Origin of the sequence: Labrys monachus (genome assembly GCF_030814655.1) — a bacterium.
Taxonomy (GTDB): Bacteria; Pseudomonadota; Alphaproteobacteria; order Rhizobiales; family Labraceae; genus Labrys; species Labrys monacha.
This window is the reverse complement of sequence record NZ_JAUSVK010000001.1, coordinates 1255172-1481727: the sequence shown is the minus strand read 5'-3', so window position 1 is coordinate 1481727 and position 226556 is coordinate 1255172. Positions and strand designations below refer to the sequence as shown.

Sequence of the window (226556 nt, the reverse complement as noted above, 5' to 3'; positions counted from 1 at the left end):
ATCCGCCTCGCGGCCATGGACACCGAGCCCTCGATCATCGTCGAAAGCACGATCCCCTTCAACGCCGCGGACGGTCCGCAACATGTCCTCGAGCACCTCGCCCGCGAGTTCGACCGGCTGATCGCGCGGAGCCGGGCCAGCCATCCCTTCCTGTTCGGCCTCGGCATCAGCCTGCCGACCCCGGTCGATTTCAAGCGCGGCTGCGTCGTCGGCCCGTCCGTGCTGCATGGCTGGGACGAGTTCGACATCGCCGGCTGGATGCGCGAGCGCTTCGGCGTGCCGGCCTATGTCGAGAACGACGTGAACCTGATGACCATCCACGAGCATCGCCAGAACTACCCGCATGTCGACGACATGATCTTCATCAAGGCGGGCACCGGCATCGGCAGCGGCATCGTTTCCGGCGGCCGCATCTTCCGCGGCGCCCAGGGAGCGGCGGGCGATATCGGCCACATCCAGTTCGAATCGGCCGATCCGCCTCTGTGCCGCTGCGGCAAGTTCGGCTGCGTCGAAGCCCGCGCGGCCGGCTGGGCCATCGCCCGCGACCTGACGAAGCGGGGGTTCAAGGCCGAGAATGCGCGCGACGTCGTCGAGCTCGTCACCCGGCAGAATCCCGAGGCCCTCATGCTGCTGCGCGCTGCGGGCCGGGTGATCGGCGAAGTCGCCTCCGATGTCGTCAGCATCCTCAATCCGAGCCTGATCGTCGTCGGCGGCACGCTCGCCCGGAGCGGGGATTTCCTGCTGTCGGGCATCCGCGAACTCGTCTACCAGCGCTGCCTGCCGCTGGCCACGCGCGACCTGCAGATCGTGCTCGCCTATCCGCACAAGGACAGCGCGCTGTTCGGCGCCGCCTATCTCGCCTTCTACGACATCTTCAGCCGCCAGAAGGTCGACGAATTACTGGCGCGATTCGCCGCCCCGGAAGGCCGGTCGGCCGCCCGCCCCTCCCCTCCCGGCACCGCGAACGTCCCGTCCGCCTCTTGATAGGCACGCGCCGCAAGGACCGTCTTGCCCGCGGCATGGAAGAGGCGGGCGGGGACGCCCGCAGTCCCAGGAAGAGCGCCCGCTACGGCGCGAGTGCTTTGCGCACGGCGGGCGCCACCACCGTTCCGAACAATTCGATGGCGCGCATCAGCCTGGCATGCGGCACGCTGCCCATACTGAACTTGATCAGGAAGCGCTGGTGGTGGAAGAGCTCGTGCTCGGCCAGGATCTTGTCGATCACCTGCTGGGGATCACCGATGAAGTCCGAGCCGCGCGGCGAACGCTGCGCCTCGAACTGCGCCCGGCTATACGGCCCCCAGCCGCGCTCGCGTCCCAGTCGGCCCATCACGTCGACGTAATAGGGATAGATCGTCTCAGCCGCCGCATCCCCGTCATCATCGATGAAGCCGTGCGAATTGATGCTGACCGGCAGGGTCGCCGGGTCATGGCCCGCCCGCCGCGCCGCTTCGCGGTAGAGGTCGACCAGCGGCTTGAAGCGCGCCGGCTCGCCGCCGATGATGGCGAGCGCCATCGGCAGGCCGAGGGTCGCGGCGCGGACGACCGAGGACGGATTGCCGCCGACGCCGACCCACACCGGCAAAGGCTGCTGGACCGGGCGCGGATAGACGCTCTGCTCGTGCAGCGGGGCGCGGTGCTTGCCTTCCCAGTTGAGCGTCGTCCGCTCGCGCAGGCGCAGCAGCAGGTCGAGCTTTTCGGAGAACAGGCTGTCGTAGTCGGCGAGGTCGTAGCCGAACAGGGGAAAGGATTCGATGAAGGACCCCCGCCCCGCCAGGATCTCGGCGCGGCCGCCCGACAGGAGATCGACGGTCGAGAATTCCTGGAAGACGCGCACCGGATCGTCCGAGCTGAGCACCGTCACCGCGCTGGTGAGGCGGATGCGCTTCGTGCGCATCGCGGCGGCGGCCAGCAGCACGGCGGGGGCGGAGGCGGCGAAATCGGGCCGGTGGTGCTCGCCGATGCCGAAGACGTCGAGCCCGACCTGGTCGGCGAGCTCCGCCTCCTCCATCAGGTTGGCGAAGCGCTCCTGCGCCCCGATGACGGCCCCGGTCGCCGGATCGGCCGTGGTTTCCGCGAAGGTATAAAGCCCGAGTTCCATGATGTGCCTGAAGCCCCATCGGCGGGCCTGTCCGCCCGACGATTCCTGAAATGCCGAAGTCGATGGTCACAAATCGTAACCACCCCCCATTAGGGGACGATTCGGCACCTGGGCAAGGGGGCACATTCAGAGCCGCAAGGCACATCGATGTAACCGGCCCGGACCTACGCATCACAGCCATATTCACCGCCATGCGGCAATCATGCCGCATGGCGGTGGCACCGTGGGTGAAGCGCGCCGCTCCCCGCGCTTGCCTCACGCCGCCTCGTAACCGAGGATGCCCTTGATCTCGAGGAAGTCATCCAGTCCGTATTCGGCATATTCGCGGCCATTGCCCGACTGCTTGTAGCCGCCGAAGGGAATGCCGGCGTCCCAGGCGGGATAGTTGATGTAGACATTGCCGCTGCGCATGCGGGATGCCACGGCGCGCACCTTGTCGAGGTCCTGGCCCTGGATATAGGAGGCCAGGCCGTAGGGGGTGTCGTTGGCCTGCTCGATCGCCTGTTCCAGGCTATCATAGGGCAGGATCGAGAGCACCGGCCCGAAGATCTCCTCGCGGGCGATGCGCATCTGCGGCGTCACGTCGGCGAAGACGGTGGGACGGACATAATAGCCGCGGTTGAGGCCGGCCGGACGGCCAGGACCGCCGGTGACCAGCGTCGCGCCCTCGGCGATGCCGCTCTCGATCAGGCCCTGGATCTTGTCGTACTGGATCTGGCTGACGACCGGTCCGAGATTGGTGCCGGAGGCATCGGCGGCACCGACGACGAATTTCTCGGCTGCCACCTTGGCATAGCCCGCCGCCTCGTCATGCCGGTCGCGCGGCACGAACATCCGCGTCGGTGCATTGCAGGACTGGCCGCCGTTGCCGAAGCAGCCCTCGACGCCCTTCGGCACCGCCACGGCGAAATCCACGTCCGGCAACAGGATGTTGGCCGACTTGCCGCCCAGTTCCTGGGACACGCGCTTGACGGTGTCGGCCGCCGACTTCGCCACCAGGATGCCGGCGCGGGTCGAGCCCGTGAACGACATCATGTCGATGTCGGGATGGGAGGCGAGCGCCTGGCCCACCGTCGGGCCGTCGCCGTTGACGAGGTTGAACACGCCCTTGGGTACGCCGGCCTCGTCGAGGATCTCGGCGAAGATGACGGCGTCGAGCGGCGCGATCTCGCTCGGCTTCAGCACCATGGTGCAGCCCGCGGCGAGCGCCGGGCCGACCTTGCAGGTGATCTGGTTCAGCGGCCAGTTCCACGGCGTGATCAGGCCGACGACGCCGATCGGCTCCTTGACCACGAGGGAGGTGCCCTTCACCTTCCGGAACTGGAAGGTCCGCAGCACTTCGACGATCTTCAGGAGATGGGCGAGGCCGATGCCCACCTGCGAATCCAGGGCGAACTGGCGCGGCGCGCCCATTTCGCGCGAGACCGCCAAAGCGAGGTCCCTGCTGCGCTTCTTGTAGATGTCGACGACCCGCTGCAGGATCTCCAGCCGCTCGGCCGGGCTGGTGTAGCCGAAGGTCGCAAAGGCGCGCTTGGCCGCCGCGACCGCTTTGTCGACATCCGCCTTGGTGCCCAGCGAAATCTGCGCGAACGCATCCTCATAGGACGGATCGATGACGTCGAGCACATTGGGAACGACCGGGTCGACCCAGGAACCATCGATATAGAACTGCAACGCGTGAGCCATCGGCTTCCTCCTGTCCGCTCATCCCTTACAAGCGTAATATCCGAACGAATATAACGTTGACGGCTCCTTGGCTAGGGCGCACTCTTACGAGGACGAGGCGGCGATCCCGTCATGCGCGTTCCCGAGGGCCGGCTGCGGCCTGTCCGGACGACGCCGATCCGCCACCCCGCAAGATCGAAACGACGCCGAAGGCGCTCTATCCCAAGGAGGAAGGCAATGTTCCAGCAGGCCCTGGAGAAGGTTTCCAAGCAGGTCCTCATCCGCGACCGCTACGACAATTTCATCGGCGGCAAATGGATCGCACCCGTCGAGGGACGCTATTTCGACAATCCGAGCCCGATCACCGGCAAGAAGCTGTGCGAAGTGCCGCGCTCCTCGGCCGCCGACATCGAACTCGCCCTCGATGCCGCACACAAGGCCAAGGACGCCTGGGGCAAGACGTCGGTGCAGGAGCGCTCGCGCCTCCTCAACAAGGTCGCCGACAAGATCGAGGCGAACCTCGATCTCCTCGCCCTGGTCGAAACCCTCGACAACGGCAAGCCCATCCGCGAATCGACCCATGCCGACATGCCGCTCGTCGTCGATCACTGGCGCTATTTCGCCAGCGTCATCCGGGGCCAGGAAAGCGGGATCTCCGAGATCGACGCCGACACGGTCGCCTACCACTTCCACGAGCCGCTCGGCGTGGTCGGCCAGATCATACCCTGGAACTTCCCGATCCTGATGGCGACATGGAAGCTGGCGCCCGCTTTGGCCGCCGGCAACTGCGTCGTGCTGAAGCCGGCTGAGCAGACGCCCCTCGGCATCCTCGTCGTCATGGAGCTGATCGGCGACATCCTGCCGGCCGGCGTCGTCAACGTCGTCAACGGCTTCGGCATCGAGGCGGGCAAGCCGCTCGCCCAGAACAGGCGCATCGCCAAGATCGCCTTCACCGGCGAGACGACGACCGGCCGCATGATCATGCAATACGCGGCCGACAACATCATCCCGTTGACGCTGGAGCTGGGCGGCAAGTCCCCCAACATCTTCTTCGCCGACGTCGCCGACGCCGATGACGATTTCTTCGACAAGGCGCTGGAAGGCTTCGCCATGTTCGCCCTCAACCAGGGCGAGGTCTGCACCTGTCCGAGCCGGGTGCTGGTTCAGGACGCGATCTATGACAGGTTCATGGAGCGCGCCGTCGCCCGCACCCGGAAGATCAAGCAGGGCCACCCGCTCGATGCGGAAACCATGATCGGCGCCCAGGCCTCCAACGACCAATTGGAGAAGATCCTCTCCTATCTCGACATCGGCCGGCAGGAAGGAGCCAAGGTCCTCACCGGCGGCCATCGCGCCAATTTGGAGGGCGAACTCGCCGGCGGCTATTATGTCGAGCCGACGATCTTCGAGGGCCACAACAAGATGCGCGTGTTCCAGGAGGAAATCTTCGGACCGGTCGTCGCCGTCACCCGGTTCAAGGACGACGACGAGGCGCTCGCCATCGCCAACGACACGCTCTACGGCCTCGGCGCGGGCGTGTGGACGCGCAACGGCAACCGGGCCTATCGTTTCGGCCGCGCCATCCAGGCCGGCCGGGTATGGACCAATTGCTACCATGCCTATCCGGCCCATGCGGCCTTCGGCGGCTACAAGCAGTCCGGCATCGGGCGCGAGACGCACAAGATGATGCTCGACCACTATCAGCAGACCAAGAACATCCTCGTCAGCTATTCGACCAAGGCCCTCGGCTTCTTCTGAGGCCGGACAGGACATAGCGGCGTGCCGGCTTCCCGGCCGGCACGCGCAACAGGGAGAACGGCCATGGTCGCCCGGGTCGAGATCACCGAAAAAGCGGCGGAAGTCATCGCCCGCCTCCGGGCGCAGCACGGCGCCCTCCTGTTCCACCAGTCGGGCGGCTGCTGCGACGGATCGGCACCGATGTGCTATCCGGTCGGCGATTTCAGGGTCGGCCCGCAGGACGTGCTGCTCGGCGAGATCGCCGGCTGCAAATTCTATATCGGCGCCGCGCAGTTCGAATATTGGCGGCACACGCGGCTCGTCATCGACGTCGTTCCCGGCCGCGGCTCCGGCTTTTCCGCCGAAGCGCCCGAGGGCGTCCGCTTCCTCACCCGCAGCCGGGTCTTCACCGACGACGAGGCCGCGGCGCTCGACGCCGAAGGCCCGCCGGCCCGCGCCGCGTGCGCGTGAGCTGCACGCGAGCGCCTCATCCTGGCCGCGCTCCCGGCGCGCCCTACGTCGCCGGCCCCACGGCGACGTCGATGGCCGACGCCTTGACGCCGCTGACCTCGATCGTGGCCGGTCCCGCCTTGAGATCGAAGCGCACGCTCTTGCGCATGCCGGGGCATCCCTTCACGCCGCTATATCCCGCCGACTTGATCGACTTGCCGGCCTGGACGACGTCGATCCACCCTTCGCCCGACAGCGTGACCTGATACATTCCGTCATGCTCGACCGTGGTCGAGACGGCGGCGCCGAACGTGCCCGCCGGCGGCTTGTGGTAGGGCGCCACGCCGAACGAGACGCTCTCGACCGGGCTCAGGGCGAGGCTGAAAGCGCCGTTCGCCACCGGCAGGGTCCCGCCCGTCGCCAAGGCCGGATGGGCCGCCTGCAGCCAGGCCTGTTCCCGTGCCATCGGCCATTTGAACGTGGCGCAGGCCGCCTCGTCGGCAGTGGCGGGCCATGCCGCGCCCGTCCCGACCGAGACGGCCAGCGAAATGACGACCCAGGCTTTCCTCATGTCTCCATCCCCCTCCCCGATTCCGATATCTCGCCGATCATAGCGCCGTCTCCGCCATATCCAACGGCGAATGACGATCGCGACGGGACCTATGCCCGCCGGTAATCGGTCATGCTGCGATACGACTTGCGCGGCCCCGTCACGGCATGCTCGACCGTGAAGCGCCCGTCAGCGAGGAAGCGGTAGACTCCCTCGTACCGGTCCGCCGCGCACAGATGCAGATCGGTGGCGGCGAGGCCGCCGTCGCCCTCGTCCCGCAGCACGAGGCGGTGGAAGATCCGCGTCCCCGCCGCGTCGAAGAAGATGTCGATGCCGTCGGCGCGCTGGCGGTAATGATAGGCCCGCCGGGCGCCCACCGGCGGGCGTCCCGGCAGCGACAGCAGCCCCTCCTCGACATAGGCCGCCTCGGACCGGCCCGCTGGCGTGATGCGGGCGATGCCTTCCAGCTCGGCCATCGGCGCCGACGACGCGATCTCCTCGATCGAGCGGCGGATCCGCCATTCGCCGGCGAGCGACGACAGGATATCGTGTGGGGCCCATGTCATTGTCCGTATCCTCGTGCTGGCGTATCATTCGCGCAGCCGGGCATCCGATGCGAGTGTCGAATCATCATGCCATCCCTGAGCTTGCGCATCGATCTTGATCCGGGCGGGCGAATCGGTCCCGGCAAGATCGAACTCCTCGAAAACATAGCCGCGCACGGGTCGATTTCGGCTGCCGGCCGTGCCATGGGCATGTCCTATCGCCGCGCCTGGGAGCTGGTGGAGGAGACCAACCAGATCTTCGGCAAGCCGGTCGCGATCCGCCAGACCGGCGGCAGGAATGGGGGAGGCGCCACCCTGACCCCGCTCGGCCTCGCCGTGATCTCCCGCTTCCGGGCCATCGAGCGCGCGATGACCGACGCCGCCCGCGACCATATCGCGGCGCTGCAGATCGAGGTCGACCAGGCGCCGGAAAGCGCACCTTGATACGCTCCGGCTGCGCCGATGGAGCCGAGGATCATCCCGTGACCGACGATGCGATATCGATCGTCGCCGCCGTCATCCTGGATGAGTCCCGCCATGTCCTTCTCGTGCGCAAGCGCGGGACGCGGGCCTTCATCCAGCCCGGCGGCAAGATCGAGCCGTCCGAGGCGCCGCTGGAAGCGCTCCGGCGGGAGATCGCCGAGGAACTGGGCTCCGGCTGCGAATTTCAGGCGGCCATCTTCCTCGGCCGCTATCGCGCCCCCGCCGCCAACGAGGCGGGGCGATGGGTCGATGCCCTTCTCTACGAGGTGGCCCTGCATGGCCCGGTCGCGATCGCGGCGGAGATCGAGGAACTGGCCTGGGTGGACGCCGGCGGGCCCGGGCCGATCGAACTCGCCCCGCTGACGCGCGACATCGTCCTGCCGCTGGTCGCCTCAGGCAGGACCTGACGGGCCGACGACCTCGAACAGCCGCTCCCGAAGCCAGACATTGGCCGGGTCCTCGTGGACGCGGGCATGCCAGAACGCCGCCAGCACGAATCTCGGCTGGGCTATCGGCGTCTCGAAGAGATCGAGGCGGTCGGCATACAGATCGAGGAAGCGGCTGGGCAGGGTGCAGAGCAGATCGCTGCGGACCAGCATTTCCGGCACCAACGCATAATTCTGCACGGATACGGTCACCCGCCGGTGGCGCCCGGCCTCGTAGAGCAGCCGGTCGACGGTGCCGGTGAAGCCGCCTTCGGCGGAGACGATGAGATGGTCGCAGCGGCAATAGCCGTCGAGATCGAGCGGGTGATCACCACGCGGATGGCCCTTCCTCTGCGCCGTGACGAAGCGGTCCTCGAAGAGACTGCGGCGGATCAGGCCCTCGCCGGCATCGAGGCCCGATCCCAGAGCGAGATCGGCCTCGCCGCTCTCGAGCCGCTCGCAGATCGGCCTGCCGTTCGGATGGAGGCAGGCGATGCGGATGTCGAGGGCGCCGAGGTCGCGTGCCCGCGCCACCAACCCCGCGCCCACCATGATCGCCGCATTGTCGTCGGCGACGATGCGGAAACTGCGCTTGCTCTCCTGCGGGTCGAAAGCCGGCGGCCCGTCGGTCAGCGCCTGCAGATTGGCCAGCGCCGTGTGCAGCGCACCCTTCATGGCCAGCGCGCGGGGCGTCGCCACCATGCCGCGCCCGGTCGAGGCGGGAACGAGGAGCGGATCGCCGAACAGTTCCCTCAGGCGGGCGAGTTGGGCCGAGAGGGCGGGCTGGCTGATGGCGAGACGCGAGGCCGCGCGGGTCACATTGGCTTCCTCGAGCAATACGTCGAGAGAAAGCATCAGACCCAGATCGGCAGACCGCATGTGTTATCCTTTATATCCATGCCCCACCCAATAGGGTCATAGGATGAGTCGACCCCGATTCTCAGCCAATGGTTCATCATTCACCGCAAAAATATGGAATGATCATGATGTCCGATAGCACGAATTCTGATTTGATCGAACTTACCAGCAGCTGGACGTTCGCGGTAACGATCGATCGTCTCACCAAGGCGATCGAAGAAGCAGGAATGATCCTGTTCTCAACGATCGATCACGCAGCCGGAGCGCGAGACGTCGGAGAGACCATGCCGCCGACCGTGCTGCTGACCTATGGCCACCCCAAAGGCGGCACGCCGATCATGCTCGCGGCGCCGCAAGCCGCGCTCGACCTGCCCCTGCGCGTGCTGGTGCGGGAGGACGCCGGGCGCGTGCTGGTCTCGTTCCATGCCGCCGCCCCGATGCTCCGGCGGGCCGGCGTTCCCGAAGCGCTGGCGGAGCGGCTGGACCCGGCCCAGCGGATCCTCGCCGAGGCGATCCGGCCCGCGGCGCCGGGCTGACCGGCTGCTCAGCCCGGCGGCAGAGCGCCGGCGGCCGGACGGCCGGCGCTCGTCATGGAGAGCCGCCGCGCCAGTTCGACGACGCTGCGCGCGCTCGGCGTGAGCGGCCGGTCGGCCTTGTAGGCGATGCCGATATCCATGGTCGGCACCGCATCGCGCAGCGGCCGGCGGCGGATGCGGCCACCGTCATGCGACCAGGCCCGGTAGACGAAGTCGGACAGGATCGTCACCCCGCTCCCCTGCCCGACCAGGCTGCGGATGCACTCCAGCGACTTGCTGCGGAACATGATGCGCGGCGCGAGACCGTGCTCGGCCCAGTAGCCCTGCGCGATCGAGACATGCTCGTCCATGTCGAGAAGCGCAAAATCGCAGGCTGCCACATCCGCCAGTGAAACCGCCTCTTTCTCCAGCAGCGGGTGGTCGAGACAGGTCCATAGCTGGCGCCGCGAGCGGATGAGAACGTCATGGACGAGCCGCCGCCGCTCGGATTGCGGCATGAGGATCGCGATCGACAGGTCGAACTCGCCGGCCAGCAGGCGGTCCTCGGCCTCCCGGCGCTCGAATTCGACGATCTGCACGGTCACCGACGGCAGGGCCTGCGCGATCTGCCGCAGCAGCGCGGGAACGAGGAAGCCGCTGACGGTCTCCGTCACCGCGATCCGGATCTCGCCCGCGGCGAGGTCCCGCGCGGCGCGCGTGTCCTCCGTCGCTTCCGTCACCGCCGAGAGGATATGCTTGGCGTGGCGCAGCAGCCGTTCGCCTTCCGCCGTGAGATAGAGGCCACTGGCCTCGCGGCGGAACAGCGCCACGCCGAGCCCGTCCTCAAGGTTCCGCAGCGACGTCGAGAGGGAGGGCTGGGCGATGTTGCAGTGCTCGGCCGCCCTGGAAATCCGGCCCGTCTCGGCCGCCGCCACGAAATGGCGGAGCTGCGGCAGCGTGAAGCTCATAGCTTTCTCCTATGCCGGGCCATCATCAATCGATAATAGCTTTGCCGCCATCGCTACGGTAGCCCTGACGCCGCGACACGGATTTGCGAAGAACCATGCCTGACGACGCTCCGACGGACCGCCCCGCCCCCTCCCGTGCAGGAGGGGCGGCGAAGCCGGCCACGCCGGTCTCCGCGCGGCTGCGCGTCTTCGTGCTGTTCGGCCTCGGCTATTTCGTCTCCTATGTGTTCCGCGGCATCAATCTCGGCTTCGCACCGCTCATCACCCATGAGATCGGCCTGTCCGCGGCCGATCTCGGGCTGCTCACCAGCCTGTATTTCCTCGGCTTCGCGGCGGCGCAGATCCCGGGCGGCGTGCTGCTCGACCATTTCGGCGCCCGCCGCGTCAACGCCGGCATGCTGCTGCTCGCAGCCGCCGGGATCGCGGTGTTCGGGCAGGCCCACGGCCTCGGGGCGATGATGCTGGGACGCCTCCTTATCGGCGTGGGCGTCTCGGTCTGCCTCGGGGGCGCCTTCAAGGCGCTGGCGCAGGCCTTCCCGATCCGCCAGATCCCCCTCGTCAACGGGCTGGTCATGGCGGTCGGCGGCCTCGGCGGCGTCGCCGTCGGCTCGCCCCTCTCCTGGCTGCTGACGGTGACGGACTGGCGCACGATCTGCCTCGGCCTCGCCGGCGCCACCATCGCGGTCTCGCTCGCCCTCTGGTTCGGGGCGCCCGATCCGGGCGAGCCGCAGCGCCAGGGCAGCATCGCCGGCCAGCTCAAGGGCACGCGGCATATTCTCGGCAGCGCCGCCTTCTGGAAGATCGCCTCCTTCTCCTGCATCACCCAGGGCGTGTTCTACAGCATGCAATCGCTCTGGGTGGGCGCCTATCTGCGCGACGTCGCCGGCCTGGACGCCGCCCATGCGGCCGGCTTCGTGTCGATCATCGGCTTCGCCATGATGGCGGGATGCGTCGGCTTCGGCGCCCTCGCCCGGGCGCTCGAGCGCGTCGGCCTGTCCGTCAACGCCTTCTGCGGCATCGGCATGGCGCTCTTCGTCGTCGACCAGTTGCTGATCATGCTGGGCGCACCGCTGCCGATGCCGGTGCTGTGGATCGCCTACGGCATCTTCGGCGGCACCGGCATCCTCAGCTACGCCGTGCTCGCCGAGCATTTTCCCGCGCATATGATCGGGCGTGCCAACACCACGCTCACGCTGGTGCTCTTTCTGCTGATCTTCGGCTTCCAGCTCGGCGTCGGCGCCCTGCTCAACCGCTGGCCGGTGCAGGCCGGACACTATCCCCCCGCCGCGCATCTGACCGCCTGGACCGTGCTCGTCCTGCTCCAACTCGCCGGTGCCGTCTGGTACTGCCTGCCGAACCGGGCTGCGGCGAGACGCCCGGCCGGCAGCGCCTGACACGAAGGCCCCATCCACCGTGCCGCTCCCGTGACCGGCACGTGCCGATCATCGTCCCGATCGGCGGAGGCAAGGCGAATCGATGGCACGGTGGGCGGGTCGGGGACCCGCCCACCGTGCCCGTCCGTGCGGTGATACCGGAATCGATCGCAGGCGATCTTGATATCCCATCGCACAGTTGTATGATAACTCTACAATTCATACCTCCTCCTGCTGCCCTTCCGCCGGAACTCCTCGAATGAACGTCGCGTCCCCGCAGTCCCTCAAGGCCCTCGCCAAGCTGGCCGAGGCCTTTCCCGGTGATTTCCTGCTCACCGCCGAAGGCGACCTCGAGCGCTACAGCCGGGACTGGTCGGGAGACCATGTGAGCCGTCCTCTCGCCGTGGCTCGCCCGCGAACGGCCGAGGATGTGGCAGCGCTGGTCCGCCACTGCCGGCAGGAGCGCATCCCCCTCGTCCCGCAGGGCGGGCTGACGGGACTGGTGGGCGCCGCGGTGGCCGCGCCGGGCGGCGGCGAACTCGTCGTCAGCCTGGAGCGCATGAATGCCGTGCGTTCCGTGAGCCCTATCGATTTCGCCATGGTGGTCGAGGCCGGCTGCATCCTGGAGGACGCCAAGCACGCGGCCGAGAAGCACGACTGCGTGCTGCCGATCACCTTCGGCGCCCAGGGCAGCTGCCGCATCGGCGGCAACGTCGCCACCAATGCCGGCGGCTTCAACGTCCTGCGCTACGGCATGACGCGCGACCTCGTGCTCGGGCTGGAAGTCGTGCTGGCGGACGGGCGCATCTGGAATGGCCTCAAGGTCCTGCGCAAGGACAATCGCGGCTATGACCTCAAGCAGCTCTTCATCGGCAGCGAGGGGACGCTCGGCATCGTCACCGCCGCCTCGCTGAAGCTGTTCCCGAAGCCGACGCAGGTCGAGGTGGCGCTGGTCGGCCTGCGCTCGGTCGAGGATGCGATGCTGCTGTTCGCGCGCGCCCGGCGCGAGTGCAGCGACCTGCTCACCGCCTTCGAGCTCATCCTGCGCGAGGGCATCGAGGTCGCGCTCAGGGCCCGGCCGGACTTCACCGATCCCATGGATGCGCCCTACCCCGTCTATGTGCTGATCGAGACCTCGGCCGCCGGACGCGTCGACCTGCGCGCCCTGCTGGAGGGCTGCCTCGCCGAGGCGGACGACCTCGTGGCCGACGCGGTGATGGCCTCCGGCAAGGCGCAGGCGGACAGGCTGTGGCTCTTCCGGGAGACAATGGTCGAAAGGCAGGGCAATGGCCGGCGCTACCTGCGCACCGACGTGTCCGTACCGATTTCACGGCTGGCCGAACTGGTCGACCAGGGCGTCGCCGCGGTGCGGGGGCGCTATCCCGAGGCGCTCGCCCTGGCCTATGGCCATGTCGGCGACGGCAACGTCCACATGAACGTGATTCCGCCGGCGGACCTCTCGCTGCAGCAGACCGAGGATCTCTTCCATGGCGCCGAAGCCCTGATCTTCGATGTCGTCGACCGCCTCGGCGGCAGCATCAGCGCCGAACACGGCATCGGCAGGGTCAAGCAGAAGGCTTTCGTCGAACGGGCGGATCCCGTCGCTCTCGACCTTGCCATGCGGCTGAAAAACGTGCTGGATCCCGGCCATCTTCTCAGCAGCGGCCGGATTTTTCCGTCCCTTCCCGGCGCTTCGGACGAATAGGCCATGGTGCTGAAGCTCGACAAGGTCAGTCGCGGTCCCCATCTGCCGGCCCTGGTGGCGAGTTCCATCTCGCGGGAAATCGCGCAGGGCCGTCTGAAGCCGGGGGACAAGCTGCCGACCGAGCAGGAATTGTCGCAGACCTTCGGCGTCAGCCGCAACGTCGTGCGCGAAGCGATATCGCGCCTGCGCTCCGAAGGGCGGGTGTGGTCCCAGCAGGGCCGCGGCGCCTTCGTATCGGAAGCCTCCGATTCCACCGTCCTCACCATCGACAGCGCCTCGCTGCAGCAGGCCGACGCCTTCCGCGGCCTGTTCGAACTGCGCGGCATCCTCGAAGCCCAGGCGGCGGCGCTCGCCGCGGCGCGGCGCACCGGGCAGGATCTCGAACTGATGCGGCAGACGCTCGCCACCATGTGCGAGGCCCCCTATGGCAGCGTGACCTGGCTCAAGACGGATCTCGAGTTCCACCGCGTCATCGCCGCCGCCACGCGCAACAGCTATATGGTTCAGTTCCTGGTCTTCATCTCGGAGCGGATCCGCGAGAGCATCCTCGCCGCCGGGCACCGCCTCCGCTCGGACGACATGGCGCAGACGACGCTCGCCGAGCACCAGCGCATCCTCGACGCCATCGCCGCCGGCGACGATGGCGAGGCGCGGCGCGCCATGCAGAGCCATATCGAGGCGGCCACCCGCCGCGTCGGCCTGCCCGTCGAGCCGGCCCCCGGCGGCCGGACTTCTCCTCCCCCTCCCCTTCCTGAAGAGCAAGACCGATGAAACTTCTGCGCTATGGCGCCAAGGGCGCCGAAAAGACCGCCATCCTCGATTCGAAGGGAGGGGTCCGCGACCTCTCCGCCCATGTCGGCGAGCTCGCCGGCGAATGGCTGACCCCGGCCGGACTCGCAAGGATCGCCGCGATCGAGGTCGGCTCCCTGCCGCTCCTGCCGGAAGGCCAGCGCATCGGCCCCTGCGTCGCCCGCGTCGGCAAGTTCATCTGCGTCGGCCTCAATTATGCCGACCACGCGGCGGAAACCGGCGCAGCCATTCCGGCGGAGCCGATCCTGTTCATGAAGGCGACAAGCGCCATCACCGGCCCGAACGATCCGGTCATCATCCCCCGCAATTCGCAGAAGACGGATTGGGAGGTCGAACTCGGCGTCGTCATCGGCGAGGAGGCCCGCTATGTCAGCGAGGCCGACGCGATGAACCATGTCGCCGGCTATTGCGTGATCAACGACGTGTCCGAGCGCGCCTTCCAGGCCGAGCGCGGCGGCCAGTGGACCAAGGGCAAGTCGGCCGACAGCTTCGGCCCCATCGGGCCCTGGCTGGTGACGCGCGACGAGGTCGCCGATCCGCAGAAGCTGGCGATGTGGCTGACCGTCGACGGCATCAAGCGCCAGGACGGCTCGAGCCGCACCATGATCTTCCCGGTCGCCCATCTCGTCTCCTACATCTCGCAATTCATGAGCCTGCAGCCGGGCGACGTCATCTCCACGGGCACGCCGCCCGGCGTCGGCATGGGCATCAAGCCGGAACCGGTCTTCCTCAAGCCGGGCCAGACCATCCGCCTCGGCATCGAAGGCCTCGGCGAGCAGCAGCAGGTCACGGTCGCCGCGCCATAGGCGCCCCCCTGGGACCGCAGGCTTCCAGCCTGCCTCTTTCTGGACCGGAGCCGTTTCCAGAGCAGGTGGGACGCCCATAGGCGCTAACTTTGCCGACAATAGCGCGATTTTCCTTCTCCCATGCGGGACTTCGCATTTCCTGCGGAAATGCTGGGGGTGGCGCGAAGCGCCGGATGAGGGTCTGGACTTCTGCAATTCCAGCGCGACTATTGAGCTATCCGCGTTTGAAGTTTAGACCCTCATCCCCCTGCCGGGACCCCAAGCATTTCCAAAGGAAATGCGAAGTCCCGAACCGGGAGAAGGCGGGTCTTGCCCATATGTTAGAGCGGAATTTGTCTGAGTGGAATCGGAAGGGATTCCACTGGATGGCTTAGTGTGATTCATAGGTTTCCGGGCTATTCCGGAGATGAAGCATGACGAAGCGTGGTGAAGCCTATTCGCAGGATTTGCGAGATCGTGTGCTTGGGGCGCTGGATAGCGGGATGTCGGCGAGCACAATCGCACCAATCTTCAGGGTGAGTGTGTCCTACATCTACAAGGCGGCCGCGCGGCGGCGCGCGACGGGGGAGGTCAGTGCCCGCCCCCAGCGCAATCATGTTCCGCTCAAGCTTGCCAAGCATGAAGAGGTTCTGCGGGCCAAGGTCGCGGCTGATCCGGATGCGCGTGTCGCGGATCTGCGGGCCTGGGCGGAGGAAGAATTGGGGGTCAGCATCAGCCATGCCCCGATGTGGCATATGCTCAAGCGGCTTGGGCTGACATATAAAAAAAGACGATCCACGCCAGCGAGCAAAAACGCCCCGATGTCGCGGCCGCTCGCCGCAAATGGCACAGCAACCAAATCTGGCTGAGGCCCTCGCGTCTGGTCTTCATTGACGAGACCTGGGCCTCGACCGCGATGGCGCGCCACTACGGCAGGTGCAAGCGCGGACAGCGCCTGATCGACTACGTGCCGCATGGCCATTGGAAAACCACGACCTTCATTGGCGCTCTGCGCAGCGGGGGATTGACAGCTCCCTGCGTGCTCGACGGCCCAGTCAACGGCGATTGCTTCAAGGCCTATGTCGCGCAGATCCTCGTTCCCACCCTCAATTACGGCGATATCGTCATCATGGACAATCTGAGCAGCCACAAAGTCCCGGGTGTGCGCCAAGCCATCGAGGCCGCAGGGGCGGAACTGCTTTACTTGCCCGCCTACTCCCCCGATCTCAATCCGATCGAGAACCTCTTCGCAAAGCTCAAAGCTCTCCTGCGCGCGGCTGCAACCCGATCCATCCACGATCTCTGGGACGAAATCGCCAAAACTCTCCCGCGCTTCTCCCCGTCCGAATGCAGAAATTACTTCTCTAATGCTGGATATTCTACAGTCTGAACAATTTCGCTCTAGCGCATATGGGCGGGACGCCTGCGATCCCGGGAATCACGCCCTCCGCTGCATCTCGATGCTGTCGAGGGCGCGGATGGCGGCGCAGGCCGCGCCATAGCCATTGTCGATATTGCAGACGGTGATGCCGGGGGCGCAGCTCGCCAGCATGGCGTTCAGCGCCGTGTGCCCGCCTTCCGCCACGCCATAGCCCACGGAGGTCGGCACGCAGACGACGATGCCGGGGACGAGGCCGCCGACCACGCTGGCCAGCGCCGCGTCCATGCCGGCGACGACGATGACGACGGCGTGCGCCCGGATCTCCTCCAGTCTTTCGGTCAGCCGCCACAGGCCGGCCACGCCGACATCGGCGATGAAGTTCGACGCCCGCCCGGCATGGCGCAGCACGCGCTGGGCCTCCCGGGCGACCGGCACGTCGGAGGTTCCCGCCGCGATGATGGCGACGGCTGCCCCGCCCTGCTCCGGCGGCAGGGGACCGAAGAAGCCGGTGCCCGAAACCGGGCAATAATCGATCGCCGCTCCGTGCTCGGGCCGCAATTGTGCCCGCTTCGCCGGATCGAGGCGGGTCAGCAGCAGCCCCCGGCCCTTGTCCGCCGCCATCGCCAGGATGGCGTCGATCTGGGCGGGCGACTTGCCGGTGCAGTAGATCGCCTCGGGCAGCCCGATGCGGGCCGCCCGCTGGAAGTCGAGCCTGATCTCCTCGCTTGCGATCGTCTCCCTCATGGCCGGCTCCGATCGACGAAGGCGCTGCCGGTCCGGTAGGCGGCGAAGGTGACGGGCAGCCCCCGCGTCGCCGCCGGCCGCATGGCGCCGATCGCCTCCTCCATCGCGCGACGGGCCTCGGAGGCCATGGCGTCGAGGCTTTCCCGGTCGAGCTCGACGACCACGGCAGAAGGCCGCACGCGGCAGCGCACCGTCGCGGGGGCAATCTCGGCCGTCACGAATTGCTCGACTTCGTGGGCGAAGACCAGCGTCGCCGGATCGATCGGTATGCCGGTCTCGACCCGGCTCGACAGGCAGGGCGAGGCCGGCAGTTCGGCGACGGCACCGAGACCGAGCCGGCGTGCCGCGGCCCGCACATCGGCCTTGCGCATGTCCGCCTCGACGAAGGGATGGCGCACGCCGTGCTCGCGCGCCGCTTGGAGGCCGGGCCGGTATTCGCCGAGATCGTCGACATTGGTGCCGGAGAGGACCTGCCGGTCGGTCCGGCCGGCGATGGCGCCGTAGAGATTGGTCTTGCAGAAGAAGCAGCGGTTATAGGGATTGGCGCGATAGCGCGGATCCGCGAATTCGCCGGCGTCGAGGATCTGCAGGTCCCAGGCTTCGGCCGCCGCGATCTCCCGTACGCGCGCCGTCGCCGGCGGCGGGACGGCGGGCGACACCGCATGCATCATCCTCACGCGGTCGCGGCCGAGCAGGCGATGGGCGACCGTGGCGAGCGTCATGCTGTCGACGCCGCCGCTGAGAGCAATGGCAACGCTCCCCAGGCCAGGCAGGATGGCTTCGAGACGTTCGAGGCTGTCGGTCATGCGTCGTTCTCCAGGGCCGAGCGTTCGGCGGCATGGCGCAGCGCCGCCCGCCCCGCATGGCCCGCCACCGAGGCGACGTCGTCGGCCTCGGCCTTGGCCGTTCGCACATCGCCGCGCTCGACGATCTTCACCCCGATCGCATGCGCCCCCACGGCGACGCGCCGCGCCTGTCGCGGCAGCACGGCCCGCCGCTGCACCGCGTGGCGCAGCCCGATCGTCGTGGTTTCCCGGAAGCAGAGCGCCACGATCTCCTCGAGCGCCGCCGGCTCGGCCAGGACGCGCACATGCGTCATCATGCGGCCCTTTTTGCCGAAGACGGGTGCCTGGATCGCATCATGCACCGCCGCATGCGCCCGGATGAAGTCGAGCCCGCGCGCCAGCTCCTCGCCGGAGGCGTCGTCGATCTCGAATTCGATCACCGCGACCTCATCCGTCGCCGCCGATGCCGGCATGTCCCCGAAAGCGAGCACGCGCACGCAATTGCTGAGCCCGGGCAGGCACCGCGTGCCGAAGCCGACACCCGAACGCCCGAGGATCCTGGCGCCGGCGACGGGGGCGGCGTCGCCGCACAGATAGCGCAGGATCGCTGCGCCGGTCGGCGTCACCCTCTCGCCCGGCACGCCGTCGTCGATCACGGCGAAGCCCGTGAGGAGGCGCGCCGTCGCCGGCGCCGGCACCGGCAGGGATCCATGCGCCATCTCCACCCGGCCGGAGCCGAGGGGGACGGCCCCCACCGTCCAGCGCCGCGCCCCGACCGCGGCGACGATCACGGCGGCGCCGACGATATCGGCGATCGAGTCCCAGGCGCCGACCTCGTGGAAGGTGACCGCATCCGGGTCGACGCCGTGCACGGCGCCCTCGGCGTCGGCGAGCAGCGCGAACATGCCGATCGCGGCGGCGCGGACCGGCGGGTCGAGCGGCGAGGCGGCCAGCATGTCGCGGATCTGCCGCCAGGCGACGTGATGATGCGCACGCGCCGCGGCGGGCCGGTGACGATCCTCGCCCGGAGCGTGGTGATGATGATGGTCGTGGGGCTCGTGCGAGTGGCCGGCCTCGTGGAGAACGGCCTGGACCGGACCGGCCGCCGCCTCGCCGCCGGTTCGCTCCACGACGAAGCGCCGGCCGACCAGGACGCCGTCGTCATGGCGGACAAGGCGGCATGCGACGTCGGACGGCAAGCCGCTCGCGGCGATGCCGCGCTGCACCGCGGGTTCGAGGTCGGGAAACAGGTCCAGCATCGCAGCGACGAACATGTCGCCCGCAAGGCCGCCGACCAGGTCGAGATGCAGTTCCATGATCGGCTCTCTCCAGATCGTTCGTCCCGGTGCCGGAGCAAGGCCCGCACATCGCTCCGCCGGCAGAAGCGATTCGATGTCCGGCCCCGACGGCACCGTCATATGGGGCGGACGGGGAGCCGTGACGAGGCGCTCCCTGCCCTCGCCCCCGATAAAGTCGCGCGAAAAGCAGCCGACGCCATCGGCCAGCGGCACGCCCGGCGATGCCCGCCCCTTGCTTGCGCCGGTCCGGGCGCCATGCGATCCTTGCCGCCGGATTCCTCGCCCAGGCTCACCTGTCCATGAACGGCCGTCCCAGTTTCTTCGATACCATCAAGCAGACGCCCAATCTGACGAGCGGGCTGATCGATCTTCTCGTCGAGAGGATCGTATCGGGAGAACTGGCGCCCGGACAGCGCCTGCCGACCGAACAGGCGATCGTCTCCGCCACCGGCGTGAGCCGGACCGTCGTCCGTGAGGCGCTGGCCTCGCTGAGGGCGCGCGGCCTGATCACGACGCGCCAGGGCCTCGGGGCGTTCGTGTCGGACAAGCCGATCTCCAAGACCTTCTCGATCGTGCCGGAGGAGCTCGAATCGATCCCGGACATCCTCCATGTCCTCGAATTGCGCATGAGCGTCGAGGTCGAGGCCGCCGCCCTCGCCGCCGCCCGCCGGGACGCCGGCGACCTCAAGCGCATCGAGATCGCCCTGGGGGCGCTGGAAGAGGCCATCGGCGCCGCCGCTCCAGGCGCGGAGGAGGATTTCGCCTTCCATCGCGCCATCCTGGAGGCGACGCACAACCCCTATTTCGCCCGCTTCATCGACGTGTTCGGCGCCTCGATTATTCCGCGCCAGCGCGTGCGGCTGGGCGCCATGCCGTCGGCCAAGCGCGAGGCCTATCTCCGCCGCATCCAGAAGGAGCATGAAGCGATCTTCGCCGCCATCCTCGCCGGCGACGCCGCCGCCTCCCGCCGCGCCGCCCGCGCCCATCTGACCAAGAGCTATGAACGCTATGCGGCGCTGCGCGAGCAGGCCGGCACCGTCGCGCCGGAGCCGCTCACGGCGCATGGTAGGGGATGACATAGGGTCCTTCGGGGATCACCGCCACCGCGCCGTCATTCGACCGCTCGATGCTGGCAGCGATGGCGGCGTCGAGATCGCTGATCGTCTCGACGCCGGTGATGGCCTTGTCATGCGCGTCGAGGCCCGACGAATAGAGCTCGACGCGGCCGATGCGCAGCGATTTGAGCTGCATCTCCGTCTGCCATTCGTCGATCTCGGCCAGCGTCTTGGCCGTCAGCGTGGCAAGGAAGCGCTCCGGCCCCAGCTCGACCAGGCGGGTCTGCGCATCGCGGAATTCGGGCGAGCCGAAGCCTTCCGAGCACTCCGATACCATGATCAGCGTGCCGCCGGGCTCGAGGATGTCGAGCGGCGTCACCATGCCCTTGATGGTCTGGTAGTAGGTCTTGTCCAGGGGATAGCCGGCGGAGGACGTCACCACCGTGCTGAACTTGCGCGGCACCGGGACGCGGGTGACGTTGCTGACGAAGTCGACGGCGGCGGCGTGGCTGGCGATGATCTCGCCGAAGGTGATGCAGACGAGGTCGCGCTCCTCGTCGAGGACGGTGTTCAGGCCGTAGATCTCGCCGACCATGCCGACGATCTGGAGCTGCTCCTCGTGCAGCGGGTTGCCGACGAGGTTGCACTGCACCGCCAGCGGGTCTTCCATGAAGCGCGCCGAGTGGAAGGTGCGGATGGTCTCGTGATGGGCGACGCCGGGGGCGACGACCTTGCGCCCGCCCGACCAGCCCGCCATGAAATGCGGCTCGACCAGCCCGGTGGCGATGCGCAGATCCGCCTCGACGAAGCGCCGGTCGATCTTGACGGGCGTGCCGCGGGTGCTGGTCCGGCCGAAATCGACATGGTCGTCGTCGTTGCGGGCGTCGTGGTTGTCGATGCGCACATTCGCCAGCACCCAGGGATCGCCGACGAGTTCGGCCAGTTCCTCGCCGAGATTCGGCCGGTGCAGGCCCGTCGCCACCAGGATGCGGATGCGGTCGAGCGCAATGCCGGCCGCCACCATCGTCTCGATCATCGGACGCAGGAAAAGGCGGTTGGGCACGGGCCGGGTGATGTCGCAGATGAGGATGCAGGCGCTCGTCCGCCCCCTGCTCAGCTCGGCCAGCGACGGCGCATCGATCGGCTGGTCGAGCGCCTGCATCAGCGCCGCGTGGGGATCCGCGATCTTCGGCAGCGGCTGCTTGCGGATGACCGTCGCTTCCGCCGAAGCCGGCAAACGCACGTCGAGATGGCCGCGCCCATAGGAGACCGCAATATCGCCGGATGTCATCGCAGGCACCGCTCCTTCAACACACGCCTGAAACTCGCAGATGTTTCAGGCGGGATCACCAACAAAAACAAGAGGATGGCCGGAAATCACGAATCTGATGTGAAACTTCGGGTTTCGCCGGAACGGATTCGGGTCCGCCGGCGAAGCGCCGACCGGCCCGGTCCTCTCGCCTCGATTCCCCCAAGCCTACGCAAATCGGCGGCCCGGGTACAGCCCATCCCCCCCTGCGCCCGGACAGGGTGAGACCGGACCCGCCCGGCTCAGGAAGCCACGGCCGCGCCGCCGAGATAGAGTTCGCGCATCAGCGACATGTCGCGCAGTTCCTCGATCGGCCCGGATGTGACGATCTGTCCCGTCTGCATGAGGTAGCCGCGCGTCGCCACCGACAGAGCGAGGCCCGCATTCTGCTCGACGAGCAGCACCGAGGCGCCGAAGCGCTCGCCGATCGACAGGATGATCGCCTGGATCTCCTTGACCAGCAGCGGCGACAGGCCAAGCGAGGGCTCGTCGAGCAGGAGGACGCGCGGCCGCGCCATCAGGCCGCGGGCGATCGCCAGCATCTGCTGCTGCCCGCCGCTGAGGGAGCCGCCCTTGTCGCGCCGCTTGGTGGCGAGGATCGGGAAGAAGTTCTCCATCAGCGTCACGTCGGCATCGACGGCGGCGCTGTCACGCCTGGCATAGGCGCCGAGGCGCAGATTCTCCTCCACCGTCATGTCCCCGAAGATGCGGCGACCCTCCGGCACGAGCACGACCCCGCGCTTGGCCATCACGTCCGGCGGCTGTCCGGTGGCGTCGCTGCCGCCGAAGCGGACGGTGCCCGCCCTCGGTTTGACCAGGCCCGCGATGGTGCGCAGCAGCGTGCTCTTGCCCGCGCCGTTCGGGCCGAGGATGGTCGCGACCTCGCCGGCGCCGAGCGTGAGCGAAACGCCGCGGTTGACGATGGTCGGCCCGTAGCCGGTGGTGATGCCGGAAACCTCCAGAAGCATCAGAGCGCCCCTCCAAGATAGACTTCGAGCACCTTGGGGTCGTTCAGCACCTCCGCCGTGGGGCCGTCGGCGATCTTGCTGCCGAAGTCGAGCACGACGAGGCGCCGGCACAGCCTCTGCATCAGGTTCATGTCGTGGTCGATGACGCAGACGCTGATGCCATGCCCCGGCAATTGCTTCACCAGGTCCACGAGCTTGGCGGTCTCCTTGTCGTTGAGGCCGGCGGCGGGCTCGTCGAGCAGCAGCATCGTCGGGCGCGAAGCCAGGGCGAGCGCCAGTCCCAGCAGCCGCAGATTGCCGAAGGGCATGATGCCGGCGATCTCCCGGCGCAGGTCCTGCAGCCCGACGAAGGACAGCAGCGCGTCGGGCGAGGGCCAGGGATAGGCCTCGTTGCGGGCGTGGCGGCAATGCTCGGACGCGATCTGCACATTCTCGAACACGCTCAGCCCGGGGAACGCCATCGCCTGCTGGAAGGTATGGCCGATGCCGATGCGCGAGATGGCATGGGCCGCCAGGCCGGTGATGTCGGCGCCGCGCCAGGTGACGCGGCCGGCCGTCGGCTTGTGCACGCCGGTGATGACGTTGAACAGCGTGGTCTTGCCGGAGCCGTTGGGACCGACCACGCCGAGGATCTCGCCCTCCTCGATAGTCAGGTCGACGCCGGCGAGGGCGACGACGCCGCCGAACTGCTTGCGGAGGCCGCTGATTTCCAATGTGCCCATGGCTCAGCCTCCCGACACCGAGGATCGGCTGGCTGCAGCCGGGCTCGACGCCGGCCTGCGCCCGAACAGCCGCTTCCACCCGTCGAGCAGGCCGGCGATCAGGCCGTTGGGCAGGAGGAGGATCACCGCGATCAGGCATACGCCGTAGAGGATGCGCGATTCCACGGGGTCGAGATTGAACATCTCCGGCAGGAAGGCGACGAGGATGCCGCCGGCCAGCGGCCCCAGCAGCAGGCGGGCGCCGCCGATCATCACCATCAAGGCGAGATAGATGCTGGGAAAGGAGGAAAACTGCGTCGGCGAGATATGGCGGAGGAAATAGGTCAGGAGCACGCCCGACACCCCGGCGAACAGCCCGCTGACGACGAAGGCGCCGATCTTGTGCCGGCCGACATCGATGCCGAGCGAGGCGGCGAGCTTCTCGTTCTCGCGGATGGCGCGCAGCGTCCGCCCGTAGCGCGAATGGACGATCGCCCAGCTCGCGACCGCGCTGAGGGCGACGAAGCCGAGGACCAGGAGATAGAAGCGCGGCAGCGGGCTGAGATCCATGCCGAACAGGGTCAGCGGCGCCTGCAGGTCGAGGCCGGTCGCCCGTCCGGTGAAGTCGCCGCCATTGGTGAGGATGATGGTGAGCAACTGGCCGAAGGCGAAGGTGAGGATGACGAAATGATGCCCGCCGACCCGCAGGGACGGAAAGCCGACGATCGTGGCGATCGCGGCGGCGACGAGCGCCGACAGGGGAATGGCGAGCCAGAAGCCGACGCCGAGGTCCCGGGCCAGGATCGTCGCGGCATAGGCGCCGGCACCCATCAGGGCCGCATGACCCATCGACAGGATGCCGGTCTGGCCGAACAGCACGGAGAGGCCGTAGAGCGCGACGATGTTGATGCCGGCGGTGATCGCCAGCGACAGGATGCGGTTGGTCGGCGACAGCCAGGGAACGGTCGCCAACAGGACGAGCACGACCAAAGTCGGCAGAATCGTGCGGAAGGGCGTCTTCATGGCACTCGGGGATTGCGGGGATGGGGCGGAAGGGCGCATGGCGGTCATGTGATCCTCGGGCCGCTGGTGCCGCCGAACAGGCCCTGGGGCCGGATGAGCAACACGAGGATCATCAGCGCGAACGAATAGGCATCGGTCCATTGCGACAGGCCGTAGCCGGCGCTGAAGCCTTCGACGATGCCGAGGATCAGCCCTGCCGCGACGGCACCGGTGAGATTGCCGAGGCCGCCGATCAGGGCGACGGCGAAGCCCTTCATCACGATGGTGCCGCCGGTGAAGGGCGTGATCGGGAACAGGGCGATCAGCAGCGCGCCGCCGAGGCCGGCCAGGGCGCTGCCGAACACGAACACGCCGGTGATGTAGCGGCGGACGGGAATGCCCATCAGCGCGGCGGTGTCGCGATCCTCGACGCTGGCCCGCAGGGCACGGCCGTAGCGGCTGCGGGTGATGACGAAGAAGGTCAGCGTCACGACGAGGGCGGTCACGATGATGACCATGGCCCTGACGGCCGCGATGCGGACGCCGCCGACCTCCCATACCTTCGTCAGCGGATGGGGAATGCTCTTCTGGTTGGCGTTCCAGAATAGGATGACGATGTGCTGCAGCACGACGATCAGCCCGAGCGAGACGATGAAGCCGTTGGTCGGAAGGTCCAGCGTGAATCGGAAGAGACCTCGCTCCAGCGCGAATCCCATCACGGCGACGACGACTACGGCCGCGCACAGCGCGAGCGGAAAGCCCCAGCCATTGCTGACTGCGAGCCAGGTGACGATGCTGCCGACCATCAGGAATTCGCCATGGGCGAAATTGATGATGCCGGTGAGCCCGAAGATCAGGGTGACGCCGACCGCGATCAGGGTGATCACGCTGGCGATCGATAATCCGTTGAGGATCTGCTGGATGAAGATTTCCACGCCGCTCTTCCGGTCGAATGAAACTCAGATCACCCTCCCCTGGAGGGGGAGGGTCGGCCTGAAAGGCCGGGGTGGGGTGAGGAAGCTCGACGATTCTTGAACGGGCGAAACGCGTTCGCGAAGTCACCCCACCCCGACACTGCGTGTCGACCCTCCCCATCGAGGGGAGGGTGAAACACCATTCCGGCTCACATCGGCGCGTCCGCCGGCGGCTGCTGCATCGAGCAGGTGATGTCGCCGCCCGGCTTGGCGGCGCAGACCTCGGTCGCATGCGTCACCTGGTGATGCGCATTGAAGCTCAGATCGTCCGAGACGACGCCCTTGTGGTGGAGGGTCATCAGGGCATCGACGACCTTATCCGGATCGAAGCTGCCGGCCTTGGTCCACGCCTCGGCGAGCACATGGACGTAATCGTAGTAGAGCAGCGAGACGGAGGAGGTCACGCCCTTGGGCGCGCCGGCGGCGAAATAGCTCTGGAAGTAGGCCTTCGCCTTCGGATTGGAGGACTCGCCCCAGCAGACGGGCACGCAGCTCATCGCCACCGGCACGTCGGCCGAGAGGCTGCGCTCCTTCCAGATGCCGGGATCGACGCCGAAGAGGAAATAGCTGGGCGCCACGCCGAGTTCGACCGCCTGCGGCAGGGCCGTCAGCGTGGAGTCGCCGTTGTACCAGAAATGCACCACGTCGGGATTGAGGCTCTTGGCCCGCGTCAGGATCGGCGAGAAATCGGTGGTATCGGGCGGATAGAAGATGATGTCCGGCACCTCCTGGCCCTCGGCCTTCAGCGCCTTGATGTAGTAGGAGGACAGGAACTGGCCGGTCGCGTCGTTGCCGGCGATGATCACCGATTTCTTGATCGGATGGTCCACCATCGGCTGCAGCAAAGAGAGGACGCCGCGCGCCGTGCTGCCGCTGCGCTGGAACTCGCGCGGCTCGGTCTGGAACAGATAATGGTCCGCCCCGCCGGGCGCCACGCTCGCATCGGTGAGGATGGTGTCGAGCGTGCTGTTGCCGGCGAAGTGGAGCACCTTGGCCGGCTGGGTGATCTTGGTCATCGCCAGGGTGAAATCGTGCGATTCGGAGCCGAAGATCGCCTTCACGCCGACGTCGCGCACCAGTTCCTGCGTCGCGGCGACCGCCGTTCCGATGTCGGTGCGGTCGTCGCGCTTGACCAGCTCGATCTTGTAGGTCTTGTCGCCGACCTTCACGCCGCCGGCGTCGTTGATCTCCTTGACCGCCAGGCTGACGCCGGCCGGCAGCGTATGCCCGGCCGAGACGAATGAGCCGGATTCGGCGGCGACCACGCCGATCTTGACGGTGTTGCCGGTATCGTCCGCCAGGGCTGGCGTCGCGAGCGCGCCCAGTCCGAATGCGAGAAGAGCAGCCTTGTTGACCCCTACGGCCATGGTGAAGAACCTCCCGAACTTTTTGCATTCTTACAGGGTTGTATGACAACCCTGTTCTCTGATAGTGCGGCATGCTGGACCTGTCAAGCGGGCATGCCTGCCGGAAGGCCTCCCGCGTTCGGCCGATATCGGCGCGCGGGCTTGTCATCCGCAGTCTCTTGTATGATAACCCTACCTGTATTGCAGTGCCGGCCCCATGCCGCCGGCCAGAGGAGGAATGTGAGATGCGGAGCAGAGAATTCGGCCGTACCGGTCGCCAGGTGAGCGAAATCGGCTTCGGGGCCTGGGCCATCGGCGCAAGCTGGGGCCATGTCGACGACGCCGAGGCGCTCGCCGCCCTGCACGAGGCGCTCGACCGCGGCGTCACCTTCATCGACACAGCCGACGTCTATGGCGACGGCCATTCCGAACGGCTGATCGCCCGTGTCGTCAAGGAGCGTGGCGGCACCCCGCCCTTCATCGCCACCAAGGCGGGCCGGCGCCTGCCGACGCAGGACGCCGCCGGCTATACGCTGGCCAACCTCACCGGCTTCGTCGACCGCAGCCTGACCAATCTCGGCGTCGAGGCGCTGGACCTCGTCCAGCTCCACTGCCCGTCGACGGACGTCTACTACCGTCCCGAGGTCTTCGATGCCCTGGACACGCTGGTCAAGCAAGGCAAGATCAGGAATTACGGCGTCAGCGTCGAGCGCGTCGAGGAAGCGCTGAAGGCCCTCGACTATCCCAACATCGTCAGCATCCAGATCATCTTCAACATCTTCCGGCAGCGCCCGATCGAGCATCTGTTCGATCTCGCCAGGGCGAAGAACACGGCGCTCATCGCCCGCGTGCCGCTGGCGAGCGGCCTCCTCTCCGGCAAGTTCAAGGCCGACACGAAGTTCGAGGACACCGACCACCGCCAGTTCAACCGCCACGGCGAAGCCTTCGATGTCGGCGAGACCTTCTCTGGCGTGCCCTACGACAAGGGCCTGGCCGCGGTCGAGCGCATCCGTCCGCTCGTCGGGGGCGACACCACCATGGCGAAGTTCGCGCTGCGCTGGATCCTGATGTTCGACGCGATCACCGTCGCCATCCCCGGCGCCCGCAACCCGGCGCAAGCCCGGTCCAACGCCGAGGCGGCCGAGCTTCCCGCCCTTTCGTCCGACGTGATGGCCGAACTCAAGGCGATCTACGACCAGGACATCAAGCCCTATGTCCACCAGCGCTGGTAAGCCGCTGCCGGGACTCCATCTTCCTCTTCAACCATCTTGTTGGGAATCCCGACCATGGCGTCTCCCGTCATCGACTCGCATCATCACTTCTGGGATCCGGCGACGGGCGACTATCCCTGGCTGAACGGTCCCTTCGAGCCGATCAACCGGGTCTTCGCGCCGGAGGACCTGCGGCCCCTGCTGCGGGCCAACGGTGTCGACGGCACGGTTCTCGTGCAGACCTGGAACGATCTGGGCGAGACCTGGGACTATATCGAGATCGCGCAAAAGACGGATTTCGTGGCCGGCGTCGTCGGTTGGGTCGACCTCACCGACGCGCAGGTCGCCCGCACGATCGCCGCGTTGAAGGCGAGCCCCGCAGGACGCTGGCTCGTCGGCATCCGCCATCTCGTCCAGGACGAGCCGGACCCCGAATGGCTGCTGCGGGACGATGTGCGCCGCGGCCTCGGCGCGCTGGCCGAGGCCGGGCTCGTCTATGATCTCGTCGTCAAGCCGCCGCAACTGGCGGCGGCGGTCCAGACCGTCGCCGACTTCCCGCAGCTTCGCTTCGTGGTCGACCATATCGCCAAGCCCGACATCAAGGGCCGGGGCTTCGAGGCGTGGTCCGCGCTGATGGGCGGCTTTGCCGGCCGCCGCGATCATGTCTGGTGCAAATTGTCGGGCATGATCACCGAAGCGGATTGGCACGACTGGTCGCCGGACGACCTCAGGCCCTATGTCGCCGAAGTCCTGCGCATCTTCGGCTGGGACCGCTGCATGTTCGGCACCGACTGGCCGGTCTGCCTCGTGGCCGGCCGTTACGAGCAGGTCATCGCCGCCTTGCGAGCCTGCCTGGCCGATCTCGGGCCAACGCAGACGGACGCGATCTTCGGCCTCAACGCCATCGAAGCCTACGGGCTTGCGACCTATCGCAAGGCGTGACTTCCCGGGCGCACGGAGGTCTCCGCACTTAAGCGCCGAGAGACGAGAACAAGGCGCCTTCTCCCGAGCCGGGAGAAGGAAATCTCATTATTTTGTAGAATCTTAGAGCTTTCCCGCCGCCAGCCGCGACGGCTCGATCCGCCCGCCAGCGTGCAGCGGCAAGACCTGCGTTTCCAGGAGGGGCCGGCGTGGCCGCGTGCCCGGGATAATTTGCAGCCTTTCGTGACGCCTCCCTTGTGCGGTCGTGGCAAGCCCTATAAGGTTCCAGCTTGAAGGGTTGTCATACAACACAGCAAGAGCCCTTCCCGTGACAAGAAAGCGCCCCGGCATCCGGAGAAGCGCCGGTCGGCAGGAAACGACGTCCAAGAAAGGTGTGATGATGAGCGATCTCGACATTCTGCGCGCTGCGAGGATCAATCGCAGGCGATTCATGGTGGGTGCCGCTGCCGGCCTCGGCGTGGCGGCCCTGCCCGGTCGGCTGCTGGCCCAGGCCAAGCCGACGCTGGTCACCTCGATCCGGTCCCTCTCCAATCCCTACCATGCGGTCTGGAAGGAAGGCGCCGACGCCTATGCCAAGTCGATGGGCCTCGAGCATGTCACCCTCGTCTCCGAGGGCAACAGCGAAAAGGGCATCGCCGACATCCGCGCCATGCTGGCCAAGACCGGCGGCAACATGGTGCTGAACTCCGATCCCAACGACACGCCCGACGCCCGCCCCATCGTCGAGGCCTGCGCCAAGGCCGGCGCCTATGTGGTGACGCAGTGGAACAAGCCAGACGACCTGCACCCGGCCAACTTCAATCCCAATTACGTCTCGCATATCGAGTTCGACGGCATCGCCAGCGGCAAGACCATCGCCGAGATCCTGTTCAAGGCGATCGGCGGCTCGGGCGGCATCATCGCCATCGGCGGCACCATCTCCAACACCGCGGCGATCGAGCGCAAGAAGGGCCTCGACCAGGCGCTGGCGGCGAATTCCGGCATCAAGCTCCTCGACTTCCAGGTTGCGAACTGGAAATCGACCGAGGCTTTCGACCTCACCAGCGGCCTGCTGACCCGCTTCGGCGACGACATCAAGGGCATCTGGGCCGCCAATGACGACATGGGCACCGGCGCCCTGGAGGCGTTGCGCGCCGAAGGCCTCGCCGGCAAGGTGCCGGTCGTCGGCGTGGACGGCATCAAGGCGGCGGTCGACGCGGTGCGCAAGGGCGAGTTCGCCTGCACGGTGACCTCCGATCCCTACTGGCAGGGCGGCATGGGGCTTTCCATCGGCTACCACGCGCTGTCCAAGCAGATCGACCCGGCCAAGGAGCCGCCCGAGCACCGCGAATTCTACGGCAAGGCGCTCCTGATCACCAAGGACAACGTCGAGGACTACTACAAGCACAATATCGATTCCCATCCGACGATCGACTGGAACGACATCTGGGGCCGCGTGACCGGGCCGATCCGCCAGGGCTGAGCCTTCGCGGGCAGCGGCTCCACGCCGCTCCGACATCTGCGGCGGGGCACCGCGCCCCTCCGCGCCAGGGCCGTAACCTTCGAGTGGAAATCGTCCCGTGACGTTGAACTCCGATCGCACCTCGTCCGCACCAGCAACTGGACGCTCCATGGATATCGCATCGCGCCTGCATTCGCTCCGCGGATCGCTGGCGGGCAAGCGTCGCCTGCGCGGCCTCGCGCCCCTCCTCGTCCTCATCGTGCTCTGCATCCTCATCAGCCTCGCCAATCCGCACTTCATCGAAGTGCGCAACCTGATCAGGGTGGCGAATTCCGCCGCCGTCCCGCTGACGCTCGCGATGGGAATGACCTTCATCATCCTGCTCGGCAGCATCGACCTGTCGGTCGAGGGCGCCGTCTCGATCTCGGCGATGGTGGTGGTGCTGCTGGCGGCGAACGATCTCAACACCCATGATTATGGCTGGCTGGCGGCGCTCGCGGCCGTCGTGGCGAGCGCCTTCATGGGCTTCGTCAGCGGCGTCGTGCAGACCCGCATGCGCATCCCCTCCTTCATGGCCACCCTCGGCACCTGGTTCATCGGCCTCGGCATTTCCGTCTACATGCTCGGCGGATCGGCGGTCCGGCTGATGGACCAGAATCTGCGCGCTCTGGCCCTGACCAGACTGTTCGAGGTGCCGCTGGCCGTCTGGGTCGCCATTCTCGTCTTCGCCTTCGCCTTCCTCATCCAGAACTACACCCGGCTGGGGCGCCACATCATGGCGATCGGCGGCGGCGAGGACGTCGCCGAGCTCTCCGGCATCGATCCCTCGCGCGTCCGCATCGCGGCCTTCACGCTGGCCGGCATCTTCTACGGCATCGCCGGCGTGCTCTCGGCCGCCCAGCTCGGCCAGTCCAATGCGGTGATCGGCGACGGGCGCCTCTTCGCCTCGGTCACCGCCGTGGTCGTCGGCGGCACGGCCCTTACCGGCGGGGAAGGCGGGGTCGTCAACTCGCTGATCGGCGTGCTGATCGTCACCGTGCTCTCCAACGGCATGATCCTGCTCGGCATCTCCCCCTATGTGCAGCAGACGGTGCAGGGCCTGATGATCATCGCCGCGGTCGCCCTGTCGCTCGACCGTTCGCGCCTCAAGATCGTGAAGTGACCGCCATGCTCGCAGCCGCACAGATCAGCAAGTCCTTCGTCGGCGTCCCCGCGCTGAGGAACGTCGACATCGAGATCCGGCCGAACGAGGTCGTCGGCCTGATCGGGGAGAATGGCGCCGGCAAGTCGACGCTGATGCGCATCCTCGCCGGCACGCACCAGCCGGATTCGGGTTCGCTCAAGCTCGACGGCGAGCCGCTGCGCCTGCGCAACGCGCGCGACGCCGCCGTGCACGGCATCGGCATGGTGTTCCAGGAGCAATCTCTGCTCCTCAACATGTCCGTGGCGGAGAACATCTATCTCGGCCAGGAAGCGCAGTTCACGCGCTTCGGCCTCGTCGACTGGGGCGCCATGCACGCGGCCGCCCGCCGTCAGCTCGCCAAGATCGGCGTGGAGGTCGATGTCGCCCAAAGGACGTCGGAGCTCACTTTCGCCGTGCGCCAGATGGTCGAGCTCGCCAAGGCGCTGACGCTGGAGGAAAGCACCAACCGGCAGCTCGTCATCCTGCTCGACGAGCCGACCTCTGTCCTCGGCAGCGCCGACATCGACACGCTGTTCGCCCGGGTGCGGGCGCTCAAGTCGAGGGCGAGCTTCGTCTTCGTCTCCCATCGCCTCGACGAGGTCCTGCGCATCAGCGACCGGGTCTACGTCATGAAGGACGGCCAGGTGGTGGCCGAACACGAGGCAGCCGCCGTGACGGCGCCGCAGCTCCACGAGATCATGGTCGGGCGCGGGCTGCATACCGAATATTACAAGGAGGCCTGCCAGCAGCCGCCGCAATCGGAGATCCTGCTCGAGGCCGGCGCTCTCGGCCTCGCCGGAGCGTTTCGTGGCGTCGACTTCAAGCTGCACGCCGGCGAGGTGGTCGGCATCGCCGGCGTCGTCGGCTCGGGTCGCGAGGAGGTGACGCGCTGCGTCGGCGGCTTCCTCACCCCGAGCGAAGGCGAATTGAAGGTGGCGGGCCAGGCCGTCCGCTTCGCCACGCCCGAAGGCGCGGTCCAGCGCGGTATCGGCTACATCCCGCGCGAGCGGCGCGTCGAGGGGCTGGTGATGTTCCTGTCCATCGCCGTCAACATCACCCTTGCCAACCTCGACAGCGTCATGCGCCGGGGCGCGATCGACCATCGCAAGGAGCGCAGGCTCGCGCAGGACTGGATCCGCCGGCTGCGCATCAAGGCGCCCGGGCCGGACATCGCCTGCCGCAAGCTCAGCGGCGGCAACCAGCAAAAGGTCGTGCTCGCCCGCTGGATGACGGCCGGTTCGCGCATCCTCGTGCTCGACCACCCCACCCGCGGCCTCGACGTCGGCGCCAAGGAAGAGGTCTACGAGCTGATCCGCGACCTTTCGGCCCAGGGCGCCGCCATCCTGCTGATCTCGGACACGCTGGAAGAGACGATCGGCCTCTCCCATACGATCCTCGTCATGCGCGACGGCGAGATCACCGCCCGCTTCGACGCCTCCGCCGGCCACAAGCCGGACCAGGTCGAACTTCTCCGCCAGATGGTCTGAACGACACACCGAGGACAGGACCCGATGACCTTTCTCGCCAATCTCCGCCCACGGAGCGGCTCCTATGGATGGCTGCGCGACGCGGCGCCGCCGGCGCTCCTGATCGCGCTCATCGCCATCGTCGAGATCGGCGCGCCGGGCTTCGTCACGCCCGAGACGCTGACCGTGGTGCTCTCCGACACCGCGGTGCTGTTCATCCTCGCCGCCGGGCAGACCTTCGTCATCCTGATCGGCGGCATCGATCTTTCCATCCAGTCGGTTGCCTCGCTGGCGAGCGTGGTGCTGGCGCAGCTGCTGCCCTCGATCGGCCTGTTCGCCTTCCCCGTCGCGGTCGCCACCGGCTTCGTCTTCGGCCTCGCCAGCGGCTATGTGCATGTGCGGCTGCGCGTGCCCTCCTTCGTGGCGACGCTCGCCAGCGGCGGCGTCGTGTCCGGCCTCGCCCTGCTCGCCGCCCATGGCCGCTCGATCACCATCGAGGAGGCGAGCCGCCTCGACACCGCCTGGATGAATCAGAGGATCTGGGGCGTGCCGGTGGTGGTGATCATCGCGCTGCTCGTCGGCCTGCTCGGCTATCTCGGCCTGCGCTATACCAAGTTCGGGCGCCACAGCGTCGCCGTCGGCGCCGGGGAACCGGCGGCCTGGGCGGCCGGCATCAACGTCGACCGCACCAAGATCACCGCCTTCGCGATTTCGGGCGCCCTCGCCGCGCTCGCCGGCGCCATCCTCGCCTGCCGCCTGTCGAGCGGCTCGCCGATCCTGGCCAACCAGCTGATGCTGCCCGCCATCGCGGCGGTGATCGTCGGCGGCACCGCCATCACCGGCGGGCTCGGCGGCGTGGTCCGCACCGCCATCGGGGCCCTCATCATCTCGATCGTGCGCATCGGCATGACGTTCGTCGGCGTCAACATCTTCGCCGAGAACATCGTGTTCGGCGCCGTGCTCGTGGTCGCCGTGGCGATCACCATCGACCGCAGCAAGATCGACGTCATCAAATGAGAACGCGAGGCAAGCGCTGGCCGCCTCTCCCTTCGGGACGGATGTGGGGCGCCGCGGGAACGGGTGGACGATGACGCTGAAGCTCGACAAGGTCAGTCGCGGCCCGCATCTGTCGACGCTCGTCGCAAGCTCCATCACGCGCGAGATCGCGCAGGGCCGGCTCCGGCCGGGCGACCAGTTGCCGACCGAGCAGGCGCTCGCCACCACCTTCGGCGTCAGCCGCAACGTCGTCCGCGAGGCGATCGCGCGACTGCGCTCGGAAGGGCGCGTCTGGTCGCAGCAGGGCCGCGGCGCCTTCGTCGCGGATTCGGCCAATGCCACCGTGCTCACCATCGACTACGACGCCCTGGAGAAGGGCGACGCCTTCCGCCATCTCTTCGAATTGCGCGGCATCCTCGAAGTGGAGGCGGCCGGCCTCGCCGCCGGGCGGCGCACCCCCGAGGACATCGAGGGCATGCGCCGCACGCTCTCCATCATGACCGACGTACCCTATGGCAGCCTTCAATGGCTGCGGACGGATCTCGAATTCCACCGCGCCGTCGCCCGGGCCACCGGCAACGCCTATATGGTGCAGTTCCTCGGCTTCGTTTCGGAACGCGTGCGCGAAAGCATCCTCGCCTCGGGCAACCGCCACCGGTCCGACGACATCGCCCTCGCCACGCTCGCCGAGCATGAAGCCATCCTCGCCGCGATCGAGGCCGGGGACGTTCCGCGGGCGCAGGAAGCCATGCGCAGCCATCTCGCCGGCGCGGCACAGCGCGTCGACCCGCATGCCGGCGGACGCCCGGAACCGAGGCTCGGCCGCAACGGAGCGCGGTGAACGGCCGCCTCGCGACTTCCGCCGCGACGCACGAACCCGTTCGCAAACACAGCCCGGGACGAGCGAAACCATCCCGGGCGGTTCGGACCTCAGACTGCCGCCGGAGCGGCCGCTCCCTGATCGACCAGCGACACGCCGTTCAGCGCGGCGACGACATCCGACAGGGCAGGCACGAAGGCCTCGCCTCGGCCCATGGCGACCGCGGCCGCGAAGCCGTTGCGCACCGCCGCGCCCATCGGGTTGGCCGCGCCGCTCGCATGGGCGAAGGAGGCCAGATAGGTCATGTCCTTGAGGGCGTTCTTCATCGCGAAGCGCTGGGCGTTCTCGTCGCGGTTGAGCACGAATTCGAAGAAGGCCTGGTAGAAGCTGCAATCCATGCGCCCGCCGCGGACGACGCTGTCGAACACTTTCGGCGTCAGCCCGGCCTTGGCGCCGAGCATCAGCGCCTCCGAATAGATCGCCGAATAGCCCATCGAGATGAAATTGTTGAGGAGCTTCATGGTGTGGCCGCTGCCGGTCGGTCCGGTATGGATGATCCGCCCGGCAAAAGCCGCGAGTACCGGCCGGGCGCGCGCCACGTCGGCCTCCGCGCCGCCCGCCATGACGTCGAGCGTGCCGGCGGCGGCTTCCTTCGGCGTGCGGCCGAGCGGGGTGTCGATCAGCGTGATGCCCTGCCCGGCGAGGTCCCCGGCCAGCTGGATGGTGGAGGCGGGATTGGACGTCGAGCAATCGAGGATGAGCAGCGGCTTGCCGGCCGAGGCGAGGCCGCCGGGACCCCTGACGATCTCCTCCACCTGCGGCGAGCCAGTCACGCACAGGATGACGATGTCGCTCGCCAGCGCCAGCTCCCTGGCGCTCCCGGCCTCGGTCGCGCCGGCCGCCACCAGCCTGTCGACGGCCTCGCGCCGGGCATGGGCGAGGACCGCCAGCGGCCAGCCCTTGGCGAGCAGGTTCGCCGCCATGGCCGATCCCATCATGCCCAATCCGACGAAGCCGATCCGCTCTTTCATCGCTGTCTCCCTGGAGGCGTGTTTTCGCAGGCGGTCAAGCCGCACGGCCGCCGCCCGTGTCGGCATCGAGGGATGCCGACACGGAATTCATCGTATAACCATACAAATTTTCTGTCGCCAGAAAAAAGGTCCGTCGGCGTCGCCATGTCGGGAAGCCGCTCCGGCTCGGCGCCCTCGCGAGGCCAGAGGCTGCCTATTCCTGGTGGCGGCCGACCATTTTGCGATAGCGCTCCTGCCCGGCTTCCAGATGCTCCCTCAGCCTCAGCCTGGAAGCCGCGGGATCGCCGCTCTCGATGGCGTCATAGAGCCGGCGATGTTCCACCTGCACCTGTTCGAGATAATGCCGGCGCTGCCCGGGAGTCTCGGCTTCCGGCCGCACCGACTGGCGGGGGATGATGACCGGGCCGAGGAAATGCATGAAGCGCTCGAAATAGGGATTGCGCGTCGCCGAGGAAATGGCGCGGTGAAAGGCGAAATCGGCTTCCACGGCCGATTCTCCCGCCGCGATCGACGCGTCGATCGCATCGAGCCAATGGCGCATCTGCGCCAGGTCTTCGGCGGTTCGCTTCTCCGCCGCCAGGCCTGCCGCCTCGGTCTCGACCGCGAGGCGCAGCTGCAACACGTTGAGCACCTCGACCAGCGAGCGCATCTCCTCCGACACGATACGGAAGGCCCTGCTCGTGCCGTGGTCGGCGACGAAGACGCCCGAACCCTGCCGGCTGACCACCAGCCCCTCGGAACGCAGCGAGGCCATCGCCTCGCGGATGACCGTGCGGCTCACCTGGAAGCGGGCGATGAGTTCCTGCTCGGTCGGCAGTTTCTCGCCGCTGCGCAGCCGGCCGGCGCGGATTTCCCGCGCGAACCACTCGGCAACCTGGGCCGTGCGGCTGACGGCGGGCGGCAGGGACAAAGGCGGGATCGACATGCGCGACATGCCACCTCAATACACGCCAATGTCAGCGCTGTCTTGGCAAAACGATATTGGTATTGTTATAGGACGAATAGTCGGCCGCGCGCCCTGCCCCATCGACGAACACCCCTGCCGCCGAGCGCTGCTCTCGCGGGATCGCCAAAGGAACCGCCCTTGTCCCGACCTCTCAAGCCCGTGCTGCTGACGGGAGCCTCCGGCACGCTCGGACGCCTGCTCGCCCACCGCCTCGCCGCGCTCGGCTGGACGCTGCGGCTGACTGATATCAGGGATTTTCCCGACCCGCTTCCCCCCGGCGCCGCCTTCGAGCGTGCCGACCTCGAAGAGGGCGGCGCCGTCGGAGCCCTCGCACGGGGATGCGGCCTGATCCTCCATTTCGGCGGCATTTCCACCGAACATCCCTTCGACACGATTCTCGGCCCCAATCTGCGCGGCAGCTTCAACATCTACGAAGCCGCGCGGCAGGAAAAGGCCCGCGTGGTGTTCGCCTCCTCCAACCACGTCTTCGGCTTCTACGAACGCACGGTGAAGCTCGACCAGGACGATCCGATGCGGCCGGACGGCTTCTACGGCCTGTCGAAGGCCTATGGCGAGATGCTCGCGCGCGTCTATTGGGAAAAACATGCGGTCGAGAGCGTCCTCATCCGCATCGGCTCGGTGCTGCCGGAGGTGCCGAACGAACGCATCCTCTCGACATGGCTGTCGCATGACGATTTCGTCGCGCTCGTCGAGCGTTGCGCGGAGGCGGACAAGGTCGGCTGCACCGTCGTCTGGGGCGCCTCCGACAACAGCCGTAGTTTCTGGAACCGCGACGGCCGCGCGGTGATCGGCTGGCGCCCGCGCGACAGTTCCGACGACCAGGCCGAAAAGGTGCGCGGCAAGGTGACGGACGATCCGGTCACCGAGCGCTACCAGGGCGGCGTGTTCGTGCGGGCGGACTATTCGCGCGAGGATTTCCCGCCGGCGGAGATGTTTCCCTCCCCCGCCAATCTGCCGCCTCGGGATCTGGAATCCTGATTCGCCCGGTACCGGCATTCGGTCAGCGCGCCTCGATCACCTCGTCATCTCGGCCGAGGCGTGCTGACGCCAGAGACGCCTCTGCCGACGAGATCGGCCTTTCGGTCTTCAGCCCTATGACCATGACCGATATGGCCATGACCGGTCTTTCAGCGAGGTCCTGAAGCCCGGATATGATCGCGTCGCGCCGTTCGCCAAGCCGATATGCGTCGCCGAACTCGGCTATTCCGGCGACGAACACTATAACCGGAGCTGGGCGCAGGCCGTCGCCATGAAGGATCCGGCTTTTCCCCGCCTGGATTGCATCGTGTATTTCGACGAGCGGGAGCCTTACGCTCGGCCTGCGCCTTACGGCAAGCCAGACTGGCGCGTCCGGCCGACGGAAACGAACTGACCGCCTCGGCTCCAGGCAGGCGACCGGCCGCATGATGCCAGCCGGCGCCGCCCGTCGCTGAAACTGTCAATCGTCCGCCGACAGCCGCGCCGGGAATCCCGGCGCGCGCAGCTCGTCGCCGGTGGCGTCTTCCAGCAGCTTGACGATCATCGAGGACCAGGCGCCGCCGCCATAGCGGGTGCGTCCTTCGATGAAGGTCTGCTCCATGGCGGAGGCGAGCTTCAGGGGCACGCCGAGGCGGCGGCCGATCTCCATGGCGAAGCCGGCATCCTTGCAGGCCAGGTCCATGGTGAAGCCGATGTCGTAGCTGCCGTTGAGGATGACCTGGCTCTCGGTCTCGTGCACGAAGCTGTTGCCGGAGCTGGCGCGGATCGCCTCGAAGGCGGCGCGCAGGTCGACCCCGGCGCGCTTGCACAGCATCAGCGCCTCGCCGGCGGCGATGAGATGGATGAAGGCGAGCATGTTGGTGACGACCTTGGTCACGCTCGCCTGTTCGAGGCCACCAAGGAAGATCACTGATCCGCCCATGGCGCGCAGCGCCGGCTCGTGGCGCTCGAAGGCCGCCTGCGGGCCGCCGACGAGGACGGTGATGTCACCTCCCTCCGCCTTGTGGACGCCGCCGGTGACCGGGCAGGCGAGCGTTTCCACGCCCTTCGCCGCCGCGCGCGCGGCGAGGTCCTGGATGACGGGGAAATCGTTGGTGCTCATCTCGATCCAGGTCGCGCCGGGGCGCATGGCCGGCAGGGCCGCTTCCAGCACGGCCTGCGAGGCCTTCGGCGACGGCAGGCAGGTGACGAGCGCATCGACGTCCTGCACGGCGGCCGCGGCGCCATCGGCCCAGCGGGCGCCGGCGGCGACCAGCGGGTCCGCCGCCTTGCGGTCGAGATCGTGGACCGTGACGTCGAAGCCCTTGCGCACCAGGCTTGCCGCCAGATGGCGCCCGAGATGGCCGAGGCCGATAAACGCGTAACGCATGAAAGTGTCCTTCAGCCGAGCGGCTGCTCCGTCATTTCCAGATGAAGGCGCCCGTCCGCCGGATAGGGATGGGCGAGCGCCACGGTTTCGTCGAGTTCGACGCCGAGCCCGGGCGCCGTCGGGGGGATGACATGGCCGTCCTCCCAGAGGATCGGCGTCTTCAGCAGTTCGGCATGGAAGCCGCCCCAGCGCTCGATGCTCTCCAGGATGAGGAAATTCGGGATGCAGGCGGCGAGCTGGATGTTCGCCGCCCCCACGATCGGCCCGCAATAGAGATGCGGCGCGATCTGCGCGTAATGCGCCTCGGCCATGCCGGCGATCTTCTTGGCCTCGAGCAGCCCGCCGACGCGGCCGAGATTCATCTGCAGGATGCTGGCGGCGCCGGTCGCCAGCACGCGGGCGAACTCGTATTTCGTGGTCAGCCTTTCGCCGGTGGCGATCGGGATGGTGGTGGCATGGGCCACCTTGGCCATCTCCTCGGGCATTTCGGGCGGCACCGGCTCCTCGAACCAGAGCGGATCGTAGGGCTCCAGCCGCCGGGCGAGGCGGATGGCGCCGGACGTGGTGAACTGGCCGTGCGTGCCGAACAAGAGGTCGGCCTTCGTGCCCACCGCCTCGCGGATCAGCCGGATGAAGCGCTCGGACAGCGCCAGCGATTCGAGGTCCGGCTGGCGCGGGTCGAAGGCCGAATAGGCCCCCGCCGGGTCGAATTTCAGCGCCGTGAAGCCCTGCCTCACATAGTCGGAGGCGCGCTCGGCCGAGCGTTCCGCGTCGTGATAGACGGCGTCGCTCTCGCCTTCCTCCGGATAGATATAGGTGTAGCTCCTGAGCCTCTCCCGCACCTTGCCGCCGAGGAGATCGTAGACGGGACGGTTCGCCGCCTTGCCGGCGATATCCCAGCACGCCATTTCGAGGGCGCTCATCACGCCCATCAGCGACGGGTCCGGCCTGAGGGTGAAGCCCGACCCGTGGACACGGCGCCACAGGCTCTCGATCCGCGTCGGATCCTCGCCCTCGAAGCGCCGCATGAACACGTCCTCGATCATGCGGGCGACGACATGCGGCCCGAAGGTCGCTGCATAGGCCTCCCCGACGCCCTCGATGCCGCAGGCTGTGCGCAGTTTGAGGAAGACAAAATACCGGCCGCCATAGCCCGGGGGCGGATTGCCCACCACGAAGACGCGGACGCTCTCGAGTTTCATGGCGATCTTCCTCTGCGTGGGAGCATGTCTCAGGCCGCGCCCGCATCGTGCAGGATGAGGTCGGCCGCCTTGTGGGCGACCATCATCGTCGGCGCGTTGGTGTTGCCGGAGGTGATGGCGGGAAACACCGAGGCATCGGCCACGCGCAGCCCGTCCAGGCCGTGGACGCGGAGCGACCCGTCGACCACGGCATTGCCGGCGTCGGAGCCCATCCTGCAGGTCCCGACCGGATGGAAGACGGTGCCGCAGCGCCGGCGGAAATCGGCCAGGATCGCCTCGTCGTCCATGGCCTCGATGCCGGGCGCGATCGGCTCGGCGATCAGCGCCTGCATCGCCCTCGTCCGCACGAGAGCCTGGAGCAGGCGCCCGCCGGCGACGACGTCGTCGAGATCCTTCTGCGTGGACAGCGAATTGGGCCGGATGCGCGGCGCCTGCCTCGGATCGGCCGAGGCGATGTCGATGCGCCCTCGGCTGGTCGGGCGGGCCGGCTGGTAGGAGAGGATGAAGCCGGAGAAGGGATCGGGGTTGAGCGAGGGGCGCTCCGACGTCCTCGCCTCGATATAGGTCAGCGGATTGAAATAGAGCTGGAGGTCGGGCCGCTGGCTCGCTGCGCTGGAGCGGACGAAGCCGCCGCATTGGTTGACGCTGAGGCTGAGGGGTCCGCGCCGGCTGGCGACATAGCGCAGGCCCGCCCGCATCTTTCCGTGCCAGGGATGGAGCTCGTCGTTGAGCGTCGGCTCGCGCGACTTGTAGTAATAGGTGACGGCGAGATGGTCCTGCAGGTTGCCGCCGACCGCGGGGCGGTCCAGGCGGACCTCGATGCCCTGCTCCCGCAGCGTCGCGCCGGGGCCGATACCCGACAATTGCAGCAATTGCGGCGAGTTGACCGCGCCGGCGCTGAGGATGACGGCGCAGCGCGCCGCGGCGCTCCTCGCCTCGCCGTGGTGCTCGTAGTCGACGCCCCGGGCGCGGCCCTGCTCGATCGCGATGCGCGTCACCAGCGCCCCGGTTTCGAGCCGGACCTTGGCGCGCTTGAGCGCCGGCCGGAGGAAGGCATCGGCGGCCGAGCATCTGAGCCCGTTCGGCCGGCGCGTGATGGCGTAGACGCCGACGCCTTCGGGCGACGGGCCGTTGAAGTCCTCGGTCAGCGGCAGGCCGATCTCGCCGGCGCTCGCCAGGAAGTGGCTCTTGAGCGGATGCACCTCGTCGCGGACGTCGGCGACGGCGAGGGCGCCCGGGCCTGTCCGGCGCCCGGCACGGTCGATGCGGCCTTCGAAACGGGAAAAGACCGGCTCGACATCGTCCCAGCCCCACCCGGCATTGCCCTCGGCCCGCCAATCGTCGAAATCCTGGGGAAGGCCGCGGCAATAGACCAGGGCATTGATGGAGCTCGATCCGCCGACGACCCGCCCGCGCGGCCAGTAGGCCGGACGTCCATCGGCGCCCGGGTCGGGCTCGGCCTGGTATTTCCAGTTGACGCGGCCGTCGAGGAACGTGCGTCCGTAACCGATCGGGGTCTTGATCCAGAAACGGCGGTCATGCCCGCCCGCTTCGAGCACGAGCACGCTGTACCTGCCGCTTTCGGAGAGGCGGTCGGCCAGCACGCAGCCAGCCGAGCCGGCGCCTACCACGATGAAATCGAACGTCTCCATGTTCCGTTCCATCGTCCGGAGTTCAGCACCGCTATATTGCAACGGCGCGACGCTAGAGCCTCGCGGGCCGCAAGGCAAATGAATCGGCGGGCCTTCCCGGAGCGTGTGCGCCCGGGTCGCATCTTCCGTATCGGCAATGACGGCCCGCTCCGGGCCAATGGGAAGCGGGACAGCGCGGGCGGCGCGGCCGCATCCGCACGAACGGCTTGACGACGGGCGGGGTGTATCCGCTATAGCCGGGCTCGCGGCCCGCGGCCGCACCCTGCCAGCCTCGCCGGAGGAGCGATATGAGTGACGCCGAGGCCGAGTTGCGCAGGGCCCTGCTTCTGCTCGAGACGCCGCCCCCGGCCATCTCGCAGGCCGAAGCGGCCGACGCTGCCCTTCGGCATTACGGGCTCGTCGGCGACATCACCCCCCTTTCCGGCGAGCGCGACCGCAATTTTCTGCTCCGCCCGCCCGGCAGCCAAGCCCTGGTGCTGAAGTTCAGCAACCAGGAGGAGGACGAGGCCGTCCTGGCCTTCCAGATCGCGCTGCTCCGCCATGTCGAGCGGGAGCGGCCCGCCCTCGCAGCTCCGCGCCTGCGGGCCACGCTTGCCGGCCCGGATGTTGCGACGGTCAGCACCGCCGCCGGCGCCGAGGTGGCGCTGCATGCCGTGACATTTCTGCCCGGCGTCTGCGCCCAGGGCGTGGCGAGCACGGAGGCGATGCGCCGGAACATCGGACGGGCACTCGGCGAGCTGGCGCAGGCCCTCGCGACCTTCCGCCATCCGGGGGCCGACCGCGTCCTGCTCTGGGACATCATGCGCGCTCCCGGGCTGCGGCCGGTGCTGTCCTGCGTCCAGGATGGGACGCGGCGCAGCTTCATCCAGCGCTTCCTCGACCGCTTCGAAACCGACCTGGCGCCCCGTCTCGCCCCGCTGCGGCGGCAGGTGATCCATAACGATCTCAGCGCCAGCAACCTCATGCTCGCCTCGACCGAATCTCACGTGGTCACGGGCATCCTCGATTTCGGCGATGCCGTGTTCGCTCCCATGGTCAACGACCTCGCCGTCGCCGCCTCCTACCACCTGCAGCTCGGCGAGCGGCCGCTCGATGCCGTGGCCGGCATGGTGGCGGCCTATGAGGCGGTGACGCCGCTGCAGGACGAGGAACGGGCGATGCTGCCCGACCTCATTCTCGCCCGCCTCGTCATACGCACCGTCATCAACGAGTGGCGCGGCGCCCGCTTTCCCGAGAACCGGACCTATATCGAGCGCAACATGCGCCAGGCCTGGACCCTGCTTGACCAATTCATGGCCATGCCCGATGCATCGCGCCGGGACATGGCTGCCCAGAGCTTCCAGCACCGGAGAATCTCGTGACCGCAGAGGCCCCATCCGTTTCCGCCGCCGACGGGCTTCTCGCGCGCCGGCGCCGCCTGCTCGGTCCCGCCTACCGCCTGCTCTACCAGGATCCCGTCCATCCCGTGCGCGGCGAGGGCGTCTGGCTCTACGACGCCGACGGCAACGCCTTCCTCGACGTCTACAACAACGTGCCTTCGGTGGGCCATTGCCATCCGCGCGTCGTCGCCGCGCTGGCCGAGCAGGCCGCTCGGCTCAACACCCATACGCGCTACCTGCACGAGACGGTGCTCGACTATGCCGAGGCGCTGCTGGCGACGTTCCCCGACGAGATCGGCCATGTCATGCTGACCTGCACCGGCAGCGAGGCGAACGATCTGGCCGTGCGCGCCGCCCGCGTGTTCACCGGCGGCACGGGCTTCATCGTCACCCGCTTCGCCTATCACGGCGTCACGGTCGCGGTGGCGGAGATGTCGCCGAGCCTCGGCGCCGGCGTGCCCCTCGGCGCGCATGTGCGCACGGTCGCCGCGCCCGACACCTTCCGCCGGACGCCGGCCGAAGCCGCGGCCGGGTTCGAGGCGGACGTGCGCGCCGCGCTCGCCGACATGCAGCGCCATGGCATCAAGCCGGCGGCGCTGCTCTTCGACACCGTCTTCGCCAGCGACGGCGTCTTTCCGGCGACCGGCATCGTCGACGGCGCCGTCGCCGCCATGCGGGAGGCGGGCGGGCTCTATATCGCCGACGAGGTGCAGGCCGGTCTCGCCCGCACCGGCTCCCACATGTGGGGCTTCGAGCGCTACGGCATCGTGCCGGACCTCGTCACCATGGGCAAGCCGATGGGCGACGGCCATCCGATCGCCGGCATGGCGGCGAGACCCGAGATCCTCGCCGAGTTCGGGGAGCGGACGCGCTATTTCAATACTTTCGGCGGCAATCCCGTTTCCGCGGCTGTCGGCCTCGCCGTCCTCGACGTGGTGCGCGACGAGGGGCTGATGGCCAATGCCGCCCGCGTCGGCGCCTATCTGGCGGACGGCCTGCGTGCCCTTCAGCAGCGCCATCCCTCGCTGGGCGACATCCGCGGGGCCGGCCTGTATGTCGGCATGGAGATCGTCGAGGACGATGCGGCACGCAGCCCCTCCCCCGCGCGGACGACGCGCCTCGTCAACGACCTGCGGCGCCGCGGCGTGCTCGTCGGCATCAGCGGCGCGCATGCCAACGTCGTGAAGGTGCGCCCGCCCCTGCCCTTCTCGACGGCGCATGCGGACCTGTTCCTCGAGCGCCTCGACGCCTGCCTCGGCGCATGAGCCCGCCGCATCCGGATTTTCACAGGAGACCGCCGATGACCGTTCTGCCCAATTCGCTGCATGCGCGCGACATCGCCTATCAGATCCATCCCTATACCAATATGCGCCGGCATGAGCGCAACGGCCCGATCGTGATCGAGCGGGGGTCGGGCATCCATGTCTATGACGACCAGGGGCGCGAATATATCGAGGGGCTGGCGGGGCTGTGGAGCGTCGCCGTCGGCTTCGGCGAGAGCCGGCTGGTGGAAGCGGCGGCGCGGCAGATGGCCAAGCTCCCCTACTACCATACCTTCACGCATAAATCGAACGAGCCCTCGATCGAGCTCGCCGAGAAGCTGGCGACGATGACGCCGGACGGGCTCGACCATGTCTTCTTCACCAATTCGGGCTCGGAAGCCAACGACACCGTCGTCAAGCTCGCCTGGTACTACAACAACGCCCTCGGCCGGCCGGAGAAGAAGAAGTTCATCGCCCGCAACGGCGGCTATCACGGCATCACCATCGCCTCGGGCAGCCTGACCGGCCTGCAGGTGAACCAGCGCGGCTTCGACCTGCCGCTGCCCTTCGTCAAGCATGTGACCTGCCCGCATCATTACCGCTTCGCCGAGGCGGGCGAGAGCGAGGAGGCCTTCGCCGACCGCCTCGCCGCCGAGCTGGAGGCCACCATCCTCGCCGAAGGCCCGGAGACGGTGGCCGCCTTCATCGGCGAGCCGCTGATGGGCGCCGGCGGCGTGCTGGTGCCGCCGCGCACCTATTGGGAGAAGGTCCAGGCCGTCTGCCGCCGCCATGACGTGCTGGTGGTGGCGGACGAGGTCATCAACGGCTTCGGGCGCCTCGGCACTTTGTTCGCCTGCGAGCATTTCGGCATCCAGCCGGACATGCTGGTGGTGTCCAAGCAGATCACCTCCTCCTACCAGCCGCTGGCCGCCGTCGTCGTCAGCGACGCCATCTACCAGGCCATCGCCGACCAGAGCGAGCGGCTCGGCACCTTCGGCCACGGCTTCACCGCCAGCGGCCATCCGGTGGCGACCGCCGTCGGCCTCGAAAACCTCGCCATCATCGAGGAACGCGGCCTGGTGGCGAATGCCGCCAAGGTCGGCGCCCATCTGCAGGCCCGCCTGCGCGCCTTCGCCGACCATCCGCTCGTCGGCGAAGTGCGCGGCGTCGGCCTCATCGCCGCGGTCGAACTGGTGGCCGACAAGGCCAGCAAGGCCAAGTTCGATCCCCCCGGCAAGGTCGGCTTCCGCTTCTTCGAGAAGGCGCATGAGCATGGCCTCATCATCCGCGCCATCCAGGATTCGATCGCCTTCTGCCCGCCCCTCATCATCACCGAAGCCCAGGTCGACGAGATGATCGACCGCTTCGCCCGCACCCTCGAGGATATCCAGGCCTGGATCGCCGCAGGCATGCCCGCCGTCTGAGCAGGGCCGGGCACTTTTAACGCGACGAAGCCTTCTCCACCCGCGATGGAGAAGGCTTCCATGTCGTCGCCGCGTTTACCTTCGGCCGAGGCGTCCGGCCGGCTGCCGGGCCTACTGACCGGTCGACAGCATGCGGACATGCTTCTGATGGTCCTCCAGGGTCGGCAGCGTCTTGGCGGCAAAGGCCTTCAGCGCCGGCTGCGTTCCGCTCTGCGCATAATGCGAGAACAGGCCGACGGCGTCGTCATGGGCCTTCTGCTGGTCCGCGACATAGGCCTTATCGAACTCGGCGCCGGAATCCTTGCCGAGCGCATCTAGACTCGCCTGATGATCGGCGTCGAGCGCGGTCGGCACCTTGCCGACATGGGCCTTGGCGACCGCCTTCTTCAGCTCCTTGCCCGCTTTGGTATGGTCGGTGATCATCCGATGGGCGAATTTCTTGATCTCGGGCGAGGAGGATCGCTTGACGGCAAGGCGGCTCTCCTCGACCTCGAACTGGTTGCCGATCGCCGCCTGCGTCACGAACATTTCCGGTGACGCCGCCGCGTCCGTGGCGGTCGGATTCTGCCCGCTGCTCGTCGTCTGGGCGTAGGCGAGGCTTCCGGCGAACGTCAGTGCCACGGCACCTATCATCGCATATCTCATGTCTTCCTCCGCATTGTCCGGGAATTTGTCAGGCCGATGCCCGGGGACCCGGAACGTGCCCCCGGGGCGCCGACGGCCTGCCCCCTATCCCTTTTGCCTGAAGCCGATGCCTCGACGGCACCCGGCGCCATCACATCTTGGAGCGCCCGGCCTTCTTCTTGACGGCGAAGGTCTCCTCCATCGGCGAGCCGACCCGCAGGGCGTCGGAATCGTCCTTGCCCTGGTCGGTCAGGCCGGGCGACTCGCCCTCATTGTCGAGGGCGGCAACCGCGTCCTCGACTTCCTCGTTCGGATTGATCGGCAGGAGGGTGGCGTCGAGCCCCTCCTCCTGGGCGACCAGTTCGCGGGCCATGTCCCAATGGACGAGGTCCCGCCCATGGGGACGGCCCTCGAGGATCCAGAGCTCATAGGCCTTCTCACGTATTTTCTCGGTGGTGTCGGGCATGATCGCCTGTCTCGTGCGTTCAGTTTCAGTGTGGGGAGAATGCCGTTGCCGGCTCGCGGGTTCCGCCTCTCCGGAGCCGGTGGCGCCATCTTGCCCGTGCTCCGCCCTGACCTTCGTCTGGACGACGAAATCGGGGGTCACGCCACGGTCGAGAGCGTCGCGGAGGCCTTCGAAATTGCCATGGCCGCCTCGGCCCAGAACGCCGATCTCCCGTTCCGTTTCCTCGTCATAGGGAGGGATGCCCTGGCCGTCCTGTCGCGATTGCATGATATCCTCTCCTTGTTGGCCGCCGGGCCACCAGCCCGGGCCTTCAGGCGTGAAACCAGATCGCATAGGCCAGGAAGCAGGCGACAGCCGCTCCCACCGTTCCACCGACCAGCACGTAAAGCACCCGCCAGCCGGCAGGTCCCTGCCGCGCCGTATCGGCCGTGATCGTCACGGGGTCGCGCCCTTCCGGCGGGGCCGGCTGGACCTTGTCCTCTTCGATAGTCGGAGACATCGCAGTCCTCCTCGAGGGGTTGGAGACATCGCGAAACCTCGCTGTTCCCAGGGCGAAAACGTCCCCTGCCGGCAAGAGTTCCACGCCAAACGCCCCCCTCTCCCACCGATAAAAAAGATGCGGATCGCCTCCCGCCCGGCCGGAACCGGATTCGCTCCCGCGCGTTTGGGCGTTGGTCCGATTTTCAGGAAAACTCCATGGCGCCCTGCTCGACCTGGAAAGGTTCTCTCCACTTCTCCTTCGTGACGTGTCCGGTTTCGATGACGCCGGCAACTTCGGGAAACGAAACCGCCTATCCCTTCGATCGCGTGGCAAGCCCTCCCGTCACGGCTTGCAAAAGCACCGATTCCATCGATATCGAAGCGTTCGTCACCAAGGATGCGATCGACTGGACCTGGTACGACAAGGCCCATTACATGGTGCCCGGCGATCCCGCCGGCGAGCTTGCCTTCTCCGTCATCCGCGATGCGATGGAGGAAACCGGCACGGTGGCCGTGGCCCGCCTCGTGCTCTATGGCTGCGAACGCGCCATCATGCTCGAACCGCGTGACATGGGCATCGTGCTGTGGACCCTGCGCCGCCGCGACGATGCCCTGGCGCAGCCGCATCCGCCGGCCGTCGAGCTGCCGCACCCCGATCGCCTGGTGATGGCGCAGGTCACCGCCGAGATCGACAAGCGCTGGAAGCCCTGGCATCCTCTGCAGAGGGACCTGTGCTCCATGATCGAGACCCGCCAGCCGAGGCCGCGCACCGCGGTGCAATGGCACGGCAATGTCATCGACCTCTCCCATGCACGTCGCCGCCAGGCGAGCCTGTAAGGCCGGTGGCGCTGTCGCCGGCCCGCCCCTGGCGGATCGCGAACGCAGTGTGAGATCAGCCCTTCCGGGCATATGAGGCGGCTGCCGCCCCACGGGAACTGCGAAAGGGGCGCCGGCGTTGTGGGGGACCGCAACCCCGAGGCCGGCATGAAGTTCAGGCTGAAGATCGTCTCGATCGACGAACTCGCGATCACCCGTCGCCGCGTCGGCCGAAATTTCACCTATAGAGATGCCGCCGGCAACCGCGTCATCGACCCCGAAACCAAAGCCCGTATCCGCTCGCTCGCCATTCCGCCCGCCTATACCGACGTGCGCATCGCCGCCGACGAACGCGCCCACATCCAGGCCGTCGGCCATGACGAGGCGGGCCGGCGGCAATATCGCTATCATCCCGAATGGACGGCCATTCGCGAAGACCGCAAGGCTGCCCGGCTTCTCGACCTGCTCTCCGTCCTGCCGCGGATCCGCGCCGCCGTCGCTCGAGACCTGGCCTCGCGGCGGCTCGACCGCAGCAAGGCGATCGCCTGCGCCGTCGCCCTCATCGACCAGACCCATATCCGGGTCGGCTGCGACGCCTATGCCCGCGAGAACGGCAGCCATGGGGCGGCGACCCTGCTGAAGCGGCACGTCACCGTCAACGGCTCGCGCATCTTCCTCCGGTTTCGAGGCAAGGCCGGCAAGATGATCACCTGCGCGGTGCAGGACCCCACCATCGCCCGTGCCATGCGCCGCATGGGCATGCTGCCTGGAAACCGCATGCTGCAATTCCTCGACGGTGCCGGCAACCGGCGGCCGATCAGCGCCTCCGAGATCAACGCCTATCTCCGCCGGGTCTCGGGCCGCGCCGTCACCGCCAAGGATTTCCGCATGCTCGGCGCCAGCGCCTGGGCCGTGGAGCACCTCGCCGCCCTCACTCCCGGTACCAGCGAGACCGGACGCAAGCGCCAGATCGCAGCTGTCATGCGCGACGTCGCCGAGCACCTCGCCAACACCCCCGCCGTGGTGCGCAAGAGCTACGTGCCCGCGCTGGTGGTGCAGTCCTTCGAGGACGGCACGCTGTCGAAGGCCTTCAGGCGTGCCCGTGCCGGCATGCACCGCAATCGCACGGAGACGGTGCTCGGCCTGCTGGGCCGCCGTCCGTGACAAGCCGGCCGCATCCCGGCAAGATCCGCGTCGGCGTCTCGGGTTGGAGCTATCCGCCCTGGCGCGGCGACTTCTATCCGAAGAGCCTGCGTCCTTCGCAGGAACTTCATTTTGCGAGCCGCGCCCTGGACACCATCGAGATCAACGCCACCTTCTATCGTCTTCAGAGGCCGGCGAGCTTCGAGCGCTGGCATGCCGAGACGCCCGCAGACTTCTCCTTCAGCGTCAAGGGGCCCCGCTTCGTCACGCATATCCTCCGCGGGCGCGACGCGAGGACGGCGATCGCCAATTTCCTCGCTTCCGGGGTGCTGAAGCTGGCGGAAAAGCTCGACGTCATTCTCTGGCAGTTCCCGCCGGGCCTCATCTTCGAGGCCGACGCCATGGAAGCCTTCCTGTCTCTCCTGCCGCACGACACCGCGGCCGCCGCCTGCCTGGCCCGCGAGCATGACGACCACATAAGCAAGGGAGTGTGGACCGAAACCGACCGCGTCCGCCCGCTTCGCCATGCCGTCGAGATCCGCGACGACAGCTTCCGAGACGCCGCCTTCATCGCCATGCTGCGCCGCCACCGGGTCGCGCTGGTCTGCGCCGATACCGTCGAATGGCCGCGGCTGATGGATGTGACGGCGGATTTTGCCTATTGCCGCCTGCATGGCTCGAAGAAGCTCTACGAAAGCGGCTATGACGATGCCGCCCTCGACCGGTGGGCGGATCGCCTGGTGGCCTGGGCGCAGGGCCTGCCGATGACGGACGGCGACTTCGCGGCGGCACCCGCGGCCGACGGCGTCATGCGCGACGTCTTCATATTCTTCGACAACACGGTGAAGCCCGAAGCTCCCCGCAACGCCCTGGCGCTCGCCGGCAAGATCGCACGGCTCGCGGGCGCGGGTCCCGTTCGGCTCCCCGAACAGGCGGAAGCCGGCCCGGAGTCGCACCGGGCCGGCTCGATCGGACGGGAATCGCGGCGCTGAGGTGTTGGGCCTCAGGCGGCTCTCGCCCGGTCATGAGTGCCTTCCTGCACCTCCTCGATAATCTTGGCGACGAAGGCCGGCAAGTCGTCCGGGCTGCGGCTGGTGATGATGCCGTTGTCGACCACCACCTCCTTGTCGACCCACTGGCCGCCCGCATTCTCGACGTCCCTGCGGATCGATTTGAAGGAGGTCACGTCGCGTCCGCGCACCGCATCGGCCTGCACCAGCAGCCAGGGCGCGTGGCAGATGGCAGCGACGACCTTGCCGCTATCGAGGAAGGCCCGCACGATCTTCATGGTCGCCTCGTCGATGCGCAGCCGGTCGGGGTTGATCACGCCGCCCGGCAGCACCAGCGCGGTATAGTCGTTCGGCCTGGCATCGGCGATCTTGAGATCGGCGGGCACGGTGTCGCCCCAGTCGACCTTGTCCCACCCGCGGATCGGCTTGCCGTCGAGACTGGCGACCTCGACCCGAGCGCCCGCCTTGCGCAATTCGTCGCGCGGGACGGTCAGTTCCAATTGTTCGAAGCCGTTGGTGGCGAGAATGAGGATTCGTGCTTCATTGATTTTCGGCATGAAATTCTCCTGCCAATGGTGAGTGCCCCACCCCCAGGAAAACGCTGCCCATCCCGCTATGTTCCTGTGTCTCCCGTCGCCTGCAGGGCGGGCGCACCGTCGAAGCGGCCCACAATGATGATCGAAGCGCCGGAACGCCCGGGCCAGTCCCAAGCGTTCCGACTGCGTCAATAGGTGACGAGCAGCAGCGTCAGCAGGGACAGCACCAACACCACCGCGCCCGGCTTCCAGTCGAGCCCGTCCACCGCCGCCCCCACGATGGCGGCAATGATCGAGAGGCCGATGGCGAGGGCGGCCAGAAACCAGTGATGCGCGACGCCGCCTATGGCGAGCGCCACCACATGCGACAGCAGGAGAAAAACCGCGATCACCGTGATCCGTACGAAGCCGTCATAGGAGCGGCGGTGATCGACGAAATCCCCGACAGGTTCGGTCGTATGGGCCATCTTTTCCTCCAAGGTTCTCCTCCAGGGCCTTGCTTCCGAGATAAGTCCGTCGATCCGCGCCGACCGATGTCAGATCTCCGACGGCGGCGACGGATCGATCGGCTGCGGATCCTCCATCGGCGCGTCGCCGGGGAGGCCGGGCGGCTCGGTCGGCTCCGGCACGGTCTCGGGCTGCGGCATGGGAACGCCGACGGGGGACTGCGGCTGCGGCATTTCCACCGGCGCGGTCGGCGTCAACGGGTCGGGCTGCGGCTCGGGCGAAACGGGTTCTGTCGGCATTTCCGGCTCCTTGCTGGGTCCTGGTCAAACTTTCGGCGGCAGCATACCCCTTTCGAACACGGGCAGGCTATCGATCGAATCATCATCGTCCTCAGTTACCGTTTCCTCGGCCGCACGCCGGACCGATTCCTCGAGGTCGTTGAGGCCGTCGCTGGTTTCCTTGTCGTCGAGGGCGGCTTCCTCTTCGCCCGTCTCGATGTCGTCCACCCCGATCGGCGCCGGCTCGTCCTCGCTCCGGTCTTCGTCCCCTCCTTCGTCGTCGGAGTCCGTATCGCCGTCGTAATCCCGCTCCGCCGCATCGGGTTCGTCCGGTTCGGCGCCGATCCGCCGCCTGTCGATCGTTCGCATGGCAAGTCCTCCGTTCGTTCGGAGATGAAAGCGGCAACCGGATCGATTGTTCCGGGCGCGGCGCCCTTTCTTGGCCAGCCTCAATGCATCGGTCCGCCGCCGCTGCCGAGCTTCACAGGCCGGATCAGCATGGCCGCGGGTATCATCACCGCGGCGAGGAGCGCGAGCACCCAAAACACGTCGATATAGGCAAGGAACGTCGCCTGGGCGGCGATGGTCTGGCCGATCCACGCCGTCGCCTCCTGCGTCGCGCCGGCCTTGCCCGCCCCCTGGGCCATAAAGAGTTCCGTCAGGTGCTGCATCGCGGCCTGGTAGTTCGTGCTGGAGGGTATCGTATGCTCGCTGAGCCTCGATTGATGGAACTGCTCCCGGCGCGCGAGCACCGTTTGCGCCAGTGCCACGCCGAAGCTGCCACCCTGGTTGCGGGCGACGTTGATCAAGGCGGAGGCCTGGTCGGTCTTGTCCGGCGGCACGCCATCATAGGAGGCGGTGGTGATCGGGATGAAGATGAAGGGCAGCCCCGCGGCCAGGATGACGCGGGCCCAGACCGCATAGCTGAAATTGATGTCGGGACTGAGCCCGGTCAGGTGCCACATCGAATAGGCGATCAGGGCGGCGCCGAACATGATCAGATATTTCGGCTGGATGAAGCCCGTCAGGCGCCCGCCCACCGGCATCATCGCCATGGTGACGAGGCCGCCCGGCGAGACCGTCAGCCCCGCGAGCAGCGCGGTATAGCCGAAGCTCTCCTGCAGGAGCTGCGGCATGAACTGGATGGTCGAGATGAGAATCGCGCCGGTGCCCAGCATGACGACGAAGCACATGCCGAACTGGCGGCGGAACAGCAGCCTGATCTCGACGATCGGCTCGCGGCGCGACAGCTCCCACGGCACCAGCGCGATGAGCGAGCAGGCGGCGATGACGGCGAAGACCAGGATGAAGCTCGATCCGAACCAATCGTCCTCCTGCCCCTTGTCGAGGACCACTTCGAGGCAGCCGAGCCCCAGCGCGATCAGCAGGAAGCCGACGAAGTCGAAATTGATGCCGCGCTTGAGCCGCTCCAGCCTTTCCTTCTCCGCCTTCGCCGGCTCGCTGATGAGATAGGCGACCAGCGCCAGCGACAGGATGCCGACCGGTCCGTTGATCAGGAAGCACCAATGCCAGCTATAGGTATCGGTCAGCCAGCCCCCGAGCGTCGGGCCGACGACGGGCGCCACCACCACGGCGATGCCGAAGACGCCGAAGGCCTGCCCGCGTTTCTCGGGCGGGAACGAATCGGCCAGGATGGACTGGCTGCAGGGCGCCATGCCGCCGCCGCCGAGCCCCTGCAGGACGCGGAAGAACAAAAGCGACTGCAGGTTCCAGGCAAAGCCGCAGAGCAGGGAGCTGATCGTGAAGACGGCGACGCAGATCATGTAGAAGCGCTTGCGCCCGAGGGTGCGCGCCAGCCAGCCGCTGATCGACAGCACGACGGCGTTGGCGACGAGATAGCTGGTCACCACCCAGGTGCTCTCCTCCTGGCTGGCGGCGAGCGAGCCGGCGATGTAGCGCAGGGCGACATTGGCGATGGTGGTGTCGAGCACCTCCATGAAGGTGGCGATCGACACCACGATGGCGATGAGCCAGGGATTGTGCCCGCCCGCGGCCGACTGCTCGAGGTCGAAGGAGGATTTTCCGCCGTCCTCCGCCATCGTCAGCGCACCGTCACCGAGGGCACCACCGACATGCCGGGCCCCAGCACGATATCCTTCGGGATATTGTCGAGCACGATCTTCACCGGCACGCGCTGGACCACCTTGACATAGTTGCCGGTGGCGTTCTCGGCCGGCAGGAGGCTGAAGGCGGTGCCGGAGCCGGACTGGATGCTGTCGACATGGCCGCGGAAGTCGACGTCCGGATAGGCGTCGATGCTCAGCGCCACCGGCTGGCCCGGCCGCATGTCGGTGATCTGCGTCTCCTTGAAATTCGCGGTGACCCAGATCGCATCCGGCACCAGCATCATCAGGCTCTGTCCCGGCTGGGCATATTGGCCCTTGGCGGCGGAGACATGGGCGAGATGGCCGGACTGGGCGGCGACGATCGTGGTGCGGCTAAGGTCGAGCTGGGCCTTGTCGGCCTGGGCGGACGCCTGGGCGAGGCTCGCCACCGCACTCGTGCGCTGTGCCGCGAGGGCCACGCTCTGCTGCTTGGCGGCATCGACCTGGGCCTGCGCGCTGGCGAGGTTCGCCTCCTGCTGCAGCAGCTGGGAGGATGTCTGCTGCGCCTGCTGCACCGAACCGGTGGCGCTCTGCTGCAGCTTCTTGTAGCGGTCGGCCTCCTCCCGGGCGAACTGCACCGCGGCTTCGGCCTGCTTGACCTGGGCCTGCGCCCGCTCGATCTGGGTCTGCTGGCCGACGATCTGGGCGTCGATATTGGCGATGTTCGCCTTGGCCGCCTGGACCTGCGCCTGGGCCTGGACGAGAGCCGCCTTGTAATCGCGGTCGTCGATGCGCACGAGAACCGCTCCCGCCACGACATGCTCGTTGTCCTCGATGGGCACGTCGACCAGATAGCCCGTCACCTCCGGTGCGACGGAGAAGGCGCGTGCATCGATGAAGGCGTCGTCCGTCGATTCGAAATGCCGCGCCTGCAGCCACCACAGCAGCACGGCGACGAGGGCGAGTGCGGCGACGATCGCGATGCCGACGGAGAGGAAGGGATGGCGCCGGATCCAGTTGCGGCGCGGCTTTCCTGCCTCCGCTCCGCCGGCAGACGCCTTCACGGCGTCCCCGTCCCCCTCGGCCTTCGTTCCCCGTTCGTCTTCCGGCCTGGCGGCCCCCGCGTCGGACCTGGGTCTGGTTTCCTCGGAAGAATGCTGCTCAGTATCGGTTATCGACATCCTGCACCTTCCATGCCCAGGACTTCTGGCGATCTCTGAAAAACACGCCTGCGTGAAACGTCGCGGCCATTGCGTTGTTCCGGAGCGTCGTGATCCCGAAGACGCCGTGCATCGCCATGAACATCGAAGGATCCATGAAAGCATCAAAGGATCCATGACGCGGCGAGAAAGTGATCGCGGTATCAGCGAAGCTCCATCTCGGCAGATGGAGCGTGTTCCGCTCGATCCGATTGGAACAATGCCGGCTCTGCGCCCGTTGGCAGCCGGCAATCCACGACATTCTTCCAATAATCATCTCGCCGAAAGGAAGACGATATGGGATTTTTCTCAAAAGACATCAAAAGCCTCAACGATCTCTTCGTGCATCAGCTCCAGGACATCTATTATGCAGAAAAGCAGATCGTGAAGAGCTTGCCTACGATGATCGAGAAGGCCAGCGATCCGCAGCTCAAGCAGGGCTTCACCACCCATCTCCAGCAGACCAGAACCCATGTCCAGCGCCTGGAAAAGGTATTCGAGATGCATGATGCGGCGATCAAGGCCGTGGATTGTCCGGCCATCGACGGCATCATCAGGGAGGCGAACGAGGTCGCCGGGGAGGTGGACGACCCCTCCGTCCTCGACGCCGCCCTCGCCGCGGCCGCCCAGGCGGTGGAGCATTACGAGATCGCCCGGTACGGCACGCTGATCGCCTGGGCCAGGCAACTCGGCCGCGATGATTGTGCCGCCGTGCTGAAGGAAACGCTGGAGGAAGAAAAGGCGACCGACAGGAAGCTGTCCGAACTCGCCGAAACGCAGGTCAATCTCCGCGCGGCATAGGCTCCCGCGGCTGAATTCCGGTACCGGTGGCAGAACCGCCGGCACCGGAAGGATGGAGATGGGGCAACCGGCTTGGGGGTCGTGCGGCGGTCGCGACTACCTCTTGCCGTCCTTGTGGTTGGATTTTCCGTCCCGGCGTGCCGCGCCGACGCTTCGCTCGGGATGATCGGTGTCCTTGCCGGCCTCGCGCTGGTCGGACTCCGTCGGCGGCTTGACGTTGTCGAAGCGATACCCCTCGCTCTCCGTGGCATAGGGCTGCGTCAGGTTTCTCGGCGGTCCGGCCGAGCCGGTCTTGTCTGATCTGGCGCTCATGGCTGCCCCTTACCCTATTTGCGTGGTTGCAAACCCTACCCCTCCGCGTTTGTTCCTGCCGGCGCACCGGCCGGCTCGGGCGGAACCGGGCGCCAGACTGTCACGTTACCTGGCGGTCAATGCGAGAGGTTTCCATGTCGAAGGCAGATCGTCGTCGAAGGCAGATCGTCCGGGCCATCCCGACAATCCCAAGCTCGATCCCCATCCCCGCTCCAATACGGAGAAGGATCCCGACGACTGGGTGTCCGGGGACGAGCCGATGACCGGCGCGCAGGCCTCCTATCTCACCACGCTCTGCGAGGAGGCCAAGGTCGCCCCTCCGCCGAACGACCTTTCCAAGGCCGACGCGTCAAAAATGATCGACGAACTCAAGCAAGTGCTCGGGCGATAGCCCATGACGAATAAAATGACTTTGAATCCGCAATTCGAGCCGATAGCATGCGGCTCTCGCCGAAAAGGAATGAAAAGCGATTCCGTCGTCATACGAATGGGCTAGATCCAAGCGAGAATTCCAGTGAGGCGACTCGATGCTGCCGTTGTTTCATTCGAAGCCTGTGTTCTCTGCTTTCCTCTTCATCGTGGTCGGCATTACCATGGCAGGGGGCGGAGCCTGGCTCCTCTTTCTCGACGGACCTTCCTTCTATCTTTTCGCAGGGCTTGGCATTCTCCTGACGGGCGCGATGCTGCTCGGAAGCACCCCGGCCGCCATCTGGTTCTATGGCGTCGTCCTGCTCGGCATGGCGACGCTGGCGGTCCGGGAGGCGGGCTTCAACGAGGCTGAACTGGAATCCGAATTGCTCGCCCCCGCCATCCTGGGGCTTTATCTGTTCATGCCGCTGGCAGCGCGCCATTCCCGGCGCCGCTCCGAATCGCGGCGGGCGGAGCCGGCCTTCCAGATGCGCATGGCCCTGCTGGCTCCGGCGCTCGGCATCGTCAGCGCCATTGCCGTCGGCGCGCTGAGCGTCCTCAATTCCGCCGATGTGTCCGACGAGGCGCTGGCCGGCCGCCGTATCGCCAATGTCCGCGGCATCGACATGCAGAAGCCGGACATGGGTTCATCCCCGGGGGCGTCGTTGGGCGCGCCTCGCAGCGCGGACATGTTTTCTTCCCTCAACCCGCGCTTTTCCTGGCGGGACGAGCGGACGGATTATCCGTAGCGCCCGCCCAAAATCGCTGCAGGGGTTGACCGTGCTGGCGACGTATCTTCCGTCTTCCGGCGGAGACTGCGCCGGGCGATAATGGAGCAAGCTTCGAGCGGACAGAGGGCGTCCGAGTGGGGACACCTCACCCGGCGGTGTGGCCGCCATGCTCGGCGTTGCGTTTGCGCGTGGCGGCTGCCTTCTTCGCGGAGGCGGAGCGGTCTGCGGCCGAGCGCGAGGCGGAAGCTTCGCCCCCGGCCTTGCCGCCCTTATGCGCTGCGGGATGGCCGGTCGACTTGCCACGGCCGGAGCCGCCTTCCTTCTTGCCGCCGCCATCGTCCTTGTTGACGGTCGCCCAGGCACGACGTTCCGCTTCTCCTTCGGATACGCCGCGCTGCTCATAGCTTTCGGCGATATGGTCGGCCTTGCGTTCCTGCTTTCCGGTATATTTAGACTTGTCACCCCGGGGCATGGCGTCCTCCTCCTCTTCGTTCCGCAGGAACGGAGAAGGACCTCGAAAGTTCCCTCGGCGCGGCGGCCTGGTCCCGCGAAACATTGGAACTTGAGCGCGGCAATATCGTTACTTCGGGCACCGGATCATTTTTAAACGGGGAAGTGGAATGAAAAGCATCGCTGTCGCATTTGCGTCCGTCGCCCTCCTGACGAGCGGCGCCTTCGCACAGAGCACCTCGGCTCCGGTGCCGCCGCCCAACGCGATGAAACTGTCCGCGATGATCGCCAAGGTGGAGAGCCGGGACAAGTTCCTGTATCTGTCCGACATCGAATGGTCGCAGAGCGGCTATTATGAAATAACCTATTACACGACTGACAAGGCCAAGGTTCAGTTGAACCTGGATCCCGTCTCGGGGCAGCCGAGATAGCAGCGCCATCCTGTCGGGATGCCGACGCCTTCATGCGCCGGCCTCGTCAGGAAGGATTGCGCCCGAACGCCTTGGCGATCGAGGTCGCTTCGTTTGCCCGGTTCGCCAGGAAACCGGCATCGAGATCGAGTGCCGGCTTTGTCCCGAGTTGGTCCCGGGAGTCCTTCAGCCCGTTCTTGGCCCACAGCGTCGACACCCCCTCCTTAATGGCCGCGTCGTAGGCGGGTGCGGCGACGCTGACGTCGCCGGCAGCCTGGGAAGCCGACCCCAGTGTCGCCCACGACGAAGCCTTCAGAGGGCCGTCCGGCGCGTGGAAAATTGCCGCGGCGGCGAGGGTAGCGGCCTGTCTGTAGTCGTCCTCGTTCTTTGTCAGATTGCCGCGTTTGGTCATGCTGTCGGCCGCTGCCTTATAGGCTTTCGCAACATCTAGGCTGCCGTCGACCTTTCCGTCGATCGCAGACCAGGAATTCGGGACGAGGGAGGCGGCGTACGACCAGTACAGGTTCCGGGCCTCCGTATAGGCCTGGGCGGCGTCCTGTTTGGACCCAGCCACGCGAAGTGTATCGCCCAGAATTTGAAAGGCGTCGCCAGCTGCAAATTTGCTGGTGCTGCTGGCCAGCGTAAAATCACGGAGGAGCGTATAACCAAGCCTGCGCTCGACGATGATAGGCATGACCGCGAGCATTCTTTGCGGGTCGGCCAAGACAGGAAATTGCCCATTCTTCCTGCGCTCCGCTATTCCCCATATAAGAGCCTTTGCCAGCCGAAGATTGTTGACCCCTCGGGGAGGGACCACGGGTGGCTGAAAAGCATTCCTCAATGCACGCGCATCACCGGAACGGAATATATCCAATATCTTCTCGGTATCTTGGTCGGGAATGAAGGGAAGTATAACGTCTCGTACGCACGACATCGGAAGTACGACCGTCTCCGCCATGGAGCTTGTGCCGCCCGATTCCCGTCCCTCGACGGCAATGCCGTCCACCAGTCCCTCGTCCGTGAGCACCGCCGATCCGCTGTCTCCATGCAGGGTGGGTGACCGGATCACGAAATTGCAGTCGGATTGGCGGCCCGGCTTTCCCGTTGCTTCCAGCGGGCTCGGGCTGTCGCGACCGAAGCCCGTGACCCGATGCTCATGCTCGACATCGATTGTATCGAACTGGACCTCGAACGCGCCAGAGGCCGATTCCGGATGCTCCAGCTTCAAGACGGCGATATCGGGCTGGTCGTCGGTCCCGGTCGCAGCGGCTTTTGGCAGGAGCACGATGGCTTTGTAGAGATCCGACGAGTTGGCGAAGGATACCCATACAGCGTCACGGGCTCCCCGCACGACGTGAGCCGCCGAGACGATAAGCCCCGCCTCGCTGTCGACAACAAATCCAGAGCCGTCCTGGGCCGATGCATCGCTGGTGCGAAAAATTCGGACGGAGGATTGGGAGAGTTCCCTCGTCATCGTCGTCTCGTCGATCTGCGGAAATGTGAAGGAATCTGCCCTCGCGGCCTCGTCAGCCGCACCGAGCATCAGCAGCAACGCACAGATCTCGATACAGGCTCTTTTTATCGACGCGCTCGTCATTGCGCTCACCTCTTGAAGGTGACGGTGATCTTCTGCACTTGGGAACTGGCGACGGCCCCGCCCGCCGACGCCTCGAATGGCGGGAACTTGACCTCCAGCCTGCCGTCGGCGCCCCTCTCGACGGCAAAATGAACCGATGCGACGAATTCGCTCGCTATCAAAGGCGGTTTTCCTTCGCCCGCCGCCTGGATCGCATGTGCGCCCGAAAGAATGGCTTCGCTAAGAATATCGGCCAGATGCACAGTGGCAATACTCGAATTCGTCCCGGGAGAAGGTGGTATCAACGTCAGATTTATCGTAGAAGCGTATTCATTATTCCCGGATGCACCGAGCTCGACGACCCAAAGGCTTACTTTCCCGTCAGCCTCGACTTTCATGGAAGTATTTATTTCAAGTTCAGCCTTCTCCAACTTCGGAAGTTGCTGCGCCTCGGAGGCTTCAGCCACTTTCAGCAGGGCAACCTTAACCTCACGGACGAGATCGGAAAGGGGATAATCGCTGACCGAGCCAGCCGCGAAGGCGCTGAAGGGCAGTAACATGACGGCAAAACAAGACAGGAACCAAAGGATCACACGCATGGCGAGCCTCCATCCTAATCGTCGAGAATTCAAAGTCGGTGACTGGGGTTTTCTATTTCAACAATCTTCGGGATATTAGCACAATGATATTCAGAAGCGAGCCCGTTCCGGAAAAGCATTCGAAGACTATGCCGTCATCCTCGGCTCCCACCGTTGCGCGGCGATCCGCATGGGAAGAAGCGGAGGGCCTGGGGATTGATCTCGTCGATTTCCGCCAGACGAGCCTGCCGGGTGCGCCGCACGCGGGTGTCACAGCAGGCCGGGCCTTAACTTCGATCGGCGGCTGATGATCTTGCCGGAGACCATGAAGACGCCATCGCCGGTATAATGCAGCGTGCGGGGATAGTGCGGTGAAGAGGCGACATGGGCCTTCACCACCTCGAAGATGAAGAAGTTGTATTTGTCGACGAGGCTGTCGTCCGCCAGCCGGCATTCGAGATTGGCATGGCATTCGCGGATCAGCGGCGCGCTCACCTTCAGGGCCGGTGCGGGCGTGAGGCCGAACGTCTCGAACTTGTCGACATCGGCGCCGGAGCAATTGCCGATGCCGACGACCTCATCGGTGAGCGCCGTGGTCGGCACGTTGATCACGCATTCGCCGCTTTCGCGCACGAGGCGAAAGCTGTGATTGCCGGCGGAGATGACGCACCCGACCAGAGAGGGGGAGAATTCCATCACCGTGTGCCAGCCCATCGTCATGATGTTGGTCTCGCCCTGCCAGGCGGAGGACACCAGCACAATCGGGCCGGGTTCGAGGCAGCGCCGGATCCGGGAAACCGGCATGTCAAGCTTGGCCGCCGCCTGCTTGCCCGCTTCACGCGCCATATCGTCGTTCACCATTCCTTCGTGCGCCATGACTCGTCGAAGGCCCGCCTCAGGCTGCAGCGAGCCTCGACTTGCCCAGCCGCTTCACGGCATCCGCCAAAGGCCGCTCGGCATCGCAATACTCCTTCCACGCCGCGGTCTCGACGAGAAGATTGGGCACGGTGCGAATGGTGAAGCGCTTCGGATCGAGGTCCGATTTCACCTGCGTCCAGGTCAGGGGCATCGAAACGGTCGCGCCCGGGCGGGCGCGCGGCGAGAGTGGCGCCACCGCCGTCGACATGCGGTCATTGCGCAGATAATCGAGGAAGATATGCCCCGTCCGCAGTTTCTTGGCCATGTTGACGACATAGGCCTGCGGCTTGTCGCGTGCCATGCGGAGGCAGACCTCGTGGGCGAACGCCTTGGCCTCGGGCCAGGTGGGCTCACCCTTCGCGGGCAGCGTCAGCGGCGCCACCACATGCAGTCCCTTGCCGCCCGTCGTCTTGCAAAAGCTCACGAGGCCGAGTTCCTCCAGCCTGTCGCGCATGTCCTTCGCCGCCTCGACGACAGCGGCGAAGGAGACGTCCGGCCCGGGATCGAGGTCGAAGATCAGCCGGCCTGGCGTCTCCGGCTTTCCGGGCTGGCAATTCCAAGGATGCAGTTCCAGCGCTGCGACCTGCGCCAAGGCGGCAAGGCCCTCGATGCGATCGACCTGAAGATAGGGCTTGTGGTCGCCGAAGACCTTCACGAGTTCGAGCAGGCTGGAGGTGCCCGGGCCGGCATGGCGCTGGAAGAACTGCTGGCCTTCGAAGCCGTCGGGCGCGCGCACGATCGAGCAGGGACGGCCCGCGATATGCGGCATCATCCATGAGCCCACCGCCTGGAAATAGAGGGCGAGGTCGAGCTTGGTGACGGGGACGCCGTCGCCGGCGTCGGGCCATAACGGCTTGTCGGGCTTGGAGATCATCACGCCCATGACGACCGGCTTGCGATCGCTGCGCCGCGCCGCGACGGCAGGCTTGGGCTTCCCGGGCGCGGAGAGGACTTCCACCTTCTCGGGCGCAACCGGCTTTTCCGTCTCAACCTCGGCGGCCGGCTTGTCTTCCCTCAGCCCCTTGAAGGCAGCCTGCCGGACCATGCCGGCGCCTGTCCAGCCGGCGAACTCGATCTCGGCGACGAGTTCCGGCTTCGTCCATGTGACGTTGGGCTGCTTGCGCGGCGCGCCGATGCCGCTGAAGGGCGAGCGATCGGCCGCGACGGCCTGTAGGCGCGGCAGCAGGCGCTTGACCTTCGCCTCACTGTAGCCGGTGCCGACGCGCCCGAGATAAATGAAGTGTTCGCCGCGATGAACGCCGACGAGAAGCGAGCGGAATTTTCCCTCCGTCGTCGTCCAGCCGCCGATGACCACCTCATGTCCGGCCCGGCATTTCGCCTTGGTCCAATTGTCGCTCCGCCCGGACCGGTAGGGCGCGTCGAGCCGCTTGGAGATGATGCCCTCGAGCGACAGCCGGCACGCCGACTTCAGCACCGCATCGCCGCCGTTCTCGAAATGCTCGACGAAACGGATGCGTGCAGCCGGGCCGGCGTCATGGGCGTCGAGCAGCGCCTTCAGGCGGGCCTTGCGCTCCGCCAGCGGCAGAGACCGCAGGTCCTCGACGCCGGAGAACAGCAGGTCGAAGGCGTAGAAGACCAGATTGTCGGTGTCCTGCTCCGACAGGGCCGCCTGCAGGGCCGCGAAATCGGGCGCGCCGTTCTCCTCCAGAGCCACCACCTCACCGTCGATGATCGCATCCGGCAGCGATTGCGCCTCCCGCGCCACGGCACCGAACTTGCCCGTCCAGTCGAGGCCCTTGCGGGTCTTCAGCGTCGCCTGTCCGTGCTCTATCCGCAATTGCAGGCGGTAGCCGTCGAACTTGATCTCGTGCCCCCATCCCTCCCCGGCCGGCGGCCGCTCGACGGACTGGCAGAGCTGGGGCGGAATGAACGACGGCAGCGAGGGCGGCGTCTTCCCGTCCTCCCGCGCTGCCCCGCCGGCCGCCCGCGGCTTGCGGCCGGTCGGCGCGGACCGGCGCTCGCTGCCGCTCCTGCGCTCTTCGGCGGCCGGACCTTCCTTGCTGTTCCAGATCGCATCGGGCGCTGTATCGCCGGCATCGACCCGCATGAAAGGGGTCGGCGCCCTGCCCTCGCCGGCGGCGATCGCCGCCATGGTGCGGCCGGAGGCAACCGAGCGGTCCTCGTCGAGAACGGTGTCGGCCTCGCCCTCGCGCGCATATTCGTCGCGATGCTTGATGAGCAGCCAATTGGTCCGCTTGCCGCCGGCACGGTCATGTTTCATGCGCACGAGGACCCAGCTGCCGTGGAGGCGCTCTCCCTCGAGAGTGAATTTGAGGTCCCCATCGGCCAGCGCCTCCTCCGGCGTGGCCGAGCCCTCCGGCTCCCAATAGCCGCGGTCCCACAGCTGGACCGTGCCTCCGCCATATTGCCCCTTGGGGATGGTTCCCTCGAAATCGCCATAGTCGAGCGGGTGGTCCTCGACTTCCACCGCCAGCCGCCTCTCATGCGGATCGAGCGACGGGCCGCGCGTCACCGCCCAGGATTTGAAGACGCCGCCGAGTTCCAGCCGGAGATCGTAGTGAAGCCGGGTCGCATCGTGCTTCTGGATGACGAAACGCCGGCGATTGGAGCCGGTGACCGTCGCGTCGCCGCTCGGCTCCGCCGTCCTGTTGAAATCCCGCTTGGAACGATATTTCGAAAGCGTGCCTGTGGATGAATCGGACATCGGATGAACCACGCTTGCTGGATTGGTCGCCTCGTTTCGCGGCATTCACGGTAACGCGGCAGAAAGCGCTTTGGTTCGCGCCGCGCTTGTCCGGGAAAGTCGGTCGGATGCCCCCGGATAGCAGAACCTCTCCGCCGGGACATCCCGGCGGAGAGGCTGGGTCACAGCGCTCGCGGTTTGGCGCGACCTCCCGGAATCGCGAGGGCGCATCGAAACGAAAAGTCGTCGCCGAACGGCGTTTCAGCGGAGAAGCGCGCGGCCCTATGAGCGGCCGCCGTGGCTATGCTCGCCACCCTTTTTGCCGGCCTCGGAGGCCTTCTGGCGGTCATCCGCGAAATTGGTGCCGCCATGCTGAGTCTTGCTTCCCTCAGTGCTTTGGCTGTGCTGGCCGCCGTGGCTATGCTCGCCACCCTTCTTGCCGGCTTCCGACGCACGCTCGCGATCATTCGCGAAATTTCCTTTTCCACCACGTTCCTGACTTGCCATGACTGGCCTCCTGTTCACGGTTGGACGCACGGACCTCGCTGGCCGTACCGGACTCAACGGCTCGAGCTCTCGTGAGTTCCGGACATTCGCAGCGCCGCTGAACAAACGCAGGTTGCATTCGTTACTGCGCCACCGCAACAGGTGGCATGGCCATGTCGCACAAGCGTCTTGGCCCCGATGAGGTGACGGATGTCGAGCATGGAAGGGGAGCCGGAGCGTTCAGTTCCCGGGGCTCAGGACGGCGGCAAGCTCGATTTCCTCAAGATATTGGGCCCGGGTCTGATCACCGGCGCCGCCGACGACGATCCGAGCGGCATCGCCACCTATTCGCAGGCGGGAGCCCAGTTCGGCTTCGCCATCACCTGGACGATGCTCTTCAGCTACCCGCTGATGGCGGCCATCCAGGAGATCAGCGCCCGCATCGGGCGCACCACCGGACGGGGGCTGGCGGGAAATCTGCGGCGTCATTACCCGGCCTGGCTGCTGCCCGGCATCGTGGGGCTGCTTTTCGTCGCCAACGCCATCAATATCGGCGCCGATCTCGGCGCCATGGGCGAGGCCGTCCGTCTTCTCGTCGGCGGACAGACGGCCTGGTATGTCCTTGCCTTCGCCGCCGTGAGTACGCTCCTGCAGGTCTTCATGCAGTATGCGCGCTACGTCTCCGTGCTCAAATGGCTGACAATTTCCCTCTTCGCCTATTTCGCCACGGTCATCTTCACCAAGCTGCCGCTCGGCGAATTCGCCCGAGGCTTCTTCATTCCCACATTCAGCGGCGACGTGGCATTCTGGACGACGGTCGTCGCGATCCTCGGCACCACCATCAGTCCCTATCTCTTCTTCTGGCAGGCTTCCCAGGAGGTCGAGGACACCCGCGCCGAACCCTCGCGCGCGCCCCTCGTTCACGCGCCGGAGCAGGCATCGACAGCGATAAGACGGATCCGACTGGACACCTATATCGGCATGGGCTTCTCCAGCCTCGTCGCGCTCGCCATCATGGTCACGACCGCGGCGACGCTGCATGCGGCGGGAACCACCGACATCCAGACATCCAGCCAGGCCGCCGAGGCCCTTCGCCCGGTCGCGGGCCAGTTCGCCTTCGTCATCTTCGCGCTCGGCATCATCGGCACCGGCCTGCTGGCGATCCCGGTCCTCGCCGGCTCGGCTGCCTACGCGCTCGGCGAGGCCCTGCGGTGGCCCACGGGCCTCGCCCGCAAGCCGAAGGATGCGAAAGCCTTCTATGCGACGATCGCCATCGCCACGCTGCTCGGCACCGGCATCAATTTTTCACCTCTCGATCCGATCAAGGCCTTGTATTGGAGCGCGGTCATCAACGGCGTCGTCTCCGTCCCGGTGATGGGAATGATGATGCTGATGACGGCCCGCCGCGACATCATGGCCGGCAACACCGTCAAAGGCCCTCTTCGCTGGATCGGCTGGCTCGGCACCGCGGTTATGGCGGCGGCGGTGATTGCCATGGCCGCGACCAGCCTGGGCTGACGGAGCAATGCTTTGATCCGTGGCGGCGTAGCGATGGCCGCACCTTGCCAGCGGCCATCGCTTCAGAACGGGCCACCCGCCTCAGCGGGGTCGCCTTGCCAGCGAGCGCTCACTCTTTCTTGCCCGACATCCTGTCCTCGGCATTGCCGGTGCCGGGCGGGACCTTGCCGCTGAGCTTGTGGCGCTGGGCTTCGTTTACGTTCTCGGCAGAGGCCGGTCCTCGATTGCCGAGCTTGCGTTCCGCATCCCTGACTTTCTTGCCCGCATCGGGTTCCTTGGCTGTCATCGTTCTCTCTCCCATAATAGTGCCGATCGATACTGAACGGACGCGAGGCTTGAGTGTTCCGACGGCGTTCGGCAGATAATATCGCGGCATCGCGCGTTCATTTAACCGGTCTGACAAGTCAAGGATTTCGGACAGCGCTGCGGGAACTGACACTTATATGGCGCGTTCCTCCGATATCGTTTGAATTTCATGGAGGGCACTATGGGACGTGGCATCCTGCTTTGGCTGCTGGGGGTTCCGATTCCGATCATCATCCTTATCGCCCTGCTGTACCATTGAGGGGGCGACGCCATGTCCCTCTCCTCAATTGAAATAACCAGCCCCGACACGACGTCCGATTCCGCCGTCTCCTGGGCCGCCATCATCGCCGGTGCCGTCGGCGCGGCGGCGCTTTCGCTCATCCTGCTGCTCCTGGGCTCGGGTCTTGGCCTGTCCATGGCCTCGCCATGGTCGGGCCCGAGCGTCACGACCTTCGCCGTCTCGACGGCGATCTGGCTGATCGTGGTGCAGTGGCTCGCCTCGGGCGTCGGCGGCTATATCGCCGGCCGTCTGCGCACGAAGTGGAGCGGCATCCATACCGATGAGGTCACGTTCCGTGATACCGCCCACGGCTTCCTCGCCTGGGCCCTGGCGACCCTTCTCGTCGCCGGTCTCCTCGGTTCGGCCGTGACGTCGATCGTCGGCGGCGGCGCCTCGGCCGTGACCTCGATCGCCTCGGGTGCGGCCCAGGGCGCGGCCAACAAGGGGGTCGACAGCCTGTCGAATTCCTCGGGCTACTATGTCGACATGCTGCTCCGGCCGGCCCAGCCCGCCGCGGGCTCACCGGCACCGGCGGCGAATGCTGCCGACGCGCGGACCGAACTGTCCCATATCTTCGTCATGAGCCTGGCCAACGGCAGCCTCTCGGCTTCCGACAAGGATGAGGTCGTGCGCCTCGTCGCCAGCCAGACCGGCATGTCTCAGGCGGATGCCCAGAAGCGGGTCGACGACGTTGTCGCGCAGATCGACAGCGCGAAGGAGAAAATGAAGCAGGCGGCCGACGAGGCCCGCAAGGCCGGGTCGAAACTGGCGCTCATGACCTTCCTGTCTCTCCTCATCGGCGCCTTCATCGCCAGTGCGGCGGCGGCACTCGGAGGAAAGCAGCGGGACGAGTACTGATCGGCGACGGAGCCGGTTCTCACCGGCACGCGCTCATCATACATTATATATGAGGTGCAGGTCAGCGCCGCGGGAAGCATCCAAGCTTCTCGCGGCGTTTTTCCTGATTTGCCTCCCCGCGTGGGCCGCCTCAGGCCCGCTCGTCGTCGGACGCCGGATCGACGCTGTGGCGATATTCGGCGAACACCCGGAAGGCGACGACGATGATGAGGAGGATCGGCGTGGCGAGCACGGCCCCCACCGGCCCCCACAACCAGAGCCAGAATGCGAAGGACAGGAACACCAGCAGCGGCGACGTGGTCAGGCGATGGCCGACCAGGGCCGGCGTGGCGAGTTCCCCTTCCACGAGATGGCAGAGAAAATAGAGACCGGCCGGCCAGAGCGCCGCGACAGCCGTGGGCGCCACGAGAAAGCCGGCGGCGAGCAGGGCCGCAGTGACGATCAGCGGGCCGATCAGCGGAATGTAGTTCATCATGGCGGCAAAGGCGGCCCATGCCGGGGGATAGATGAAGCCCCCGCCCCAGGCCAGCAGCCCGGCGATCAGCCCCATCACGCAATTGATCACGGTGATGATGCCGAGATAGAGCGCGACTCGCCTCTCGACCCGATCGAAGAAATCGCCGGCGGACTTGCGCGCCTCCCGCTTCAGCCACAGGCGCAGGACATGGGCCTCCATCTGCCGCCGGGTGCTGAGATAGAAATACATCGTGAAGATGCACAGCAGGAACCCGCCTGCGAAGGCGCCTGAAGCAAGAGCCACCTCCAGCCAGGAACCGCCGCCCGTGCCCGCGGCGATGAGCGCCTGGACGGGCGCCTCCGCAGGACCGACCGTCGCATCGCCGAGCAGGCGGCCGAGGTCGAACAGCAGCGCGACCTTGGCCCGGAGCACCGCGATCATCGCGGGGATCTGGTCCGCCCACAGCGCCAGGGGTACCGCCAGCATGCCGGCGGCGACGAGGAGGATGGCGAGGAAGGAGACCACCACCAGCGCGGCGGCGAGGGCGCGCGGCACGCCCCGATCGGCGATCCAGTCGGTCACCGGGCCGAAGATGAGACCGAGAACGACGCCCGCCGTGATCGGCATCGAGAAGAGCTGGCTGGCCTTGAGGGCACCGACGAGGAGAATGAGGAGAATGCCGACCGCTGCATAGCGCAGCACGAGGTCGGGCGGCGGCCGCAACAGATCGGCCGGCGGATCGCCGGACGGGCCCCCTTCGACGTCGGCAGGGGGCTCGGGGGAAGCCCGACGCCGTTCATCCGAGAATCGCGAGCCTGCCATGGTCTTCCTTCTGCCGGGGGCGGCGGACCCGCCGGACGCAAGAGACGCCTCGCCTCCGCCGTGTCCCGCCCCGCGGCTCGCGCGATCAGAAGTATTTGGCAGGCTTGTTGAGGATACCCGAATTCACCGGGTCGGGCCCGATATCGTCCACGCTGGCAAGACCGAGGATTTCGGCCAGGCGGGCGCGCGCGCGATTGACCCGGCTCTTCACCGTGCCGAGCGCCACATCACACACCTCCGCCGCTTCCTCATAGGAGAACCCCATCACCCCCACCATCAGGAGAACCTCGCGATGCTCCTCCGAAAGCTGCTCCAGCGCGTGGCGGAACTCGTGCATTTCCAGCCCGCTCTCCTGGCCGCCGCGGGTGGAAAGCTGCTCGGCATACATGCCGTCGACATCCTGCACCTCGCTCCGGCGCTTGCGGTAGATCGAATAGAAATTGTTGCGGAGGATGGTGATGAGCCAGGCCCGGAGATTGGTGCCGGGCGCGAACGTGTCGAATTTCGACCATGCCTTCACCAGCGTGTCCTGCACGAGGTCGTCGGCCGCATGGATGGAGCCCGAAAGGGAAATCGCGAAGGCCCGCAGATAAGGTATTTCGGCGACGAGAAGCTCGGTGGGCGTCTTTTCCTTCTGCTCCCTGCGCGCGTCGGTGGGCGGCTTTTCAGTGAGAAGCCCGGTTGGTGCCTTTTCCGTCATTTTGCCTCCCTTTCCTTCGCCTCGAGCAGCGCGAGCAGCGCGAGAAACTTGTCAGGGATCGGCTCACTGACGATATCCTGCGAATAGGCCCGCAGGGCCTTTCCAAGCACATCCTGGATTCTGTGATCGAGCGTTATGTCATCTTCCTGACCGTTCACTTCGTTTTCAGGCTCCTCGCCATCAGAAGGCAGGACTTTCCCAGCCATTTACTCTTCTCCATCGGTCACGAAGCGCAAACCTCGGTATCCCGCTCGGCGGCATTTCTTGCCGTCCGACGTCAACTCACAAGAACAGGCCGGGCGAAGATTTGTTCCCAAGGCGTAAATATATTTCTTGCGGGTTGACGGGGCAAAGAAAGTTGCAGAGTTTTCGCGCACACGGATCATCAAGGTGGAATTCTGTGCTTCGTCGCAGGAGGAGGCTCGCATGTCGATCGCCAAGGAAGTTGCCCCCCATTTGCCTTATCTGCGACGCTTCGCGCGCGCCGTGACGGGCTCCCAGCAAAGCGGCGACGCCTATGTCGTCTCCACGCTGGAAGCCCTGATAGCCGATCCGTCCGCCATCTCCCTCGAAGCCGGGGCTCGCCTCGGCCTCTACCGCCTGTTCATCCGTTTGTGGGGTTCCGTTCCGCTGAATGCCGCCTCCCCGGCGGAGACCGGCGCCCTGCCGGGCCAGCGCAGCCTCAACCAGCTCGCGCCCCGCTCGCGCCAGGCCTTCCTGCTCCATACCGTCGAAGGCTTCCCCATCGAGGACGTCGCCGCCATCCTCGATACCGGCATCGACGAAGTCGGCATGCTTCTCGGCGCTGCGGGCCGCGAGATCGCACAGCAGATGTCGACCGACGTGCTGATCATCGAGGACGAACCCGTCATCGCACTGGACGTGGAACAACTCGTGCTCGATCTCGGCCACCGCGTGACCGGCATTGCCCGCACCCATGAGCAGGCGGTCAAGCTTGCCAATGAGAAGCCGCCGGGCCTCGTCCTTGCCGACATCCAGCTCGCCGACGGCAGCTCCGGCCTCGACGCCGTGAATGAGATCCTCCACAGCCTCGATCTGCCGGTCATCTTCATCACCGCCTTCCCCGAGCGATTGCTGACGGGCGAGAAGCCGGAGCCGGCCTTCCTGATCACCAAGCCGTTCCAGGTCGACGTCGTGAAGGCGACGATAAGCCAGGCGCTGTTCTTCGATCGCAAGGCCTCCAGTCACGCCGCCTGAACGGCGGCGGCATTCCGGCGGACTTGGCGTGGCGCCCGATCGTCCCTGCGGCGCACGCCCTCGCGGCCACACTCACCGAAACCCGGCCGGCTGCCCGAGAAAGTTGCGATACCATCGATCGCAGCTTCCTCCAGCCTGTTGTTTCAATGAACTTTCTTGATTCGGCAGCCCGTCATCTCCGGTAAACACCCTCGCGCATTTTCCAGAAAATGCTGATCGGCTTTTCGATTGGGAAAACACGTCAAAGCAACAGGCTAGAGATCGGCCCGGATGGTGACGTCGAGGCCGGTCGCCTCGAACTTCACCTGCACCTCGCCGTTGAGCTGGCGCGCCAGGATGTTGTTCAGAAGCTGCGAGCCGAAGCCGCTACGCGCGGGAATGACGACCAGCGGTCCGCCGCTCTCCCGCCAGTTCATGGCGAGCTTGCGCTCCCCTCCGGTGTCTTCGGTCGTCCATTTGAGATGGATATGGCCGGCCGGAACCGAAAGCGCGCCGAATTTCAGCGCGTTCGTCGTCAGTTCATGGAAGGCCATGCCGAGGGCGAGGGCGAGATCCGACGGCAGCCACACATCGGTTCCCTCGAAGGTCACCTGGTCGTGTCCCTCGGTGCGGTAGGGATCGAGTTCGAGGCGAACCAGGTCGGCGAGGGGAATGCGAGCCCAGGAATTCTCCACGAGCAGCGTATGGGTGCGGCTGAGCGAGACGATCCGGTCGGCGAAGGTCTGGCGGAAAGCCTTGATGTCGGTCGCCGACCGCGCCGTCAGATTGGCGATTCCCTGCACGGTCGCCAGCGTGTTCTTGACCCGGTGATGGAGCTCGCGGTTCATCAGTTGCTGATGTTCCTGGACGCGCTTGATCTCGTCGATATCCATCACGGCGACGACGGCGCCGATGATGATTCCGGCCTCGTTGCGCAGCGGGGCACCGACGATCTTGACCCAGCAATGGGTGCCGTCCCCCCGCAGGTAGTTGCATTCCAGCTCGGGTCTCTCTTCCAGGCCTGAAAGCGCGCGGACCGCCGGATATTCATGCCGCGCGACACGCCGGCCATCCTCGTGGAAGGCCGTCCAGACCTCCTCCGCCTGGCCCTCCGGCGGCGGGACCACACGATGCCGCATGATCGTCTCGATCGCGGCGTTGGCCTCGATGATCCTGCCGCTCGGCGCCGCCGCCAATACGATGCCGACCGGGACCGTCTCGATGATCGTTCTGAGCCGTTCCTCCATCTGCCGGTGCTTGGCATCGATGAGGACACGTTCGGTCACGTCGGCAAAGGCGGCCAGGGCTCCGACGATGGTGCCGTCGGCGTCGCGCAGGGGCTCGGCATTCACCGCGAATGTCAGCTTGCCATTGCCCGGAACCATAACCGCCTGCTCGACCCCGGAGCTGCTCTCCCCTTTCAGCGCCCTGGCGAGCGGCATCTCGTCGAACGGCTGCCCGCCGGGATCCGACAGTTGCGAGACCAGATCGCGATAGGACTTGCCGATCACCTGGTCGACCGTCATCTGCAGCGACTGCGCCAGCATCCGGTTGGCATAGGTCACCACGCCGCCGGCGTCGATCTCGACGATGCCGCTCGGGGTCGCATCGAGGATGCGCGCCAGCCTCTCCTCGCTCGCGGCGAGTTCGATCCCACGCCGATGCAGGCCCAGCGAAGCCTGGGCGAGCCCCTTGCCGAAAATGTTGATCTCCCGGATGGAGGTCAGCAGCTTGCCCGGCGACCCGCCGCGCTCGACGAGAGAAGCGCTCTCTGACAGGTATTCGAGCGCGAGGACCATGCGCCGGCCGATGATCCAGGCCATCAGCATGGCGAGCGAAAAGAGCGCCGTTCCCGTCAGCCCGATCAGCCAGAGGGAACGTCGCAGGGGCGCCTCCAGATCAGCCTTCGTCACCTCCACCGCCACCTGCCAATTGGTCGCCTGGGACTGCGAAAAGGCGACGAATACCCGCGTGCCGTCCAGCGACAGGCCCTTCCAGGTGCCTTCGCGCTGGCGCAGCGCCGAAACGAGGCCGTCCAGCCGCTTGCCGACATAGGCATCCTGGCCGGTGTTGCGTGCGACCACGAAGCCGTCGGCGTCCAGGATCGCCGCGTTCCAGCCCGGCGCCATCGGATTGCGCCCGATCGTGCGTACGAAATCGGCCGCCGGCAGGATAAGGCCGAGGTCGAGGTCTTCGCCGGACGCCGCAGTGACCGGCAGGCTGATCATCACGCTCGGAGATCCCGTCGCCGGGTCGGAGAAGAGATTGCTGATCGTGATCCGCCGGTCGCCATTGCCGGTGCCGAGCGAGGCCGAAGAGGTGATCGTCGGGAAAGGCCGATCGGGAAAGCCGCTCGGCGCCGCCCGCAAGCGGCCCGTGGCGTCCAGCAGGACGAGGGTCAGCCCGGTCCGGCTTCGCAGCGCATCGAGCTCCATGCGGAGGGCGCCCGGGTCGTTCCGCCTGGAGGAATCGGCGATCGCGGAAACTTCGAGCGTCGCGATGAAGCCCGCTATCTGCTGATTGAGGTCGCCGGCAATGGAGCGTGCCGTCGTCAGCGCGCCATCCTGCATCCGGCCCCGCTCGGTCTCGGCATATTTCCACAGGACGCCAGCCATGAAGAAAAAGATCGGCAGCGTCAGCGCCAAGGCAAAGGCGATGAGATGCCAAAGCATCGAACGCTCGCGGATATTTGCCTGTGGTGTCTTCATTCCCTGGGAGATTCCTGGCGGTCGATCACGAAAGGACGCCGCCGGATCGGCTCGCGGGCCCTTCGCGCGGAACTACTTGCAACCGTCGCGTAAATCGGATCACCGCCCGCAGGAAAGCAGCGGGCACTCGCCGATCGTTTGGGGCTCAACTCCCCGGAATGCAAGCCGGTTCCGCATCACCGCGCGCTCCCGCCGGAGAGCGGCGACCGCCAGCCTATCCGCCGAGAACCATGTGCTCCTGCCGCATCCCGCTGTTGTCATGATCGAGCGCTTCTCCCCCGCAGATCCCGCCGTATCGCGGCCTGCCGCGCGCCGCCTCCTGGCGGGAGGAGGCGCCGCCGTCCCATCGGGCCTGGCTGGTGACGGCCCGTTCGGCATCGCCGTATATTCCGCATCCGCGTTCGCGATCCCTCAGGCGGCCGGAGCGGGCGCTCCCGCCGGGCATTTCCCGAACTCGACCGGCCGCAATTTCTCGCCACCGGACCTCAAGCTCGACTATGTTAAAAGACATAGCGGCATGCAATAATATTGCCTATCGAAATGAACCTCGCGCCAGGCAAGATCCACCTGTGGCGACCTTCGTGACGCTGGCACCTGATGACAGAGATGCAACTTGCTCCCGACGCCGTCGTCCTGATCGTCGAGGACGAGCCGATCATCGCTGCGTCGATAGAGCTTTTCCTGACCGACCTCGGCGCGAAGGATATTCATGTCGCCCGAAATTCGCATCTGGCCTTCGCCCTGATCGAGCATCGGCGTCCGACGCTTGCACTCGTGGACTGGCAGTTGCGGGAGGAGACGTCCGCGAACCTGGTCTCCCGTCTGCGGGAACTCTCGGTCGGGATCATTCTCGTGACCGGCTACAGCGAGAGCCAGCATATCGGAGAGGATTGGGTGGGGCTCGTCGTGCTCGAAAAGCCCTTCGGCGAGGATGCCCTTCGGGCGGCGATCGCCAGAGCGATGTCCACCGTGGAGCCGGTCAGGCACGACAAATGAAAAGAGCGGCCCGAAAGCCGCTCCTGAAGACAAGTGAAAAGAGCGGCCCGAAAGCCGCTCCTGCACCTGTGATGAACCTTCGGCATCACGCCTTGTCGACGACCTTCTTGACCGCGTCCTTGGCCTTCCCCACCACTTCCTGAGCGCGGCCCTTCTGCTTCTGCATCGCGCCCTCGGCCTCCAGGCCGGTGTCGTCGGTCGCCCGGCCGGCGCCCTCTTTGATGGAACCCACGGCCTGGTTGGCGACGCCTTTGATCTTGTCCGTCGTACTGCTCATGATCGGTCTCCTGATGCAGGTTGCGAAGAGTCTCGTGCATCTGCATCGAAAACGTCCATGCGGTGCAGCGGTTCCGCGCGGCGGCAAAATCCGTCGGCCGGAACAACGGCCAAGAGGGTGCCCATGGGGCCGGAGGTTCGGACGTTCCTCGGGGGGACGTTCATTCGCCGCGCTGGACGGGGCCCTGCTCGATACGCCTCGCGACGGGGCCGGACTCCTCCGACGGCTTTGCCAGTCGAGCAATCGTGTGGCGCTTCCTAAAAACAGCCACATTGTCGCGGGTCTGTATCAATTTGGCCGTCGCGAGCAGCCCGACGATATACCCTGACTGCATAGCTATGGTGATGAGCATGAAGCTAATTGCATAGCTAAGCACCCAGGGGGACGGCAGACCGACGATTACCCAGTATAGAACGATCACCAAAAATGTGGTGATAACGAAACCAGGCCACCGCAAAAGCGGTGCGCAAAGAAAGCCGGCGGTGAGGAACGCGGCCCAGATCAGCATAGTTTCCGACTTCCATTGCCTGACTTTCCGTAGCACGCGCGGACTGTAGTATCAACGCCGCTGAGGGACAAAGTCGTTTACCACGGCGGAATTTAACAGGGAAGCCTTCTCACCCGGATAGAATCGATCGAACCATGATCAATGCCCCCGGCGGGGCATTCGACACGCAACGGGACGCCGCCAAGACGTTATTGTGCGGTGCAGCAAAATTCCAATCAACTATAATGCAGTGCAATATACGGAAACATCGGGCATGCATTTACACGACGGGCATAAAATGGAAGTTAAACTGGGAGCCTTCGGAATATTATCTCACAAATATCTACCCTGATACCGCCTTTTTTACGAATTAATGACAATTTATCTCTTCGATAAGGAAGCCTTATTTCTCAATACTGTTGACATATTGGGGGCAATAGCTCGGATTGATCGTTTGGTTCAATTCGCAATGCCACAGATTGCCACATTGTCACCGCATTCCTGATGTCCCATAAGGATCAATACTTGCTGGTAAAAACGGTATAGCGTAGCTTCGAGCCGGTCGTAGGTTATTCGGCAGCAGGGTGTTGCTGCAGAAGAGGATCATTCTCAATGGCGACGAACATTTCCAAGGCTGTGCGGCCGTTCGAGACGGACGTGCGTGCTCCCGTGGGGGGCGTTTCAAAGCGGTGCTTCGATATCCTGTTTGCGCTCTTCGTGCTTGCTCTCTCGGCTCCGGTGATTCTGGTGTTGGCGGCGCTCGTGAAGCTTTCCGACGGCGGCCCGGTCTGCTTCCGCCACAAGCGCATCGGATACAGCGGAGAAGCCTTCTCCTGCCTGAAGTTCCGTACGATGGCGGTGGACGCCGACAGAATATTGAGGGAGCACCTCGAAAAGAACCCCGAGGCGATGCGCGAGTGGATCGAGACTCGCAAGCTGAAGAAGGATCCGCGGATCACACCGCTGGGACGGGTCCTGCGGATGTCCAGTCTCGACGAACTGCCGCAGCTCCTCAACATTCTGCGCGGCGAAATGAGCATCGTCGGCCCGCGGCCGGTGGTTTCCGACGAGATGGGGCATTACGGTGCCGATGCCGCCGCCTATCTCCGCGCCCGTCCGGGCCTTACCGGGGCGTGGCAGGTCAGCGGCCGCAGCGACGTCTCCTATCCCTTCCGTGTGGCGCTCGACCGCAACTATGTCGAACAATGGTCGATGCTCAACGATCTCGTGATCATCGCGAAGACGATCCCTGCGGTCTTCCTGGCCAAGGGCAGCTATTGATCGGGTGCCGCTGATCACGGGCGGCGGTTGATCCCGCCGGCTTCGGTGACGTCCGGCGCGGAAAATCGAGCGGCGACGTCACGCTCTCAGGGGAATTGTCCCCGAACATCATCTCAGATCTCCGGCGTCCGCCCGTGCCAGCTATCGCATATGCATGCGAGGCCTGCATCGGACACGCCGGTACCAGGGAGAACTGCGTGCGGGTCGCTATCATCCACTACTGGCTCGTCGGCATGCGCGGGGGCGAAAAGGTCCTCGAGGCGCTGTGCGATATGTTTCCGAACGCCGACATCTACACCCACGTCGTCGTTCCCTCCGCGATCTCGGACCGTCTCAAGGCGCACAGCATCAAGACCTCGTTCATCGCGCGCCTGCCGAGGGCGGCGAAGATGTACAAATCCTACCTGCCGCTGATGCCGCTTGCGCTCGAACATCTCGACCTGCGGGGGTACGACCTCGTCATTTCCAGCGAGTCCGGCCCGGCGAAGGGCATCATCCCGCCGCCGTCCAGCGTCCATGTCTGCTACTGCCACTCGCCGATGCGGTACATCTGGAACATGTATCACGACTACCGCGAGGGAGCCGGCCCGGTCGCGAGGCTGGCCATGCCGCTCCTCAGCCATTATCTGCGCTCATGGGACGAGAGCTCGGCATCGCGCGTCGATCATTTCGTCGCCAACTCGCATACGGTCGCCAACCGCGTGCGCAAATATTACCGGCGCCAGGCCCGCGTGATCCACCCTCCGGTGGCGGTCGACGACTTCTCGCCGGTGCCGGATTCGGAGATCGGCGACTATCACCTCATGGTCGGCGAACTCGTGTCTTACAAGCGGCCCGACCTGGCGGTGGAAGCCTTCAACCGCTCCGGCCGCAAGCTCGTGGTGATCGGCGGCGGCGAGATGCTCAAGCAGATCTCCCGCATGGCCGGCCCGACGGTGCAGGTCCTGGGTCCGCAACCCTTCGACGTGCTTCGCCACCATTACGCCCATTGCCGCGCGCTGGTGTTCCCGGGGGAAGAGGATTTCGGCATCATCCCGGTGGAAGCGATGGCGAGCGGACGGCCGGTCGTCGCCTTCGGACGGGGCGGCGCCACCGAAACGGTGCTCGACGGCACGACGGGGCTTCTCTTTGAGGAGCAGACGGTCGACTCGCTGATGGAAGCGGTCGAACGCCTCGATACCATGCCGCTCGACCGGACGGCGATCCTGCGCCATGCGCAGCGCTTCAATCCCGCCCGCTTCCGGCGCGAGATGGAGATCCTCATCAATCAGGCCCTGGCGGAGAATGCCGCGCCGGTGCCGGCGGCTGCCGGCGAGATCGGGCTCGTCCCCGCCCCCGCGCGAGTGGGAGGGCTGCATGGCTGACGGGCTTCACGAGGTCGCCGGCGGCACGCCGCCGGTCGAGCGCCCGCCGATGCGGGTGGCGGTCTTCAACGTCAAATACAGCCCCAATCTCGGCGACGGCGTCATCGCGCTGTGCCTTGAATGGGCGCTCGCCGCCCGGCTCGGCAATGCCGAGGTGCGCTCGCTCGATCTCGCCGGCCGGCAGGACTATGTCGCGCCCTCCGGAGCGGGCCTGCGCCGGCTCAAGCTCGCGCTGCTGCAGCGCCTGCCGGGGCCGCTGCGGGACAAGGTCGTCGAGTTCGCGCTCGGCCGCCTGCTGCAGCGCCGGCTCAAGCCCGCCTGGCGCCGGGCATTGGCCGGCACCGATGCCGCCGTGTTCGGCGGCGGCCAGCTCATCCAGGACGGCGATCTCAATTTCCCGCTGAAGCTCGCAGCCGCGGCCGACGAATGCCATCGGCGCCACATGCCGACGGCGGTGTTCGGCGTCGGCGTCGCCAAAAGCCGCTCCGAACGGGGCCGCCGCCTGTTGGCGCCTCTGCTCAACGCGCCGTCGCTCGCCCACCTCGCCGTGCGGGACGCCCAGTCGATCTCCAACCTGTGCGCCTACTGCGAGCGACCGGCCGAGCTTTGCCGCGATCCCGGCCTGCTCGCGGCGAGGCTGTGGCCGTCGCCGCCGAGGCCCGGCCGCGAGCGGGCCCTCATCGGCGTCGGCATCACCCATCCGGTCGTGCTGAACCATCATCACTCGCACGGCGCCGACCGTACCGGCACGGCCGACGGCATCGAGCAGTATGGCCGCATCGTCGACATGCTGGTCTCCAGCGGCTTCGACGTCCTGTGCTTCTCGAACGGAGCGGGGGAGGACGAAGCCTTCATCGCCGCCGCTCGCCAGCGGCTGCTGCGCGCCGGCGGGGCGAAGGCCCATGTCGCCGTCGCGCCCCGCCCGCCGACGCCGCGCGCCCTGGCGGAACTGATCGCCGGCTGCGACGGCGTCGTGTCGCACCGCCTGCATGCGGGCATCGTCGCCTATTCCTACGGCGTGCCGTCCATCGGCCTGCGCTGGGACAGCAAGCTGGATGCCTTCTTCGAGGCGGTCGGGCGCGTTCCCTACATCGTCGATTTCGATGCCGCCGCGGTCGGCGGCATCGGCGCGCTGATGGTTCGCGGCGTGGCGGAAGGGGTGAACGCCGATATCCGCCGGCGCACGCTCGACGACGCTGAAGCGGGGATCGACCGGTTGGCCGACGCCCTGGCGCGGGCCATCGAGCAGCGGCGGACCGATCCCTCCGCCTCGGGGGCCGAGCCCCTGGCCTTCGTATCATCCATCGTGGCGGCAGGTTCCGCATGAGCATCGAACCGATCGGCATTGTGACCTTCCTGGCCGGCTTTCTCGTGCTCTGGTTCGGTCCGCTGCTCGGCATTTTTTTTCTCACGAGCTTCTCCCTGCTCGGCGCCGCGGCGGCGATCCAGCTGCCGGCTCTCGGCGGCACCAGCATCCAGCCGGTGCATCTGATGCTCGCCTTCTTCGCGCTGTCCGTCATGCTTCAGCCCAAGGGCCTGTCGCTGGCGATGCAGAGCCTCACCTGGCCCGGTCCGGGCTATTGGCTGCTCATGCTCGTGGCCTATGGCGTCCTGACGGCGGTGCTGCTGCCGCGGCTCTTCTCCGGCGCGACCGTGGTGTTCTCGCCCTCGCGCTCGGCCGAAGGCGGCCATATCATCACCACCGCCCTCAAGCCGGGCGCCGCCAACATCACGCAGACCTTCTACTTCGCCAGCGATCTCCTCTGCTTTGCCGCCATCCCCCCACTGGTCATCAGGGGCGGCACCCGTATCGTCGTCCGCGCGATAATGGTCGCCGCCGGCCTCGACCTGTTCTTCGCCGTCGCCGATCTCGTCACCTATGTCACCCATGCGCCGGACGTGCTCGCCTTCATCCGCAACGCGAATTACCGCCTGCTGGACGACGGCGAGATCGGCGGATTCAAGCGCATCGTCGGGTCCTTCTCCGAGGCGAGCGCCTATGGCTATGCCACGGTCGGCCTCTATGCCTTCTGCCTGCAGCTCTGGCTGAGAGGGGTCGGCGGCGCGTGGACGCTCACGCTCTCGATCGCGCTGCTGATGACGCTCGTCCTGTCGACGTCGACGACGGTCTACGCGACGCTCGCCGCCTATTCGCTCATCGTTTCCGTGCAATGCGTGACCAAGCTGTCCCGCGGCGACGCCACCAGCCGCATGCTCGTCTATCTCATCGCCGAGGTGACGGCGGCGCTGGCCCTCCTCGCCCTGGCCGCGCTGCGGCCCTCGGTGCTGGCGATCTTCAACGACCTGTTCAGCGCGGCCGTCACCAACAAGCTGACGACCCAGTCCGGCATCGAGCGGTCGAGCTGGAACACCCAGGCCTGGCGCAACACGCTCGACACCCTCGGCATGGGCACCGGCCTCGGCAGCGTGCGGGCCTCGACGCTGGTGCTCGCCATCCTCGCCAATCTCGGCGTCGTCGGCCTGTTCGGCTTCGGCGCCCTGTTCGGCAGCCTGGCCGTGGCGCGACGGACGGGACCGGCCCTGACCGACGAAGACCATATCGGCCGGGCTGCGATCTCCACCTGCACGGCGCTGGTCATCGCCGCTCTCATCGGCTCGCCTGGCGTCGACCTCGGCCTGCCCTTCTACACTTTCGCCGGACTGGCCGGCGGCCTTGCGCTCCAGGCGCGCGGCCGGCGGGCCGCCGTTCCACAGCTTCGGGCGGTGGAGCGCACCCCCGCCATGCATGGGAGCGCAGCATGAGCAGAACCGCCCTTCATGCCGGACCTTTCGTTCCGGCCCCCTACCCCGCAGCCCTTGAAAACGTCCCGGCCGACGTCGCCTCTCTGAGGTCCGGCCCGGCGAGGACAGGAAGAGAACGCGATGTATAATCCCGTTTCCCCGAACGGCGTCGTCGGCTTCGTCCAGGATACGGCGCGTCAGCCCGAGCGGGCGGTGAGCCTGCGCGAGGTCGGGCGTTTCCTGCGCGGCTCGCTCACCGCCATCCTCGGCGGAGCGGTGGTCTGCGCCGTGCTGGCGCTCGCCTATGTTCTTCTGGCGACGCCGACCTATCTGGCCACCGCAAGCCTGATCATCGATCCCAACAAGGCGCACACGATCCTCGACAACTCGACCCAGCAGACCGATCCTCTCGATTTCGCGCAGGTCGACAGCCAGGCCCAGGTGGTGCAGTCCGACGCGGTCGCCACCATCGTCATCAACAAGCTGCATCTGCTCGACGACCCCGAATTCAAGCCGTCGGGCGGGGGCATCCTCTCTTATCTCACCTCCTGGCTGAAGGCGGCACCTCCGCCGCTCACGCCGGAGCAGCGGGCCCAGGCGGCGATGCGCTATGCGCTCGACGTCTTCGGGGGCCGTCTCGACGCCCATCGCATCGGCCAGTCCTACCTGATCCAGGCGACGTTCCGGTCCAACGATGCGGACAAGGCGGCCCTGATCGCCAACGCCGTTGCGGACGCCTATATCGAGCAGGATCTGAACGCCAAATCGGACGCCCTGGAAAAGGGCAGCCAATGGCTCGACCAGCGCCTCGCCGCCCTGCGCGGGCAGGCGAACGATGCCGTGCGCGCCTATGAGCACTACAAGGCGATGGGCGACGCGCAGACGTCGAGCGGGGACGCCAGCGCCAAGCTCGCCGAACTGCAGGGCGCCTCGGAGACCTACCGCCAGATCTACGAGACCTTCCTGCAGAAATTCACCGAGGCGGTGCAGAAAGTGTCCTTCCCGGTCGCCGACGCGCGTGTCATCTCCGCAGCGTCCAAGCCGAGCGCCCCGACGCCCAAGCCGACGCTCGTCATCCTCTTCGCCGCGGTGTTCGGCGCCTTCATCGGCACCGGCGTGAGCTTCGCCCGCCGCAGCATGGACCGCGGCCTGCGCTCGCCGCGCCAGCTCGAACAGGAAACCGGCCTCGACTGCCTCGGCACGGTGGGCCGGCTCGGGCGCCCCGCCCAGAAGGCCCGCAAGAAGACCGGGCCGGACGGCGCCGAGGGCGCGACGCCCGAATCCCCCGCCGACAACGAGCGCGCGCTCACCGTCGACCTGCGCCAGATCAAGGCTTCGATCAATGCCGGCCTCATCGGCCGCAAATCGCGCTGCATCGGCATCGTCTCCGTCGACAAGGGCGAAGGAGCGACGACGATCGCAAGCTACCTTTCAGTGCTCTACGCCGTTTCCGGCAACCGCACGCTGCTGGTCGACGGCAGCCTCGAAAATCCGACCGTGAGCCGGAACTTCGCGCCGGACGCCGAGGCGGGGCTGATGCAGGTGCTCGACGACCGCGCCCGCCTGGCCGACCTCGTGCTTCCCCAGACCCGCAGCGGCCTCTTCGTGTTGCCGATCGGCAAGGCCGAATCGGCGGCGACGCCCGGCGACCGCATCGGATCGGAGAAGTCGGCCCTGCGCATCGACGACATCCGCCAGAACTTCGACACCATCATCTTCGACCTGCCGGCCCTGGCGACCTCGCCGGACGCACGGGCCATCGCGCCGTTCCTCGACGGCATCGTCCTCGTCGCAACCTATGGCCGGACCTCCGCCGGCGCGCTTTCCCATGCCGCGATGTCGCTGCGCGCCATCCGGGCCAACCCCCTGGGCGTCGTCGTCAACAAGATGAGCGCCCGTGACCGCAAGATCTGGACCGAATGATGAGCAGCAATCCTGGCGCGTCGCACGATCTCACGCCGGAAGCGGGCCTGAGCCCCGGCATGTCCGCTTCCCTCATGACGGCCGACGAACCGGCGGCCCGCCTCTCCGCGGCCGGACAGGCCGTCGCTGCCGACGGGCAGCCAGGCCCGGCGCCGGCCCGGCCGGCGAGGCTGGCCGTCGCGCTCGCCACCATCGGCCGGCCGGACGTGGTGGTGCGGACGGTCGGCGAGATCAAGGCGCAGACGCGCCGGCCCGACGAGATCCTCGTCTGCGCGCCGACCGAGCGCGACGTCGGCAATATCGCCGACCTCCATCCGGACGTGCGGCTCCTGATCGGGCGCCTCGGCCTCACCACCCAGCGCAATTACCTGATGGAAAACCTCGAGGCGGCCGACATCGTCGTCTTTCTCGACGATGATTTCATCCCGGACGCGCATTATCTCGAATTCGTCGAAACCCTGTTTGCCCGCTATCCCGACGTGGTGATGACGACGGGCCGGGTGCTCGCCGACGGCATCCTCGGGCCGGGGCTCGACTTCGCCAGCGCCCGCACCGCCATCGACGCCGCTGCCGGCGATCCCCACGACATCGAGGATGTCCGAGACGTCTATAACGGCTATGGCTGCAACATGGCGATCCGGCTCGATCCGGTGCGCCGCCACAACATCCGCTTCGACGAGAAGCTGCCGCTCTATGGCTGGCTCGAGGACGTGGACTTCAGCCGGCAGCTCGCCCGCTACGGACGCATCATCAAGGCGGCGGCGACGCGCGGCGTGCATCTCGGCGTCAAGGGCGGCCGGCAGACCGGCACCCGCCTCGGCTATTCGCAGATCGCCAATCCCTTCTATCTGATGCGCAAGGGGACCTGCTCGCCCGCCAAAGCCCTGACCATCGCGGCCCGCAACGTCCTCGCCAATCTCGTCCGCAGTATCAGGCCCGAGCCGCATGTCGACCGTCGCGGCCGCATATCGGGCAACAGCCGCGCCCTCCTCGACCTCCTGACCGGACGGCTCAGCCCGGGCCGCGTCCTTTCCCTCTGAACGGGATTCGCAGAATGATCGAAACGATGCAGCGCATCGAAACCGGGACCCGGGCGCCCGCCGTGCCCGGGCGGGTCGTCGTCATCAATGACGCCTCCTTCGCCCGGGGCGGCGCCACCGGCATCGCCCTGAGCTCGGCCGAGCTTCTGCAGGCGCGCGGCGTCGACGTGACCTTCATCAGCGGCGACAGCGGCGAGCAGGCCGCCGCCCTCGGCCATCGCTTCGAGATCGTGCCCCTCGGCGGCACCCATATCCTCGGCGGACCGCGGGTGAAGGCGGCGCTGGACGGTCTCTACAACGGCGCCGCCGAGCGCTTCCTGGCCGCCTGGATCGCCCGCAACGACACGCCCGACACCGTCTACCACCTGCATGGCTGGTCGAAGGTGCTGTCCCCCTCGATCTTCCGTGCGCTGAAGCCGGTGGCGCCGCGCCTCGTCGTCAACGCCCACGATTTCTTCCTCGTCTGTCCGAATGGCGGCTTCTTCAACTTCCGCACCGAGAAGCCCTGCGACCTCGCGCCCATGAGTCTCGCCTGCCTCGGCACCAATTGCGACCGGCGCCATTACGCACACAAGCTGTGGCGCTCGGCCCGGCAGGGGGTTCGCCGCCTCCTGTCGGATCTGGGGCGGAGCGACAGCACGATTCTCGCGGTGCACGAGGGCATGCTGCCCCATCTCGCCCGCGGCGGCCTCGCCGGAGCGCGCCTCAGAGCCCTGCGCAATCCCGCCGCGCCCTGGCGCAGCCAGCGCATCGAGGCCGAGCGCAACCGCACCTTCGTCTTCGTCGGCCGGCTCGAATCGGACAAGGGCCCCGATCTCCTGGCGGCGGCCGCGCGCAAGGCGGGCGTGCCCCTGAAGATCATCGGCGGCGGTCCGCTGGATGCCATGCTGGCAAGCGACTATCCCGAGGCCGAGCGCGTGGGCTGGAAGACGCGGGCGGAGATCGTCGAGGAGATCGCGGACGTTCGGGCGCTGGTCATGCCGAGCCGCTATCGCGAGCCTTTCGGCCTGGTGGCCATGGAGGCGCTGACGAGCGGCCTGCCCATCGTGGTGCCGAGCTATGCGATGCTCGCACAGGACGTCACCGAAGGCGGCTTCGGCCTCGCCTGCGACCCCCACGACGTCGACGCCCTGGCCGGCGCCCTCGGGCGGCTGGCGGCGGACGATGCCCTGCTCGCGCAGATGAGCCTGCGGGCCCATCGCGAGGCCCACCGCCTCGCGCCGACCCAGGCGGAATGGACGGACGCCCTGCTCGGCCTCTACGCCGACCTGCTCGCCGGCGAGAACCGCCGCCCCGAACCGACGGACCGTTCCATCAGATGGGGAAGCGCGGCATGAGCGACACCATGATCCTGAACGACGCCACTGCTCCGGTCGCGGCGCAGGCGGCGGCCGGCACCAAGCTCCTATTCGTGACCGGCACGCTGCATATTCCGCAGGCCTATGGCGGCGTCGAGGTCAACACCCACGAATTGGCGCAGGAAGTCATCGCCAGGGGCTATCCGGCCTCGGTGCTGTGCAAGCTGTCGCTGCGCGACAGCTTCGGCGCATTCCGTGCCGTCGCCAACCGCCTGCGCGGCGCGCAATTGTGGACCGACGGGAAGCTAGGCTATCCCGTGCATCGCTCCCTCCGCCCGTGGACGGATCTCAAGGGCCTGCCCCTGCCGCAGGTCGCCATCGTCCAGAACGGCAACATGGTCAGGCTCGGCAAGGCCTTCCGGGAGCGCGGCATCCCTTCGATCGCCTATCTGCACGGCCTGGAATTCGTCGAGGGCAAGGTGCGCTGGCAAGGCGAGGCCGCCGACCTGCCCTTCCAGGCCTATATCGCCAATTCGGAGTTCACCGCGAGGCTGCTCGAGGCCCGCTTCGGCATCAAGGCGCACATCATTCCGCCGGTCTTCCGGCCGGAGCGCTACAGGACGGCGGCCGTCGGCCGTTCGGTCACCTTCATCAATCCGGTGCCGGTCAAGGGCGTCGAACTCGCGCTGTCGCTGGCCGAATTGTGCCCGGAGATCCCGTTCCGCTTCGTCAAGGGCTGGCCGCTCTCTCCGCGCGAGCTGATGGCGCTCAAGCGGCGCGTCGCGCAGCTTCCGAACGTCACGCTGATGGAACGCGCCTCGGACATGCGGCCGGTCTACAGCGATACGCGCGTCCTGCTGGTGCCGAGCCAGTGGCAGGCCGAGACATGGGGCCGCGTCGCCTCCGAAGCACAATATAGCGGCATTCCGGTCCTCGCCAGCAATCGCGGCGGCCTGCCCGAGGCCGTCGGCCCCGGCGGCACCATCCTGCCCCATGACGCCCCGGCCGCCATCTGGGCCGAGGCGTTGCGCCAGCTGTGGCAGGAGGGCGATTGCCACGCGGAGAAGTCCGCCGCCGCCCTCGCCTATTCCAGGCGTGCCGCCATCGATCTCGACAGCCAGGTCGACGCCTTCCTGTCCGTGGTCGGGAGCGTCCTGTCGTGATCGCCCTGCGCCGGTGGCATCCGGCCGCGGTCAGCGGCCGAATGCCGTCAGGCCTGCGATCGGCATGCCCGCGATCATTTGGCCGCGTAGGCCCTCACATAGTCGACATACATCACCGAGGGGTCCGGCATGCCGGCCGTGGGCCAGCCCGCACCGCAGCTCAGATCGACGAGAATATAGAAGGGCTGGCGGAATTCCGGCGGGGTCGGCTTCTCCCACACCTGCTTGCGATCGAAGTAGAAGCGGATGGTCGTCGCGTCGACGCTGACGCCATAGGTGTGGAAGTCCTGATAGAGCGAGCCTTCCGGCACCGGCACCCGCTGGTGATCGGACACGCTCTGCTTCGGATTCTTCCGATCCCAGACATGCACCGACGCCGTGTATTTGTCCGGCATCGAACCGTAATGCTCCATCACGTCGATCTCGGAGGTATGGCTCGAGCGGTCGAGGCCGATCAGCCAGAAGCCCGGCCACACGCCCGGGCCTCCCGGAAGCTTGGCCCTCATCTCGAAATAGCCGTATTGCTGGGAGAAGCCCTGGCCCTTGGCGTCGACGGAGGCGAGCAGGCCGGAAAGCCATTTCGGACCGTCACCCTTGCGCATCTCGATGCTGAGGATGCCGTCCTTGACGGCGAAGGGGAAGCCCGGACGGGGATCGACGAACTTCGCGTCGCCGAAGGCGCCGTTCCAGGGAATATGGGCGATCCAGCGTGTTCCCGGTCCCCAGGGAGAAACGCTGAGGCTGTCGAACGGCTCGTCGAATGTCACCTTGTACTGCGAAAGATCAAGACTGTCGCCTTCGGCGGCCCGGACCGGCCCTGCCAGAATAAAGGCCATGCCAGTCATGAATATCAAGCCGGGCAGTCTGCGCATTTGGATGTCCTTCGGTTGAGCGGCGTGTCGCCGCCGATTTCGACACCCATGAATAGTTTCAAGAGAAGTTGACGATATTATGTTCCAACATCAAGAAAATTCGTCAATTCCTCCTTGAGTCGTTAATATTCTATACAATATTGACACAATATACGCTCACGATAACTTTATCTGCCTTGGAAACTTTACGTTTTAGATTCGTTCTATTCTCGAAATGAGAGACGCAACAGGAGCGCCGTCGTAACTTGACAGCCACAACCGAATTTGTTCCCGAGAAAGCCAAGCCGGGCCGGCTTGCACGCAACTCGGCGCTCGGCGCCGTTGCGGGAATGTCCACGAGCCTGTCCAGCTTCCTGTGCGGCATCATCGTGGCGCGGGCGCTCGGCGTCGCGGGAACGGGCACGGTCGCCTACATCATCTGGATCGTCGTGACGCTCGCGCCGGTCGTCGATATCGGCATGCAGGCATCGATCGGACGCTACACCCCCGAATTTCGCGGCCGGGGCGAGCATGCCCTCGCCGAGACCCTGTCGGGCTACCTCTACCGGGTGCTTCTCTGCTCGGTGGGCGTGGCGGTCGCGATCGTCGCCCTCGTCGCGAGCTTCCCGGCGCTGACGCAATGGGTCGGCATCCAGGACGGCGGCGTGACCCCGCTCGGCGGCGAAAGGACACTCCTGGCGCTGATGGCCGTCTATATCGCCATGCAGGTGCTGGGCACCTACAGCTACGCCTATCTGCGCGGGTCGCAGGCCTTCGGTACCGTGGCCCGCTTCGCCACGCTGTCGCTCGGCGTGCAGCTCGCCAGCGTCGCGGTCGGCAGCCTGGTCGCCGGCGTGACGGGTGCCCTGGTGGGCTATATCGCAGGCCAGCTCATGCCTGGGCTCGCCTCCCTGCGCTTCATCGGCCGCAGGGGTGAAATCGATCCCGACCTACGCCAGCGCATTCGCCGCTATGCCACCTTCGCCTGGGCGGCGAACGTCGCCAATGCGTTCGTCTGGTCGCGCATCGAGATCTTCTTCCTCGCCCGCAGCTGGGGCCCGCACGCGGTCGGCATCTTCACCGTCGCCATGGCCCTGTCGAGCTTCGCCACGCAGGGGCCAATCATGCTGACCACGGGCGTGCTGGCGCATTTTTCCGAACAGCACGGACGAGGCGAGCTCGACGCCATGAAGGAGGCCTGCGCCACCGGAACCCGCCTCCTCGCCCTGCTGATCTTCCCGTCCTGCCTCGGCATGGTGGCGATCATGCCCGTCCTGCTGCCGCTGCTCTACGGGCATGCCTTCACCGAGGCGGTGCCCGCCGGTATCATCCTGGTCAGCGCGGCGGCGATCACCGCCTCCACGGTGATCTCGACCAACCTGCTCTACGCCATGGAACGCAGCGATTTCATCTTCGCGACCTCGCTCTTCGGCGGCGTGCTCGCCGTGCTCGCTGGCTTCTTCCTCGTGCCTGTCTTCGGCATCCTCGGCGCCGCGGCCGGGCGCGCCTTCATCCAGCTCACCATGGTCGCGATCGGATGCTGGTTCGTGGTACGCCGTCTGAAATGCCCGCTGCCTTTCGCGGCACTCGGGCGCCTCTTCGCCGCTTCGGCGCTCTCCTCCCTGTGCGCCGGCATATGCGTGGCCGCCATCGGCGGACCGCTTTCCCTTTTCGTCGCCATACCCGTGGCCGCGGCCGTCTATGTCGTGGGCCTCAAATATCTGCGGCCGCTCCCGCCCGACGATCTCGTGATCCTGCGCGGGGTGGCGGGAATGCTGCCGTCCGCGATGCGGCGCCCCGCTCGCGCCGTCATTGCCTATGTGGAGGCCTGATGCAAAATCCATCGATCCTGAAACGTCTCGCCGCCGTCGCCTTGCTGGCCGCGTCCTGTCTCGGCGCCGCCCTTCCCGCCTGGGCCGAGGATTATCGCCTCGGCGCGCAGGACAAGGTCCGCATCAAGGTGGTGGACTGGCAGGCCGGCGAGAAGCAGCTCTATGAATGGATCGAGCTGACGGGCGACTACTCGGTCGGCGCCGACGGCGCGATCTCCCTGCCGCTGATCGGCAACGTCCCCGCCCGCGGCAAGACCCCTGGCGAATTGGCGACCGCCATCTCGGATCTCGTCAAGACGCGGGCCAATCTGCTGATCCAGCCGAGCACGTCGGTGGAGGTCGTCCAGTTCCGCCCGATCTATGTGCTCGGCGACGTCGATAAGCCCGGCGAGTACAGCTACCGCCCGGACCTCAGCGTCCTGCAGGCGGTCAGCATCGCCGGCGGTTTCTTTCGTCCGCCCGACGTCGCCAACATGCGCCTCGGCCGCGACACCATCAACGCGCAGGGCGATCTCGACAACGCCAATCTCGATCTGCGCCGCATGCTCGCCCGCAAGGCGCGCCTCGAAGCGGAACAGGCCGGCGCGACGACGATCGCCGTGCCGGACGCGCTCAAGGGCAGCCCGGACGGCCCGGCGCTGATCGCCGCCGAGCAGACGATCATGGCGGCCCGCCGTGACCAGCTCAAGGCCCAGCTCACCGCCATCGCCGGCCTGAAGGACCTCTACACCAAGGAAATCGCCTCGCTGGATGAAAAGAAGACCGCCGAAGACCAGCAGCTCGACAACGCCATGCGCGAGCTGAAGAGCATCAGCGGCCTGGTCAATCAGGGCCTGGCCCTCAGCTCGCGCCAGTTCGCGCTCCAGAGCAGCGTGTCCGACGCCCAGGCCGCCGTCGTCGACAATGCGACGCAGCGCATCCGCGCGCAGCAGGAAATGTCCAAGGCCGAGCGGGAAGGCATCGATCTCCAGCAGTCCCGCAAGACCGAAATCGAAGGCAGCCTGCGCGACACCGCGGCCGCCATCGAGCAGGATGCCGCCAAGATCGCGACCGCGCGCGGCCTGATCCAGGAGGCGATCGCCACCGGCCGCAGCGACGCCACCCAGCAGATCTCGGCGCCTCCCACCTATACCATCGTGCGCGCCGCCGACGGCCACACATCCCGCCTGCAGGCCGACGAAGGCACCGCCGTGCAGCCGGGCGACGTCGTGCGCGTCACCATCCCGATGCCCTTGCCGGGCGCTTCGTCGGGCGCGGCGATCCCGCAGGCCGGACAGCCGGCGGACACGCAGGGCGCCCCATCGCAGACCCAGTGATCGCCGGCGTGTCGGCCGAACGCGGACGCCGGAGGGACGAAGCCCCCGGCTGTCCGGCGACGAGGGCCAGGGTGACGGCGGATGCGGCGAAGCCGGGCTCGCCGGGCCATGCGAGTTCCTCTATCGTGCCTCGAAAGCATGGATCGCCCCGCCGGGCGATGTCGGGAATTCACGCATGACCAGCCCGTCTCTACCGACGATCGTGATCGGCGCCGGCGCCGCGGGGCTCGCCGCGGCGCGGGCGCTGATCGATGCGGGCGTCGATACGCTCGTGCTGGAGGCGCGCGCCCGGATCGGCGGGCGTGCCTGGACGGTCCGGCATGCCGGCATGCCGCTCGATCTCGGCTGCGGCTGGCTGCATTCCGCCGACAGGAACCCGTTCCGTGCGATTGCGGAACAGCAGGGCTTCACACTCGACCCGACCGCGCCGACCTGGGACCGCCAATATGGCAATCTGGGTTTCAGCCAAAGCGATCAGGCGGCGTTCCACCGGGCGTCCGAAGCCTTCTACGCCCGCATCGAGGCCGCGGCCGCAGGGAATGCCGACGCGCCGGCCTCCGACTATCTGGAGCCGGGCAACCGCTGGAACGGGCTGCTCGACGCCGTCAGCACCTATATCAACGGCGTGGAGTTCGACCGGCTGTCCGTCGTCGACTACGCCCGCTATGCCGATACCGGCGTCAATTGGCGCGTGCGCGAAGGCTATGGCGCGCTGATCGCCGCCTATGGGCGCGACGTGCCCACCCGCCTCGACTGCCATGTCCGGCTGGTGGACCATGGCGGCCGAGATGTCCGGCTCGAAACCTCCCAGGGCGTCGTCGTCGCGCAAACCGTGATCGTCACCGTGCCGCCGACCCTGCTGGCGACCGAGAGCATCCGCTTCTCGCCGGCCCTGCCGCGCAAGCTCGGTGCCGCCCACAACATCGCGCTCGGCGTCGCCGACAAGCTCCTGCTGGCGGTCGAGGATCCCGCATCCCTGCCGCGCGACGCCCATCTCTTCGGACGCACCGATCGGGTCGGCACCGGCGGATACAGCCTGCAGCCGCTCGGGCGGCCCGTCATCGAAGGCTATTTCGGCGGCGAGCTCGCCAAGGCCCTGGAGCAGGGCGGCCTTCCCGCCTTCACCGCCTTCGCGCTGGAAGAGCTCGAGGGGCTCTTCGGCGCCGATGTCCTGAAGGGGCTCAGCCCGATCGCGGCGACGGCCTGGCATGGCGATCCCCACAGTCTCGGCAGCTATTCGCAGGCGCTCCCCGGCCATGCCGACGAGCGCGCCTTGCTGGCCGAGCCGATTCCCGAGCGCCTCTATTTCGCGGGCGAGGCCTGCTCGCGCCATGATTTCTCGACGGCCCACGGCGCCTACCGCACGGGCGTGGCCGCCGCCGAGGCGCTGCTGGCGGATCGAAGCAGGAGCGCCGCATCGGCGTGACGGCACCCCGCCTGCGGGAAAGTGCAAGGCGAGGCCTGTTTCCGATCCGTTCTTCTGCTATGTTTGCTTCCGTCATGGGCACGGCAGCCATCCGCAAGATCATCCACGTCGACATGGACGCGTTCTACGCGTCGGTGGAGCAGCGCGACGACCCGGGGCTGCGCGGCAGGCCGCTCGCGGTCGGCCATGCCGGCAAGCGCGGCGTCGTCGCGGCTGCGAGCTACGAGGCGCGGACCTTCGGCGTGCGCTCGGCCATGCCGATGAGCACCGCGCTGCGCCGATGCCCGGAGCTGACCGTCGTGCCGCCGCGCTTCGAGGTCTATCGCACGGTGTCGCGGCAGATCCGCGCCATCTTCGCCGACTACACGCCGCTGATCGAGCCGCTCTCGCTGGACGAGGCCTATCTCGACGTCACCGCCAACCTGCGCGGCATCCCGACGGCGTCCGCCACCGCGGCGGAAATCCGCGCCCGCATCCTGGAGGAGACCGGGCTCACGGCTTCCGCCGGCATCTCCTACAACAAGTTCCTCGCCAAGCTCGCCTCCGACCACCGCAAGCCCAACGGCCAGTTCGTGGTGACGCCGGCGATGGGCGAGGCCTTCGTCGCCGACCTGCCGATCGCCCGCTTCCATGGCGTCGGCCCGGTGACGGCGGCCAAGATGAACCGGCTCGGCATCTTCACCGGCGCCGACCTCAGGCACCAGTCCGCGGACTTCCTCCAGCGCCATTTCGGCAAGTCCGGCCCCTGGTACCACGCCATCGCGCATGGCGAGGACGACCGCGCCGTCATTCCCGACCGGCCGCGCAAATCGTCGGGATCCGAGACGACCTTCGCCGAGGATCTCACCGATACCGGCGCGATCGAGGCCGGCGTGCAGGCGATGGCCGACGAGGTCTGGGCCTGGTGCGAGAAGGCGGGCGCCTTCGGCCGCACCGTGACGGTGAAGATCAAATATGCCGATTTCAGACAGGCGACGCGCAGCCGCACCCTGTCCGCACCGGTCCGCGAACAGGCCCGGCTGCGCCAGGTCGGCATCGAGCTGGTGCGCAGCGTATTCCCGCCGGTGCAGGGCATCCGCCTGCTCGGCGTGAGCCTGTCCAATTTCGCCGACGACGCGCCGGACCCCACCCCGCAGCTCGACCTGCAATTGCCGGCCTGAGGCGTGCGCGACGTACGGATCGGCGCGAACGCAGGGACGCGCCGACAGGGGGATCCGGAGCGGAACGCCGCCGGACGGGCCGGCGAGGCCGGTCAGTCGACGTCGAGAAATTTCCCGGAATCGATGAGAGCCTGGACGAAGTCCGGGATCTTCAGGCCGGCCTTCACCTTCGCCTCGAAAGCGGCCTCGGCGGCGCGAACGACCTCGATGCGGGCGATGGTCGCCTCGATCCGCTCGGCCGGCACCACCACCACCCCGTCCTCGTCGCCGAGGACGATGTCGCCGGCCCTCACCGTCACGCCGCCGACGACGGTCGGAAAGCCGACGGTGCCCGGGCCGTTGCGGACCGGCGAATTCGGCGTCACGCCCGCGGCGTAGCAGGGCAGGCCGACGGCCTGGAGGCCACGCTGGTCGCGCACGCATCCATCGGTGACGAATGCGGCTATGCCGACATTCTTCATCATGCCCAGCATGAGGTCGCCGATCACCGCAGCCTTGTCGAAGCCTTCGGCGGCGGCGAGGACGACATCGCCGGGCTGGGCCACCGACAGCGTGCCGAAGGCTGCCAGATTGTCGTCCGGTCCGCAGAAGCACGGCAGGGCCACGCCGCAGAAGGGCGCGGAACCGCCGATCGGCTTGACGTGCCTGTCGAGCGCGCCGCGCCCGCCCAGGGCATCGACCACGAAGCCCGTCTGCAGGCCGGCGAAGGCCTGCACCTGCGCGGCGGTCGGCCGGTTGAAACGGCGGCGGATCTGGAGGAGCGGGGGATCTTCGATCATGGCTGACTCGCTATTTGATGAACGTTCGAGGTGGAAACGAGCGGGCGGAAGGGCCGGCCGGCGGATTGAGGAGGTCGGGGCCGATCTCGTCGACGGAGCGCAGGCCGGCCAGGCCCATGACGCGATCCATCTCGCGCCGGTAGATGTCGAGCACATGGGCCATGCCCCGCTCGCCGGCGACGGCGAGGCCCCAGAGTTGCGGGCGGCCGATCAGGCAGGCGGTGGCGCCGAGCGCGATCGCCTTGACGATGTCCGCCCCGCGGCGCACGCCGCCGTCGAGGAACACGGGAATGCGCCCGTCGACGGCCTGCGCCACCGCCGGCAGCATGTCGAGGGAGCCGGGCGCGCCGTCGAGCTGGCGCCCGCCGTGATTGGAGACGATGATGCCGTCGACGCCGCGCTCGACCGCTTCCCGCGCCTCGTCAGGATGAAGGATGCCCTTGAGAATCAGCGGCCCCCTCCAGAGGGCGCGAAGTGCGTCCACATCCGTCCACGACATCGCCGGATCGAGCAGGGAGGCCATGCGGCCCGCCAGGGTCTTCATGTCGGAGGTTTCGCCGGGGCGGACGTAATTGCCGAAGGTGATGCGCGGCAGTTCCGTCCGCATGCGCCAGAACCAGCCGGTCTTCAGCGACATCTCAGCGAGGGCGACCGGTCCGAAACGCGGCGGAATGCCGAAGCCGTTGCGGATGTCGCGTTCGCGCTTGCCCAGATGCTGGTTGTCGATGGTCAGGACCAGCGCGTCATAATTGGCCTGCTGGGCCCGCTGCGTCAGCTCCCGCGTGAATTCCTTGTCGCGATAGATGAAGACCTGCATCCATCGCGGCGATGCCCCCACGCCGGCGACATCCTCCAATGTGCACACCGACCCGTGGCTCAGGCAGAATCCCGTTCCGGCGGCGGCGGCGGCGCGCGCGACGCATTCCTCGCCGCGCGGCCAGAACAGGCCGGCAAGGCCGGTCGGCCCGACGAGGAGCGGCATGCTGATGCGCCGGCCGAACAGGGAGATGGAAAGGTCGCGCTCCCCTGCCCCGTTCAACGGCTTGGGGACGATGGCGAAATCGTCGAACGCCGCCTCGTTCCGGCGAAGCGTCCACTCGTCCTCGGCGCCGCCATCGGCAAAGTCGAAGGCGAAGCGCGGCAGGACGCCGCGCGCCAGGAGGCGCATGGCGTCGATGCTGTAGCCTCGTCGGTTCAAATCCAGTGCAGGCATGGGCGGTCTCGACGATCGGGACGACGGTGGGGAATGACGGGGGCCAGGCGGGCGGCCATCATGGACCTTCCGGCACGATCGGCCGGCGCCGCGTGACGGAGGCGGTCATGCGCTCTTCGTCCCCCCGGCCGGCTCCGCCCGCCGGGCTCCGCGCGCGGGCACCACCTTGAGATGCGTGGTGGGAATAGACGCATCCATGATCACGTTCAGGGCCGCGCTCTCGATCTCATGCAGGCCATCGCGACCGAACGCCTCCGAATCGGGATCGGTGTCGAAATCGACTTCGACGACGAGCGTGCGGATCATTTCGCTGTTCTCGAGCGTCCACTCGAACCATGTCCCGCAGACCCCTTCGATTCGCTCCAGGTCCCGCCGCAGCCGGGCGATGCTGTCCACGATCGCTTTCCTTCCCATTCCTCGAGTCTCGTCGGCCCTGATCCCTCCACCGGTGCGAAGCCGCAGCGCCTGCGGCAACCTTCGGCGACGGGCATCTCCGGGATGGCGAACCATCCGCGGGACGGCCGCGGCTCTTTGCCGGCATCATCGGCGATCTGCGCAAGCAGGAACAGCAAAATCGCCGGCGATTTTCACCCAAGCCACGGGACGCACAAATTTTCGGCACCATCCATCAAAATGGGCGATGCCGATGCCTCCTTTCTTCCCTCATTGCCCATATGCACGGCACGCAGAGCCGGTATGTGCAATGCAGCATTGCTCAGGCGTCTGATTCCTTTAAATTCACCTCTGTCGACGGCGCGGTCCCATCCTCCTCCCGATGGTGAGTCTGCCCTTCGACGTTCCCCTCTGGATGATGACTTTTGGACTTTGATCCAAGCAACGGCCGGGCTTGTCCCGGCCGTCTTTTTTTGTGCCGCGCGTTCCCGCTCAGCGGCGCCCTGCCTTGAACGCCGCGACCTGGGCCTGGAGCTCGGGATCGCTCGCCGGCTTTCGGGACGGCAGCATCCACGTGCCGCCGACCGCGACCACGTTCGGCACGGCCGCATAGTCCGCCAGCATCGAGGCGTCGATATTGCCGGTCGGCACGAAGCCGACGCCAAGGAAGATGTTGGCGTAGTCCGCCAGCACCATGGGGGCGTTCGAGGCCTTCGAGGGGTAATATTTCAGCAGCGTGTAGCCGTATTCCACCGCCGTCATGACCTCCGACGCCGTCTGGACGCCGGGGATGTGGGGAAGGCGGCCGTCGGCGACGATCGCGTGCAGTCTCGGTGTCAGCCCGGGACTGACAAGGAAATCGGCGCCGGCCGCGACGGCGGCCTCGACATTCGCCGCGTTGAGCATGGTGCCCGCACCGAACAGGATCGACGGATGGCGTGCTTTCGCCCTCGCGAGCACGGCCGCGGCTTCCGCCGTCCGGAACAGGATCTCGACGGCGGACATGCCCTCCGCCGCCATGCGGTCGATCTCGTCCAGGGCCGCATCGGGCGATGAGACCGGCAGGATCGGCAGGATGGCGGCCTCGGCGAGCCGCCGGCGCAGATGGTCGGTGGAGAGGTCATCGGTAGTCATGCAAGGTCTCCCATCGTGGACAGCGCCGCCTCGACCTCTTCCCGGCCGGGCGTGCCGAGGCGGCCGCCGAAGCTCCGGCATTTGAACGCGGCGGCCGCATTCGCGAACACGATCGCCCGGCGGATCGAGCTTCCCTCCGCCAGGGCGAGCGTGAAGGCGCCGTGGAACACGTCGCCCGCCGCCAGCGTGTCGACCGCGACCACCGGCGGCGGACGCAGCTGCTCGATCGAACCCGTCTCGCGGTCGAGCCACCAGCAGCCGTCCGGCCCCGCGGTGACGGCGAGGAATCCGTCGAAGCGGCGCGCGAGCACCGGCAGGGCAGCCGCAGGCGCGACCTCGCCGCTGAGCAGGGCGGCCGCAGGCTCGGAGAAGACGGCATGGCTCGCCAGCGCAGCGAGCGAAGCGAGCACGGCCGGCGGGCCGACATCGGCATCGAGCACGGCCGGGATGCCGGCCTCCCGCGCCGTCTTCAGGACGAGCGCCGCGCCTTCGGGCCAGCGCACGTCGACGAGGACCGCATCGGCACCGGCCACGAGCCCGAGCGGCAGCCAGGACGGGTCCCGGCCCAGCGCCGGATCGTAAAAGGGCACCACCAGCCGCTCGCCGGTCGCATCGACGAGCACCGTGCAGATCGGCGAGCGCACGCCGGGCACGCGGCGGACATGGGCGCAATCGATGCCGGCCTCGGTGAGATCGGCGATGATCCTGGCGCCGACGCCGTCCTCGCCGACGCGCGAGAACAGCGTGCTCCGTCCGCCCAGCCGGGCGATGGCGGCCGCCGCGCTCGCCGCCATGCCGTGGGCGACCTCGATGGCGTCGAGGGGCAGGACCTTGCCTGGGCCGGTCGGCAGCTTCTCCATCCGGAAGATCGAATCGAAGGATGCGGCGCCCGAGCAGACGATGTGCGGGCGCTTGTCGGGAAGATCGTTCATGTCGTCCTGTATATGCTTCCTGGGATCGCGGACGTCTTTTCCGCCTCTTCCCGAACATTGAGCCGGCCCCCTACCAAAATTCGCAGAGGAAAACAGCGGACAGGATGTCCGCGCTCCCGGGAGGCCCTACTCCGCCTGCGCCACGACCTTGCGGGCTTCGAGGTCGCCGATGGCGTCCTCGCCGATGCCGAACTCGCGCAGGATCTCCTCGGTATGCTGGCCGACCATCGGCGCGGGCCGGTCGATCGCCGGCGGCGTGGCGCTCATGCGGACCACCGGCCCGACGACCTTGACCGTCCCGGCCCTGGCATGTTCGTAGGTCGTGATCAGGCCGTTGTGCCGGACCTGCGGGTCGTCGACCACGTCGAGATGGCGCTTGATCTCGCCGCACCAGATGTCGACGGCAAGCATGGCGTCGAGGAGGTCCGCTGCCGTCCATTTTCGCGTCTCCTCGGCGATCTTCGCCCAGATCTCGTCGCGCTTGTCGAAAAGCAGCTGCGGCTCGTCATAGACGAGCAGATCCGGCCGATCGAGGACGCCGATCAGCTTCTTGTAGGGGCTCATCGCGATGGTCACCCATCCATCCGAGGTCGGGTAGACGCCGAAGGGCGCGTCCATGCCGGGATGGCCGATCGAGGAATGGGGACGCTCCAGGTTCTCCTCGAAATTCATCACCCACAGCATTTCCTGGTGCTGGTGCTGCAGCAGGCCGGACATCAGGTCGACCTTGACCTCCTGTCCCTCGCCGGAGCGCTCGCGCCAGTAGAGCGCGCTGAGGATGCCGTAGACCATGTTCATGGCGCCGATCTGGTCGGCGAAGCCCGAGCCCACCGGCGTCGGGGCGCCGTCGCCACGGCCGGTCGCCGCGGCGAGGCCGGTCAGGCCCTGGATCAGCATGTCCTGGCCCGGCCGGGCGACATAGGGGCCGCTGTCGCCATAGCCGGAGCCCGAGCAATAGATGATGCGTGGATTGACCGCCTTGAAGTCCTCATAGCCGAAGCCGAGCTTGGCGAGCACGCCCGGGCGGAAGTTCTGGATGACGACGTCGGCCTTCTCGGCGATCCTGTAGAGGATCTCCTTGGCCTCCGGCGCCTTGAGGTCGATGGCGAGCGAGCGCTTGTTGCGGTTCCAGGCCAGGAAATTCGGGCTTTCCGTTCCCCCGACCCAACGGTTCTTGAAAGTCATGGTGCGGAAGAGGTCGCCCTGGCCGGGCCGCTCGACCTTGATGATGTCGGCGCCCATGTCGCCCAGGAGCTGGGTGGCGAAGGGGCCCTGGAGCAGATGGGTGAAATCGAGGACGGTGACGTCCTGCAGCGCTTTCGGCATGGTATCGACCCTCTAGGCTGATGCCGGGGCGGCGTCCTGCGCACGCGCATAGGCATCGTTGGATGAACGGATGACGGCGGCTCGGTCGCCGCCTTCGGCGAGCCAGCGATGGACGAGAAGGCCCATATGCTCGAAGGCGTGGATGAAGCCGTCGAAACGGGGGCGCAGAAAGGCCTTGTCGAGCGTTTCGAGCGTGCCCGAGAAGAAGGAGCCCGCCTCGCGGTCGATCTGCGGATCGGTCCATGCGGTGCGCAGGCCCGGCTGGCCGCCATTGCGGAAATAATCGCCGGCCTGGTAGGCCGGCTGGTGCAGCCAGGTGAGGTAGGCCGCCGCCGCCTCGATGTCTGCGCATCGCGCCGAGACCGCGCAGCCCGCACCGCCGAGGATGGCGCCGGCCGCCGGGTCCGCGCCGGGTCCGGCGACGGTTGTGAACCGCAGCGGCCGGGCGCCCCCCGCACGCGAATAATTGCTATAGCCGAAGCCGAAGGGCACGTAGACGATGTCGTCGCCGGCGGTCATCGCGTCATAGGTCCGGATCGGATTCCAGCTCGTGGACTCCGGATGACTGAGGGCGATCAGGCGTTCGAGGAGGCCGAGCACCGTCTCGAACACCTCGGGCGGCAGGAGATCCTCGCGCCCGGGCGCGATGGGCACGCCGAGATTGGCCGACAGCGAGGCGACGAGGCAGGCGGCGTCGCTCTGGCAGGACGGCAAAGCGAGCCATTTGCCGCTCCGGCGCGCCGTCTCGCCGAGAGCGATCACCTCCTCGAAACGGCGCGGCGGCCCGTCGAAGCCGAGCGCGGCGACGAGGTCGGGCCGATAGCTTGCCACCTGCGCGGCCGCATCGGTCGGCAGCGCCCACAGCCCGCCGAAATCATAGGAGCGCGTCGAGGGGCCGACGCTCTCCCGCTCCAGCATCGCGAGGAAGTCGGCGGGAAGGAGCGTGCGCAGGTCCCGCAGGCAGCCGCTGGTGCGGGCCCGGCCGGAAAACGGGTGGTCGATGACGAGGAGGTCGAACTGCTCGGCCAGCACTTCGACCGGCTGGACGCCGAAATCGCGCAGGCTGCGCCGGCTCCACTCGACCTCGATGCCGGGATGGAGCGCGGCAAAGGCCGCTGCGCCCTTGGCGAGGGGGTCGTATCCGCGCGGATGGTCCCAGGTGATGCCGCGAAGCAGACGTGTCATGATCCGGCCTCCGCTCTGTCGATCGCCGTCGTGACGGCGGCGCGCGCGCCCTCGCCGAGGCGCTCGCCCGTGCCGGCATCGAAGAAATGCAGCTTGCTGCGGTCGAAGGTGACGCCGACGATATCGCCCATCCGGGCCGGACAATCCTTGTCCGCCTTGACCGCGACGAGCGACGAGCCGAGCCGGACCGTCATGATCGTGGCGTCGCCGAGCAGTTCCGCGGCGAAGATCTCCGCCCGGAAATCACCCTGGTCCGGGGGCACGATGCGCATGTCCTCCGCCCGCTGGCCGACGGTCACCGGCCCGGGCGCGAGGTCGCCGATGGCGAGCGAGAAGGAGGGATGGCGGATCTGCCCGGCCTCGATCGCCGCGGCGATCAGGTTCATCGAGGGGTTGCCGAGGAATTCCGCCACCATGACGTTCTTCGGCCGGTTGTAGATCTCCAGGGGCGAGCCGACCTGCTGCAGCCTGCCCTTCGACATCACGGCGACGCGGTCGGCCAGCGTCATCGCCTCGACCTGGTCGTGCGTCACATAGATCGTGGTGGTGCCGAGTTCGCGCTGGAGATGCTTGAGCTGGGCGCGCATGGAGACGCGCAGCTTGGCGTCGAGATTGGAGAGCGGCTCGTCCATCAGGAAGAGGCGCGGCGTCCTGACGATGGCGCGGGCGAGCGCCACGCGCTGGCGCTGGCCGCCGGAAAGGGCCTGCGGCTTGCGCTCGAGATAGGCTTCCAGCTCGACCCGGGCGGCGGCGGCCCGCACCTTCCGCTCGCGCTCCGCCGAAGCGACACGCCGCACCTTGAGGGGATAGCCGATATTCTCGGCGACGGTCATATGCGGGTAGAGGCCGTAATTCTGGAACACCATGGCGAGGTTGCGGTCGCCGGGCGAGACATCGTTGACGACGCCGTCGCCGATGAGGATCTCGCCGGCGGTCGGGTCGTCGAGGCCGGCGATCATGCGCATCGTCGTGGTCTTGCCGCAGCCGGACGGGCCGAGCAGCACCATGAACTCGCCGTCGGCGATGTCGAGCGAGACGGCCTCGACGGCGGTGAAGGCGCCCCAATGCTTGGAGACGGCCCTAAGGGTGACGGAAGCCATCGGCTCCTCCGGCGTTGTCGAACGGCGCCACGTCGCCAACAAGCGCTGACCTTGCCGGGGAAGGGCGCGACGATGGAGGGGCGATCATCAGATCGCCCATCTTGGAAATACGGAGGTTGCAGCCAAGGAAGAGGTCGATCGGTGATCGACGCTCCAATCCTGCGCCCGTGGTCATCTCGGCAGCCCTCGTTTCAATCGCCCTCATCTCAGTCGCCCTTGATGGCGAGGCCGCCATCCACGCGGATGATCTCGCCGGTGATGAAGGACGAGCGGTCGCTGGCGAGGAAGAGCACCGTCTCCGCCACCTCTTCCGCCTCGCCGAACCGGCCGAGCGGATGGGCGGCGTTCCAGCGGTCGATCAGTTCCTGCGGATCGGCGGCCTCGCGGAACACCTTCTCGTTGAGCGGCGTCATGATCGTGCCCGGCGCCACGGCGTTGACGCGGATCCTGGCCGGAGCGAGGTCGACGGCCGCCTGCTGCGTCAGCGCGTTGATCCCGCCCTTGGCCGCCGCATAGGCCGCCCAGCCATGGAAGCCCCGCAGCGCCTGCACCGAGCTGATGTTGACGATCGAGCCGCCGCCCTGGCGGCGCATATGCGGAGCGACGCATCGGATGAAGCGCCACACCGAGGTGAGATTGGTCGACAGCACCTCGTTCCAGCTCGCCTCGTCGATCTCGTCGACGACACCGCCGATCGCCCTGGCCGCATTGTTGACGAGGATGTCGACCTTTCCCCAGGCTTCGATCGCCGCAGCCGTGCACGCTTCGGCATCGGCGAAGGAGCGCACATCCGTGCGCAGGAAGATCGCCCTGCCGCCTTCGGCTTCGATGTCCGCCCGCGCCTGCGCACCCGCTTCCTCGTCGACATCGGCGACCAGGACGGCCGCGCCGGCACGGGCGAGCGCCAGCGCGCTGGCGCGCCCGATGCCCATGGCGGCTCCCGTGACGATGGCGACGCGTTGATCGAGGTCTGGCATGTCATATACCCTTGAAGGTCGGAGAACGCTTTTCGAGGAAGGCATCGATGCCTTCCTGCCCGTCGCCGGAGCAGTAGAGCCGGAACAGGACTTCCTGCTCGAAGGCGAGTGCCGTCGGCAGCGCCGCATCCGCGCCGAGCCGGACGAGGCGCTTCATCTCGCCGAGGGCGAGCGGGCCGAGCTTGAGCATCGCGCGCGCCTTTTCCAGCGCCGTCCGCAGCAGATTTTCGGGTTCGCAGAGCGCCGCCGCGAGGCCGAGCTGGAAGGCCCGCTCGCCCTTGAGGCGTCCGGCGGTGAGGAGCAGGTCCGCGGTGACATGCCGTCCCAGCGAACGGATCAGGCGCTGCGTGCCCCCGCCGCCGGGCGACAGGCCGAGCAGGCCTTCCGGCAGGCCGAGCCTGGCGCTGGTCGACACCACGATGACGTCGCAGCACAGCACGATCTCGAAGCCGCCGCCCAGCGCATAGCCGTTGACGGCGGCGATCGTCGGCTTGGTGAGCGCTTCCAGGCGGTCGTTCAGGCGCCTGCCGCCGAACTGGAAATCCATGAAGGCCTTTTCCTTGCGGCCCTGATATTCGGCGATGTCGGCGCCGGCCGCGAACGCCTTCTCGCCCGCCCCGGTGAGGATGAGGACGCGGATGCCGGCATCGCGCTCCGCCTCGTCGAGCGCGGCGGCGAAGGCGGCGAGCAGGCCGGTCGACAGCGCGTTCAACTTCTCCGGCCGGTTCAGCGTGAGCACGCCGATCCCGGGCTCCGGCTTTTCGAGGATGACGAGAGAAGCTGGATTTTCAGTCATGGCGCGGGTCATCCCTTGACGGCCCCGGCGGTGAGGCCGGCGATGAAATAGCGCTGCAGGAAGAAGAAGATGGCGATCACCGGGACGGAGACGAGGACGGAACTCGCCATCAGCTCGCCGTAGCGGATGCCGTACTGGCCGATATAGTCGTTCATGCCGACCGGCAGCGTCCGCATCTCCTTGGTCGAGGTGAAGGCGAGCGCGAACAAGAATTCCTGCCAGGTCACGATGAGGATGAACACGGTGGTGGCGATGATGCCCGGCCGGGCCAGCGGCACGACGATGTCGAAGAAGGCGCGCAGCGGGCTCGCCCCGTCGATCGCCGCCGCCTCCTCCAGCGTCTTCGGCACGCGCGCGAGGAAGCCGCGCAGCATCCAGATCGAGACCGGCAGGGTGATGGTGATGTAGGCAATGATCAGCGAGGCGTAAGTGTCGAGCAGGTTGGCCGCCTTCACCATCTTATAGATCGGGATGATCATCGCGCCGGCCGGGAAGAACTGCGCCAGGATCACCGCGGCCAGGAACGCCGACAGCACCCGGAACTGGTAGCGGGTGAGGCTGTAGGCGGCGAGCAGCGCCAGCGGCACCGTGATCAGCACGGTCGCGCCCGAGACGATGGTGCTGTTGAGGAAATAGCGCCGGAATTCCGGCCGGAAGGCGAGCACGTAGTTTTCCAGCGTCGGATGGTCCGGCCAGAGCCGGGCGGGAATCGCGAAGGGCTCGGTCGCCGGCTTCAGCGAGACGCTGACCATCCAGAAGAACGGGAAGAGCACGAGGCAGGCGACCGCGAGCTGCAGCGCGACCAGCGGCATCTTGCGGGTGAAGGTGGAACGCCTCGCCATGTCAGCCTGTCCTTTTCAAACCGCTCTGGCCTGCATGCGCTGGGCGACGAGCAGCAGGCCGACGAAGAGAACGAGGACGAGGACGGCGAGCGAGCCATAGGCAGCCGCCTCGCCGAAGCGGAACTGTCCGAAGCCGACCTCGTAGATGCGGGTGGGGAAGATCGCGGTGGCGTTGAGCGGGCCGCCGCGCGTCAGGACATAGATGACGTCGAAATAATTGAAGGTCAGGATCGTCGTCAGCAGCATGTTCACGGCGACGACGGGCAGGATCGCCGGCAGCACGATGTCGAACAGGCGGCGCGTCGCGCCGGCGCCGTCGATCTTCGCCGCCTCGACCTGCTCCTGGTCGACATTCTGCAGGGCGGCGAGGAAGACGACGGTCGAGAACGGAAAGCCCTTCCAGAAGGCGACGAAGATCACCGCCGCCATGGCGGTGCCGGGGTCGGCCAGCCAGCCGACCCCGTGGTCGCTGAGGCCGGTGCGGATCAGGAAGGAATTGATGAGGCCGAGCTGCGGGTCGTACATGAAGCGCCAGAGGATGGCGGCGACGACGCCGGGCAGCACCCAGGGCAGCAGGATCAGCGAGCGCAGCAGCCCCTGCCCCGGCAGCCTGAGATTGAGCAGCAGCGCGATGAGGAAGCCGCCGACATTCTGCAGGAAGACGACGCCGGCCGTCCACACGATCGAATTGACGACGACCTGCCAGAATTCCCTGTCGGCGAAGATCTTCCGATAGGTCGCAAGGCCGACGAAGGACGGCACCGGGTTGATGAAGGAGGTCGAATACAGGCTCTCGCGGAAGGTATCGATCATCGGCCAGTACATGAACAGGCCGACGAGCAGCGCCGCCGGCATCATGAAGCCGTAGGCCATCCAGCGATCGCTTCTTCGCCCCTTATGTGCGGTTGCCATGTCGTGAGATCCGGAAGGTACGATTTCCCATGGGCAGGTATTCAGACCCTTGAGCACGAGGAAAGCAGATCAGCCGCCTTCTCCCCTTGGGAGAAGGCAGGTCGCGTCATTTCCTGCGAATGGAGCGCTTCGGGATCGCCGACCCGCCCTTTTCGCGACACCTAGGTCTATTGCAGGGCGTCGATCGCCTGGCAGGCTTCCTTGGCCGCATCCGCGGCCGGGGTGCCCGACAGCAGTTTCTGCACCATCGTCTGCTGGATGTCGGAGACCTCGAGATAGCGCGGCGACAGCGGCCGCGGCTTGGCGTTGTTGAGGTGCTCGAGGATGACATCCGGATGGCGCCGGCTCTTCTGCAGGAAGTCCTTGGCCGCCGCGACATTGGCGGGGATGAGGTCGACCACCGCGCCGTTGACGTCCTGGCGCGTCATGAACTGGATGAACTTCCAGGCCGCCTCCTGGTGCGCCGACTGCTTGTAGAGCACCAGATTCCAGCCGCCGAAGGTGCCGACGGCCTTCTTGCCCTCGGGCGCGAAGCCGGCGATCAGATCCCAGTCGATCTTCGACTTGTCGAGCGTGGGCTGCTCCAGGGCCGGCCAGAGCTCGATGGCGAGCGTGCCGTTGAGGAACAGTTCGCGCATCGGCTCGTCCCCGGCATTGAGGATGCCGGCCGGCGCGTAATCCGCCATCTTCTTGTAGAATTCGAGCGCCTCGACCGCCTGCGGGCTGGTCAGCGCGCATTTGCCGTCGTCACCCAGCACGGCGCCGCCATTCGAGTAGATGAAGGAATCGGTCATCACCACCGGATATTCGCTCTTGCTGCCGGTGAGGCCGATGGCGAAATGGCCCTTGGACTTGTCGGTGAGCTTCTTGGCGGCGGCCTCGAGGCCCTGCCAGGTCACGGCCGAGGCGGGATCGACGCCGGCGTCCGAGAACAGCTTCTTGTTGACGAAGGCGAAGAACCAGACGTCGACATTGAAGGGAATGCCCCAGAGCCCGCCTTTGTAGTTCGCCGACTCCCAGGCGCCGGGAAAGAAACCGGCGGCCTTGACGCCCGCCTTCGAGGCGAGATCGTCGAGCTGGACGATGGCGCCGGCCTGGGCGAAGGCGGCGTTCCAGATCTGGTCGACGGTGGAGACGTCGGGGCCGTTGCCGGCCTGGACGGCCGTCAGCAGCCGCTGCTGATATTCCGGATAGGGAATGGTCGTGACCTCGACCTTGATGTCGGGGTTCTCGGCCTCGAAACGCTTGACCGCCTCCTGCTGGAACACCGACAGGCCGGATTCGGTCTGCTGGTTGTCCCAGAATTTGAGGACGACGGGGTCGGCATGGGCCGCGCCCGACAGGAACCACAGTCCCATCGCCGCCGCAGCGGTCGACTTCATCAAACCCTTCAGCATGTATTTCCTCCCGTTTTGTTGTTTATCGATGGGCCTTCTTCACCTGGGGCACAGGCCAGAGGGGGGCTTCCTCGTCCCCGTCCTCGTCGGCTATGATCACGCGCAGCCCTGCCGTCGACAGATCCAGACGGTGCGCCGGCAGGGTGCCCGCATCGGTAAAAATGGTATGGGGCCGGCTGAGACGGGCCGCCTGCACGCGGGATTCCAGGCCGACCACGCTGTGGTCGGCGAGGATGACGACCTCGCGGGCCGAATCGCAGAAGCGGCGGCAGACCAGGGCGGCGCGCTCGTCCTCGAAGGACAGGCCAAAGCCGGTGGCGACGCCGTCGGGCGAGACGATCGCCTTGTCGACGCGGATGGTCTCCAGGAGGGCGCCGACGCTCGGGCCGACCAGGCTGCGCGTCGCCGGCTGGTATTCGCCGGCGGTCAGGAACAGCTTGATGCCCGGCGCGTCGGCCAGGATTTCCAGGATGGCGAGCGCATTGGTGTAGACCGTGGCCTGCTGGCCGGAGGCGCGCAGCGCCTCGGCGAAATAGCGCGAGCACTCGCCGCCGTCGATCAGCAGCGTCTCCTTCGGCCGGACCTCGGTCGCGGCGGTCGCGCCGATCATGCGCTTGATGGCATGGATCTGCTCGGCGACCTCGTCCTCGGCGTTGCGGGCGACGAACACGGCGCCGACCTCGGCCGACCGGCGGCGCATGGCGGCGGCGAGGCTGCGATACCACTCATGCGAGGGGTAATGCAGCATGAAGCCGATCGAACGGCCGGCGATCGGCGGGCCGGCATAGGTGCGCCCCGCCACCATGCGCGCCAGCACCTCCGGGCGCAGGCGCCACTGATTGTCGTCGCGCTGGTAGAAATCGCCTAGCGTCTGCGGCGTGATCACTTCGGCCGGGGTGATCACGGCTTCGCCGACCTCCTCGCCGGCGAACTGCCGGCAGATCGTATCGATGGCGAGCAGGCCGACGACCTCCGGAAACAGCACCAGCACCGCCTGCAGCACGCCGCCGCGGGCGAGTTCGTCGAACAGCGTGCCGCCCTCCCCGCCGACCGAATAGCCGACGACGGGCTTGCCCAGCCTCTTCGCCGCCTCGATGGCGCCGAGCGTCGTATGATCGTTGGCGCCGAAGATGACGTCGATGTCCGGATGGGCCCTGAAGGCGTCGGTGGCACGGCGCATCGCTTCCTTGAACAGGCCCTGGCCATGGACGCGATGGAAGACGACGTCGCCGGGAAAGGCCTCGGCGAACCCCGCCATGAAGCCCTCGACGCGCTCGCGCGCATTGGGCAGCGCCTCGAGGGTGACGAGGAGCACTTCGGCCGTCTTCGCCCGGTGCCCGTGACGTTGGCCGGCGTAAAGGCCGAGGCGGTGGGATTCCTGCCGGTTCGCCGGACCGAGATAGATGCCGCCGGCCTGCGGCGCCGATTCCGCCAGGAACGGCATGCCGCGCCGCATCGCCTGCTGGCGCAGCGTATGCGCCCAGCGCCCGCCCACCGGCGGCAGGATGAGACCGTCGAACGCATGCTGGCCGTCTTCAGGCCCGCTCCTGTCCGCCGGTTCCGGCATGTCCGCCGCTGCGATGCGGACGGCGCCGCCATGGATGCGCCGAAGCCTGCCCTGGCTTTCCAGCCGCGCCAGATCGCGCCGCAACGTCACGGCCGAAGCGTCAGGGCATTTCTGCTGGAGGACGCGGAGCGAGGCCGTGCCCTTCTCTTTGAGCAGACCCAGAATGGCTTCTTCACGTTCGATAGCGATCATTTTTGATCATTATTCCCTTGGAATCGTCGTCAATACACCACCTGAACCCGGATTGGTCAATCGAGAATCGATCGATGCGCGTCGTTATGAGCATATGATCACTTTTGATCGATTTTCCCCTCTAATTTGGTGTATGGCCTGAGGGGACGAGGCCCGCGAGCGTCGCCACATGCCGGCAGCACTCGGCCACGAGGTCGCGCTCCTCGGCCAGGAGGTCGTGGGCAGATTGGTGCTCGATCAGGATGGTCGAACGCATCGCCGCGGGAGGATGGGAGGGATATCCGCGGCCGGGCGCGCTCCCCGCATGTTCGAGGACCTGCATGAACAGGAACACGACATGGGGCGCCTCGGCGAGCAGGCGCCTGGCCAGCCTGCCCTCGAGCCCGAAGCGCGGCGCGTTCCGGACCACCAGCTTTTCGCACAGATCGGCCGCGAACATGTCGCAGACCGCCTCCTCCCGCCAGGCGGGCCAGGGCAGGTCCCTCGCCCGCGCCGGCATCGCCTGCTCGCGGGCGCTCTGCGGCGGGTGCCGGCGCCAGACGGCCTGCGCGATATGCCCGATTTCGTGCGCGATGACGAATTGCTGCATCGCATAGGCCAGAAACGGCGCGATGCGGAGCATGGCGGGCGAGGAAAGCGCGATCGGCATACGGTGCCGTCCCGCCCGCAGCAAAGCGAGGTTGGCGCGCATCTCCGCGATGGCGGCGGCCATGTCGATGTCGGGTTCAACGACGGTCCGGCTCCCGTCCGGATCATCGAAGCGCCACCGCATCGAACCGACGATGACGAAGGCCATGCGGTAGAGAAAGAGCTCCAGCCCGCGCTGGACCAGGATGAGGTGGCGTCCGCCGCCGCCCGTCGTCAGCGCGTTGAAGCGGCTGTCCGGAACCTCGCCGATGAAGATGGCGACGCGGGCGGCGAACGCCGGGTCGACCTCTTCCATCAGATGGCCCAGCAGCAGGTTCCAATAGTGATTGAGCAGGCGCGGCGAGGAGGCGGATTGCGAGGCGATGACCGCGGGGATTTCGGCGGGCTCGGCGATCCCGCCGAGCTCGGGCCAGATCTCCAGGGGCGGTGCGTCGCTCACCGCGTCCGGCCCCACGCCGTAGCGCTTGCGCAGCAAGGCGAGGTATTTGCGGGAGAGATACTCCATGTCCGAGATGCGAAAGCGTCGAAATCGCGTCAGCCACATCGCAGAGCCCCTCGGCTTCGCGGCGCGGCCGCCGCCCCCTCCTTACCGGCCGGCGAGGAAGTTCAGGATCGTCGCATCGGGCTGGTCGGCGGCAAAGCCCCGCGGCAGGTTGTGCGGCACGGCGCTGAACAGCGTCTGGATGATGAGGGGCGCGGACGCACCGATGTTGATCGCAAGAATTTTCGACGTCACGACCTGCACGCCATAGGCATAGGCGAGCACGCCGCCCGCGAGGATCGTGGCGAAAGTGATGATCCAATAGGCCGGACCTTTGGCATAGTCCGGGAAATTGACGGATTCACGCAGACGATACCATTTGACGATTTCGGCCAGGAGGCCGCCGAAGCATGCGAATACGAAAATGGACATCTCGGACATGACAGCCTCCGCAGCGAAAATCTCCAGGCAGGGCAGGAATGCGGCCGGAACGGGCTTACGCCCAAGACTATATACGAGAATCCCGCATTCCCTACGGTCTCCGGTTCTCCCCGCGAGATTTTATTCCAGGCGATGGTGCCGACCGGGACGATGATAGTGTCGGCTGTCTTGCACCCTCGGCCGGCAGACTTGCACGTTCCCGCCGAACTTCATCGACGCGGACATGATCGGCGGCGGCTCAGCCTGGGATGGCACGGGGCAAGCCCCGTCAGGCCCGCCCGAGCATGGCCGCGGCCGCGAAGAGGATCTCCTCTCCGTTCGGCGGCGCGACGAGCTGGAGCCCGATCGGAATGCCGTTGCGGTCGTGCCCGCCCGGAACGCAAAGAGCGGGAAGGCCGAGATAGTTCATCGGCCGGTTGAGCCGGAGATGCTCGAGGCTGAGGGCTCCGATCGCGGCCTCGTCGTCCTCGCCGATGGCATCCACCCGCGCCGCCTCTCTCCGCAGGGTAGGACAGAGGAGGAGATCGGCCTTCGCGAACGGGCCGTTCAGTATGGCCTGCAGCAGGCGCGGCCGCAGGCCCAGGGCCGTGTCATACGCCGCCCGCTCGACCAGCAGGGCCGTAAGCAGGCGCCTGCGCACCGAAGCCGGATAATGCCGGGGGTGCATCGCGAGGCCCCGGCGGTGGAGGCCCGCCGCCTCGAAGCCGGTGACGGCCGAGGCGAGCAGGTTGAGGCGGTCGACGGACGGCAGTTCGACCTCAACGATGCCGGCTCCGAGCGCAGACAGCCGGCGCAAGCCCTCCTGCAAGGCCGCCTCCACGGTCTCGTCCGCCCCCGCGAAGAATGCCGCGTCGATGCCGATGCGCAGCGGCCGGCCCTCGTCGTCCTCGCGAGCGCCGGGGCGGCCGGAGAGTGTCCGGTACACCCGCTTCAGGACCGGCAGGTCCGCCGCGAGGATGCCGGCGGTGTCGTGCGAGGGCGCCAGCGGCGCCATGCCGGCATCGGCGAGCACGCCATGCGTCGGCATCAGGCCGAGGACGCCGCACAGCGCCGCTGGAATCCGCACCGATCCGCCGGTATCGGTCCCCAGCGCGAAGGCGACGGCCCCCGTCGCCACCGCGGCGGCCGAGCCGCTCGACGATCCGCCCACGGCGAAGCCGGCGCCATGGGGGTTCAGCACCCGGCCGAAATCGCGGTTGAGGCCGAGTGCGGCATAGCAGTGAGGATCGAGATTGGTCGCGCCGACGGCGACGGCGCCCTGCCGCGCCAGCGTAGCGAGGATCCGGCTGCGCGGCCCGTGCCAGGCGTGGCCGTCGCCCACGCCGCAGGTCGGAAACCGGCCGGGAGCGACGAAGACGTCCTTATAGGCGAAGGACAGGCCGCTCAGGACGCCCGGAGGTCCGGCGGAAGGATCGGCGGCCTCGAAGATGTCGATGAACGCGTTGGTGGCCCGCTGGCATTGCATCAGCCGGCCGCGATCGACCGGCACGCGCGCCGCCATGCCGTCCTCGTCGGGGTCATGGCCCGGCGGCGGCGCGGCAGGCCGGGCGAGGAGCTCGGCAAGGTCCGGCGCATCCGGCAGGCCGCTCCAGGCGGCGACGGTCGCCGTCATCGCTGCCCGCAGCCGCGCGAGGTCGTCCGCCACCGACGCCGCCTCGGCGGCGCTCACCGCCACCGACTGCCTGCGCAACCCGTTTTCGACCGCGACCGGATCCATGGCGCCCTCGTTCAGACTGAAGCTCGATCCTGCCGCCTCACCGGCGGGCGCGGACGTCTCCGCATGCGCCGGCAGAGCCGGATCGGCAACAAGCGCCCTCACACATGTCCGTATTTCGCCAGCGCCTCGGCGAGGGAGAGCCCCTGCGACAGCTCCTTGCGGATCAGCACCTCCGTCGCCGTGAGCCGCTCGGCCTCCACCAGCACCTTCTCGACGAGATCGGCGGGAATGACGATTGCCCCGTCCTCGTCGGCCAGGATGAAATCGCCGGGCTTGACCTCGACATGGCGCGCCGTCGCGCCGCGCATCAGAACGGGCACCTGGCAGGCATTGACCTTCCAGCGTCCGATCGACTGCACCGGCGTGCGATAGCGGGCGAACACCGGGAATTTCTGCTCGCCGATCCAGCTTATGTCCCGGATGCCGCCGTCGACGAGGGCGCCGACGCATCCCCTCTCCTTCATGCCGATGGCGATGAGCTCGCCGAAATAGCAGATGCCCTCCCCGTCGCCGCTCCACACCGTGACCTCCCCGGGCGAGACGCCCTGGCAGGCCTTCATCTTCTCCGCGTCGCCGCCGAGCGGAAACGGCGTCATCTGGCCGCGGATCGTATAGGCCCAGCCCGCCAGCCGGTCGACATGGGCGGGATAGGGGCCGAAGCTCGGGGCGAGGCCCTGGTCAGGCAGGCCGAGCGCGTCGAGCACGTCGGCGACGTTGGAGGTGTCGACGGCGAGATAGCGCTGGCGTATCGCCTCGCGCCCGGCCGCATCGAGGGGGGCCTTGTCGCTCATGGTGGTGGATCCTTTCAGGGTCAGATGTTCTGGAGGTAGCCGCCGTCGACCCGGATCGTCGATCCGGTGATGTAGCCGGCGCGCGTGCTGGCGAGGAAGACGACCGCATCGGCATATTCCTGCGGCGTGCCGTAGCGCCCGAGCGGGATCGAGCCGGTGCTTTCCGCCACCACCTCTTCCAGGGGTCTGCCTTCGCGCCTGGCCTTCTGCTCGTCGAGATAGCGGATGCGGTCGGTGGCGATGCGGCCGGGCAGGATGATGTTGGCGGTGATGCCATGGGGCGCGACTTCGCGCGCCAGCGTCTTCGACCAGCCGAGAAGCGACAGGCGCAGCGTGTTCGAGATCGCGAGGCTCGGGATCGGCGCGACGACGCCGGAGGACGTGCTGGTGATGATCCGCCCCCAGCCGCGCTCGCGCATGCCGGGCAGGACGAGGTCGGTCAGGGCGATCACGGACAGCACCATCGCCTGGAACTGGGCCACCCATGTCTGCGGCGCCACGCCGGCCGCCTGGCTGGGCGGCGGGCCGCCGGTGTTGTTGACGAGGATGTCGATCGGGCCGAGCGTGCGCTCGATCAGGGCGACCTGCTCGGCGGCGTCCTCCAGCTTGGCGATGTTCCAGGCGCAGGCGAGGCTCCTCGCCCCGGCCTGCCTGACATCGACCTCCGCCGCGGCGAGGGCGGCGGGATCGATGTCGGCGAGGGCGACGGCGGCGCCCTCCTCAGCGAAAGTGCGGGCGATGGCGCGGCCGAGGCCGCCGCCGGCCCCGAGCACGAGCGCGGTGCGCCCACGAAGTCCAAGATCCATGTCGATATTCCCTGCGGCCGCCGAGCGGCGGGCTGATTTCCATCCCGAGAAGGATGCGCTTGGTGTGATGTCGCCCCGCACCTGCGCAGCACCGCTTCGCGATGCGTGTCCGGGTCGATCGGTTTGCTCAGGAGCCGACGCGCAGCGGGGCGCTCAGCTTCCGCAGATAGGCGATGACCGAGAGCGCGGTGATGCGCCCGGTCTTCGGGTTCTCGCTCGGGATGTTCTCGATGGACACCGAGAAGCTCGCCGAATCCGCTTCCACCTCGATCCTGTGGGTGTTGCGGGTGAGAGCCGGATCGGCCCAGATCTCCAGCGCCGTCCGGTCCGGGCCGATGCCGGCGAGCGCCAGGGCGACGGAGACGTTGAGATTGGCGGGAAAGCCGATCGCCGCCTCGCGCGGCGTGCCGCTGAAGATGCGGACCGGCTCGGTGATGTCCTCGATCGCGATGTTGTTGCTGACGAGGTAGGGCGCGCCGACGAGCCCCCTCACCGGCTTGCGGGTGATCATCCTGACCGACCTGATCGTCCCTTCCGCCGCCGCGGTGACCGCGTCGAGGCCGAGAATGGCGCCGGTCGGCACCACGATCTGGCCGCCATGGGCACGCGCCAGCTCGATCAGCTCCTCATGGGAGAGGATGGCGCCGGCGCTCAGCACGATGACCGTCTTGCCCGCCCTCAGGAAGGGCTCGGCCAGGTCCGGCAGCAGGGCGGCCGGCATGCACTCGACGACGATGTCGGCCAGGCCTTCCAGCTCCTCGATGGGAACCACCGGCACCGGGCGGGACAGATGCGCGAGGCGTTCGCGCGCCCTGTCGCGGTCCTGCGCCGAGACGGCGGTGAGCTCGCAGCCCGGCACCCCCTCGTCGAGGGCCTCGGCCACCCGCAGGCCCACGGCGCCGAGGCCGGCTATGGCCACGCGCCGAAGAGGCCGATGGCCGGTCCCGGCGTTGAGAGCACTGGTTGTCATCACGGTCAGACCTTGTCGTTGAAAGCTTGGGATGCAGGGAACAGCCCCGCATAATGCCGGGCGCAGGCGCCCGGCGTGGTGAACCAGATCTTGTCCTGGTGCCGGTTGAGGCAGTCGAGAACGCGGCGGAACTGGCGGATGCGGAAGGGCTGGCCGACGATGAAGGTATGGATCGTCAGCCCGTAGACGAGCGGCTGGCGCTCGGACTGGAGAAGCATCTCCTCCAGGTTGTCGATCGCCATGTCGGCGAAGGCGCTCGCCGTGCCGTCATGCAGCACGATCATCGGCACGTCGTTGACCTCGTGCGGATAGGGAATGCTCAGCAGCGGCCCGTGGCGGGTGCGCATCCAGACCGGCTGGTCGTCGATCGGCCAGTCCAGCGTGTAGGTGTAGCCGGCCTCGGCGAGCAGGTCCTCGGTATTGGCGCTGGGATGGGCGCCCGGACTCATCCAGCCGCCCGGCTGCACCCCCTCGTTCACCCGGATCGCCGCCGTCGCCTCCGCGATGAGGCGGCGCTCGGCGTCCTGGTCCATGCCGTTCTGGTGCTCCGAATTGGTCCGGCCATGGGCGACGATCTCGTCGCCGCGCCGACGATGGGCGGCGACGAGATCGGGGCAATGGTCGTAGCATTCGGTGTTGAGCAGCACCGAAAGCGGCAGCCGGTATTCGTCGAACAGCTCGATCAGCCTCCACCCGCCGACGCGGTTGCCATATTCCCGCCAGCCCCAATTATAGCTGTTGGGGTGGCTGAGGCCGGGCGAATAGGGCAGGCCGAGCCCCGAGCCATACGCGAAATGCTCGGCGCACAGCGCGACATAGACGGCCAGTCTCTTTCCGCCGGGCCAGGCGAAATCCGGCCGGCCGACGATGGGCGAATAGGGGAACCTGTCGTGTGAAGGCAGCATCGAGATGCTCCGTGCCAGTGGGGTCAGGGACGATAGTCGGCCGGGGCGACCGCCGAACTCAGGTCGACGGTCGCCATGTTGTCGCGGGTCACCAGGAGGGCCGGCGTCACCACCTGCGGCTCGACCTGCTTCTTGGTGGCGGCGTTGACGGCCTGCTGGAGGGCGTCGCGGCCCTGGACGACGACCTCCTGGATCGAGGTGCAGGCGATGTCGCCGTCCTTCAGCATCTGCTGCGCCGTCGGGCTGAAATTGGAGGCGGAGACATGCACCGGCGTGCCCGCTTCCTTGAAGGCGGAGACGATGCCGGCCGCCATGTCGTCGGTCGCGGCATAGACCCCGGCGAGGTCGGGGAAGCGCTGCGTCCAGTCCTCGGCCGTGCTCAGGGCGGCGTTGCGGTTGTCCGCCAGGCGGGATTCCGCCACGATCTTCACCGCGGGCGCCTCGGCGGCCAGCGTCTCCTTGAAGCCCAGGGCGCGCCGGTCCGACCAGGCCTGTCCCGACGGGCCGGCCATCATCGCGACATTGCCCTTGCCGCCGATCGCCTTGGCCAGGCACTGGGCCTGGAGCTTGCCCATGCCGTAATGGTCGGCGCTGACGACCGAGGCGAGCTTGGGCGTGTTGGGCGGCGAGGAGATGCCGACGACGGGAATGCCGGCGGCGATGGCACGCTCGACGATCGCCTTGACGCCGTCGCCATTGGTGGCGCCGACGACGATGGCGTCGACCTTGCGCTGGATCAGGTCCTGGATCTGGGAGATCTGCTGGCTGGTGTTCGCATCGCCCCCGGCATTGAGCTTGATGATGGTGACATGGGCGGTCTTCGCCTCCGCTTCCATGCCGTAGACGGCGGAGATCCAGAAGGACGAGGCGAGATTGGGCACGGCGATGCCGATCGTCGTCTCCCCGGCCGAGGCGGCGCGGCTCATGGCGGTGGCGGACAGCAGGGCGGCGGCGAGGATGGCGGCGCGGCGGAAGGTTTTCATGGCAGGGTTCCCTTGGTTTTCTGGATGGTGGATGTGGTTATGGTGGGGTTGGCAGGACTAGGCTTGGGTGATGTGGACACGGATCTCCGGACGCTGGAGAGGAGCGAACGCAGGCCGGCATCGATGAGGCCGGAGCCGACGATCACCGCGCCGACCGCGACCTGGGCGAGGAAGGGCGAGACGCCGGTGAGGTTGAGGCCGGTCAGCACGACCTGGATGAAGGCCGCGCCGGCGACGACGGTCCAGACGGTGGCGGCGCCGCCCGACAGCGCGGTGCCGCCGATGACCGCCGCCGCGATCGACTGCAATTCCATGCCCGAGCCTTCGGTCGGCAGGCCGGCGCCGGCCCGCGCCGTCATCAGAGCGCCGGCGAGCCCGGCGAACAGGCCGCAGAGCTGGTAGGCGCGGATCTGCAGCGCGCCGGCATCGGCGCCGACGAGGCCGATCGCGTCGGGGTTCGAGCCCAGCATCAGGATGCGCCGGCCGATGGCGGCGTGGCGCAGCAGCCCATGGGCGGCGACGACGCCGGCGAGCGCGAGCCAGCCGAGGGGCGGCAGGCCGAGCACCGCGTCGAAGGCCAGATGCGCCGACAGGGCGGCATCCGATAGCGGGACCGCCTGGCCGTCGGCGCTGATCAGCAGCGCGACGCCCTTCGCAGCGATCAGCATGCCGAGGGTGGCGACGATCGGCTGGAGGCCGAGGCGCCCGATCAGCCAGCCATTGAGCGTGCCGCAGGCGATGCCGACGAGCGGCGCGGCGGCGAGCGCCCAGAAGCCGAACTGGTTGGCGGCGATGGCGGCCACCGTGCCGGCGAGCGCGGCGACGACCCCGACGGAGATGTCGAACCCGCGCGAGGCGATCGCGAACATCTGGCCGACCGCCAGCAGCACGAGCACCCACATCTGGCCGGCGACATTGGCCAGATTGCCGCCGGAGACGAAATCCGGCGCCGCCGCGGCGAAGACCGCCACCGCCACCGCGATGCAGAGCGGCGCGACGAGGATGCGGCCGAGCGATGCCCTGATCATGGACGCCTCCGGTTCGGCAGGAGACAAGCGAGCCGCTTCCAGTCGCGCTGCAGGGCGACGGCACCGACCACCAGCAGCCCCATGACGATGAGCTGGTCGGCGGCGGGCAGGTTGAGGAGGACGACGGCGTTGTCGAGCATGGCGACGAGCAGCACGCCGCAGACGACCTGCGAGACGCGCCCGCGCCCGCCGGTCAGCGGCAGGCCGCCGATGGCGCAGGCCGCGATCGTCTCGAAGGCGAGGTTGGGGGCGAGCGAAGGCTGTCCCGAGCCGACGCGGCTGGTCAGGATGACGGCGCCGACCGCGCAGAAAAGCCCGGCGACGGCATAGCCGGCGAACACGATCCGCGTCACGGCAAGGCCGGCGAGGCGCGCGGCCACCGGATTGGCGCCGACGAGATACCAGAGGCGGCCGAGGCGGCTGTGGGCCAGCAGCACGTGCAGCACGGCGAAGGCGAGGATGGCGGCGAGGATCGGCACGGGCACGCCGGCGACGCGGCCGCGCGAGGGCCATGCGAACAGGTCGGACATGGGAGCGTCGATCGGCATGCCGCCGGCGAGCCAGGCCGCTATGCCCGAGGCCATCATCAGCATGCCCAAAGTGACGATGACCGGCGGGATGCCGAACCTCGCCACGGCGAGACCGTTCGCCATGCCGATGGCGACGACGCCGAGGGCGCCGGCCGCGAAGGCGGCGGGAACGCCGGCTTCGGGCGGCACCATCACGATCAGCACGCTGGCGAGGGCGGCGGAGGCGCCGAACGAGAATTCGATGCCGCCGAGGATGATGACGATCGCCTGTCCGCAGGAAACGATGCCCAGGATGGCGGCGATGCGCAGGACGTTCTCGATATTGCCGGCGGTGCCGAAGCGCGGCACCAGCAGGAGGAACAGGACGAAGATGGCGGCTGCGATCCACAGGATCGCCGGCGGGCGCATGCGGGCCGGCAGGAGCGGGCCGCGGGACAAGGACGGGTTCATGCCGCGGCCCGCCCGGCCAGCGCGGCCATGAGATCCGACGCAGCGGCATCGGCGGCGAATTCGGCCGCGATGTCACCGTCGCGGACGACGAGGTAGCGATCGGCGAGCGCCTTCAGCTCGTCCAGGTCGCTCGAGGCGATGAGCACCGCGACGCCGCGTGACGCCGCCTCCGCGATGGCGCCGTGGATGACCGCACGCGCCGCGACGTCGACGCCGCGCGTCGGCTCCAGCAGGACGAGGGCGGCCAGCCCGGGAATGGCGAGGCAGCGCGCGATCAGCAGCTTCTGCTGGTTGCCGCCGCTGAAGGTGGCGGCCTCGGCCTGCGGGGCGTAGGGATGCAGCTTCAGCCGGCGCAGCAGCGGATCGAGCGCGCTCGCCTCGGCTCGCCGCCTCAGGATTCCCGCCCGCGAGAACCGCGCCAGCGCGCTCGAGGAACCATTGCCGACGGCGCTCATGGAGAGGAACAGGCCCTCGGCATGGCGGTCCCCGGGGACGTAGCCGACACCGAGCTTCACTGCGGCCTTGCGATCCCCGGCCCGGAAATGCCGCGTCCCTACCCGGATCAGCCCGTCTGCCGGCACCGCGCCGGCCATGCAGGCGGCGAGCCGGAGGGCGCCCGAGCCGACGAGGCCAGCCATGCCGACGATCTCGCCGGCCCGGATGCCGAGGGTCAGCGGCGGCCGTCCCGGTCCCAGGCGCAGCCCGCTGGCCGACAGTACCGGCTCCCCCTGCAGACGGACGCCGCGGTGGCCGGCGGGGACGACGGCGCCGAGCATCGCGCGGACGAGATCCTCGCGCGAATGGGAGGCGATCGCCGCGCCCTCGATGACAGTGCGGCCGTCGCGCAGGACGGTGACATCGTCGGCGAGCGTCTCGATCTCGTCGAACTTATGGGAGATGAAGAGGATCGCCGTGCCCTCGGCGCACAGGCGCCGGACGACGCCGAACAGCCTCTCGGTCTCGTCGCCGTTGAGGGCCGCGGTGGGTTCGTCGAGCACGAGCACGCGGCAGTTCCGGCCGAGGCCGCGGGCGATCTCCAGGAGCTGGCGCTCGCCGAGGGAAAGCGCCGCGACGGGCATGTCGAGATCGAGGGCCAGACCCACCTGTTCGAGCCAGCGCGCGGCGTCCGGCCGCGGCACGAGCGCCGACCGCGCCAGATGCGTGCCCCCCGCCGCCAGGGAGAAGGCCGAAAGGTTTTCGAGCACGGAGAGTTCGGGGAAGAGGCTCAGATGCTGGTAGATCGGCACGATGCCGGCGGCGATCGCCTGGGCGACGGATTGGAACGAGGCGGACCGGCCCTGGATCGCCACGGTCCCGCCATCCGGACGCACTGCGCCGACGATGATCTTGACGAGGGTGCTCTTGCCCGCGCCGTTCTCGCCGAGCAGGGCATGCACCCGGCCGGGCCTGAGCCGCAGGGTGGCGCTGCGCAAGGCGCAGGTCGCGCCATAGTGCTTCTCGATGTCCGTGGCGCTCAGGACGTCGTCAACCAGTGCTTGCATCGACACCTCCCTCCCGGGAAGCAGCGATGCGAGCCGACCGGGGTTGCAGGCTCCGCGCGCCGGGTTTCCCGTTTCGCGCATCGCCCTGTGTCCGGACGATGGAACCCTCCCCCCCTTTTCACAAACGAATTGTTTCGCGCTCATGCATGAGCTAGCCTCATGCATGAAGGAGAGACCGGATGCGAAAAAGGCGTCTGCCGCCCTTGAACGCCCTGCGCGGCTTCGAGGCCTCGGCCAGGCATTTGTCCTTCACCAAGGCGGCGGAGGAACTCAGCCTCACCCAGGGCGCGGTGAGCCGGCAGGTCCAGGAACTGGAAGCCTATTGCGGCGAGCCCCTGTTCCGGCGCATGACCCGCCGGATCGAGCTCACGCCGGAGGGCGAGCAGCTTTTCCGCGTCGTCGAGGCGATGCTCGACGATCTCGAACGGGCCGCCAACCGGTTCGGACGGCGCGACGCCAAGAAGAAACTGACGATCACGGCGCTGCCGACGATCGCGACGGTCTGGCTGATGCCGCGCCTGCATCTGTTCACCAGCCGCAATCCCGATATCGAGGTCAGGATCGTCTCGTCGATCGAGCCGGCCGATCTCCTCGCCACCGACATCGCCATCAGGGTCGGCCGGCTGCCCGGGCGCCACTATGAACGGACGCAGCCGCGCATCGAATTGTCCATGGTCACGCGCTGGGACGGCATCCACGCGGACGAGCTCTTCCCCGACAGGCTCCGCCCGGTCTGCGCGCCCGGCCTGATCCGGCACTCGCCGGTTACGGCCGAGGACCTGGCCCTCTATCCGCTCATCCATACCTCGACACGCCGTTACGCGTGGCCCGACTGGCTGCGTGCCCATGGCATCCGCCATGCCGCCGACGAGGTGCCGAGCCTGCAGTTCGGGCATTTCTTCATGTCGCTCGACGCCGCCCGCCAAGGGCGCGGCATCGCCCTCGTGCCGGATATCATCCTGGCCCATGAAGAGGGCATGCGCGGCCTCGTCGTTCCCCTCGCCGCCGACATCGCGAGCGCGGGCGAATATTACCTTCTCATCCACGAGGCGCGCCTCGACGACCCGTCCGTGCAAGCCTTCCGCGCCTGGGCGATCGAGGAGGCCCGCGCCGTGCGAAAATCTCCCGGCCTCGCCGCCGGGCATGAGCCTGCCCGCCCCTGATCGGCGCCGGGCGGCATGGCGCGACGAGGCATGGCGCGACGAGGCGGGCCGCAGGCATTCCGCGCGCCGTCCACAAAACGTCCACACATTCCTCATAATGCTGCGGCTTGTACCCTCGGCGCCGTGACACTGGCGGGCCCGAATAGAATGCGGGCCCGGCGTGTTTGCCGTCCGTCCTCCTCTTTCCGGATTTCCCCGTCATGATTGACCAGACCACCGCCCCTTCCGCCATGCAGCCGGCGGCTTCCCGCTATGACGGCGTGACGATCCTGCTGCATTGGCTGACGGCGATCCTCGTCGTCTGCCTCTTCGGGAGCGCGCTGATCTGGGACGAGCTGGAACGCGGAACCTGGCTGCGCAAGGGCCTGCAATCGCTCCATATCTCCATGGGCCTGCTGCTCGCCGCCGTGATCCTCCTGCGCATCGTCTGGCGTCTCGCCCGTGCGGACGACCTGCCGCCGGCGGCGACCGGCCTCCAGCACCTCGCCTCCAAGGCGATCCACCTGCTGCTCTATGTGCTGCTGGTGGGACAGGTCGCCCTCGGCTTCCTGTTCCGCTGGGCCCAGAACGAGCCCTTCGCCTTCTTCGGGCTGTTCTCGGTGCCGCGCCTCATCGACATCGACCCGAGCCTGCGCCACCTCATCGGCACGCTGCACGACTACACGGCATGGACGATCATCGGCATCGCCGCCCTCCATGCCGCGGCGGCGCTGGGGCATCATTACGTGCTGAAGGACAGGGTGCTCGGGCGGATGGTGCCGGGCATGTAGGACAGATCGGGTCCCGCGGCCGGGCGGGCGGGACCGCGCGCGCCGTTCGCGCTTCCGATGCCGGCGAGGTCGAAGGGCGTCGTCTGGTAGAGCTCGTTGATCCAGTTGCCGAACAGCAGATGGGCGTGGCTGCGCCATTGGTTCAGCGGCGGCCGACCGGGATCGTCCTGCGGGAAATAGCCGTGCGGAAGGCCGATGGGCTTGCCCGCGGCGAGATCACGGAAATACTCGTCGGCGAGCGAATTCGTGTCGTATTCGACATGGTTGAACATATGGAGCGACCGGTGCGCCGGGTCGTGAAGCAGGCACAGACCCGCCTCGTCCGAATCCATCAGGACCTTCATCCCGCTTGCCGCGGGGATCTCCTCGCGCCGAACCTCCGTCCAGCGCGAGACCGGAATCGAGAAATCGTCGGAGAAACCGCGCAGATAGGCCGACGCCGGCTCCAGCACACGGTGGCGATGCACGCCGAACATCTTGCGGGGCAGCGGGTGCTTGGCCATGCCGTGGAAGTGATGGACGGCGGCCTGGGCGCCCCAGCAGACGTTGAAACACCCGTGCACATGGGTCTGCGTCCAGTCGAAGATGCGGCGCAGCTCGTCCCAATAGGTCACCCCCTCGAACGGCATTGTCTCCACAGGCGCGCCGGTGATGATGAAGCCGTCGAAGCGCTCGTCCCGGACGTCCTCCCAGCTGCGATAGAACGAGATGATGTGATCGCTGGACGTATGGCGCGGGACATGGCTGGTGATCTTGACCAGCGTCAGCTCCACCTGAAGCGGCGAGGCACCGAGGAGCCTGGCGAACTGTGTCTCGGTCCTGACCTTGTCGGGCATCAGGTTCAGCAGGCCGATGCGCAGCGGCCTGATGTCCTGGCGCACCGCATCCGTCTCGCGCATCACCATCACCCCTTCCGCGTCGAGGATGGAGCGGGCGGGCAGGTTGTCCGGAATCTTGATCGGCATCGGTTCTGTCCAGCGGTTCGCGGGCGGGACCGACAGTGGCGAGACCCGTTTCGTTGCCGGTTCGGCCACATCCTCCTTGCGGGAGCGCCACCTTGCTCGGGAAGCAGGTTGGCGTCGGGCGTTGCCCAACTCTTGATGTCGGGCGTTTTCTAGGCGGTTCCGTTCGAGTTTGCAACCGACGACATCGCAGCGGAGCGCGAAAGCCGCAGGGCTGCTTTCCGGGGGAGGAACCGATACCGGGCAGCTATGGCGTCGGCCGGCCGTCGGCCATCCCGATGCGATTTGCCGCCGGCTCCATATCGGCTCGCCAGACCTCGCCCTCGACGCCGTGGCGATGGCGCTCGTTCCGAAAATCGTCATCGGATTCTCCGATCGACATAATCGTATCTTCCCGTTTCCCTCAGATATTCGTCGCCTGATAGGCCTCCTGCCGTCGGAGCGGCTCTTTTGTGCTCCGACGGCAGGATGAAGGAGACCGTCATTGTCAAAGGGGAAAGCTGGCGAGCATGTTCTTGTCGTCGGCGGCAGCTCCGGCATGGGATTTGCCCTTGCCGAAAGACTGCTCGCAGCGGGTATCGCAGTCACGATTGTCGGTAGATCGCCGGAACGACTTGCTCAGGCCCGCGAAAAGCTCGGCAATGCACCGAGCCTGCAAGCGGTTACGGCAGACGCCACGAACGAAGAAGATGTCGAGCGCCTGTTCGGATCGGTCGGCACGTTGCACCACATCGTCTCGACCGCCGCCGACGTGAGTGGTGTCTACGTGCCGCTGGCCGACATGAACGTTGCGACGGCGCGCCGAGCTATCGATTCCAAGGTGGTCGCGCCACTTCTGCTGGCCAAGCATGGCGCTCCGCGCCTTGCCGCCGCCGGATCGATCACCTTAACGTCTGGGATCGCCGCCTATCGCCCTGCGCCAAAAGGGTCGGTCGTGGCCGCCGTCAATGGCGCGATCGAATCGCTCGTCTACGCGCTTGCCGTCGAGCTCGCACCCATACGTGTGAACGCCATTTCACCCGGATGGGTCGATACGCCGATCTGGGACTCGGTCGCCGGCGAAGGGAAGACCGCCGCACTCGAAGCCATGGCCAGGCGCCTCCCGGTCGGCCGGATCGGACAGGCGCGCGACATCGCGCAGGCCCTTGAATCGGTCATGCGCAATGGCTTCATCTCCGGGACGGTGGTCCACGTCGACGGCGGTCAACGTCTGGTCTGACGGCGGAGGTGTTCCCTGGCGGTGGAGAGGAATGCGTCCGTCGCCGGGGATTGAACACGCCGCTGCCGCCACATCATCGTGATCGGCGCTGTCAGGCTCGACCCCGACAAGGGAACGCCGATATGGGCGGGCTGCGCAGCGAGAGCCAATCGAGGAACCAGGGCGCAACCGAGACCTGCCTCGACAAGGCCTCGTATCGAACCGATGCTTGCAAATTCGCCGGCGCGCTTCGGACGTCCTGGCAGCGTCGCCGCGAAAACCTCGTCGAACATCTTCCGGTAGATGCAACCGGGCGGGGTGACCAGAAAGGCCTCGTCGACGAGGTCCTCAGGCTTGATCGACTCCCGCCCGGCCAACCGATGGTTTGGCGGCACGATGATCAAAAGCTCCTCTTCGACCACGGCTTCGCTTCGAACACCTGCCGCTGCCGACGCTTCACCGAAGAAGAAGCTCACATCGAGATCGCCATTTCTGATTCCATTGCGCAGCCCGCCACTGTCTGCCGTTTTCAGCGTTATCTCGACGGCAGGATATCGGCGGCTGAACTCGGCGACCAATTCCGGCAATCGGGTTGAGCAAAGCGTTTCAAGGCCGCCGATGACGAGCTTTCCCGACAGGGTAGCGGAGGTACTCGCAACGGCGGCATAGACTTCGTCAGCAAGGTTGATCAGTTCGCCCGCATAGCCGAGCAGGCGCTCGCCCGCCGGCGTGAGCGTCAGCCCCTTGTGCGAGCGGTTGAAGAGCTTCACACCAAGATCGGCCTCCAGAGCCTGAATCTGTTCCGTCACACTCGATTGGGAAAGATGGACCTGTTCCGCGGCGCGCGTGAAGTTGAGGGTCGCTGCAACTGCGGTGAATGTCTTGAGTTGGCGAAATTGCACGCTTTGCCCCGCAAGAAGACGATGTCGGGAAATTCTAGCACAGCCGTGTTTCGCCGTATCCGACAGTTCTCGCGGCCTGCTGGGAACCATGTTTGAATGAGGTCTGCTTGAGCTCCGACCTCATATCCGCCGCATGGCGCAGGAAGGTCGCCGCCTGACGGTGCGGAATTTCGAACAGATGCCTTCCGGCCGCCGGCATGCGACCCTCTCGGCGTTTTTCCGGAAATGGAGATCGCGCTCACCGCCGCAGAAAAATAGCCGGCAAATCGTGCCCGTTTCCGGCCGACGGCCCCCGGGCCAACCCAGCCCTGACGCGTCTTCGGCCGCGTGTCGGCGCGCCGTCGACGGCGCGCCCTTCATCGCCGAAGCCGGCGCTACTGCGGCAGGAGGACGGTGTCGATCACGTGGATGACGCCGTTGCTCTGGTGGACGTCCGCGACGGTGATGATCGCATGATCGCCCTTGGCGTCGATCAGTTCCAGCTTGCCGTGCTTCTTCTCGACGGTGAGCGATCCACCCTCGACGGTCTTGAGCGTGGCCTTGCCGCCTCCCGCCTTCACGGCCGCCATGAGGTCGGCCCCCGACATCTTCCCGGCAACCACGTGATAGGTCAGCACGGCGGTCAGCGTCGCCTTGTTTTCCGGCTTCAGCAGCGTATCGACGGTGCCGGCAGGCAGTTTGGCGAAGGCCTTGTTGGTGGGCGCGAAGACGGTGAAGGGCCCGGGACCTTCGAGCGTGTCGACGAGACCCGCCGCCTTGACGGCCGCGACCAGCGTGGTGTGGTCCTTCGAATTGACCGCATTCTCGATGATGGTCCTGGACGCGTACATCGGCGCGCCGCCCACGCGGACGGACATCTCGGCCGACGCGCCGGACAGCGTCGCGACCGAGCCAAGGGCGGAAACGCCGACGACGGCCAGCATGGTCAGAACGGATTTGCGGATCATGTTTCGTTTCCCTGGTGAGGATGCAGGCATCGATCGCCGCATCAATCAGCTACGACCCCGATACGGGGAAAACGAATCCATGGATCACATATGCTTATCCCACGCGGCGTTTATTCTGAATATCTTCTAATTTACGGAAAGATATGGTGATAGCCCGAGACTATACAGCCGAATTGATTTGAAAATGGGGTCCGATATTGAAATTTTCATTTCGAGATTGATCCGACGCAGCGCCGCGAACGTAGCCGTGATCTTGCCCACGGGCATTTCATCGGCGCGATATTTCCCTTCGGTCGGGCCGTCTGCCGGCCGTCGCGAGGCGCGACATGCCGGAGGGCGCCGCTGCCGTGCCGCTATGAATCTTGATGCTCATACCGGTGTCGGAACAAGAATGGCTGCAGGCGGGCGCCGGTTCTTTCGGCGAGGAAAGGAAGTTCGGGCGGGCAAGCAAGCGCGCCCGACGCCGTTCATTCCGGCTTCGGGCGCGTAGGGGACGAACAGAATCGAAGCGGCGGGCGCAGCCGTTTCTCAACCGCCCGCCGGCACCGGGGCCTTCGGGTCGATCAGCCCCTCTTCCTTCAGGTCCGACCACAGCGCGGCGGGAATGGCGTGCCTGAGATAAGCCAAGTTCTGGTCGAGTTCGGCCACCGAGCGGGCGCCGGGAATGACGCTGACCGCAATGGGGTGGCCGAGAGGGAACTGCAGGGCGGCGGCGGGGAGCGGCACGTTGTGCCGGGCGCAGGCCTCCTCGATGCGGCGCACGCGCGCCAGCACCGGTTCCGGCGCGAGGCGCGTGTTGAAGGTGGCGCCCGCCACGGCGCCGGTCGCCAGGATACCGGAATTGTAGGGCCCGCCGATCACCAGCCTGGTGCCGCGCTGCTCGCACAGCGGCAGCAGCGTTTCCAGCGGCTCCTGCTCGAGCAGCGTGTAGCGCCCGGCGAGCAGGAAATAGTCGAAGCGGCCGGCGACCACGAAGTCCGACAGCATCTGCCACTGGTTGATGCCGACGCCGATCGCCTTGATCACGCCCTGCGAGCGCAAATCGTCAAGAGCCGGATAGGCGCCGTCCATCGCCTCCCTGAAGCGGCTGCGGGCATAGGGATCCTCGCCGGGGCCGAAATGGATCGCCTCGTCGGGATCGTGGATGGCGACCATGTCGACATAGTCGGTGTCGAGGCGCCTCAGCGTGCCTTCCAGCGAGCGCATCACGGCATCGCGGGAATAGTCGAAATCGGCGCGCATCGCCGGCGGGTCGTCCCACAGCGCGGGCTTCAGCTCGCCGGCAGGGATCGGCACGAGATCGTAGCCGACCTTGGAGGAGATCACGATGTCCTTGCGGGGGAGCGCCTTGATCGCCTGCCCGAGCCGGGTCTCGCTCAGTCCGAAGCCGTAGACCGGGGCGGTGTCGAAATAGCGGATGCCCCGGTCGTAGGCGGCCGAGACCGTCGCGATCGCATCGCCCGGATCGACGGCGCGATACATGTTGCCGAGGCCGGTGCCCCCGAGCCCCATGGTGGTCACCTTCAGGCTGTCCGTCACCGCCCTGAATTCGATGTCTGGCATGTCCGCTCCTTTGCCGTTCCATCCCGTACCGCGGCCCGTCCGGTTCGGCGTCGGCGCCGCGGCTTTCGAAAAACGTTTGACACAAAATTTGTCATATAACAATATAACAGGATGACATCGGCAGGTGATTTCCGGGTGGCGATGTCGAGGCGCCGAGGGTCGGCGCGAGCCCGGTCCATAAGAAATTTGCGAGGGAGGACAGCATGGACGACATCAGGGACAACGCTGAGATGCCGGCGATCGCCGGCGGCATGAACCGGCGCAAGGCGTTCATGACGGCGGCGGCGCTCGGCGCCGGCGCAGCCGGCCTCGCCGGCGGGCTGGGCTCGGGCAAGGCCCTGGCCGACACCACCGCCGGCGGCCTGCCGAAGAAGAATTACAAATTCTTCTTCGTGTGCCACGTCACGCTGGACCAGTTCTTCACGCCGACGATCTACGGCATCAAGGACGCCTGCGCCGCCTTCGGCTGTACCTATCAGTGGACGGGATCGCAGAAGAACGTCGTGTCCGAGATGGTCAACGCCATGCAGACCGCCATCGCCCAGAAGGCGGACGGCATCGCGGTCTGCCTCGTCGACCCCAAGGCCTTCGACCAAGCGACGGCGATGGCCACCGCGGCCGGCATTCCCGTCATCGCCTTCAATGCCGACGTGCCCACGGGCAGCCCCAACAAGCGCCTGTCCTATGTCGGCCAGCCGCTCTACACCGCCGGCTACAATGTCGCGCTGAAATGGCTGGCGCAGATCCCGAAGAGCGGCCACGTCATGCTGTCGATCGGCGTGCCCGGCTCGCTCAACACCCAGCCCCGCCTCGACGGCTATATCCAGGCGATCAAGGATCACCGCAGCGACGTCACCTATGACGTCGTCAATACCGGGCCGGATCCGGCCACGGAGATCTCGCGTGTCGAGAGCTATTATCTCAGCCACAAGAACGTCGTCGGCCTGTTCGGCACCGGCGGGTCGGACAGCTATGCCTGCGGCTTCGTATCCAACAAATACGGCCTCGCCAAGAAGGGCGCGGTGGTCGCCGGGTTCGACCTCTTCCCGCAGACGCTCGGCTTCATCAAGAGCGGCGACATGACCTTCACCACCGACCAGCAGGCTTATCTACAGGGCTTCCTGCCGGTGCAGCAGATGTATCTCTACAAGCTCTCGGGCGGCCTCGTCGGCCCGGCGAACAGCGATACCAGCCAGGCCTACGTCACCAGGGACAATGTCGACGCCTATCTCGGCAACACCCGCTTCGAAGGCCGCACCGACGCCGAACCGACGTAAGCGCATTTCGGAGTGTCGATCACCGATCGACATCGTCCGACAATTCGCAGGAACGAAGAAGGCGGCTCGGCGACCCGCAGACACCAACTTTGCTGGAAAGGCGCGATCTTCCTTCTCCCAGGCGGGAGAAGGTGGCGCGTAGCGCCGGATGAGGGTCTGACCTTCGACGACATGAGCGCTTCGCTTTTTCTCGTTGAAAGTCAGTCCCTCATCCCCCTTCCGGGACCCCAAGCATTTCCAGAGGAAACGCGGAGTCCCGACCCGGGAGAAGGCAGCCAATTCATATTCTTCGGCTGCGGGTCGGTGACCCCTTCCACAACCAACCCAGGAAAGCACAGGCAGTGCCGACACTCGAACGAAGCCCGGGAGCGGCGCGCAGGCTGGGCGCCGGGATCCCCGACACGATGCTGGAAAGGCTCGTCGTCCTCCTCTCCCGCTACCGCGAGGCCAGCATCGCCGTCGTCGCCGTGGCGCTCGTCGTCTATTTCCAGGTCGGCAGCGACGGGACCTTCCTGTCCCCGCAATTCATGAGCGTCGTGCTGCGCGAGACCGGCCGCCTCGGCTTGATCGCGGTCGCCGAGGTCATGCTGATGATCACCGGCGAGATCGACCTGTCCGTCAGCGGCACCTTCTCGCTGTCGCCCTACATCATGGCGCTGCTGTCGATCGGCTGGGGCGTGCCCCTTCCGGTCGGCGCCGTCATCGGCGTGCTGCTCGGCGTACTCGTCGGCTTCGTCAACGGCTTCATCACCGTGCGCTTCAAGGTGCCTTCGCTGATCACCACCGTCGGCACGCTGTTCTTCCTGCAGGGCATCACCGTCTCGCTCTACAACAGCCAGGTGATCGTCCCGCCGGTGGAAGAGCCGTTCAACGCCATCTTCGGCGAGAGCCTCTACGATCCCGCCGATGCGCTGCTGTCCTGGCACGGCGTGACGGCGTTCACGCCCTTCCTGTGGGCCGCCCTGATCGTCGCCGGGCTGGCGCTAGTGCTGAACCGCACCACCTTCGGCCTCCACACCATCGCCACCGGCAGCAACATCGTCGGGGCGCGGGAGATCGGCATCCGGACCGACCGCATCAAGATCTACAATTTCATGATCGCCGGCGGCTGTGCCGCCTTCGCCGGCATCGTCAACACCGCCCAGTTCGCCTCCGCCGATCCGCAGGCGGGCAGCCCCTTCCTGACGCTGCAGGCGATCGCCGCCGCCGTCATCGGCGGCACCTCGCTGCTCGGCGGCTCCGGCACGGTCGTCGGCGCGCTGATCGGCGCCTTCATGGTCGCCACCCTCAACAACGGCCTCGTCATGGTCGGCGCGCAGGCGACCGTCTCCGACATCTATCTCGGCGCCGCCATCGTGGGCGCCATGGTGCTCAACGTCCAGATCGACAGGCTCCGCACCCGGAGGCGCAAATGAACGCCCAATCCATTCCGCCGCTCGGTGCGGACGCTCCCGTCATCCTCGAGATGTCGCATATCAGCAAGAGTTTCGGCGCCGTCACCGCCCTCGTCGACGTCAGCATCCGCCTGCGCCGGGGCGAGGTGCTGGCGCTGGTCGGCGACAACGGCGCCGGCAAGTCGACGCTGATCAAGATCCTCTCCGGCTTTCACCAGCCCGACACCGGCACCATCGCCTCGAAGGGCAGGCAAGTCCGTTTCGCCTCGCCGCGCGACGCCCGCGCGCACGGCATCGAGACCGTCTACCAGGACCTCGCGCTGATCGGAGACCTGCCGATCTACCACAACATGTTCCTCGGCCGGGAATACCATAAGCGCTTCCTCGGCCTGAACCTGCTCGACAACCGCAAGATGCGCGAGCTGGCGCAGACCTATCTCGGCACGCTCGGCATCTCCATTCCCAACGTCAACAGCACGGTCGACCTGCTCTCCGGCGGCCAGCGCCAATGCATCGCGGTGGCGCGGTCGATCTATTCCTCGCCTTCCATCCTCGTGCTCGACGAGCCGCTCGCCGCCCTCGGCGTGCGCGAGAGCGCCCATGTGCTCGGCCTGATCCAGAACCTGCGCCGCCAGCGCAACGTCTCCGTGATCCTGATCGTCCACAACTACAACCAGATCTTCGAAGTCTGCGACCGCATCAACTTCCTGCATGCGGGCGAGATCGTGCTCGATGCCTCGACCTCGGAGACGAGCGAGGAGGAACTGATCCGCATCGTCAAATCGGGCCTCGGCCGGCGCGCCGTCGACGCCCAGCCGGCATGACCCGCCACGTCTTCCGGGCCTCGTCCGGTTTCGTCAACACGCGGCCCTGCGGCCGCACGGCCCGATCGCGGCCCAATATGGAGTACCCGTCTTGACCTTCTCCCCCACCGACCTCGCCAAGGCCGTTGGCCAAGGCCTGCTTTCCTTTCCCGTCACCTTCTTCGACGACGACGGCGCCTTCGACGAGGCGGGCTATCGCGCCCACGTCGCCCGCCAGGGCGTGGCCGGCGCGGGCGGCCTGTTCGCCGCGGGCGGCACCGGGGAGTTCTTCTCGCTGACCCTCGACGACTACAAGCGCGTGGTGCGCGCGGCCTCCGAGGAGGTTCCCGAGAGCCTGCCGCTGCTCGCCGGCGTCGGCTACGGCACCCATATGGCGGTGGAGTTCGCCAAGGCGGCCGAGGCGAACGGCGCCGACGGCCTGCTCGTCCTGCCGCCCTATCTCGTCCATTCGGAGCAGGAAGGCCTGCGCCGACACCTCGCCGCGATCTGCAATTCGGTTTCCATCGGCGTCATCGCCTACAACCGTGACAATGCGGTCATGGCGCCGGATACCGTCGCCCGCGTCGCGGAGGAATGCCCCAACCTCATCGGACTCAAGGACGGCGTCGGCAATGTCGAGCTGCTCAATGCGCTGCGCTACCGCCTCGACGACCGGCTGGTGTTCATCGGGGGCATGCCGACGGCCGAAGTCCATGCCGCCGCCGCGCTCGCCATCGGCATGAACACCTATTCCTCCGCCATCTACAACTTCGCCCCGCAGACCGCGCTGCAGTTCTTCGACGCCCTGCATGCCGGACGCAAGGCCGAGATCGACGATCTCATGCGCAGCTTCTTCCTGCCCTACCTCGCCATCCGCAACCGCCGGGCGGGCTACGCGGTGTCGATCGTCAAGGCGGGGGCGCGCATCGCCGGCATTCCCTGCGGCCCGGTGCGCACGCCGCTCCTCGACCTCACGCGCGAAGAGGAGCACGAGCTTGCCGCCCTGATGGAACGGTGCGGCATGCCCGTAGCAGGCTGAGGCATTCGGGGACTCCGCATTTCCGGAGGAAATGCTCTGGGGATTGAAGCCCCAACTACTCCGCTTTGATCGTGGTCAACGCGGCGCTGCGGCGCCCAACATTGACGGCGCTCCAAACGAAAGGAGCGCGCATGGCCTGCGCGCTCCGCTCTTCACCGATGTGCCGGACCGCCCGGTCAGCAGGGCGGATTGCCCTCCGTGCCGCAGGTGCCGGAGGCGGTGCCGTTGCCGCCGCCGCTCTCCGACGTGCCCGTCTTCGGCGTGCTGCTGGTCGTACCGGTCTGATCGCCGCCGGCCGCATTGGGAGCGCCGTTGCTGGTGGCACCGCTGACCGAGCCGCCATTCGCACCCGCTCCATTCGTCGTGCCGGTACCAGTCGTCCCGCCGGCGCCACCGGTCGCCTGAGCGAAAGCGCTGGCGGGCGCCGCAAGCATGACCAGGACCGCACCATATTTGAGAATATTGTTTACCATGACGAAACCTCCATACGAGAATGAGAGAAAAGCAAGCCATCGAGACGGATGCGCGATGCGTCCGGCTCGTGGTTAAGACTGATCGCAACCATGCGAGAGTCTCGGGGCGTCGTAATTCTCCTCGCCAGGCGCTGTCGCTTTGGTCTAGAGCAAACGCCCTGCGCTCCTATCCGACGCATGAGAAGATAATAAGTTCCGGATCGCCTCCCGCTATATTCACTTCGGACGCCTCTCGATCCATGGAAACTATTTTTTCATGGAGCACGGAACCGATATGCTGATGCTCTTTTCCGAATTCCTAGATGTGGGATAGAAAAGTGCTACGCTTTAGCTTCGCCTGATCCTCCGACCCCTTGGGAAGGAGGCCGGTCCCAGGCGCCCCCGCGCTCTTTCACGCGTTGCGCTGGAAGAGCTGAAGATACTGGCCCGCCGGATCGACGAGGGTGACGGTACGGCCATGGCTGCCCATGTCGGCCGATGCGGCGATCGCGATGCCGGCGTCCGCGAGCCGCTCGATGCGGGTATCGAGATCCGTGACTTCGAATACGGCCACGGCGCCGGCCGCGCCTTCCGGATATTCGCCATCGGAGGCGAGCGCGAAATTGGCGCCGCCCGCATCATATTGGACCCAGCGTTCCCCATCGGCGAATTTCGGCACCAAGCCGAGCACGGCCTCATAGAAGTGCCGGCTGGCCCGGATATCGGTTGCCTTCACATAGACGTTCTGCAATTTCTTGATGGTCATCCCGGTCCTGTCCCGTTTGCCCGCCGGCTGCCCGCGGCCGATCAGCCCGCCGCGAACGCGCCGGCCCGATAGAGCAGCGCCGCCCGCTCCGGCGATATCGTCGTCGCGGCGACGGCGCCGAGGAAGACGGTGTGCGTGCCCCAGTCGATCGCCTTGATGACCCGGCAGTCGAAGACGGCGACGGCGTCGGCGAGCGCAGGCGCGCCGGTCGACAGCGAACGCCAGTCGCCGACCTCGAAGCGCTCCGCCCCGCGGGCGCCGCCCCGGCCGGCGAAGCGCTCGGCGAGCCCGCGATGCTCGGCGGCAGCGACGTTCACGCAGAAGGCACCGCTCGCCAGGATGGCGGCATGGCCCTCCGCATCGCGGTTGACGCAGACGAGGAGCGTCGGCGGATCGGCGGACACCGAGCAGACGGCGGTCGCCGTCAGGCCGCGCCGATCCCCCTCGCGCCCCGCGGTGACGATGGTCACCCCGGCGGCGAGTTCCCGCATCGCGGCGCGGAAGTCCGAGGCGTCGACGAGGGAGGGCGCTGCGGGGGCGATCGTCATGCGTCATATCCGAGATAGGCGCTGCGCACGCGCGGATGGCTGATGAGTTCGAGGCCGCGACCGGTGAGTGTGATGTCGCCGGACTCGAGCACGAAGGCGCGGTCGGCGATCTCCAGCGCGCCATAGGCGTTCTGCTCGACGAGGAGCACGGTAACGCCTTCGCTGTTCACCCGGCGCACGGCGTCGATCACGAGGTCGACGACCTGCGGCGCCAGGCCCATGGTCGGCTCGTCGAGCAGCAGCACCTTCGGCGCCGCCATCAGGGCACGGCCCATGGCGACCATCTGCTGCTCGCCGCCGGACAGGGTGCCGGCGACCTGGCGGCTGCGCTCGCGCAGGCGCGGAAAGAGTTCGAGCACATGATCGAGATCGCGTTTCCGCGCCGCGTGGTCGGTGCGTGCATAGCCGCCGATCTCGAGATTCTCGGCGACGGTCATGCGGCCGAACAGCCGCCTGCCCTCCGGCACCTGCGACAGCCCGCGGCGGACGCGCTCATGCGGGGGCAGCGCCGTGATGTCCTCCCCGCCGAGCACGATGCTTCCCCGGCGCACGTCGCGCAGGCCGCACAGCGCGTTCAGGATCGTGGTCTTGCCGGCGCCGTTGGCGCCGACGATGGTGGCGATCTCGCCGGCCTCGACCGTGAAGCTCGCCTCCCGCACGGCCGCGATCTCGCCATAGGCGACGGTGAGGCCGGACACCTGCAGCGTCTTGCTCATGCGCTCCGCGCTCCCTCCGGCTGAGGCTGGCCGGTCATGGCGGCCGGCGTGTGGACCTGGCCGCTGCGGCGGCCGAGATAGGCCTCGATCACCCGCTCGTCCGCCTGGATCTCGGCGGGGGTGCCTTCGGTCAGGATGGCGCCGCGGTTGAACACGGTGATGCGCTCGGCCACCGCCATCACCACGCGCATATGGTGCTCGATCAGCACGACCGTGACGGCGAGCTCGCCGCGGATGCGCTCGATCAGGTCGACGAGCGCCCTGCCCTCCGCCGGGTTCATGCCGGCGGCCGGCTCGTCGAGCATCAGGATGCGCGGACCGGCGACCAGCGCCCGGGCGATCTCGAGCCGGCGCTGGTCGCCATAGGGCATGTGCCGGGCGATCTCGCCGGCGCGATGCGGAATGCCGACGAAGGCCAGATATTCGCGTGCGCGCTCGCGGGCCTCGGCCTCCTCGCGGCGGAAACGGCCGGTGCCGGCGATCGCCTCCCAGAAGGTGGCGCGCAGCCGCCGGTGCTGGCCGACCAGCACATTGTCGAGCACGCTCATATTGGGGAACAGCCGGACGTTCTGGTAGGTGCGGGCGACGCCGTGCCGCGCCACCACATGAGCCGGCAGGCCGTCGATGCGCGCGCCGCCGAGGAAGATCCTGCCGGCGGTCGGCGGCACGAAGGCGGTGATGCAGTTGAAGGCGGTGGTCTTGCCGGCCCCGTTCGGACCGATGATCGCATGCACGCTGCCTTCGAGGACGTCGAGGTCGATGTTGTCGATGGCTACCATGCCGCCGAAGGCCTTCTTGAGGCCGCGGACCTGGAGAAGCGGGGCGCGGGTCTCGCCCTGCGGACGCATGTCAGGCATCGGCGTCTCCTCCGACGCGGCTCGCCGGCCACAGGCCGTCGGCGCGCTTATGCATCATCGCCACCAGGGCGATGCCGTAGAAGAGATAGCGGAACTCGCCGAATTCACGCAGCAGCTCGGGCAGGCCGATCAGCACGATGGCGCCGACCAGCACGCCGGGCAGGCTGCCGAGGCCGCCGATCACCAGGATGGCCAGCACGTTGATCGAGACCAGCAGCTGGAAGGAATGCGGATAGACCGAGCCGATCAGCGCGGCGAACACCGCACCGGCGGCGCCGGCGAAGGCCGCGCCAATCGTGTAGGCGAGGAGCTTGGAGGCCACCGGATCGATGCCCAGCGCCTGCGCGACGTCCTCGTCCTCGCGCATGGCGAGCCAGGCCCGTCCGATGCGCGCATGCTGGAGCCGCCAGGAGATGAAGGCGACGACGCCGGCGAGCGCCAGAGCCAGGTAGTAGAGCGAGGCCGGCGATTTCAGCGACAGGCCGAACAGGCTCGGCGGATCGATCTCGATGATGCCCTGCGAGCCGCCGAGATAGGGCGCCAGCGCATCGGAAAGGACGAGCAGGCGGATAATCTCGCCGAGCGCCAACGTCGCCATCGCCAGGTAATCGCCCCGCACCCGCAGCACCGGCAGGCCGAACAGCATGCCGGCGCCGGCCGCGAGCACGACGGCGACGGGGAGCGCCACCCAGAACGACACGTCGGCGACCGCCAGCGGCCCCGAGGAGCACAACAGCGCCACGGTATAGGCGCCGACCGCGAAGAAGGCGACGAAGCCGAGATCGACGAGGCCGGCGAGGCCGAGCTCGATATTGAGACCCATTCCCATCAGCATGTAGAGGGCGACCAGCATCGCCACCTGCGCCACGAAATCGTCGGTGACCAGGGGCAGGACGCACAGCCCGGCGAGCAGCAGGCCGACCCGCCATTTCGAGGCTGCGCCGCCGCCCGCCGCCTTGCGCGCGCCGGCCAGCCGGTCCTTGGCGAGGACGAGGCCGGAGACGAGGGCGAACAGCACCACGGCGCCGCCCGGCTCGATGCCGCCCGAGCCGAACACCATGCCTTCCAGCCCGGGCAGGGCCGGCAGATTGTCGAAGATGCTGACGAAGACGTCGCGGAACAGGCCGGCGACCAGCACGGCCCAGAAGCCGCCGGTCACCGCGCGCCGGACGGGAGCCGGCAATGCCGCGACGAGGCCGCCGACGAAGCCGCAGGCGGCGCCGAGCGCGGCGAGCTGGGCGAGGGCCTGCGGCGAGGCGATCGGCGCGCCGAAGCTCAACGCCTTCGCCAGCATCGGGCTCGCGGCGACCAGCGTCGTGCGCAGGTTGAAGGAGGCGAGCAGCAGCAGGAGCGCCGCCACGACGGCGCCGCCGGCGAGGCCGGCAAGGCCGCCATGGAAGAGCGCGGTCGCGAGAGGCGGCCTGGTCCGTCCGCCCTCGCCGGCCCGTCCGGCCACCTGGCCGGCGGCGATGGCGATCAGCGCGAAGGCGATCTGCGACAGCGTCAGCGAATTCTCGATGACATGGCGCTTGTCCATGGCGACATAGGCGCCGATCAGCGCGAAGGCCGCCGCCGCGAGGCCGGCGAGACCGCCGATGCGCAGCGTCTCGACCAGCGGAACGCCGCGACGGCGCGAGACCCTGAAGGAACTGGTGACGACTTCGAAGGACATGGCGTCAAGCCCGTTTCGAGGCGAGTCGCTCGCCGAGCAGACCCTGGGGGCGGAAGATCAGGATCATGACGAGCATGCCGTAGCCGATCACGTCCTTGAGCTGGTAGGGCGCGGGAATGTGGAACCCCTCGAGGACCAGGGCCGGCCCGAGCGCCTCGGCGACGCCGAGCACCAGTCCGCCGAGAAGGGCGCCGCCCAGATTGCCGATGCCGCCGAGAATGGCGGCGGCGAAGCCCTTGATGCCCAGGGAAAACCCCATGAACACGGTGATCTGCTTGAACACCACGGCATAGAGCACGCCGGCGACGCCCGCCATGGCGCCGCCGATGGCGAAGGTGGCGACGATGACCCGGCCGACGTCGATGCCGACCAGGGCGGCGGCGTCGCGGTCCTCGGCCACCGCCCGCATCGCCTTGCCGAGCGGGCTCAGCCGGACCACGGCGAGCAGGCCGGCCAGCACCACGAGCGCCGCGCCGAAGGCGACGAGCTGGGGGATCGGCACCGGCAGGCCGAACAGGTCGAGCGTGCCTTCCATCCAGCCGAAGCCCGGATAGGCCCGGTTGCGCGTGCCGAACAGGCCGCGCGCGGTATATTGGAGCACGAAGGAGAGGCCGATGGCGCAGATGAGCGGCGCCAGCGAGCGCACATGCAGGAACGGCCGATAGGCCACCCGCTCGATGCCGAGGGAGACGGCGGCCCCGGCGGCCATGCCTGCGGCGAGCACCAGCGGCAGCGCCAGCAGCGGCGCCGCCCGCAGGAGCCCGAGATCGTTCAGGCCGCCCGCCGCGAACAGACCGGCGAAGGAGCCGACCATCATCACGTCGCCATGCGCGAAATTGATCATGCGCAGGATGCCGTAGACCATGGTGTAGCCGAGGGCGATCAGGGCATAGAGGCTGCCCATGGTGAGGCCGAACACCGCGAAGGACACGAAGTCGGCGAGGGAATAGGTGCCGGCGGTGAGACCGCCGGCAAGCCCCGTGAGGAGGAGGACCGCGACGCCGGCCCGGATGGCGAGCAGCACGTGGTCGACCCAGGTCGACCGGCGCCGCCATTCGGCGAATGCTCCCGGCTCCCGGCCGGCATGCATGGCCTCGCTCATGGATAGATCCGCTTCGGATTGGTGCCGGGCGCGAACGAGGCCGTGTCGTCGCTGGTGAACTCCCAGATCGCATAGGTGGCGGCGGCGCAGTCGCCATGGGCGTCGCAGCTCAGCGTACCCGTCAGACCCGGCAGGTCCTTGGAGGCCATCATGGCGTCGTACAGCGCCTTGCGGCCGACATAGAGGTTGCCGTCCGCGTCGGTCTGGGCCACCGCCTTGATCGCCGTCATCGTCAGCAGCGCCGCATCATAGCCATAGGCGCTGAAGCCGCCGATCGGCGCTTCGCCGTAATCGGCCGTGAAGGTCTTCACGAAGGCGGGAAAGCGCGGGGAGAACAGGTCGGTCGAGGGCCCGACGATGTTAAAGCCGACGATCTTCGGGCCGACCGCCTCGATCACATTGGCGCTGAACACACCTTCGCCTCCGATCACCTTGGTGTCGGAAAGGCCGGGCACCTCGTCCTTCTGCCGCATCAGGAAGCCGATGGTGGAGGTGAAGACCGGCGTGAAGATCAGGGCCGGCTTCTTGGTGGCGATGCGGGTGAGCACCGGGCGCAGGTCGGTGTCGGTGGGCGAGACCGCCTCGCTGGCGAGGACAGTGCCGCCCTTGGCGATGAAATCCTTCTCGAAGGCGCGGACGAGCTGCTCGGTATAGGGGCTGCCGTCATGGATGGTGGCGGCGCTCTTCAGACCGAGCTTGTCCCAGACATAGTCGGCGGTGAAGGCCGCGCTCTTGAGGTCGTTCGGCACGACGCGCAGAAAGCCCTGGAAGCCTTCCGGCCGGTCGGCGGCGGTGAGCGCCGGCGCGGTGGCGCCGATGCCGACGCTGGGAACGCCGAGCTTCCACAGGATCGGTGCGCCGGCCCGCGCGCCGCTGGAGCAGCTCGGTCCGAGCACGGCGAGGATCTGTTTGTTGCCAGCCAGCTTGGTCGCCGCCGTCTGGCCGGCCTCGGCGGTGCACTGCGCATCCTCCTCGATCAGCTTGACGGGAAAATCCAGCACCTTGCCGCCGGCATCCTTGATCGCCACCTCGGCCCCGCGCAACTCGTCGATGCCCTGGTTGGTATCGCCACCGGACTGCGAGGCATAGCCGCCGATGACGATCGGCTGCCCCTTGGCGATCTTGACCACGCCGAGCGCGTCGGTGACGGGGCCGAGCGTCTCGGCCCGGCTGCCGGCTGCGGCGAGAAACACCGCGGCGAGCGTCGCCGCGGAAACGAATATCCTCTTCAACATCGTCCATCCTCTGGTTGGCGCGCGGCCTTTTCGCGGCCGCGTCGTTCGAAAGATCGGATGCGGCCCGGGCCCGCCTCACCGGCCGGCCCGTCCCGCCGTCACTCAGCCGCGGCCGCTACCGGCGATCCGATGGCCGCGAGCGGCCCCACTTCCCGCTCGACCAGCGGCAGCACCTCGGCGCCGAAGCGCTCCAGCGCGCGCCGGGCCCGGGCGACCGGCATGTCGCCGAACTGGAAGAAGCAATTGTAGTGGACCGGGTTGAGCCGGCGGATTTCCGCGACCAGCCGTTCGGCGACATAGTGCGCGTCGCCGATCAGGAGGTTATCGCGGAAGGTTTCGAGGGCAGGCTCGTCGGGGAGCGGCGCAGCTTCGACGAAGGAGCCGTTCAGCGTCAGCACATTGCTGCGCAGGCCATGCACCATGCGCCCGACATAGCGGGCGCGCTCGGCCGCTTCGAGCGCCTCGGACGCGCTGTCGGTGACGTGGATATATTGCTGCAGCGCCACCGGCATGCGGGCGCCGTCGAGCCCGGCCTGGACCCAGGCGGAGCGGACCTGCTCGGTGATGCCGAACAGCGCTTCCGAGCCGCGCCAGCCGGCGGTGACGAAGGGAACGCCGCCCCATTTCGCGAGGGCCTTGAGGATCGGCGGATGCGGCGAGGTGCAGTAGACGGGCGGCATCGGCGCCTGCACCGGACGCATGGTGACCACGGATTCCGGCAGCGTGACGTGCTTGCCCTGGAAAGCGGCCCGGCCCTGCGTCAGCACCTGCTCGACCACGGCCCAATATTCGAGGAAGATCTCCGTCTTCAGGGCGACGTCGGCGCCATAGCGCTCGAACTCATAGGCCTGGTAGCCGGTCCCGACGCCCAGCACCGCCCGCCCGCCGCTGAGCTGGTCCAGCAGCCCGATCTCCTGCGCGACGCGCATCGGCTGGTAGAGCGGCAGCACGACGACGCCGGCGCCGAGCCGGATGCGGCTGGTATGGCCCGCCATATGGGCGGCGACCATCAGGGGCGACATGCTGATCGAGTAGTTGGTGAAGTGGTGCTCGGCGAACCAGGCGATGTCGAAGCCGATATCCTCGGCCAGCTTCACCATGCTGCGTGTATCGTCGATGACCCCCGCGATCCCGCCGGGATTGTCGCGCAGGCCCATGAGATTGAATATGCCGAAATGCATCTTATACTCGGATCTTGAATGGTTATGACTTGATCATGGAATGAAATAGCCGCCGCTGATCGCGACGGTCTCGCCGACCATGTATCTGTTCTTTTCGGAAATCAGGAAGATCACGACGTCGGCGATATCCTCGGGCTCCGCAGCGCGGCCGAGCGCGGTCTGCGCCGCGAGTTCGCCGAGGAAACCGGCGGCGCGGGCCTTCTCGGTCGCGATGCCGGCCGGCGCCACGCCGTTGATCAGGATGTTGTCGGGCGCGCAGGCCAGGCCCATGCTCTTGGTCAGGCTGACCACCGCCGCCTTCATCGCGGCGTAGTGGGCATTCTTCGGATGGGCCTTCAGGGCGTCGATCGAGGCGATGTTGACGATGCGTCCGCCGCCCTGCGCCTGCATGTGGGCGATCGCCGCCACCGAGACGTTGTAGAGGCCGCGCACATTGACGGAGAAGCTGAAATCCCAGTCGGCGTCGGTGATCTCGAGGATGGGGCGGCGCGGATAGACGCCGGCGCAGTTGACGAGGCCATCGACCCGGCCCGCCCGCGCCACCGCGGCATCGACCAGGGCCTTGGCGCTCTCGCGCGTGGTGATGTCGCCGATCACCGAGAAGGCGCGCCCGCCTCCGGCCTTGATCGCGTCGACGGTCGCCGCCGCGCTCTCGGCGTTGAGCTCGATGATGGCGACCTCGGCGCCCGCCGCCGCGAGGCCGAGGCAGATGGCCCGGCCGAGACCGCTGCCTCCACCGGTGACGATAATGGCTTGACCCTGCATGGAGGCTCCGATTCCGGAAGACGTAGGCTGTTGCCGGCACATCCCGGTGCCGTTGAAGCGACTGTCCCAGAGCGCAGGCCCCCATGGCAAACGATGAATTCTTATGGAGCGATAAGGAAAATCGCCCTTCTCCCGTCTCCGCAAGCGGGGCTTGGCCAAGCATAAGAACAGCTAATTTGCCGAACTTCCCCGCGCTTCCTATGCTCCCGGGCAAAGAGAGGGCGCATGCTGCAAAGGAGCATCGCGCCTGACGTGACATTCGCTCCCGCGGAACGGGCGGGAGCCGCGCCGGCCGCGACGAGAGGACCGCCATGACGAGACTCGGCCTCTTCAATCTCATGGGCCTGTATGACCGCAACACATCCCCGGCGTCGGTCCTGAAGACGACGATCGATATGGTGAAGATGGCGGAGGACTTCGGCTTCGACGTCGCCTGGTTCGCCGAGCATCATTTCACCAACCATTCGATCTGCCCGTCCTCGCTGCTGATGGTGGCCCATTGCGCCGCGGAGACGACCCAGATCCGCCTCGGCCCCGCCGTGCTCGCCCTGCCCTTCTACGATCCGCTGCGCCTGGTGCAGGAGGCCGCCTTCGCGGATCTGCTGACGCATGGGCGCCTCGCCCTCGGTCTCGGCTGCGGCTACCAGCCCTATGAGTTCGATCGATTCCATGTCGACCCGGCCGACCGCTACCAGCGCATGCTGGAGGCCTGGGACATCCTGGAGCAGGGCCTCACCAGCGGCGTGGTCGAATATGCCGGGCGCTTCCACGCCATTCCGCGCACGGAACTGTCGATGCGGCCTTTCGGCCTGGCGATGCCGGAACTCTTCGTCGCGAGCAGCCATCCCGACCTGGTGGGACGGATGGCGACGCGCGGCCACACCCCGTTCATGAGCTTCGGCCATCGCGGCCTCGCCGCGGCGCGGGCGTTCCGCGACATGATCGCCGAGCGCTGGCAGGCGGCCGGCGGGCAGGCCAGCGCCATGCCACTCGCGGTGCAGCGCTATGTCTACGTCACCGACGATCCGGAGGAAGCGCGCCATGCGGCGCAATGCGTGCGCGACCTCGCCCGCGCGGCCCTGCCCCTGTCCACCGCGCGCCCGAGCAAGGACGGCCCGTTCCTGCGGCTGATGCCGCTCAACGACGAACCGCCGCTCGACGATTTCCTCGACAATGCGGTGATCGGGCCGGCAGACTATTGCGCCGACAAGCTGGCCGAGGAACTGGAGGCGCTGCGGCCGACGCACCTGTCCTGCTTCATGGGATTTGCGGGCATCGGCCGCCGCGAGACGCTGGCCTCGATCGAGCGCTTCGGCTGCGATGTCATCCCCCAGCTCGACGACCGCCTCGAATTGCGGGATGCAAGTCTCCGGGATGCCGCCTGAGATGGACAAGAAGCCGGAGGAGCGCATCTTCGCCATTGCAAACGGGACGATAGTCGCCGATGCGCCGGCGCTCGGGACATCGCACGATCTGCGCGCGGGCCGGCGCGCCGCCAGGCTGCCGCCGCTCAACCTCTTCCGCGTGTTCGACGCCGCCGCGCGGCACGGCAACTTCACCACCGCCGCCGAAGAGCTCTGCGTGACCCAGTCGGCGGTCAGCCAGCAGATCCGCCAGCTCGAGGAGCTTCTGGAGGTGCGGCTGTTCCGGCGCATGCCGCGGCGGGTGGAGCTCACGCGCGAAGGCACCGCGCTCGCCAGCGCGGTGGGCGAATCGATGGCGCTGCTGCTGCGCGCCTGCGAGCGCATCGCCGACCCGAAGGCGCCGGTGATCCTGTGCGTCAACGCCCCGCCCTCCATCGCCTCGCGCTGGCTGGTGCCTCGGCTGAAGCGCTTCATGCAGCTCAATCCGCAATTCAAGGTGACGCTGCTCGCCTCCAACGATCCCGTCGATTTCGACCGTCAGGATATCGACGTCGCCATACGCTGGGGCCAGGGCAACTGGCCCAACGCACGGATCGAATTGCTGGCGCCCGACCGCCTCTTCCCCGTATGCAGCCCGGCGCTGCTGCGGGAGGGGCCGCCGCTCCTCGTGCCCAGCGACATCAGCCGCCATACGCTGCTCCAGGTCGTCAACGGCAGCTTCTGGGGCGCCTGGTTCGGTGCGGCGGGCGCCGGCGGCATGGCCTTCGAGGAGACGCTGTACTTCAACGATGCCGGCCTGATGCTGGACGCGGCGGTGCAGGGCCAGGGCGTCGCCCTGGCGAGCCGCCTGCTGGCCGAGAGCGATCTCAAGGCCGGCCGGCTGGTGCGCCCCTTCGACCTCGAGGTCGAGACCGGCGCCGGCTTCCATGTCCTGACCAGCCCGGACTTTTCCGAAAAGCCCGCCGTCGCCGAATTCCGGCGCTGGATCTCCCTCGAAGGCCGCGAAAGCGCCTGAGCGCCCCGGCCCCACCTCCCCCTCCATCCCCATCAGGAGTTGCGCCATGTTGCGTCTTGGTTTCGTCGGTACCGGCACGCTGGCGCAGGCCGTGATCGGCGGCCTGCAGGAGACCCACGGCGATCGCTGCACGATCCTGGTCTCGCCGCGGTCGGAGGAGACCTCGCGCGCCCTGGCCGCCCGCTATCCGAATGTCGAGCGCGCGGCGAGCAGCGCGGCCGTGGTCGAGGGCAGCGACATCGTCTTTCTCGGCATGCGCCCCCAGCAGCTGGCCGAAGGCATAGCCGCCCTGCCCTTCCGTGACGGCCAGGTGGTGGTGAGCTTCCTCGCCGGTGTGCCGCTTGCGCTGGTGCGGGAGAAGGTGCGGCCGGCCGCCGCGGTGTGCCGGGCCATTCCGCTTCCCGGGATCCGCCTGCGAAGGGGGCCGGTGGTGCTCCATCCCGGCCACGCCCTCGTCGAAGATCTCTTCGGCGGTCTCGGCGACCTGATCGTCGCGGACAGGGAAAGCGACCTCACCGCCGTCTCCAACGCCAGCGCGATGATGTCGTCGCATTTCGCCATGCAGAACCGCATGGTCGACTGGCTGTCCTCGCGCAGCGTGGCGCCCGATGTGGCGACCCGCTATGTGCGCTCGATGTTCGCGGGCCTGGCAGCGATCGGGCTGGACGGTCTCGATCGCGGCGAACAGCTCGATCCGGCCCATCACGAGACGAAGGGCGGCCTCAACGAGCGCGTGCGCTCCCATCTCGCCTCGGCCGGCTGGTTCGACGAGGTCGCCACGGCGCTCGATATCGTCGAGGGCCACCTGTCGGGCGAAAAGGCCGGCTTGCCGCGCCTCGGCAGCGACGAACATGAAATGACCGGAAAAGAGGCAGACGCACGAACATAGGCAATGCCGACGATGCTTTTGCGGGCCTGCTGCGCGCATGCGCATCACGCAATGCCGTTATGTGCGGCGCGGCATTGTAATGAAAACGTTCCCTCCCTATATCCCACCTTGTCGAGGGCGCGGCCCATCCCCTCCCGGTGGCGAGCCGCCCTTCGACGTTCCCCTCTGGATGGTGACTTTTGGACTTGATCCAAGCAACGGCCGGGCTCGTCCCGGCCGTCTTTTTTTGGCCGGTCCGTGAGGGCCGCGGCGCTGGGCCATCCAAAGGCAAGATGCCATAGGCCTGCTCGCCCCGGCACTGTGCCGGAACGTAATGGTTTCAGGTTGAACCGCAGAGCCCGTCATTCCGGCTGGAGTGAAGCGAAAGGCCGGAACCCAGAACCGTAACCTTCACAAGACCGCGTTTATGGGTTCCGGGCTCGCCCTTCGGGCGCCCCGGAATGACGGTCGACACGATCTGAACGCATCACTTGAGCATCCCTCCGGCCCCGTCTCACAGGCCGAACGGGTAGGTCTCCTCCTCGCCGCCGCTCTCGGGGGTGGGAATGGGCGTGACGGCCGACGTCTGGTCGAACCAGACATAGGCGTCGAACTGCTCGGGCAGCGTGCAGGCCGAATAGTGGCTCCAGCGCTCGCTTTCCGGCCGGTAGATCACGCCGATGAAGCGTTCGAGCCTCTCCTTCATGAGAGCCTCGCGCAGCAAGGCGGGAGCCGCCCCGAGATCGAGCAGGAAACGCGGCACGCCCGTATCATGGGCCAGCCTCTCATAGCTGTCGGAGCGCGACGGGCTGACCTGCTTCACCTCCATCGGCTCATCCCAGTCCGAGGCGCAGGCGACGGTCCCGGCATGGGTTCCGAAACCGATGAGCGCCGCGTCGGCGCCGAAGCGCTCGCGGCAGAGCTGCCCGATATTGAGTTCGCCCCTGACGCGGCCCATCTCGGTCTTGCGCGCATCGCCGATATGGCTGTTGTGGGCCCACACCACGGCCTTGGCGGACGGGCCCTTGGCGTCGAGCACGTGGCAGAGCGTCTCGAACATGTGGCGGTCGCGCAGGTTCCAGCTTTCCGCCGCGCCATAGAACATCGCTCTGTAATAGCGTTCGGCATCCCGCACCAGGCGTGCATTCTGGGAGGCATCGAGGAAGCTGTCGGGATCGGCGGCCGCAAAGTCCAGCTCCCTTGCGCAGATCTCGGCGAGCATGCGCACCACCGCCTCCTCGCAGGGCGCGTATCCCTCGCTCAGCGCCATGCGGCCATAGGCCTGCGGGTCGTTCTGCCACGGCGTCAGGCAGCCATAGCGCCGGCGCGCGACGGCCGCCGCCTCCGGGTCGACACGGTCGAGATAGTCGATCACCGCCCGGGTCGAAGCCGAGAGATTGTAGAGGTCGAGCCCGTAGAAACCCGCGCGCGCCGCGGCCGGCAGGGCGGCGTTGTGGCGGCGCAGCCAGCGCGTGAAGGCGTCGACGTCGGTATTGCGCCACATCCAGGTCGGGAAACGGCGGAACGGCGGCCTCTGGCCCGGATCGGACGGCTTCAGGCGGACATGGCGGTCGATCGTCGCGGCATCCGGCCAGTCGGCTTCGGCCGCGACGATGGTGAAGCCGTGCTCCCCGACGAGGCGGCGGGTGATCGCGGCACGCGCCCGGTAGAACTCGCTCGTGCCGTGGCTCGCCTCTCCGAGCAGGACCACCCTGGCATGCCGGAAGCGATCGAAAGCGGAACCGAAGGCCGGATCCTCCGGCGTCGGAAGCGGCTCGGCAGCCTGCGCGATCCGCTGCGGCAGCGTGCGGGCGACCGGCGGATCCGGACGGTGGGCAGCCGCATCGTCGCGCCAGCCATGCTCGCCGATCAGCGGCACGAACAGGACGTCGCCGAGATCCTCCTCGCTATAGTCGTCCTGCCCATGGCGAACGAGCTTGACGAGATGCTGGCGGCGCATCTCCTCGCCGATCGGCATGATCAGCCGGCCGCCAATGGCCAGCTGCGCGCGCAGCGTGCCGGGTATGGCGGGGCCGCCGGCGGTGGCGATGATCGCGTCGAAAGGGGCTTCCTCCGGCCATCCTCGCGTGCCGTCGCCGGTGCGGACCACGACATTGTCGCAATGCAGCCGGTGCAGGCGGTCACGGGCAAGGTCGGCGAGCTCGGCATGGCGCTCCACGGTGAAGACCTGCCGGCACAGGCGGCTGAGCACGGCGGCCGCGTAGCCCGAGCCGGTGCCGATCTCGAGCACGCGGTCCTGTGGCCCGAGCGCCGCCGCTTCCGTCATCAGCGCGACGATATAGGGTTGTGAGATGGTCTGGCCGGCTTCGATCGGCAGCGGGGCATCCTCATAGGCGAACTCGCTCATTCCCCCCGCCAGGAAGGCCTCGCGCGGCACCGCGCGCATCGCCGCCAGCACGCGCTCGTCGCGCACGCCCCGTCCCGCAACCTGGCGTTCGACCATCTGCCGTCGGGCATCGGTATAGTCGAGCATGGACACCTCCGGGCACTCCCGCCGATAGCGGGGAAACCGCGGCCGAGGGCCTGCGTTCCCTCACGGCGCGCAATTCGCCATCGGCAGCGGCGACCGGACCTTCCTCTCCCGGCGCGTCCCGCGGGCGCACCCGCCGGCGACGCCGACAGCGCCTCGAAAAAAGGGCCGGCCAGCATCCGCCGGCCGGCCTTCTTGGCCTCGAGCATCGTCGTCGGCGTCGCTTTTCAAGACGGACAATCCTGGACTACCGGCCCGAGACCGCCCGCCCCCTCGCCTATTCCGCCGCTGCTTCCGCCCCGACGACGCGGCGGGCGACCGTCGCCTGCATCAGGATGAAGGCCGCCACCGCGCAGAGGGCGATGCCCGCCGCCATCGGCACGGCCGTGCCGTCGAAGAACAGTCCGGCGACCGCCATCGCGATGGCCGCGGTCACGAATTGCAGCGTGCCCATCAGCGCCGATGCCGTGCCGGCGATCGCTCCGTGGTCTTCGAGGGCGAGCACGGCGGTCGTCGGGATGACCAGGCCGAGGAAGCCGTAGCCGACGAAGAGAAATGTCGCCATCACCGGCAGCTGGCTGAAGCCGGCGGCCATGACGACGATCATCGTGGCCATGGTGGCGGCAAAGGCGGTCAGCGCCAGGCGCATCACCCGGACGAGGCCGAAGCGGGCGCCGAGCCGCCCGGTCAGCTGCGAGACGGTGAAGAACGACACCGCGTTGATCGAGAAGGCCAGGCTGTATTGCGTCGGCGTCAGGCCATAATGGTTGATCAGCACGAAGGAGGAGTTCGAGAGATAGACGAGGAAGGCCGATATGCCGAGACCGCCGATGAATGTCAGGGTGAGGAAGTCGCGGTCGCCCATCAGCAGGCGATAGGCGGCGACGGTGCTGCGGAAACCGCTCTCGGAGCGCTCCTCCCTCGAACGGGTCTCGTCGAGCTGCGTCGCGAGCAGGATGAGCCCGACGAAGGCGGCGATCGTCACGGCGAAGAAGACGCCGCGCCAGCCATAGAAGGCGATGACGGCGCTGCCCGTCAGCGGCGCCAGGATCGGCGAGATGCTGAAGACCAGCATCAGCAGAGACATCAGCCGCGCCGCCTGCACGCCGGTGTGCATGTCCCGCACGATGGCACGCGGGATCACCATGCCGGCCGCCCCGCCGATGCCCTGCAGGAAGCGGAAGGCGATCAGCGTTTCGATGGAGCCGGCCGTCGCACAGCCGATGCTCGCCACCGCGAACAGGCCGATGCCGATATAGAGCGGCACCTTGCGGCCGAGCATGTCGGCGAGCGGGCCGTAGACGAGCTGGGAAAGCGCGAAGGGAATGAAGAAGGCCAGCAGCGTCATCTGCACGAGGCGGTTGTCGGCATGCAGGTCGCTGCCGATCGACGGCAGGGCCGGGAGATACATGTCGATCGCGAAGGGGCCGATGGCGGAAAGCAGGCCGAGGATGAGCGCAATGCGGAAGAAAGGCGTCGTCATCGCAATAATCTTTCAAGAATGGCGGAAATCCGGCCTCGCTGCGCCCGCCTCTCGGCCTGCGGCAGCGATTCAGCCCTCCATGCGGGCTCGAAGCACCGCGACTGAGGGCTGGACTCGGATGCCCATTAATTTGGACGTTCGTGTCAAATTAGACAGTATTGTCTAACCCGTCAACACGCCTTATCTTCCCTTAATGCGAAGGCGTGATCACATTGCGGCAAAAGCGGCCGCCCCGACCCAGCGCGGACAATGCTCGAAGCGGGTGTCGATCCTCGACGCAGCCGCCGAAGTGTTCTGCCGCGAGGGCTTTTCCGGCGCGAGCATCGATGAGATCGCCGCCGGAGCCTGCGTGTCCCGCCAGACCATATACAACCATTATCGGGAAAAAGAGACGTTGTTCCTCGCGGTCGTCGAGGACGTCGTCGAACGGGCCAATGCCGCGCTGTTCGCGATGCTGGCGACCTTTCCGGACAGGCCGGACAATCTGGAGGACGATCTCACGGCCTTCGCGGTCCGGCTCGCCCGCAATTGCCTGTGCAATCACGACGGCAAATTCCTGCGCAGGCTCGTACAATCCGAGGGCGAGCGCTACCCGCACCTCTTCGAGACGTGGCGGCGACAAGGCCCGTGCAAGCTCGCCACCGCGCTCGCGGCGCTGTTCTGCCGGCTCGGCCATGCCGGCGCCCTGCACGCCGACGATTTCGACCTCGCCGCCCGGCAATTCCTCGCCCTCGTCAACGCCGACCTGCAGATGACCACTCTGTTCGGCGGGATGCCGACCGACGATGAACTCGAACGGGCCTCACGCGATGCGGTGCGCACCTTCCTGCGCGCCTATGCGGCACCGGTGGAAGAGAAAGTCCTCCTCCGCGCGTGACCCCCTGGGCCGCGCGCCCGGCGGCCATCCCCGCCAGCCGGACATCAGGGCTGCGAGGGAAAATGTTCGGTATGGACCTCGCCGGTCCGGCTGAAATAGACGGCCCGCCGGCCCAGGAACGACACCATATAACCCGTACAGCCCGCGGACTTGGCCTTCACGCAGAAGCCCCTGTAGGTGTAGCCGGGAACCAGTGCCTGCGCCTCTCGAATGGCCGCTTCGAGGGCGGCGGCATCGAAGCGCTCGCTCACCGCCGCGGCGGTATCGGCGGTCGGCACTTCGACGCTCTCCCCGCTCGGCAGGTAGTAGGTGGCGACCGCACGGCGCAGGTCGACGCCGTAGCTCTCGAAGCCGCCTTCCATCAGCGCGGCGACGATCTGGGGGAAGGTCATGGTATTGCCCTCGGCGGCGTCGAGGCATCGTTGGGCAAGCCTTGCCTGTTGCGCGTCCATGGCGCGTTCCTTTCATGACGATGGATGTGTGGAATCCGCCACCTGGAGCGCTGCCTGAACGCATCTGCTCAGCTGACGGGGATACCCTTCAGGCCGCGTCGCTCGACGACGGCCTTCAGGATACGCTCGACCGTCTCCCGCTCCCCGGCGGTCAGATCCCCGAAGAATTCGGCATCGTTCCGGTCCGCGAGGGCCGACAGCGCAGGCACCAGGGCCTGGCCCGCCGGGCTCAGCGCCAAGGTATGGGCACGCCCATCATCCGGACTGTCCTCGCGAAGGACGAAATCCTTGGCGATCAGCCGGTCGGCCAGTTTGCTGATCGCACCGCGTGTCAGCCCCAGCCGTTCGGCCAGGTGGCTCGGCGCCATCGCGTCCTCTCCATAGAGTTCCCGAAGCACCACCCATTCGGCAACCGTCACGTTCCGGCTTTCGAGCTTTGCGGCGAAGGCTCGGGAGACATGATTGGATACGTAGCGGAGCCAGTAACCCAGGTGGGACGTCAGATGTGAGACTTCAAGCATCGCTACCGCGCCGGCTTCCTTAGTTGACAAGGAAACTATATTCGGAAAGTTTCCTTGTCAACTACAAATCGACGGACACCGTCTGTCGGACGGCCGCGCATGCGCGAATAAGGACGGGATCCGCGTCGGGAAGCCAGCGGGCCCGAGAACAAGGGCCGGCGGCTCGGCGGGGTTGCCGGGACAGCCCGTCCCAGCGTGTATGGGCCCAGAGGCCTGCCTATACCAGCCCCTTGCCGGCGTCGGAGCCGCGCCGGGCGCGGTGGCGCTGCACCAGAATCAGGATGGCGATGGCCCCGAGGATCACCGCCATCGAGATTGCCGTCGTCACCGTGCCGAGCGCGTAGATCACCGGCGTCGTCACCGTCGTGGTCATGCCCTCCAGCTGCAGAGGCAGTGTGTTCTCCGCCCCGATCGCCTGGCTGGTACGGGCGATCTCGTCCCAGGACAGGGTGAAGCCGAACAGGGCGACGCCGACGAGCGAGGGCGCGATGATCGGCAGGACGACATGCCGGAAGGTCTGCCACGGCGTGGCGCCGAGGTCGCGCGCCGCCTCCTCATAGGAGGGGTTGAAGCGGTTGAAGACGGCGAACATGATCAGCAGGCCGAAGGGCAGCGTCCAGGTGAGATGGGCGCCGAGGCCGGAGGTGAACACGCCCACCAGGGTCTGGAAATTGTCCTGGATCCATTCGATGCCGTAATTGTCGCCCAGGGCCTTGATGGCATCGTCGACGATGCGGAACTCCAGGGCGATGCCGAGCGAGACGATGATCGAAGGCAGGATCAGGCTGGCGATCGCGGTATAGAACAGGATGTTGGCGCCGCGGAAGCGCCGGCGGAAGGCGAGCCCCGCCATCACCGAGATCACCACGGTCAGGAACGCGACGAGCAGGCCGAGCTCCAGCGAGCGCAGGAAGGCGTCTCCGACATAGGCGACGCCGATGCCCTGGAACAGATTGGAGAACCAGTGCAGCGACACCCCGTTCATCGGGAAGGTCAGGCCGCCGTCGGGCCCCTGGAAGGACAGGATGAGGATGGTAATGGTCGGCCCGTAGAGGAACAGCACATAGAGCGCGAAGATCGCGGTCAGGACGACAAAGGTCAGGCTGCGGCCTTCGCGCATCTCAAAGCTCCTTGCGGATGTCGACGAAGCGGACCATCGCCGCGATGATCATCATCACGACGGCCAGGAGGATGATCGCGTTGGCGGCCGCGATGGGGAACTGAAGATAGCTGATCTCGACATTGATGGTCTTGCCGATCGAGGCGATCTGCTGGCCGCCCATCAGCCCGATGGTGATGAAATCACCCATCACCACGGTGATGACGAAGATCGAGCCGATGGCGATGCCGGTCTTGCACAGGGGAATGACGACATTGGTCAGGGTCTGCCAGCCGGTGGCGCCGACGTCGTAGGCAGCCTCGATCAGCGACCGGTCGATACGCGACATCGAATTCACGATCGGCACGATCATGAACACCGTGTTGAGATGCACGAAGGCGAGGATCACGGAAAAGTCGGAGTAGAGCAGCCAGTCCTGCGGATCCCGCACGATGCCGAGCCCGATCAGCATCTGGTTGATCAGGCCGTTGCGTCCCAGCAGCGGAATCCAGGAGATCATGCGGATGACGTTCGAGGTCCAGAACGGGATGGTGCACACCAGCGCCAGGATGAGCCGGGTCGTCGGCCTGCGGATCTCGAAGGCGATGTAGTAGGAGACGGTGAAGCCGAGCACCAGCGTCGACAGCCAGACGATGAGGCAGAATTTCAGCGTCGAGATATAGGTCTTGAAGGTGGTGCACAGGTCCGGCAGGCCGGAGACGCATTTGTCGAACACATCTATGTAGTTCTGGATCTTGAAGTCAGGCTCTATCGAGTATTCGGTGTAGTTCCAGAAGCTGACGATGAAGGTCGCCAGCAAAGGCAGGATGAAGAACACCAGGAAGACCGCGGTGAGCGGCGCCGCCTGCCAATAGGGCGCCCAGCGCGAGCGGACGGAGGGCGGCGCGCCGGCCGGCGCCGTCGCGGGAAGTGTCGCTGTCGCTGTGGCTGTGCTGGCCGCCATGGAGAACCTGCCCGGTGAAAGGGTGCGCCGGTCACGGACCGGCATTCCTCATATGCCCAAGGGAGGGGCCGGTCCGAAGACCGGTTCCCTCATGCGTGCGAAAGAGAGGCCGGTCCGAAGACCGGCCGTTGGATCACGCCGCGATGAACTCGTTCCACTTGCGGACCATGTACTCGTTCTCGTCCATGACCGCGTTCCAGCAGGCCACGGCGCCCATGCGCTCGGCATAGGAGCCGCCGTCGCGGGTGGCGCCGGCCTTTTCGAGCAGGCCGCCGTCCGGGCCGTGGATGTCCTTCTCGGCAGGCTTGCCTTCCATCCAGTAGGCCCATTCATAGGGCTCCATGTGCTCCTTGGCGGTCTCCAGCACGGCCGAGTAGTAGCCCTGGCGGTTGAGATAGGCGCCGGCCCAGCCCGAGAGGAACCAGTTGATGAACTCATAGGCCGCGTCGAGCTGCTTGCCCTTGAGCGTCTTGGGCAAAGCGAAGCCGGAAGCCCAGGCGCGATAGCCTTCCTTCAGCGGCTGGAACGTGCAGGGAATGCCCTTGAGCCGCACGGCGGTGACGGCCGGCGACCACATCGACTGGATCACGGTCTCGCCCGAGGCCATCAGGTTAACGCTCTCGTTGAAGTCCGACCAGAAGGCGCGGAACTGGCCGGCTTTCTTGGCTTCGATCAAGGTCGCCATCGTCAGGTCAATCTCGTCCTTGGTCATGTTGCCCTTGTCGGCATATTTGTGCTTGCCGGTGGCTTCGACGACCATGGCGGCATCCATGATGCCGATCGAGGGAATGTTGAGGATGGCCGCCTTGCCCTTGAATTCCGGATTGAGCAGTTCCGACCAGCTCGAGATCGGACGCTTGATCAGGTCGGGGCGGATCCCCAGCGTATCGGCGTTGTAGGTGGTCGGGATCAGGGTGATCCATTCCGTCGGCTCGGCGGCAAACTTCTTGGAATGCTGGCCTTCGAGATAGAACACCTTCTTGGGCGCCGTGCCCTGGTCGCCGATCTTCTTGCCGTCCACTTCGCCCTTGGTGATCACGGTGGCGAGCTTGTCGACCAGCTTGATCTTCCTGGCGTCCATGCCCATCAAATTGCCCGACGGCACCAGCTTCTTCAGGCTGAAATATTCGGTGTCGACGAGGTCGAAGGAATTGGGCTGGGTGATGATGCGCTTGGTGACGTCGTCGGTATCGACCGACACATATTGGATCTTGACGCCGATGTCCTTGAAGGCCTGATCCGCGATGGCGGGGGCCTGGTTGGTCGCGGTCGAAAGATAGCGCAGCGTGATCGGTTCCGCCGCATGCACCGCCGGCGCGGCCAACACGCTCACGCCCGCCGCCGCACCGGCCAGCGCCACGCCGCCCTTCAACAGTTCGCGGCGGGAAAGCCCGCCCTTCCCATGCTTCGTCATGACGTATCCCCTTCTGGATCGGACTCTATTGGGAGGTCCGGCGCTTCAGTTCGCGCCGCCCTCGAGCACATGGGCGTCCGACGGCGCCCACGAAATGGTTGCGCGCTCGCCTTCCTGGTAAGGCTGCGCGTGGAAGGCCGGCTCCGGCACCAGCGCCGACATCTCGCCGCCGCGATCGTCGGCGAGTTGCACCGAGAAGCCGTTGCCCGCGAACTCGATGCCCGTCACCGTGGCCTGGCGGCTGCTCGCCCCGTCCGTGTCGCCATGCACGAGGCTGACGCGGTCCGTGCGCACCGCGACCGCCCTGTCCCCGAGATCGATGACGTTGTGGCTGCCGACGAAGCGGGCGACGAAGGCGGTGCGGGGCCGGGAGAAGACGTCGGCGGCCGTGCCCTGCTGCTCGATGCGGCCGGCATTCATCAGCACCACGAGGTCGGCCAGGGCGAGCGCCTCGTCCTGGCTGTGGGTGACATGCACGAAGGAAATCGCGAGGCTCTTCTGCAGGCGTTTCAGCTCGCCGCGCACGCGCAGGCGGAGGAACGGGTCGAGCGCCGACAGCGGCTCGTCGAGCAGCAGGGCATGCGGTTCGGTGATCAGCGCGCGGGCGAGGGCGACGCGCTGCTGCTGCCCGCCGGAGAGCTGTGCCGGCAACCGGTCGGCATAGGGTTCGAGTTCGACCAGCTTGAGCATCCGGCGCGCCTTCTCCAGCCGCTCCGCCTTGGCGACGCCCTTCATCTTCAGGGAGAAGGCGACGTTCTCGGCCACCGAGAGGTGGGGAAACAGCGCATAGTTCTGGAACATCATCGCCGTGCCGCGCTTGGCGGGCGGCAGGCCGGTGACGTTGACATTGTCGAGCAGGATGTCGCCGGAGGTTGCGATCTCATGGCCTGCGAGCATGCGCAGGGAGGTCGTCTTGCCGCAGCCCGACGGGCCGAGGAGGCAGCAATAGGTCGCCGCGGGGATCTTGAGATTGATCGCGTCGACGGCGATTGCATGGCCGTAGGACTTGCTTACGGCAACGAACTCGATCAGGCCCTTGGCCTTGCCTGCGGTAGCTGCGGTTTCCGGCACGAACAGCCTCTCCGTGATTGTCTACAATCCATATGCATGGCGCGTGCCAAGTGAATTCGGATGGATATTCAACGGCATAGAAAAGGCCTTACTGCCTTTGCCGAAATAATATACGGACCTCTGCAATTAAATTGAGCAACAGGCGGCCAAAATACGTTCACGCTGCGCCGCCACAACATGGTTGAAATCGTATACAAATTCTCTCAGGATATTCGCACGATTCAGTGCATCGCGAACGTTCCGGTGCGGCCATGCTCGACCTCTCCCCTCCTCCCCCCCGCAGCATCGGCCTCCAGGCCGAGCGGGAGGTCTTCGAGCGCATTCTCGGCGCCATCGCCGAGCGGCGGCTGCCGCCCGGGACGAAGCTGACGGAAGAGAGCCTGGTCGAGATCTTCGGCGTCACCCGCGCCCGGGTGCGCAAGGTCCTGCTGCTGCTGTCGCAGCGCGGCCTGGTGGCGCTCGAGCCCAATCGCGGCGCCTTCGTCGCCCAGCCCGGGCGTGCCGAAAGCGTCGCGTTGTTCCATGCGCGGCGCGTCATCGAGAGCGAAACCGCCTCCCTCCTCGCCGGCCTGCCCCAGCCGGAACGCGTCCAAGCGCTCGCCAGGCTCGACGCGCATCTGGAGGAGGAAGCCGCGGCCCGCCGCGCCGAGCAGCCCGGCGCCGTCATCCGCCTGTCGGGCGAATTCCATCGCCTCGTCGCCGAGCTCGCCGGCAATCCGGTCCTCGCCGCCATCATCGAGGACCTGGTCTGGCGCACCGCGCTCGCCCTCGCTACCCATGCGACGCGGGACGACACCGATTGCTCGCCGGCCGAGCATCCCGCCATCGTCGAGGCGTTCAGGGCGGGGGACGGCCCGCTGGCGGTGCATCTGATGACGCACCACCTCGACCATATCGTCTCATCCCTGGGCGAATAGCCGCGAAAACGCGCCGAAATCGGCGATTTTCGCGAGCTGCATCATGCCGTCCCATGCGGCGGCGCCGCCGGTCAGCCCCGCCTCCCCCGTCATGCGCAGGAACTTGTCCCTGAGGGCTGATTCGGGCAGCGGCCGGACGGGATCGCCGGGCGCATCCGTCTCCTGCGCCGTCCGCACCGACCCGTCGGCGAGGCGGATATCGAGGCGGCAGGGCCGCTGGGCCGGCAGAAGCGCCGTCATGGCCGGATCCTCCACCACGCGGACGCGCGCAGCGAGGGCGCGGATCGCCGGGTCCTGCAGGCGCTCGGGCGCGAAGGCCTCGATCCAGACGCTGCCATAGCAAAGACGCAGAGCCAGCACGAAGGGGATGGAGAAGCGCGCGCCGATGGCGGTGACGGGGCCGGTCTCCTTGAGCGCGGCGGCCGGCGCGAAGGTCGTCACGGTGATGGCCTCGATCGCGCGCGGATCGACCGGCCCCTCCGCCAGCAGAGCCTCCAGCACCGCGAGCGCCCCCTGCGTCTCGCGGCAGGAGGAGGAGAGCTTGAGGAAGGGCTCGTCGATCAGCCAGCGCCGTCCGAGATCCTCGACGAGTTTGTCGCGGTCGAAATGCGCGCCCGTCACCTCGCCGAACACCACCGCGATGCCGTCGGGCTCGCCGCTCATGCCCGCCTCCGCAAGATCGCAGGCGAGCAGCCCGTTCTGGGCGGCGACCCCGGCATAGATGTTGCGGATCGCGCTGCCCCTCACGCTGGCCGTCACGCTGGTGGCGAGGCTGAGGCTCGCGGCGAGTTCGAGCGCCGTCAGCGTCTTGCGGCTGTCGAAGCCGCGCAGCTTGGCGACGGCAGCGGCCGCGCCGATCACGCCCCAGGTGCCGTGCGGATGCACGGCCGGCCGCAGTCTTGTCGCCATGCCCGTGCGCGCGCCCGCCTCGTAGCCGACCAGCACGGCGTCGAGGAATTCCTCCCCGGAAACGGCCGGACGCGTGCTCCATTCGGCCAGTGCCGCGGCGACGGCATGGATGGCGGGGTGCCCGCCTGCCGCATAATTGCCCTCGTCGAGTTCGACGGCCGTTCCCGCAAAACCGGTGAGGAAGGCGGCGCTGGCGGCGTCCGCCCGGCGGCCGAGCCCGAAGACCCGGGCCGAACCGGCATCGGCATAGCGGGCGCAGATCGCCGCCACCTCCGGCTCCCGCCACCCGGCCAGAATGGCGCCGAGCGTATCGGCGAGCACGATGCCCGCCTGGTGGCGGGTGCCGGGCGGGACGCTGCCGCCGCTCGTCGCCCGGATGAAGTCCGCCAGTGTTTCAAACGCGGTCATAGGAAATCCATTGCACAAGACACGGTCCGGTTCATGCAAATGTCGGGCCAGATTTGCGCCATTGCGCTGCAATTTTGTGCAATTTTGGCATTGGAGAACTTACCCGTCCTCGGGCAGATTGTATGACAAGTCGGCCTGCCCGACGACGGTTCGCCGCCTTTTCCATGACCAAGGCCTTTTCCATGACCAAGACCGTGACTTCCCTGCGCAGCGCCCGATGGTTCGCGCCCGACGACCTTCGCTCGTCCGGCCATCGCGCGCGCATGATGCAGATGGGCTATGACGAGAAGGATTGGGGCAGGAAGCCGATCATCGCCATCCTCAACACCTGGTCGGACCTCAATTCCTGCCATGCGCATTTCAAGCAGCGCGTCGAGGACGTCAAGCGCGGCGTGCTGCAGGGAGGCGGGTTTCCCGTCGAGCTGCCGGCGCAGTCGCTTTCGGAAACCTATCTGAAGCCGACGTCGATGCTCTATCGCAACCTCCTCGCGATGGAGGCCGAGGAACTGCTGCGCGCCCACCCGGTCGACGGCGTCGTGCTGATGGGCGGCTGCGACAAGACCACGCCCGGCCTCGTGATGGGCGCCCTCAGCGCGGGCCTGCCGATGATCTTCCTGCCGGCCGGCCCGATGCTGCGCGGCAACTACAAGGGCGAGATGCTCGGCTCGGGATCGGACGCCTGGAAATATTGGGACGAGCGCCGCGCGGGCACCATCAGCGAGGAGCAATGGACCGGCGTCGAGGAAGGCATCGCCCGTTCCTACGGCCATTGCATGACATTCGGCACGGCCAGCACGATGACGGCCATCGCCGAATCGCTCGGCCTGACCCTGCCCGGCGCCAGTTCCATTCCCGCCGCCGATGCCAATCATATCCGCATGAGCACGCGCTGCGGGCGCCGCATCGTCGCGATGGTGCTGGAGGACCTCACGCCCGACCGCATCGTCACCGCCAAGGCCGTCGACAACGCCGTCGCCGTCGCCATGGCGACCGGCTGCTCGACCAATGCCGTCGTGCATCTCATTGCCATGGCGCGGCGCGCCGGCGTTCCCCTCACCCTCGACGATCTCGACCGCGCCGGACGGTCGATCCCGGTCATCGCCAACATCCGTCCGTCCGGCAAGAAATATCTGATGGAGGATTTCTATTACGCCGGCGGCCTGCGGGCGCTGATGGCCGAGATGAAATCCATGCTCCATCTCGACGCAATGACGGTCAGCGGCGTGCCCCTGGGCGAGACGCTCGAAGGCGCCGAGATCTATAATGGCGACGTCATACGGCCGCTGTCCGATCCGATCTATCATGAAGGTTCGCTTGCGGTGCTGAAAGGCAACCTCGCGCCGGATGGCTGCGTCATCAAGCCCGCGGCGTGCGACGAGCGCCTTCTCGTGCATCAAGGCCCCGCCCTCGTCTTCGACAGCTATCCGGCCATGAAGGCCGCCGTCGAGGACGAGAACCTCGACGTGACGCCCGATCACGTCCTGGTGCTACGCAATGCCGGGCCGAAGGGCGCGCCCGGCATGCCGGAATGGGGCATGCTGCCGATGCCCAGGAAGCTCCTCAAGCAAGGCTACCGCGACATGCTCCGACTGTCCGACGCCCGCATGAGCGGCACGAGCTACGGCGCCTGCATCCTGCATGTCGCACCGGAATCCCATATCGGCGGTCCGCTGGCTCTGCTGCGCACCGGCGACATCATCCGCGTCGACGTGCCCAACCGCTCGATCGACATGCTGATCGACGAAGCCACGCTCGTCGCGCGGCGGGCCGCCTGGGTCGCACCGGCCGACAAATATGAGCGCGGCTATGGCTGGATGTTCTCCAAGCACATCCTCCAGGCGAATGAAGGATGCGATTTCGACTTCCTGCAGAGGGATTTCGGCGCCGCGGCGGGCGAGCCCGCGATCTACTGACGGACAGGATGGAATGGTGATGAAGAACTATGTTCTCTCCGACGAGACGCGCCTGAAATACAAGGGCGTCAGCACCGCGACGCTTGCGACGGCCCTGTTCAAGCGCGGCCTGCGCGACCAGTTCATCCAGGATGTAAGGCCGGTATCGCCGAAGCCGGAGAACATGGTCGGCCAGGCATTCACCCTGCGCTACATCCCGGCGCGGGAAGACCTGAATCCGCTCTCCGTGTTCCAGGACCCAGCGCATCCCCAGCGCGCCGCCGTGGAGCGCTGCCCGGCCGGCGCCGTGCTGGTGATCGACAGCCGCAAGGATGCGCGGGCGGCCTCGGCCGGTTCGATCCTGGTCTCGCGGCTGATGGTCCGGGGCGTCGCCGGCGTCGTCACCGACGGCGGCTTCCGCGACAGTCCCGAGATCGGCGCCCTTTCCATCCCCGCCTATCACAACCGGCCTTCGGCGCCGACCAACCTCACCCATCACCAGGCGATCGACATCGACGTGCCGATCGGCTGCGGCGACGTGGCGGTGTGGCCGGGCGATGTCGTCGTCGGCGACCGCGAGGGCGTGATCATTGTGCCGGCCTATCTGGCGGAGGAGATCGCCGACGAAGCGGTGGAGATGACGGTGTTCGAGGACTTCGTCACCGAGGAGGTACTGGGGGGGCGTTCGATCGTGGGACTCTACCCGGCGACGGCCGAGCAGACGAAGATCGATTTCGCCAGATGGCGGCAGGACAGGAAGCGATAGCGACCTATGGGAGGCATCACCATCAAGATCCTGCCGGTTGCCCGGCGGCGATCGGCGCGTTCTCGATTGCCAGATGCCGATAACGCACGTGTGAGGCGGACGGCTCCCGGAACATCCTCCGCCTCGTCATGAAGCGACCTTCCGCGCAGCGTAGCGCTGCCCGACGAATTCAGGGCGCGAGGCTTCGAAGGAATCGAGCAGCGGCTCCGCCTTTCTCGCCAGCGCGTCCACGTCGAGGATGGTGAATTCCCGCCCGCGGACCGCAATCATCCCGGCCTCGCGGAGCTTCATCAGGTTCTTGTTCACATGCACCAGCGAGAGGCCGAGATAATCGGCCAATTGCTGTTGCGTCATCGGGATTTCGAACGTCCAGGTCGACGATCCGATCGCCCCCGCAAGAGCGAGACGGCCGCGCATGTTGAGCAGCAGCACGGCCAGCCTCTCGCTGACACCGCCGCGCCCGAGGCTGACCACCCAATTATGCAGGCGCCGCTCCTCGTCGATGACCTGCCAGGTACAGCGCATGGCGATATCGCTGTCCTTCTCATAGGCCGCCCTGAGGGCGGCGTGATCGATCTGCTCGACCACCACGTCCGAAAGCGCTTCGATAGCGTCGGGATGCTCCCGGACGAACATGCTCTTCACCGCGAAGATGTCGCCGGGCAGGAACAGCAGGATGAACTGGGCGCGTCCATCGGGCAGGAAGCGCACGCGGCCGGCCCAGCCGCGGCGCAGGCGATAGACGAATCTGTGGTCCTCTCCGGCCGAGACGAGTTCCTCGCCGGCCGGCAGCGTCCTGAGACTGCGCCCGATCAGGGCGCAGATCTTTTCCTCGCCGCGGACGAGAGCCGCGGTCAATTCAGGCCTTTGAAGGGCGAAGCGATCGAAATGGTTCATGGCCCTCTCCACCGGAGAGAAGTCACGAACGGCACGCGGGTTCCGCAGGCGGCGGCGGGCATCCCGGAGTCGCAGCAAAAAGCATCCGCAAAAAACGCCTCGCCCCGGAGCATTGCGATTGCATCGGATCGCAGATTTTCTCCAACACCCTGTTTCGATACATTTTCTTGATCGAAAAGCCTGTCGGCCGTTTCGGAGAAGGCTCTAGAATTGCTGATATCCGGCTTGGGTCAGGCTGATGGTCGAGGCGTTTTCCTCGATCCATCCCTTGACCACCGCATGAGCCAGCCCCGCACGAAAATCCGCATCGGGGCAGCCGGAACCATCGAACAGCAGCTCTATGGCAGCGGTGAGGACGGGCTCCCCGGCCGGCACGTTGCGGGTCCAGAAGATATCGACGATGCGATAGGCGCTTTCCTCGAACATGACGGGTCTCTTGGGTTCTCAGGGTCGGCGCGCTCGGAGCGCCGACAGCGATTTGTCGGGAGGCGTCGGGCGCTCGGCCCGTCGCGTTGGCAAGGACGAACCATCGCGGCCCGGCCAGTAAGGATCTCGGAGACAGCACGGCCCCGGACATGCCCGCACTCGTCCGGCCCGGCTCGCGGCGCCGATTCGAGGTCAGCACGCCCCCCACCCCACGATCGCGCGACGGGGTACCCTACCGGCGGCTTTTGCCGCACGCCCCGATGCCCCCTCACAAAGGCACTCGGAACGCGCTGCGGAGGGGGCCTCCCTCCATTCGAAACCAGGGTCATGCCATGGCGGCCCGGCTCGGAAGCCGCGGCCATCGGCCTCTTGTGAATTGAAGATACAGGCAATCGCCGCACCGAACGGATGGCCTCCTCGCCGACATCACACCCCTCGTCCCCACCTCGCGGTAAGCACTTATAGACAGTATAGGGCGCCTTTTCTACAGGAAATTATGTTTATCTTTGTCAACGATATTCCAAAACCCGGCTGGGTCGCCGAATTGTTCTCGAAGCCCCATGCCGATTGCTGCAGCGCAAGCATATTTCTGTATACAGCGTGTTGACAAAGTCTCCACGCGCCTGCCGGAGAGCAATAAATACTCAGTCCAGGATTGTGCTATTCACGTCAAAAAACCGGGGTTTGCCGCCCCTCGGTGACATTCGTGCAATAGAAGCCAGCTATAAAAGACCTGAGCAGCCTTTGGACAAAGGGCGGTGACCAATCGAAATTTGAAGCTACTTCCGGTGTCTCGACCCACCGGCACGCCGGGCCCGAGGGGCGGAGACATTTCAATTGCGGGAGGGGCGGAGGTTGGACCGCCGCGTCGGCCAAATCTATTGCTCACGCAGATTTCATGACCCGCACGCCACCGGGTTACCGGCGGACGCAACCGCAGCGGCAATCCCGCGGACGGAAGAATACGGGCGAGCGCAGCCGGACGGGCAAGCTGGCCCGGCAGGGCGATGCGGCGAAAGGTCGTCCGGAACGCGGATCCAAACCGAACCGAACGGTTCAGTCGGCACTTGACGTCGCCACGCCGTTCGCTACAGATTAGGGTTAATGCGGATTAACTTCTACGCAAAACTCGGTGCGATCTCGTGTCAGAACAACCTTCGATTGTATTCCCTTCCCGCCACAAAACTTACACGACATGGAAGATCGATAAAACGCAAGCCTTTCTCCTGACGAAACTGCTCTACAACCGCCGCATGGGGGAGGAACTATTGACATCGGCTGCGAAAGCCTTTGCAGGTACAGCCGTTGCATTGACCGTGACAGGTTGTGCCGTCGGCCCGGATTTCGCTCCGCCCGGTGCACCGCAGGTTTCCGGATACACCAGGGACTCGCTGCTGGCGACGGCCAGAGGCACCGATATTCCCCGCGGCAATGCCCAGGCCTTCGCCACCGGCCGCGACATTCCGGGCCAATGGTGGCGGCTGTATCATTCCAAGCAGATCAATGCGCTGGTCGAGGAGGCGATCCGTAACCATCCCGACCTGAAGGCGGCGCAGGCGGCATTGCGGCAGGCACGGGAGATCGCGCTGGCCGGCCGCGGCAGCCTGTTTCCGCAGGCCAGCACCAGCCAGTCGGTAAAGCGCGAACAGATCTCGGGCGCGGAACTCGGCGAGAACACGCCGCCGGTCGACTTCAACCTCTTCAACTCGACCGCCGCGGTCTCCTACGTGCCGGACGTCTTCGGCGGGACGGCACGGTCCATCGAGGCGACCGACGCCGCGACGGAGACCGCGCAGTTCCAGCTCGAGGCCACCTATCTCGCGCTGACCGCGAATGTGGTGACGGCCGCGATCAACGACGCCTCGCTCGTGGCGCAGATCAAGGTCACGCGGGAGATCGCCGATTCGCAGCGCGAGCAGCTCAAGGGCCTTCAGGTCGAATATAATCTCGGCGCGATCGGCCAGGCCGATATCGCCTCCGAAAAGGCCGAACTCGCCCAGACGCTGGCGACGCTGCCGCCGCTCCTGAAGGCCCGCGCGCAGCAGCGCGACCAGCTGATGGCCTATCTCGGCCGTTTTCCGAGCCAGGACAATGGCGAGGCGGTGAGCCTGGACGGGCTTACCCTGCCGGCCCATCTGCCGGTCAGCGTGCCGGCCCGCCTCGTGCGGCAACGGCCCGACATCCGCCAGGCGGAGAGCCGCCTCCACCAGGCCAGCGCCGAAGTCGGCGTGTCCCTGGCGAACATGCTGCCGCAGATCACCCTGTCCGCCGGCGGCGGCGCGGAGTCGCTGAAGTTCGACCAGCTCTTCAATTCGCAGACCCTGGTCTGGAATCTCGCGGGCGGCGTCACGGCCCCCCTCTTCGACGGCGGCACGCTCTACCACCGCAAGGAGGCGGCGAGCGCCGCGCTGGACCAGGCCACGCAGCAATACAAGTCGACCGTGATCACCGCCTTCGAGAATGTCGCGGATTCGATCAAGGCGGTGCAATATGACGCCGAAGCCCTCAAGGCGCAGGCCGATGCGCAGAGCGCTGCCGACGACAGCCTCAAGATCGCGCGGGCGGAATACAAGGCCGGCGCCACCAACTACATCACCATGCTGAATGCCGAGCAGACGGCGCTCGCGGCGCGGACCGGCCTCGTCAAGGCGCAGGCTGCCCGCTTCGAGGACACCGCGGCGCTGCTGCAGGCGCTCGGCGGCGGATGGTGGAACCGGGTCGACGAGACGAAGGAGGCCTATCCCCGGCCGGCGGGCCTTGCCGACACCCTGCCGGTCTCGGCGGTCAAGGCGATCCATGCCCGGAGGCCGACGCCTGCCGCCGATTCGAATCCGGACGGCAATCCGAAGCTCTGAAGGAGAGCCCCGCTGCCCGGCCGGTCACGGCTTGGCAGGCCGGCCCTTGTTCAGGAAGGCGCCGATCCCCTCCTGCGCGTCGGCGAGCATCATGTTGTCCGCCATCACCTCCCCGGCGAAGCGGTAGGCCTCGTCCAGCGGCATGGCGCGCTGCGCATAGAACATCTGCTTGCCGAGCCGCACCGCCGCGGCGCTCTTGGCCGCGATCGCCGAGGTATAGTCGCGGACGGCCGCTTCCAGCCCGTCATCCTCGGCCACCGCGTTGACGAGACCGAGTTCGAGGGCGCGCGCCGCCGTGATGAAACGGCCGGTGAACAGCATGTCGAAGGCCGCCTTCGGCGCCACGTTGCGCGACAACGCCACGGCGGGCGTCGAGCAGAACAGCCCGAGATTGATGCCGGACACCGCCAGACGCGCGCTCGAGGCGGCCACTGCGAGGTCGCAGGCCGCCACCAGCTGGCATCCCGCCGCGGTCGCGACGCCCTGGACCTGCGCGATCACCGGCACCGGCAGGGCCCTGATCGCCTGCATGACGGTGCTGCATTGTTCGAACAGGGCCTTGAAATAAGCCTTGCCGTCATGCGCCATCATCTGCCGGAGATCGTGGCCGGCACAGAAGGCCTTCCCGGCTCCGGCGAGGACGACGCAGCGCACTGCGCCGTCGGCGGCGATATCGTCGAGCGCCGTCTTCAGCGCCGCGAGCATCTCCTCCGACAGCGCATTGAACTGCGCCGGACGATTGAGGGTGAGCCGGGTGATGCCGTCGGCGCTGTCGACCAGCACCGGCCGCTCCGACGTCTCCGCCCCGGGATCGCTCCGCGCCACGCCTTCCGCCATCGCCTGCACTCCCTGCTCGTTCAACGTCCCGCCTGCGGCGGCATATCCGCCCGTCAGCTCTGCCCGGCCGCGATGCCGTCGCGCAGCACGCGCTTCTGCACCTTGCCGGTCGAAGTCCTCGGCAGCGTCGTGAAGACGACGCGCTTGGGACATTTGAAATGGGCCAGGCGCTCCCGCGCGAAGGCGATGATCTCCGCCGGCGTCGGCGGGACGGACGAGGGCGCGACTTCGATGAAGGCGCAGGGCACCTCGCCCCATTTCTCGTCGGGCAGCGCCACCACGGCGACGGCATAGACGGCCGGGTGGTGCGAGATCGCGTCCTCGACCTCGATCGAGGAAATGTTCTCGCCGCCGCAGATGATGATGTCCTTCAGCCTGTCCTTGATCTGCACATAGCCGTCGGGGTGGCAGACCGCCAGGTCGCCGGACCGGAACCTGCCGCCGGCAAAGGCAGCTTCGGTCGCCGCGGCGTCCTTGAGATAGCCCTTCATGACGATGTTGCCGCGGAAGCGGATCTCGCCGAGCGTGCGGCCATCGCGCGGGACGGGAAGGCCGGTCTGCGGATCGATGACGACCACCTCCTCGTTGACGATATAGGTCAGGCCCTGGCGCGCCTTCCTGGCCGCCTGCTCTTCGAGCGGCAGCTCGTTCCATTCCTCGCGCCAGGCGCAGCTCGTCGCGGGGCCGTAGGTCTCGGTCAGGCCGTAGGTATGCGTGACCGCGAAGCCCTTCTTCTGCATCCCCTCCAGCACGGCGGCAGGCGGGGCGGCACCCGCGGTCATCACCTTGCAGCCGGGGGCGAAGGCACGCTGCTCGTCCGGCGCCGCCTCGATGATCATCTTCAGCACGATCGGTGCTCCGCAGAGATGATCGACGCCTTCTTCCGCGAGCGCCTGGTAGATGCCGCGCGCGGTGACCTTGCGCAGGCAGACGCTGGTGCCGGCCTTGGCCGCCATCGTCCAGGGGAAGCACCAGCCGTTGCAATGGAACATCGGCAGCGTCCACAGATAGACGGGCCGCTCGCCCATGTCCCATTCGAGGATGTTGCCGACGGCGTTGAGATAGGCGCCCCTGTGGTGATAGAGCACGCCCTTCGGCCGTCCGGTGGTTCCTGAGGTGTAGTTCAGGCTGATCGCATCCCATTCGTCGCCGGGGCCGGGGAAGCTGCGGTGAGGATCGCCGGTTTCGAGCAGCGCCTCATAGTCCATGCGGCCGAGCCGCTCGCCCTCGGCGACGGGGTCGATGATGTCGATGACGACCGGCGGCTGCGCCAGCATCGCCAGCGCCGCCTTCATGGTGTCCGAAAAATCCGTGTCGGTGAGGAGGACCTTCGCCTCGCTGTGCTCGAGGATATAGGCGATCGTCGCCGCATCGAGCCGGATGTTCAGGGCCGACAGCACGGCGCCCGCCATGGGGACGCCGAAATGGGCCTCGTAGAGTTCCGGCGTGTTGGCTGCCATCACCGCCACGGTGTCGCCGCGGCCGATGCCCAGCGCCTCCAGGGCCGAGGCGAGCCGCCTGACCCGCGCTTCCGTCTCGGCCCAGCTGCGGCGCCGCTGGCCATAGACGACGGCGATCCGGTCCGGATGGGCGGCCGCGGCCCGGCGCAGGAAGGACAAGGGCGACAGCGGCACGTGGTTGGCGGCGCGGCGGCGAAGGAAGTCCTCTTCGCCGGCCGGAGCCGATCTCTCCATCTCGGCCATTCCGATCGTCATGCCACGCACCCCGCTCCCGGCCGCGGAGATCACTCCCCGCGCGGCCGCTCCGCCATTTCCTCGCCTCGCCGCTCCTTCCCTTCCATCGCATGCGCAGGGCATCCGCGGGAGGACGGGGGATGCCGGCCTTTGCCCTATTTAAGGGTGGATGCCGGTGATTGTCGAGTTGCCTTTCCACCCGGCATGGACGTAGCCGGCAAGTTCTGCCGGCTCACGCCTCGCCGATGCGCCACTGATAGGGCGGCGGGGTGCCGTTGACCGCGAAATCCCCGACGATGCGGTCCTTGTAGATGCGCGGATTGTGCGAGGACAGCGTCCGCGCATTGCGCCAATAGCGGTCGAAGGCCGCGGCGCGCCGGGTGGCGGAAGCGCCGAGCGCATCGAACAGCAGGGTGACGGCGTCGAGGATCAGGTTGGAGACCACGGTCTGGGCCTGCGCCACTTCGAGCTCCGCGATGGCATTGGCCTGCTCTTCCGCCGCCTCGTCGCCGGCGAAGCGCTGGTCGAAGGCGCGCTGCAGCGCCTCGGCCGCCTTGAGGACGATCGCGCCCGCCGAATAGGCCGCGCCGCGCACGCGGCCCACGACCTGCAGGACCTGCGCATCCTGGGACGGAAGCGGCGCCGGCGCGTTGGTGTAGCTGCGCCGCCGCTCGCCGACGGCCTTGGCGACGTCGTTGGCGGCCGCGCGGCCGATGCCCGCCAGCGTGGCGAGATGCACGAGCTGGTAGAAGGCGGCCGAATAGCGGAAGCGGTCCTCGTCCACCACCACGTCCTCGGGCGCCACCGGTGCCTCGGCGAAGACCGTCGTGCCGCTCGCGGTCAGGATCTGGCCGAAGCCGTCCCAGTCGTCGACGACGTTCACGCCGGGGGCATGGCGCGACACGACGGCGGACAGCGATTGCCCGTCCTCGCCGCTCGCGCCGATATCGATCCAGTCGGCGAACAGCGAGCCGGTGGTGTAATATTTGGAGCCGGTGACGCTCGCCCGGTCCGCCGCGCGGGTCACCGTCGTGGCGAAGGCAGCCTGCTTGGCCTGCCCGGTCTCGGTCCATGCGCTGCCGGTGGTCTCGCCGTCGAGGAGGCGCGGCAGCCAGCGGGCGCGGCGCGCAGGCGAACGCGAATTGACGATATCCTCGGCGAAGCCGAAATGCGCGCGCAGCGCCTGGGTGACGTTCGAATCGGCTTCCGAAAGCTCGATGAGGAGGTTGAAGAGCTCCGGCAGCGTCGCGCCGGAGCCCCCGTCCGCCCGCGGCACGCGCAGGGCTCCGAACCGGGCCTCCTTGAGCCAGGCGATCGGCTCGTGCGGCAGGGTCCGGCTCAGCTCCCGCTCGACGGCCCCCTCGCGGATGCGCTGAAAAATCGGACGAAAACGCCGCGCCAGGGCTTCGTATCCATCGCCGGGGCCGCCGCCCCACACCGAACCGATCTGCGTCATGTCTTTGATTCTCTTGGCGTTTCACCTTCGTCGCCGGCAGTGGCCGGAAACCGTGAAAGCCGATCTAGCACCATCCGGAATTTTTGTACATATTGTCTATAAAAATACTGGACATTTAATTCGGGCGACGCTTCTATAACGCCACTTCCGACGCGGCTCTCCCTTGGCGGGCCGCCGTCGCGACCCCTATCGAGATTGGAAAGCCGCCATGACACGCCAGATCCGCTTCAATGCCTTCGACATGAATTGCGTGGGCCACCAGTCACCGGGCCTGTGGGCGCACCCCCGCGACAAGTCCTGGACCTACAAGGATCTCGATTATTGGCAGGATCTGGCACGCACGCTCGAAAAGGGCATTTTCGACGGCATCTTCATCGCCGACGTCATCGGCTATTACGACGTCTACAAGGGGTCGAACCATCACGCCATCCACCAGGCCGCCCAGATCCCGGTCAACGATCCGCTGCAGCTCGCCGCCCCCATCGCGCTCGCCACCGAGCATCTGGGCATCGGCATCACCGCCTCCACCTCGTTCGAGCATCCCTATACCTTCGCCAGGAGGCTGGCGACCGCCGACCACCACAGCAAGGGGCGGGTCGGCTGGAACATCGTGACGTCCTATCTCGAGAGCGGCGCCAAGAACATCAGTCAGGGCGGGCTGCGCCGCCACGACAACCGCTACGAGGTCGCGGCCGAATATGTCGAGGTCCTCTACAAGCTGCTGGAAGGCAGCTGGGAGGAAGGCGCGGTGCTGCGCGACCGCGAACGCCGCATCTTCACCGATCCGGCCAAGGTCCACGAGATCGGCCACAAGGGCAAGTTCTTCGAGGTGCCGGGCTATCATTTGTGCGAGCCCTCGCCCCAGCGCACGCCGGTGCTCTACCAGGCCGGCGCCTCGGGGCCGGGCAAGACCTTCGCCGCCGGCCATGCCGAATGCGTCTTCGTCGCCGCGCCGACCAAGCCGATGCTCCGCGCCTATGTCGCCGACATCCGCCGGCAGGCCGCCGCCGCCGGGCGCGACCGCCGCAAGATCCTCGTCTACAACCTCACCACCGTGATCGTCGGCGAGAGCGACGCGGCGGCGCAGGCCCGCTTCGAGGAGTACCAGTCCTATACCTCCTATGACGGCTCGCTCGTGTTCCTGTCCGGCTGGAGCGGCATCGATTTCGGCCAATACGCCCCGACGGATTCGGTGAAGAAGGTGGAGACCAATGCCATCGTCTCCATGGTCGAGCATTTCGCCGGCGGCGACCGCACCTGGAGCATCGAGGAGCTGGCGCGCTGGGGCGGTGTCGGCGGCCTCGGTCCGGTGTTCGTCGGCTCGCCCTCGACCGTCGCCGATATCCTGCAGGAGTGGGTGGACGAGACCGACGTCGACGGCTTCAACCTCGCCTATGCCGTCACGCCCGAGAGCTTCGAGGACGTCGTGGCGCATCTGGTGCCGGAATTGCAGAAGCGCGGCGCCTACCCGACCGCCTACAGGCCGGGCACGCTGCGTGAGAAGCTGTTCGGCGAAGGCCCTTATCTGCCCGAAAGCCATCCGGCCCACGCCTATCGGGACATCGAGGCGGTGAAGCGCCGCGAGGCGACGGAACGGCAAGCCGCCGCCCCGCGCCTCGACGAGCGCCACCTCGAAACCGCGGGAGGATGAGGGATGGGGACACAACTCCTGCAGCTCCACGACGTCTCCCTGTCCTTCCAGGGCATAAGCGCCCTGAACAGCCTCAGCTTCGAGGTGGCAAAGGGCGAGATCTGCGCGCTGATCGGCCCGAACGGCGCGGGCAAGAGTTCGCTGCTCAATGTCATCAACGGCGTCTACCGCGCCGATGCGGGCGACGTCGTGTTCGACGGCGTGCGTTTCGAGCGCATCCACCCCTACAAGGCGGCCCATCTCGGCATCGGCCGCACCTTCCAGCACAATGCGCTGTTCGGCCGGCTCAGCGTGATCGAGAACGTGCTCGCCGGCCTCGCCCGCCATGGCCGCGCCACCTTCGTCGAGAACATCTTCCGCGTCGGACGGGATCCTGCCGAGCGGCGGCGCTTCAGGGCCCGGGCGGAGCGCATCCTCGCCTTCCTGGAACTGGAGCGCCACGCCGCGACCGTGGTCGCCACCCTGCCCTATGGCGTGCAGAAACGCGTCGACCTCGCCCGGGCGCTCGTCGCCGAACCCAAGCTCCTCCTGCTCGACGAGCCGATGGCCGGCATGAACCAGGAGGAGAAGCGGGAGATGAGCCGCTTCGTCGCCGGCGTCAACGCCGAACTCGGCACCACCGTGGTGCTGATCGAGCACGATGTCGGCATCGTCATGGACCTCGCCCATCACGTCGTGGTGCTCGACTACGGCCGCAAGGTCGCCGACGGCGCGCCGGAGGACGTCCGCATCAACCCCGACGTCATCGCCGCCTATCTCGGCACGGTTCACTGAGGCCCGCCATGAGCTTCTTCCTCGAAACATTGGTGAGCGGGCTGCTGGCCGGCACGATGTATTCGCTCGTCGCCATCGGCTTCGTGCTGATCTACAAGGCGTCGGGCGTCTTCAATTTCGCCCAGGGCTCGATGCTGCTGTTCGCATCGCTGACCTTCGTCACCCTGGTCGAGCGGAACGTTCCGTTCTGGGCCGCGCTTCTCGCCACGGTGCTGGTGATGGTGGCGGGCGCGGTGCTCATCGAGCGGCTCGTCCTGCGCCCGCTGGTCGATCGCGACGCACTGACCCTCTTCATGGCGACGCTCGGCCTCAGCTTCGTCATCGAGGGGCTGGCGCAGCTGCTGATGGGCACGGACGTCCATATGCTGGACCTCGGCATCGACGACGTGCCGATCTCGATCGCCGGCCTCTCGGTCAGCCAGTTCGACATCTTCGCCGCAGGCACCGCCCTGCTCCTGGTGATCGTGCTCTCCATCGTGTTCAACAAGACGCGCATGGGCATTTCGCTGCGGGCGGTCGCCGACGACACGCTGGCCGCCCAGTCCATCGGCATCCGGCTGCCCGCGATCTGGCGGATCGTCTGGAGCGTGGCCGGCATCGTGGCGCTGGTGGCGGGCCTCGTCTGGGGCGCCCGGCAGGGCGTGCAATATTCGCTGTCCCTGGTGACGCTGAAGGCCCTGCCGGTGCTGATCATCGGCGGCTTCTCCTCGATCACCGGCGCCATCGTCGGCGGCCTGCTGGTCGGCGCCACCGAGAGCCTCGCCGACATCTATATCGGGCCACTGGTCCAGGGCAGCGTTTCCACCTGGTTCGCCTACATCCTCGCCGTCGCCTTCCTGCTGGTGCGTCCGGCCGGCCTGTTCGGCGACCGCGCCATCGAGAGGGTCTGATCCCATGTCGTTCATTCCCCAGCCTGCCGACGCCCTCCTCGACGACCGGCCGCTGCGGCGCATCGCGAGCCCTCGGGTGCTGCTGATCCTTCTCGTGCTGGTGATCGCCTTCGGCGTGGTGCCCGCCATCGGCAACGACTACTGGCTGTCCTCCATCGTCATCCCCACCATCGTGATGGGGCTCGCCGGCATCGGCCTCAATCTTCTGATGGGCTATACCGGGCTGGTGTCGCTCGGCTCGGCCGCCTTCATGTCGATCGGGGCCTTCGCGACCTACAATCTCCTGCTGCGCGTGCCGGTCCTGCCCCTGCCCCTCGTGCTGGTCCTCGCCGGGCTGATCAGCGCCGTCGCCGGGGTGCTGTTCGGCCTGCCGAGCCTGCGGATCAAGGGCTTCTACCTCGCGGCGTCGACGCTCGGCGCGCAGTTCTTCTTCGAATGGCTGTTCACCAACTACAATTGGTTCTCCCATGAGAGCCAGTCGCTGACGATCTCGGCGCCCCGCCTGGAGGCCTTCGGCCACGACCTGTCCTCCGCCACCGGGCGCTATCTCCTGGTGGCCGTCTCGGCGGCCGTGCTGATCGCCCTCGCCTTCGCCATCATCCGCAGCCGCGTCGGGCGCGAATGGATGGCGATCCGCGACATGGACACCGCGGCCGCCGTCATCGGCATCCACGTCGCCGGCCGCAAGCTCCTGTCCTACGGCATCAGTTCGTTCTTCTGCGGCATCGCCGGCGCGCTGTGGGCCTTCGGCTATCTCGGCACCGCGGATGCCCACGCCTTCAACCTCGACAAATCCTTCCAGGTGCTCTTCATCGTGCTGATCGGCGGCAGCGCGACGATCTTCGGCAATTTCCTCGGTGCGGCCTTCATCGTCCTGATGCCGATCGCCCTCGACCGCATCGCCCTGGCGACCGACCTCTCGGCCTTAACGGACCAGGGCGCGCTCGCCAACATCCAGCACATCATCTTCGGCGTGATCATCATCGTGCTCCTGATCAAGGAGCCGGACGGGCTGGCGAGTCTCCTGCGCCGCCTCGTCCCGCCGGGCACCAATCCGCGCCGCGCCGGCGGCTGAACGCCCGCATCCGCATTGCCGGTCCGACGGGCGGCACGTCCTGCCCGGCCGGCGGCCTGCGCCCGAACATCCCGCATCAACAGCAAGAGGCCTGCACCATGCCATCGTCCTTCGTCAAAATCCTCGCCTTCGCCGGCGCCCTCGGCCTGGCGGGTCTCGCCGGTGCCCCGCCCGCGGCGGCCCAGGACCACAAGGGCGAACAGCTCTACCCGCTGTTCACCTACCGCACCGGCCCCTATGCGCCGTCCTTCATTCCCTTCGGCGCCGGCAACCGCGACTACCTGACCTATGTCAATGACGTCGAGGGCGGCGTCGACGGCGTGAAGATCTTCATTCAGGAATGCGAGACCGCCTATACGATCGAACGCGGCATCGAGTGCTACGAGCGCTACAAGAACGGCTATGACGGTGCCTTGACCGCAGCGATCTATCCGCATTCGAGCGGCCTCGACGTCGCGCTCACCGACAAGGCGCGCATCGACAAGGTCCCGATCGTCAGCCCTGGCGGCGGCCAGAACATCGCGACCGACGGGCGCATCTTCCCCTATCAATATCCGCTGATGTTCGACTATTGGAGCGAGGCCCAGATCGTCGTCGACTACATCGCCTCCAAGGTCGGCGGCTACGACAAGCTGAAGGGCGTGAAGATCGTCACGCTCTATCACGATTCCGGCTATGGCCGCGACACGATCGAGCCCCTGGGCATCCTCTCGAAGAAATACGGCTTCGAGGACATCCAGATCCCCGTTCCCCATCCGGGCGAGCAGCAGCAGACGCAATGGCAGCAGATCCGCCGCGCGCAGGCCGATTGGGTGTTCCTGCGCGGCTGGGGCGTGATGACGCCGGTGGCGATCAAGACGGCGGCACGCGTCGGCTTTCCCGCCGACCACATCATCGGCGACATCTGGAGCGGATCGGAGGACGACGCCCGGCCGGCCGGCGGCGCCGCCAAGGGCTATCTCGCCGTCTCCGTGTTCCCGCCCGGAACCGATTACGACATCCTCAGGACGCTGAAGGCGAAGATCCTCGACGCCGGCAAGAGCGACCTCAAGGACAACACCAAGTTCGGCACGGTCTACTACAATTACGGCGTCATCGAAGCGATCACCTTCGTCGAGGCCCTGCACGTCGGCCACAGGAAGTTCGGCAACCGTCCCCTGGCGGCCGAGGAGGGACGCTGGGCGCTGGAGAACCTCGATATCGATGCCAAGCGCATCGCGGACCTCGGCGCGAAGGGCCTGATCAGCCCGCTGAAGACCTCGCCGGACAACCACAAGGGCGAAACGATCACCGCCAAGGTCATCCAGTGGGACGGCGCCAAATGGAACACGCTGACGGACTGGATCAAGGCGGACACCTCGCTCTTCGCCGACACGATCCGGGCCAAGGCCGCGGCCTACGCCCAGGAAAAGGGCATCACCCCGCAGACCAACACCAATTGAGGACCGTCCGGCGATGACCAGCACGAGCGACAGCAGGAACGTTCCGCGGGCGAGCCTGCCCGAAGCCGCCGGCTTCCTGGAGGTGACGGGAATCGAGGCCCTCTACGGCCAGGCGATCCTGGCGGTCAGGGACGTGTCGCTGCGTGTGGATCAGGGAGCGGTCGTCGCCCTGCTCGGCGCCAACGGCGCCGGGAAGACGACGACGCTCAAGGCGATCTCCAACCTGCTCGGTCCCGAACGGGGCGCTGTCAGCCGCGGCGCCATCACCTGGCAGGGAGAGGCGACGGGCCGCCTCTCCCCCGCCGAACTCGTCGGCCGGGGCATCGTCCAGGTGCTCGAGGGACGTCATTGCTTTGCCCAGCTCACCGTGGAGGAGAACCTCCTCTCCGGCGCATTCCTGCGCCGCTCGGGACGGCGCCGGCTCGCCGAGGACCTCGAGCGGATCTACGCCTGGTTTCCCCGCCTCAAGCAGAAGCGCCGGACCAAAGCAGGACTGACGTCCGGCGGCGAACAGCAGATGGTCGCGATCGGCCGGGCCCTGATGACGCAGCCCAAGCTGATGCTCCTCGACGAGCCCTCGATGGGGCTCGCGCCGATCATCGTGCAGGAGATCTTCTCGATCATCCGCACGCTCAACCGCGAGAGCGGCGTCAGCTTCCTCATCGCCGAGCAGAACGCCAATCTGGCTCTGAGGCACGCCGATTACGGCTATATTCTCGAGAACGGCAGGGTGGCGGCATCAGGCCCGGCCGCGGAACTGGCTCTGCGCGAGGACGTCAAGGAGTTCTATCTGGGTGCCGGGGCCGCGGGCCGGGATCGGGGACCCCTCACATGACGCCGATCGTCCTCGCTACTCCCGGACGACTTCGCCCACGCTGATCACCCATTCGTCCTTCTCGACGATGTTGTGGGTGACGACCATGACGACGCGCCCCGAGAAGGGGGCGCGGATCTCGCCGATCTCGGCGCCGTAGAGGTCGCGCAGCCGCGCCAGCCGCTGGCCGCGCTCGACATGGTCCCCGACATCGGCTTCGAGGTAGAAGCGGCCGCTCGCCGGCGAGCCGATCTTGACGAAATTGTCCAGCACGCGCCGCGCCCTGCCGCCGGGCACGAGCGGGCCGCCGACAAGCCCGAGCCGGCGTGCGATATTCAGCACGCCCTGGGTATGGAAAGCGATGCACGCCTCGTCCAGGCGCCCGTTGGCGCCCGCCTCCGCCATCACCGCATGCCGGCCGAGAGAAGGACGCTCATTGGTGGCGCGGCCCCTGTTGCTGGTCTGCCCCGCCGCGAACTCGACGACGACATCGGCATCGAAGCAATGGGCGAAATCGCGCGTGCGCCGGTCGAACTCCTCGCTGCCCGTCATCTGGCACATCACGAATTTGGCGACGTCCTCGCGCAGGTCGCCGCCATGGAGGTCGACCAGCAGGTCGGCGTCTCCGGCCCATTCATGGAGAAGGGCATGGGCGAGCACCTCGCTGAACGAGCCGTCGGCGCGGCCGGGGAAGGAGAAGTTGATGTTCCTCCCGTCGACCGGACAGACGAATTCCGAATGGAGGTAGAGGCCGGGCATGTTGACCACCGGCAGGATCGTCACCGAACCCGCGTCGAGCCTGTCCGCGAAGGCGTCCTTGAGGCGCAGCGCCGCCTCCATGCTCGAAACCTCGTTCGGATGCATGCCGGCCATGATGGCGAGGCGCGGCCCCGGCACGCCCGAGGCGATCTCGAAGACGGGCAGCGCAAGGTCCGCGAGCACCGGCGAGGAAAAGCGCAGAGTGCCCCAGGCGAGCGAGCGGTGCCGGCCGATGATCTGCTGCTGCATGGGCGAGCCCTACCGTCCGACGGTGATGAGATGATGGGGAAGCGTGTTCATCGAACGATGCCCGTCCGGCGTCACCAGGAACTGGTCCTCCAGGTTGAAACCGCCGACGCCGGTGACGTAGATCGGAATCTCGAAAGCCAGCACCATGCCGGGCTCGATCGGCGTCGTGCTGGTCGCAGCGATGAACGGCCATTGCTCGGAGAACAGGGAATGGCCGAGGCCATGCCCGAAATGCCCCCTGCTGAAGCCGGTGAGGCCCGCTTCCTCCAGGGCGGCGGTGGCGGCCCGATGCACCTCCGACAGCGGCACGCCCGGCCTGATCCACTCGCGCCCCGCAGTGAAGGCCGCCTCGATCGAGCGATGCAGCTGGGCCTGGTCCGATGTCGGCGCGCCGAACACATAGTTCCGCGACGTATCGGAGGAGTAGCCGTCGACGACGCAGCCGACATCGGCCTTGATGACGGCTTCGCGCTCGACGCGGCCCTTCGGGTTCCAGGGGTCGGGACCGACGGCGATATAGGCCCAGGACGGCGGCGCCTTGATGTTTCGCTGCGCCGCCTCGGCCTCGACGCCGGCGAGGAAGAACCCATGAAGGTCGGCCGCGGTGTGGCCGGCCTCGACCGAGGCCGCCATCGCGCGCAGCCCCGCTTCCGCCAGTTCCACGCCGAGGGTGAGGCGGGACAATTCGCCCGGCGTCTTCACCATGCGGATGCGGTCGAGAACCGGCGAGCCATTGGCGATGCCGGCGCCGTCCAGCGCATCGCCGATCACCGCGGCATCGCTCGCCGCCACATAATCGAGGTCGAGGCCGAGCCTCCCGCCCGCGAGGCCGAGGCTTGCCAGGAGATCCGCCAGCGCCTGCAGCGCCAGATGGAGGTCGAAGGTCGCGGGGCGGGCGAAACCCGGCGGACGGCCCGCCTTCCGCCACGCCGAGGCGATGCGCGCCTCGACCGGACCCGCCTCGGGCATGCCGGTCAGGTCGGCATTCTCCATCCACAGCGGATGGACGCGCACTTCCGGCACCAGGCGGCGCGCGGCTTCTTCGTAGAGATCGCCGATCACCGCGCCGATCGGCTGCTGCGGATCGGCCGGGAGAACGGCAAATCCGGCGCCGGCCCGGCGAAACAGCGCCGGCACGCCCTGCGACACGCCGGTAATATAGGCAAAGCCCTCGGGCTCCGCGATGACAAGCGCATCCAGGCCGGCCTCGGCCATCAGGCGGGAGGCCCGCTCACGATCCACGAACGACATGCAGAGACGACTCCAACATTTCCGGGGGCTCGCGCCGGCAGCTGCACGGTGCAGGCATGCGCGCCCGAAGAGACCAGCCGTTTGCATCACGTCCAGTCTATTAAATCAATAGTCCACATGCGATAAGCACCGGGCATGCCGAGCCCCGTTCCGATTCCGTGATGCAATGACGATTGACGCCCTTCTCTGGTTCCTGCTCAAAGGCGCGCGCGTCACGATCGAGGTTACCGTGTTGGCCGCGGTCGTGGCGCTCCCGCTGGCCTTCGTCGCCGGCCTCATGCGCCTCGCCCCGAGCCGGATCCTGCGCGCCGTCGCGGCGACCTATGTCGAGATCCTGCGCGGCACCTCGGCACTCGTCCAGTTGTTCTACCTCTTCTTCATCCTGCCGCTGTTCGGCATCGAGATCAGCCCGCTGACCACCGCCGTCATCGGGCTCGGCCTCAACGCCTCGGCCTATGCGGCCGAGGTGGTGCGGACTTCGATCTCATCCGTCGAACGGCCGCAATGGGAGGCGGCCAGAGCGCTCGACATGCCGCCGCTGCTGACGCTGCGGCGCATCATCCTGCCGCAGGCCATTCCGCTGATGCTGCCGCCCTTCGGCAACCAGCTGATCGAGCTCCTGAAGGCGACGTCCCTCGTCTCCCTCATCACCTTGACCGACCTGACCGCGGCGGGCACCCAGATGGTGACGACGACCGGCCAGAAGCAGCTGGTCTGGAGCCTCGTGCTCGCCTTGTATTTCGTCATGGCCTATCCTCTGAGCCGGATCGTCCGCCGGCTGGAGCAGCGTCTCGGCCGCTTTCGCGGCGCACGGGGGCATTGATGGATTTCGACTTTTCCTTTGCCGTCGAAATTCTGCCGGACCTCCTGCGCGGCGCGGTGGTGACCCTCGAAGTCGTGCTGGCCGGCTTCGTCGCCGCCCTGTTCGGCGGGCTCCTCCTCGCCGTCGCGAGGCAGGCGGGCAACGCGCCGCTGCGGGCCGCCTGCACCGCCTATATCGAGTTCATGCGCAACACGCCGTTGCTCGTGCAGATCTATTTCCTGTTCTTCGTCCTGCCGCTGTGGGGCCTCACCTTCACGGCGATAACCACCGGCATCCTCGCCCTCGGGCTGAACTACAGCGCCTATCTCGCGGAGGTCTATCGCGGCGGCATCGACAGCGTGCCGCGCGGTCAATGGGAAGCCGCTGGCGCCCTCGACATGTCGCCGCGCGACACCTGGCTGCGCATTGTCCTGCCCCAGGCGATTCCGCCGATGGTGCCGGTGCTCGGCAATTACCTCATCGGCATGTTCAAGGACACGCCCCTGCTCGCGGTGATCACCATTCCCGAGATGATGCAGGTGGTCAAGCAGATCGCCGGCGAGACCTACCGCTACAACGAGCCCTACACGCTGCTGGCGCTGATCTTCCTGGCCATGAGCCTGCCGGCTTCCTTCCTGTTCCGCACGATCGAAAGGCGCCTGCGTGGCTGAAACCGCTGCCGAGACCCCGCCCGGCGAAATGCCGATCGTGCGCTTCTCGGGCGTGTCCAAATTCTATGGCGACACGCTCATTCTCGACAATCTCGACCTCGCCGTGCCTGCCGGGCAGAAGCTCGCCATCATCGGGCCGAGCGGGTCCGGCAAATCGACCATCCTGCGCCTGATCAAGGGGCTCGAACCCTATCAGCAGGGCCGCATCGAAGTCGCCGGCATGCCGGTCGGCGAGAAGGCGGGCGGCGGCTGGTTCGCACGCCGGGACGCGAAGCGGCGCCACGTCGTCGGCATGGTCTTCCAGCAGTTCAACCTCTTTCCGCACATGACCGTGCTCGGCAATATCGTGGAGGCGCCGATGCGCGTCCTCGGCCTCCGCCGCGCCGAGGCGGAGGCTCGCGCGGCGGAACTGCTGGCGAGCGTCGGCCTGACGGGCCGGGAGGCGGCCTATCCCAGGCAATTATCCGGCGGCCAGCAGCAGCGGGTCGCGATCGCGCGGGCCCTCGCCATGCAGCCGCAGGTGATGCTGTTCGACGAGGTGACCTCGGCCCTCGATCCGGAACTGGTCGGCGAGGTCCTCGGCGTCATCCGCGCTCTGTCGCACGAAAGCGGCATGACGATGCTGCTGGTCACGCATGAGATGAACTTCGCCCGCGACGTCGCCGACCGGGTGCTGTTCATGGAGAAGGGCCGCATCGTCGAGGATGCGCCGCCGGCAAGGCTCTTCACCGACCCGGCGAGCGAAAGGACCCGGACCTTCCTGCGCGCCGTGCTGGAGCGATAGGCGGGCTGTCGGCCCGCACGCCCCCGCCCTCACGCTCATCCATCCCTTCTCCCCGCGATGCGGAGCGAAGGGATGGCGGCCGTCTCGACGAGCGGGCGGCGAAACGCCGCCGGGCAGCAAGGCCCGGGATGCGAATGCCGCGACGAACGGCTTCACGGCCTCAGCCGGCGCAGACCTGCTCGGCCGTCACGTCCTCGGGCGGCAGCTCGTTTTCCGTGTAGCCATAGGGCTTGAGGAGTTCGAGCAGGCGGCCGGAGGTGCGCAGCTTCTTCAGTTCGGCGTTGAAGGCGTCGGCGAATTCCTTGTCGCCCTTGGGCAGGCCGAAAGCATGATAGTTGAAGCTCGGCTTGCCGTCGGGGCCCGGGATCTGGTCGAACGGCAAGGCGCGTTCGATCTTCGGATCGTTGGCCGTCTTCAGGAGGCCGGCGATTTCGACGTCGGGAAAATAAACGACATCGATGCGGTCGGCCTGCAGCGCGGCGAGCGCCTCGTTGTCCTTGTCGAACAGCGAGACGCGATCGGCCTCGATGCCGGCATCCTTGGCTTCCTGCACCTGGTTGCTGCCGGACTGCGTGCCGAACCTGGCGTTCTTCTTGGCGGCGACGTCCTTCAGGCTGTGCAGCCCAAGCGGATTGCCCGCCTTGACCAGGAACGCCCCTCCGGAACGGGTCACCGGATTGGAAAAGGCGATGACCTTGCAGCGCGCCGGGCGGATGAAGAGGCCGGCGCCGATCACATCGAAACGGTCGGCGGCGAGGCCCGGCACCAGCGCGCCGAAATCGACGATGGGCGCTTCGATCTGGGTGATGCCGAGCGGCGCCACGACGGCCCGCAGCACGTCGATGTTGGCGCCCGTGAGCTTGCCGTTGGCATCCACATAGCCATAGGGCTGCTCATTGGCGATGCCGGCGATCAGGCGTCCGCGCGCCTTGATCTTGGCGAGGGTGCCCTCCGCCGCATGGGCCGGCGTCCGGCTGCCATCTGCCAGGGCTCCGGCCAGCACCGTCGCACCGAAGCCGGCGCCCAGCAGCATGGCCTGGCGTCGTGTTGCTTTCATCATCCTGTCTCTCCAAACACATCGAGGTTGTAGGCAATCCGGCGGGTCTTCGTTCGAACGAGCCCGCATCTTTCCGAAACTTGGCGTTCACGGCAACGGCGATGTCGCGATGGCGGCTTCCCTGATGCCGGAGGCCGGCCCCCCGGGCGGGCGCCGATGACCATGCCGTCAGGCCGCCGGTTCCCCTGTCCCGTTCCGAGCGGCGGCCCTCGGCGAGCCGCCTTGTTCCGAAATTATCGAGATAAGACAGGACGACATCGGACCCCTCACGCGAATCCGGCGGAACCATCTCCAGGCCGGACCTCATCGACGACAGGTATCTTAATCGGCGACGGCAATAAGTCTACAGTATTTATAGACTGAAATGCTTCCGCCGAAGCAGCAGGCGCCAAAAAACGACGTTCGACAGGCTCCGTGCGTGCTCCGATGCAATGGGCGGCCCCGGACTTCACCGTCCGGCGATCCGACGCGGCAGGGCAGAGCGGTCTCAGCGGGATCCGGCGTGGCCGAGCAGCCTGCCCGCCAGCATCGCCGCCTGCTGGCGGATATCGGGCACGGCGACGATCTCCCAGAAGACCCCCGAGGTGACCGGGCCGACGGCGTAGATCCGTCCCGACATGGTGCCGTCCCGCCTTACGGCGGCGCAATCCTCGCCGACGTCGAGACCCAGGCCGAGCGGATCCGGCCTGACCGACCCGGCGGCGAGCAATTGCCGCAGCACCGGGTTCTCCGTCGCGCGGATGTCGGACGCCCGGCCGCGGCACTCGAACACCGCGCCGGCGTGCAGATGCCGCTCCCGCTGCCCCGTGCGTGCGACGTAGCGCAGGACGACACCGTCGGCACCCGGCTCGAAGCCCGTGACCCGGCCGGCGATCACCGTCAACTGCCCCGTCCGCCGCGCCTCCTCGATGCGATCGGCGGCGGCCGGCGCCATGCGGTGGCGATGCGTGTCCCACCAGGTGCGGGCATGACGCAGGAAACGCCGCCTCGCTTCCTGTGTCAGGCTGCGCCAAAGGGTCTGGCTGTGCGGACGCAAACCGTCGACGACACTACGCCAGTCCCCACCCCTCGCCTGATGGTCCCTGACCAGCCGTCGCAGCCAATGCGTGAGATAGGACATGCCGGCGCCATAGGGTATGTCGGCGGCGTCGAGCCGAAGCACGGGAACCGGCCTGTGCCTCTGCGGCAGCAATCCGTGCCGCGATATCGCGACGATGCGGCCTCTGTGGCCGGCATGCAGCAGGGACAGGACACGATCGGTCATGGTGAGGCCGGTGCCGATGATGGCCACGTCCGCGTCCGGCGAGAGGGCGGCGGACGGGATGTCGAACCAGCCGTCGAAGCGCCAGGGTGCCGGCGGCAATTTCGGTCCTTCGTTGCCCGTCGCGAGGATGGCGATATCGGCCCGAATCGGCTCCCGGCCGGCGAAGCGCGCCGTGAGGCCCTCCGGCGTTTCCTCGAGGCCGACCACCTCGTCATGGATGATGGCCAGCCGCTTGGTGCCCGGCTTCTGCACCAGATGCGGTCCCAGGAGGTCCGAGAGATAGTCGCGAAAGAGCCTTCTCGGCGCGAAGGACTGCGGATCCGGGCAATCGGCGCTGCTGTGCTCGGCGACCCAGCGCCAGAAATGCACGGGATCGTCGGGATAGGCGCTCATATTGGCGGCGCGGACATTGAGCAGATGGTCGGGATGGCTGGTGCCATAGGCGATGCCGGCGCCCAGTTCCGGGCTTTTTTCGACCAGGGTGACGCGCAGGGCCGGCTGGCGGCTGCGCAACAGATGCGCTGCCATCAGCACGCCGCTGGCTCCGCCCCCGATGATGAGCAGGTGTCCGTTCGCTGCGGGGACAGGCCGGTCCGGCATGGCTGCGCTCCATTGATCTACTATTTTAGTAGATCGTAGGCGCGTCATGGCGCAACGAAAAACACGGGCCCGCACCAGGCAAACCCGATCCGGGGCGGAGCCCGCCGATCAGATCGAGCCTTTGCTCCCCGCATCTCCCGCCTCGGCGATCAACTCGAACGAACGCAGCCGTGTCGCATGGTCGTAGACGTCGGACACGACGATGAGTTCGTCGGCCCCGGTCTCGGCCACGAGCGCTTCCATGCCCGAGCGCACCGTCGCCGGCGAGCCGACGATGGACCGGGCCAGCATCCGCATCGCCTGCGCCTTCTCCATCGGCGACCAATAGCTCTCGATATCGTCGATGGGCGGCCGGCTCAGGCCGCGCGCGCCGCGGAAGATGTCCGCGAAGGACATCTGCTGGGTGGTCGCCAGACGGCGCGCCTCGGCATCGGTCCCGGCGGCGACGACGTTGACGCCGACCATCGCATAGGGCCGGTCGAGCTGCTCGGACGGCTTGAAGCGGCTGCGATAGATTTCCAGCGCTTCGAGGAGGAGGTCGGGCGCGAAATGGGAGGCGAACGCGTAGGGCAGCCCGAACTCGGCCGCAAGCATCGCGCCGAAAGTGCTCGATCCGAGGATCCACAGGGGAACCGCGGTTCCCGCCGCCGGCACGGCCTGGATGCGCTGGCCGGACGCCACCGGCCCGAGGAAGGCCTGCAATTCCAGCACGTCCTGCGGAAAATTATCCGCCGCCTCGGGCGAGCGGCGCAAGGCGCGCAGCGTGAGCTGGTCGGTGCCCGGTGCGCGGCCGAGCCCGAGGTCGATCCGCCCGGGAAACAGGCGCGCCAGCGTGCCGAACTGCTCGGCGATGACATAGGGCGCGTGGTTGGGCAGCATGATGCCGCCCGCCCCCACGCGGATGGTGTCGGAGCCCGCCGCGATATGGGCGAGCACGATCGAGGTGGCGGCGCTGGCGATGCCCGGCATGTTGTGATGCTCCGCCACCCAGATGCGGCGATAGCCCCATTTCTCGGCGTGGGCGGCGAGATCGCGGGCATTGTCGAGCGCCCCGCGCGCATCGGTCTCTTCGGTGACGCGGACGAGTTCGAGGATGGACAGTGCCGTCATGGCCGACTCCCGATTGGATCGACGGAGCAGCGCCGGACCCTCGGCCCGATCGTCCCCGCGCTGAAAACGGAGGCGATCTCCATTTTCCTTGACGCTATATGGAGGCTGCCTCCATATTGTGTCAATCCGATGCGGCACCGGGAACAGCCATGAGCCTCGATGCTCCGAACGACGACCGATCCGGCCTGCGGGCGGATGCGCGGCGCAATCGCGACCGCATCCTGCGCACGGCCGTGCACCATTTCACCTCCCACGGCATCGGGGCCTCTCTGGAGGACATTGCCAAGGCCGCCGGTGTCGGGGCCGGCACGCTCTACCGCCATTTTCCCTCGCGCGAAGCTTTGCTCGAAGCCGCCCTGCGCGAACACCAGCTCGAATTGCTGGAGACATCCCGGCAGGCCCGCGGCATCGCCGACGCCGACGCGGCCCTCCACACATGGCTCACCGCGCTGCAGGATTACCTGCGCACCTTCAACGGCCTGCCGGCTCCGGTCCTCGCCGCGGTGAAGGAACGGGCCTCGCCCCTCGCCCTCTCCTGCGACACGCTCGTCACCATCACCGGCGAGTTTCTCGCGCGGGCGCAGAGCCATGGCCATGCGCGGAGATCGGTCACGGCCAACGAACTGTTCCTCGGCGCGCTCGGCATCGCCTGGGTGCTCGACAAGGCCGACGCCTACGGCACCACGCGCCGCGCCCTCGAGGCGGTGTTCGCCCACGGCTACCTCCGGGACGGCGACGACGGCGCGGACGGCGGCAGCATATGAAGCGGGGCATCGCCCCGGCGAAGAAGGACATCACCCATGGCTGAACAGCGCTTCCGGGTCGGCATCATCGGCCTGCAGCCGGGCCGGAGCTGGGCGGCACGCGCCCATGTCCCGGCGCTCCGCGCCCTGCCGGAAGATTACGAAATCGTCGGCGTTGCCAATTCGAGCCTTGCCAGCGCGCAGGCTGCGGCGGAGGCCTGCGGCATTCCCCGCGCCTTCGCCGACGTCGACGCGCTGGTCGCTTCGCCCGACATCGATATCGTCGCCGTCACCGTGAAAGTACCGCACCACCACGCCTTGGTGAAGGCGGCGATCGAGGCGGGCAAGCATGTCTATTGCGAGTGGCCGCTCGGCAACGGTCTTGCCGAGGCGGAAGAGATGGCGGCGCTCGCCCGGCAGCGAGGCGTTCTCGGCGTCGTCGGCACCCAGGCCCGTGTCGCCCCCGAGATCGAGTATCTGGGGCGGCTGGTCGCCGACGGCTTCGTCGGCGAGGTGCTGTCGACGACGCTGACGGCCTGGGGCCGCGGCTGGGGTGCTTCGATCGACAGCACGGCGACCGGCGCCTATCTGCTCGACCGCGCCAACGGCGCCACCATGCTGACGATCCCGCTCGGCCACACGCTGGCGGCGCTTCGGGACGTGCTCGGCGACGTCGCCGAGCTTTCGGCGGTGCTGGCCAACAGGCGCCGATCGGTCCTGGCGCGCGACACCGGCGCGATGCTGCCGATGACGGCCCATGACCAGGTCTTGGTCAGCGGCCTGCTGCGGAGCGGCGCGTCGGTTTCCATCCATTACCGCGGCGGCCCGGCCCGCGACAGGGGCCTCGACTGGGAGATCAACGGCACCGAGGGCGACATCCGCGTCACCGGTCCGTCCGGGCATACCCAGATGGTGCAATTGTCGCTGGAGGGCGCCCGCGGCGACGGCGAGGCGATGCGGCCGCTGGAAATACCCGCCTCCTACCGCTCGGGCTGGCCCGCCGACGTCGTGCCGGGCAACGTCGCCCGCCTCTATGCGAGGATGGCGGCGGATCTGCGCGAAGGCACCCGCACGGCCCCCTCCTTCGACGATGCCGTGCAGGTCCATCGCCTCATCGCGGCGATCGAGAAGGCCGCCGAGAGCGGCGGACGGGCCGCGCCGGGCGCTTGAGCGCAGGTCCGGCCGCTCCGGCTATTTGAACCCGACGATACCGATGGCGCGATAGGCCGCGAGATAGCCCACGGCGAGCGCGACATAGGACGCGATGGTCAGCACCGCCGTGAGGAGATTGAAGGTGGTGCCGAGCCGCGCGCGGAAGGCGGAGCCCGGGGCGTTCTCGACATAGGGATATTCCCACACATAGGTCTGCCGCTTCAGGGCTCCCGTATGGAACAGCTGGGCGAAGTAGGTCGTGCCGAAGCCGACGCAGGCGCATAGAATCGCGATGACGAATGCCCGGAGGGACCAGGGCAGCCAGGAAGCCAGTTCGGCATTTCCATTGGCGACCAGCGAGCAGATGAAGGCCAGCATGGCGGCGGCGGACCCGCCGCTGGCGAGGGCCGCAACCCGCAGCGCTTCGCTGCCCAGACGGATGACGGTGGCCTGCATCGCAGCCAGGGACCGGGCCTGATCGTCGTGGGACCGTTCCGCGGCGCGGATGTTGATCTCGTAGTCCTCGGCTTCATACTCACGCGTCACAGGCATTCCCTTACCGTCACTTGCAATCCGCTATCATTCTCACGCCGCGCCGCCGGTGCCGCGGGTATCGCGAATTTTCCCCAGCATTTTTCGTCGCGCCCCTCGGGGAGGGGCGGCCGGAAGCGCCGGCGCGTGATGCGGAGCACGCCCGTCCGGGAATTTGCGTCCGGACCGCCTGATCTTGATCCGTATCAAGCGCCGGGGAAGGCCGGGGTGACAGACTGCGGAACGATCAGCCACCGGATCGTGCCTGATTTTCAGAGATCCGATTCATCGAAAGGAATAGCTATCATGGCATATGCAACGACGAATCCCTATACGGGCGAAGTCCTGAAGACGTTTCCGGACGCCACCGACGCCGAAGTCGAGCAGGCTGTCGCAAACGCCCATGATGCGTTCCTGGCCTGGAAGGAAACGACCTTCGCCGAGCGCGCCAAGGTGATGCAGGCCGCCGCCGATCTGCTGCGCAAGGATATCGACCCCTACGCCAAGCTGCTCACCATCGAGATGGGCAAGCTCTTCGCCGAGGCCCGGGCCGAAGTGGAGCTGTCAGCGAACATCCTCGAATATTATGCCCGCAATGCCGAAACCCTTCTGGCCCCGCAGGAACTGCCGGTGGCCAGCGCGGCCGAAGGCAAGGCGAGGATCGTGCACGATCCCTTGGGCGTGCTGCTCTGCATCGAGCCGTGGAACTTCCCCTATTACCAGATCGCCCGCATCATCGCGCCGCAATTGTCCGCCGGCAACACGATGCTGCTCAAGCACGCGTCGAACGTTCCCCAGAGCGCCGCGGCGTTCGAGAGGCTGATGCGCGAGGCCGGCCTGCCCGAGGGCGCCTTCCAGAACCTTTACGCCACGCGTACGCAGGTCGAGCGCATCCTCAACGATCCGCGCGTCCACGGCGTCGCCCTCACCGGCTCGGAAGACGCCGGCGCGATCATCGCCGCCCAGGCCGGCAAGGCGCTGAAGAAGTCGACCATGGAACTCGGCGGCGCCGACGCCTTCGTGGTGCTGGCCGATGCCGATCTGGAGAAGACGACCAAATGGGCGGTCTTCGGCCGGCACTGGAACGGCGGGCAGGTCTGCGTGTCGTCCAAGCGGATGATCATCGTCGACGAGGTCTATGATCGCTTCCTGGAACGCTACAAAACCGGCGTGGCGGGCCTGAAGGCGGGCGATCCGTTCAACCCCGAGACCACCCTGGCGCCGCTTTCCTCGCAGGCGGCGGCCGACGACCTCAAAGCCAAGATCCGCCTGGCCGTCTCCCACGGCGCCACGGCGACGGAAGTCGGCCCCGATGTCCCGAACCAGGGCGCCTTCGTGCAGCCGACGATCCTGACCGACATCGGCGAGGACAATCCGGCGCGCTACTGGGAATTCTTCGGCCCCGTCTCCATGCTGTTCCGCGCCAAGGACGAGGACGACGCCGTGCGCATCGCCAACGACTCGCCGTTCGGCCTGGGCGGCTCCGTGTTCACCTCGGACACCGAGCACGGCGCCAAGGTGGCCGAGAAGATCTCGACCGGCATGGTGTTCGTCAACCATCCGACCATGGTCAAGGCAGACCTGCCCTTCGGCGGCATTCGCCGCTCCGGCTATGGCCGCGAATTGCTGGGTCTCGGCATCAAGGAGTTCGTCAACCACAAGCTGATCGACGTCGTCGACATCGACGCCGAATTCTGACCGCACGGCGGGCGCCCTCTGCCTTGCGGTGCAAGCGAGGCAGAGGGAATGCCGGTGCCCTTCAGGCTCGATCCTCCGATGCGAGCGCCGATGCCGTCGCCGCCAGGGCGGCGGCGAGTTCGCAGGCCTGGCGCGCGATGTCGGCGACCGCCGTGCTTTCCCACCACAGCCCGCGCAGGGGCGGGCCGAGCGCAAACAGCCGGTCAGACGCCACGCCGCCGCGGCCGACGACGCGATAATCCGCTGTCGCATCGATACCCAGCCCCAGGGGCCCCGGCCGCACCGTTCCGCCCCTCAGCAGATTCTGCGGCAGCGCCTGCCCGACTTGCCGCCAGTCGTAATCCACGCCGCTGGACACCACGACGGCGTCGTAGACCCGGATCGACGTATCCGCCGTTCCGCGCAGGCGTATCGTCAGAGCCGGGCGTTTTCCCAAGACGTCGATCGCCCGGACCTCGCCCGCCAGGTGGTGCAGCCGCCCCGCCTGGGCGAGGCCGTCGACGATCGATCCGGCCGCCGGCGGCGAACGGTGGTGATGGCTTTCCCAGAAGGGACGGACATGGCGGAGGAACCGGCGGCGTTCCCGATCGCTCGCCCCGCCCCACAGCCGGCCGACATGGGCGCGGACGGTGTCGAGGGGGCCTTGCCAATCCTCGCCGGCCGCCATCGCCGCCTCGCATTCGGCGCGAACCGCGCGCGTGAGGGCGCGCGCCGTCGCCAGATGCGGCCGCCCGGCGAGAAAATCGATCCAGTCGGGCGGCAGCCGTCGCGGATGGGGTCTCAGCCCGTGGCGGGAGACGACGTCGATCGCCCCCCGGTACCCCGCCGACTGCAGCGACACCACGGCATCCACCATGGTGAGGCCGGCGCCGATGATGGCGATGCGCGCCTCCGGCCCGGGGACGTCGCCGGCGTCCATGGCCCAGGGATCGAGCAGCCGCCGGGAGGATCGCGCCCCGTCCGTCGCGCGGCTTCGCGAGAAGATACCCGTCGCGAGCACCGCGACGGATGCCGCCAGGGCCGAGCCGTCGGAGAGCCGGACCCGCAAGCCGTCCCGCTTCTCCTCGATATCCGCCGCCCTGGCCCTCACCCACTCGAACCGGCGCCCGTGGCGCGCATTGGCGGTCACGGCTTCCGCCAGGACTTCCTGGATATAGAGGCCGTAGACGGAGCGGGGCGCGAACAGGTCGCTCGCCGGCCCCTCGGGCGCTTCCGGCCAGCCGCCCTTGCGGACGAAGCGCTCGAGCCATCGCGTGAAATGGGCGGCATCGGCCGGATCGGCGCTCATCCTGCCGGCATTGGCATTGACGAGATGCAGGCGGCTGCGGCCCGAATAAGCGAGGCCGCGGCCCGGCGGCCCCGCATCGTCGACGACGAGGACGTCACGCCGGCCCGGCGCTTCGAGCAGGCGCGCCGCCAGCAGGGCCCCGCTGAGGCCGCCGCCCACGATGACGATGGGTGCCTGCCGGCTGGGCAAAGCGGCTGAGTCAGGCATTCGGCGACGGACCAAAGAAGGGAATCTTGTAATGCTCGCTGTATTCCTTCTTCACCGCATCCCATTCGCCGTTGGTCTTCGCATCGATATAGGCCTTGGGATAGGTCCACCCCTCGGGCTTGGGCAGGCCCGCCCATTCCACGTCGATGTCGAGCGGCGTGATCTCTCCCTGCGGGTCCCAATCGGCGGGATGGGCGACCTTGGACATCCGGCGGTAGTCGAAGGGCAGCACATCGCCATTGTCGACATAGCGTTTGAGGTAGACGTCGACATTGCTCTGCGTCGTGATGACCGAATGCCAGTTCAGCATTCTCTCGGAGGCGCGCGGCTTCCAGCCGTTGAGCACGTCGTAGAGATAGGCGGTGAAGAAACCGGCCTGGAAGGCGGGGCAGTTCGCGCTGGTGGCGAGCTGTACGCCGCTCTTGATGGCGCGCGCGCCTTCGGCGGTGCCGTCCGCGCCCACCACCAGCACGTCCTCGCCCGCCCGCAGGCCGGCGCTGCGCAGGGCGGCGATGACGCCCTGCGCCACGTCGTCGTTCTGGGCGACGACCCCCACGATATCGTTGTGCCGGGCAAGGAGAGCCTGTGTCGCCTTGAGGGAGTCCTCGCGGTTGAACAGGCCCGGAAGCTGGTCGACCAGCTGGGTCTTGGGGAAAGCCTTGAAGGCCTCGTCCCGCCCGCGGCTACGCACCGAATCGGTGGAGAAGCCCGGCACGCCGGTAACGCCGAGGATCTTGCCGCCGCCGAACTTCTCCGTCACAGTCCTGAGCAGCACCTCGGTGACGCCGCGATGGGCCGAGAACTCCTCGGGCACCGCATAGAGGGCGTAGTATTCGCTGGCGTCGAACGGCGTGAACCAGGGCAGCGTCGCCCAGACATTCGAGAAATAGGCCTTGTTCTGTTCGGCGAGCTGGGCGATGCGCTTGACGGCGCTGCCGTCCGGCGCATGCAGGATGATGGCGTTGGCGCCGACGTTGAACTGCTCCTCGGCCTGGTTGAGCTGGCGCTGGCTGTCGATCTGGCCGTCCAGATAGCTGTAGCCGAGGCCGAAGGCCTTCGCGGCGGCCTGCGTCGCCTTGCTGGCCTGCACCATGAACTCCACGCGGCTCGTCCATGCGAGATAGGCGAGCTTGCCGGATGGCGCGGCGACGGCGACCGAGGAGCTGCCGAGCAGCCCGGCCGCCGCACCCGCGGCGACCCCGGCCGAAGCCAGCGCCAGGAAGTCGCGGCGCGAAACGCCGCGCGTGTCGAGCCGGTCGAGATGGGCGTCGACGACGCGCTTTTCGCCGAGATCGCCGAAGGCGAGCGGGTTCGTCCTGATGGGCACGAGATCCTCCTGTCGATCGAAGATTGGGGGGGAACGGACTGCGGTTCAGGCCGGAAAGAACTTGTCGTCCGGCACGACGCCGAGCGAGATGAAGATGCGGTTGGTGTGATTGAACCAGGCGCTCGTCTCGACGGCTTCGAGGATGTCGGCATCGGACAGGCCTGCGTCGCGCAGGGTCGCGAAATCCTTCTCGCCCACGGCCTTGGGTGACTGCGTGATCTTCCGTGCGAGGTCCGCCAGGGCTCGCTCGCGCTTCGAAAGCGGGACGAGATGATCGTCGAGCGCGATACGCTGCGCACGGGCGTGGTCGTCCAGCACGTCGCCGAGCGCGCGGGTGTGATGGACGGTGCACAGGCCGCAGCCATTCGCCGCGGAGACGATCACCGCGATCAATTCGCGCTCCTGCAGCGGCAGGCGGCCCCGCGGCGAGAACAGACTTTCGAAATAGCCGGCAAAGCGATGCACGGTCTCGCCGTTCAGCGAGAGCGAACGCACCCAATTCTCCCGATGATGTGCGTCGACGATCTTCCTCACGTCATCCGGCAAGGCGGCGACATCGGGCACGGGCAACCGCGACAGGGGCTGTCCGATTGCTGCATCCAGAACCGTCGTCATGGCTGTTCTCCCTTGTTGACAGGATCTATTCGGCAGCTTGGCGCTGCGGGTGGCGGAAGCGGGCGGCGGGATGGTTTCTCGCCAGGAAGGCCGGGCGCCCCGGGAAGAGGCGCTCGCGCAAGGTGCCGGGGGCGTAGTCGCGCTGGGCGAGGCCCCGTTCGCGCAGCACCGGCATGACGTGGTCGATGAAGTCGACGAAGGAGCCCGGCGTGGTCTGGTAGGCGACGTTGACGCCGTCGATGCCGGCATCCTGCCAGTCTTCGAGGCGGTCGGCGATCTGCTCCGGCGTGCCGACGATGCGCCCGTTATAGGACATCGCCGTCACCAGATCGACGAGGCGGGCCCGCTTGCCGGGATTGGCTTCCTCGAAGAATTGCGTGAAGCCCTGCAGCCCCTCGATCTTGTAGTCGGCAACCGGCTTTTGCGGATCGAGAAGACCGAAATCAATGCCGAGGTCCCGCCCGACATGGGCGGCGAGGCCGTCGGTGCTCACATAGTCGTCGATGGCCCGCGCCTTGCGCCAGGCCTCCTCCTCGGTGCTCCCCACCACGAAGGACAGCCCCTGGAAGAACAGGAGGTCCTCGGGCCGGCGGCCGGCCTTCGCCAGTTCCACCCGGATATCGGCGATGGCCGAGCGCGCGGCCTCCGGGGTGAGGCAGACCACGAAGGTCGCCTCGGCGTTGCGGGCCGCGAACGCGCGCCCCGCCCTGGACGATCCGGCCTGGATCAGCACCGGCGTGCGCTGCGGCGACGGGCTGGTGAGATGCGGTCCCGCCACGCGGTAGCGCGGCCCGACATGATCGATGGTCCGGATGCGCGTGGGATCGGCGTAGACCTGCGCCGTCCTGTCGAGCCGCACCGCGTCGTCGTCCCAGGATCCTTCCCACAGCTTGTAGGCGACCTCGACATATTCGTCCGCCCAGCGGTAACGCTCGTCGTGCGGGACCGGCTCGTCGAAGCCGAAATTGGCGGCGGCGTTGCGGCTCGTCGTCGTGACGATGTTCCACCCGACGCGCCCGCCGCTCAAATGGTCCAGCGTCGACACCCGCCGCGCGAAATCGAAGGGATGGGATTGCAGGATCGAGCTCGTGAAGGTCAGCCCGAGATTCGTCGTCGCGCCGATGAGCGCCGCCGCCAGGACGGACGGATCATTGGCGGGGAAGTGGATGCCCTCCTTCAGATAGACGTCCCAGCTGCCGTTGTGCCCCTTGTCGACCCCGATCACATCGGCCAGGAACAGGGCGTCGAAGCGGCCTTTCTCGAGGATCCCGGCGAGCTCGACCCAGGTCGAGAGCTGGTTGAGCTCCGTCTGGCGCGTCTGCGGATGACGCCAGAGCCCGTGATAGACATGGGAGACGGCATTCATCGAAAAGGCGTTGAAGATCAATCGCTTGCGCATCTGTCGATCCTCGCTACGCAGCCGGCTGGCTGCGGTCGCCAGGACCCGCGAAGGCGCCGCGGTAGCGCGCGGCCGGATGGCGGTCGACGAGGCGGCCAGGACGGCCGGGAAACAGGCGCTCGCGCAGGCTGCCTTCGGCATAGTCGGTCTGGGCGAGCCCCCGCTTCTGGAGGACGGGCGTCACGTTCTCGATGAAATCGGCGAAGGAGCCGGGCGTCGTGTGGTAGATCAGGTTGACGCCGTCGATGCCGGCCGCCTGCCATTCGCCGAGCTGGTCGGCGATGGTTTCGGGCGTCCCGACGACCTGGCTGCTGAGGGCATAGGCGCGGCCGAGATCGGCCACCGTGGCACGCTTGCCCGGGTTGCCCTCCTCGAAGGCGCGGATGATGCCCTGGACGCCCTCGATCTCCAGCTCCTCGACCGGCCGGTTGGGATCCAGGAGGCCGAGATCGATGCCGAGATCGCGGCTGATATGGGCGAGCAGCCCGTCGACGCTGACGTCCTGCTCCAGCTCGCGCGCCCGGCGCCGCGCCTCTTCCTCGGTGCCGCCGACCACGAAGGACATACCCTGCACGAAGAGGAGATCGTCGGCGTCGCGGCCGGAGGCCCTGACCAGGGCCCGGGTCTCGTCGATCTGCCGGCGGGCGCCCTGCGGATTGACGGCGGCGATGAAGGTGCCTTCGGCATGGCGGGCGGCGAAGGCCCGGCCGGCCCGCGAGGAGCCCGCCTGGAAGAGGACCGGCGTGCGCTGCCGGGAGGGCTGGCTCAGATGCGGACCCAGGACCTTGTAGCGCTGGCCTTGATGGTGGATGCGGTGGATCCGGTCGGGATCGGCATAGATGTTGCCGGCCTTGTCGTCGATGACGGCATCGTCGTCCCAGGAGCCCTCCCACAGCTTGTAGACGACATCGACATATTCCTCCGCCCACCGGTAGCGCTCGTCATGCGGCACGATGCGGTCGAAGCCGAAATTCTGCGCCGCATTGTGGCTGACGCTGGTGACGATGTTCCAGCCGACCCGCCCCTTGCTCAGATGGTCGAGGGTGGAGAGCTTGCGGGCGAAGTTGAAGGGGTGCTCCTGCAGGATGGAGCTCGTCAGCGTCAGTCCCAGATGTTGCGTCGACTGGATCAGCGCCCCGACCAGCACGCCGGAATCGTTGATCGGGATCTGCACCGCTTCCTTGATATAGGTGTCCCAGGACCCCTTGTAGACGGCGTCCACTCCCAGGATATCGGCGACGAACAGGGCGTCGAACTTGCCCTTTTCCAGCAGCCGGGCCAGTGCGACCCAGGTATCCAGATCGTTGAAGCGCGTCTGCGCCGTCAGCGGATGCCGCCAGAGCCCGTGATAGACATGGGAGACGGCATTCATGGAGAAGCCGTTGAAGATCAATCGCTTTGCCATGGCTCGCCTACTTTACGACGGTGGTACGGGCGCGATCGCGGCTGACCAGGACGGCGGCGATGACCACCAGCCCCTTCACCACCATCTGTGAGTATTGCGACACGCCCATCAGGTTCAGGCCGTTGTCGAGGATGGCGATGATGAGCACGCCGATGAGCGTCCGATGCGGGCCGCCGACACCGCCCGAGAGCGAGGTGCCGCCGACGACGATGGCGGCGAGGCTGTTGAGCAGGAGGTCGGATCCGAGCGACGGGCCGGCCGCCCCGAGACGGGCCACCGACAGGACGGCACCGATGGCCGCCAGCACGCCCGACAGCACGAAGGCATAGATCTTGTAGCGTTCCACCGGGATGCCGGCGGTGCGGGCGACCGTCTCGCCGCCGCCGATCAGGTACATGTAGCGTCCGAACCGCGTGCGGGCGGCGATGAACACCACGACGATCCAGGCCAGGAGCGCGCACAGCGCGATATTGGGAAGGCGCGGTATCAGCTGCCCTATGGCGATCTGCTCGAAGCCGGACAGGTCGAACTGGATCGCCCGCCCGTCGAGGATGGTCAGAGCCAGGCCACTGAAAACCGACAGCGTCCCCAGCGTCGCGATGAAGGAGGGGATGCGGCCCAGCGTGTAGATGACGCCGTTGACCAGGCCGAGGACGCCGCCGATCACCGCGACGATCGGCAGGACGGCAAATCCCACCGGCGTGTCGTTCAGCAGGGTGACGCTGGCGGCGCCGCCCAGCAGCACGATGGCGCCGACCGAAAGGTCGATGCTTCCCATCAGCACCACGAAGGTCCCGCCGAGGCATGCGATGAGCAGGGTTCCCGCCTGTCCGCTGACGGCGGTGAAATTGCGCAGCGTCGCAAAGGAATCCGTCGCCAGCGCGAAGAAGACGAACAGGAACGCCACGACACCGATGGGAAACCACAGGCTCGTATCGATGGATTTCAGGTCGAGCCCGAAGGGCGACGAACGCCGCGGCGGCGACTGGAGCGGAACTGTCGTCATTGTACGATTTCCAAGGTTTGCTGCTGCGTTTGCCGGGCCGGCTTCTCGCCGCCCTTGGGCAGCATCCAGGCCACGAGTTCGCGCTCGCTGGGCTTGGCGTCGACGGGCGCGGCGATCTCGGTGACGATCCGCCCGCGCTGCATGATCAGGACCCGGTTGGACAGCCCGATCAGTTCCAGCAACTCGTCGGTGATCAGCAGGATGCCGACCCCGGATGCCGTCAGCTCGCGGATCAGGCGGTAGATCTCCTCCTTGGCGCCGGCGTCCACGCCGCGCGTCGGATTGTCGAGCACGAGCACATCGGGCTTGCGGACGAGCCAGCGGGCCAGGACCACCTTCTGCTGGTTGCCGCCCGAGAGCCGCGCGCTGCGCAGATTCGGCGTGGCGGACTTGATCGACAGCTCGGCGGCATAACGGGCCGCGACCGCGACTTCCTTCTGCCGGCGCCAGATGCCGAGACGGTTCGAGAACAGATCGGCGCCGCTGGCGAGCGAGATGTTCCATGCCACGCTGAAGGCGGCGATCATACCTTCGGCGAGCCGCTCGGCCGGCACATAGCCAAGGCCCTGGCGCACGAAGCGGCTGATCCGGGGCGTGACGGGCTTGCCGCCCTTGAGCGACACCGTCCCGCTCGCGGGCGGCGTCACGCCTGCGATCGCCTTGCCGACGGCGCTCTTGCCGGAATCCAGCAGGCCGCCGATGCCGACGACCTCGCCCGGCCGGACCGACAGGGAGACGTCTTCGAAGAGGCCGGGCAGGCTCAACCCGCGCGCCTCGATGACGGAAGAGGACGTCTCGATCCGGCGCTGGCGATTTTCGTGATAATAGTCCGCCGCCCGTTCGCGCCCGACCATGAGGGCATGCAGCATCTGCTCGTTGGCGCTCTGCGGATCGAGCCTGGCGACGAGACGGCCGTCCTTGAGCACATAGATGACGTCGGAGAGATCGAGGACCTCGGTGAGCCGGTGCGAGACGAACAGCAGCGAGCCGCGCTGCTTGACCCGGGCCACCAGGCGGAAGAAGGCCTCCTCGTCGCGGCGGTCGAGCGCCGATGTCGGCTCGTCGAGCAGGATGAAGGGCGTCTTCGCTCCGCCGAGATGGGTGGTGGCCAGGCAGGCGCGGGCGATCTCGATCGACTGGCGCTTGGAGAAATCATAGTCGCTGGTCCGCTTGCGGACGTCGACGTCGATCCCGGCCTCCTCGATGATCCCTTCCGCGGCGGCGATCATGGCTTTCCTGTCGAGGAATTGCCCGGCGCGCGCGAAACGGTGCTCCTGGCCGAGAAGCAGGTTCTCGTAGACCGGAACATTCGCCACCAGCGACTGCTCCTGGAAGACCCGCGAGACCCCGCTCGCCACCGCCTCGCCATAGCTCCTCACCGAGTAAGGCCGCCCATTCAACTGCATGGACCCCGAATCCGCCTTCACCAGGCCGCTGAGGATGTTGAACAGCGTCGACTTGCCCGCGCCGTTCTCGCCGACGAAGGTGACCACCTTGTTGGCCGGGACCTCGAAGCTCACGCCGTCGAGGACCACGGTCCGGCCAAAGGATTTGGTGAGCCCTTCGGCCTCGAAAAGAACGGCGCGGTTCTCGGCCGGCGCGAACGGGCGCGCCAGCGCTTGGCTGTGAAGGGTCATCGGTGTCTCGCGGATCGAAGGGAACGGACGGGCGGAGGCGGCGGGCGCCGCGGTCATGCCTTCGCGTTGGGCGAGGGACCGTCGAACTTGATCTTGTGGTGATCGGCGTATTCCGCCCTCACCCGCTCGAACTCGCCGCTGGACTTGGCGTCCGTATAGGCCTTCGGGTAGGTCCAGCCCTCGGGCTTGGCGATGCCTTCCCAATGCTTGTCGATGTCGAGCGGGTAGACATCGGCCTGCGGATCCCAGTCGTCGGGATGCAGCACCTTCGATATCTTGCGATAGTCGAACGGCTTGACGCCCTCATTGTCGACGAAGCGCTTGAGGTAGCCGGCGACGTTCTCCTTGGTGGTGGTGAGAGAGCGCCAGTTCAAAAGGCGCTCGGAAGCCCGCGGCTGCCAGCCATGCGTCACGTCATAGATGCGGCCCGCGAACAGACCGGCGGCATAGGCCGGGCTGTTGGCGCTGGTGGCGAGTTGCGTGCCCTTGGCGATCGACTTCACGCCGCCGCTCGTGCCGTCGGCGCCGACGACGAGCACGTCCTCGCCGGGACGCAGGCCCGCGGCGTTCAGCGCCGCGATCACGCCCTGGGCGACATCGTCGTTCTGAGCCACCACGCCGACCACGTTCTTGTGCCGGCTGAGCAGATCCTCGGTGGCCTTCAGCGCGTCCTCCCGATTCCATTTGCCGGGAAGCTGGTCGACCAGCCGGGTCTTGGGGAAGTCCTTGAAGGCATCGTCGCGGCCGCGGCTGCGGGCGATGTCGGTCCAGTTGCCCGGCGAGCCGGTCACGCCGATGATCTCGCCGCCGCCGAATTTCTCGGTCACCGCCTTCAGCAGCTCGACCGTCACGGCGCGATGGGCGGCGAATTCCTCCGGCACGGCATAGAGCGTGTAATAGTCACCCGCTTCGAAGGGCGTGAACCAGGACAGCGTATCCCATACGTTGCCGACATAGATCTTGTTGTCCTGCGCACCCTTGGCGATGCGGCGCAGCGGGCTGCCGTCGGCGAGGTTGAAGATCGCGGACTGGATGCCCGCGGCCTCCTGCTGCTCGAACTGATTCAGTTGCAGCTGGCTGTCGAAATTGCCGTCGAGCGCCGTATAGCCCCCGAATCCGAGGTCCTTGGTCGCATCCGCGAAGGCCTTGTCGAGGATGACGTTGTATTCGTTCCGGTAGAAGGCGGTGAGGAAGGCGAGCTTGCCGTCGGGCGAGGCGACGGCGACCGAGGGCAGCCCCATCGTCGCCGCCGCGACCGCGGCAGCCGCGCCGGCGGATGCGAGCGCCAGGAAGTCGCGCCGGCTCACGCCGGTGGTGTCGAGGCGATCCATGTGCCGATCGACGACGCGCTTGTCCGAGAAGTCGGGCAAGGGGGGAGGAGTGAGCATACCAGCGGTCATCGCCGGCTCCTTGATCTGTGGGAGGAATGAAAGGTCGCCGGGGCGACGCCGAGCGGGCATGCCCGACAGCCGTCTTCGCCGGCATTAATGTCTACTATTTCTATAAATTATATAAAGTAAATATGCAAAATACGCATAGCTGCCATGCACGCCATCGGCGGCGTTCTCCGTCCCTCTTCGGGCGGGAAGCCGAACCGGAGCGGCCCCCGCGATGAGCCCGCGCAGAAATCGCCGGTATTCCGTCGGAATGCGATGACCGGCTCGCCGCCAACCTGGACGATACGCAGATCCCCGCGGGCAGCGCCGATTCATCCACGGGGCATGGGGCATCCAACGGCGCGGCTCACCCCGCCGAGGCTTCGCGCTCCACCATGCGCAGGAAACGTTGCGTCCGCTCGTGCCGAGGCGCGCCCAGCACCTCGTCCGGCGTGCCCTCCTCCACGACCACGCCCTCGTCCATGAAGATGACGCGATCGGCCACCTCCCGCGCGAAACGGACCTCGTGCGTCACCACGAGCATGGTCATGCCCATCTCGGCGAGACGGCGGATCACGGCGAGCACCTCGCCGACCAGTTCGGGATCCAGCGCCGAGGTCGGCTCGTCGAACAGCATCAGGCGCGGCGAGATGGCGAGCGCCCTGGCGATGGCGACGCGCTGCTGCTGCCCGCCGGAAAGCCGGTGCGGCAGGTGATCGGCATGATTGCCGAGGCCGACCATGCGCAGCAGGCGCATCGCCGTGCGCCGGGCCTCCGCCGGCGCCACGCCATGCACATGGACGGGCGCCTCCATGATGTTCTCGAGCGCCGACAGATGCTCGAAAAGGTTGAAATGCTGGAAGACCATGCCGATGCGGGCCTGGGCACGCGCGGTGGCGAGATCGCGCATGGGAATCATCGTCTCGCCGACCTGCCGATAGCCGACATATTCCCCATCGACGAGGATGGCGCCCTGGTCGATGGTTTCGAGATGGTTGACCATTCTCAGGAGCGTGCTCTTGCCGGAGCCGCTCGGGCCCATGACGACGACGACCTCCCCTCGCGCGACGCTGAAATCGACGCCGCGCAGTACCGGGCGGGCTCCGTAGGCCTTCCAGAGATTGCGCCCGAGCACGAAGGGTCCCGGCTTCTGAGCCTGGTCCCCCCGCCCCGATGCAAGCTCGCCGAGCCATAGATCGGCCGGGGCCGCCTCTTCGGTCGCATCCGGATCGGCGGCGGGAACGGGGGCGGCGGATGGCGGCGCCGGACTGCCCCAATGGAAGCCGACGAACCGCCCGATGCCGCCCTCCCGTGACGGACTGCGTTCGAGCTCGAAGTCGAAGCGCCGTTCGAGAACCGCCTGCAGCGCCGCCACGACGCTGGTCATCGCGAGGTAGATGAGGCCCGCAGCCGCAAACACCGTGAAGAACTTGAAGTTCTGGCCGACGATCTGCTGCGCCCGGAAGGTCAGCTCGTTCACGAAGATGACGGAAGCGATCGACGTCCCCTTGATCATGCTGATCGTTTCATTGGCGATGCCGGGAAGGATCGCCCGCATGGCCTGGGGCAGGATGATCCGCCGCAGCGTCAGGAGCGGCTTCATGCCGAAGGCCGAGGCGGCGATGCTCTGGTTGCGGTTTACGGAGAGAATTCCGCCGCGGATGATTTCGGCGCTGAACGCCGCCTCGTTGAGGGCAAAGCCGATGACCGCCGTCGTAAAGGTGCCGAACCTGATGCCGAAGGCCGGCAAGGCATCGTAGATGAACACGAGCTGGAGCAACTGGGGCGTTCCGCGCACGAACCAGATGTAGAACCAGGCCGCGTTTCGCACCACGGACAGATGCGACAGCCGCAGAAGCGCCAGTCCCAATCCGAGCACGACGCCGCCGACCATGGCGAGAGCCGCGATTTCGACGGCGACCCAGGCCCCCTGCAGGAGGAACGGCTCCGTCGCGTAGGACAACAGATCCCACGCCCAGGAGGCGTCGACATCGCCGGCGTCCGCCGCCCATGCAGGGCGGCATGTCGCCATCGTCGCCAAAGCGGGGATCCCCGCCAGGCGGGCGAAACTGTGGAATATCCGGTTCACTGCGGGACTCCCGATGTCGTCGCGAAGCGGAGCGGTCCAGGAAAGGGAAAGGCGAAGCCGGGCATGCCGGGATGAAGGGAGGAGGCGATTTTCGTCCCTACCCGCATGCGAAGATTTCGTCCGTCGGGAACTTGCCGGACAGCAATTCGGGGCCGTCACCCGTCACCAGGATCATGTCCTGGATGTGCCAATGATTGATATGAGGCTCCATCGCGATGACCATGCCGCTCTCCAGCCGCCTGGAATTGCCGCGCGAGATGACGGGCTCCTGCTGATGCCACCAACAGCCGACGCTGTGACCGGCGAGCATCGACGCGTAGGTGAGCCCCGCGGCCTCGAAGCGCTCCACGATCTGCCGATAGATGTCCCCGGACGCGACCCCGGGCCGGCACATGTCGAGCGAGGCGAGATAGATGTCCCGTATCGTGCGATAATCCCGGCGCTGCTCGGCCGTCGGCTGTCCGATCACCGCGCATCTCGACTGATGGCCGGGATAGCCCTTCCGATAGGCGACATAGTCGGTACGGATGGCATCTCCCGCTTCGAAGGCGAAATCGCTCTCGCCGGCATAGGAGACGGTGTTCCGGCTCGAGTTCAGGATGCCGTGCACGAACTCGCATCCACGCGCCAGGCACGCGGCGACGAGCGCGGCGTGCAGGTCGCGCTCCCGCATGCCGGGGCGCGCGGTGGGAAAGACCTCCAGGAAGGCGTCGTCCAGGATGTCGGCGCCCTGCCTGAGCAAGGCGATCTCGCCGGGCATCTTGACGGCCCGCACGTCCTCCATCATCGCCGTGGAATCCCGCATCCTCATCCGCGGCAGGCGGGCAGCCAGGACATCGGCGTCGGCGGCGCTGATATAGTTTCTCTCGAAGCCGACGACGGCGCCGGAAAGGCCGGCATCCTCGATGGCCGTGCAGAGGCGTTCGACCGGCCGCTCGACATAGCCTTCATACAGATCGAACGTCTCGACCCATGAATCCCGCCGCGCGAGCCCTTCGGCAATCGTATTGACGATGATGCGCGGTTCGCCGTGGCGAGGCCACAGCAGGAACACCGCGCGGGGGGAATCGGGCAGGTCGACATGCCGGGCCAGGGTGCCGGGATAGGCGAAGCCGGCGAGATAGGTGAAATTGGCGCCGGACCGGGCGACAAGAGCGTCGAGCCCCAGCGCGTCCATCCTGTCGTTCAGCCGCCGGCTGTTCACCAGCTCGTTGAAGGAGGTTTTCAAGATATTTTCCTGTCGATCCGGAGGCAGGCCGGCTCGATCCGCGGGGGATTGCCGACCTGCATGGGTTGCGGTTGGGGCTCGCGCCGGACGGGCGGCGCGGGCCATATCGTCGCGAGCGGAAACGCGCCATGGTCGCAGCGCTCCGATGCGACGGCGTTCGGTGGCCTCGATCCTGCCCGGCCGATGGAGACGGTCAGAGAGTGAGGTCGGTGGACCCGACCGGATCGGCCCTGGTCGGAAAGCCGGTGCTGAAGGTCGCGAACCGGCCGCGGGAGACGCCATAGAGCCTTCGCAGTTCGGCGAGCGGATCCGCATGGCTGTCGACGCGGATGTCGAGCGAGGAATATTCCTCGCCCTTCCATATGCGCAGGGCCGCGGATTCCCGGCCCCGGCTGTCGCCGCCCGCAGCCTCCGCGGCCTCCATCGCCGCCATCAGGCGCTCGGCGAGAGCTTGCCCGGCGGTGGCGAGAAAGGCATCCCGGCAGGCCTCGACGACGCCCGGGCCCGAGAGCATGTTGCCGGCGACGGACACGCTCCGCCCCTGCACGCTGCCGCGCCAGGACACGCACGCCGCCCCCGTATGCTGGGCGATATGCCCCCACCGATCCATGACGTGGAGCTGACGCATGTCCCGGCCCTCGTCCGTCGCCAGCAGCATCGCCAGCACATGGTCGGCGGGACAGTCCTCCGCGAGAAGCCGGAGTCCCCGGCCGCCGAACAAGGGATTGGTCTTGGCCTGGGTCGCCAGCACGCCGAAGCGGCCGTCGCCGTACAGGCAGTGCGCGCCGACGGCGAACGCCTTGGTCGCGATGCCGGCCCCGAACTCGCCGGTCGCCGGATCATGAGCCAGAATCGACCATGTCATCGCCGCGCCTATTCGGTCAGGATCTTGGGCGGCACGACCAGCCCGTAATCGGTGTTGTACTTCTGGAAGATCTCCTTGGCGGTGCCGTCCGCCTCGAGGATCGACAAGGCGTCATAGATGGCCTTGGCCAGGTCCTTGTTGCCCTTCGTCAGGCCGACGGCCTTGATGTCGTGCGTCTTCATCGAAAAGGCCCTGGCGTAGGCCGCGGGGTTGCTGCCCACCATGGAATCGATCAGGGCCAGGTCGTCGATCAGGAAGTCGGCGCGTCCGTTCTGCACGAGGCGGGCGCCGGCCGGGATGTCGGCGGTGGGCACGATGCCGACGGACGCCTTGCCGGCCTTTTCGCAGTCCGCGCTCATCCGGCGCAATTGGGCTTCCTCGACGGTTCCGAGGCCGGCCGTTCCGGTCAGGCCGCAGGCATCGACGAGCGTTTTGAGCTGCTTGGGATTTCCCGCCGGTACCAGCACCCCGCTCGCAGACGACATCTCGGCGACGAAGTCGATCTGCTTGGCCCGCGCCGGCGTGTAGAGCAGCGTGTCCCACATGACGTCGATCTGGCCGGCGATGATGGCCGGCAGCAGGCCTGACCACGCCCCCGTCACGAATTCGACCGGGGTCCCGATACATTTGAACGTCGCCCGGGCGAGATCCGCATCGAGGCCGGCCATCTGGCTGAAATCCTTCGGGTCGCGGAAGCTGTAGGGCGGACTTTCGCCGTCCTGGCCGATCCTGATCGTCTTGCCGACGAGGCCGGGATATTTCGACGCGAGCTTCCCGGGTTCGCATTTCAGGTCTGCGGCCATCGCTGTACTGACGCCGAACCCGACAGTCAGGCTCGCAGCGACGGCCCAGGCACGCAAAGATTTGTTATTGAACATGTTTTTGTTCCCCATTGGCGGTGCAAGGCTCAACGGGTTTCATTTTGCGTTGCAATATCGATGTTGACAATTAATATCGGTTGATGCCTTCCCATGCATAAATGTTATGGACGCTCGTGAATATCCGCAGCCTGGAAACACTCCTCTGGATTACGCGCCTGGGCAGCTTCAGCGCCGCCGCGCGGCATCTGCGCCTCACCCAGCCGGCGATCACCAGGCGGATAAACGAGCTGGAGGCCGATTTGGGCGCGCCGCTCTTCAACCGCGAGAGGCCGCAGATCACCCTGACCGCCGCCGGCAAGAAGTGCCTCCAGATCGCCGAGCGTATCGTCGCCGACATCTCGGCGCTGCGGGCGGCGGTGGACGACAATGCGGGTCTCATCGGCGTGATCCGGCTGGGCGTCGCCGAAGTCATCGCTCTGAGCTGGCTGGACAGGTTGCTGGTGCGCATTGCGGAGCGATATCCGAACATTGAGGTCGATCTCGACATCGACCTTTCCGCCCGCCTCGTGAACAAGTTGAATTCCCGCAACATCGACATGGCCCTGCTGCCCGGACCGGTGGCCCTGCCCGGTGCGGTGACGGAATCGCTCGGTTCCTACGGACTGAGCTGGATGGCGCATCCGGCCCTGGTGAAGATCGATCGCGACATCACGCCGGCCGATTTCGCCGATGTTCCCATCCTGACCGCCCCCAAGGACGCGAACGTCTTCTCCATCATGCAGAAATGGTTCGTGGATGCGGGGGTGAAGCCCCGCCGGGTCAGCTATTGCGCCAGCTTCAGCGTCATTGCCTCCCTGGTGCGCAAGGGCATCGGCGCAAGCCTGCTGCCGCATGATTTCTTTCGCGATCACGTTGAGGAAGGCGCGATGGTGATCGTGCCGGCAAGCCCCCGGATCGGGCCTGCCGAATATTACGTCTCCTATCTGCCCACCGGCGAGATGAGCTTCCTCCCCGAAATCGCCTCCTTCGCCAAGGAGGAGAGCTGGTTCTTCAAGGCCGACGAGAACCGGTCGGGCTGGAGCGCGTGAGGAACCATGCCTCGAAGCAAAGGGCGGGAACAAAAGGCGTTCCCGCGCAAACCCGTTTGCTCTAGACCGGGCCATCCTGCCGCATCCTGCCGATGAGTCCCCCGTGATCCCCTGGAAGCACCTCGACACCTCTACGGTCCCCGGCGGCGGCGAACTGCGCCTGATGCAGCGCGGCGCCGAGTTTTCGATCATGCTCGGCAGGATCGAACTGATGAACAGCCGGCTCAGCGGCTCGGAAGAAGCGCTCGCGACCTTGACGCGCCAGCGCATCGGCGAGCGCAGGCGGCCGCGCATCCTCATCGGCGGGCTGGGCATGGGCTTCACCCTGCGCGCGGCGCTGGCCTGCTTTGCCGCGGATGCCGAGATCGTCGTCTCGGAGCTGGTGCCGGCGGTCGTCGCCTGGGCCAGGGGCCCGATGGCCGCGATCTTCGGGAACTGCCTCGATGATCCGCGCGTGCGCATCGAGGAAGTCGATGTCGGCACGGTGATCCGGTCGGGGCGCCGGTTCGATGCCATCCTGCTCGACGTCGACAATGGCCCGGAGGGCCTCACCCGTCCCTCCAACGACCGTCTCTACGACCTCGAAGGCTTGGCCGCCGCCCGGGCCGCCCTGGCGCCGAGCGGCGTGCTGGCGGTCTGGTCGCAGGGGCCCGACCCGAAATTCGGGCAGCGCCTGGTCCGGAGCGGGTTCATCGTCGACGAAGTGCGCGTGCGTGCCAACAAGGGCCGCAGCGGCGCACGGCATGTCATCTGGTTCGCGAGCAGAAGCAGAACGCCCGTCCCTCCCCCGAAACCGCGCCCGGCCGCGGCGCGGCGATGATCGCCGCTCCCGGCGTGCGAGAGAGGAGACGGCCGAGGCTCCAAGCCCGCGGCCGCTCGAAGGCTCCTGCTGCGGTCGCCCTGCCCGCCGGCCCGTCACGCCATCCTTGTGCCGCAGTTTCCTGCTGCTGACCGGGGCCCGAGAATTTCCCTCCTGACCCGAAATCCCGCCCCGTGTCCAAGCCCCATCTCGTCATCCACAATTATGCCGTCGATTTCTGGATGGCCCGCGCGGCCGTTCTGGTCGTCGCCCTGCTGCAGCTCCTGCTGGTCAACGACCTGACCTTCGGGCCGCGCTGGCTGGCGCCGGCGGTGGAGTTCGTCATGCTCGTTCCGCTGTCGATCGCCACCGCCTGGAACCAGGCGAAGGTGCGCGTCGCGACAGCAGAGCACCATTGGCAGGCGATCGGCAATTATCGCCTGTGGATCAGGCGGGCCGCCATCCTGCTCACCGGCGTGATCAGCCTGATCAACTGCGGCGCGCTGTTCGAGCTCGTCAGGAACCTCCTCCACGGTCACGGCGGCAGCGCACAGATGCTGCTTGTCGATGCCCTCAACATCTGGATCACCAACGTCATCATCTTCGCGCTGTGGTTCTGGAGCACCGATCGCGGCGGTCCGCCGACCTGCGGCCTGACAAAGCGGGCCGAAGCCGATTTCCTCTTCCCGCAGATGACGCTGCCCGACCGCGAATTCGGCACCTGGATCCCGGGCTTCGTCGACTATCTCTTCCTGGCGTTCACCAATGCGACGGCCTTCTCGCCGACCGATACGCTGCCGCTGTCGGCGCGCGCCAAGCTGCTGATGATGACGGAGGCGATGATCTCCCTGCTCACGGTCGCCCTGGTCGCCGCCCGGGCCGTCAACATCCTGGCCTGAACGGCGGCGCGGCCATCCGTCAGGGCCGGTCGGGCGGCGCCTTGATGAAATCGACGAACGCCCGCAGCGGCGGCGGCACCAGCCGCCGTCCCGGATAATACAGGAACGGTCCCGAGAAACGCTGCCACCACGGTTCGAGGACGGGCTCGAGCGCCCCGCTGTCGAAATAGGGCCGCAGCCAGTCCTCGAAGAGATAGACGACGCCCGTGCCGGCGATGGCGGCGTCGACGGCGAGATCCGTCGCCGCGCCGATCCTTACCAGCAGCGGCCCGGCGGGATCGACCAGCACCACCTCGCCGTCGCGTTCGAACTCCCACGGCACCGTCGCCCTGTTGGCAAAACGGCCGAGCAGGCAGGCATGGGCGAGCAGCTCGCGCGGATGGTCCGGCCGCCCGTGCCGATCGAGATAGGCCGGCGAGGCGGCAGCGGCGAAGCGCTGGACACGCGGCCCGATCGGCACGGCGATCATGTCCTGCTCCAGCCGCTCGTCATAGCGGATGCCGGCGTCGCAGCCGGCCGCCAGCAGGTCGACGAAGCTTTCCTCGGCAACCACTTCCAGCCTGATGTCGGGATAGGCGGCGAGAAAACGGGGAACGATCGCGGGCAACACCAGCCGCACCGCGCTGACCGGCACGTTGAGGCGCAGCCAGCCCGCCGGCCTGCCTCGAAAGCCGTTCACCACGTCGAGCGCTGCCTCCACCTCGGCCAAGGCCGGGCCCAGCCGTGCCAGCAGCCCCTCGCCCGCTTCGGTGGGGACGACGCTGCGCGTCGTCCGGTTCAGCAGCCTGACGCCGAGCTGCGCCTCCAGGCGGCGCACCGCCTCGCTGAGACCGGACGCGCTGGCGCCGCTCGCGCGCGCGCCGTCGCGAAAACCTTTGGCGCGCGCCACGGCCACGAAGGCGTCGAGATCGCCCAGCTCCACCTTCATTGTTCGCTTCTCCGCACAGCCCGTGCAGATTGTACCGGATTTTCACCGATGCCGACATGGCCTATCTTTAAGGCCGACTTGCAAGGAGATTGCATCATGACCCCTATCGACCAAGCCGGCACATTCACCCTCGGCGGCCGCAGCGTGAAGCGGCTCGGCTATGGCGCCATGCAGTTGGCGGGGCCCGGCGTGTTCGGGCCGCCCAAGGACCATGACGCCGCGGTGGCCGTGCTGCGCGAAGCGGTGGCGAGCGGCATCAACCATGTCGACACCAGCGATTTCTATGGCCCGCACGTCACCAACCGGCTGATCCGCGAGGCGCTCGCGCCCTACCCGGACGATCTCGTCATCGTCACCAAGATCGGCGCCCGGCGCGGCGACGACGCATCCTGGCTTCCGGCCTTCTCGCCCGAAGACCTGGCTACCGCGGTTCATGACAATCTCCGAAATCTCGGCGTAGACGTGCTCGACGTCGTCAATCTCCGCATCATGTTCAGCGTGCACGGACCCGCCGAAGGATCGATCGAGGCGCCGCTCGCCGCCCTGGCGGAGCTCCAGCGGCAGGGCCTGGTGCGCCAGATCGGCCTGAGCAACGTCACGCCCGCGCAGATCGCCGAAGGGCGGAGGATCTGCGAGATCGCCTGCGTGCAGAACCAGTACAACCTGGCGCATCGGGCCGACGACGCCCTGATCGACGAACTCGCCCGCGACGGCATCGCCTATGTGCCCTTCTTCCCGCTCGGCGGCTTCAGCCCGCTGCAGTCCTCGACCCTCTCGGCCGTCGCCGCGCGCCTCGGCGCGACCCCGATGCAGGTGGCGCTCGCCTGGCTGCTTCGCCGCGCGCCCAACATCCTGCTGATCCCCGGAACCTCCTCCGTCGCGCATCTGCGGGAAAACCTCGCTGCGGCCACGCTGACCCTGCCGGACGACGCCATCGGGGAGTTGGACACCGTCGCAGGCATCGGCGCCGCCTGATCCGGCGCGAGGCGCGGGCTGCGGAACGCCGCCGCCGATCCCTCGTCCGCCCGGCTGTTGCGATGCCGCCCCTCTGCGTTGTAGATCGCACGGGAGGGGCGGCCGGGCAGCGACAGGGATTGAGCGGATGAGGCGACCCACCCTTCGGAGTGCCGCGATCGCGGCGGTGTGCATCGGCGCCCTCCTCCCGATGACCCGCCAGGCGAACGCCGACGAGAAGGCCGACATCGGCAAGGTCGTGGCGGAGGCGATCCGGCCGGTGATGGCGCGATATGGCGTGCCCGGCATGGCGGTGGGGATCGTCGTGAAGGGACGGGGCTACGTCTACGATTACGGCGTGGCGTCGAAGGCGACGGGAAATCCCGTCTCGGGCGAGACGCTCTTCGAGATCGGCTCCTGCAGCAAGACCTTCACCGCGACCCTCGCTTCCTATGCGCAGGTCAGCGGCAAATTATCGCTGTCCGACCGGGCGAGCCGATATCTTCCTTCTTTGCGGGGCAGCAGCTTCGACGCGGTGAGCCTGCTCAATCTGGGGACGCACACCTCGGGAGGCCTGCCCCTGCAGGTACCCGACGGCATCACCACTGACGATGGACTGATGGCGTATTTCCGGCGCTGGAAGCCGACCTACGCGCCCGGAACGTATCGGACCTACGCCAATCCGAGTATCGGCATGCTCGGCATGATCGCCGCCAGGAGCATGAACGGGGACTTCGTCGCCCTGATGGAGAGCAGGCTGTTCCCGGCGCTGGGCCTGCGGCACACCTATCTCGATGTTCCCGCCTCCCGCATGGAAGATTACGCGCAAGGCTACACCACGAAGGATGCGCCGGTCCGGATGGCGCCCGGCGTGCTGGCGGCGGAAGCCTATGGCATCCGGACGACGGCCGGCGACATGCTGCGCTTCGTCGAAGCCAATATGGGCATGCTCGCCCTCGACCCGACATTGCAGCGCGCCCTATCGAGCACCCATACGGGCTATTACCGGATCGGCCCGATGACGCAGGACCTCATCTGGGAGCAGTATCGATACCCGCCGCGGCTGGCGGACCTGCTGGCGGGCAATTCGGCCGCGATCGCGCTCAAGGCCAATCCGGCGACCGAAATCGATCCCCCGCTGGCGCCCCGAGACGACGTCCTGATCAACAAGACGGGATCGACGAACGGCTTCGGCGCCTATGTGGCGTTCGTTCCCGCCGGAAAGATCGGCATCGTGCTGCTGGCCAACAAGAACTATCCGATCGACGCCCGCGTGACCGCCGCCTACGGCATATTGATGCGGCTGGACGAGGCGGCCTCGAAGGACTGATGCAGCGGCCGGGCATCCGCCGCGTTCGCCCCGTCTCTTCGCGCCGGCGTCCGGCGAGGCCGGTTGAACTCGGCGGACGCTGCGGATAGGACAGGAGGATGACCGAAGATCCCGGACCTTTCAACGAGGAGCTCGAACGCGCGCGCGTTGCCTGGCTCTATTTCGTCGGCGGCCAGACCCAGCAGGAAATCGCGCAGCGGATGAACATCACGCGGCTGAAGGTCAACAAGATCATCGGCCAGCTCAGGGATTCCGGCAGCGTTCAGGTCACCGTCAGCCTGCCGCTCAGCGATTGCGTCGACCTGGCGGAGAAGGTCTCGGCGCGCTACGGCCTGGTGGAATCGGTCGTCGTGCCCGACCTCGACGATTACATCGAGCAGAAGCGGGTGATCGGCGAGGCTGCCGGCATCCTGGCCAGCCCCCTCATCCATGAGCATGACATGGGCGTCGGCATCGGTTCCGGACGGACGCTGAGCTTCGCGGTGCGCGCCCTGCGCGCCCGCCCGAAGCCCGAGAGCTGGGTGGTCGGCCTGACGGGCGGCGTCACCAGCGGATCGGCGACGAACACCTTCGAGGTCGCCACCGCCTTCGCGCGCATCCTCGGCGTGGAGTGCCATTACCTCACCGCGCCGATCTATTGCGCCAATCCGGAAAGCCGCAACGCCGTGCTGCTGAACGAGGAATTGACGGATGTCCTGGCCCGCACCGAAATCGCCGATATCGGCCTGGTATCCTGCGGCCCGCTCACCCAGGACACCTCCCTCACCCAGATCCGGGTGGTGAAGGACCATCTCGATACGGTGCTGAGGCTCGGCGCGGTCGGCGAATTCATGGGCTGCTTCCTCGACGCGCAGGGGCGGCCGATCGACCATTTCCTCAACGAATCGATCATCGCCCTGCCGCCGGACAAGCTGAAGCTGAAGCCGGTCTCCGTGCTCGTCTCGGGCGGCCTCAACAAGATCCCCGTCATCCGGGCGATCCTGCGCGCCGGCTACGTCAACCGCCTGGTGACCAACGAGACGGTCGCCCGCGCCCTGCTGCAGGGCCCGCGCTGAGACGCTTGTCGTCTCCATGTCATCCCGTGCGCACCGCATCCCGCAGGGGTGCGGTGCAGACACGCGACCGCGCGCGGAAGGAACCTCATCCTGCACGCGGTCCCGGATCTGCGAAGCGCCACTGCCGTGCCGCGTCGCGTCCGGGACGACGCAGGCATCGTCAGGCGAGCGCTCGCTCCAAAGCGGCGGTCATCGCCCGCAGCGTGACATAGGTCGAGGCCGCGCCGGGGTCGATATGGCCGACGGAGCGTTCGCCCAGCTTGGCCGAGCGCCCACGGCGCGATTCCATCGCCGCCGTCGCCTTCATGCCGGCCTCGGCCCCGTCGCGCGCCGCGGTGAGGATGTCGAGGGTGGCCCCCCCGCCGGCCGCCCGCTCGGTCGCGGCCGCCACCGCCGGAAGCCAGGCATCGATCATCGTCTTGTCCCCCGGCTCCGCCCTGCCCCGGTCACGGATGCCCTGGCAGGCGGCGGACAGCCAGTCGACCATCGCTCCGCCGTCGAGGTTCAGCCGGTGCCCCACGGCGGTTCCCGCCCGCAGGAAGGCCGTGGCGTAGAGCGGGCCGGACGAGGCGCCGACAGCGTCCAGGAAGGCCTTCGCCATCCGCTTGCAGGTGCCTTCGATCGTTTCGTCCTCGGGAGTGTCCTCCATGGCCCGCTGCACGGCCTTCCAGCCGATCTCCATGGTGACGCCGTGGTCGCCGTCCCCGATGACGCCGTCGAGTTCGGAGAGCCAGTCCTTCTCGGCGATGATCTGCTCGCCGACATTGTGCATCATCACGCGGAAGATGGCCGGCGTGACGTCGCCTTCGGTGACGAGCTCGCGCGGCGAGGCCGTCGGGCTGATGCGGGCGTCCGCGGCCCGCTCCGCCCGGCGGCTGCGCGCGCCGGCGGCCGCGCCCTGCTCCAGGGCGCCGACCGTCAGGGCCGGCGTGCGGCACGGATGGTCGAGCAGCGCCTGCAGCGTGTCGTCCAGCTTGATCAGCGTGACGGAGGCGCCCGCCATCTCGAGAGACGTGGCGTATTCCCCGACCCAGGACGCGTGGATCCGCACATCGAGCGCGTCGAGCCGCTGCTTGACCCTCCGGAAGATCAGATAGAGTTCGATCTGCGAGGTGGCCCCCAGCCCGTTGACCAGCACGCCGACGCGGTCGCCGGCCTTCAGCGCCAATTCGCCGATGACCGCATCCGTCAATTCATCGGTGACCTCGTCGGCGGGCGCGAGCTTCTGGCGGCGGATGCCCGGCTCACCATGTAGCCCCATGCCGATTTCCATGTCCTCGTCGCCGATGGTGAAGTTCGGCTTTCCCGTCTGCGGCAGGGAGCAGGCGCCCAGTGCGACGCCCATCGACCGCGTCGCCTCGTTCGCCGCCCGGGCGAGCGCTTCCACGCGCGCCAGCGGCTCGCCGAGGTCGGCTGCGGCGCCGGCGATCTTGAAGACGAAGAAATCGCCCGCGATCCCGCGCCGTTCGGACTTCCGGTCGATCGGAGCCGAGGCGACGTCGTCGGCGACGGCCACGTGGCGGACGACGGTACCGCCCAGCGTCAGTTCCTCGGCCGCCATGGTGAAGTTCAGCACGTCGCCGGTGTAGTTGCCGTAGAGCATGAGCACGCCGACGCCGCCGTCCGCCGCCCGCGCCGCCTCGACGATGTGGGCGGGCGAGGGCGAGGCGAACACATTGCCGACGGCCGCCGCATCGGCGAGCCCGCGTCCGACATAGCCGGCAAAGGCCGGCTCGTGTCCGGAGCCGCCGCCGATGACGATTGCGACCTTGCCGTCGCGCGGCCCGTCCACGGCCACCACCGCGCGCCCGGTCGCGCCCTCGACGCGCAGCATGCCGGGATGGGCGCCCGCCATTCCCTCGATCATTTCAGCGATGATGTTTTCCGGCGCGTTGATCAGTTTCTTGGTCTTGGGTTTTTCAGTCATGATTGTGTCTTCCGCCAAAAAGGGACCGCCGCGGCGCTCATGCTGCGTCGTGGCGCAGATAGCGGCGTGAAATTGCGTCGAAGGAGATCGCGATGACGACGATCGCGCCGGAAACGATGCCCTGCCAATAGGGCGAGACCCCGAAGAGAACGATGATGTTCTCGATGATGGCGATGATCCCCGCGCCGAAGATGGCGCCGATCGGGCTGCCGACGCCGCCCGTCGTGGCGACGCCGCCGATGACCGAGGCGGCGATCGGCGCCAGCACCCAGGTATCGCCGATGGACGGCTGCGCCGTGCCGAGCCGCGCCACCATCAGCACGCCGGCCAGCGCGGCGAGCGCACCGGCGACGACGAACACGATGACGCGGATCCGGTCGACGCGGACGCCCAGCATCCTGGCGCCGGCCTGATTGTTGCCGATGGCATACATGTAGCGGCCGAACGGCGTCTTCAGCATCACGAAGGTGGCGACGGCGAGCGCCGCCAGCATGATGAGGAAGGGAACCGGCACCCCCAGGACGTCGCCCCGGCCCAGGAACTGCACCTTCTGCGGAATGCCGGTGATGGCCACGCCGCGCGTCAGCACCAGATTGGCGCCGCCGAAGATGCCGGCCGTGCCGATCGTCAGCACCAGCGAATGCAACCTCAGGGCGGTGACCAGCAGGCCGTTCACCGCGCCCAGGCAGGCGCCGAGACCCAAGGCGAGGGCCATGGCGGTGTAGGGCTCGATGCCGAGCTTGACCATGAGGATGCCGGAAACCACGCCGCACAGCCCGCCGGTGACGCCGAGCGAGAGGTCGAGCTCGCCGAGGACCATCAGCATGGACTGCCCGATGGTGATCAGTCCGACGAAGGCGAGCCCCCGCGCGATGACCGACATGTTGTAGGGGCTCAGGAAGTAGGGGGAGGCGACCGCCGACAGCGCGAATATCACGGCCAGCGCCACGAAGACTCCGGCCAGCGGGCTGCGCAGCACAATTGCGAAGGGCTTCGATTGCATCGGCTCAAACTTCCGTTCCGAATATGGCGCCCACAAGCGTTTCCGTGCTGGTTTCGGCCGTGCCGAATTCGCCGGTGACGCGCCCGTTATGCATCGTGACGATGCGGCTGGAGCATTGTCGCAGCTCGTTGATCTCGGAGGACACCAGGATGACGCCGACGCCCTCCTGCGCCAGGGTCTTCATGATGCGATAGATTTCCGCCTTGGTGCGGATGTCTATGCCCTTGGTCGGCTCGTCGAAGATCAGGATGCGCGGCCGCGTCGCCATGGCGCGCCCGATGATCGCCTTCTGCTGGTTGCCACCGGAGAGGTTGGAGATGCGCTTGCCCATGCCCGCGGTCCGGATGCCGTAATCGTCGATGATCTTCTGGACCGCGCTGCGCTCCCGCGGCAGGCTGATGCCGAGCGGGCCGCTCGTCAGCGACAGGATGGAAAGGCCGATATTCTCGCGCAGCGACAGCATCGGGAAGATGCCGTGATGCTTGCGCTCTTCCGACAGGTACAGCATGCCGCCCGCGACCGAGCGGGACGTGTCGTTCAGGCGCCAGTCCCGGCCCTCGACCTTCACCGTGCCGGCGGTCGCCTTGAGGTAGCCGAAGATCGTCTGCATCACCTCCGACCGCCCGGCACCGACGAGACCGGCAAAGCCGAGGATCTCCCCGCGGCGCAGATCGAAGTTCACATCCTGGAACCGGGCGCCGGAAAGGCCCCGCACCTCGAGGATCGGCTCGCTCGCCGGGGTCTCGGGGCGGAAGTGATCGTCGAACGTCAGGTGCCGCCCCGACATGGCGCGGATCAGCCCGGCCTCGGTCACATCGGCGATCCGGCCGCTTTCGACCTTCTCGCCATTGCGCAGCACGGTGTAGTCGTCGCCGATCTGGAAGACTTCTTCCATCTTGTGGCTGATGAACACGATGGCGTGGTCACGATCGAGGAGCCCCCGGATCACCTTGAAGACGCGCTCGACCTCGACCCGCGTGAGCGAGGATGTCGGCTCGTCGAGGATCAGCACCTTCATGTCGGCATTGGTGCAGGCGCGGGCGATCTGCAGCAATTGCTGGTCGGACACCGAGATATGGGCGACCAGATCCTGCGGCTTCGCCTCGATGCCGAACCGGTCGAGATAGATCTGCGCCTCGGCCGTCAGCGCCCGGCGGTTGAACAGGAGGCCGCCATGTCCCGTGCGGCTCAAGGGCATGAACAGGTTTTCCGCCACGCTCATCTGCGGAAACAGCGTCAGTTCCTGGGGCACATAGGCGACGTTGCGGTAGAGCGTGGGGTCCTGGGCCGGGTCGCGGCCGTCGATCAGCACCTGCCCGCGCGAGGGACGGTCGGTGCCGGTCAGGATCTTCACGAGCGTCGATTTGCCGGCGCCGTTTTCCCCGGCGAGGATATGCGTGCGCCCCAATTCGATCTCGAGGTCGACGTTGTTCAGGGCGACCACGCCGGGGAAATCCCGGCCCAGCCCACGCGTTTCAAGATAAGCCATGGGAGCAACGCCTTCCGACATGATACGGTCAGGGGCGCAGCGATGCCGCGCCCCGACGACTCATCCAGCCGGGCTGCCTCAGCCGCCGACATTGGCCTTGGTGAGGAAGGCGTTTCCGGTGTCGACATAGCCGGGAACCGGCGCACCCGTCGCCTGCGCCCACAGCATCATCACCGACCAATAGCCCTGCAGCTCCGGCTGTGAAGCCGAGGAACTGTCGGCCACGCCCTTGCGGATCATGTCGAGCATTTCAGGCAGGTTGTCGAGGCCGACGAGCGTGACCTTGCCCTGCTTGCCGGCTTCGACGATGGCCTGGCCGATGCCGATCGGGCCGGAGGCGTCCGAGGCCACCCAGCCCTTGAGGTTGGGATGGGCCTGCATGATGGCCGCCGCCTGCTGCTGCGCGGTCTCGATGCTGTCATTGTCGATGCCTTCGGCGACGACCTTGATGCCGGGATGCTGGGCGAAGAGCTTGCGATGGCACTCGGCGCGGATCGCATGGTTCGGAGCGGTCGGCACGCCCTGCATGATGGCGACCTCACCCTCGCCGCCGAGAACCTCGACCAGCCGGCGGGCGGCGATGTTCGCCTGCTCGCAGAAATCCGAGCCGATATGGGTGATGGCCATGCCTTCCGGCGGAACGGAATCGAACAGGACCAGCGGGATCTTCTGCGACTGGGCCTCCTCCAGCGAGGCTCGGTTGCCCGAGGGATCGAGCAGGTCGATGGCGAGCCCGTCCGGATGGGTCGCCAGGGCACTGTCGAGGATCTGGTTCTGCTGCACGACGTCGGCCGTCTGCGGGGCGGAGTAGACGATCTCGATCGAGGCGCCGGTCTGGGCCTTCAGCGCCGCGGCGGCCGCCTGCGCGCCGTTGTTCACCTTGTCGAACCAGGGGTGCACGACCTTCGGCACGATGACGAAACGGTAGCTGTCCTTTTTCACGGTGCCGGCAGCGTTCTGCGCCCAGGCCGTGACCGGCAGGGCAAATGCGACACACGCCAGCACTGTAGCGAGCTTCTTCATGAATTCCTCCCTTGCATCGGGCGAAAGCCCTCCATTCGGACATGGGAGGAGGTTCCGCCGACAGGTGCTCATCGATTGCGGCACCTACAAGGCGACCTATACATATGTAATTTCGTTTTTACAAGAGTAAAAAGGCGCGATCGAACCGTCATGAGAGGCCGCCTTCCCTGGCCCGGACGCGGTTCGTTGCCCGCTCGATCGGGCCTCGAAACAGGCGCAGGGGAACGGCCTCGGGTGGCGCCCGAGCGGCGCCGCAGGCCTCTTCGCCGGGCCGCCGGCGGCAGCGCCGACCACCGACATCCCCGATTATCGAGGAAAAATGCTCGATTTCCGTGGATTTGGAGGCTTGAGCTTGCTGTGCGGCTTTCGCTCCTCCCCCTTTGCGTGCAAAGGAGCATGAGGAAACAGGCAGGAAGGAGCCTTTCATGACCACGACTAACGAAATCGCCGAGAAGATCGCGTCTGGAGAGAACCTCACCAAGGCCCAGGCGAAAGCGGTCGTCGAGTATGTCTTCAAGGCCATCGCGGATGCGGCCGTGGCCGGCGCGGAGACCTCGATCCCCGGCTTCGGAAAGTTCAAGGTGAAATCGACGCCCGAACGCGAAGGCCGCAATCCGGCCACCGGCGAGGCGATGACCATCGCCGCCTCGAAGAAGCTCACCTTCGTGCCGGCGAAGGCGATCAAGGACTCGCTCAACGCGTGAGGCCGCCGGGCCTGCCGCGAGCAGGTCCCGCCGACGCATCGAGGACCGCCCCCGGGCGCCGACCGATGCCGCTCGAAGCAGCCTGCGCGCGCCGAAGGCGCCGCGCTTCATGGTCCAAAGGAGGCGGCGCTGCCGCGAAGAGCGATGCGGCGGCCCACTGGCCCGTGCCTCCGATACCGCAGTCCTTGCTGACTTGCCCTCGCGCCGGCCGGGAACGTTCAGGCCCCTCCGGCCGGCGCGAGATCGTCGCGAATGCAACGCACCATATGGCCCGCCGCCACCGGCCTGAGCGGCGGCACGGCCTCGGCGCAGGCGGGAAGAACATGGCGGCAGCGCGTGCGGAAGGCGCAGCCGGAGGGCGGATCGATCGGGCTGGGCATGTCGCCCTTCAGGACGATGCGTTCTCGCCGCAGCGTTGGATCGTGCACCGGCACCGCCGAGAAGAGCGCCTGCGTATAGGGATGGCGCGGCTGCCGGAACAGCGCTCTCGTCTCTGCAATCTCGACGATGCGGCCGAGATACATCACCGCCACCCTGTCGCAGAGATAGCCGACGACCGCCAGGTCGTGGCTGATGAACAGGACGGTGAGGTTCAGCCTCCTGCGGATGTCGATCAGCAGATTGACGATCTGGGCCTGGATCGAGACGTCGAGCGCCGAGACGGGCTCGTCGGCGACGAGGAAGCTCGGCTCGGTCACGAAGGCGCGTGCGATGCCGATGCGCTGGCGCTGCCCGCCCGAGAATTCATGCGGATAGCGGTCCGCATATTGGCTGGACAGACCCACCAGTTCCAGCGCCTCGACGATGCGGGCCGTGCGCGCGGCCTCGTCCAGATCCGCCCGCTGGATCACGAGGGGAGCGGCCACGATCTGCCGGACCGTCATGCGCGGATTGAGCGAGGAGAACGGATCCTGGAAGATCATCTGCATGCGGGGCCGCAGGGGACGCAGCTCGCGCCGGCTCAGATGCGTGATGTCCTTACCGTCGAGGACGATGCGCCCCTCGGTGGGTCGTATCATGCGAAGCACGGCCCGCCCGAGCGTGCTCTTGCCCGAGCCCGATTCCCCGACCAGGCCCAGCACCTCGCCGCGCCCTATGTCGAACGAGACGTCTTCCACGGCACGGACAAGATCCCTGCGGCCGAGGAAGCCGGAACCAATCCGGTACCATTGCCGCAGATGCTCCACGCGCAGCAGGGGCTCCTGGCCATCGGCCTCAATCGGGCGTTCGGGTGTCGCCAGCATTGTCATGCCCCCCGCATCGCGAGTTCCCGCCAGCGCGCGCAGCGGACGGAATGGCCCGGCGCCGTCGGCTCCAGCGGCGGAATCGCAGCGTCGCAGATGCCTTGCTCGGCATGGCCGCAGCGCGGCGCGAACGCGCAGCCCGGCGGCAGGTTGAGCGGGTCGGGCACGCTTCCTGGGATCGCCTCCAGCCGCCCGCCGCCCTGCCCGGCCAGGTCCATGCGCGGCACGGATCGCAACAATCCCTGCGTATAGGGCATTCGCGGCTGCTTCATCACCGGCACGACGCCGCCCTGCTCGACGATGCGGCCGGCATACATCACCATGACCTGGTCGGCGATCTCCGCGACGACGCCGAGATTATGGGTGATGAAGATGATCGCCATGCCGGTCGCGGTCTGCAGTTCCCTCAAAAGCGCCAGGATCTGGGCCTGCACCGTGACGTCGAGCGCCGTCGTCGGCTCGTCGGCGATGAGGATCCGAGGGTCGCAGGCCAGCGCGATGGCGATCATCACCCGCTGGCGCATGCCGCCGGACAGATGATGGGGATAGGAGGACAGCCGGCGCCGGGCTTCCGGAATGCCCACCCGGTCGAGAAGCTCCACGGCGCGCGCCAGGGCGGCGCGGCGGCTGACGCCGCGATGGAACATCACCGCCTCCGCGATCTGGTCGCCGATATGGTGCACGGGGTTGAGCGAGGTCATCGGTTCCTGGAAGATCATCGAGATCTCGTTGCCGCGCACCAGGCGCATGGCCCGGTCGTCGAGCGTCGCCAGATCGCGCGGCGCCGCGCCGCCACTCAGCAGGACGCTCCCGCCCAGCCTGACCCTGGGCGCCGGCGGCGTCAGGCGCATGATCGCCAGGCTGGTGACGCTCTTGCCCGATCCCGACTCGCCGACCAGCGCCAGGGTCTCCTGCGGCCGCAAGGCAAAGGAGACGTCCTGCACCGCATGGATGGGCCCGTTCTCCGTCCTGAAGGTCACGGAGAGATTGCGCACTTCCAGGATCGCAGGCCCGCCGGCCGCCGCGCCATGCCCGGGAGGCGGCGGAACCGAGACTGCGGTACGAGGCTCGCTTGCCGAAATCATGCCCGTCCCCCCCGCTCTCAAGCCAGATCGAAGCGGGCGTCGAGCGCATCGCGCAAGCCGTCGCCGACGAAGTTGAAGCTGGTCACCGCCAGCGTGATCATCAGGCCGGGGAATATCGCGAGCCAGGGGGCGGAGCCGAGATATTGCTGGGCATTGTTGAGCATGTTGCCCCAGCTGGCGGTCGGCGCCTGGATGCCGTAGCCGAGAAAGCTCACATAGGCCTCCATCAGGATCGCCCGCGCCACCGTCAGCGTGGCGGCCACGATGATCGGCCCCGCCGCGTTGGGCAGCAATTCGTTGAACATCACGTGGCGGCCCGAAGCGCCGAGCAATTCGGCAGCGGCGGTGAAGTCGCGTTCGCGCAAGGTGCGGATCTGGCTCTGGACGACCCGCGCCACCTCCATCCAGCTGGTGGCCGCGATGATCAAGGTCAGCGTCAGCACGTCGGGGTGAATGAAGGCGGCCAGCACCAGAAGTAGAAAGATCGAGGGAAAGCAGAGCATCGCATCGACGAAGCGCATCAGAGCGAGGCCCAGCCAGCGCCCGTAATAGCCGGCCGTCACCCCGACCAGCACGCCGATCGCGGTGCTGACGAGCATGGCGGCAAAACCGATGGTGAGGGAAATCCGACCCGCCATCAAAAGCCGCACCAGAAGGTCCCGGCCGAGCTGGTCGGTGCCGAACACATGGCCGCCGGCCGGCGGCGGCTCGAAGCGGTGGCGCAAATCGATGTGGAGCTGGTCGAACGGGATGACCCATGGCCCGGCGATCGTCGCCAGCACCAGGGCGGCAATCGCGCAAGCGCCGAACACGGCGAGCCGGTGACGCAGGAAGCGCCGCAATGCGCGGCTGCGAAGACGCGCCGATCCCGACGGGGATGCGGCCGGCGCGGTCACTGACGACATCGACATCGGGGCCTCCTCACGTGAGCCGGATGCGCGGATCGGCGACCGCGCAGAGCAGGTCCGCCAGCAGATTGCCGAGCAGGACCAGGATGGCCGAAAACATCAGGATGCCCATCACCACCGGATAGTCGCGATATCCCAGCGAATCGAGGAAGAGCCGCCCCATCCCGGGCCAGGTGAACACCGTCTCGGTGACCAGCGCGCCGCCGAGCAGGCTCGGCAGTTCCAGCCCCGCCAGCGTGATCATCGGCAGGAGGGCGTTGCGGAAGGCGTGGTGCAGCAGGATGGTCCGCTCCGGCAGCCCCTTCGCCCGCGCGGTGCGGATATAATCCTGGTTGATCACGTCCAGCATGGAGGAGCGCATGTAGCGGCTCCACACCGCCACCTCGACGAGCGCCAGCACCAGAGCGGGGGCGATGAGATGGTGCAAATAGTCCAGGATCGACCCGCCGCCGCCGATGGTGGCGCGGTTTCCCGCCGGCAGCCACTGCAGCTTGACGGCGAAGACATAGATGGTGATCAGGCCGAACCAGAAGGTGGGGATCGACAGCGCGACCATCGCCCCGACGGTCGCCAGCGTGTCGAATATCGAATAGCGCCGCACCGCGCCCATGATGCCGACGGATATGCCGATGACCACGGCGATCAGGATCGCCGCGACCATCAATTCCAGCGTCGCCGGCAGGCGCGAGCCGATGACGGCGAGGACGGGCTGGCTGTCGCGGTATGACCGCCCCCAGTCGCCGGCCAGCAGCCGGGAGAACCACTCCCAATATTGGACCGGAAGCGGCCGGTCGAGCCCCATCTCGTGGGCGATGCGCGCGATGTCGGCCTGGGACAGGCCGGGCACGAGCGCGAACTGCGACAGCGGCCCGCCCGGTGCCAGATGCAACACGGCGAAGCCGATGGCGGAGACGAGCACGAGCAGAACGAGGCTCTGCGCGAGGCGACCGATGAAGAAACGGACCAAATTCGATGCTCCCGGCCGATGGCGGAAAGACGAGGCGGAGAACGGCTCCGCCGCGCCGGATTGCCGGCGATCAGGTCGCCCAGTACCAGGTGTTGGCGTTCCAGCAATTCTCCTGCACGTTGACGTTGGGCGTAAAGCCTTCGAGCTTGGCCTTGACACCCGAAACCATCGCATATTGGAAGATCGGCAGATAAGGCAGCTCGGCGCGCGTCACCTCCTGCATCTTCCTGTAGGCCGCCTTGCGCTTTTCGAGGTCCACCGTCTTGGCGCCTTCCGCCAGAAGGCCGTCGACCTCGGGGTTCTCGAACTGGGTGGTGTTCTGCCCGGAGCCGCCCTTCGCGCCGATGGAGCGGCTGGAGAAGAAATCGGTGGCGTCCGGATCGGGCCCGATCATGAAGCCGATGCCCACCATCGCGCTTTCGAACTTGGATTGCATCCAGAAATCGCCCCACATCACCGCCGGGGGCAGATTGTTGATGGTCATCTTGGCGCCGATATCGGCCCAGTTCTGCTGCAGCAATTGCTGCGCCTGTTCGCGGACGTGGTTGCCGGCGGTCGTCGAGTTGACGAATTCGAGCCGCACGCCGTCCTTGGCCCGCACCCCGTCCGATCCCAGCGCCCAGCCGGCCTCGTCGAGGATCTTCTTGGCCTTTTCCGGATCGAATTCATGCTTGGGCAGATCGGGATTGAAGGCCCAGGACTGCTTGGGCAGGAAGGACTCCGTCTCGCTCGGCAGGCCGTAATAGATCTGTTCGATGACGCTCTTCTTGTCCATGCCGTAGTAGAGAGCCTCGCGAACCGCCTTGTCCTTGAACACGGGCAGGCCGACATTGACGGCGATGTTCTCGATGAAGGGCTGCGGCACCGGCATCACGGCGCGGTCGGCGAGGCCCTTGGCCTCCTCATAGTGGTCGGGGGTGATGCCCTGCAGGCCGATATAGTCGATGTCTCCGGTCTGGAACTGCGTGTAGAGCACGGTCATATCGGGAATGTACTTGACGATCAGTCTTTCCAGATAGGGGCCGTCGCCGTGATAGCCGTCATGGGCGGCAAGCGTGATGTGGTCGCCCGGCACCCGTTCCACCCATTTGAAGGGGCCGGTGCCGACCGGGCTGGTGGTGAAGGCGGGCTTGTTGAGATCGGCTTCCTTTTCCAGGATGTGCTTGGGCACGAGGAAGGTCCAGGACAGGATGGCCGGATAGGGCGCATAGGCCTTCTCCATGCGCCAGGTCAGCTCGGTGGGGCTGACGATCTTGATGTCGCGGACCAGTTCGTGGCCCGCCCGGCGGCCCGCGATGAATTTCGGATTCTGGATCAGCTCGATGTTGAACTTCACGTCATCGGCCGTGAACGGCGTGCCGTCATGCCATTTGACGTTGTCCTTGAGCTTGATGCGCCAGTTGAGGCCATCCGCCGAGATGCCGCCATTCTCGACCGTGGGGATTTCCGCCACCAGATCGGGCTGGAAAGCCCCCTTGGGATCGACGCGCCACAAGGCGCTGAACAGGTTGAAATAGACGGCTTCATCGACCTCGATATGGACCAGAAGGGGATGAAAGACCGTCGGCTCCTGCGAAAGGCCGACGATCGCCTGCCCGGTCGGCTTGGCGGGCGGCGTGGCCGCATGGGCGGCATCGATCCAGCCCCGCTGCGGGCCCAGCCATGTCAGGAAGCCGGCCGACGCCCCCAGCGCGAGAAGCTGGCGGCGGGAGGGTTTGAGAATCGACGCGCCCCGAAGACCCGTCTTGTCCTTGCTGTGCTCAGTCATGATGGATGGTCCTCTGTTTTTGTGTTTTTCGCAGCCAAGCGATGGCCCGCCGCGCCTTGGGCCCCGGCACTCCCCGGCGCAGAACGGCATTTCCGCGGAAAACCCCGTTCTGCTCCAACTCCTTGTTCCCTGACGCCGTTGCGGCTCCTTTCGATTTCGCTGGAGCGCCGGGCGCTTCAGATCCCCGCGATCGGGCGGGGGTTGGAACCGTCGCTGAAGCGCGAGAAGCGGAACTCGTGGGGATCGACGACGGGCGTTCCTCCCATGACGAGGTCGGCGATCAGCCGGCCCGCGCCCGGACCGATGCCGAAGCCATGCCCCGAAAAGCCGGTGGCGATGACGAGGCCGGGCAGGCTGTCGACGGGGGAGATCACCGGGATGGCGTCGGGCATGACGTCGATGAGGCCGGCCCATTCCTGGACGATCCTCGTCCCGGCGAAGACCGGATACATCCTGGACAGGCTCTCCAGCGCCTGGCGGAGGTAGCGGCGATCCGGCGCGGGGTCGAGCACCCTCACCTTCTCATAGACGGAGACCGCGTCCAGCGGCGTCGGCGCCGCCTCCCGCCATTCCTGGGCGAAGCGTCCGTCCAGCCGCAATTTGAGGCTCTTGTGGTCCGCGCGCAGCGCCGGCAGGAAATCGGTGAAGAAGCGGAAGCTGTCGGGCACGATCGGGACGACGTTCACATTGCCGTTGGCGATGTTGTAGCCGCCGTCGAGGCGGCGTCGGAACGCGAACTCGTTGCACCACATCGCCGTCTCGGGGGCTCCTTCCAGCGGCGCCGTGCGCATGACGCTGGACCGCACCTTGAGTTGCGGCAGGGTCAGGCCGAGATCTTTGAGGAAGCGCCGCGACCAGGCACCGCCCGCCACCACCAGGCTCTTGCAGCGGATGCGCCCGCGCTCGGTCACCGCCGCGGCGATCCTGCCGCCTTCCCTGTCCAGCCCCCGGACGGCGCAATCGGTGAGAATGACGGCGCCGTTCCGCCGCGCCTCCGCCGCGATGGCGGGCGCCGCCTTCTGCGGCTCGGCCCTTCCGTCGGTCGCGCAGAACAAGGCCGCCTTCCAGCGCGACGCGCCGCCGGGCACCTGCCGCTCGAGCTCGGCGCCGGAAATCAAACGGGCGTCGATCTGGTAGGGCCGTGCATGGTCGAGCCAGGTCTCGTACCGGGCGACCTCCGCCTCGCTCTCGGCCGCGAACACGATGCCCGTGCGGCGAAAGCCGGTCTCGGCGCCGACGACCTGGTTCATGCCTTCCCACAGGCGCAGGCTCTCGATGATCAGGGGGATCTCGCGCGGATCGCGCCGCGCCTTGCGCACCCAGCCCCAGTTGCGGCTGGATTGCTCGCCGGCGATGTGGCCCTTCTCGCAGAGCACGACGGAAACGCCGCGCTGCGCCAGGAAGAGGGCGGCACTGGTGCCGATGATGCCGCCGCCGACGATGACGACGTCTGCCTCCGCGGGAAAGCGGGCATCGGATGCGAGGGTATCGACCTGCGGACCCATGTCAGGCCGAGCCCGCGAGGCGGTTGCCGATTGTCGTCATAGCATTTCTTCCAGGGTTGAATTGATCGGGAGTTCCGCGACGCTAGCGCTGTTGGGCAGATCGAGAACGACGCCGACGAGGCGGGCGACGTCGGCGGGCTGGGTCATGTCCTCGGGCGGCCTCGTCGTCAGGCCCGCCGCCATGTCGGTCGCCACGAAGCCGGGACAGACGGCCGTGGCGCGGATGCCGTCCTCCCAGCCGGCATGGCGGATGGCGTGGGTCATGGCGAGGGCCGCGAATTTGCTGGTCGAATAGAGGCCCGCCTTCGCGGTCTTCACCCGCAACCCCGACAGGGAGACGATGGTGACCACCCGCCCTCGTCCCGACCGGGTGAGCCACGGCCAGGCGGCGCGCACGAGGCGCAGGGGCGAGCGCACATTCACCTGGAAGAGGTCGTCGAGCTCTTCGTCCTCCGCCTCGATCACCGTCTTGGGAATGGTGATGCCGGCATTGGCGATGACGGCATCGATGCGGCCGAAGCGCTCGACCGTCGCTTCCACCCATGCCTTCTCGCTTGCGGGGCGGCGGGCATCGAAGCCGCAGACGAGGGTCTGGGCGGCGCCGGCCCTGGGCGGCAGCCGGGCGGGGTCGCGCACCCCCAGGCTCAACCGCCAGCCCTGCCGGGACAGATGGTCGGCAATGGCCGCGCCGATACCGCGATTGGCGCCCGATATCATCGCCACGCGGGACGAGGGATCAGCCATGGGGCCCTCCCCGCCGCGGCGCGGCTCCCGGCGTCAGTCGGCGCTCGGCACCATGTCGATATAGGTCTCGTAGACCTTGCGCAGCAGGTCCAGCAGCGTATCGCGTTCGCCCGGGCTGAGGACGGCGAAAAACTCGTCGTCCTGCCGCTTGATCACGTCGCGGATCTTGTGGACGACGCCGCGCCCCTTCTCCGTCAGATAGAGTTCGCGGGCGCGGCGCTCGACGCGGGAAACCCGCTGCTCGATGAAGCCTTCCTTCTCCATCTGGTCGAGCAGCTTGCCCATCGCCGAACGATCCTTGCGGATGAAATGCGCCAGGACGGAGGGGCGCAGGCCGGGGTTGGCCCCGGTCAGCAGGATGGTCGAGATCTTCCCCGTGCCGCCGGCCAGGCCGAAGCTCTCCATGTGGCTGTCGAGGTCCCTGCTGACCACGATATTGACCGAGCGAATATAGAAACTCAGCAGCGAGCCGAACACGTCGAAATCGATGTTCTGGTAGTCGATGGTCTTGGGGACCTTCGCCGGGTTGCGCTGCTGCGCTTCGCGCCGACGCCGCATCAGATCGCCGGAACTCATGGCAGCGCCCGCTTCCCCCGTGAAACCGTCCTGAGCCGTGCTGATGGCATCCGATCATGGTTCATGCAACTCCTTTCCTGCCTGCCGTGCCGCCGCTCGCCCCTTCAGAAAGGTGGCGGCGTCGCACCGCCCGCCCGCGCTTGGCGCCAATCGTTGAAGCGATACCAGGCCAGGAAAAGCCGGGGCGCGAAGTTCATGTAGAAGGGGGCGGAACGCAGCGGCTCGAGCGGCAGCGCCAGATCTTCGGGCCTGGCACCCAGCGCCCATTCGGCCAGAACCGTTCCCATCATGGTTCCGGTCGGCACGCCGCGGCCCGAATAGCCCAGCGAGGCGACGATGCCGGGAGCGAGGTCGAACAAACGGGGGATCGTCTTGGGCTGCATGTCCAGGGCGCCCAGCCAGTAATACTGCCAATCGACCTCGGGCAGGTCCGGCAGCAGCCATTGCAGCTTCCGGGCCATCAGCGCCTTGGTATAGGCGACATCCCCGCCCCGCCGGCCTTCGACGAAGGCAGACGTCACCAGCCGGCCCTCCTTGTTGTATTTGTAGATCATCGCATCGCCGCGGCTGTCGACGACGGTGTTGTTGTCGGGAGCGATGATCTTGCGCAGATTGTCGCCGATGGGCTGCGTCGCCATCACCGCCACGCCCAGGCGTCGGAAGCTCCCTTCGAGTCCCGGCCAGAAGCCGTCGGTGTAGGCGCCGGTGCCGCAGATCACCCTGTCGGCGATGACGGCCCCCTTGGCCGTCTCGACGCACCAGCGCCCACCCTCGGCGGCAATGGCGGTGACAGGGGACTGCGTGAATACGCGCGCGCCGAGCGACATCGCGGCCCGGGCCAGGCCGCGCGAATAGCCCAGCGGATTGAGATGCCCGCCCTCCGGATGAAACCAGCCGCCATAATAGCGGGGCGAGCCCGTCAGCCGCGTGACCTCGTCGCGGTCGAGCATGCGGGTCGCCTTGCCGACGGATTGGTAATAGCCGCAGCGCTGTTCCATCTTGGGAAGCAGGGCCGGCGCATGGGCACTCTGGACATAGCCGGTCTGCACGCCCTCGCAATCGATATCGTAGCGGCGGATGAGATCGAAAACGAGGTTTGCGGCATCGGTCTGGCGTTGGATGAGACGGGATGCGAACGGCTCGCCCAGCATCTTCCGGATCGTCGGTATCTCGTAGAAATGGAATGTCGGCGTGCAATGGCCGGCATTGCGGCCGGAACCGCCATTGCCGATCTCTTTGGCCTCGAGAAGAACGACGTTGACCCCGCGTTCGGCCAAATGGAGCGCCGACGAGAGGCCGGTATAGCCGCCGCCGACGACGCAGACATCGGTGTTCTCGCGGCCTTCCAGCTCGAAGCTTTCGGGAGCGGCGGCCGCGGTTGCATGCCAAAGCGAGGGCTCGATAGGCGCATCCTGTATCTTCATCCGACTCGCCTTGCGATTCTATTGTTCTGGATGAGACAAAAAGAGACATATGCATCCAAACGTAAAGTCTGGAACGCCGACATTATATGCCGTCAGAGGTCTTATATTTAGGAACGTGCGCAATGATGGTAGTCATCCACTATTGTTTCTGTCAAGCGCACGGCCAATCGCCCGATGGCGAAAATAATGGCAGCTCCTGCCTCTTTGCTGGCAGGCGGCGCGAATTCCTCGCAGGGAAGCCCTCAAGCGGGCAAGGGCCCGGTCGCCGGCGCGGCACTGCTCTTGTCGATCGAGGAGCCCGACGTGCTCCAGGTGAGACTGCATCGCAATCCGACGCGGTCGCCTCGGTTGGACAGTTCGAGGCCCGCGTGAATTTTCTCGGCCGCCATCTTGGCGATCGTCAGTCCGAGCCCCGTACCCGTGGGACTCCGGTTGTGCCCGCGATAGAACCGCCGGGTCACCAGTCCCAGTTCCGGCTCCGGGATGCCCGGACCCTCGTCCTCGACGGCGAGCCCCCCGACATCGGGCAGCAAGCGCCAGCGGATGCGTCCGGGATCGCGCATATGCTCGACGGCGTTCTCGTGCAGGTTCCTGAGGACGAGGTGCAGGCACTCGGCGCTGCCTCGCAGAACCATGTCGTCGAGCGCCGGATCGATCTCGACATCGATGCGACCGGGCGTCGGCAGGGCTGCCACGACCTCGCGCAGCAGCGCACCGACATTGACGGCCGCTTCGCCCTGCGATGCCGGCATGGCCTCGAGCTTCGCCAATGCGAGCAACTGGCGCACCAGGCGGCTCGTGCGGTCGACGGAGACCAGGATCTGCCGCAGCGCCCCCTCCCTCACCGCCGTGTCCCGCGCCGCCAGAGCCACCTGCGCCTGTGTCTTGAGGCCTGCCAGAGGCGTGCGCAGTTCGTGGGCCGCAAAGGCCGTGATCTCGCGTTCGTGGCGCCGCGTCGCCTCGACCTTGCCGAACAGGCTGTTCAGCGCCGCGATGAGCGGACGGATCTCCGCGGGTGCGTGCGCGCCCGATACCGGGCGCATGTCCTCGCCGCTGCGCGAGACGATTTCCCCGGCGACGTCGTTCAGGGGCTTGAGCCCTCTGCCGAGACTCAGCCAGATCAGGCCGCCCAGCAGGGGAATGATCAGAAGCGCCGGCGCGACCAGGCCGGCGACGAGATCCCGCACCAGCCGGTCACGCAAGCCGATGCGATCCCCGATTGCGATGCGAATGCCCTTGGCGGCATCGACGATCGTATAGACGCGCCACATCTCGTGATCGACCACCCGGTCGGCAAAACCTTCCTTGTCCTGGGCGAGGCTCTCATTCGGCGCCCCGCTCGAGCGGGCGACGAGGCGGCCGTCGAAGGACCAGATCTGGCACGACAATTGCCGGGCATATCCGACGTCGTCCCCCTCGGATGCAGCCGGAGCCGCCTGCATGTCGCCACTGCCGGCGAGCGAATGCACCATCCTGGCCGCTTCCTGGAGCCGGGTGTCCAGCACATGTTCGAGCTGGGTGCGGCTGCCCAGATAGATCCACGCCACGGCGCACAGCCATATGGCAGCGGTCGCAGGCAGGAGGAGGAAGAAGAGGCGCCGACGCAGCGACGTCATGACGGCATCCTGATCCTGTAGCCGAGCCCTCGTACGGTCTCGATCGCCTCGCGCCCTATCTTGGCGCGCAGATTGTGGATATGCACCTCCACCGCGTTGCTCTCGACCTCCTCGTGCCAGCCATAGAGCCGATCCTCGATCTCGGCGCGCGAGCGGACGACGCCAGGACGCTCCATCAAGGCCGACAGCACCGCCACTTCTCGCCGGGACGCGGCGACGGGCCGGCCCTCGACGGTGACGGTCAGCGTCGAGGGATCGAGGACGATGCCGCCCGCCTTGAGCAGGGGATCGGAGCGGCCGGCCCGGCGCCGCACCAGGGCCCGCAGCCGTGCCGCCAATTCATCGAGATCGAAGGGCTTGCCGAGATAGTCATCGGCTCCGGTATCGAGCCCGTGGACCCGGTCGGCGATGTCGTCGAGGGCGGTCAGCAGCAGAACGGGGGTCGTATCGCCGCGCCGCCGCAGGTCCGCGAGGACGTCCAGGCCGGAGCCGTCCAGAAGCATCACGTCCAGAACGACGGCATCGAAACGGGTGGCGGCCAGTGCCGCCTGCGCATCGGCGCAGCTATCCACCCGGTCGACGGTCACGCCCGCCAGACCCAGACCGGCCTGCAGGCCGTCGGACAGGACCGGATCATCTTCGACGACGAGGACACGCATATCCGCCCTTTCCGGCCATTCTCGGCGAGAGGTTTCAT

General features: G+C 67.2%; 213 protein-coding genes, 1 pseudogene and 1 riboswitch (1 of these 215 cut by a window edge). Of the genes and pseudogenes, 81 read left to right on the top strand and 133 right to left on the bottom strand.

What is annotated here, in order from left to right; genetic code table 11:
- Positions 1-984: the 3' portion of an ROK family transcriptional regulator gene (locus J3R73_RS06560; protein ID WP_307424005.1), read on the top strand. It extends 282 nt beyond the left edge of the window; the window shows 984 of its 1266 coding nt (coding positions 283-1266); its start codon lies off the left edge, out of view; it ends in the stop codon at positions 982-984.
- A gap of 82 nt (positions 985-1066) precedes the next feature.
- Here J3R73_RS06560 and J3R73_RS06555 read toward each other — a convergent pair whose 3' ends face one another.
- Positions 1067-2101: an LLM class flavin-dependent oxidoreductase gene (locus J3R73_RS06555; RefSeq protein WP_307424002.1), complete on the bottom strand. Its 1035-nt coding sequence runs from the start codon at positions 2099-2101 to the stop codon at positions 1067-1069.
- Between the two features lie 255 nt (positions 2102-2356).
- Positions 2357-3787 carry an aldehyde dehydrogenase family protein gene (locus tag J3R73_RS06550; protein ID WP_307424000.1) on the bottom strand — a complete coding sequence of 477 codons (1431 nt, stop codon included), beginning with the start codon at positions 3785-3787 and terminating at the stop codon, positions 2357-2359.
- Positions 3788-4003: 216 nt separating this feature from the next.
- On the opposite strand from J3R73_RS06550, the gene adh reads away from it, so the two are divergent.
- Positions 4004-5524 (top strand): aldehyde dehydrogenase, encoded by a 1521-nt coding sequence (adh, locus tag J3R73_RS06545; protein ID WP_307423996.1) that lies wholly within the window; start codon positions 4004-4006, stop codon positions 5522-5524.
- 63 nt (positions 5525-5587) lie between these two features.
- Entirely contained in the window at positions 5588-5974 is a 387-nt protein-coding gene (locus J3R73_RS06540; RefSeq protein WP_307423992.1) for a DUF779 domain-containing protein, read from the top strand.
- A gap of 43 nt (positions 5975-6017) precedes the next feature.
- On the opposite strand, the gene J3R73_RS06535 is transcribed toward J3R73_RS06540, so the two are convergent.
- Both J3R73_RS06535 and J3R73_RS06530 read right to left on the bottom strand, forming a co-directional pair.
- Positions 6018-6524: a hypothetical protein gene (locus J3R73_RS06535; RefSeq protein WP_307423989.1), complete on the bottom strand. Its 507-nt coding sequence runs from the start codon at positions 6522-6524 to the stop codon at positions 6018-6020.
- Positions 6525-6613: 89 nt separating this feature from the next.
- Positions 6614-7069, bottom strand: a complete 456-nt coding sequence (locus J3R73_RS06530) for a DUF6314 family protein (RefSeq protein ID WP_307423985.1) — start codon at positions 7067-7069, stop codon at positions 6614-6616.
- 66 nt (positions 7070-7135) lie between these two features.
- On the opposite strand from J3R73_RS06530, the gene J3R73_RS06525 reads away from it, so the two are divergent.
- Both J3R73_RS06525 and J3R73_RS06520 read left to right on the top strand, forming a co-directional pair.
- Complete coding sequence (locus tag J3R73_RS06525) at positions 7136-7492, top strand: winged helix-turn-helix domain-containing protein (RefSeq protein WP_307423982.1); 357 nt, start codon at positions 7136-7138, stop codon at positions 7490-7492.
- A 38-nt stretch (positions 7493-7530) separates the two neighbouring features.
- On the top strand, positions 7531-7938 hold the full coding sequence (locus J3R73_RS06520; protein WP_307423980.1) for an NUDIX hydrolase: 408 nt from the start codon (positions 7531-7533) through the stop codon (positions 7936-7938).
- On the opposite strand, the gene J3R73_RS06515 is transcribed toward J3R73_RS06520, so the two are convergent.
- Complete coding sequence (locus tag J3R73_RS06515) at positions 7924-8835, bottom strand: LysR family transcriptional regulator (RefSeq protein ID WP_307423976.1); 912 nt, start codon at positions 8833-8835, stop codon at positions 7924-7926. The two genes, J3R73_RS06520 and J3R73_RS06515, sit on opposite strands and share 15 nt — an antisense overlap.
- 131 nt (positions 8836-8966) lie before the next feature.
- Here J3R73_RS06515 and J3R73_RS06510 point away from each other — a divergent pair, with 131 nt between their 5' ends.
- Positions 8967-9350 carry a DUF302 domain-containing protein gene (locus tag J3R73_RS06510; RefSeq protein ID WP_307423974.1) on the top strand — a complete coding sequence of 128 codons (384 nt, stop codon included), beginning with the start codon at positions 8967-8969 and terminating at the stop codon, positions 9348-9350.
- An 8-nt stretch (positions 9351-9358) separates the two neighbouring features.
- Here J3R73_RS06510 and J3R73_RS06505 read toward each other — a convergent pair whose 3' ends face one another.
- Positions 9359-10297, bottom strand: a complete 939-nt coding sequence (locus J3R73_RS06505) for a LysR substrate-binding domain-containing protein (protein ID WP_307423972.1) — start codon at positions 10295-10297, stop codon at positions 9359-9361.
- 95 nt (positions 10298-10392) lie between these two features.
- On the opposite strand from J3R73_RS06505, the gene J3R73_RS06500 reads away from it, so the two are divergent.
- The 5 genes from J3R73_RS06500 (at position 10393) to J3R73_RS06480 (ending at position 16360) form a co-directional block, all read left to right on the top strand.
- Positions 10393-11691 (top strand): MFS transporter, encoded by a 1299-nt coding sequence (locus tag J3R73_RS06500; protein ID WP_307423968.1) that lies wholly within the window; start codon positions 10393-10395, stop codon positions 11689-11691.
- A gap of 238 nt (positions 11692-11929) precedes the next feature.
- Positions 11930-13375 (top strand): FAD-binding oxidoreductase, encoded by a 1446-nt coding sequence (locus J3R73_RS06495; RefSeq protein ID WP_307423966.1) that lies wholly within the window; start codon positions 11930-11932, stop codon positions 13373-13375.
- Positions 13376-13378: 3 nt separating this feature from the next.
- Positions 13379-14146 carry a FadR/GntR family transcriptional regulator gene (locus tag J3R73_RS06490; protein ID WP_307423963.1) on the top strand — a complete coding sequence of 256 codons (768 nt, stop codon included), beginning with the start codon at positions 13379-13381 and terminating at the stop codon, positions 14144-14146.
- On the top strand, positions 14143-14991 hold the full coding sequence (locus J3R73_RS06485; RefSeq protein WP_307423961.1) for a fumarylacetoacetate hydrolase family protein: 849 nt from the start codon (positions 14143-14145) through the stop codon (positions 14989-14991). Before J3R73_RS06490 ends, J3R73_RS06485 begins: the two co-directional genes overlap by 4 nt.
- Positions 14992-15404: 413 nt before the next feature.
- Positions 15405-16360 (top strand): IS630 family transposase gene (locus tag J3R73_RS06480; RefSeq protein ID WP_370879838.1). Its coding sequence is split into 2 segments (ribosomal slippage): positions 15405-15753 and positions 15753-16360, totalling 957 coding nucleotides; the frame shifts between segments, so codons are not numbered across the junction.
- 48 nt (positions 16361-16408) lie between these two features.
- Here the strand turns inward: J3R73_RS06480 and larB are convergent.
- Genes larB through larC form a run of 3 tightly spaced genes read right to left on the bottom strand, consistent with a single transcriptional unit; the run spans position 16409 to position 19196 of the window.
- Positions 16409-17095: a nickel pincer cofactor biosynthesis protein LarB gene (gene larB, locus J3R73_RS06475; protein ID WP_307423958.1), complete on the bottom strand. Its 687-nt coding sequence runs from the start codon at positions 17093-17095 to the stop codon at positions 16409-16411.
- On the bottom strand, positions 17092-17901 hold the full coding sequence (gene larE / locus J3R73_RS06470; RefSeq protein ID WP_307423955.1) for an ATP-dependent sacrificial sulfur transferase LarE: 810 nt from the start codon (positions 17899-17901) through the stop codon (positions 17092-17094). The genes larB and larE overlap by 4 nt, the downstream gene beginning before the upstream one ends.
- A complete protein-coding gene (gene larC, locus J3R73_RS06465) occupies positions 17898-19196 on the bottom strand; it encodes a nickel pincer cofactor biosynthesis protein LarC (RefSeq protein ID WP_307423952.1) in 1299 nt (432 codons plus the stop codon). Before larC ends, larE begins: the two co-directional genes overlap by 4 nt.
- 281 nt (positions 19197-19477) lie before the next feature.
- Here larC and J3R73_RS06460 point away from each other — a divergent pair, with 281 nt between their 5' ends.
- The gene (locus J3R73_RS06460; protein ID WP_307423949.1) at positions 19478-20254 is read left to right on the top strand and encodes a FadR/GntR family transcriptional regulator; all 777 of its coding nucleotides are present in this window, start codon (positions 19478-19480) and stop codon (positions 20252-20254) included.
- On the opposite strand, the gene J3R73_RS06455 is transcribed toward J3R73_RS06460, so the two are convergent.
- The 6 genes from J3R73_RS06455 to J3R73_RS06430 form a co-directional block, all read right to left on the bottom strand.
- On the bottom strand, positions 20232-21524 hold the full coding sequence (locus tag J3R73_RS06455; RefSeq protein WP_307423946.1) for a nickel-dependent lactate racemase family protein: 1293 nt from the start codon (positions 21522-21524) through the stop codon (positions 20232-20234). The genes J3R73_RS06460 and J3R73_RS06455 overlap by 23 nt on opposite strands.
- A 260-nt stretch (positions 21525-21784) precedes the next feature.
- Positions 21785-22510 carry an ABC transporter ATP-binding protein gene (locus tag J3R73_RS06450; RefSeq protein ID WP_307423943.1) on the bottom strand — a complete coding sequence of 242 codons (726 nt, stop codon included), beginning with the start codon at positions 22508-22510 and terminating at the stop codon, positions 21785-21787.
- Complete coding sequence (locus J3R73_RS06445; protein WP_307423939.1) at positions 22510-23232, bottom strand: ABC transporter ATP-binding protein; 723 nt, start codon at positions 23230-23232, stop codon at positions 22510-22512. Before J3R73_RS06445 ends, J3R73_RS06450 begins: the two co-directional genes overlap by 1 nt.
- Positions 23233-23235: 3 nt before the next feature.
- Positions 23236-24234, bottom strand: a complete 999-nt coding sequence (locus tag J3R73_RS06440) for a branched-chain amino acid ABC transporter permease (protein WP_307423936.1) — start codon at positions 24232-24234, stop codon at positions 23236-23238.
- Between the two features lie 44 nt (positions 24235-24278).
- Positions 24279-25148, bottom strand: coding sequence for a branched-chain amino acid ABC transporter permease (locus J3R73_RS06435; protein ID WP_307423932.1), 870 nt, complete (start codon positions 25146-25148; stop codon positions 24279-24281).
- A 188-nt stretch (positions 25149-25336) separates the two neighbouring features.
- Positions 25337-26554: an ABC transporter substrate-binding protein gene (locus J3R73_RS06430; RefSeq protein WP_307423930.1), complete on the bottom strand. Its 1218-nt coding sequence runs from the start codon at positions 26552-26554 to the stop codon at positions 25337-25339.
- A 224-nt stretch (positions 26555-26778) separates the two neighbouring features.
- Here J3R73_RS06430 and J3R73_RS06425 point away from each other — a divergent pair, with 224 nt between their 5' ends.
- From J3R73_RS06425 to J3R73_RS06395, 7 genes are all read left to right on the top strand, one after another.
- Positions 26779-27765 (top strand): aldo/keto reductase, encoded by a 987-nt coding sequence (locus J3R73_RS06425; RefSeq protein ID WP_307423926.1) that lies wholly within the window; start codon positions 26779-26781, stop codon positions 27763-27765.
- A 54-nt stretch (positions 27766-27819) separates the two neighbouring features.
- Positions 27820-28686 (top strand): amidohydrolase family protein, encoded by an 867-nt coding sequence (locus J3R73_RS06420; RefSeq protein ID WP_307423923.1) that lies wholly within the window; start codon positions 27820-27822, stop codon positions 28684-28686.
- 376 nt (positions 28687-29062) lie between these two features.
- On the top strand, positions 29063-30148 hold the full coding sequence (locus J3R73_RS06415) for a sugar ABC transporter substrate-binding protein (RefSeq protein WP_370879850.1): 1086 nt from the start codon (positions 29063-29065) through the stop codon (positions 30146-30148).
- Between the two features lie 148 nt (positions 30149-30296).
- Complete coding sequence (locus tag J3R73_RS06410; protein WP_307423921.1) at positions 30297-31289, top strand: ABC transporter permease; 993 nt, start codon at positions 30297-30299, stop codon at positions 31287-31289.
- Between the two features lie 5 nt (positions 31290-31294).
- Positions 31295-32797, top strand: coding sequence for a sugar ABC transporter ATP-binding protein (locus J3R73_RS06405; protein WP_307423918.1), 1503 nt, complete (start codon positions 31295-31297; stop codon positions 32795-32797).
- 24 nt (positions 32798-32821) lie between these two features.
- Positions 32822-33793, top strand: a complete 972-nt coding sequence (locus J3R73_RS06400) for an ABC transporter permease (protein WP_307423916.1) — start codon at positions 32822-32824, stop codon at positions 33791-33793.
- A gap of 70 nt (positions 33794-33863) precedes the next feature.
- A complete protein-coding gene (locus tag J3R73_RS06395) occupies positions 33864-34613 on the top strand; it encodes a FadR/GntR family transcriptional regulator (protein ID WP_307423913.1) in 750 nt (249 codons plus the stop codon).
- An 89-nt stretch (positions 34614-34702) separates the two neighbouring features.
- Here the strand turns inward: J3R73_RS06395 and J3R73_RS06390 are convergent, their stop codons facing one another.
- Both J3R73_RS06390 and J3R73_RS06385 read right to left on the bottom strand, forming a co-directional pair.
- Positions 34703-35623 carry an NAD(P)-dependent oxidoreductase gene (locus tag J3R73_RS06390; RefSeq protein WP_307423909.1) on the bottom strand — a complete coding sequence of 307 codons (921 nt, stop codon included), beginning with the start codon at positions 35621-35623 and terminating at the stop codon, positions 34703-34705.
- 193 nt (positions 35624-35816) lie between these two features.
- Positions 35817-36557, bottom strand: coding sequence for a FadR/GntR family transcriptional regulator (locus J3R73_RS06385; protein WP_307423907.1), 741 nt, complete (start codon positions 36555-36557; stop codon positions 35817-35819).
- 150 nt (positions 36558-36707) lie between these two features.
- On the opposite strand from J3R73_RS06385, the gene J3R73_RS06380 reads away from it, so the two are divergent.
- Positions 36708-37568: an NAD-dependent epimerase/dehydratase family protein gene (locus tag J3R73_RS06380; protein ID WP_307423904.1), complete on the top strand. Its 861-nt coding sequence runs from the start codon at positions 36708-36710 to the stop codon at positions 37566-37568.
- Between the two features lie 22 nt (positions 37569-37590).
- Here the strand turns inward: J3R73_RS06380 and J3R73_RS06375 are convergent, their stop codons facing one another.
- The 4 genes from J3R73_RS06375 to J3R73_RS06360 are packed head-to-tail and all read right to left on the bottom strand — an operon-like array spanning position 37591 to position 41791.
- Entirely contained in the window at positions 37591-37995 is a 405-nt protein-coding gene (locus J3R73_RS06375; protein WP_307423901.1) for a hypothetical protein, read from the bottom strand.
- A gap of 33 nt (positions 37996-38028) precedes the next feature.
- On the bottom strand, positions 38029-38937 hold the full coding sequence (locus J3R73_RS06370) for an NAD(P)-dependent oxidoreductase (protein ID WP_307423897.1): 909 nt from the start codon (positions 38935-38937) through the stop codon (positions 38029-38031).
- Between the two features lie 11 nt (positions 38938-38948).
- Positions 38949-40139, bottom strand: a complete 1191-nt coding sequence (locus J3R73_RS06365) for a mandelate racemase/muconate lactonizing enzyme family protein (RefSeq protein ID WP_307423894.1) — start codon at positions 40137-40139, stop codon at positions 38949-38951.
- Positions 40140-40168: 29 nt separating this feature from the next.
- Positions 40169-41791, bottom strand: coding sequence for a GMC family oxidoreductase (locus J3R73_RS06360; RefSeq protein WP_307423891.1), 1623 nt, complete (start codon positions 41789-41791; stop codon positions 40169-40171).
- Between the two features lie 287 nt (positions 41792-42078).
- Here J3R73_RS06360 and J3R73_RS06355 point away from each other — a divergent pair, with 287 nt between their 5' ends.
- The 3 genes from J3R73_RS06355 to J3R73_RS06345 are packed head-to-tail and all read left to right on the top strand — an operon-like array spanning position 42079 to position 45856.
- Positions 42079-43152: a phosphotransferase gene (locus tag J3R73_RS06355; protein WP_307423888.1), complete on the top strand. Its 1074-nt coding sequence runs from the start codon at positions 42079-42081 to the stop codon at positions 43150-43152.
- Positions 43149-44435, top strand: a complete 1287-nt coding sequence (locus tag J3R73_RS06350; RefSeq protein WP_307423886.1) for an aspartate aminotransferase family protein — start codon at positions 43149-43151, stop codon at positions 44433-44435. Before J3R73_RS06355 ends, J3R73_RS06350 begins: the two co-directional genes overlap by 4 nt.
- Positions 44436-44470: 35 nt before the next feature.
- Complete coding sequence (locus tag J3R73_RS06345) at positions 44471-45856, top strand: aspartate aminotransferase family protein (protein WP_307423883.1); 1386 nt, start codon at positions 44471-44473, stop codon at positions 45854-45856.
- A gap of 111 nt (positions 45857-45967) precedes the next feature.
- On the opposite strand, the gene J3R73_RS06340 is transcribed toward J3R73_RS06345, so the two are convergent.
- From J3R73_RS06340 to J3R73_RS06330, 3 genes are all read right to left on the bottom strand, one after another.
- The gene (locus tag J3R73_RS06340; RefSeq protein WP_307423881.1) at positions 45968-46501 is read right to left on the bottom strand and encodes a DUF4142 domain-containing protein; all 534 of its coding nucleotides are present in this window, start codon (positions 46499-46501) and stop codon (positions 45968-45970) included.
- A 130-nt stretch (positions 46502-46631) separates the two neighbouring features.
- Positions 46632-47213, bottom strand: a complete 582-nt coding sequence (locus J3R73_RS06335; RefSeq protein WP_307423878.1) for a DUF2934 domain-containing protein — start codon at positions 47211-47213, stop codon at positions 46632-46634.
- A 43-nt stretch (positions 47214-47256) separates the two neighbouring features.
- Complete coding sequence (locus tag J3R73_RS06330) at positions 47257-47445, bottom strand: hypothetical protein (protein WP_307423876.1); 189 nt, start codon at positions 47443-47445, stop codon at positions 47257-47259.
- A 197-nt stretch (positions 47446-47642) separates the two neighbouring features.
- On the opposite strand from J3R73_RS06330, the gene J3R73_RS06325 reads away from it, so the two are divergent.
- The 3 genes from J3R73_RS06325 to J3R73_RS06315 all read left to right on the top strand — a co-directional run bounded on the left by J3R73_RS06325 (position 47643) and on the right by J3R73_RS06315 (position 50377).
- A complete protein-coding gene (locus tag J3R73_RS06325) occupies positions 47643-48263 on the top strand; it encodes a Ku protein (protein WP_307423873.1) in 621 nt (206 codons plus the stop codon).
- A 147-nt stretch (positions 48264-48410) separates the two neighbouring features.
- Positions 48411-49406: a DNA topoisomerase IB gene (locus J3R73_RS06320; RefSeq protein ID WP_307423871.1), complete on the top strand. Its 996-nt coding sequence runs from the start codon at positions 48411-48413 to the stop codon at positions 49404-49406.
- Positions 49403-50377 (top strand): DUF72 domain-containing protein, encoded by a 975-nt coding sequence (locus tag J3R73_RS06315; protein WP_307423869.1) that lies wholly within the window; start codon positions 49403-49405, stop codon positions 50375-50377. The genes J3R73_RS06320 and J3R73_RS06315 overlap by 4 nt, the downstream gene beginning before the upstream one ends.
- A gap of 11 nt (positions 50378-50388) precedes the next feature.
- Here J3R73_RS06315 and J3R73_RS06310 read toward each other — a convergent pair whose 3' ends face one another.
- From J3R73_RS06310 to J3R73_RS06280, 7 genes are all read right to left on the bottom strand, one after another.
- Positions 50389-50952, bottom strand: coding sequence for a type 1 glutamine amidotransferase domain-containing protein (locus J3R73_RS06310; protein WP_307423865.1), 564 nt, complete (start codon positions 50950-50952; stop codon positions 50389-50391).
- Between the two features lie 167 nt (positions 50953-51119).
- Positions 51120-51398 (bottom strand): aa3-type cytochrome c oxidase subunit IV, encoded by a 279-nt coding sequence (locus J3R73_RS06305; RefSeq protein WP_307423863.1) that lies wholly within the window; start codon positions 51396-51398, stop codon positions 51120-51122.
- Between the two features lie 69 nt (positions 51399-51467).
- Entirely contained in the window at positions 51468-51677 is a 210-nt protein-coding gene (locus tag J3R73_RS06300; protein WP_307423861.1) for a hypothetical protein, read from the bottom strand.
- A 24-nt stretch (positions 51678-51701) separates the two neighbouring features.
- A complete protein-coding gene (locus J3R73_RS06295) occupies positions 51702-52025 on the bottom strand; it encodes a hypothetical protein (protein WP_307423858.1) in 324 nt (107 codons plus the stop codon).
- Between the two features lie 80 nt (positions 52026-52105).
- The gene (locus J3R73_RS06290; protein WP_307423856.1) at positions 52106-53716 is read right to left on the bottom strand and encodes a DHA2 family efflux MFS transporter permease subunit; all 1611 of its coding nucleotides are present in this window, start codon (positions 53714-53716) and stop codon (positions 52106-52108) included.
- Between the two features lie 2 nt (positions 53717-53718).
- Positions 53719-54786, bottom strand: coding sequence for an HlyD family secretion protein (locus tag J3R73_RS06285; protein ID WP_307423853.1), 1068 nt, complete (start codon positions 54784-54786; stop codon positions 53719-53721).
- Between the two features lie 97 nt (positions 54787-54883).
- On the bottom strand, positions 54884-55183 hold the full coding sequence (locus J3R73_RS06280) for a hypothetical protein (RefSeq protein WP_307423850.1): 300 nt from the start codon (positions 55181-55183) through the stop codon (positions 54884-54886).
- Between the two features lie 35 nt (positions 55184-55218).
- Between J3R73_RS06280 and J3R73_RS06275 the strand changes: the two genes are divergently transcribed.
- Positions 55219-55722, top strand: coding sequence for a YciE/YciF ferroxidase family protein (locus J3R73_RS06275; protein WP_307423847.1), 504 nt, complete (start codon positions 55219-55221; stop codon positions 55720-55722).
- 96 nt (positions 55723-55818) lie between these two features.
- Here J3R73_RS06275 and J3R73_RS06270 read toward each other — a convergent pair whose 3' ends face one another.
- Positions 55819-56034, bottom strand: coding sequence for a hypothetical protein (locus tag J3R73_RS06270; protein WP_307423843.1), 216 nt, complete (start codon positions 56032-56034; stop codon positions 55819-55821).
- On the opposite strand from J3R73_RS06270, the gene J3R73_RS06265 reads away from it, so the two are divergent.
- Both J3R73_RS06265 and J3R73_RS06260 read left to right on the top strand, forming a co-directional pair.
- Complete coding sequence (locus J3R73_RS06265; protein WP_370879849.1) at positions 56015-56425, top strand: DUF3072 domain-containing protein; 411 nt, start codon at positions 56015-56017, stop codon at positions 56423-56425. The genes J3R73_RS06270 and J3R73_RS06265 overlap by 20 nt on opposite strands.
- Before the next feature lie 136 nt (positions 56426-56561).
- The gene (locus J3R73_RS06260) at positions 56562-57191 is read left to right on the top strand and encodes a hypothetical protein (protein WP_307423839.1); all 630 of its coding nucleotides are present in this window, start codon (positions 56562-56564) and stop codon (positions 57189-57191) included.
- A 127-nt stretch (positions 57192-57318) separates the two neighbouring features.
- On the opposite strand, the gene J3R73_RS06255 is transcribed toward J3R73_RS06260, so the two are convergent.
- Entirely contained in the window at positions 57319-57645 is a 327-nt protein-coding gene (locus J3R73_RS06255) for a plasmid stabilization protein (RefSeq protein WP_307423836.1), read from the bottom strand.
- A 148-nt stretch (positions 57646-57793) separates the two neighbouring features.
- On the opposite strand from J3R73_RS06255, the gene J3R73_RS06250 reads away from it, so the two are divergent.
- A complete protein-coding gene (locus tag J3R73_RS06250) occupies positions 57794-58054 on the top strand; it encodes a PepSY domain-containing protein (protein ID WP_307423833.1) in 261 nt (86 codons plus the stop codon).
- A gap of 46 nt (positions 58055-58100) precedes the next feature.
- On the opposite strand, the gene J3R73_RS06245 is transcribed toward J3R73_RS06250, so the two are convergent.
- The 5 genes from J3R73_RS06245 to J3R73_RS06225 form a co-directional block, all read right to left on the bottom strand.
- Entirely contained in the window at positions 58101-59630 is a 1530-nt protein-coding gene (locus J3R73_RS06245) for a S1 family peptidase (protein WP_307423831.1), read from the bottom strand.
- A 5-nt stretch (positions 59631-59635) separates the two neighbouring features.
- Complete coding sequence (locus J3R73_RS06240; protein ID WP_307423829.1) at positions 59636-60208, bottom strand: trypco2 family protein; 573 nt, start codon at positions 60206-60208, stop codon at positions 59636-59638.
- Positions 60209-60457: 249 nt separating this feature from the next.
- The gene (locus J3R73_RS06235; protein WP_307423826.1) at positions 60458-61048 is read right to left on the bottom strand and encodes a flavin reductase family protein; all 591 of its coding nucleotides are present in this window, start codon (positions 61046-61048) and stop codon (positions 60458-60460) included.
- Positions 61049-61082: 34 nt separating this feature from the next.
- Entirely contained in the window at positions 61083-63791 is a 2709-nt protein-coding gene (ligD, locus tag J3R73_RS06230; protein WP_307423823.1) for a DNA ligase D, read from the bottom strand.
- A gap of 261 nt (positions 63792-64052) precedes the next feature.
- A complete protein-coding gene (locus tag J3R73_RS06225; RefSeq protein ID WP_307423820.1) occupies positions 64053-64277 on the bottom strand; it encodes a con-10 family general stress protein in 225 nt (74 codons plus the stop codon).
- 198 nt (positions 64278-64475) lie between these two features.
- Here J3R73_RS06225 and J3R73_RS06220 point away from each other — a divergent pair, with 198 nt between their 5' ends.
- The gene (locus J3R73_RS06220) at positions 64476-65774 is read left to right on the top strand and encodes an Nramp family divalent metal transporter (protein WP_307437138.1); all 1299 of its coding nucleotides are present in this window, start codon (positions 64476-64478) and stop codon (positions 65772-65774) included.
- 109 nt (positions 65775-65883) lie between these two features.
- On the opposite strand, the gene J3R73_RS06215 is transcribed toward J3R73_RS06220, so the two are convergent.
- A complete protein-coding gene (locus J3R73_RS06215) occupies positions 65884-66213 on the bottom strand; it encodes a hypothetical protein (protein ID WP_307423817.1) in 330 nt (109 codons plus the stop codon).
- A gap of 138 nt (positions 66214-66351) precedes the next feature.
- On the opposite strand from J3R73_RS06215, the gene J3R73_RS06210 reads away from it, so the two are divergent.
- The gene (locus J3R73_RS06210) at positions 66352-67218 is read left to right on the top strand and encodes a hypothetical protein (RefSeq protein ID WP_307423815.1); all 867 of its coding nucleotides are present in this window, start codon (positions 66352-66354) and stop codon (positions 67216-67218) included.
- Between the two features lie 130 nt (positions 67219-67348).
- Here J3R73_RS06210 and J3R73_RS06205 read toward each other — a convergent pair whose 3' ends face one another.
- The 3 genes from J3R73_RS06205 to J3R73_RS06195 all read right to left on the bottom strand — a co-directional run bounded on the left by J3R73_RS06205 (position 67349) and on the right by J3R73_RS06195 (position 69403).
- Entirely contained in the window at positions 67349-68497 is a 1149-nt protein-coding gene (locus J3R73_RS06205; RefSeq protein WP_307423812.1) for an AI-2E family transporter, read from the bottom strand.
- 85 nt (positions 68498-68582) lie between these two features.
- Positions 68583-69197 (bottom strand): sigma-70 family RNA polymerase sigma factor, encoded by a 615-nt coding sequence (locus tag J3R73_RS06200; RefSeq protein ID WP_307423809.1) that lies wholly within the window; start codon positions 69195-69197, stop codon positions 68583-68585.
- Positions 69194-69403 carry a NepR family anti-sigma factor gene (locus tag J3R73_RS06195; protein ID WP_307423804.1) on the bottom strand — a complete coding sequence of 70 codons (210 nt, stop codon included), beginning with the start codon at positions 69401-69403 and terminating at the stop codon, positions 69194-69196. Before J3R73_RS06195 ends, J3R73_RS06200 begins: the two co-directional genes overlap by 4 nt.
- A 220-nt stretch (positions 69404-69623) precedes the next feature.
- Here J3R73_RS06195 and J3R73_RS06190 point away from each other — a divergent pair, with 220 nt between their 5' ends.
- Positions 69624-70415 (top strand): response regulator, encoded by a 792-nt coding sequence (locus J3R73_RS06190; RefSeq protein ID WP_307423802.1) that lies wholly within the window; start codon positions 69624-69626, stop codon positions 70413-70415.
- A 254-nt stretch (positions 70416-70669) separates the two neighbouring features.
- Here the strand turns inward: J3R73_RS06190 and J3R73_RS06185 are convergent, their stop codons facing one another.
- Positions 70670-73066 carry a sensor histidine kinase gene (locus J3R73_RS06185; RefSeq protein WP_307423800.1) on the bottom strand — a complete coding sequence of 799 codons (2397 nt, stop codon included), beginning with the start codon at positions 73064-73066 and terminating at the stop codon, positions 70670-70672.
- On the opposite strand from J3R73_RS06185, the gene J3R73_RS06180 reads away from it, so the two are divergent.
- On the top strand, positions 73008-73628 hold the full coding sequence (locus J3R73_RS06180; protein WP_307423798.1) for a hypothetical protein: 621 nt from the start codon (positions 73008-73010) through the stop codon (positions 73626-73628). The two genes, J3R73_RS06185 and J3R73_RS06180, sit on opposite strands and share 59 nt — an antisense overlap.
- 80 nt (positions 73629-73708) lie before the next feature.
- A complete protein-coding gene (locus J3R73_RS06175; RefSeq protein ID WP_307423795.1) occupies positions 73709-74098 on the top strand; it encodes a response regulator in 390 nt (129 codons plus the stop codon).
- Positions 74099-74183: 85 nt separating this feature from the next.
- On the opposite strand, the gene J3R73_RS06170 is transcribed toward J3R73_RS06175, so the two are convergent.
- Both J3R73_RS06170 and J3R73_RS06165 read right to left on the bottom strand, forming a co-directional pair.
- A complete protein-coding gene (locus J3R73_RS06170) occupies positions 74184-74375 on the bottom strand; it encodes a CsbD family protein (RefSeq protein ID WP_307423792.1) in 192 nt (63 codons plus the stop codon).
- 160 nt (positions 74376-74535) lie between these two features.
- Positions 74536-74883 carry a hypothetical protein gene (locus tag J3R73_RS06165; protein WP_307423788.1) on the bottom strand — a complete coding sequence of 116 codons (348 nt, stop codon included), beginning with the start codon at positions 74881-74883 and terminating at the stop codon, positions 74536-74538.
- Positions 74884-75474: 591 nt separating this feature from the next.
- Between J3R73_RS06165 and J3R73_RS06160 the strand changes: the two genes are divergently transcribed.
- The 8 genes from J3R73_RS06160 (at position 75475) to J3R73_RS06125 (ending at position 85673) form a co-directional block, all read left to right on the top strand.
- Entirely contained in the window at positions 75475-76143 is a 669-nt protein-coding gene (locus J3R73_RS06160) for a sugar transferase (protein WP_307423785.1), read from the top strand.
- Positions 76144-76340: 197 nt separating this feature from the next.
- Complete coding sequence (locus tag J3R73_RS06155) at positions 76341-77507, top strand: glycosyltransferase (RefSeq protein ID WP_307423782.1); 1167 nt, start codon at positions 76341-76343, stop codon at positions 77505-77507.
- On the top strand, positions 77500-78834 hold the full coding sequence (locus tag J3R73_RS06150) for a polysaccharide pyruvyl transferase family protein (protein WP_307423778.1): 1335 nt from the start codon (positions 77500-77502) through the stop codon (positions 78832-78834). Before J3R73_RS06155 ends, J3R73_RS06150 begins: the two co-directional genes overlap by 8 nt.
- The gene (locus J3R73_RS06145) at positions 78831-80270 is read left to right on the top strand and encodes a hypothetical protein (protein ID WP_307423775.1); all 1440 of its coding nucleotides are present in this window, start codon (positions 78831-78833) and stop codon (positions 80268-80270) included. Before J3R73_RS06150 ends, J3R73_RS06145 begins: the two co-directional genes overlap by 4 nt.
- Before the next feature lie 120 nt (positions 80271-80390).
- Positions 80391-82172 (top strand): polysaccharide biosynthesis tyrosine autokinase, encoded by a 1782-nt coding sequence (locus J3R73_RS06140; RefSeq protein ID WP_307423771.1) that lies wholly within the window; start codon positions 80391-80393, stop codon positions 82170-82172.
- Positions 82172-83212, top strand: a complete 1041-nt coding sequence (locus J3R73_RS06135) for a glycosyltransferase (RefSeq protein WP_307423767.1) — start codon at positions 82172-82174, stop codon at positions 83210-83212. Before J3R73_RS06140 ends, J3R73_RS06135 begins: the two co-directional genes overlap by 1 nt.
- Positions 83213-83226: 14 nt before the next feature.
- Positions 83227-84549 carry a glycosyltransferase family 4 protein gene (locus J3R73_RS06130; protein ID WP_307423764.1) on the top strand — a complete coding sequence of 441 codons (1323 nt, stop codon included), beginning with the start codon at positions 83227-83229 and terminating at the stop codon, positions 84547-84549.
- The gene (locus J3R73_RS06125; RefSeq protein WP_307423761.1) at positions 84546-85673 is read left to right on the top strand and encodes a glycosyltransferase; all 1128 of its coding nucleotides are present in this window, start codon (positions 84546-84548) and stop codon (positions 85671-85673) included. The genes J3R73_RS06130 and J3R73_RS06125 overlap by 4 nt, the downstream gene beginning before the upstream one ends.
- 74 nt (positions 85674-85747) lie before the next feature.
- On the opposite strand, the gene J3R73_RS06120 is transcribed toward J3R73_RS06125, so the two are convergent.
- Positions 85748-86545 (bottom strand): glycoside hydrolase family 16 protein, encoded by a 798-nt coding sequence (locus tag J3R73_RS06120; RefSeq protein WP_307423758.1) that lies wholly within the window; start codon positions 86543-86545, stop codon positions 85748-85750.
- Positions 86546-86790: 245 nt separating this feature from the next.
- Here J3R73_RS06120 and J3R73_RS06115 point away from each other — a divergent pair, with 245 nt between their 5' ends.
- From J3R73_RS06115 to dinB, 4 genes are all read left to right on the top strand, one after another.
- Positions 86791-88356: a lipopolysaccharide biosynthesis protein gene (locus tag J3R73_RS06115; protein WP_307423755.1), complete on the top strand. Its 1566-nt coding sequence runs from the start codon at positions 86791-86793 to the stop codon at positions 88354-88356.
- The gene (locus tag J3R73_RS06110; RefSeq protein WP_307423753.1) at positions 88356-89672 is read left to right on the top strand and encodes a polysaccharide biosynthesis/export family protein; all 1317 of its coding nucleotides are present in this window, start codon (positions 88356-88358) and stop codon (positions 89670-89672) included. The genes J3R73_RS06115 and J3R73_RS06110 overlap by 1 nt, the downstream gene beginning before the upstream one ends.
- A 175-nt stretch (positions 89673-89847) precedes the next feature.
- Complete coding sequence (locus tag J3R73_RS06105) at positions 89848-91098, top strand: flavin monoamine oxidase family protein (RefSeq protein WP_307423751.1); 1251 nt, start codon at positions 89848-89850, stop codon at positions 91096-91098.
- Positions 91099-91172: 74 nt separating this feature from the next.
- Complete coding sequence (gene dinB, locus J3R73_RS06100; protein ID WP_307423748.1) at positions 91173-92258, top strand: DNA polymerase IV; 1086 nt, start codon at positions 91173-91175, stop codon at positions 92256-92258.
- 92 nt (positions 92259-92350) lie between these two features.
- Here the strand turns inward: dinB and J3R73_RS06095 are convergent, their stop codons facing one another.
- From J3R73_RS06095 to J3R73_RS05975, 25 genes are all read right to left on the bottom strand, one after another.
- Positions 92351-93037, bottom strand: coding sequence for an RraA family protein (locus J3R73_RS06095; RefSeq protein ID WP_307423745.1), 687 nt, complete (start codon positions 93035-93037; stop codon positions 92351-92353).
- 10 nt (positions 93038-93047) lie between these two features.
- Positions 93048-94250 (bottom strand): alpha-hydroxy acid oxidase, encoded by a 1203-nt coding sequence (locus J3R73_RS06090; protein WP_307423743.1) that lies wholly within the window; start codon positions 94248-94250, stop codon positions 93048-93050.
- Positions 94251-94355: 105 nt separating this feature from the next.
- Positions 94356-94646, bottom strand: a complete 291-nt coding sequence (locus tag J3R73_RS06085; protein ID WP_307423740.1) for a hypothetical protein — start codon at positions 94644-94646, stop codon at positions 94356-94358.
- Between the two features lie 489 nt (positions 94647-95135).
- The gene (gene eda, locus J3R73_RS06080) at positions 95136-95777 is read right to left on the bottom strand and encodes a bifunctional 4-hydroxy-2-oxoglutarate aldolase/2-dehydro-3-deoxy-phosphogluconate aldolase (RefSeq protein ID WP_307423738.1); all 642 of its coding nucleotides are present in this window, start codon (positions 95775-95777) and stop codon (positions 95136-95138) included.
- A complete protein-coding gene (locus J3R73_RS06075) occupies positions 95774-96709 on the bottom strand; it encodes a PfkB family carbohydrate kinase (RefSeq protein ID WP_307423736.1) in 936 nt (311 codons plus the stop codon). Before J3R73_RS06075 ends, eda begins: the two co-directional genes overlap by 4 nt.
- Positions 96710-96835: 126 nt before the next feature.
- A complete protein-coding gene (locus J3R73_RS06070) occupies positions 96836-98035 on the bottom strand; it encodes a CaiB/BaiF CoA transferase family protein (RefSeq protein ID WP_307423734.1) in 1200 nt (399 codons plus the stop codon).
- A gap of 12 nt (positions 98036-98047) precedes the next feature.
- Positions 98048-99220 (bottom strand): extracellular solute-binding protein, encoded by a 1173-nt coding sequence (locus tag J3R73_RS06065; protein ID WP_307423731.1) that lies wholly within the window; start codon positions 99218-99220, stop codon positions 98048-98050.
- On the bottom strand, positions 99217-100320 hold the full coding sequence (locus tag J3R73_RS06060; RefSeq protein ID WP_307423728.1) for an ABC transporter ATP-binding protein: 1104 nt from the start codon (positions 100318-100320) through the stop codon (positions 99217-99219). The genes J3R73_RS06065 and J3R73_RS06060 overlap by 4 nt, the downstream gene beginning before the upstream one ends.
- 206 nt (positions 100321-100526) lie before the next feature.
- On the bottom strand, positions 100527-101297 hold the full coding sequence (locus J3R73_RS06055; protein ID WP_307423726.1) for an SDR family NAD(P)-dependent oxidoreductase: 771 nt from the start codon (positions 101295-101297) through the stop codon (positions 100527-100529).
- Position 101298: 1 nt separating this feature from the next.
- Positions 101299-102093 (bottom strand): enoyl-CoA hydratase/isomerase family protein, encoded by a 795-nt coding sequence (locus J3R73_RS06050; protein ID WP_307423723.1) that lies wholly within the window; start codon positions 102091-102093, stop codon positions 101299-101301.
- A gap of 8 nt (positions 102094-102101) precedes the next feature.
- A complete protein-coding gene (locus J3R73_RS06045; RefSeq protein ID WP_307423721.1) occupies positions 102102-102935 on the bottom strand; it encodes a carbohydrate ABC transporter permease in 834 nt (277 codons plus the stop codon).
- A 15-nt stretch (positions 102936-102950) separates the two neighbouring features.
- Positions 102951-103847 (bottom strand): carbohydrate ABC transporter permease, encoded by an 897-nt coding sequence (locus tag J3R73_RS06040; RefSeq protein ID WP_307423718.1) that lies wholly within the window; start codon positions 103845-103847, stop codon positions 102951-102953.
- A gap of 167 nt (positions 103848-104014) precedes the next feature.
- Complete coding sequence (locus J3R73_RS06035) at positions 104015-105244, bottom strand: ABC transporter substrate-binding protein (protein WP_307423716.1); 1230 nt, start codon at positions 105242-105244, stop codon at positions 104015-104017.
- Positions 105245-105266: 22 nt separating this feature from the next.
- On the bottom strand, positions 105267-107003 hold the full coding sequence (locus tag J3R73_RS06030) for a substrate-binding domain-containing protein (RefSeq protein ID WP_307423714.1): 1737 nt from the start codon (positions 107001-107003) through the stop codon (positions 105267-105269).
- A gap of 121 nt (positions 107004-107124) precedes the next feature.
- Positions 107125-108156 carry a hypothetical protein gene (locus J3R73_RS06025; RefSeq protein WP_307423712.1) on the bottom strand — a complete coding sequence of 344 codons (1032 nt, stop codon included), beginning with the start codon at positions 108154-108156 and terminating at the stop codon, positions 107125-107127.
- A gap of 81 nt (positions 108157-108237) precedes the next feature.
- Positions 108238-108573, bottom strand: a complete 336-nt coding sequence (locus J3R73_RS06020; protein ID WP_307423710.1) for a hypothetical protein — start codon at positions 108571-108573, stop codon at positions 108238-108240.
- Positions 108574-108841: 268 nt separating this feature from the next.
- Complete coding sequence (locus J3R73_RS06015) at positions 108842-110290, bottom strand: amidase (protein ID WP_307423707.1); 1449 nt, start codon at positions 110288-110290, stop codon at positions 108842-108844.
- Between the two features lie 98 nt (positions 110291-110388).
- Complete coding sequence (locus tag J3R73_RS06010) at positions 110389-111081, bottom strand: RraA family protein (protein ID WP_307423704.1); 693 nt, start codon at positions 111079-111081, stop codon at positions 110389-110391.
- A gap of 20 nt (positions 111082-111101) precedes the next feature.
- Entirely contained in the window at positions 111102-111887 is a 786-nt protein-coding gene (locus tag J3R73_RS06005) for an SDR family oxidoreductase (protein WP_307423701.1), read from the bottom strand.
- Between the two features lie 127 nt (positions 111888-112014).
- Positions 112015-112857, bottom strand: a complete 843-nt coding sequence (locus J3R73_RS06000) for an aspartate dehydrogenase (protein ID WP_307423697.1) — start codon at positions 112855-112857, stop codon at positions 112015-112017.
- A gap of 5 nt (positions 112858-112862) precedes the next feature.
- Positions 112863-113762 (bottom strand): polysaccharide deacetylase family protein, encoded by a 900-nt coding sequence (locus J3R73_RS05995; RefSeq protein WP_307423688.1) that lies wholly within the window; start codon positions 113760-113762, stop codon positions 112863-112865.
- Positions 113763-113785: 23 nt separating this feature from the next.
- Complete coding sequence (locus J3R73_RS05990) at positions 113786-114745, bottom strand: TMAO reductase system protein TorT (RefSeq protein WP_307423685.1); 960 nt, start codon at positions 114743-114745, stop codon at positions 113786-113788.
- Positions 114742-115773, bottom strand: coding sequence for an ABC transporter permease (locus J3R73_RS05985; RefSeq protein WP_307423682.1), 1032 nt, complete (start codon positions 115771-115773; stop codon positions 114742-114744). The genes J3R73_RS05990 and J3R73_RS05985 overlap by 4 nt, the downstream gene beginning before the upstream one ends.
- The gene (locus J3R73_RS05980) at positions 115770-116753 is read right to left on the bottom strand and encodes an ABC transporter permease (protein WP_307423679.1); all 984 of its coding nucleotides are present in this window, start codon (positions 116751-116753) and stop codon (positions 115770-115772) included. Before J3R73_RS05980 ends, J3R73_RS05985 begins: the two co-directional genes overlap by 4 nt.
- On the bottom strand, positions 116750-118255 hold the full coding sequence (locus J3R73_RS05975) for a sugar ABC transporter ATP-binding protein (RefSeq protein WP_307423674.1): 1506 nt from the start codon (positions 118253-118255) through the stop codon (positions 116750-116752). The genes J3R73_RS05980 and J3R73_RS05975 overlap by 4 nt, the downstream gene beginning before the upstream one ends.
- 179 nt (positions 118256-118434) lie before the next feature.
- Here J3R73_RS05975 and J3R73_RS05970 point away from each other — a divergent pair, with 179 nt between their 5' ends.
- Together J3R73_RS05970 and J3R73_RS05965 are read left to right on the top strand one after the other, a co-directional pair.
- Positions 118435-119418, top strand: coding sequence for a LysR substrate-binding domain-containing protein (locus J3R73_RS05970; protein ID WP_307423672.1), 984 nt, complete (start codon positions 118435-118437; stop codon positions 119416-119418).
- Positions 119419-119618: 200 nt separating this feature from the next.
- Positions 119619-120188, top strand: coding sequence for a cytochrome b (locus J3R73_RS05965; RefSeq protein ID WP_307423669.1), 570 nt, complete (start codon positions 119619-119621; stop codon positions 120186-120188).
- A gap of 53 nt (positions 120189-120241) precedes the next feature.
- On the opposite strand, the pseudogene J3R73_RS05960 reads toward J3R73_RS05965, so the two are convergent.
- A pseudogene (locus tag J3R73_RS05960) lies at positions 120242-121153 on the bottom strand (homoserine O-succinyltransferase); the annotation flags it as partial.
- Between the two features lie 39 nt (positions 121154-121192).
- A riboswitch (SAM-I-IV-variant riboswitch) is annotated at positions 121193-121297 on the bottom strand.
- 337 nt (positions 121298-121634) lie between these two features.
- Here J3R73_RS05960 and J3R73_RS05955 point away from each other — a divergent pair.
- Positions 121635-122369, top strand: a complete 735-nt coding sequence (locus J3R73_RS05955; RefSeq protein ID WP_307423667.1) for an SDR family oxidoreductase — start codon at positions 121635-121637, stop codon at positions 122367-122369.
- Here J3R73_RS05955 and J3R73_RS05950 read toward each other — a convergent pair.
- The 3 genes from J3R73_RS05950 to J3R73_RS05940 all read right to left on the bottom strand — a co-directional run bounded on the left by J3R73_RS05950 (position 122354) and on the right by J3R73_RS05940 (position 125760).
- The gene (locus J3R73_RS05950) at positions 122354-123250 is read right to left on the bottom strand and encodes a LysR family transcriptional regulator (protein WP_307423664.1); all 897 of its coding nucleotides are present in this window, start codon (positions 123248-123250) and stop codon (positions 122354-122356) included. The genes J3R73_RS05955 and J3R73_RS05950 overlap by 16 nt on opposite strands.
- Positions 123251-123624: 374 nt before the next feature.
- Positions 123625-124197: a fasciclin domain-containing protein gene (locus J3R73_RS05945; RefSeq protein ID WP_307423661.1), complete on the bottom strand. Its 573-nt coding sequence runs from the start codon at positions 124195-124197 to the stop codon at positions 123625-123627.
- Positions 124198-124725: 528 nt separating this feature from the next.
- Positions 124726-125760, bottom strand: coding sequence for an aldo/keto reductase (locus J3R73_RS05940; RefSeq protein WP_307423659.1), 1035 nt, complete (start codon positions 125758-125760; stop codon positions 124726-124728).
- A 203-nt stretch (positions 125761-125963) separates the two neighbouring features.
- On the opposite strand from J3R73_RS05940, the gene J3R73_RS05935 reads away from it, so the two are divergent.
- The 4 genes from J3R73_RS05935 to kdgD all read left to right on the top strand — a co-directional run bounded on the left by J3R73_RS05935 (position 125964) and on the right by kdgD (position 130273).
- Positions 125964-127037 carry a sugar ABC transporter substrate-binding protein gene (locus J3R73_RS05935; RefSeq protein ID WP_307423657.1) on the top strand — a complete coding sequence of 358 codons (1074 nt, stop codon included), beginning with the start codon at positions 125964-125966 and terminating at the stop codon, positions 127035-127037.
- Between the two features lie 341 nt (positions 127038-127378).
- Complete coding sequence (locus J3R73_RS05930; RefSeq protein WP_307423654.1) at positions 127379-128452, top strand: ABC transporter permease; 1074 nt, start codon at positions 127379-127381, stop codon at positions 128450-128452.
- Complete coding sequence (locus J3R73_RS05925) at positions 128449-129255, top strand: ATP-binding cassette domain-containing protein (protein ID WP_307423651.1); 807 nt, start codon at positions 128449-128451, stop codon at positions 129253-129255. Before J3R73_RS05930 ends, J3R73_RS05925 begins: the two co-directional genes overlap by 4 nt.
- Positions 129256-129346: 91 nt before the next feature.
- Positions 129347-130273 carry a 5-dehydro-4-deoxyglucarate dehydratase gene (gene kdgD / locus J3R73_RS05920; RefSeq protein ID WP_370879847.1) on the top strand — a complete coding sequence of 309 codons (927 nt, stop codon included), beginning with the start codon at positions 129347-129349 and terminating at the stop codon, positions 130271-130273.
- A 176-nt stretch (positions 130274-130449) separates the two neighbouring features.
- Here the strand turns inward: kdgD and J3R73_RS05915 are convergent, their stop codons facing one another.
- The 10 genes from J3R73_RS05915 to J3R73_RS05870 form a co-directional block, all read right to left on the bottom strand.
- Entirely contained in the window at positions 130450-130746 is a 297-nt protein-coding gene (locus tag J3R73_RS05915) for a hypothetical protein (protein WP_307423648.1), read from the bottom strand.
- A gap of 391 nt (positions 130747-131137) precedes the next feature.
- Positions 131138-131491, bottom strand: a complete 354-nt coding sequence (locus J3R73_RS05910; protein ID WP_307423645.1) for a VOC family protein — start codon at positions 131489-131491, stop codon at positions 131138-131140.
- Between the two features lie 41 nt (positions 131492-131532).
- Positions 131533-132039, bottom strand: a complete 507-nt coding sequence (locus J3R73_RS05905) for a flavin reductase family protein (protein WP_307423643.1) — start codon at positions 132037-132039, stop codon at positions 131533-131535.
- Complete coding sequence (locus tag J3R73_RS05900) at positions 132036-132755, bottom strand: ABC transporter ATP-binding protein (RefSeq protein WP_307423641.1); 720 nt, start codon at positions 132753-132755, stop codon at positions 132036-132038. Before J3R73_RS05900 ends, J3R73_RS05905 begins: the two co-directional genes overlap by 4 nt.
- Complete coding sequence (locus J3R73_RS05895) at positions 132752-133612, bottom strand: ABC transporter ATP-binding protein (protein ID WP_307423639.1); 861 nt, start codon at positions 133610-133612, stop codon at positions 132752-132754. The genes J3R73_RS05900 and J3R73_RS05895 overlap by 4 nt, the downstream gene beginning before the upstream one ends.
- Complete coding sequence (locus J3R73_RS05890) at positions 133605-135284, bottom strand: branched-chain amino acid ABC transporter permease (RefSeq protein WP_307423636.1); 1680 nt, start codon at positions 135282-135284, stop codon at positions 133605-133607. Before J3R73_RS05890 ends, J3R73_RS05895 begins: the two co-directional genes overlap by 8 nt.
- A gap of 4 nt (positions 135285-135288) precedes the next feature.
- The gene (locus J3R73_RS05885; protein ID WP_307423633.1) at positions 135289-136386 is read right to left on the bottom strand and encodes a branched-chain amino acid ABC transporter permease; all 1098 of its coding nucleotides are present in this window, start codon (positions 136384-136386) and stop codon (positions 135289-135291) included.
- Complete coding sequence (locus J3R73_RS05880) at positions 136383-137621, bottom strand: branched-chain amino acid ABC transporter substrate-binding protein (RefSeq protein ID WP_307423631.1); 1239 nt, start codon at positions 137619-137621, stop codon at positions 136383-136385. The genes J3R73_RS05885 and J3R73_RS05880 overlap by 4 nt, the downstream gene beginning before the upstream one ends.
- 98 nt (positions 137622-137719) lie before the next feature.
- Positions 137720-138802 carry an LLM class flavin-dependent oxidoreductase gene (locus J3R73_RS05875; protein WP_307423628.1) on the bottom strand — a complete coding sequence of 361 codons (1083 nt, stop codon included), beginning with the start codon at positions 138800-138802 and terminating at the stop codon, positions 137720-137722.
- A gap of 33 nt (positions 138803-138835) precedes the next feature.
- On the bottom strand, positions 138836-139567 hold the full coding sequence (locus tag J3R73_RS05870) for an SDR family NAD(P)-dependent oxidoreductase (protein ID WP_307423626.1): 732 nt from the start codon (positions 139565-139567) through the stop codon (positions 138836-138838).
- 311 nt (positions 139568-139878) lie between these two features.
- Between J3R73_RS05870 and J3R73_RS05865 the strand changes: the two genes are divergently transcribed.
- From J3R73_RS05865 to J3R73_RS05855, 3 genes are read left to right on the top strand one after another with little or no spacing between them, the layout of a single operon-like run.
- Positions 139879-140952 carry an LLM class flavin-dependent oxidoreductase gene (locus J3R73_RS05865; protein ID WP_307423623.1) on the top strand — a complete coding sequence of 358 codons (1074 nt, stop codon included), beginning with the start codon at positions 139879-139881 and terminating at the stop codon, positions 140950-140952.
- Position 140953: 1 nt separating this feature from the next.
- Entirely contained in the window at positions 140954-141946 is a 993-nt protein-coding gene (gcvA, locus tag J3R73_RS05860) for a transcriptional regulator GcvA (protein WP_307423621.1), read from the top strand.
- A gap of 46 nt (positions 141947-141992) precedes the next feature.
- Entirely contained in the window at positions 141993-142835 is an 843-nt protein-coding gene (locus J3R73_RS05855; RefSeq protein ID WP_307423619.1) for an NAD(P)-binding domain-containing protein, read from the top strand.
- A 493-nt stretch (positions 142836-143328) separates the two neighbouring features.
- Here J3R73_RS05855 and J3R73_RS05850 read toward each other — a convergent pair whose 3' ends face one another.
- Both J3R73_RS05850 and J3R73_RS05845 read right to left on the bottom strand, forming a co-directional pair.
- Positions 143329-145308 carry a protein-L-isoaspartate(D-aspartate) O-methyltransferase gene (locus J3R73_RS05850; protein ID WP_307423617.1) on the bottom strand — a complete coding sequence of 660 codons (1980 nt, stop codon included), beginning with the start codon at positions 145306-145308 and terminating at the stop codon, positions 143329-143331.
- 274 nt (positions 145309-145582) lie between these two features.
- Positions 145583-146788, bottom strand: a complete 1206-nt coding sequence (locus J3R73_RS05845) for a multidrug effflux MFS transporter (RefSeq protein ID WP_307423614.1) — start codon at positions 146786-146788, stop codon at positions 145583-145585.
- Positions 146789-146981: 193 nt separating this feature from the next.
- On the opposite strand from J3R73_RS05845, the gene J3R73_RS05840 reads away from it, so the two are divergent.
- Complete coding sequence (locus J3R73_RS05840; RefSeq protein ID WP_307423611.1) at positions 146982-147665, top strand: TetR/AcrR family transcriptional regulator; 684 nt, start codon at positions 146982-146984, stop codon at positions 147663-147665.
- 44 nt (positions 147666-147709) lie between these two features.
- Here the strand turns inward: J3R73_RS05840 and J3R73_RS05835 are convergent, their stop codons facing one another.
- From J3R73_RS05835 to J3R73_RS05810, 6 genes are all read right to left on the bottom strand, one after another.
- On the bottom strand, positions 147710-148117 hold the full coding sequence (locus J3R73_RS05835) for a DUF1398 domain-containing protein (protein WP_307423609.1): 408 nt from the start codon (positions 148115-148117) through the stop codon (positions 147710-147712).
- A gap of 68 nt (positions 148118-148185) precedes the next feature.
- On the bottom strand, positions 148186-148638 hold the full coding sequence (locus tag J3R73_RS05830) for a MarR family winged helix-turn-helix transcriptional regulator (RefSeq protein WP_307423606.1): 453 nt from the start codon (positions 148636-148638) through the stop codon (positions 148186-148188).
- 217 nt (positions 148639-148855) lie between these two features.
- Complete coding sequence (locus J3R73_RS05825; protein ID WP_307423603.1) at positions 148856-149758, bottom strand: ABC transporter permease; 903 nt, start codon at positions 149756-149758, stop codon at positions 148856-148858.
- A gap of 1 nt (position 149759) precedes the next feature.
- On the bottom strand, positions 149760-150701 hold the full coding sequence (locus J3R73_RS05820) for an ABC transporter permease (RefSeq protein ID WP_307423599.1): 942 nt from the start codon (positions 150699-150701) through the stop codon (positions 149760-149762).
- 133 nt (positions 150702-150834) lie between these two features.
- The gene (locus J3R73_RS05815; RefSeq protein ID WP_307423596.1) at positions 150835-152115 is read right to left on the bottom strand and encodes an ABC transporter substrate-binding protein; all 1281 of its coding nucleotides are present in this window, start codon (positions 152113-152115) and stop codon (positions 150835-150837) included.
- A 45-nt stretch (positions 152116-152160) separates the two neighbouring features.
- Complete coding sequence (locus J3R73_RS05810) at positions 152161-153186, bottom strand: ABC transporter ATP-binding protein (RefSeq protein ID WP_307423593.1); 1026 nt, start codon at positions 153184-153186, stop codon at positions 152161-152163.
- Between the two features lie 224 nt (positions 153187-153410).
- On the opposite strand from J3R73_RS05810, the gene J3R73_RS05805 reads away from it, so the two are divergent.
- Positions 153411-154103, top strand: a complete 693-nt coding sequence (locus J3R73_RS05805; protein ID WP_307423590.1) for a GntR family transcriptional regulator — start codon at positions 153411-153413, stop codon at positions 154101-154103.
- Here the strand turns inward: J3R73_RS05805 and J3R73_RS05800 are convergent.
- Positions 154086-155420 carry an MmgE/PrpD family protein gene (locus J3R73_RS05800; RefSeq protein WP_307423588.1) on the bottom strand — a complete coding sequence of 445 codons (1335 nt, stop codon included), beginning with the start codon at positions 155418-155420 and terminating at the stop codon, positions 154086-154088. The genes J3R73_RS05805 and J3R73_RS05800 overlap by 18 nt on opposite strands.
- A 182-nt stretch (positions 155421-155602) precedes the next feature.
- Here J3R73_RS05800 and araD point away from each other — a divergent pair, with 182 nt between their 5' ends.
- Complete coding sequence (gene araD, locus J3R73_RS05795; RefSeq protein ID WP_307423586.1) at positions 155603-157333, top strand: L-arabinonate dehydratase; 1731 nt, start codon at positions 155603-155605, stop codon at positions 157331-157333.
- Between the two features lie 19 nt (positions 157334-157352).
- Positions 157353-158078, top strand: a complete 726-nt coding sequence (locus J3R73_RS05790) for a ribonuclease activity regulator RraA (protein WP_307423584.1) — start codon at positions 157353-157355, stop codon at positions 158076-158078.
- A gap of 126 nt (positions 158079-158204) precedes the next feature.
- On the opposite strand, the gene J3R73_RS05785 is transcribed toward J3R73_RS05790, so the two are convergent.
- Positions 158205-158975, bottom strand: coding sequence for a Crp/Fnr family transcriptional regulator (locus J3R73_RS05785; RefSeq protein WP_307423581.1), 771 nt, complete (start codon positions 158973-158975; stop codon positions 158205-158207).
- A gap of 204 nt (positions 158976-159179) precedes the next feature.
- Positions 159180-159401 carry a hypothetical protein gene (locus J3R73_RS05780; RefSeq protein ID WP_307423578.1) on the bottom strand — a complete coding sequence of 74 codons (222 nt, stop codon included), beginning with the start codon at positions 159399-159401 and terminating at the stop codon, positions 159180-159182.
- Between the two features lie 1253 nt (positions 159402-160654).
- Here J3R73_RS05780 and J3R73_RS05775 point away from each other — a divergent pair.
- On the top strand, positions 160655-162256 hold the full coding sequence (locus tag J3R73_RS05775; protein ID WP_307437132.1) for an efflux transporter outer membrane subunit: 1602 nt from the start codon (positions 160655-160657) through the stop codon (positions 162254-162256).
- A 24-nt stretch (positions 162257-162280) separates the two neighbouring features.
- On the opposite strand, the gene J3R73_RS05770 is transcribed toward J3R73_RS05775, so the two are convergent.
- The 3 genes from J3R73_RS05770 to J3R73_RS05760 form a co-directional block, all read right to left on the bottom strand.
- Positions 162281-163093, bottom strand: coding sequence for an enoyl-CoA hydratase (locus J3R73_RS05770; protein ID WP_307437128.1), 813 nt, complete (start codon positions 163091-163093; stop codon positions 162281-162283).
- 53 nt (positions 163094-163146) lie between these two features.
- Positions 163147-164808 (bottom strand): AMP-binding protein, encoded by a 1662-nt coding sequence (locus tag J3R73_RS05765; RefSeq protein ID WP_370879846.1) that lies wholly within the window; start codon positions 164806-164808, stop codon positions 163147-163149.
- Positions 164809-165019: 211 nt separating this feature from the next.
- Positions 165020-166243 (bottom strand): acyl-CoA dehydrogenase family protein, encoded by a 1224-nt coding sequence (locus tag J3R73_RS05760; RefSeq protein ID WP_307423575.1) that lies wholly within the window; start codon positions 166241-166243, stop codon positions 165020-165022.
- Between the two features lie 208 nt (positions 166244-166451).
- Between J3R73_RS05760 and J3R73_RS05755 the strand changes: the two genes are divergently transcribed.
- From J3R73_RS05755 to J3R73_RS05730, 6 genes are all read left to right on the top strand, one after another.
- The gene (locus J3R73_RS05755) at positions 166452-167894 is read left to right on the top strand and encodes an LLM class flavin-dependent oxidoreductase (protein ID WP_307423572.1); all 1443 of its coding nucleotides are present in this window, start codon (positions 166452-166454) and stop codon (positions 167892-167894) included.
- 3 nt (positions 167895-167897) lie between these two features.
- Complete coding sequence (locus J3R73_RS05750; RefSeq protein ID WP_307423569.1) at positions 167898-168668, top strand: ABC transporter ATP-binding protein; 771 nt, start codon at positions 167898-167900, stop codon at positions 168666-168668.
- Between the two features lie 8 nt (positions 168669-168676).
- Positions 168677-169558: a branched-chain amino acid ABC transporter permease gene (locus J3R73_RS05745; RefSeq protein WP_307423567.1), complete on the top strand. Its 882-nt coding sequence runs from the start codon at positions 168677-168679 to the stop codon at positions 169556-169558.
- A gap of 13 nt (positions 169559-169571) precedes the next feature.
- Positions 169572-170633, top strand: a complete 1062-nt coding sequence (locus tag J3R73_RS05740) for a branched-chain amino acid ABC transporter permease (RefSeq protein WP_370880069.1) — start codon at positions 169572-169574, stop codon at positions 170631-170633.
- A 98-nt stretch (positions 170634-170731) separates the two neighbouring features.
- Positions 170732-172075 (top strand): ABC transporter substrate-binding protein, encoded by a 1344-nt coding sequence (locus tag J3R73_RS05735; protein ID WP_307423562.1) that lies wholly within the window; start codon positions 170732-170734, stop codon positions 172073-172075.
- 13 nt (positions 172076-172088) lie between these two features.
- The gene (locus J3R73_RS05730) at positions 172089-172910 is read left to right on the top strand and encodes an ABC transporter ATP-binding protein (RefSeq protein WP_307423559.1); all 822 of its coding nucleotides are present in this window, start codon (positions 172089-172091) and stop codon (positions 172908-172910) included.
- Between the two features lie 15 nt (positions 172911-172925).
- Here the strand turns inward: J3R73_RS05730 and J3R73_RS05725 are convergent, their stop codons facing one another.
- Both J3R73_RS05725 and J3R73_RS05720 read right to left on the bottom strand, forming a co-directional pair.
- Positions 172926-173897, bottom strand: a complete 972-nt coding sequence (locus J3R73_RS05725) for a succinylglutamate desuccinylase/aspartoacylase family protein (protein WP_307423555.1) — start codon at positions 173895-173897, stop codon at positions 172926-172928.
- A 9-nt stretch (positions 173898-173906) separates the two neighbouring features.
- Positions 173907-175148, bottom strand: coding sequence for a M24 family metallopeptidase (locus J3R73_RS05720; RefSeq protein ID WP_307423552.1), 1242 nt, complete (start codon positions 175146-175148; stop codon positions 173907-173909).
- A 166-nt stretch (positions 175149-175314) separates the two neighbouring features.
- Here J3R73_RS05720 and ehuC point away from each other — a divergent pair, with 166 nt between their 5' ends.
- Genes ehuC through J3R73_RS05705 form a run of 3 tightly spaced genes read left to right on the top strand, consistent with a single transcriptional unit; the run spans position 175315 to position 177405 of the window.
- Positions 175315-175971, top strand: coding sequence for an ectoine/hydroxyectoine ABC transporter permease subunit EhuC (ehuC, locus tag J3R73_RS05715; protein WP_307423549.1), 657 nt, complete (start codon positions 175315-175317; stop codon positions 175969-175971).
- Positions 175971-176621, top strand: a complete 651-nt coding sequence (ehuD, locus tag J3R73_RS05710) for an ectoine/hydroxyectoine ABC transporter permease subunit EhuD (RefSeq protein WP_307423546.1) — start codon at positions 175971-175973, stop codon at positions 176619-176621. Before ehuC ends, ehuD begins: the two co-directional genes overlap by 1 nt.
- A 28-nt stretch (positions 176622-176649) precedes the next feature.
- A complete protein-coding gene (locus tag J3R73_RS05705; protein WP_307437120.1) occupies positions 176650-177405 on the top strand; it encodes an amino acid ABC transporter ATP-binding protein in 756 nt (251 codons plus the stop codon).
- A 160-nt stretch (positions 177406-177565) separates the two neighbouring features.
- Here the strand turns inward: J3R73_RS05705 and ehuB are convergent, their stop codons facing one another.
- The 3 genes from ehuB to J3R73_RS05690 form a co-directional block, all read right to left on the bottom strand.
- Positions 177566-178465 carry an ectoine/hydroxyectoine ABC transporter substrate-binding protein EhuB gene (gene ehuB, locus J3R73_RS05700; protein WP_307423543.1) on the bottom strand — a complete coding sequence of 300 codons (900 nt, stop codon included), beginning with the start codon at positions 178463-178465 and terminating at the stop codon, positions 177566-177568.
- A gap of 484 nt (positions 178466-178949) precedes the next feature.
- Complete coding sequence (locus tag J3R73_RS05695) at positions 178950-180326, bottom strand: FAD/NAD(P)-binding protein (protein ID WP_307423540.1); 1377 nt, start codon at positions 180324-180326, stop codon at positions 178950-178952.
- 108 nt (positions 180327-180434) lie between these two features.
- The gene (locus J3R73_RS05690) at positions 180435-181436 is read right to left on the bottom strand and encodes an LLM class flavin-dependent oxidoreductase (protein ID WP_307423537.1); all 1002 of its coding nucleotides are present in this window, start codon (positions 181434-181436) and stop codon (positions 180435-180437) included.
- 149 nt (positions 181437-181585) lie between these two features.
- On the opposite strand from J3R73_RS05690, the gene J3R73_RS05685 reads away from it, so the two are divergent.
- Positions 181586-182200 (top strand): TetR/AcrR family transcriptional regulator, encoded by a 615-nt coding sequence (locus J3R73_RS05685; protein ID WP_307423534.1) that lies wholly within the window; start codon positions 181586-181588, stop codon positions 182198-182200.
- A 36-nt stretch (positions 182201-182236) separates the two neighbouring features.
- Positions 182237-183349, top strand: coding sequence for a Gfo/Idh/MocA family protein (locus J3R73_RS05680; protein ID WP_307423532.1), 1113 nt, complete (start codon positions 182237-182239; stop codon positions 183347-183349).
- Between the two features lie 21 nt (positions 183350-183370).
- On the opposite strand, the gene J3R73_RS05675 is transcribed toward J3R73_RS05680, so the two are convergent.
- Complete coding sequence (locus J3R73_RS05675; protein WP_307423531.1) at positions 183371-183883, bottom strand: hypothetical protein; 513 nt, start codon at positions 183881-183883, stop codon at positions 183371-183373.
- 285 nt (positions 183884-184168) lie between these two features.
- On the opposite strand from J3R73_RS05675, the gene J3R73_RS05670 reads away from it, so the two are divergent.
- Positions 184169-185560 carry an NAD-dependent succinate-semialdehyde dehydrogenase gene (locus J3R73_RS05670; protein ID WP_307423528.1) on the top strand — a complete coding sequence of 464 codons (1392 nt, stop codon included), beginning with the start codon at positions 184169-184171 and terminating at the stop codon, positions 185558-185560.
- A gap of 61 nt (positions 185561-185621) precedes the next feature.
- On the opposite strand, the gene J3R73_RS05665 is transcribed toward J3R73_RS05670, so the two are convergent.
- The 12 genes from J3R73_RS05665 to J3R73_RS05610 form a co-directional block, all read right to left on the bottom strand.
- The gene (locus J3R73_RS05665) at positions 185622-187055 is read right to left on the bottom strand and encodes an FAD/NAD(P)-binding protein (protein WP_307423526.1); all 1434 of its coding nucleotides are present in this window, start codon (positions 187053-187055) and stop codon (positions 185622-185624) included.
- Positions 187048-188382, bottom strand: coding sequence for a sugar ABC transporter substrate-binding protein (locus J3R73_RS05660; protein ID WP_307423522.1), 1335 nt, complete (start codon positions 188380-188382; stop codon positions 187048-187050). Before J3R73_RS05660 ends, J3R73_RS05665 begins: the two co-directional genes overlap by 8 nt.
- Positions 188383-188427: 45 nt before the next feature.
- Positions 188428-188997, bottom strand: coding sequence for a peroxidase-related enzyme (locus tag J3R73_RS05655; RefSeq protein WP_307423519.1), 570 nt, complete (start codon positions 188995-188997; stop codon positions 188428-188430).
- Positions 188998-189022: 25 nt separating this feature from the next.
- Positions 189023-190396 (bottom strand): NtaA/DmoA family FMN-dependent monooxygenase, encoded by a 1374-nt coding sequence (locus tag J3R73_RS05650; protein WP_307423517.1) that lies wholly within the window; start codon positions 190394-190396, stop codon positions 189023-189025.
- Positions 190397-190409: 13 nt separating this feature from the next.
- A complete protein-coding gene (locus tag J3R73_RS05645; protein WP_307423514.1) occupies positions 190410-191801 on the bottom strand; it encodes an NtaA/DmoA family FMN-dependent monooxygenase in 1392 nt (463 codons plus the stop codon).
- Between the two features lie 7 nt (positions 191802-191808).
- On the bottom strand, positions 191809-192807 hold the full coding sequence (locus J3R73_RS05640) for an ABC transporter permease (RefSeq protein ID WP_307423511.1): 999 nt from the start codon (positions 192805-192807) through the stop codon (positions 191809-191811).
- Positions 192804-194444 carry a sugar ABC transporter ATP-binding protein gene (locus tag J3R73_RS05635; RefSeq protein WP_307423508.1) on the bottom strand — a complete coding sequence of 547 codons (1641 nt, stop codon included), beginning with the start codon at positions 194442-194444 and terminating at the stop codon, positions 192804-192806. The genes J3R73_RS05640 and J3R73_RS05635 overlap by 4 nt, the downstream gene beginning before the upstream one ends.
- A gap of 53 nt (positions 194445-194497) precedes the next feature.
- Positions 194498-195844 carry a sugar ABC transporter substrate-binding protein gene (locus J3R73_RS05630; RefSeq protein WP_307423506.1) on the bottom strand — a complete coding sequence of 449 codons (1347 nt, stop codon included), beginning with the start codon at positions 195842-195844 and terminating at the stop codon, positions 194498-194500.
- A 343-nt stretch (positions 195845-196187) separates the two neighbouring features.
- The gene (locus J3R73_RS05625) at positions 196188-197909 is read right to left on the bottom strand and encodes an amino acid ABC transporter permease/ATP-binding protein (RefSeq protein ID WP_307423503.1); all 1722 of its coding nucleotides are present in this window, start codon (positions 197907-197909) and stop codon (positions 196188-196190) included.
- Between the two features lie 97 nt (positions 197910-198006).
- A complete protein-coding gene (locus J3R73_RS05620) occupies positions 198007-199137 on the bottom strand; it encodes a M24 family metallopeptidase (RefSeq protein ID WP_307423500.1) in 1131 nt (376 codons plus the stop codon).
- Between the two features lie 193 nt (positions 199138-199330).
- The gene (locus J3R73_RS05615) at positions 199331-200002 is read right to left on the bottom strand and encodes a DUF1028 domain-containing protein (protein WP_307423497.1); all 672 of its coding nucleotides are present in this window, start codon (positions 200000-200002) and stop codon (positions 199331-199333) included.
- A gap of 8 nt (positions 200003-200010) precedes the next feature.
- Positions 200011-200880 carry a transporter substrate-binding domain-containing protein gene (locus tag J3R73_RS05610; RefSeq protein ID WP_307423494.1) on the bottom strand — a complete coding sequence of 290 codons (870 nt, stop codon included), beginning with the start codon at positions 200878-200880 and terminating at the stop codon, positions 200011-200013.
- 116 nt (positions 200881-200996) lie between these two features.
- On the opposite strand from J3R73_RS05610, the gene J3R73_RS05605 reads away from it, so the two are divergent.
- The 3 genes from J3R73_RS05605 to J3R73_RS05595 all read left to right on the top strand — a co-directional run bounded on the left by J3R73_RS05605 (position 200997) and on the right by J3R73_RS05595 (position 203609).
- The gene (locus J3R73_RS05605) at positions 200997-201911 is read left to right on the top strand and encodes a LysR family transcriptional regulator (RefSeq protein WP_307423488.1); all 915 of its coding nucleotides are present in this window, start codon (positions 200997-200999) and stop codon (positions 201909-201911) included.
- Between the two features lie 103 nt (positions 201912-202014).
- Positions 202015-202731 carry a spermidine synthase family protein gene (locus J3R73_RS05600; RefSeq protein WP_307423485.1) on the top strand — a complete coding sequence of 239 codons (717 nt, stop codon included), beginning with the start codon at positions 202015-202017 and terminating at the stop codon, positions 202729-202731.
- Between the two features lie 221 nt (positions 202732-202952).
- Positions 202953-203609 (top strand): hypothetical protein, encoded by a 657-nt coding sequence (locus J3R73_RS05595; protein WP_307437117.1) that lies wholly within the window; start codon positions 202953-202955, stop codon positions 203607-203609.
- Between the two features lie 19 nt (positions 203610-203628).
- Here J3R73_RS05595 and J3R73_RS05590 read toward each other — a convergent pair whose 3' ends face one another.
- A complete protein-coding gene (locus J3R73_RS05590; protein WP_307423482.1) occupies positions 203629-204537 on the bottom strand; it encodes a LysR family transcriptional regulator in 909 nt (302 codons plus the stop codon).
- 96 nt (positions 204538-204633) lie between these two features.
- On the opposite strand from J3R73_RS05590, the gene J3R73_RS05585 reads away from it, so the two are divergent.
- The 3 genes from J3R73_RS05585 (at position 204634) to J3R73_RS05575 (ending at position 207876) form a co-directional block, all read left to right on the top strand.
- Complete coding sequence (locus J3R73_RS05585) at positions 204634-205512, top strand: aldo/keto reductase family oxidoreductase (protein ID WP_307423481.1); 879 nt, start codon at positions 204634-204636, stop codon at positions 205510-205512.
- 127 nt (positions 205513-205639) lie between these two features.
- The gene (ampC, locus tag J3R73_RS05580) at positions 205640-206821 is read left to right on the top strand and encodes a class C beta-lactamase (RefSeq protein WP_370879844.1); all 1182 of its coding nucleotides are present in this window, start codon (positions 205640-205642) and stop codon (positions 206819-206821) included.
- A 98-nt stretch (positions 206822-206919) separates the two neighbouring features.
- Complete coding sequence (locus J3R73_RS05575; protein WP_307423477.1) at positions 206920-207876, top strand: sugar-binding transcriptional regulator; 957 nt, start codon at positions 206920-206922, stop codon at positions 207874-207876.
- Positions 207877-208036: 160 nt separating this feature from the next.
- Here the strand turns inward: J3R73_RS05575 and dhaL are convergent, their stop codons facing one another.
- From dhaL to J3R73_RS05555, 4 genes are all read right to left on the bottom strand, one after another.
- Positions 208037-209803 carry a dihydroxyacetone kinase subunit DhaL gene (gene dhaL / locus J3R73_RS05570; protein WP_307423474.1) on the bottom strand — a complete coding sequence of 589 codons (1767 nt, stop codon included), beginning with the start codon at positions 209801-209803 and terminating at the stop codon, positions 208037-208039.
- Positions 209804-209840: 37 nt separating this feature from the next.
- Complete coding sequence (locus J3R73_RS05565) at positions 209841-210806, bottom strand: ABC transporter permease (protein ID WP_307423472.1); 966 nt, start codon at positions 210804-210806, stop codon at positions 209841-209843.
- 4 nt (positions 210807-210810) lie between these two features.
- The gene (locus J3R73_RS05560) at positions 210811-212295 is read right to left on the bottom strand and encodes a sugar ABC transporter ATP-binding protein (protein WP_307423468.1); all 1485 of its coding nucleotides are present in this window, start codon (positions 212293-212295) and stop codon (positions 210811-210813) included.
- A gap of 78 nt (positions 212296-212373) precedes the next feature.
- The gene (locus J3R73_RS05555) at positions 212374-213318 is read right to left on the bottom strand and encodes a substrate-binding domain-containing protein (protein WP_307423467.1); all 945 of its coding nucleotides are present in this window, start codon (positions 213316-213318) and stop codon (positions 212374-212376) included.
- 425 nt (positions 213319-213743) lie between these two features.
- Here J3R73_RS05555 and J3R73_RS05550 point away from each other — a divergent pair, with 425 nt between their 5' ends.
- Positions 213744-214022, top strand: a complete 279-nt coding sequence (locus J3R73_RS05550) for an HU family DNA-binding protein (RefSeq protein ID WP_307423464.1) — start codon at positions 213744-213746, stop codon at positions 214020-214022.
- 218 nt (positions 214023-214240) lie between these two features.
- Here J3R73_RS05550 and J3R73_RS05545 read toward each other — a convergent pair whose 3' ends face one another.
- The 11 genes from J3R73_RS05545 to J3R73_RS05495 form a co-directional block, all read right to left on the bottom strand.
- Complete coding sequence (locus J3R73_RS05545; protein WP_307423461.1) at positions 214241-215266, bottom strand: ABC transporter ATP-binding protein; 1026 nt, start codon at positions 215264-215266, stop codon at positions 214241-214243.
- A 2-nt stretch (positions 215267-215268) separates the two neighbouring features.
- On the bottom strand, positions 215269-216351 hold the full coding sequence (locus J3R73_RS05540) for an ABC transporter ATP-binding protein (protein WP_307423456.1): 1083 nt from the start codon (positions 216349-216351) through the stop codon (positions 215269-215271).
- Positions 216352-216368: 17 nt separating this feature from the next.
- Positions 216369-217256, bottom strand: coding sequence for an ABC transporter permease (locus J3R73_RS05535; protein ID WP_370880068.1), 888 nt, complete (start codon positions 217254-217256; stop codon positions 216369-216371).
- A gap of 16 nt (positions 217257-217272) precedes the next feature.
- Complete coding sequence (locus J3R73_RS05530) at positions 217273-218226, bottom strand: ABC transporter permease (protein ID WP_307423450.1); 954 nt, start codon at positions 218224-218226, stop codon at positions 217273-217275.
- 70 nt (positions 218227-218296) lie between these two features.
- On the bottom strand, positions 218297-219994 hold the full coding sequence (locus J3R73_RS05525; protein ID WP_307423447.1) for a peptide ABC transporter substrate-binding protein: 1698 nt from the start codon (positions 219992-219994) through the stop codon (positions 218297-218299).
- Positions 219995-220170: 176 nt separating this feature from the next.
- A complete protein-coding gene (locus tag J3R73_RS05520; protein ID WP_307423445.1) occupies positions 220171-221499 on the bottom strand; it encodes an NAD(P)/FAD-dependent oxidoreductase in 1329 nt (442 codons plus the stop codon).
- Between the two features lie 36 nt (positions 221500-221535).
- On the bottom strand, positions 221536-222243 hold the full coding sequence (locus J3R73_RS05515; protein WP_307423442.1) for an SDR family NAD(P)-dependent oxidoreductase: 708 nt from the start codon (positions 222241-222243) through the stop codon (positions 221536-221538).
- Between the two features lie 33 nt (positions 222244-222276).
- A complete protein-coding gene (locus J3R73_RS05510; protein WP_307423439.1) occupies positions 222277-222819 on the bottom strand; it encodes a MarR family winged helix-turn-helix transcriptional regulator in 543 nt (180 codons plus the stop codon).
- A 104-nt stretch (positions 222820-222923) separates the two neighbouring features.
- A complete protein-coding gene (locus J3R73_RS05505) occupies positions 222924-224243 on the bottom strand; it encodes an NAD(P)/FAD-dependent oxidoreductase (RefSeq protein WP_307423437.1) in 1320 nt (439 codons plus the stop codon).
- 242 nt (positions 224244-224485) lie between these two features.
- Entirely contained in the window at positions 224486-225859 is a 1374-nt protein-coding gene (locus J3R73_RS05500) for a sensor histidine kinase (protein WP_307423434.1), read from the bottom strand.
- Positions 225856-226518, bottom strand: coding sequence for a response regulator (locus J3R73_RS05495; protein WP_307423432.1), 663 nt, complete (start codon positions 226516-226518; stop codon positions 225856-225858). Before J3R73_RS05495 ends, J3R73_RS05500 begins: the two co-directional genes overlap by 4 nt.
- Positions 226519-226556: the final 38 nt, after the last annotated feature.

Coding starts and splice junctions, on each gene's coding strand:
- J3R73_RS05725 (WP_307423555.1), bottom strand. CDS start 173,897: ATGCAGCAGCAGATCATCGGCCGGCACCGCTCGCTCGCCTGGGGCACT.
- J3R73_RS05825 (WP_307423603.1), bottom strand. CDS start 149,758: ATGCGCGAAGGCCGCAGCCTGACCTTTGTCGTCCTGACCGCGATCTTC.
- J3R73_RS05685 (WP_307423534.1), top strand. CDS start 181,586: ATGAGCCTCGATGCTCCGAACGACGACCGATCCGGCCTGCGGGCGGAT.
- J3R73_RS05695 (WP_307423540.1), bottom strand. CDS start 180,326: ATGCCGGACCGGCCTGTCCCCGCAGCGAACGGACACCTGCTCATCATC.
- J3R73_RS05965 (WP_307423669.1), top strand. CDS start 119,619: ATGATTGACCAGACCACCGCCCCTTCCGCCATGCAGCCGGCGGCTTCC.
- J3R73_RS05980 (WP_307423679.1), bottom strand. CDS start 116,753: ATGAACCCGTCCTTGTCCCGCGGCCCGCTCCTGCCGGCCCGCATGCGC.
- J3R73_RS06065 (WP_307423731.1), bottom strand. CDS start 99,220: ATGACACGTCTGCTTCGCGGCATCACCTGGGACCATCCGCGCGGATAC.
- J3R73_RS06225 (WP_307423820.1), bottom strand. CDS start 64,277: ATGGCAAGTCAGGAACGTGGTGGAAAAGGAAATTTCGCGAATGATCGC.
- J3R73_RS06410 (WP_307423921.1), top strand. CDS start 30,297: ATGGATATCGCATCGCGCCTGCATTCGCTCCGCGGATCGCTGGCGGGC.
- J3R73_RS05690 (WP_307423537.1), bottom strand. CDS start 181,436: ATGACGGCACTGTCCATCCTCGAACTCGTCCGCGTCACCGAAGAGACC.
- J3R73_RS05560 (WP_307423468.1), bottom strand. CDS start 212,295: ATGGCTTATCTTGAAACGCGTGGGCTGGGCCGGGATTTCCCCGGCGTG.
- J3R73_RS06105 (WP_307423751.1), top strand. CDS start 89,848: ATGACCAGCCCGTCTCTACCGACGATCGTGATCGGCGCCGGCGCCGCG.
- J3R73_RS06375 (WP_307423901.1), bottom strand. CDS start 37,995: ATGCGGCCGGTCGCCTGCCTGGAGCCGAGGCGGTCAGTTCGTTTCCGT.
- J3R73_RS06430 (WP_307423930.1), bottom strand. CDS start 26,554: ATGGCCGTAGGGGTCAACAAGGCTGCTCTTCTCGCATTCGGACTGGGC.
- J3R73_RS06140 (WP_307423771.1), top strand. CDS start 80,391: ATGTATAATCCCGTTTCCCCGAACGGCGTCGTCGGCTTCGTCCAGGAT.
- J3R73_RS05655 (WP_307423519.1), bottom strand. CDS start 188,997: ATGACGACGGTTCTGGATGCAGCAATCGGACAGCCCCTGTCGCGGTTG.
- J3R73_RS06540 (WP_307423992.1), top strand. CDS start 5,588: ATGGTCGCCCGGGTCGAGATCACCGAAAAAGCGGCGGAAGTCATCGCC.
- J3R73_RS05515 (WP_307423442.1), bottom strand. CDS start 222,243: ATGGCTGATCCCTCGTCCCGCGTGGCGATGATATCGGGCGCCAATCGC.
- J3R73_RS06135 (WP_307423767.1), top strand. CDS start 82,172: ATGAGCAGCAATCCTGGCGCGTCGCACGATCTCACGCCGGAAGCGGGC.
- J3R73_RS05730 (WP_307423559.1), top strand. CDS start 172,089: ATGACCAGCACGAGCGACAGCAGGAACGTTCCGCGGGCGAGCCTGCCC.
- J3R73_RS05645 (WP_307423514.1), bottom strand. CDS start 191,801: ATGGCAAAGCGATTGATCTTCAACGGCTTCTCCATGAATGCCGTCTCC.
- J3R73_RS05705 (WP_307437120.1), top strand. CDS start 176,650: ATGCCGATCGTGCGCTTCTCGGGCGTGTCCAAATTCTATGGCGACACG.
- J3R73_RS06395 (WP_307423913.1), top strand. CDS start 33,864: ATGACGCTGAAGCTCGACAAGGTCAGTCGCGGCCCGCATCTGTCGACG.
- J3R73_RS05495 (WP_307423432.1), bottom strand. CDS start 226,518: ATGCGTGTCCTCGTCGTCGAAGATGATCCGGTCCTGTCCGACGGCCTG.
- J3R73_RS06240 (WP_307423829.1), bottom strand. CDS start 60,208: ATGCGTGTGATCCTTTGGTTCCTGTCTTGTTTTGCCGTCATGTTACTG.
- J3R73_RS06095 (WP_307423745.1), bottom strand. CDS start 93,037: ATGATCGAAGATCCCCCGCTCCTCCAGATCCGCCGCCGTTTCAACCGG.
- J3R73_RS06185 (WP_307423800.1), bottom strand. CDS start 73,066: ATGCTTTGGCATCTCATCGCCTTTGCCTTGGCGCTGACGCTGCCGATC.
- J3R73_RS05845 (WP_307423614.1), bottom strand. CDS start 146,788: ATGACGACGCCTTTCTTCCGCATTGCGCTCATCCTCGGCCTGCTTTCC.
- J3R73_RS06260 (WP_307423839.1), top strand. CDS start 56,562: ATGCTGCCGTTGTTTCATTCGAAGCCTGTGTTCTCTGCTTTCCTCTTC.
- larC (WP_307423952.1), bottom strand. CDS start 19,196: ATGGAACTGCATCTCGACCTGGTCGGCGGCCTTGCGGGCGACATGTTC.
- J3R73_RS06180 (WP_307423798.1), top strand. CDS start 73,008: ATGAAGAAAAAGATCGGCAGCGTCAGCGCCAAGGCAAAGGCGATGAGA.
- J3R73_RS06150 (WP_307423778.1), top strand. CDS start 77,500: ATGGCTGACGGGCTTCACGAGGTCGCCGGCGGCACGCCGCCGGTCGAG.
- J3R73_RS06280 (WP_307423850.1), bottom strand. CDS start 55,183: ATGTCGTGGATTGCCGGCTGCCAACGGGCGCAGAGCCGGCATTGTTCC.
- J3R73_RS05895 (WP_307423639.1), bottom strand. CDS start 133,612: ATGCCTGACATGCGTCCGCAGGGCGAGACCCGCGCCCCGCTTCTCCAG.
- J3R73_RS06525 (WP_307423982.1), top strand. CDS start 7,136: ATGCCATCCCTGAGCTTGCGCATCGATCTTGATCCGGGCGGGCGAATC.
- J3R73_RS05995 (WP_307423688.1), bottom strand. CDS start 113,762: ATGCTGCCTTCACACGACAGGTTCCCCTATTCGCCCATCGTCGGCCGG.
- J3R73_RS06145 (WP_307423775.1), top strand. CDS start 78,831: ATGAGCATCGAACCGATCGGCATTGTGACCTTCCTGGCCGGCTTTCTC.
- J3R73_RS05545 (WP_307423461.1), bottom strand. CDS start 215,266: ATGCTGGCGACACCCGAACGCCCGATTGAGGCCGATGGCCAGGAGCCC.
- J3R73_RS05785 (WP_307423581.1), bottom strand. CDS start 158,975: ATGAACCATTTCGATCGCTTCGCCCTTCAAAGGCCTGAATTGACCGCG.
- J3R73_RS06275 (WP_307423847.1), top strand. CDS start 55,219: ATGGGATTTTTCTCAAAAGACATCAAAAGCCTCAACGATCTCTTCGTG.
- J3R73_RS05870 (WP_307423626.1), bottom strand. CDS start 139,567: ATGCAGGGTCAAGCCATTATCGTCACCGGTGGAGGCAGCGGTCTCGGC.
- J3R73_RS06460 (WP_307423949.1), top strand. CDS start 19,478: ATGAACGGCCGTCCCAGTTTCTTCGATACCATCAAGCAGACGCCCAAT.
- J3R73_RS06385 (WP_307423907.1), bottom strand. CDS start 36,557: ATGTCGCGCATGTCGATCCCGCCTTTGTCCCTGCCGCCCGCCGTCAGC.
- J3R73_RS06015 (WP_307423707.1), bottom strand. CDS start 110,290: ATGGATCCGGTCGCGGTCGAAAACGGGTTGCGCAGGCAGTCGGTGGCG.
- J3R73_RS06500 (WP_307423968.1), top strand. CDS start 10,393: ATGCCTGACGACGCTCCGACGGACCGCCCCGCCCCCTCCCGTGCAGGA.
- J3R73_RS05525 (WP_307423447.1), bottom strand. CDS start 219,994: ATGACTGAGCACAGCAAGGACAAGACGGGTCTTCGGGGCGCGTCGATT.
- J3R73_RS05510 (WP_307423439.1), bottom strand. CDS start 222,819: ATGAGTTCCGGCGATCTGATGCGGCGTCGGCGCGAAGCGCAGCAGCGC.
- J3R73_RS05575 (WP_307423477.1), top strand. CDS start 206,920: ATGACCGAAGATCCCGGACCTTTCAACGAGGAGCTCGAACGCGCGCGC.
- J3R73_RS05765 (WP_370879846.1), bottom strand. CDS start 164,808: ATGACGATCGGAATGGCCGAGATGGAGAGATCGGCTCCGGCCGGCGAA.
- J3R73_RS06425 (WP_307423926.1), top strand. CDS start 26,779: ATGCGGAGCAGAGAATTCGGCCGTACCGGTCGCCAGGTGAGCGAAATC.
- J3R73_RS05820 (WP_307423599.1), bottom strand. CDS start 150,701: ATGGCGGCCAGCACAGCCACAGCGACAGCGACACTTCCCGCGACGGCG.
- J3R73_RS06535 (WP_307423989.1), bottom strand. CDS start 6,524: ATGAGGAAAGCCTGGGTCGTCATTTCGCTGGCCGTCTCGGTCGGGACG.
- J3R73_RS05975 (WP_307423674.1), bottom strand. CDS start 118,255: ATGCAAGCACTGGTTGACGACGTCCTGAGCGCCACGGACATCGAGAAG.
- J3R73_RS05640 (WP_307423511.1), bottom strand. CDS start 192,807: ATGACGACAGTTCCGCTCCAGTCGCCGCCGCGGCGTTCGTCGCCCTTC.
- J3R73_RS05935 (WP_307423657.1), top strand. CDS start 125,964: ATGGACGACATCAGGGACAACGCTGAGATGCCGGCGATCGCCGGCGGC.
- J3R73_RS06550 (WP_307424000.1), bottom strand. CDS start 3,787: ATGGCTCACGCGTTGCAGTTCTATATCGATGGTTCCTGGGTCGACCCG.
- J3R73_RS05865 (WP_307423623.1), top strand. CDS start 139,879: ATGACGAGACTCGGCCTCTTCAATCTCATGGGCCTGTATGACCGCAAC.
- J3R73_RS05595 (WP_307437117.1), top strand. CDS start 202,953: ATGGCCCGCGCGGCCGTTCTGGTCGTCGCCCTGCTGCAGCTCCTGCTG.
- J3R73_RS06055 (WP_307423726.1), bottom strand. CDS start 101,297: ATGCCAGACCTCGATCAACGCGTCGCCATCGTCACGGGAGCCGCCATG.
- J3R73_RS06440 (WP_307423936.1), bottom strand. CDS start 24,234: ATGAAGACGCCCTTCCGCACGATTCTGCCGACTTTGGTCGTGCTCGTC.
- J3R73_RS05830 (WP_307423606.1), bottom strand. CDS start 148,638: ATGCTTGAAGTCTCACATCTGACGTCCCACCTGGGTTACTGGCTCCGC.
- J3R73_RS06205 (WP_307423812.1), bottom strand. CDS start 68,497: ATGGCAGGCTCGCGATTCTCGGATGAACGGCGTCGGGCTTCCCCCGAG.
- J3R73_RS06160 (WP_307423785.1), top strand. CDS start 75,475: ATGGCGACGAACATTTCCAAGGCTGTGCGGCCGTTCGAGACGGACGTG.
- J3R73_RS05970 (WP_307423672.1), top strand. CDS start 118,435: ATGCGAAAAAGGCGTCTGCCGCCCTTGAACGCCCTGCGCGGCTTCGAG.
- ligD (WP_307423823.1), bottom strand. CDS start 63,791: ATGTCCGATTCATCCACAGGCACGCTTTCGAAATATCGTTCCAAGCGG.
- J3R73_RS06370 (WP_307423897.1), bottom strand. CDS start 38,937: ATGCGTTACGCGTTTATCGGCCTCGGCCATCTCGGGCGCCATCTGGCG.
- dinB (WP_307423748.1), top strand. CDS start 91,173: ATGGGCACGGCAGCCATCCGCAAGATCATCCACGTCGACATGGACGCG.
- J3R73_RS05590 (WP_307423482.1), bottom strand. CDS start 204,537: ATGAAGGTGGAGCTGGGCGATCTCGACGCCTTCGTGGCCGTGGCGCGC.
- J3R73_RS05680 (WP_307423532.1), top strand. CDS start 182,237: ATGGCTGAACAGCGCTTCCGGGTCGGCATCATCGGCCTGCAGCCGGGC.
- J3R73_RS06445 (WP_307423939.1), bottom strand. CDS start 23,232: ATGGGCACATTGGAAATCAGCGGCCTCCGCAAGCAGTTCGGCGGCGTC.
- J3R73_RS06415 (WP_370879850.1), top strand. CDS start 29,063: ATGATGAGCGATCTCGACATTCTGCGCGCTGCGAGGATCAATCGCAGG.
- J3R73_RS06345 (WP_307423883.1), top strand. CDS start 44,471: ATGACCGTTCTGCCCAATTCGCTGCATGCGCGCGACATCGCCTATCAG.
- J3R73_RS06555 (WP_307424002.1), bottom strand. CDS start 2,101: ATGGAACTCGGGCTTTATACCTTCGCGGAAACCACGGCCGATCCGGCG.
- J3R73_RS06505 (WP_307423972.1), bottom strand. CDS start 10,297: ATGAGCTTCACGCTGCCGCAGCTCCGCCATTTCGTGGCGGCGGCCGAG.
- J3R73_RS05610 (WP_307423494.1), bottom strand. CDS start 200,880: ATGTTCAATAACAAATCTTTGCGTGCCTGGGCCGTCGCTGCGAGCCTG.
- J3R73_RS05855 (WP_307423619.1), top strand. CDS start 141,993: ATGTTGCGTCTTGGTTTCGTCGGTACCGGCACGCTGGCGCAGGCCGTG.
- J3R73_RS05735 (WP_307423562.1), top strand. CDS start 170,732: ATGCCATCGTCCTTCGTCAAAATCCTCGCCTTCGCCGGCGCCCTCGGC.
- J3R73_RS06310 (WP_307423865.1), bottom strand. CDS start 50,952: ATGCCGAAAATCAATGAAGCACGAATCCTCATTCTCGCCACCAACGGC.
- J3R73_RS06300 (WP_307423861.1), bottom strand. CDS start 51,677: ATGCCGACAGAACCCGTTTCGCCCGAGCCGCAGCCCGACCCGTTGACG.
- J3R73_RS06170 (WP_307423792.1), bottom strand. CDS start 74,375: ATGAGCAGTACGACGGACAAGATCAAAGGCGTCGCCAACCAGGCCGTG.
- J3R73_RS06295 (WP_307423858.1), bottom strand. CDS start 52,025: ATGCGAACGATCGACAGGCGGCGGATCGGCGCCGAACCGGACGAACCC.
- J3R73_RS05925 (WP_307423651.1), top strand. CDS start 128,449: ATGAACGCCCAATCCATTCCGCCGCTCGGTGCGGACGCTCCCGTCATC.
- J3R73_RS06110 (WP_307423753.1), top strand. CDS start 88,356: ATGCAAAATCCATCGATCCTGAAACGTCTCGCCGCCGTCGCCTTGCTG.
- J3R73_RS05565 (WP_307423472.1), bottom strand. CDS start 210,806: ATGCAATCGAAGCCCTTCGCAATTGTGCTGCGCAGCCCGCTGGCCGGA.
- J3R73_RS06340 (WP_307423881.1), bottom strand. CDS start 46,501: ATGAGATATGCGATGATAGGTGCCGTGGCACTGACGTTCGCCGGAAGC.
- J3R73_RS06025 (WP_307423712.1), bottom strand. CDS start 108,156: ATGGAGTATCTCTCCCGCAAATACCTCGCCTTGCTGCGCAAGCGCTAC.
- J3R73_RS05520 (WP_307423445.1), bottom strand. CDS start 221,499: ATGGGTCCGCAGGTCGATACCCTCGCATCCGATGCCCGCTTTCCCGCG.
- J3R73_RS06075 (WP_307423736.1), bottom strand. CDS start 96,709: ATGAACGATCTTCCCGACAAGCGCCCGCACATCGTCTGCTCGGGCGCC.
- J3R73_RS05940 (WP_307423659.1), bottom strand. CDS start 125,760: ATGCCAGACATCGAATTCAGGGCGGTGACGGACAGCCTGAAGGTGACC.
- J3R73_RS05635 (WP_307423508.1), bottom strand. CDS start 194,444: ATGACCCTTCACAGCCAAGCGCTGGCGCGCCCGTTCGCGCCGGCCGAG.
- J3R73_RS06195 (WP_307423804.1), bottom strand. CDS start 69,403: ATGGCTGGGAAAGTCCTGCCTTCTGATGGCGAGGAGCCTGAAAACGAA.
- J3R73_RS06045 (WP_307423721.1), bottom strand. CDS start 102,935: ATGGCGAGGCGTTCCACCTTCACCCGCAAGATGCCGCTGGTCGCGCTG.
- J3R73_RS06355 (WP_307423888.1), top strand. CDS start 42,079: ATGAGTGACGCCGAGGCCGAGTTGCGCAGGGCCCTGCTTCTGCTCGAG.
- ehuC (WP_307423549.1), top strand. CDS start 175,315: ATGACGATTGACGCCCTTCTCTGGTTCCTGCTCAAAGGCGCGCGCGTC.
- J3R73_RS05750 (WP_307423569.1), top strand. CDS start 167,898: ATGGGGACACAACTCCTGCAGCTCCACGACGTCTCCCTGTCCTTCCAG.
- J3R73_RS06420 (WP_307423923.1), top strand. CDS start 27,820: ATGGCGTCTCCCGTCATCGACTCGCATCATCACTTCTGGGATCCGGCG.
- larE (WP_307423955.1), bottom strand. CDS start 17,901: ATGACCGACAGCCTCGAACGTCTCGAAGCCATCCTGCCTGGCCTGGGG.
- J3R73_RS06060 (WP_307423728.1), bottom strand. CDS start 100,320: ATGGCTTCCGTCACCCTTAGGGCCGTCTCCAAGCATTGGGGCGCCTTC.
- J3R73_RS06210 (WP_307423815.1), top strand. CDS start 66,352: ATGTCCCTCTCCTCAATTGAAATAACCAGCCCCGACACGACGTCCGAT.
- J3R73_RS06400 (WP_307423916.1), top strand. CDS start 32,822: ATGACCTTTCTCGCCAATCTCCGCCCACGGAGCGGCTCCTATGGATGG.
- J3R73_RS06125 (WP_307423761.1), top strand. CDS start 84,546: ATGAGCGACACCATGATCCTGAACGACGCCACTGCTCCGGTCGCGGCG.
- J3R73_RS05775 (WP_307437132.1), top strand. CDS start 160,655: ATGGGGGAGGAACTATTGACATCGGCTGCGAAAGCCTTTGCAGGTACA.
- J3R73_RS05880 (WP_307423631.1), bottom strand. CDS start 137,621: ATGTTGAAGAGGATATTCGTTTCCGCGGCGACGCTCGCCGCGGTGTTT.
- J3R73_RS06020 (WP_307423710.1), bottom strand. CDS start 108,573: ATGTCCGAGATGTCCATTTTCGTATTCGCATGCTTCGGCGGCCTCCTG.
- J3R73_RS05535 (WP_370880068.1), bottom strand. CDS start 217,256: ATGTCGTCAGTGACCGCGCCGGCCGCATCCCCGTCGGGATCGGCGCGT.
- J3R73_RS05615 (WP_307423497.1), bottom strand. CDS start 200,002: ATGACATGGTCGATTCTGGCTCATGATCCGGCGACCGGCGAGTTCGGG.
- J3R73_RS05755 (WP_307423572.1), top strand. CDS start 166,452: ATGACACGCCAGATCCGCTTCAATGCCTTCGACATGAATTGCGTGGGC.
- J3R73_RS05760 (WP_307423575.1), bottom strand. CDS start 166,243: ATGACGCAGATCGGTTCGGTGTGGGGCGGCGGCCCCGGCGATGGATAC.
- J3R73_RS05540 (WP_307423456.1), bottom strand. CDS start 216,351: ATGATTTCGGCAAGCGAGCCTCGTACCGCAGTCTCGGTTCCGCCGCCT.
- J3R73_RS06530 (WP_307423985.1), bottom strand. CDS start 7,069: ATGACATGGGCCCCACACGATATCCTGTCGTCGCTCGCCGGCGAATGG.
- ampC (WP_370879844.1), top strand. CDS start 205,640: ATGAGGCGACCCACCCTTCGGAGTGCCGCGATCGCGGCGGTGTGCATC.
- J3R73_RS05720 (WP_307423552.1), bottom strand. CDS start 175,148: ATGTCGTTCGTGGATCGTGAGCGGGCCTCCCGCCTGATGGCCGAGGCC.
- J3R73_RS05875 (WP_307423628.1), bottom strand. CDS start 138,802: ATGCATTTCGGCATATTCAATCTCATGGGCCTGCGCGACAATCCCGGC.
- J3R73_RS05910 (WP_307423645.1), bottom strand. CDS start 131,491: ATGACCATCAAGAAATTGCAGAACGTCTATGTGAAGGCAACCGATATC.
- J3R73_RS06040 (WP_307423718.1), bottom strand. CDS start 103,847: ATGGCAACCGCACATAAGGGGCGAAGAAGCGATCGCTGGATGGCCTAC.
- J3R73_RS05770 (WP_307437128.1), bottom strand. CDS start 163,093: ATGGCGGAAGGCGTGGCGCGGAGCGATCCCGGGGCGGAGACGTCGGAG.
- ehuD (WP_307423546.1), top strand. CDS start 175,971: ATGGATTTCGACTTTTCCTTTGCCGTCGAAATTCTGCCGGACCTCCTG.
- J3R73_RS06490 (WP_307423963.1), top strand. CDS start 13,379: ATGGTGCTGAAGCTCGACAAGGTCAGTCGCGGTCCCCATCTGCCGGCC.
- J3R73_RS06190 (WP_307423802.1), top strand. CDS start 69,624: ATGTCGATCGCCAAGGAAGTTGCCCCCCATTTGCCTTATCTGCGACGC.
- J3R73_RS06245 (WP_307423831.1), bottom strand. CDS start 59,630: ATGACGAGCGCGTCGATAAAAAGAGCCTGTATCGAGATCTGTGCGTTG.
- J3R73_RS06515 (WP_307423976.1), bottom strand. CDS start 8,835: ATGCGGTCTGCCGATCTGGGTCTGATGCTTTCTCTCGACGTATTGCTC.
- J3R73_RS06330 (WP_307423876.1), bottom strand. CDS start 47,445: ATGTCTCCGACTATCGAAGAGGACAAGGTCCAGCCGGCCCCGCCGGAA.
- J3R73_RS06270 (WP_307423843.1), bottom strand. CDS start 56,034: ATGAGCGCCAGATCAGACAAGACCGGCTCGGCCGGACCGCCGAGAAAC.
- J3R73_RS06050 (WP_307423723.1), bottom strand. CDS start 102,093: ATGACTGAAAATCCAGCTTCTCTCGTCATCCTCGAAAAGCCGGAGCCC.
- J3R73_RS06335 (WP_307423878.1), bottom strand. CDS start 47,213: ATGCAATCGCGACAGGACGGCCAGGGCATCCCTCCCTATGACGAGGAA.
- J3R73_RS06235 (WP_307423826.1), bottom strand. CDS start 61,048: ATGGTGAACGACGATATGGCGCGTGAAGCGGGCAAGCAGGCGGCGGCC.
- J3R73_RS05990 (WP_307423685.1), bottom strand. CDS start 114,745: ATGAAAACCTTCCGCCGCGCCGCCATCCTCGCCGCCGCCCTGCTGTCC.
- J3R73_RS05905 (WP_307423643.1), bottom strand. CDS start 132,039: ATGACGATCGCCCCCGCAGCGCCCTCCCTCGTCGACGCCTCGGACTTC.
- J3R73_RS05745 (WP_307423567.1), top strand. CDS start 168,677: ATGAGCTTCTTCCTCGAAACATTGGTGAGCGGGCTGCTGGCCGGCACG.
- J3R73_RS05670 (WP_307423528.1), top strand. CDS start 184,169: ATGGCATATGCAACGACGAATCCCTATACGGGCGAAGTCCTGAAGACG.
- dhaL (WP_307423474.1), bottom strand. CDS start 209,803: ATGACTGAAAAACCCAAGACCAAGAAACTGATCAACGCGCCGGAAAAC.
- J3R73_RS05890 (WP_307423636.1), bottom strand. CDS start 135,284: ATGTCCTTCGAAGTCGTCACCAGTTCCTTCAGGGTCTCGCGCCGTCGC.
- J3R73_RS06035 (WP_307423716.1), bottom strand. CDS start 105,244: ATGCTGAAGGGTTTGATGAAGTCGACCGCTGCGGCGGCGATGGGACTG.
- eda (WP_307423738.1), bottom strand. CDS start 95,777: ATGACTACCGATGACCTCTCCACCGACCATCTGCGCCGGCGGCTCGCC.
- J3R73_RS06320 (WP_307423871.1), top strand. CDS start 48,411: ATGAAGTTCAGGCTGAAGATCGTCTCGATCGACGAACTCGCGATCACC.
- J3R73_RS06405 (WP_307423918.1), top strand. CDS start 31,295: ATGCTCGCAGCCGCACAGATCAGCAAGTCCTTCGTCGGCGTCCCCGCG.
- J3R73_RS05790 (WP_307423584.1), top strand. CDS start 157,353: ATGAAGAACTATGTTCTCTCCGACGAGACGCGCCTGAAATACAAGGGC.
- araD (WP_307423586.1), top strand. CDS start 155,603: ATGACCAAGACCGTGACTTCCCTGCGCAGCGCCCGATGGTTCGCGCCC.
- J3R73_RS06130 (WP_307423764.1), top strand. CDS start 83,227: ATGATCGAAACGATGCAGCGCATCGAAACCGGGACCCGGGCGCCCGCC.
- J3R73_RS06485 (WP_307423961.1), top strand. CDS start 14,143: ATGAAACTTCTGCGCTATGGCGCCAAGGGCGCCGAAAAGACCGCCATC.
- J3R73_RS05555 (WP_307423467.1), bottom strand. CDS start 213,318: ATGAAGAAGCTCGCTACAGTGCTGGCGTGTGTCGCATTTGCCCTGCCG.
- J3R73_RS06165 (WP_307423788.1), bottom strand. CDS start 74,883: ATGCTGATCTGGGCCGCGTTCCTCACCGCCGGCTTTCTTTGCGCACCG.
- J3R73_RS06390 (WP_307423909.1), bottom strand. CDS start 35,623: ATGAAAGAGCGGATCGGCTTCGTCGGATTGGGCATGATGGGATCGGCC.
- J3R73_RS06305 (WP_307423863.1), bottom strand. CDS start 51,398: ATGGCCCATACGACCGAACCTGTCGGGGATTTCGTCGATCACCGCCGC.
- J3R73_RS06200 (WP_307423809.1), bottom strand. CDS start 69,197: ATGACGGAAAAGGCACCAACCGGGCTTCTCACTGAAAAGCCGCCCACC.
- J3R73_RS05675 (WP_307423531.1), bottom strand. CDS start 183,883: ATGCCTGTGACGCGTGAGTATGAAGCCGAGGACTACGAGATCAACATC.
- J3R73_RS05800 (WP_307423588.1), bottom strand. CDS start 155,420: ATGACCGCGTTTGAAACACTGGCGGACTTCATCCGGGCGACGAGCGGC.
- J3R73_RS06000 (WP_307423697.1), bottom strand. CDS start 112,857: ATGACAACCAGTGCTCTCAACGCCGGGACCGGCCATCGGCCTCTTCGG.
- J3R73_RS06120 (WP_307423758.1), bottom strand. CDS start 86,545: ATGCGCAGACTGCCCGGCTTGATATTCATGACTGGCATGGCCTTTATT.
- J3R73_RS06090 (WP_307423743.1), bottom strand. CDS start 94,250: ATGCCTGCACTGGATTTGAACCGACGAGGCTACAGCATCGACGCCATG.
- J3R73_RS06255 (WP_307423836.1), bottom strand. CDS start 57,645: ATGCCCCGGGGTGACAAGTCTAAATATACCGGAAAGCAGGAACGCAAG.
- J3R73_RS05945 (WP_307423661.1), bottom strand. CDS start 124,197: ATGATCCGCAAATCCGTTCTGACCATGCTGGCCGTCGTCGGCGTTTCC.
- J3R73_RS05550 (WP_307423464.1), top strand. CDS start 213,744: ATGACCACGACTAACGAAATCGCCGAGAAGATCGCGTCTGGAGAGAAC.
- adh (WP_307423996.1), top strand. CDS start 4,004: ATGTTCCAGCAGGCCCTGGAGAAGGTTTCCAAGCAGGTCCTCATCCGC.
- J3R73_RS05835 (WP_307423609.1), bottom strand. CDS start 148,117: ATGGACGCGCAACAGGCAAGGCTTGCCCAACGATGCCTCGACGCCGCC.
- J3R73_RS05780 (WP_307423578.1), bottom strand. CDS start 159,401: ATGTTCGAGGAAAGCGCCTATCGCATCGTCGATATCTTCTGGACCCGC.
- gcvA (WP_307423621.1), top strand. CDS start 140,954: ATGGACAAGAAGCCGGAGGAGCGCATCTTCGCCATTGCAAACGGGACG.
- J3R73_RS06005 (WP_307423701.1), bottom strand. CDS start 111,887: ATGGATCTTGGACTTCGTGGGCGCACCGCGCTCGTGCTCGGGGCCGGC.
- J3R73_RS06455 (WP_307423946.1), bottom strand. CDS start 21,524: ATGACATCCGGCGATATTGCGGTCTCCTATGGGCGCGGCCATCTCGAC.
- J3R73_RS06450 (WP_307423943.1), bottom strand. CDS start 22,510: ATGCTTCTGGAGGTTTCCGGCATCACCACCGGCTACGGGCCGACCATC.
- J3R73_RS05840 (WP_307423611.1), top strand. CDS start 146,982: ATGCGAAGGCGTGATCACATTGCGGCAAAAGCGGCCGCCCCGACCCAG.
- J3R73_RS05850 (WP_307423617.1), bottom strand. CDS start 145,308: ATGCTCGACTATACCGATGCCCGACGGCAGATGGTCGAACGCCAGGTT.
- J3R73_RS06360 (WP_307423891.1), bottom strand. CDS start 41,791: ATGGAGACGTTCGATTTCATCGTGGTAGGCGCCGGCTCGGCTGGCTGC.
- J3R73_RS05885 (WP_307423633.1), bottom strand. CDS start 136,386: ATGAGCGAGGCCATGCATGCCGGCCGGGAGCCGGGAGCATTCGCCGAA.
- larB (WP_307423958.1), bottom strand. CDS start 17,095: ATGAGGGAGACGATCGCAAGCGAGGAGATCAGGCTCGACTTCCAGCGG.
- J3R73_RS06010 (WP_307423704.1), bottom strand. CDS start 111,081: ATGAGCGACAAGGCCCCCCTCGATGCGGCCGGGCGCGAGGCGATACGC.
- J3R73_RS06070 (WP_307423734.1), bottom strand. CDS start 98,035: ATGCCGAAAGCGCTGCAGGACGTCACCGTCCTCGATTTCACCCATCTG.
- J3R73_RS06250 (WP_307423833.1), top strand. CDS start 57,794: ATGAAAAGCATCGCTGTCGCATTTGCGTCCGTCGCCCTCCTGACGAGC.
- J3R73_RS05585 (WP_307423481.1), top strand. CDS start 204,634: ATGACCCCTATCGACCAAGCCGGCACATTCACCCTCGGCGGCCGCAGC.
- J3R73_RS05900 (WP_307423641.1), bottom strand. CDS start 132,755: ATGAGCAAGACGCTGCAGGTGTCCGGCCTCACCGTCGCCTATGGCGAG.
- J3R73_RS05665 (WP_307423526.1), bottom strand. CDS start 187,055: ATGCCTGACTCAGCCGCTTTGCCCAGCCGGCAGGCACCCATCGTCATC.
- J3R73_RS05500 (WP_307423434.1), bottom strand. CDS start 225,859: ATGACGTCGCTGCGTCGGCGCCTCTTCTTCCTCCTCCTGCCTGCGACC.
- J3R73_RS06325 (WP_307423873.1), top strand. CDS start 47,643: ATGGCGCCCTGCTCGACCTGGAAAGGTTCTCTCCACTTCTCCTTCGTG.
- J3R73_RS06220 (WP_307437138.1), top strand. CDS start 64,476: ATGGAAGGGGAGCCGGAGCGTTCAGTTCCCGGGGCTCAGGACGGCGGC.
- J3R73_RS05650 (WP_307423517.1), bottom strand. CDS start 190,396: ATGCGCAAGCGATTGATCTTCAACGCCTTTTCGATGAATGCCGTCTCC.
- ehuB (WP_307423543.1), bottom strand. CDS start 178,465: ATGATGAAAGCAACACGACGCCAGGCCATGCTGCTGGGCGCCGGCTTC.
- J3R73_RS05505 (WP_307423437.1), bottom strand. CDS start 224,243: ATGAAGATACAGGATGCGCCTATCGAGCCCTCGCTTTGGCATGCAACC.
- J3R73_RS05815 (WP_307423596.1), bottom strand. CDS start 152,115: ATGACGAAGCATGGGAAGGGCGGGCTTTCCCGCCGCGAACTGTTGAAG.
- J3R73_RS05985 (WP_307423682.1), bottom strand. CDS start 115,773: ATGATCAGGGCATCGCTCGGCCGCATCCTCGTCGCGCCGCTCTGCATC.
- J3R73_RS05915 (WP_307423648.1), bottom strand. CDS start 130,746: ATGGTAAACAATATTCTCAAATATGGTGCGGTCCTGGTCATGCTTGCG.
- J3R73_RS06495 (WP_307423966.1), top strand. CDS start 11,930: ATGAACGTCGCGTCCCCGCAGTCCCTCAAGGCCCTCGCCAAGCTGGCC.
- J3R73_RS06365 (WP_307423894.1), bottom strand. CDS start 40,139: ATGAAACTCGAGAGCGTCCGCGTCTTCGTGGTGGGCAATCCGCCCCCG.
- J3R73_RS06290 (WP_307423856.1), bottom strand. CDS start 53,716: ATGGCGGAGGACGGCGGAAAATCCTCCTTCGACCTCGAGCAGTCGGCC.
- J3R73_RS06175 (WP_307423795.1), top strand. CDS start 73,709: ATGCAACTTGCTCCCGACGCCGTCGTCCTGATCGTCGAGGACGAGCCG.
- J3R73_RS06030 (WP_307423714.1), bottom strand. CDS start 107,003: ATGATCGCTATCGAACGTGAAGAAGCCATTCTGGGTCTGCTCAAAGAG.
- J3R73_RS05630 (WP_307423506.1), bottom strand. CDS start 195,844: ATGACCGCTGGTATGCTCACTCCTCCCCCCTTGCCCGACTTCTCGGAC.